Genomic DNA, 227,005 nt, shown 5'->3' with positions numbered 1-227,005 from the left:
GATGGCGGCCGCCGTGTCCTCCGGGTCGAGTGCCGCGTCGAGTTCGCCGGCCCGAACGCCCTCGGCGACGACCTCCGCCAGCCGACCGCGCAGCCAGTCGAAGAGCTCATCCACCGGGGCGCGCAGCTCGGGCGAGGCGACGATGTCCGGGTCCTGGGTCAGCCGCCCTGCCGGGCAGCCCCGCAGCACATCCCGCTCCCGCATCAGATACGCCTCGATGCGGTCCGCCGCCGTGCCGGGCCCGGACAGATCGGCCCCCGCGACCGCCCGCATCTCCTGCGTCGTCGCGCGGATCGCGGCCAGCGCGAGCGCGGGCTTCCCCGCGAAGTGGTGGTACATGCTGCCCTGGCCCGCGCCCGCCCGCTGCTGGATCGCCTTCGGGCTTGTGCCTACGAAACCGCGCTCCCACAGCAACTCTCTCGTGGCCTCGATCAGCCTCTCCGGGGTGCTCATACCCGCACTGTACATACTAGTAGGTACAGAATCCAGCGGCGGCCGGCGAAGTACCCGCCGACCGCCCCCGTACTCCCCGGGGAGCAGCCCAGGAGCCGCTGGCCGTACGACGATTTCCGACCCCGGAAAGACGACTCTCGGTAGCGAAGCAAGCAAAGGAAACAACCGGTCCTACCGAGGAGCTGAACGAGATGGAATTCCTTGCACACCCCGGCCCCGATGGCGGCCCCGGCCCGTGGATCCTGTTCTTCCCGCTGCTGTGGGCGCTGGTCATCGGCGGATTCTTCTTTGTCATGCGGCGCACCGTGTGGCGCGGGCGGCGTGGCCCGTGGCAGCAGCGTGAGCGCTACAGCGAGTCCTCGCCCGTGTCGGTGCTCGGCCGGCGCTTCGCCTCCGGCGAGATCGACGAGGACGAGTACTGGCGGCGGCTGTCGGTGCTGAACGACGAGTTCGGCAATGCGGCCGCGGGCAAGGACGGTGCCGCATGAGTTACTCCGCCCCGGTGCTGACTGCCGCGGCGGCCCGGGTCATCGACGCCGTGAAGGTCTACGGCGTCGGTGACACCGAGGTGCGGGCCCTTGATGGCGTGAGCGTCGACTTCCCGGCAGCTCGCTTCACCGCGATCATGGGCCCGTCCGGGTCCGGCAAGTCCACCCTCATGCACTGCGCCGCAGGCCTCGACTCCCTCACCGAGGGCGCCGCCTTCATCGGCGATACGGAGCTCAGCGGACTCGACGACCGGCGGCTCACGCTGCTCCGCCGCGACCGCATCGGCTTCGTCTTCCAGGCCTTCAACCTCCTCCCGACGCTGACCGTCGCGGAGAACATCACCCTCCCCATGGACCTCGCCGGCGACCGGCCCGCCCCCGAGTGGCTCGACACCCTCATCGACGTCGTCGGCCTCCGCGACCGGCTGCACCACCGCCCGAGCGAGCTCTCCGGCGGCCAGCAGCAACGCGTCGCCGTCGCCCGCGCCTTCGCCGGGCAGCCGGACGTCGTCTTCGCCGACGAGCCGACCGGCAACCTCGACTCCCGCTCGGGGGAGGAGGTGCTGAACCTGCTGGGCCGGACCGTACGGGAGATGGGCCGGACCGTCGTCATGGTCACGCACGACCCCTCAGCAGCCGCGCACGCCGACGAGGTGGTCTTCCTCGCCGACGGGCGGCTCGTCGACCGGATGCAGAGCCCGACCGCCGACCTCGTACTCGACCGTATGAAGGCCCTCGACATCGGAAAGGAGGCGCAGCGGCCATGAGTGCCATCAGCGCTTCGCTGCGCATCAGCGCCAGTTCGCTCCGCGCCCACAAGCGGCGCTTCGCCGGGACCTTCCTCGCGGTGCTGCTGGGCGTGTCCTTCCTGGCCGGCACGCTGGTCATGGGGGACACCCTGCGGAGCGCGTTCGACACCATGTTCGGGCGGGCGGCGAGCGGCACCGACGCCGTCGTCCGCAGCGCGGACGCGATCACCACGCCGGGGGAGTCCTTCGGCACCCGCGAGCCGGTCTCCGCCGCGCTCGCCGACAAGGTCTCGAAGGCCGAAGGCGTCGCCGCCGCGGAGCCGAACATCCAGGGCCGCGGCCAGCTGCTCGGCAGCGACGGCGAGCCCATCGGCGGCCAGGGCCCGCCCACCCTTGCCGGCAACTGGATCGCCGACCCGGACCTCAGCTCGTACCAGCTCGCAGAGGGCCGCGCGCCCGCCAAGCACGGCGAGGCGGTCATCAACCGCGGCGCCGCCAAGACCGGCGACCTGAAGATCGGCGACACCACCGTCGTACGGACCCCGGACGCGCTCAAGGTCACCATCGTCGGGATCTCGGAGTTCGGCGGCGAGGACGGCATGGGGCAGACGACCTTCACCGGTCTTACGCAGTCCGATGCCGCCAAGTACCTGGTCCCGAAGCCCGATGAGGCCGCCTCCATCCAGGTGCGCGCCGGTCCCGGCGTCAGCCAGCAGGAGCTCGTCGACGCGATCAAGCCCGCGCTCCCCAAGGGCGTCGAGGCCGTCACCGGGCAGGAGATGACCGAGGAGAGCCAGGACCAGATCTCCGGGCAGTTCCTGTCCATGTTCACGATGATGCTGCTGGTCTTCGCCGGTATCGCGCTGCTGGTGGCGACCTTCTCCATCCACAACACCTTCGCCATCGTGGTCGCCCAGCGCACCCGCGAGAACGCGCTGCTGCGCGCCCTCGGCGCCACCCGCCGCCAGGTCGTCGGGCAGACGCTCGTCGAGGCCGTCGCGGTCGCCGTGGTCGCCTCCGCCGCCGGGCTCGCGGGCGGCATCGGGATCGCGGCCGGGCTGCAGGCGCTGTTCCCCGCGGTCGGCTTCCCCTTCCCCGAGGGCGACTTGGTGATCAAGTGGCTGTCGCTGGTGCTGCCGTTCGCCGTGGGTCTCGTCGTCTGCGTCGCCTCCGCGCTGATGCCTGCCGTACGGGCCGGGCGCACCGCGCCGCTGGCCGCGCTGCGCGAGACCGCCGTGGACACGGCGGGCGCGTCCCGTACCCGGGCGATCGTGGGTACGGTGCTGGCCCTCGCGGGCGTCGCGGTCACCGTGACCGGCGCCGCCTCAGGACCGTCGGTGATGCTCACCGCGACCGGCGCCGTCGCCACCCTCGCCGCCTTCGTGGTGATGGGCCCGGTGGCCGCCTCCTATGCCGTACGGACCCTGGGCGCCCCGCTGCGCCGCGTCACCGGGCGGCTGGCGAAGCAGAACGCGCTGCGCAGCCCCAAGCGCACCGCCGCCACCGCCACCGCGCTGATGATCGGCGTCGCGGTCGTCTCGCTCTTCACGGTCTTCGCCTCATCCCTGCAGACGACCATGAACCAGACCGTGTCGCGCTCCTTCGCCGGCGACGTCGCGATCCAGGCGTCCGGCTTCGGCGCCGGGCCCAACGGCCTCAGCCCGAAGCTCGCCCCGGCCGTCGCGGACCTGCCCGAGGTGGACACCGCGCTCGGCCTCGGCAAGGGCGTGGCCCGGGTCGACGGCAGCGGGCGCGAGCTCGCCGTCACCGACCCGGCCGAGATGGGGCGCGTCCTCGACCTCGGCAAGGTCGACGGCTCGCTGACCGGCTTCGGCACGGACGGCATCGCCGTGAGCGAGGGCGAGGCGGACAAGCGCGGCTACAAGGTCGGCGACACCGCCCGGCTGTCCTTCACCGACGGCACCAAGGAGAGCTTCAAGGTCCGTGCCGTATACGCCGAGGACGGCATCGCCGGTGACTACGTGATCACCCGCGCCGCCTGGAAGCCGCACCAGCTGCAGGACTCCGACAACGTCGTCGCCGTCGCCTTCAAGAACGGCGTCGGCACCGACGAGGGCAAGTCGGCCGTCGAGAAGGTCGCGAAGGACTACGGCAACCCCGAGGTCCAGACCCGCGACGAGTACGCGGACAGCGCCGCGGCCGGCATGGACATCATGCTGACCCTCGTCTACGCGCTGCTCGCCCTGGCGATCCTCATCGCCCTGCTCGGCATCGCCAACACCCTCACCCTCGCCGTCCACGAGCGCACCCGCGAGCTCGGCCTGCTGCGCGCCGTCGGCCAGACCCGCGCACAGCTGCGGGCCATGGTGCGGTGGGAGTCGCTGCTGGTCGCCGCCTTCGGGACGGCCGGCGGTCTGGGGCTCGGGGCGTTCCTCGGCTGGGCGCTGGTGAAGGCGTCCGACAGCGCGGGCACGGGAGCGTTCTCGGTGCCGCCCGTACAGCTGACGGTGGTGGCGCTGGTGGGCCTGCTGGCCGGCGCGCTGGCCGGCTGGCGGCCGGCCCGGCGGGCGGCGCGGCTGGACGTGCTGCGGGCCATCGCCACGGAGTGACAAGGGCTGGTCAGCCCCCCGCGGCGCCCGTCTGCCCCCGCAACCGGGGCGGGCGGGCGTCGTCGCGAGCCACGCTCCCGTTCCCGTACGCATGCGGCGGCGGCGTGGGCGGCGGCGGGATCGGCGGGGCCGCCAGCGAGAACCACACGGACTTGCCCGCGCCGCCCTCCCGCACCCGGCAGCCCCAGCTCTCCGACACGGCCGCCACCAGCGGCAGCCCGCGCCCGCACCCCGACAGCAGCTCCGGCGGCTGCATCTCGGGCAGCCGCGGGTCGCCGTCCCGTACGGACACCAGCAGCTCGCCCGGCCGCAGCTCCAGCTCCACCGTGCAGTGCTTGTCCGGCTCGGCGTGCCGGTGGACGTTGGTGAGCAGCTCGGTCAGGGCCAGCGCGGCGCGGTCCACGAGATGGTCCAGATGCCAGTAGCGCAGCTGTGCCGAGACGATTCTGCGCGCCTGGCCGATGCGTGCGGGAGCTGCCTCCAGCTCCACGGTGCAATGCCGGTGCGGCCTCACGGCGGGCCCCCTGCGCGGGTCGGTGAGCTGTGCGGGCTTCAGGTGCGCCCGCTGCGGGCGCGCGCCGTACGGACCGCCTCCAGGAAGCGGTTGTCGTCCGGCGGGCCGCCCATGCCCGGGCGCGAGTTCCGGGGGCCCAGGGTCAGCGTGTAGCGATGTCCGTTCAGCGTGGCGTGCGCGCGGCCCTCGCGGGCGAACAGCGGCCTGGCCGCATGCACGTGCTGTACCGGCGCGCTGTCGATCTCCCGGCCCAGGCTGGTCAGCAGCTGCAGCCTGCCGTCCTTGATCCGCACCTGTCCCGCGCGGGTCAGCGAGCGCAGCCAGCGCCCGATCCGCACCCCACGCGCGGTGAATTCCGTATCACCCACCGTGTACCCCTCCTCAGCACCCCACCTATCGAGCATGCCCGCGCCCGGGCCGCCACACCAGAGTCGCCATATGATCGCCAGTGCCCGGACCCGGGCGGAACAGGCACGGCAGAAGGAGCGGCGCGGTGAGCGGCGTACTGGATCCACAGGCGGAAAGCGGCCCCGCGCAGACCATTGACGTGGACCGCAGCGACGCGGCGTACCGCGCCTGGCTGAAGGAGGCTGTGCGCAAGGTTCAGGCCGACAACAACCGCTCGGCCGACACGCACCTGCTGCTCTTCCCCCTCCCGGAGCACTGGGGCATCGACCTTTACCTCAAGGACGAGTCCACCCACCCCACCGGCAGCCTGAAGCACCGCCTGGCACGCTCGCTCTTCCTCTACGGCCTGTGCAATGGCTGGATCCGGCCGGACCGGCCGGTCATCGAGGCCTCCAGCGGCTCCACGGCGGTGTCCGAGGCCTACTTCGCCCGGCTGATCGGGGTGCCCTTCATCGCGGTGATGCCGGCCACCACCAGCAAGGAGAAGACCCGCCTCATCGAGTGGCACGGCGGACAGTGCCATCTGGTGGACGACCCGCGGACGATGTACGAGGTGTCGGCCCGTCTCGCCGAGGAGACCGGCGGCCACTACATGGACCAGTTCACCTACGCGGAACGGGCCACGGACTGGCGCGGGAACAACAACATCGCCGAGTCGGTCTTCCACCAGCTGCGCCTGGAGCGCTACCCGGAGCCGGCCTGGGTGGTGGCCACGGCGGGCACCGGCGGCACCTCGGCGACCATCGCCCGTTACATCCACTACATGCAGTACGACACCCGCGTGTGCGTAGCCGACCCGGAGAACTCCTGCTTCTTCGACGGCTGGGTGACCGGCGACGCGGAGACGCACTGCGAGACCGGCTCCCGTATCGAGGGCATCGGGCGGCCGCGCATGGAGCCGAGCTTCATCGCCTCCTCGATCGACCGGATGATGAAGGTCCCGGACGCGGCGAGCATTGCGGCGGTACGGGCCCTGGACACCGCCATCGGGCGCAAGGCGGGCGGCTCCACCGGGACCGGGCTGTGGTCCGCGTTCAAGATCATCGCGGAGATGCTGGAGCAGGGCAGGACGGGGAGCGTGGTCACGCTCTACTGCGACCCGGGCGACCGCTACCTCGACAAGTACTACTCGGACGCCTGGCTCGCCGAACAGGGCCTGGACATCGGCCCGTACGCGGCAGCTGTCAACAGCTTCCTCGCGACTGGCCGCTGGCCGTGCTAGCGGCTTCGCCGAGGGAGCGCCGGCGCGTCAGCCGCCGGTTTTCCCAAGTCGCGCGTCGAGTGCGCGCATCGCCTGCCCGAAGGCGCGGTTGAGCCCCGGCCGCGCCAGCGCGATCGCGCCTCGCACCAGCGCCGGCCCGTCCGCCGCCCACACCCAGTCGACGCGGGTGCCGCCGGGGGTGGGGGAGAGCCGCCAGTCCTCCAGCAGGGCGGTGATGCCGGGGGCGTTGGTCTGCTCGACGCGGTAGGCATAGCGCTCGGCGGGCTTCGCGGCGAGCACCGTCTCCGTAAAGCGGATACCGCCCTTGAGCCGGACCCGGCGACCGCCCTCGAAGGACTGCGCCTTGCTGACCGCGGCGAACCAGCGCGCCCAGCCCGGCGCGTCCTCGGCCAGCGCCCCGTACACGGCCTCCGGAGGCGCGGTCAGATGGCGGGTGAACACCATCCGCACCGGCGCCTCGTCGGCGAAGCCGAGCGGCACCGGACGCAGCAGTCGCGGCGCCATCAGCTCCCCGCCTCCCGGGCGCCGCCCGGATACGCCCCGTTCTGCTCACCGGCGACAATCAGCTCCGGCGGCTGCTCGGCGATCTCCGCACGCGCGGCCGCGCTCAGCCCGGCGTCCGTCACCAGCGCGTCGACCTCGTCCAGCGGGGCGAAGGAACTCAGGCCCACCGTCCCCCACTTGGTGTGGTCCGCGACCACCACGACCCGGCGCGCCGCCTGCACGAAGCAGCGGTTGGTCTCGGCTTCGGCGAGGTTAGGGGTGGAGAGCCCCGCCTGCACCGATATGCCGTGCACGCCGATGAAGAGCATGTCGAAGTGCAGGCTGCGGATGGCCTGGTCGGCGACCGGGCCGACCAGCGAGTCCGAGGGCGTGCGGACGCCGCCCGTGAGCACCACCGTGGGGCCGCCGCTGCTGCCCGGCTGGGCGAGCGGGGAGGCGGCGGCCTGGGCGGTGTGGAAGACATCGGCGACGCGCACCGAATTCGTCACCACCGTGAGCCCCGGGACCTCGGTGAGCTGCCGGGCGAGCGCGAAGGTGGTGGTGCCGCCGGAGAGCGCGATGGCGCTGCCGGGCTGGGCCATCGCGGCGGCGGCGAGCGCGATCTGCTCCTTCGCGCTCGTCTCGATGCTGGACTTGGCCTCGAAGCCAGGCTCATGCGTGGACGCCTCGACCACCGGCACCGCGCCGCCGTGCACCTTCTCGATCACGCCCTGGCGGGCGAGCGCGTCCAGATCCCGGCGCACCGTCATGTCGGACACATGCAGCTTCCGGGTGAGCTCATTGACCCGCACGCCGCCGCGCCGCCTGACCTCATCGAGGATCAGGGCACGGCGCTGCTCGGCCAGGAGATTCTGGTTGTCGCCCATCGCCTCATCCTCCCACGCCCGTACGACACCCGGCCGGGTGTGCCGGGGCCGTGAAGACCGCGTCACGATTTCGACTCTCCTTGTGTGTGCTGTGCTGCGCACGTCAAGCGCAGCCGGAATCCTGGTGCCCTGACCAACCACAGGGGAATACCGGGGGACCAAGCCATGGCGCTGGAAACGGGGAAGGCCGCGAGCGAGCCCGCCGCGGCGCAGCCGGACGGCGGGGGGCGCTGCTCGCTGGAGTTGCTGGTGCACGGCGTCGGGGGTACGACGCCCGAGGAGATGCTGGACGATCCGCGGACGGTGCTGATCACCGGCGATCACACGGCGGGCATCCACCGGCGGGCGGTGGACGAGAAGGCCGAGGAGGAGGGCCGGGACGCGGGCACGCCGGTGCCGGAGGCGTACTGCTGGTCCAACCTGACGTCCGGCAATGGCGCCCGCGCGCTGTGGCTGGTGCTGCTGCCCTTCATGGTCATCAATCTGGCGCACTGGGTGCGCCCCGCCGCCCCGGCGAAGTCGGCGGCGCAGCGGTGTTACGACGTCGCGGTGCGGCTGCTCGCGCTGTCGTTGACGGTGCAGTTCGTGGCTGCCGCCGTTGAGGTGACGGTGGATCTGATGGCGTACCAGTGCGCCGGGTCCGCGCACTGCGTGGCCGGGAAGTCGTGGCTGAGCTTCATGTCCGCCGAAAGCGGCGGCTGGTGGGGCGAGCCCGGCCGCCGCCTCGCCGTCGGCGCGCTGGTCCCGGCGCTGATCGCGGGCCTGCTGTGGTGGCTTTCGCACCGCACCTGGAGCGCGTACGAGTCGGCCTCACCGCCGCCGCGCACCGGCCCCGCGACGCCGGAGAAGGACGGGGAGCGGCCGGTGCTGTCGCTGCCGGGCTTCTGGTACGGGCGGCGCCTGGTGGCCCGGCTGCGGGCGGCGCACACCGCCGCCGCACTCCTGATCATCGCCTCGGCGCTGCTGGCGGCCACCGTCGAGCCGGACACCGGGACCCTCGCCGCGCTGGGCTGGGTGCTGATCGCGCTGACCGCGGCGGGCTGGGCCGCGGTGCTGTACGTGGTGTGCCGCCGCGGCCGCAGCGAGGCCGAGCTGGACGACGGCGACGACCGGTGGGCGGTGCGCTGGCTGCCGCTCGCGGCGCTCGCCGTGCTGGCGGCCACGCTGGTGCACACGGCCTGGTCGCGCCCCGGCTGGGTCGCGGACGGGCGGCTGCCCGGCACATCGTTCTTCGGCGGCGTCGCCATCGCCCAGGGCGCGCTGATCGCGGTGCTGGCCGTGGCCGCGTACCGACTGCAGCGCCACGCCGAGGGCCGGGCACCCGTGCTCGGCGGCCAGGCGGGCCCCGTCGTCGCGCTGCTGGCCGGGGCGCTGTCCTGGGTGTACTCCGGCGGCCTCGCCCAGCGCATGGGCGACTGGCTGGACCGCGGCGCCACCCCCGGCGACCCGGGCACCATCCCCGGACCGCCGGTGGTGCTGTCCTGGCAGGCCACCGTGATACCGCTGATCCTCGCCGTGCTGGTCCTGGTCGCCATCGGCGCGGGTCTCCGCCTGGTACGGGTCAAGCGCAAGGTCACCGGCGAAATCCCGGGCCTCTACCCCGACGACGCCGAGAAGAAGCGCCTGAACGCCCCGCGCTCCCGCGCCATCGCCGGCGCCGTCGCCCGCGCCGACCTCACCGACGCGGCTCCGGCCATGCTCGCCGTACTGGCGGTGGTCAACCTGATCCTCTCCGGCGGCGCGGTCGCCGGCGCCTGGGCCACCGACCAGGTCCCCGGGCAGGCCGCCATGGACGCCCCGGGCCTGATCCCCGGCTTCGCCGCCACCGGCCAGGCGCTCGGCTCCTGGTTCGTCGGCGCGCTGCTGATACTGCTGCTGACCACCGGCAGGCGCGCCTACAAGGACGCCTCCGCCCGCCGCACCATCGGCATCCTGTGGGACGTCGGCACCTTCTGGCCGCGCGCCGCCCACCCCTTCGCCCCGCCCTGCTACGCCGAGCGCGCCGTCCCGGACCTCACCTGGCGGATGTGCACCTGGACCGACCGCCACCCCAAGGGCCGCCTCGTCCTCTCCGGCCACTCCCAGGGCAGCGTCCTGTCCGCGGCCGCCATCTGGCAGCTCGACCCAGGCGTCCGCAAGAAGGTCGCGCTGCTCACCTACGGCTCACCGCTCACCCGCCTCTACGGCCACTGGTTCCCCGCCTACTTCGGCTCCGCGCAGCTCACCGCGCTGCACAAGGACCTCGACACCTGGCGAAACCTCTACCGCCCCACCGACCCCATCGGCGGCCGCATCTGCCTTGAGAACGGCGAGGAGACCGACGACATCGACCGCCCGGCCCTCCGCGACCCGGTCAGCTACGGCCGTACGCCCGACCACCCGCTCCCGGCCCCCATCAACGGCCACTCCGACTACCAGTCCGACCCCGCGTTCGCCGAGGAACGCACCTGGCTCCTCAAGCGCCTTGCGGGCGGCAAGACCGTGCCGGCTCAGCCCGGCAAGTCCTCCGGATAGAGCAGCGTCAGCTCGTCGGTCGTCGGCTCGGCGAGCTGCGCCACCCGCCCGGCGTGCCGCTCGACCATGGCCTCGAAGGTCTGGCGGGCGGTGCGCCCATTGCCGAACGCCGGGCCCTTCGGCAGGTCGGCGAAGTACTTCCGCAGCGCCTCCGCCGAGCCGTCCGCGAGGTGGTACTCGTGCTCCTCGGCCTGCTGCTCGACGATTTCGAGGAGCTCCTCGGCCGAGTAGTCGCCGAAGGTGATGGTGCGTGAGAAGCGGGACGCCACCCCCGGGTTGGCGGCGAGGAAGCGCTCCATCTCCGCCGTGTACCCGGCGACGATCACCACCACCGCCTCCCGGTGGTCCTCCATCAGCTTCACCAGCGTGTCGATGGCCTCCCGGCCGAAGTCCCGCCCGGCGTCCTCGGGCGAGAGGGCGTACGCCTCGTCGATGAACAGCACGCCGCCGCGGGCCCGGTCGAAGGCCTCCTGCGTACGGATCGCGGTCGAGCCGATGTGCTGGCCCACCAGATCCACCCGGGACACCTCCACCAGATGCCCGCGCCCCAGCACACCGAGCGCGGCGAGGATCTCCCCGTACAGCCGGGCGACGGTCGTCTTGCCGGTGCCGGGGGAGCCGGTGAAGACCAGATGGCGGCGGACCGAGGCGGCCTTCAGACCCGCCTTCTCGCGCTGCCGGCCGACGCGGATCATGTCCGTGAGCGTACGGACCTCGCGCTTGACGCTCTCCAGGCCGACGAGCGTGTCCAGTTCACCCAGCACATCGCCCGCGGGCCGGGACTCGGCCGCCGGGGGAGCGGCGGGGGCGGGCACGGCCTCCTCCTGGGCCGCCTGCACCGCCGGCTGCGCCAGCAGCCCGGTCTCCGTGGCCGTACGGGCCGTGGCGGGGGCCGCGGCCTCCGCGCGCTCGCTGCTCTCGTCGCTGGTGCAGTCCTCCGTGACCGGGCCCTCCAGCGCGAACTCGTACCCGCCGCGGGCGCAGCGCTCCGTACGGCAGCGGGTCAGCACCGTCCGGCAGCCGTCGATTACATGAAAGCCATAGCCGCGGCTGCCCGTCACCCGGCAGCCGTGGAACGAGCCGCGCCCCTGCGCCGACACGTACACCCCGGCCTCCGCGGCCGAGCTCACGGTGGTCCGCTCCACCGACGGGTCCGCGCCCTTGGTGACGATCACGCCGGTGGCCACCGAATCGATCGTGCAGTCCGCGATCCGCCCGCCGCTGCCGTGGTCCCGGAACCAGGCCCCGGTCGCCGCGTCCCGGATCCGGCAGTCCGACACCTGCACCGCCGCCCCGTCGCTCACCGACACGGCGGTGGACCGGACTTGCGCGATGTCACAGCCGGTCAGGTCGGCCCGCGAGCCGCGGTCCAGGGCGAAGACGGCGTCCGGGATGTCGTGCAGCCGCGACTTGTCGAGGACCGCGGCGGCGCCGTCGCTGACCCACACCGCGGGATAGTCGCCCGTGCTGTCGTGGATCTCGCACTCCTCGGCCGCGACCCGGGTGCCCGGGTCCCACACCGACAGGCCGTTGCGGCCGAAGCGGCGGATGGTGGTGCGGTTCAGATTGAGCTGCGAACGGGAGCGCATGTCGACGGCGTTCTCAGGAATCTCGTGCAGCTCGCAGCCGTCGAGGGTGAGGACGGCGTCCGTATCGAGCGTCACGCCGTCGGTGGCGGTGCGGTGGACCGTGCAGCCGGTGAGATGCGCGGTGGCGCGGGCGGAGACCTGCACACCGGTGCCGCCGGTCTCGTACACCTCGCACCCCTCGGCCTCGGCCGTCGAGCCCTCGCCGCCGACGGAGAGCCCGGACCCGGCGGTGTGGTGCACCCGGCAGCGCTCAAGACGCGGTCGCGCCCCGCCGCGCACCGTTACGCCGTCCTGCCCGGCGGCCAACACCTCGCAGTCCGCCGCCAGTCCCCCCGCGGCGCCGGTATAGGAGATGCCCGTACCGCCCGGATTGTCGACCGTGCAGTGGCGTACGACAGGGCGGGCCCCGCCGCGCACCTCGATGCCGGCGGCCGACCTGGACACCACGCGGATCCTGGACAGCTCGGGTGTGCCGTCCTCCACCAGCACGGCGGGCGCCGAGGCGTCCTGCCCCTCGATGTGCAGCCCCTCGACGACGGCGGCGGCCCGGACGGTCAGCGGCACACCGTCGGCCGGGGCGATGCGGACCGAGCCGGTGGCGGCGTCAGGACCGCGCAGCGTGACGGCGTGCACCACCACGACATTTTCGCGATATGTGCCGGGCGCGATGGACAGCACGTCGCCGTCCCCCGCGGCCTCGAGGGCGTCGGCCAGCGAGCCGTACTCCCCGGTGCGGCGACGCCACCGCGAGGTCGAGGTGTGCGTCACCTGGACGGAGCCCTGTGCCATGGTCTCGCTTTGCCCTCACTGCGTTCGCGCCGGTTCGCCTCTTGCCTGCTACACCGTAGCGCGCGGGCCTGTGGCGAACTGGCCGTGCTCAGTAGCCGCGACGGGGGTCGTAGCTCTGCTGCTGCTGAGCGTACGGATCCGGGTACTGCGGCTGGGCCGGGCGGGCCTGGGCCGGGCGCGGGGCGACCGGACGCATCGCCTCGAAGCCGGAGTTGTGCGCGGGCTGGCGCTGCGGCTGGGGGTGCTGCGGGGCCTGTTGCTGGTACCGGGGCGCGGCGGCCTGCTGCGGGATGTACGACAGCGGGGCGGCCGGCTGCGGAGCGGCGGCCTGGTAGCCATGCGGCGGCGTGTGCTGCTGCGGCTGGGGCTGCTGCTGGTAGGGCTGCTGGTGCTGGTACGAGGGTGCGGCCGGCAGCGCGGGGCGCGCGGGCGGGAGCGCCGGGAGGTGGCTGCCGGTGTCGTACGAGGAGGGAACCCGGATCGGGGCGATCTGCGGGGTGCCGCGCTCTGCCACGAGGCTGTCGTAGATGGGCGTGTCCGGGATTGCGTGCGGGTAGTAGCCGCCGCCATATGCGCGGGGGGTGGTCATGGCCATAAGTTAAGCCCACGATGTGCCTGTTGGGGAGACCGATAAGAGGGTTGTTTTCCGCGCTCGAAGTGACCGGCCGTCACTAATACGAGCGAACCAGGGGGAAACGGACCAACTCCGGTGTACAGATCGTGTAAAGGCATTGCGTCCCCGGGGTAACGAGTAGGCGACGTCACCGCCGGTCAGCCGCGTCGGCCCGCGCTCAGGCGTACGTCCGGCCCTTCCACGCGGCCCCGCGGCCGCGATAGTGCTGCACCGCTGAGTCGACCGTCATGCACAGATAGAGCACGGCCGTGAACGGAAGCAGCACGGTCAGCCACCGGTGTTGTCCGTAATAGGCCAGCATCGGCAGGTAGCTTCCGGCCATGATCAGCCACGCGGCGCCGCCCGCGAGCGCGGCCGCGGGACTGCCCGCCGCGAGGCCCGCGATGAGCGCGGCGGGCGGGGCGACATAGACGACGAGGAGCCCGATGACGGTCGCGGCGAGCAGCAGCGGATTGTGCAGCAGCTGGGCGTACGCGCTGCGCGACACCATCCGCCAGAGCTCGGCGAGCCGCGGATACGGGCGCACGCTGTCGACGCGCTCGGCGAGCCCCAGCCAGATCCGGCCACCTGAGCGCTTCACGGCGCGGGCGAGCGAGACGTCGTCGATGACCGCGTGCCGGATCGACTCCGGGACCGATGCCCGCTCGGCGGCCGTGGCGCGCAGCAGCACGCAGCCGCCGGCCGCGGCGGCGGTCCGTCCCTTGGCGCGGTTCACCCAGCGGAAGGGGTAGAGCTGCGCGAAGAAGTAGACGAAGGCGGGCACGATCAGCCGCTCCCAGCCGGTCGCCACCCGCAGCCGCGCCATCTGCGACACGAGGTCGAGGTCGGCGGACCGCGCGGCCCGGACCAGCTCGCGGAGGCTGTCGGGGCGGTGCGCGATGTCCGCGTCGGTGAGGAGTAGGTAGTCGGCGCCGGTACGGGCCCGGGCGAGGGCGATGCCGTGCCGTACGGCCCAGAGCTTGCCGGTCCAGCCCGGCCCGGGCTCGCCCGGGTTGGAGACGGTCAGCGGCAGCCCGCCGTGCTCGGCCGCGAGCGCGTTCGCCGTCTCGCCCGTGCCGTCCGTGGAGCCGTCGTCGACGAGAAAGACCTCCGCCGCGCCCGGATAGTCCTGCGCCAGGAGGGACGGCAGGCTGTCGGGCAGCACCTCCGCCTCGTCGCGGGCCGGGACGACGATCGCCACCGACGGCCACTCGGCCGGCTCCGCACCCGCCGGGAGGCGGATGTCCGTACGCCAGAAGAAGCCCTGGCAGAGCAGCAGCCACAGCCAGGCGGCGAGGGAGAGAGCGGCGGTTAATGCGAGCACATTCACCGGCGCAGTCTCCCGCACCGTCCACGGCCGTCGGAAGACGATCAATTAAAGTGATCGCATGCTGTCGGGGCGGCGCCGAGCGCCCCGCACTGGTCGTGGAGGTGCCGCTGGTGAAGATCGCGCTCGTGGATTCCGGGCTCGGGCTGCTGGCCGCCGCGGCCGCGGTACGCAGGTTGCGCCCTGACGCCGACCTGGTGCTGTCCAGCAACCCCGGCTCGATGCCCTGGGGGCCGCGCACGCCGGAGGAGATCAGCGCGCTCGCGCTCGGCTGCGCGCGGGCTGCGGCGGCGTACGACCCGGAGGCGCTGATCGTCGCCTGCAACACCGCGTCCGTACACGCGCTGCCCGCGCTGCGCGCCGAGCTGGAGCCGGGGCTGCCGGTGATCGGCACGGTGCCGGCGGTGAAGCCGGCGGGGGCAGGTGGCGGCCCGGTGGCGGTGTGGGCGACGCCGGCGACGACCGGCAGCCCGTACCAGCGGGCGCTGATCGCGGACTTCGCGAACGGTGCCGCGGTCACTGAAGTGGCCTGTCCGGGACTTGCCGACTCCGTGGAGCGCGCGGACGAGGACGGGATCGACGCGGCCATCGCCGCGGCGGCGGCGCACACGCCGTCGGATGTAAGGGCCGTCGTCCTGGGATGCACCCATTACGAGATGGTCGCCGAACGCATCCGCGCCGCCGTCCAGCCCGCCGGCGCCCCGCCGGTCGTGCTGCACGGCTCGGCGGGGGCGGTGGCGGCGCAGGCACTCCGCCGGATCGGGGCGGCGCCGGACCCGCAGGCGCCCGACACCGGCTCGGTCACCGTCCTGCTGAGCGGCGAGGCGGCCGCGCTGCCGGCCGCCGCCGACACGTACGCCGAGGGCCGGCTGCTGCGGGCGGCCGCTCCGGCCCGCGGCTAGCGCGCCCAGTGGACCGACAGCGGGCCGGCTAGTGGACCCGATGACAGTCTGGGCCGTGCCCCTTCGTCACCGGCACACGTATAGGTGACGGAGGCCTGCCCGTTCGCCTCAAGGCGCGTAGGCTGCCAGACATGAAGGACCACTCCCCGGCGGGCAAGGCCGAGGACGCTTCGGAGATCTGGACCGGCCGGGCAAGGAACCGCGTGCAGTGGCTGCTGGCAGCGGTGGGTGCGGCGTGCATGGCGCTGGGCATCGAGCTGGCGGTCGAGGCCCCCTATACGTCAGGTCCCGCACCGCTGGTCATGTCGATCGTCGGCTGCATCGCGGCCGGCGTGCTGGTGCTGTTCGGCACGCTCGCGTTCGTGCATGTCGCGGTCAAGGTGGACCACGAATCCCTTGAAGTGCGCTGCGGGCACCTCGGCGTGCCGCGGCGGCGCATTCTGCTGCGGGATGTGGTGGGCGCCGAGTTCCTGCCCACGATCACGCCGCGGCACTGGGGCGGCTGGGGCTATCGCTGGCGGCCGGAGAAGGGCACGTGTGTGGTCGTCCGGCGCGGCGAGGGCCTGAAGGTCAGGCTGGCCGACGACCACTCCTTTACGGTGACGGTCGATGACGCGGAGGACGCGGTCCGCGCGATCCGCGACCGGCTGCGGGTGCTGCCGAACGGGGCGGCTGAGGCCTAGCGCCTCCGTTGCTTCTACGCGGCCCGCGGCAGCAGCGCCGCCGCGCAGTCCGCCGCCATCTCGACGGCCGTGACCGGGACCGGCGTTCCCTCGCGCAGATGCCGCTGCACCAGGCCGTACGGCACCTCGACCAGGGCCGCCGCCACCCGCTCGCGCCCCGCCTCGTCCGTTGCGCCCAGCCGCGCGGCCAGGTCCGCCACCGCGGACATCACCCCGGCATTGGCGGCCTCCAGCCGCGCCACGGCGGCCGCGGGCCACTCCGCCCGGCCGAAGTCGGCCGCGCCGTAACGGAGAATGCGCGCCTCCTGCGGGTGCTCGCGGCTGAACTCCACCACATGGCGCGCCGCCGCCAGCGCGACGGCGCGCGGCTCGCCCGCACCGGCCAGCACCTGTGCGTACGACCCCTGGAAGCGCTCCAGCGTGCGCAGCCACATCTCCGCGAGCAGCGCCGGGCGGCCGGGGAAGCGGTGGTACAGCGAACCGCTCGGCACGCCCGCGGACTTGGCGACGGCCGTCATGGTCACGGCGGCCGGACCGCCCGCGCCGGCGAGGGCGGCGGCGGCGTCCAGGAGCTGATCGGTGGTGTAGCGAGGTGGCCTGGCCATGTTCTGGAGAGTACTCTCCAATTGTATTGGAGAACGCTCTCTAATTCGGGAGGAACAGATGCCGGGGACCGCCGCAGCCGCCGCGCTGCCGTACGTCGATGAGCACGCCACCGTCGCCGAAGCCGGGCCGGAGGAGGTCTGGAAGGCGCTGGGAGAGGTGGTCGACCGAGCGTTCTCGAGCGCCGCCGGCGGGCGCTTCGCGCGCCTCATCGGCGCCAAGGACGGCGCCCCGGCCGGGCCGCGGCCGCTCGCCGAGGGGTCGGTGGTCGTCGGCTTCCGGGTGACTTCGGCCGACCCGGGGCGGGAGCTCGTCCTGGAGGGCAGGCACCGGTTCTCCGCGTACGCGCTGACCTTCCGTCTCGACGCCCTGGATCCTGAAGACTCCCCGCGCACCCGCCTCCGCGCCGAGACCCGCGCCGTCTTCCCCGGCGTGGCGGGCCGGGCGTACGGCATGGCGGTCGTCGGCACCCGCGGTCACGTGCTCGTCGTCAGGCGTTTGCTTCGTGACGTCCGCGGCAGGGCCGAGCGCGCCCGCCGCGGATGATCTCGTAGCCTGGGCCGCATGGCGACACCTGACTTCATCCGCGAACTGCGCGCCAGCGCCGGCCACCAGCTGCTCTTCCTCCCCGGCGTGAGCGTCGTGTGTCTCGACGACGCCGAGCGGGTGCTGCTCGGCAGACGGGCGGACACCGGGCGGTGGGCGATCATCGGCGGCATCCCGGAGCCCGGCGAGCAGCCTGCCGAGACGGCGGTGCGCGAGGTGCACGAGGAGACCGGGGTGCACTGCGAGCCGGAGCGGGTCATCCTGGTGCAGGGGCTGGAGCCGTTCGCGTATCCGAACGGGGATCAGTGCCAGTTCATGGACATCGCCATGAAGTGCCGCGCCACCGGCGGCGAGGCCCGGGTCAATGACGACGAGTCGCTCGAAGTCGGCTGGTTCACGCTGGACGCGCTGCCGTCGGACCTGGGCGAGTTCGACCTGACGCGGATCAAGATGGCGCTCTCCGACGCGCCCACGTGGTTCGCGCCGGTGGACACGCCGACCGCCACCTGAGGCGCATGGGGCGCCACGCCACGGCATCCCCGCGGAATGTGGCGCCGGACCACATCGGTGCCCGGCACGCCGCTGCCTAGCCTGCCGCCATGAGCCTCGCACCCGAAGCCGCGCCCGCCCCCGTCGCCTGCCACCTCTCCGGCCGTACCGCCCTCGTAACCGGCGCCGCGGGGGGCATCGGCCGGGCCTGCGCGCTGCGGCTCGCCGCGGCCGGGGCGAAGGTACGGGCCGTGGACCTCGACGCCGCCGGGCTCGGGGAGCTCACGCGTACGGCCACGGGGCTCCCCGGCGCCGTCGAGGCGCTGCCGCTCGACCTCACCGACCTCGACGCCGCCGAGCAGGCCGCGGCCGGCACCGACGTGCTGGTGAACAACGCCGGGCTGCAGCTGGTCAAGCCGATCGAGGAGTTCCCGCCCGAGGTCTTCAACCGGGTGCTGACGGTCATGCTGGAGGCGCCCTTCCGCCTCATCCGCGGCGCCCTCCCGCACATGTACGGCCAGGGCTGGGGTCGCATCGTCAACGTCTCCTCCGTACACGGCCTGCGCGCCTCCCCGTACAAGGCCGCCTACGTCGCCGCCAAGCACGGCCTCGAAGGACTCTCCAAGACCACAGCCCTGGAGGGCGCCGCCCACGGCGTCACCTCCAACTGCGTCTGCCCCGGCTACGTCCGCACCCCCCTGGTCGAGCGGCAGATCGCCGGGCAGGCCGCCGCGCACGGCATCTCCGAGGACCGGGTGCTGCGCGAGGTGCTGCTCGCCGACCAGGCGGTCAAGCGGCTGCTGGAGCCGGCGGAGGTCGCCGAGGCGGTGGCGTACCTCTGCGGCCCGCAGGCCGCCTTCGCCACCGGCACCTCGCTGGTCCTCGACGGCGGCTGGACCGCCCACTGACGCGTCCGCTGACTGGCGCGCCACACGTTCCGCAGGATAGGTCTGTGCACATGGCCCCCACCCAGCCCGAGCTGCCCTACCTGGAGCTCCTCGCCCGCGGCGCCGCCGCCGGGGAGTACGAGCAGCCGGTGCTGCGCGCCCGCGCCGGAGGTGCGGGCCCGGAGGCCATCGCCGCGCTGGAGCAGGCGCGCGAGGTGGCGCTGCGGGTACGCGCCGAGCACGAGGGGCTGCGCCGCCGCGAGACCGAGCTCTCCGCGCTCTTCGAGACCGCACAGGACCTCGCGGGGCTGCGCGACCTGGACGCGCTGCTGCACGCGATCGTGCACCGGGCGCGGTCGCTGCTGGGTACGGATGTGGCGTATCTGAGCCTCAACGACCCGGCCAGCGAGCAGACCTACATGCGCGTCACCGAGGGCTCGGTGGCCGCCCGCTTCCAGCAGCTGCGGCTCGGCATGGGCGAGGGCCTCGGCGGCCTCGTCGCGCAGACGGCCCGCCCGTACGTCACCGACTCCTACTTCGACGACCCGCAGTTCCGGCACATGGAACACATCGACACGGCCGTCGGCGACGAGGGTCTGGTCGCGATCCTCGGCGTGCCGCTCACTCTCGGGAGCGAGGTGATCGGTGTGCTGTACGCCGCGGACCGGCGGACGCGGGTCTTCGAGCGCGAGGAGATCGCGCTGCTCGGGTCCTTCGCGGCGCATGCGGCGGTCGCGATCGAGTCGGCGGATCTGCTGGCCAGGTCGCGGGCGGCGGTGGCCGGGCTGGAGGCGGCCAAGGAGACCATGGAGCGGGCCTCCGATGTGCACGACCGGCTCACGGAGCTGGTGTTGCGCGGGGGTGGGGTGCAGGACGTGGCGGATGCGCTGTCCGAAGTGCTGGCTGGGAAGGTCGAGTTCGCGGAGGCGGAGACCGTGCCGGTACGGGCCGGGGGGCACGCGGTGCGGCACGGCGACGGGTGGGTTGCGCCGGTCGCGGCGGGCGGGGAGTGCCTGGGGGCGCTGCGGTTGCATGGGCATCCGGATCTGGATCCGCTTGATCAGCGGACTTTGGAGCGGGCGGCGATGGTGACCTCGCTGTTGTTGCTTGCGCGCCGGTCGGCGGGGGAGGCGGAGCAGCGGGTGCGCGGAGAGCTGCTCGATGATCTTCTTGACGCGCCGGGGCGCGAGCCGCGGCTGTTGCGGGAGCGGGCGGCTCGGCTTGGTGCGGAGCTGGACGCCGCGCATGTGGTGCTGGCGGCGCGGGCGGATCTGACCGGGCCGGCTGGTCGGCAGCGGCTTGTCGATGCGGCGGGGCATCTTGCTTCCGTACGGCATGGGCTTGCGGCCGCGCGGGATGGGGGTGTGGTGTTGCTGCTTCCCGCGCGTGGGTCGGCTTCTGGTGCGGCGGGGGAGGCTGCTCGGCAGCTCGGCGCGGCTGTGCATGCGCCGGTCACGGTGGGCGCTTCGGCGGCGGTGCCTTCGCCTGCGGGGGAGCCTGGGGCGGTGGCCGTCGCCTACGCGGAGGCGGTGCGGTGCCTCGACGCGATGCTGGCGCTGGGGCGTGAGGGGGAGGGGGCGGCGGCGGAGGACTTCGGCTTTCTCGGGCTGCTGCTGGGGGAGACGCGGGATGTGGCGGGGTTTGTGCGCCGCACGATTGGGCCGGTGGCGGAGTATGACGGGCGGCGGGGGACGGAGTTGGTGCGGACGCTGGAGGCGTATTTCGCGGCGGGGATGAGTCCGGTCCGTACGAAGGATGCGCTGCATGTGCACGTGAATACGGTGGCGCAGCGGCTGGAGCGGGTCGCGGCGCTGCTCGGGCCGGACTGGCAGAGTCCGGCCCGAGTGCTCGAAGTCCAGCTGGCCTTGAGGTTGCATCGGCTGGCGGCTGGAGGTTGAACTCGCGGGCGGGTTGCCGGGGGCTGCGCCCCCAGACCCCCCTTCGCGCCTGGCGGCGCTCGTCCTCAAACGCCGGACGGGCTGGAATGTGTCACTGGCCCCTTCGCGTCGTCGCCTTGCGGCGCGTCCTCGCTCAGGTCCGCCGCCCTCGTCTCCTTCGCCACCCATACCGCGACCAGCGTCAGCGCCACCGCCGCCAGCAGATACAGCGAGATCGGTGTCGAGCTGTCGTAATCCGCGAGCAGCGCCGTCGCGATCAGCGGTGCCGGGGCGCCGGCCGCCACCGAGGCGAACTGGGCGCCGATCGACGCGCCCGAGTAGCGCATCCGCGTCGCGAACATCTCCGAGAAGAAGGCCGCCTGCGGGGCGTACATCGCGCCGTGGAAGACCAGGCCGACCGTGACGGCCAGCAGCAGCGCGCCGAAGCTGCGGGTGTCGATCAGGGTGAAGAAGGGGAAGGCCCAGGCGCCTACGCCGATCGCGCCCAGCAGGTAGATCGGGCGCCGGCCGAAGCGGTCGGAGGCCGCGCCCCAGAGGGGGATGACCGCGAAGTGCACCGCGGAAGCGATCAGCACCGCGTTGAGCGCCGTCTGCTTGCTCAGGTCCGCCGCCTCGACCGCGTAGACGAGGATGAAGGCGGTGATGACGTAGTAGCTGATGTTCTCGGCCATGCGGGCGCCCATGGCGACCAGGACGTCGCGCCAGTGGTGCAGCAGCACGCCGAGCAGCGGGGGCACTTCGGTGGACGGGGCCTGCTCGGCCTTTTCGCGGGCGGCTTTGAAGACCGGGGACTCCTCCACCGACATGCGGATCCACAGACCGATGATCACCAGGACGCCGGACAGCAGGAACGGGATGCGCCAGCCCCACGAGTTGAAGGCGCTCTCCGACAGGAGTGCGGTGAGCGCGGCGAGCACGCCGGTGGCGAGCAACTGCCCCGCGGGGGCGCCGGTTTGCGGCCAGGAGGCCCAGTAGCCGCGCCGTTTCTGGTCACCGTGTTCGGATACGAGCAGCACCGCCCCGCCCCACTCGCCGCCCAGGGCGAAGCCCTGCACCAGGCGCAGCAACGTGAGCAGCACCGGTGCCGCCGAGCCGATCGTGGCGTGCGTCGGCAGCAGGCCGATGGCGCAGGTCGCACCGCCCATCAGCAGCAGGCTGAGGACGAGCAGCTTCTTGCGCCCGAGCCGGTCGCCGTAGTGCCCGAAGACCAGCGCCCCGAGCGGGCGGGCGGCGAAGCCGACGGCGTACGTCACGAAGCTCAGCAGCGTGCCGGTCAGCGGGTCGGAGTCCGGGAAGAACAGCTCGTTGAAGACGAGTGCGGCGGCGGACCCGTAGAGGAAGAAGTCGTACCACTCGATGGTGGTGCCGATCAGGCTCGCGGCGACGATGCGCGGCAGTGAGCGGGACTGCGGGGGTGCGGGTGCCGAGGAGGGCATGGTGACCACTTCCGGTAGCGGTGACGGGGACGACTCGATGCCGCCACACGCTAGAAAGACGCAGGTCACCGTCGTATGTGGTGGGACACCACACTTTCGGGCGCGGGTATGCGAGCGGCCTCCATGCGCGGGCTGGAGGCGAGGCCGCTTAGGCCTCCGAAAGCCGCGCCTCGATGCCGTCCAGGACGATCGCCAGACCCCGCTCGAAGCGCTCATCGGCCGCGCCGAACTCGGCCTCCTTCATCATGCGGTCCAGGTGGGGATAGTCACCGGTGGCGATCATGGTCGTCAGGTACGGGCCCATGCGCTGCTGCCATGTGCGCTCGTCCAGGCCGGACTTGCGCTCGGCTGCCCATTGGCTCAGCTCGGCCTGCACCGTGCCGTTGACCCAGCGCTTGATCACGTTGAGGACGTCCACCATGCCCTCGATGGTCAGGCCGCGGTCGTCGAGGAGCGTGAGGTCGCGTTCGTTGGCGGCCAGGAGGTTGGGGCCGATGAGTGGGCGGCCGGCGAGGAGTTCGGCGAGCCAGGGGTGGTGGTGGAGGGTCTGGCGGTAGCGGCGGGCCAGGGTGGCCAGGTCGGCGCGGGTGTCGCCCGTCGGTGCCTGCGGCTCGCAGCCGACTGCCTGGTCGATCATCACCGCGTACAGGTCCTCCTTGGCCGGGAGGTAGCGGTAGAGGGTCATCGCCCCCGTCCCGAGCTCCTTCGCGATGCCGCGCATCGTCACGGCGTCGATGCCGTCGGCGTCGGCGATCTCGATCGCCACGGCGGCGATACGGGCGCGGCTGTACGTCGGCGCCGGGCCGCGGGCGGGCTTCTCGGGGCGCATCCAGATGATCGGGTTCGTCGGGTTGACCACGGCAGCCAGTCTAAAGGCGCCTGACTGCCATTGCGTACTGCGTACCCGGTTTGCTAGCTTCCCTTACCGCATACGACGTACTCGGTTTTTTTGGAGGAGGTCTCCGTGGAGAACGCGGCCGTGCGCACCCAGGCGCTGCGGAAGGAGTTCGGAGGCGGTGTCGTGGCGCTCGAAGGGCTGGACCTCGCCGTGGCGCCGCACACCGTCTACGGGCTGCTCGGCCCGAACGGCGCGGGCAAGAGCACCCTGGTCCGGGTGCTGTCCACGCTGACCAGGCCCACGAGCGGCCGGGCCGTCGTCGCCGGGCACGATGTGGCCCGGGAGCCGGGGAAGGTGCGGGAGGCGATCGGGCTGACCGGGCAGAGCGCCGCCCTCGACAAGGGGCTGACCGGCCGCGAGAACCTGCGGATCTTCGGCAAGCTGTCCCGCCTCGGCGCCCGTGGCGCCCGGCGGCGCGCCGATGACCTGCTGGAGCGCTTCGACCTCGGCGAGGCGGGCGACCGGCTGGCCGGTACGTACTCCGGCGGCATGCTGCGCCGCCTCGACCTGATCGCCAGTCTGCTGCGCGCGCCGCGGCTGCTCTTCCTCGACGAGCCCACCACGGGGCTCGACCCGCGCAGCCGGCTCGGCGTCTGGGACATCGTCCGCGAGCTGGTGGCCGACGGCACCACCGTGCTCCTCACCACCCAGTACCTGGAGGAGGCGGACCAGCTCGCCTCAGCCGCCGCCGTCATCGACCACGGCCGGCTGATCGCCGAGGGCGGCCCGGACGAGCTCAAGTCCCGTATCGGCAGCCACATCGACGTCGAGCTGGAGTCGGCCGGCCAACTGCCCGGCGCCATGGCGGTCCTGGAGCGACTCACCGGGCAGCGCCCGGACGCGGACGGGGTGCGCCTGGTGGTCGCCGCCGTCGGCGAGGTGCCGCCGCTGCCGCGGATCGTGCGCGAACTCGACGCGGCCGGCGTCGTGATCCGCGACGCCGGGATCCGCAGGCCGAGCCTGGACGACGTCTTTCTGTCCCTGACCGGCAAGCCCGCCGGCGGGGACCAGACCCTGGGGGCAGTCGCATGATTCTCCTGGCCGACGGCTGGACCCTGACCCAGCGGCAGTTGCTCAGGTTGCGTCACCAACCCGGCACCCTGGTCGCGATGATGGTGGCGCCGATCGTGTTCATCGTGCTCTTCGGCTTCGTCTTCGGCAGCGCGATCCAGGTGCCGGGCGGCGCGAACTACCGCGAGTACCTGATGCCGGGGCTGTTCGCGATGACCACCGTCACCGCCATGTCCTCGGCCATGGTGGACGTCGCCATGGACCACCACAGCGGCGCCATGGACCGGCTGCGCTCGATGCCCACCAGGCGGGCGGCGGTGCCCCTCGGCCGGTCGGGGGCGGACGGGCTCATCGGGGCGTTCGGGCTGACGGTGATGCTGCTGTGCGCGCTGGCCGTCGGCTGGCGGGCGCATGAGGGCGTCGGGTCGACGCTGGCCGCTATCGGGGTGCTTCTGCTGCTCCGTTACGTGCTGTCCTGGGTCGGCACCTACCTCGGCATGGTGGTGCCCTTCCATGTCGCGAACAGCATCGCGCCACTCACCTTTCTGGTCAGCATGCTGTCCAACGCCTTTGTGCCCACGGGTGGGATGCCGGCGTGGCTGCGGGCGATCTGCGACTGGAATCCGGTCAGCGCGACCGTCACGGCGGCGCGGGAGCTGTTCGGCAACCCTGGCGCTCCCGGGCCGGACGCCGCCTGGCCGCTGGCGCATCCGGTGGCGGCGACGCTGCTGTGGTCGGCGGTGCTGCTGGCGGTCTTCGTGCCGTTGTCGGTACGGCGCTTCGCCCGGGCGGGGTTGTAGGCGGTCAACACCGCAGCCGCCCGGCCCGGTCGTGCTCCTCGTACTGCCGCAGCAGCTTCTCCAGCTCCGGGGCCGCCAGCGGCCGGTAGGCCCCGCCCTCCGGCGCCCACCACACCGGATCGGCGCAGCGGAAGGCCTCGGCCCGGAGCTCGCTCCGGCGCACCTTGCTGGTGGCGGTCACGGGGAGGTGCTCCATGATGCGTACGAACCTGGGCGCGGCCTTGGTGCCGAGGTCGTCCTGGGCGGTCAGGAAGGCCCGGAAGTCCTCGGGGTCGAAGGTGTTGCCGTGCAGCGCCAGCGCGGCCATCACCTGGTCGCCGGTGACCGGGTCGGGGACCGCGTATACGCAGGCGGCGGCCGCGGGTTCGTAACGGGCGAGGATGCCCTCGATGACGGCCGCCGCCAGGTTCTCGCCGTCCACCCGCAGCCGGTCGTCCGCGCGGCCCGCGAAGTACAGCCAGCCGTCCTCGTCCTGCGTGAACAGGTCTCCCGACCAGTACCAGCCGCCGCGGCGGCGCTCTTCGGCCGCCTGCTCGTTCCGCCAGTAGCCCTCGAAGCGCCGCGCCGACGCGCTCCTGTTGACCAGCTCGCCGATGACCCCGGGCGGGCACTCGACGCCCGTCGCCGGGTCGACGACCGCGAGGTCGTCGCCGGGCGAGGCCCGGCCCACCGCTCCCGCGGGGGTGCCCGGCGTCCGCTGGATCGCGGCGCCGCCCTCCGACGACCCGTATCCCTCGATCAGCGGTGCCCCGAAGCGCTCCTCGAAGCGTGCTGCGTCCACGGCCCCGGCCTCGGTGCCGAAGCCCATGCGGAGCTGGTGCTGCCGGTCGTTGTCGGTGGGCGGCGTGGCGAGTATGTACTGGACGGCTCTGCCGATGTAGGTGAAGTACGTTGCCCCGTAACGCCGCACGTCCGGCAGGAATCCGGACGCGGAGAAGCTCCGGCGCAGCGCCACCGCCCCGCCGCCGGCGAGCGCGGGCGCCCAGCCGGCGATCACCGCATTGCCGTGAAAGAGCGGCATGCACACGTAATGCACGTCCTCCGCCCCCAGCCGGAACTGCCGCGCCAGCGCCTGCCCGGCCCGTGCCAGCCGCCCCTGCGTGACGATCACGGCCTTCGGCGCGCCGGTCGAGCCGGAGGTGAAGGTGAGCAGCATCCGGTCGGCCGGGGCGCGTTCGGGGAAGTCCGCCGGCTGGGCGCTGCGGTGCGGGGCGAGTTGCTGTTCGTACGTGTCGGCGTCCGTGACCAGCAGTGGGATCCCGAGGCCCGCGACGAGCGGCAGCTGCTCCCGGTCGGTGACGATGACCGCGCATTCGGTGTGCCGGATGTCGCGGGCGAGTTCCTCGCCGCGCCGGGTGGGGTTGATGCCGACCACCGCGGCTCCGGCGAGGGCGGCGGCGCTCAGCCACAGCGGATACTCCGGCACGTTGCCCAGCAGCACGCCGACGTGCGGCTCGCGCCCCGGTGGCAGCAGGTCCGCGAGCAGGGCGGCCCGGGCTGCCGCCGCGGCGGCTATGTCGTGCCGGGTGAGCTCCAGGTCTTGGTATCGGAGGCCGGGGCGGTGGTCGTTCCACTGGGCGCGGAGGAGCTGGTCCACGGTGTCCATGCGGCAGACGGTATCTGACGGGTCATCAGATCTGAAGGTGTGTCGTCGCGTCGCTCAGGCGCTGATCGCGAGGATCTCCGGGGTCACTTCGTGTCGCAGGGGCTCCCCGGCGAGGTGCCGGGTGATCTCGTCCACGATGATCTGGCCCTGGCGCAGGCGGGCCTGTGCGGTGCCTGCCGCCTGGTGGGGGGAGAGGAGCGCGTTCGGCAGGGCGCGGAACGCGCTGGTGACGGGGAGCGGTTCCTCGTCGAAGACGTCCAGAGCGGCGTCGATGCGGCCGGTGCGCAGCTCTTCGAGGAGCGCGTCGGAGTCCACCAGCCAGGAGCGTGCCGTGTTCACCAGCCCGGCGCCGTCGGGGAACAGGGCCAGCTCGCGGCGTCCGAGGAGATGCCGGGTCTCGGGGATCGCGGGGGCGTGCAGGGCCACGACGCGGGAGCGGCGGAGCAGGTTGTCGAGGGGCACGAGTTCGGCGCCGAGCCGGGCGGCGTCCGCTGCGTCGCAGGTGGGGTCGTACAGGAGCGGGATGGCGCCGAGGGCCTCGATCAGCCGCAGGTATGCCCGGCCGGTGCGGGACGCTCCGATCACTCCGATGACCGAGCCCCGCAACTCGTGGGCTTCTGGCGCTTCTTGTCTGGCTACCTCGAAGTCCACGCCGCCGCGCAGCGCATGGTCGTAACGGTGCAGTCGGTGCAGCAGCGAGAGGGTGAAGCCGAGCGCGACCTCGGCGACGGCCGGGGCCATCGCTTCGCCGGTCTGGGTGACCCGGATGCCGCGGCCGAAGAGTTCGTCGCCGACGAGGAAGCGGACCGCGGCTCCGGTGTGGGCGACGAGGGCGAGGCGGGGTGCGGCGGCGAGCAGGTCGCCTTCCAGGCGCGGTGTGTGCCAACCCGTGATCACGATCTCGGCCTCGGTGAGTTCGCGCGTCATACGGTCCGGGGCGATGCCGCAGAGCCGCAGCTCGGCCGCCGCCTCCAGGGCAGACCACTGCTGCGGCGTGAAGAACAGCTCGCGCAGCCCCTCTTCCAGGGCGACGGCGATGACGGGGCGCACGAGGTCTCCTACGGGGTCAGGTGCCAGGTACTAGGCGCGGTCGGGCGGCGGGGTGCTGAACAGGCGGGCCTCGTCGCACATCACCAGGCGGCCGTCGGCCGCGACGGTGAACAGACCGTACGGAAACTCTCCCAGGTCCGTGACCTTCCCGTCGCCACCGCGCACCCGGTGCAGCCGGCCGGCCACCTTGACGTACAGGGCGTCGGCGCGGGGCACGCGGGAGATCTGGCCGGCCATCCACGGCCAGGTCATGCCCTTGGTGTCGACTTTGCCGGGGAGTTCGACGCGGCGGAGTACGGCTCCGGTGGCCGGGTGCAGGCGCAGCAGGGTCGTGCCGGCGAGGGTCCAGAGGCGGCCGCGGGCGTCGACCGTGGTGGCGACGTAACTGGGCGCGCCTTGCAGCGGCGAGCGCTGCCAGAGCACGTCACCGCTGCGCGGGTCCAGGGCGAGCACCGTGCCCTCGGCCTCAGGCGGCTTGGTGGAGCCGGTGCCCGTGCCGCCGTTGATCCAGCTGCCGGCGAAGACCACGCCGCGGGCGGCGGCCAGGGAGGTCAGGGCGCGGTCGCCGGGGATGTTGTCGTAGATGCGGACGTCCTTGCCGGCTAGGTCGGAGATGACGAGGGTGCCGCCGAAGGAGGCGCGCTTGGGGCCGGTGGCCGCCAGGACGCGGCGGCCGGTGCGGAGCATGGCGTGGACGCGGTCCTGCGGCTTGCCGGGGCGGCCGGAGAAGTCCGCGAGCTTTCGCGGGTTGACCGCGCTGCCGGGCGGGCCCGGCTGGTAGTCGGGGTCGTTGAAGGGGAGGTCCGGGTCGTAGCGGTAGAGGCGGGAGTCGGGATACGCGCCCAGCCACACCGCCTTGCCGTCGTCGACGATGGACTCGGGCTGTGACCAGTGGTGGTAGTCGGCCGTGCCGTCGTGGACGTCCACGTGGGCGAAGCCGGCGAGCTTGCCGCCCGCCCAGACGCCGCCGTCGGCGGCGGGGGAGAGGGAGAGGATGCCGACGGGGGTGGGTGGGACGACGTTGTCGAGGAGCTGGGCCTTGCCGGTCTGCGGGTTGAAGCGCCAGGGCTCGCCGGTCCAGAAGAAGCCGGTGAGGGTCTTGCCGGGCCAGTCGGCGTCGGTGAGCTCGACCCAGTCGGCGCCGCGGAAGTTGTAGACGCGGCCGGGGTAGGTGAGTGCGGTTTCGGTGAGCGTGCCGGTCGCGGGCGCGTACGCGGTGAGCTTGTTCTTGCGCATGAAGTACACCTCGCCGTCCGGCCCGGCGGGGGAGACGCCGAGGCCCGCGACGTCGGTGATGCCCGGCTTCCAGGTGCCGGTGGCCGGGTCGTACGGGAAGAGGGTGGCGTATTTGACGTCGTCGCCCGCTCGTACGAAGAGGAGGTCGCCGACCGGGGTGATCTCGAAGATCGAGGTCTGCGGATTGCCAGGGTCGGCCTCGTCGGGGAGGGGGATCTCGCGGGGCTCGCCGGTGGCTGTGTCGATCTCGAGGAAGTGGGCGGGGACCATGGTGCCCGCGTAGAGCTTGCCCTGGTGGGCGGCGACGGCGTGGCCTTGGCCGGTGTCGTCGGCGAGGGCGCCGAGGTCTTTCGCCGCGCCGTCGGCGGGGTCGAAGGAGAAGAGCTTCGCGCCGGGGAAGGTGACTCCGTAGAGGAGCTTGCCGTCGGGGCCGAGGGCGAGCCCCTGCACCTCGGTCTCGCCGTCGAGCGCCGCGCCCAGGTCGGTGACCGCGCCGGTGCCGGTGTCGACGCGGAAGAGGTGGCCGCCGCCCGCGCCGAGGAAGAGGGTGTCGGCGGCGGTCTGGACGAAGGCGCCTGCGGCGGTGGCGCCCGGGAGGTCGCTGGTCCAGCGGGCGGCGCCGGTGCGGGCGTCAACGGAGGTGAGGGCGGCGGGGCGGCCGTTGTTGGCGCCGTAGAGGATCGGGGTGTTGTCGGGGGCGGTGCCTACGAAGCCGTTGAGGTTGACGTCTTTGAGGGGGGTGCCCAGGTCGGTGGGGTGGCCGGTGGGGGCGGCTGCGGCGGAGCGTCCCGCGAGGGTGGTGGCGGCGGTGGCGGCGAGCGCTCCGGCGAGCAGGGTGCGGCGCGATGGTGTTACGGGCGGCATGGCAACTCCTCGCGGGCTGGCGATAGTTACGGTCCGGACCGTAACATCGCCCCAGAGGCCAGACAATGCACCGGACAGCTTGGAGGCACCATGCCGGTCCACCCCGTCCCGGGTGAGTCGCAGTCAGCCCCCGAGGCAGCGCTCGTGCTGCGGGCCGCGACCGCCGATATCACGCCGGAGGCCGGCCGGCCGCTCGGTGGTTACGCGGCGCGCGGTGACCGGGGGGCGGTGGGGCGGCACGATCCGCTGCTGGCGACGCTGATCTGCCTGGGCATCGGGTCGGATGCCGTGGCCTGGCTGACGCTCGATGCCGTCGCCGTCGATGCCGGTCTGGCCGGTGAGCTGCGGGCCGGGGTCGGCCGGGCGCTGGAGATCCCGGCGGAACACGTCCTCGTCTGTGCGTCGCACACGCACTCCGGGCCCTCGGGATGGACCGGGGCGCTGCATCCGTCGGATGCCGAGGAGCGGGAGGGTGACTTGGTGGCCGGGCTGGTCGATGCGGTCGGCGCGCTGGCCGTCGCGGCCGCGTCCGCGGCTGAGCCCGTAGAAGCGCAGTGGTGCCTGGCCGCGACTCCCGGCGTCGCCGCGAACCGGCAGGGGCCGGAAGGGCCGCACGACGACCGCACGGGGGTGCTTGCGCTACGGGCGCCTGGGAGTGGAGCGGTGCGGGCGCTGTTGTACGACCACGCGGGGCATCCCACGGTGCTCGGGCCGGAGAACATGCTGTGGTCGGCGGACTGGCCGGGCGCGGTGCGGGCGGTTCTTGGCGGGGCCTTGGTGGCGGCTGCTGGGTTTGCGGAGGCTGCCGTGGGTGGTGGGCTGGCCGGCTTCGGGGAGGCTGCCGGCGGTGGGCCGGCCGGCTTCGGGGAGGCTGCCGCGGATGCGGCGCCCTCCGCCTTCGCGGATTCCGCGGGCGGTGCGGGGCAGGGTGCTGGTGCGGGGCCCGCGGGCGGCGCGGGGCCTGCCGCCGGCGCAAGGCCCGCCGCCGGTGCGGGGCAGGGCACTGGCCCGGGCCCCTTCGCCGGTGCGGGGCAGGCCGCTGGCCCGGGCCCCTTCGCCCTTGCCCCCGCCCGGCCTCCCGTCATCGGCTTTCTGCAAGGCCCAGCGGGCGACGCCAGCCCGCGACTCCTGCGCCGGGGCCGGGACTTCGCGGAGGTGGCCCGCTTCGGAGCCGTGCTGGCCGGCCCGGTGCTGCGCGCCCTGCACGACGAGGCCCGGCCGCTGCCGCCCGACGCCGTAGCGCGCGTCCTGCGCGACACCGTGGAGCTGCCCGTACGGCCGCGGCCCACCCGCGACGACGCGGCGCGCGACCTCGCCGCCGCCGAGGCCGCATGGCGCCCCCACGCCGACGCGCCGCAGACCCCCGAGGCGCGCATCGCGGCCACCCGGCTCGACGGCGCCCGCCGCCAAGTGCGGCTCGTGGAGGCGGAGCTGCCGGAGTCGCTGGCGCTGCCGATCAGTGTCGTCACCTTCGCGGGCCTCGCCTGGGTGCACCTGCCGGTGGAGCTGACCGGCGGCCTCGCCGAACGGATCCTCGCCGCGGGCCCCGCCGACGCCACCCGCGTCGTCGGCTACAGCGACGGCTACTTCGGCTACCTGCCCGACGCGGCGGCCCACCGGCACGGCACGTACGAGGCGCTGAGCAGCCTCTTCACCCCCGACTCCGGCGAGCGCCTGGTGGCCGCGGCGAGCGCGCTGCTGGCGAAGGCTGCTTCTTGACTTCAACGGCACCGGGATGTTGGCTAATTACGGTCTTGGCCGAAACTATCTGCAAGAGGTGCCGACTTGAGTGCAGAGATGACCACCGCCGACAGCGAGGACCTGGCCGGCACCTACGCCGCGACCGCGCTCGCCCAGCTCCGCCGCGTAATCGACGAGCAGCGCGACGCCATCGCCGCCGGGGGAGCGGCCATCGCGCAGGCGCTCGCCGCGGGCGGCATCCTGCACGCGTACGGGACCGGCCACTCGCGCAGCGTGGCTCTTGAGCTCGTCGCCAGAGCAGGCGGCTTCATCCCCACCAACCTCCTCGCCATCAAGGACCTTGTCCTCTGGGGCGACCAGCCGCCGGAGGCGATCCGCGACCCGAAGCTGGAGCGCGAGCCGGGCGTCGCCGCGGCGGTGCTCGGCCTGCACGACGTACGGCCGGGCGACGCCATGGTCATCGCGTCCAACTCGGGGCTCAACCCCGCCATCGTCGAGATGGCCCGTCTCGTACGCGACCGCGGCGTGCCGGTGATCGCCATCGGCTCGGTCGGCCACAGCCGCACGATGCCCAGCCGGGACGCCACCGGCACCTCCCTCTTCGACAACGCCGACGTCATCATCGACACCCTGACACCGCCGGGAGACGCCGTCGTGCCCCTGGCGAGCGGCGGCTACGCCTGCGGCACGTCGACGCTCAGCGCCGTGCTCGCCGCGCAGCTGCTGGTCGCCCGCGCGATCGAGGAGCTCGAGCGGGGCGGCGTGCGCATCCCGGTGTACCGGTCGATGAATACGAGTGGCGCGGACGCGCCGAACGCCGAGGCCGAGCAGCGCTGGGCCGGGCGGCTGCGGCCGGTGGAGGCCTGAGGGCGTCGTGTCCGGTGGGGGCGTGTCCGGTCGGGGCGTGTCCGGTGGGCTCGTGGTCGCGGTCGACCAGGGGAAGTCGGGTACGCGGGCGGTGGCTTGCGGGGGTGGGCGCGAGCGCGTGGGCGGTCACGGATCCGCGGGGGGCGTTGCGCCTGGCCGGGCAGCGGGCGTGATCGCTACGGCGGCCATTCCGGCGGACGCTGCGGACGCTGCGGGCGACAAGGCGCCGCTTCTCGCGGAGAGCATGAGCGCCCCCTCCGTCGCCCGCGGCGCAGAGCCGGGCACCAGCGGCGTCGATGCCGTGGTCGAGGCGGTCGCGGGCCTGGGCCTGCCGTATCCGCCGTCCGTGGTGGCCGTCGGCACCACCGCCGCGCCGGCGGGTCAGGACGAGCGGCGGGCGCTGGCCGCGGCCGTCCGGGAGCGCCTGGGCGCGGGTCGCGTGCTCGTCACCGAGGATGCGGTCACCGCCCATCTCGGCGCATTCGGCGGGGCGCCGGGCGTCGTGGTGTCCGCCGGTACGGGCGCCGTGGCGCTCTGGTCGGACGGGCGCCGGTGCGTCCGGGTGGACGGCCTCGGCCCGATCCTCGGCGACCACGGGAGTGGCGCGGACATCGGGCGGGCCGGACTGCGTGCGGCGATGGCCGCTGTGGAGGGCCGCGGCCCTGCGACCTCCCTTGTGGAGCCGGCGCGGCAGCACCTCGGCGGCCTGGGCCTGGACGGGGCCCGGCGGTTGCACGAGGCGGCCCATCCGACCGAGCTCGTCTCGGACTTCGCGCTCGCGGTGCTGCGCGCCGCCGAGGCCGGCGACGAGACCGCCGCCGCAATCGTCGCCGCGGCGGCGGCCGCCCTCGCCACGAGCGCCGCGCTCGCGGCCCGCGCGGCTCTCGGCCAGGAGCGCCGGCTCCCGGACGGAGCGCGCGCTGGTATCGCCCGGCAGCGCCCGCGCCCGGCCGCCGGAACCGAGCCCTCGCCCGGACCCCACTGCTGCACCGTCGGACGCCTCCCGCAGAACCCGGCGCTCGCCGCCGCCTTCGCCCGCCGCGCCGGAGAGCTCGGCCTGGCCGTGGCCGAGCCGCTCTCCGGCCCCCTCGAAGGCGCTCTCCTGCTCGCCACCCAAGGCCCCGGCCCGGCCTTCGCCGATCTCGTCGGCGTGGCCGGACCGGCGCCTGGCATCGGCTGAGCCGGCGACGATCCTCAGGCCAGATGCTCGGGTGGGCCGGTGTCCTCGATGCCGAATTTCGCCGCGTACTGGGCGTTGAGCTCGCTCCAGCCGAAGTTCATCGCATGGGCGCCGCGGATGGGCGGGATCGGATTGCCGTCGAGCAGCCGCTCGGCCACGTCCAGGCAGATGTGCCAGCCCGCCGCGGCCTTCGGGAGCCAGTCGCGGCCCGCGACCGTGTGCCGGAGCGTGAGCCGCGTGCCGGCGGGGGTCGGCTCGAGAATCCAGCGCAGCCGGTCGCCGCCGAAGGTGTACTCGAGCAGTGCCGGCTCCTCGGCCCGTACGACATCGGCGGCCAGGTCCTGCGGATGCTCGTCGTCGATCATCGTGAAGGTGGCGGCGCCGGTGCGGTTGAGGTCGCGGTCCGCGGTGTACGGCGCCCAGGCGGCGAGCTGGCCCGGCTCCGTGAGCGCGGCCCAGACTTTGGCGGGCGGATGCCTGAGGTCTCTGGTGAAGACGAGGGTCCAGCGATCGCCGTCCGGCTCGAAGCCGGCGGGGGCGAGGGGGCTGGGGCGGTAGGGCTGGTCGGCCCGGTCGGTGGGAGTCATGACTCCTCCAGGTGGTCGAGGTGGCGCTCGAGAGCGTCGAGGTGCCGGTCCCACAGGGCGCGATACGGCTGCAGCCAGTCGTCGAGGGCCTGGAAGGGACGTGCGTCGATGCGGTAGATCCGCCGCTGCGCCTCCGTACGACTCGTGACGAACCCGGCCTGCTTCAGCACCTTGAGGTGCTTTGACACCGCGGGCTGGCTGGTCCCGAGCGCGTCGACCAGCTCGCCGACGCTGCGGTCGGCTTCGAGGAGCCGGGAACCCGGATCAGCAGGGAACGACAGAATGGGGGTCATGGATGCTGGACTCGCTGCACTGGTCGGCGCCGCCGTAGGTTCCCTCGCCACCATCGGCGCGGCGTTGGTGAACGGGCGTGCGACGGCACGCTCGCAGTTCGACCAGTGGCGCAGGCAGCACCGCAGGGACGCCTACGCGAACTACCTCGGTGCTCTTCACGACCGAGACATCGCTATGGACTCAGTGTTGGGTGCACTCCAGCCGGAGACTCCTGACCTGCGGGACGTGGACGAGAAGGTCCATCGTTTCGTCGCACTGGCTCGGGAGGTACACCGTGCCGCGGAAGTCGTCATCCTTGAAGGTCCGTTTTCCACGGTAGAAGCAGCCGACCGTGTGGAACGCGCATCCGGTGACCTCTCCAGCGTGATGCGTCGGATGGTGAAGAGCGCCCATGCAGGGGACTCCTCCCAGAAAGCGGCGGACACCGCTCTCGCCGCCGAGCGAGCGCACGCCCTCTACCAGGCCGTGAAGAACTTCCGCGCAGCAGCCAGCGATGCCCTCGTTGCCTGACGCGGCACTAGTACCACTTCACCTCAAGCAGATTCCCGCCCTGGACATAGAACTTGCTCGCTCCCGGTGACACGGCGGCGAACGACGTCTTGTAGTTCGGGCCGGTGTCCGCGAGCGTGTCCGGGTCGATGCGCCTGGTCGTCCCGTTGGTGGTGTAGATGGCGTTGTCGCCGGGGTCGTACGCCATGTTCACCGCCCGGGGCTGGAAGTTGGTCACGGTGTCCCAGGCGTACGGGAACTCCTCCACCGAGCGGAGCAGCTTCCCGGAAGCCGGGTCCAGTTCGAAGACCGTTCCGTACGACTGGCCGAACAGCCGGCCCTGCCCGTCGAAGGTCAGCCCGGCGATCCCCTGCTCCTGCGGCAGCGGTGTGGACTGCCATCGCACCTCGCCGGATGCGGCGTCCAGGGCGAAGGCCTGTCCGGGATGCTTGGAGCCGTCGGCGTTGCAGCAGCCGAGCGTGCCGCCGTAGACGACACCGTCGCGGTAGGTCAGCGCGGAGATCTGGTTCGCGCCCGTGGCCAGGCCCGATGTCCAGGTGCGACGTTCGCCGGTCGCCGGGTCGTAGAGCGTGACCGCGCCGTCCGCCTGGCTGTTCTTGGGCGAGGTGCCCACGGCGACGTAGCGGCCGGCGCCGACGACCGTCCATGGTCGTTCCTGGCCCTCGGCCTTGAGGTCGAACAGGAGCCTCGGGTTGCCGTCTCCGTAGGGCTTTGCCGGGTCGTACTCCCACAGCTGGGCGTTGGGATAGACCCCGAAGTACATCTTCCCGTCGTGGGCGCCCATGCCTTCGATCTGGTGGGAGAACGGGTGGGTCTGCCACTTGGTGGTCGCCGGGTCGTACACGGCCAGTCCGCCCTGGAAGTAGCCGCCCGCGTAGATCCTCCCGTCCGGCCCCTTGGCGAGGGACCGGGGCGCGGTCGGCGTCCCCTTCAGGCCGTCGAGATGGCCGAACGTGCCGGTCTTCGACACGGTGTCGTACCGCCAGAGATCGCCGCCGGAGGTGGCGCCGACGATGGTCTCGTGACCGCTCGCCGGATCAGTCACCCGGCCCAGGCCTTTCCCGGCTCCGAGCCCGCCCTTGTCGGCCTGTTCGGTGCCGCCCTTGAAGCCGGTCCCCGTCAGGACGCCGCGCTTCGGGTCGTAGCGCTTCAGCTCGCCCGAGTCGACGAGATACACCCGTCCCTGCGCGTCGGCGGAGGTGATCGTCTGGCCGCCGTAGCCCGCGATCCGGTGCTCCCAATTGAGGGTCTTGAGGTTGAGCACCCACCCGACCGAGGCGGAGGTGCCGCCGGAGAAGAGGACGTAGAGATAGCCGCCCTCGTCCTCGAGCTGGTAGGCGTACTTGTCGGTGGGCATGTCCGGCGGGGGCGGGATCTCGGTGCGCTTCCCGCTCCTCGGGTCCACCTGCCACAGGCCGGTGGACGGGCCCAGACCGGCGTAGATCTTGCCCGCCGCGTGCTCGACGGACCGCACGTAGCCGTATTTCGCGCCCCAGTCCCCGTAGTCGCGGTACTTGCGCGTCTCCGGGTCCCACGAGAACAGCTTCCCGCCGGGCAGCGGCGCCGGCCCGAAGAATTCGCTGGTCCCGAAGTAGAAGACACCGTTGTGGTCGGTGTCCCCTTCCCACGTGAAGCTCGTCCGCGGGGACGGCCGTCCCAGGTCCTCGATCTGCTGCGCCTGCCAGGGCAGCCGGTATACATGGCCGAAGCCGTACGAGCTGACAAAGACCGTGCCCCGCTTGTCGATGGACACGCCCCAGGCGCCCTGGGCGCCGGTGTCCGGCGGCTGCTCCGTCGAGGAGGAGTCGGGGACGTGGAGCGGGATCATGCGCAGGACCTTCGCGGAGAACGTGTCGATCTCCGCGAGATAGGCGGGCTTGCCGCTGACCGTGAGATAGGTGCGGACGGAGCCGTCGGGCATACGGGCGGTCTCGCCGCCGGCCGCGGTGGTGGAGGTGAGCGGGATCTCGCCGCGGTCCCACGTCTCCGGCGCCGCCGCCGAGGCCGGGGGCGGCGCCCCCACTCCGGTGCCGGCGAGCGCTGTCACCAGCACCGTCGTCACCACGATCCACCGTCGCCACCAGACCATGGTTCGTTCCATCAGCACGCTACTCCACCTTCCATGCCAGCAGTTCGGCGTCCTTGGCGAAGAGCAGCTCGCCCGCGTTGTAGACCATCCGCAGGGCGGGCTGGTCGAACAGGGGCTGCCATTTGCGGCTGTTGGTGTCGGCCTTGATCACGTGCTCGCCGCCGACGTGCGCGTACAGCGTCCTGCCGTCGTCGGCCAGGGCGAGCTGGCCCGCGCCGCCGCCGTCGCCCTCGGTCGTGTCCAGGGTGTGCAGCGTGCGACCGGTCCCTGGGTCGAGCCGGAGCACGTCGCCGTCCACGACCGTCCAGAGGCGGCCGGCCTTGTCCCGGGTGATGGCCGAGATGGTCTTGGCCTTCGCCGAGGGATTGACCTCCCAGAGCTTCTTGCCCGTGGCCACGTCGTAGGCGAAGACCGTGGCCTTGTCCTGGGTGGGCGGGGTGGTGGAGATGCCGCCGGCGACCGTGGTGGTGCCGTAGACGACGCCGTCGCCCGCGGTGAGGGAGGTGATGCCCTCGTCCTTGATGAAGTTGTCGAGGACCTTCTCCTGCTTGCCGGTCTTCTCCTCCAGTACGGCGAGGGTGCCGCCCAGGGAGTCGCCGGAGGGCGTCGACCCGGTGACGATCCTCCCCGCGGTCACCGCCAGGCCCTGCAGCCGGCTCTGGGTGTGGGAGTGCAGGTCGAGGAGCTTGGCCGGATTCTCCGTGCCGCTCGGCGGCTCATCGCTGTACTCCGAGCTGTACCAGGGCTTGGCCGGGTCGTGGCGGTAGACCCGGGCGTCGGGGTAGGCGCCGATGAGGAGGCCCTGGGGCGTGGGCAGCAGCGACTCGATCTGGCTGAACCGCTCGTACCGCGCCTTGCCGTCCGCCGTCGACACGGTCGAGAGGCCGCCCTGCAGGAACCCGCCCGCGTAGACCTTGCCCTTGCCCGCCGGGGCGAGCGCGAGGATCTGGGTTGGCTGGCCGGGGACGCCGCTGCGCACGGTCGCGGACTTCCCGGTCTGCGGGTTGTAGCGGAACATCAGGCCGCGCCAGGTAAGGCCGACGATGCTGTCGCCCGGGTAGCCGTCGGCGCCGACCGGCGCCCACCCGATGCCGCGGGTGTTGACGATCCGGCCGTACGACTTCAGACCGGTGCGCTGCTGGGCGTGCGTCTCGGGGTCGTAGCCGATGAGCTCCGCGGAGCCCGCCTCGAACTGCCGGTAGAACCAGACCCGTCCGTCCGGCCCCGGCGGGGACACGTCGAGGCCCGCCGCTCCTTCCACCGTGTCCGTCCAGGCGCCCTTCGTGAGGTCGTAGACCCGCAGCGGGCCGGGGAAGGTGCCTTCGCGGGCGTAGAGGAAGTTCCCGTGGGCCCGCAGGTCGTTGACGATCTTCTTCTTTGGGTCGGTCATCCCGGGCGGGGCCGGGAGCGCGCGCTTGGCGCCGGTGGCCGGGTCCAGTTCGGTGACCTTCCAGGAGGAGTACGCGCCCGCGTAGACCTTGCCGTTCGCGTACGTGATGCTCTTGACGTAGGTCTCGCCGGCCGCCATGGCGCCGAAGTCCTTGAACTTCTTCGTCTCCGGGTTCCAGCTGAACACCTTGCCGCCCGGCGAAGTGCCGCCGTAGACCGTGCCGTCGGGTGCGACGACGATGCCCCACACGTACGTCTCGCCCGCGATCGGGACGCCGAGGTCCTCGGCCTTTGTCGCGCCCGGCGCCAGCCGGAACAGCTTGCCGTCGTCGTACGTGCCCGCGTAGACCGTGCCGTCCTCCGCCTGCTCCACGCCGTACGCCCCGGAGGCGCCCGGAAGCGGCACATTCAGCAGCGGCTTGCCCGAGGTGGGGTCGACCGCACTCAGGGAGGCGGGGGTGCCGGAGGTGGCCGTCCAGATGACCCGCTTTCCGTCGGCCGTCGTCCCGACGGTGCCGCCCAGGTGCAGGACGTCCTTCAGCGGTGTCCCCAGCGAGCGCGGGCCTTCGGGGGCCGCGGCGCCGCCGGCGGACGCGGGCTGGAGGCCGGTCGCGGCGAGCACGGCGACCAGCGCCGACAGCACCGCCAGGAGCATCGTTCTCGGTTGCCGCACAGGGCTTCCTCTCTCGGGTGGGGGGTGCCGGGGTCAGCTGGGGACGGCGAAGAGATGCGTCATCGCCGAGGTGTGGTTGGGGGTGTCGCCGGACTGGCCGGTGGAGTCGGTGAGCCCGGACGCCGCGCCGCCGACGGAGCCGATGTCGCCACCGGTGTGGGTGGTCGTCACCTGGGCGTGGACCTTGGTGCAGCCGGGGGCCAGCGTCACGATGGTGTAGAGCGGGATGGCCGCGTGGTTCACGCCGCGCGGCACCGACTCCGTCGTGGTCGCGGCGGGGGCGCTCGCGCAGCTCGTACCGCCGGATGTGGTGGCCGTGAGCGTGAACTCGGCGGCGGAGTAGTTGGCGGTGCACGGCTCCGTGCCCGCGCAGCGGTGGTACTCCACGTCGGCGATGACGGCGAGCTTTCCATAGCCCGGCGGCAGGGTGCGGTCGAGGACCGGCGCGGTGGTGGTGCCGGTGACCGGGAGGCCGCCCTCGGGGAGGGATTTCTGCAGGGCGAGGCCGCTCGCGTCCTCGCCCACCGACGTGTCGGCGAAGCGCAGGTTGCCCGAGACGGTCTCCTTGGCCACGTAGGCGGAGGTGGACGCGGTGCGCAGGTAGAGCGTGCAGCTCAGGGTGCCGGTGCTGGTCGCGGAGACGAGGAAGCGGGTGATGATGTTGATGTCGCGGTGGGCCGGGTCGCCAGTCGCGGGGAGCACGTTCTCGCCCATGACGACGTTCGAGGTGCCGGCGCCCGAGCAGCGGACCTCGTTGTCGACGAGGTTGACCTGGTCGGCGGCGTAGGCGCGTAACTCCGAGTAGACGTAGGCGGTCTGCCCCGCGGTGACCGGGGTGGTGATGGTCGCCATCGGCACGACCTTCTGGGTGGCCGGGGTCCCCACAGGAGGCGCCTTCGGGATGTCGGTGATCACGGTCGGGCCGAAGTCCTGCGAGGTGGCCGCGTCCGCGGTGCCGGTGCCGCCGAGGACGCCGGCGAGCACGGTGAGGGCGGCGGCCGAGGCGACGGCGAGGCGTTGGATCCGGGCGTGCGCTTTCATGATTCCTCCGGAGTCACCGGTGAGCATGAGCGAGCTGTATTACGGACCGGACCGTAACTGCGAAGAAAATAGGGTGGCGTGGGGACCGCGTCAAGGGATGCGGGGTGCGGGCTTCAGTGTGCGAGGCGCGGGAGCACGTCCTTGCCGAAGGCCTCGATCGAGCGCAGCGCGTCCGCCTGCGGCATGCCCGGCGGCTGGATGCGCAGGATGACGCCGTCGGCGCCCATGTCCGCGTAGCCGCCGAGGCGTTCCGCGCACTGGTCAGGGGAGCCGATTACGCTGCGGGCCTCGATGTCGTCCCACTCCTGGGCGTAGCGGGCGGCGTCCATGGAGGTGCGCTTCCAGTCGCCGTACGCGTCGTACAGCCCGCGCAGCGGCTCCTCCAGGGTCTTGCGGGCGTCCTGGGAGGTGGGCGCGCAGTAGCCCTCGCGGCAGACGATCACTTCGGCGCCGAGGGTGTCGGGGCCGCGCTCGTAGCCGCGGTATTCGGCGATCTTCTCCGGGAGTTCGGCATCGGTCTCGTTGAAGGAAGTGGTCCACCCGTCGCACATCCGCGCCGTGCGGGCGAGCGCGGCGGAGACCCGGCCGCCGTTCCAGACGCGCGGGCGGGGGCGCTGGGCCGGGCGCGGCGAGAGGAAGGCGTCGTCGAGCGTGGTGAAGCGCCCGTCGTGGCTGACCGCGTCCTCCGTCCACAGCCGCTTGACCAGGTCGAGGCACTCGGTGAAGCGGGCGACGCGCTCGCGCGGCTCGGTGCCGTACAGGGCGAACTCCTCGGGCCGGTAGCCCAGCACGAAGCCGGCCGTGAGCCGCCCGCCGGAGAGGACGTCGATGTGCGCGAGGGTCTCGGCGAGCCACGCCGGGTGGTAGACCGGGGCGATCAGTCCCGCCGTCGCCAGTCCGATGCGGTCGGTGTGGGCGGCCAGCCAGGTGAGCGAGGTGAGCGCCTCGTGGTAGCCGGGGCGGTGCAGGTGGCGCTCGCCGAGCACCACCCAGTCGAAGCCCGCCTCCTCGGCGAGCCGGGCCTGTTCGACGGCGTCGGCGAGTAGGGGCCGGTCGGAGTCGTCGGCGTAGAGGTTCACGTACAGGCCGAGTCGCATGGATGGGCGCCCTTCTCTTTACGGTCCAGGCCGAAAAGGCTAGCGTGCGAGGGGCAGTTGAGGAAGAGCGGAGAGGGATGGGCGCATGACACAGGAACTCATCAGCCGGTTGCGGGGCACGACCCTGCCCGCGGTGCTCACTCCCATGCGCGCGGACGGCACCGTCGACTACGACGCCCTGGACGCCTACGCCGCCGCCGTCGCGGCCAAACCCATCGGCGGCCTGGCGGTTTGGGCGCACACCGGCCGCGGCCTGTACCTGAGCGAGTCCGACCGGGCGGCGGTGCTACGGGCCTGGCGGGCGTCGACCACCCGCCCGGTGATCGCCGGGGTCGGGGTGCCGCGGGACGTCCGGCTGACCGCCGTATCGGCCGAGGCCGCGATCGAGGAGTCGGTGGAGGCGACGCTGCGGATGGCGGTGGCCGCGGCGGCGCTCGGCGCGGACGCGGTGATGGCGTATCCGCTCGCCGCCTTCGCCACCCTCGCGGACGGCCACGAGCGCGCGGTCGCCCTGCACGAGCGGATCGCCGCGGAGAGCGGGCTGCCGGTGCTCGGCTTCTACCTGCACGGCGAGGCCGGCGGGTACGCGTACCCGCCGGACCTCATCCGCGACCTGCTGACCCTCCCGACCGCCCTCGGCGTCAAACTCGCTACCCTGGACCGGGCGATGGCCTGCCAGGACGCGATCCGCGCGGCGGAGCCGACCGGACGGCTGGTGGTGACCGGCGAAGACCGGATGTTCGGCCCCTCCCTGATGTGGGGCGCCGACACGGCGCTGGTCGGGATCGCGGCGGCACAGGTCGAGCTGACGACGGCCGTTCTGGACGCGTGGACGGCGCGCGACGAGACCGCCTTCGTCCGGGCCTCAGCCCGCCTGGACCGCTTCGCCGAGGCCACCTTCTACGCCCCCATCGAGGGCTACGTGCAGCGGATGCTGTGGGCCGCGGTCTGGGAGGGCCTGATCCCGGAGCCGGCGGCGTGCGACCCGTACGGTCCGGCCATGGCGCCCGGCGAGCGGGAGCGGGTCGTGGACGTACTGGAGGCGCTGGCGAAGGAGCGCTAACCGCCCTCAGTCCAGGCAGAACTCATTGCCCTCCGGGTCGGTCATGACGATGTGGCCTCCGCCCAGCGGCGGCTCCGGTTCGAAGCGCTGGACGCGCTTCGCGCCCAATGCGACCAGGCGGTCGCACGCCGCCTCCAGGGCCGCCATCCGCTCGTCGCCCTGCAGGCCGGGTGCCGCGCGGACGTCCAGGTGGACGCGGTTCTTCGCGACCTTGTCCTCCGGGACCTGCTGGAAGAAGACGCGCGGGCCCTGGCCGTCCGGGTCCTCGATCGCCGAGCGCGTGTTGCGCTGGTCCTCCGGTACGCCCATGCGCGCGAGGAAGTCGTCCCACGCCGCCAGCGGGTCCGCGCCCTCGGGCACCTCCACGCCGGGCGGAGCCGGGTGGACGTAGCCGAGGGCGTCGCGCCAGAAGGTCGACAGGGCCGCCGGGTCGTGGGCGTCGAAGGTGATCTGGATGTGGCGGCTCATCGGGGGCTCCGTTCGTGGTGGGTAACGGCTATGGGGGCAGCCTGACACCCAATGCGGACAGCGGCAGTCCTAATTAACCCGCCGCCATGCCGTCGAGCCCGAACAGCTCCGCCGCGTTCCCCCACAGCACCCGCTCCAGCTCCGCCGCCGTGAAGCCCGCGTCCCGGACCACCCCCAGCGCCACGCACGGATCCACCAGCGTCGAGTCCGTACCGAACAGCAGCCGCTCCACCGGAACCCCCGCCTCCCGCGCGTACGCCACCCGCCCCGCGTCCGCGACCGTCCGGCAGTGCTCCAGATACAGCCGGTCGCACGCCGCCGCCGCATGCGCCGCCTCCTGCCAGGCATCGCCGCCCGCGTGACCGACGATCACCCGCAGCCGCGGCAGGTCCGCCAGCAGCCCCGGCAGCAGCGCGACATCCGTGCCCCACGTGTGCAGCAGCAGCGGCACCCCCGCCTCATCGAGCATCGCGAAGGCCTCCCGCATCTGCGGCGAGCCGATCGCCCGCCCCGGATACGTCGTATGGATCTTCGCCCCGACGAACCGCCCCGTATCCAGGCAGCGCCGCAGATCCGCCGCGCTCTCCTCGATCCGGTTGGGGTTGACCACCGCATAGCCCCGCAGCCGCGGCTCGGCGGCCAGCACCTCGCCGAGCGCCGCGTTGCCGCCCACCGCGTCGTACGTGACCGCCTCCGACGCCGACACGATCTGCAGGTCGATCCCGTAGCGGTCCATCAGCCGCACATTGAGCCCGGCCCCCGCCACGTCCATGTGGAACGGCCACGGCCCCCAGTGCGCATGCACATCGATGATCGGCATCAGGCAAGCAACTCCTCGGCATTGCCGCCCGCGATCGCCGCCCGGTCGGCTGCGGAGATACGGGCGTAGCGCAGCCGCAGCGTCTGCGGCGAGATGTCCATGAAGGGCGTACGGGATCCGAAGACCAGATGCCGCGCGCCCACGCTCTCCACCACCCGCTCCACCGAATCCGGCGCCGACAGCATCCGCGTCGTCGCCCGGAACCCCGGCTCCCGGCGGGCCAGCAGCAGGAAGTCCGCGAGGAAATACGCGTGCAGGTCGAGGAAGACCACCTGCGCGCCGCGGTCCGTCAGCGCCGGGCCGTAGCGGCGCGGGTCGCCGTCGTGCAGCAGGACCAGGCCGCGGGCGAGGGCCTCGCCGACGACGTGCCGGTAGCCGGGGGAGTACGGGTCCGGGCTGCCCTGCTCCGCCGTGAACAGCCGCAGGAAGCGGACCCCCGCGGCCGCGAGCGCGTCGAGCTGCGGCTCCGCGGCGAGGGCGTCGCGGAGGTCTACGGTGCCTACGGGCAACAGGTCTTGGCAGTCGGCGAAGTCCTTGAGCGTCTGCGCGTTGCCCGCGGCCGAGTCGAAGAGGGCGCCGCGAGTCGAGAGCGCGAGGCCACGCTCGACGGGGGAGCCGGCGAGGCGGGCGCGGACGGCGGCCAGGTCCAGGTCGTACGGGTGCCGGGGCCACGGGCCGTACAGCACGTCGACGTCGAGGCGGACGCGCTCGGCGGGGCTCGGCCGCAGCCATTCGTACGCGGTCATGCGGCGTGCACCCGGCGGATGGCCTCGGCGATGTCGGCTACGTCGGCGGGGGAGTAGGCCTCGTTCCAGGGGAGGGCGAGGAGCGTGCGGTCGATCAGCCGCTCCGCCTGCGGGCACAGCCCGGCCGGGTAGCCGGCGAAGACCGGGTTCGCGTAGAGCGGTCGCTCCAGATAGCCGGGCATGGCCGGGATGCCCTCGGCGGCCAGGCCCTTCGCCCAGCGGGCGTTGTCGTCGACCAGGAGCGGGAAGAGCCACCACGCGTGGCCGCTACGCCGCGGGGGCAGGCCCACGCCGGGCAGGCCGTCGAGCGCGGTGGCGAGCTGGTCCGCGCGCTCGCGCCGGGCCCGTACCACCTCCGCCACCTTGCCCAGCTGGGCCCGCGCCACGGCGGCGGCGAGCTCGGTGATCCGGTAGTTGAGGCCGGGCTCGCGGTGGATGCGGCCCTCGGTGCGGTCCCAGCCCTTGTCGGCGAAGAGGCGCATGCGGCGGGCGAGTTCGGGGTCGTCGGTGATCGCGAGGCCGCCGTCGCCGGCGGTGATGTGCTTGTACTGCTGAAGGGAGAAGCAGGCGATGTGGCCGGTGGTGCCGAGGAGGCGGCCGTGCCCATCCCCGCCTGTGTGCTCGCCCAGCCACGCCTGCGCGCAGTCCTCGATGAGCAGCAGGTCGTGGGCGTCGCAGATGCGGCGCAGTCGTTGCGTGTCCGCGGCGCCGCCGAAGAGGTGTACGGCGATGATGGCGCGGGTGCGCGGGGTGATGGCGGCCTCGACGGCGTCCGGGTCCAGGTTGCCGTCCTCGGGGCGGACGTCGGCGAAGACCACCCGGCCGCCCTGGGCCAGCACCGGGCCGACCGTGCCGAAGTCCGAGATGGGCGTGGTGATGACCTCGTCGCCGGGGCCGATCCTGGCCGCCGCGACGGCCAGATGCAGTGCGGCGGTCCCGGAGCTGCACGCCACCGCCGCGGCGCGCCCGTACAGCCGCGCCATCTCGTCCTCGAGCGCCCGCCCCTCGCCGCCGAACGTGCTGCACAGGACGCCGGAGTCGAGCACCCTGAGCACGGCCGCGCGCTCCTCGGCGCCGATCGTCCGGCCCCCCGGATCGAGCACCGTGGGAAGGGGCGTGTCCCGTACGGGCATGGCGGCGGGTCCTCTCGACGACGCGGCGCGATTATGGCCTGGGCCGAAAAGTAAGCGGCGTGATTGCGGACCGTCAAGACGTGGGCCGGATGCCTTTAGCGCGCTCGTGGCCCAAACCCCGCCGCATCACGGGGAGATGACCTTTCGACTCCTTGTCACCGCACGTTCCTCCAGTTACGGTCTAGGCCGTAACTGGGTCATCAGGCCGGGCGTGAAGCCGCAGGCCGCAGTGTCAGGAGCCGCGCTTGAGAATCGCCTCGGTCCGTACGCGCGTCGTTTCGGCGCCGTATCTTCGCCCCTTCGTCATCAGCAGCGGCACCAGCCCGCAACTCGTCAGCCTCGTCGTGGAGGTGGAGAACGCGGACGGCCTCTCGGGTTACGGCGAGGCGTCGCCGATGACCGCGTTCACCGGCGACACGATGGCCGGGCTGCGGGCGGCGATCGACGACCATCTGGCCCCCGCGCTGACCGGCCTCGACCCCCGCGACCTGGCGGGCGCGCACGCGCGGATGGACGCGGCGATACGCGGCCAGCACCTGGCCAAGTCCGCGCTGGACATGGCGCTCCACGACCTGGCGGGCCGCAGCACCGGCTGGCCGGTGCACCTGCTGCTCGGCGGCCGGGTGCGGGAGAGCGTGCCGACCGCGTGGGTGGTGGGCCTCGGGACGCTGGACGAGATGGCGGCGGAGGCCGTCGAGTACGCGGCGAAGGGCTTCACGCACATCAAGGTGAAGGGCGGCGTGGACCCGGCGCTCGATGTGGAGTTGGTACGTGCCGTACGCGACGGCCTGCCGGCCGGCGTGGAGCTGTCGATGGACGCGAACGAGGGCTACGCCCCGTCCACGGCCGCCCGTACGCTGCGCTCGCTGGCGGACGCGGGCCTGGACCTGATTGAGCAGCCGCTGCCGCACTGGGACGTGGCCGGTCTGGCCGCGCTGCGCGGGCAGACCGGGGTGCGGGTGATGGCGGACGAGAGCATGCAGTCGCCGCATGACGCGCTCGACCTCATCCGCCGGGGCGCGGTCGACGTACTCAACATCAAGATCCTCAAGGTGGGCGGCCTCTACCGGGCCCGCCAGATCGCGGCCCTGGCGGAGGCGGCGGGCCTGGCCTTGAAGATCGGCACGATGCCGGAGCTGGGCGTGGCCACACTGGCCGCCGTGCACCTGGCGGCGGCGCTGCCGCATGCGACGGTGCCGGCGGACCTGGTGGGCCCGCTGCTGGTGGACCAGGAGCCGCTGGCGCCGACGGCGTTCGCCGCGGCGGACGGCGGGTGGGTGAAGGTGCCGACGGGGGCGGGGCTGGGGCACGAGCTGGGGTAGGGCGCGAGGCCGACTAATCGTTGTGCACGACGAAGTCGGCGTGATCGGCCGGGCGAGCCGCAGCGAAGTACAGCTGCTGGGCGGGGAGGTAACGCTCCCGCCATCGCCGCTCCACCGCGGCCGGAGCCGACACCCCACCCTCCCGGATCACGGCACGCTCCACGGTCTTCTCCAGCGCGGTCGACACGAAGACGCTCAGGTCCCACCGGTCGATCAGCTCCGGGCGCAGCAGGAAGACGCCGTCGAAGACCAGCACGGCGTCGGTGGGCGCCGTCGTGACCGGTGGGGACAGCACCGTATCCGTGGTGCGGTCGTAGACCGTGCGCTGGATGCGGCGGTCTCCGCCCGGACCGAGCGGATCGAGGAGCGCCCGCTTCAGCGACACGGTGTCGTGGGTGTCGAAGTAGCAGCCCTCGGCCGAGTACTCGCCGCGCCGGTAGCGCCGTGCCCGGGGGAAGAGGAAGTCGTCGACCGTCGCGCGGATGACATCGCGGCCCTGTGCGCGCAGGACGACGGCGAGCTGGTCGGCGAGGGTGGTCTTGCCGGCGGCGGGCGGTCCGTCGATGGCGACGCGCGTCGGGTGGGTGGCGGTGACGGACCGGACGGCCTCGGCCAGGTGGCCGAGGACCTCTTCGCGGGTGCCTGGGTCCATGTCCTGCCGTCCCCTACAACTGCACCCGGTACACCGTCCGCGGCCGGCCCACCGGCTCCGACCGGGTGCTCCCCACCGGCACCGCCACGCCCGCTCGCTCCAGGCGCTTCAGGATCCGGCGTGCGGTGCGCTGTTGTACGGACAGGTGGTCGGCGACCGCCTGGGCCGTGACGTCGTCCCCGGGGCCGTTCTCGATCAGCTCCCGCAGCCGGCCGAGTGTCTGGGCGTTCAGGCCGACCCGGCGGGCGAGCGTGGCCAGGCTCTCCGGACCCGACGCCGGGCGGTCGCCCGCCGCGCCGTCCTCCGTCTCGATGACGATGTCGACGTCGTCCTGCATCGACACCACCCCGGCCACCGCGCCCACCGACCGTGCCCGGTTCACCGCGCGCCGCGCGAGCGACTCCGCCTCCGCGGCCGTACGCCCGAGTCCGAAGCCGACGTGCACCGTGTCGTGCCGCCCCGCCAGCGCGTCCAGCAGCGGCAGCCGCGTGAAGTGCTCGCTCGCGTTCTCCAGCACGCCGCGCGTGGTCACCACCAGCCGCTGCCCGTCCGGGAGGTCCGCCAGGCTGCCGCCCAGGACCGCGAGGTCCGCAGCCAGTTCGGCGTCCGCCGCCGGGATGTCGACGATGCCCAGCGCCACCTGCGCGTCCCCGCTGTGCGCCGCCGACGCCGCGAGCACCAGCGCCTGCAGCGTGGCGCGGATCGAGTGCCGGGACGGGGCGAGGCGGACCGTGTGCATCTCGCTGTCCAGGGTGTGGAAGGCCGAGCCGAGGCACGTCACCGCCACCTGCGTGCGCTTCTTCTCGCGCGCCGACCGGTGGAAGTCGACCAGATCCTGTCCCGTCAGCCCGGCCCGGTACGGCAGCACATGCACATGCTCCGTCGGCAGCTTGGCCTCCGTGAGCGTCTCCATCACCTCGGAGCGCAGCAGCGTGTCGATCGAGATGCGGGACACGTCGTGGCCGAGCCGCAGCAGCTCCACCAGGGCGCGCAGCAAGGTGGCGCCGCTGTACGGGACGTACATCGCGGGCCGTTCCAGCAGCCCCTCCGCCGCGGCGAGGGTGTGTGGCACCACGCCCGTGAACAGCAGGGCATCCGCGTCGCCGCGAGCCTTGCGCACGACCTCGATGGCCTCGTCCTCGTGCCGGTACGGCCACGGCACCAGCCGCTCCGTGCCGGCGGCTCCGACGGCCAGGACCTTCTGCACCAGGTCCTCGGGACCGATGACCCCCACCGTGAGCACGCTCACCCCTTGATCCCCGACATGACGACGCCTTCCTGAACGTACCGCTGTCCGACCAGATAGGCGAAAAAGATGGGCACCAGCGCGACCACGGATCCGGCCAACAGCTGGTTCAACGGCACCTGTTGCTGGTTGAGCGAGGCGATGCCGGTGGTCAGCGTACGCATGTCCGTGCTCTGTGCGATGACCAGCGGCCACAGGAAGTCGTTCCAGTGCCACAGGAAGACGAAGATCCCGAGCGTGGCCAGGATGGGTTTCGTCAGCGGCAGCACGATCGACACGTACACCCGCCACTCCGAGCAGCCGTCAAGCCGCGCCGCCTCGAAGAGCTCGTCCGGCAGCGCCTGGATGAACTGCCGCATCAGGAAGACCGCCTGGGCGTTCGCGAGGGTCGGGACGATCAGCCCCCAGTACGTGTCCACGCCGCCGGCCTCGGCGATCAGGATGAAGGTGGGTACGAGGGTGACGTGGTACGGCACCATCACCATCGCGATGAAGGACCAGAAGAGCGGCTCCTTGCCGGGGAAGCGCTTCTTGGCGAAGGCATAGCCCGCCATCGAGGCCAGCAGCAGCACCAGGACCACGGAGACGACCGAGTACACGGCCGTGTTCAGCGTCCAGCGCAGGATGTCCTGCGCGCCGAGGATGCCTGAGTACGCGCCGCCGTCGAGGTCCCAGGGGGTGAGGCTGCCGGGGAAGCTGATCGCCTCGGCCGGCTTCAGGGACAGCACGACCATCGCGTAGAACGGGAAGACGGCCACCAGCGAGCCGATGGTGAGCAGCACGCCGCGGCCGGTCCTGCGCAGCGCGCTGCCGCGCCGGGCCCGGCGGCGGGCGGCGTCGGCGGAGCCGTCGACCGCCGGGCCGGCCGGCCGGGGGCGGGAGGCGGTGGTCACGGTCATTTGTCCCTCCCCAGGAGCAGCCGCTGGATGAGCGCCACCACCAGCGTCATGATGAACAGCGCGACGCCGATGGCGCCGGCGTAGCCGAGGTCGAAGTACTTGAACCCCTGCTCGTAGAGGTTGAAGACGAGGGTGAAGCTGGCGTGGGCGGGACCGCCGCCGGTCATCGTGTAAATGGCGTCGAAGGCCTGGAAGGACATCGTCGTCTCGATCACGGCGAGGAAGAACAGCGCCGGACGCAGCTGCGGGAGCACGACGTGGCGGAAGCGCTGCCAGGCGCCGGCGCCGTCGATGCTCGCCGCCTCCTCCAGCTCGCGCGGCACGTTCTGCAGCGCGGCGAGCAGGATCAGCATGCCGTAGCCGAACCGCGACCAGACCCCGACCAGCGCCAGCGCCGGGATGACCATGGTGGAGCTCTCCAGCCAGGGCGTGCCGCCGAGGCCGACCCAGCCGAGCATGGTGGTCCACGGGCCCTCGGCGGAGAACAGCCAGCGGAAGATCGCGCCGGCCAGCACCAGGCTGGTGATCACCGGCAGGAAGAAGACGGACCGGAAGAACCGCACGCCGCGGAAGGCGCGCCGGGTCAGCAGCGCCATGCCGAGCGCGGCCCCGACGGTGACCGGCACCACGATCAGCGAGTAGATCAGGGTGACCTTGAGCGCCGACCAGAACACCGGGTCTTCCCACAGGCGCCGGAAGTTGTCGAGGCCCTTCCACTCGGCGGTGCCGCCGATGCTGTAGTCGAAGAACCCGAGCACCGTGCCCGCCACCGCGGGCCCGAAGCGGAAGACGAGGAAGAGCAGGAAGCACGGCAGCACGAACAGCAGGCCCGCCCGGGCGTCGCGGCGGGCGAGCACGGACCGGCGCCGGCGGGGCGGCGCCGATCCGTGCTTGCGTGCGATGAGCTGGGTGGCCATCAGCCGGTGATCCCCTTTGCGGCCTTCTCCGCGTCCTCGAGGGCCTGCTCCGGCGACTTCTTGCCGGTGAGCGCCGCCTGGAGCTCCGGGGCGAGCACGCCCATCACGTCGCGGGCCTTCTCGTAGAGCGGGCCGACGTCGACCTTGTCGAGGGTCTTCTCCATCGCGCCGCTCACCGGGTCGTCGGCGTAGAGGTCGTTGCCGTCGAGCGGGGAGTAGAACTGGGACTTCTTGTCGTACTCATCCATGATCTTCTTCGACGTGACGAAGTTGATCCACTTCGCGGCCGCGTCCTTGTTCTGGGCCTTCTTGAACATCGACAGCGCGCCGACGGTGCCGTACGTGACCTGCTGGTCATCCTTCAGCGGGCCGACGACGTGGATGTTCTCCTTGCCCCAGAACTTCTCCACCTCGATCGGCTGGTGCTGCCAGGTGCAGGCGACCTTGTTACGGCCGATCTTCGTCTGCTCGATGTTGAGATTGGCCTTGGTCAGCGCCGACTTCTCGGTGTAGCCCTTGTCGGCGAGCGTGCGCAGGAACTTCAGGGCCTTTACGCCCTGCGGGCTGTTGAACGCGACCGACTTGCCGTCCTCGCTGAACACATCGCCGCCCGCCTGCCACAGCAGCGGGTAGTAGGTCATGTTCAGGGTGGCGGTGGCGTCGCCGTTGTACGTGGTGATGTCGTAGCCCTTGGCCTTGAACTTCGGGGCCAGCTTCAGCATCTCGTCCCAGGTGGTGGGGTAGTCCTTCTCGCCCACCGCGTCGAAGACCTTCTTGTTGCAGATCAGCGGGTTGCTGCTCATCAGCAGCGGGGCGCCCATGAGCTGGTCGTCGACGGTGGTCGCCTTGAGGGCGGCGGGGCGGTAGGCCTTCTTGGCCTCGGGGGAGATGTGGTCGTCGTACGGCTCGATGTTCGGCGCGTACTTGGGGAGCTGGTCGGGGATCAGATAGCCGACGTCGGGGCCCTTGCCGCCCGCCATCGCGGTGGTGAGCTTCTCGTCGCGGTTGGCCCAGGGGAAGATCTCGACCTTGACGTCGATCTTGGGGTTCTTCTTCTCGAACTCCTTCTCCGCGGCGTCCCAGAACGCCTGGTGCTGCTTCTCGTCGACGATCACCGGATACGTCCACATGGTCACCGTGGACTTGCCCCCGGCTCCTCCGGAGCCGCCACAGCCGGCCAGCAGGGTGCCCGCAACCGCCAGCGCACCCGCGGCTATCACCTCTCTGCGCCTCATGTCCCTCCACCGTCGCTATTTCGGCCTGGACCTTAACTGGCAGGAGTGTGCTGCTGGTCCGTAACTACTGTCAATGCCTAGGTTCTGTTCAGGGCCGGAATGCCGTTGCCGCCACTGGTAACTGACGGTGCGTCAGATAAGCTGCTGTCATGTTTCTCTCGCTCGGGCTCCCCACCCACCTGGTCGACGCCGGCGCCGATCTGATCAGCGCCGAGGCGGTCATGGAGATGGCCCGCGCCGCCGAAGCGGCCGGGTTCGACGCGGTGTTCGTCACCGACCACCCCTTTCCCGACGACGCGTGGCTGGCCCGCGGCGGGCACCACACCGTGGACCCGCTGGTGACGCTGTCGTTCGCGGCCGCGGCGACGGCCACGCTGCGGCTGCACACCAATCTGTTCGTGCCCGCGTACCGCAATCCGTTCGCTGCCGCGAAGATGGCTTCTTCGCTGGATGCGCTCTCTGGCGGCCGCGTCATCCTCGGCGTGGGCGCGGGATATCTGGAGGGCGAGTTCGCCGCCCTGGGCGCGGAGTTCACCCATCGCAATGACCGCCTCGACGAGGCGCTGCGCGCCATGCGCGCCGCCTGGACCGGCGAGTCCGTGGTCTTCGAGGGGACCGGATACGCCGCGGCGGGGAATACGATGCTGCCGCGGCCCGCCCAGTCCCGTATCCCCGTCTGGATCGGCGGCAACAGCAAGCGCGCGATCCGTCGCGTGGTCGACCTCGGCGACGGCTGGCTGCCGATGCCCGCACCCGCAAAGGCTTCCGGGACGCTCAGGACCCCCGGCATCGAGAGCCTGGACGACCTCCGCGCCCGGCTCGGCTATCTCCGCGAGTACGCCGCGTCAGCGGGCCGTACGGACCCGATCGATGTCACCTTCATGCCGCGCAGCCTGAACATGTTCTCCGGCGCGGACATCGACGCCGATGCCGTAGTGGAGGACCTGACCGAGCAGTCCGCGGCCGGCGTCACCGGCGTCACCCTCACGCTCCCCGCCCGCACCCGCGCCGGACTCCTGGAGCAGACCGCGCTCTTCGGCGAGCGGGTCATCCCGCGCCTGAAGCCTCTGAAGTAGCAGCGCGGGCCGGCGGCAGCCGCCGACCCGCGCCATCCGCTAACTGTCAGCCGACCGCACACAGTGGAAGATGCCCCAGGTCAGATGCTCCCTGCGGCCTCCCTCCACCCAGTGTCCGAGGCCCTTCTTCATCTGCGCCAGATAGTCCGAGCTGACCTTCCGCCCCAGACCATCGGCCTCCTGCCGCTCCGTCTCCTCCAGCACCCGCCCGTAATGCGTCACCAGCTGCTCGCGGTGCTCCTCGAAGCCGGCGCCCACGAGCGTGAAGCCCAGGTCCGGCAGCTTGCCGAGGTAATAGCCGGGTGAGCCCATATCGTCGAGGTGGATGCGGTCGAGGATCGGCTGCAGGACGCCCGGCGGGCAGTCGTCCGTCGCCATCGGGTCGGTGAAGACCAGGCTGCCGCCCGGGCGCAGCACCCGCGCCGCCTCCCGCAGCACCTGTTCGCGGTCGCCGCTGTGCAGGAAGGCGTCCTGCGACCAGACGACGTCGACGCTGCCGTCCGGGTACGGGATCTCCTCGAAGGCGCCGTCCACCACTTCGATCCGATCCGTCAGGCCGCGGGCGGAGTTGAGCTCGCGGTGCCGCTGGTTCTCCACCTCGCTGAGGTTCAACGCCCGCACCTGGCAGCCGTACGTGCCCGCCAGATGCCGCGCCGCGCCGCCGAAGCCCGCGCCGAGGTCGAGGACGACGCTGTCCTCGCCGAGCTTCAGCCGGGCCGCCATCCGCTCCACGGTGCGCCGGCTGGCGGCGGCGATGGGCTCGCCCGGCTCCTCGTAGATGCCGATGTGGATGTCCTCGCCGCCCCATACGGTGGCGTAGAACGTGTCGGCGTCGGGGGAGTTGTAGTAGCTGCGCGCGGTGCCGGTGGGGCCCGCCAGGTGCACGGGCTGGTCGGCTTCCATCCGGTACTCCTTCTCGGCGACGTGGACGAAGAAGTCCGGCTGGTCGTCCCGGTAGGTGTGCTGGAAGTCGCCGTACGTGTCGACCCGCTGGAAGCCCACCTCGCGCATCAGCCGGCGGGTGTAGTCCTTGCGCAGCGGATACATGTTGAGGTGGTAGACCGACTCGTCCGGGAAGCGGTAGCGCATCCGGCACAGGCCGTCGTCCACGTACTCGGGCTCCACGGCGACGTCTTCGCCGCAGTAGTAGAACGTGTGCTTGCTGCTGTAGCCGCGGTCCAGGATCGCGTCGTAGTTGCGCTGGTCGAGGATCAGGACGCCGTCGTGCTTGAGCATCGCATAGAACTCGGCGAGCGCCTTGCGCCGGTCGCGTTCGTCGAAGAGGTGCGTGAACGAGTTGCCGAGGCAGACGATCGCGTCGTACTCGCCGTGCACATCCCGGTTGAGCCAGCGCCAGTCCGCCTGCACGACGCGCAGGATGTGGCCGCCGTTGTCGCGGCCGTTGTCGAAGGCCTGGGACAGCATGGCCGCGCTGCCGTCGGCGCTGACGGTCTCGAAGCCGGCGTTGAGCAACTGCACCGAGTGGTACCCGGTGCCGGTCGCGACGTCCAGCACGCTGCGGACGCCGCGCTTGCGGAGCAGGTCTATGAAGAAATTGCCCTCGCTTTCCGCTCGTTTCTCCCAGTCGATCAGGGAGTCCCACTTCTCCACGAAGCTCGGTATGTACTCGTGTGCGTAGTGTCCGGTCTCCCTGACTTCCTCGGGGTTGCCCCCGAAACCCTGAGCTGTCTGCGCTGTTTGCGCTGTGATGACGAGCCTCCGATCCACCGGTGTCAGTTGGCCCATGACTGTCCGAAGGGGCGGGAGTTATGCGTGAAATCTCGTATACAAGTAGTACTGCACGCGATCTTGACGTGGTCATGTCCCCGTGGATACGGTCCGCGACAGGCTCAGAAAGAAAACGCTTACTGGACGTTCGCCACCCCTCCTGGGACAGAGGAGAGTACGGATGCCGAATCACCCAACAGCCCTGGCCGCGGGCCTGACGCTGCTGGTCACCGCCCTGCTCGCGGGCCCGGTCCAGGCGGATGACGGCGCCGGCCCGCAGCGCGTGCTGCCCGGGCTGCGGAAGAACCTCGTCGCCCACTACGACTTCGGGCACCCCGTGCCCGGATCCCCCGCGGAGGAGCAGGACCGGGGCCGGTCCGGTACGGACATCCAGCTGATCGGCGGCGGCCCCGCGATGCGCGTACCCGACGCCGCCTTCCCGGGTGCGGGACCCGCCCTGCAGGCCGCCCAGATCAACCCCGGCACCGCCGGGAACGACGACTGGAAGGCGGGCCTCTACGCGGCCGCCGGCGTGCCCACCCTGCACGCCTTCAACGGCGCCAAGGGCGCCACGGTCATGGGCTGGTTCAAGATGACCGGCGACAACCCCGCCCCGGACTCCAACACCCCCGACCCCGACGACCGCTACGGCGCCATCGGCCTCATCGGCGTACTCGCCGGCAACTCCGACGGCCACGGCGTCCGCGCCCTGCTGGAGCTGATCGAGGTCAAGGGTGAACTCCGCGTCGTCGCCCTCGGCCGCCGCCTGGACGACGGCGCCTCGCAGACCTTCGCCGCCTCGGCCGACTGGCGCAGCGTGCTGCCGCAGGGCGAATGGGTCCACCTGGCCGCGACCTTCGACTACGACGACGGCTCGATGGCGCTGTTCCGTAACGGCAAGCGCCTGGACGGCTTCTACGCGGTGGACGGCGACCCCTGGGGAGTCGAAGGACCCGGCGAGCACCGCGCCTCGCCCACCGACCCCGCCGGTATCAAGATCGGCGGCAGCTTCCCGCAGAACAACCGCGAGCGGAATCCCTGCAACTGCCGGATGGACAGCCTCATGTTCCTCGACCGCGCCGTGTCGGCCGCCGAGGTGCGGCAGCAGCACCGGATGATGACCTCGACGCGGCCCTGAGCACCGGCAGCACCTGAGCAGCACCGCACCTGAGCAGCACCGCACCTGAGCAGCACCGCACCTGAGCAGCGCCCATGACGGGGACCACCCCACCCCGTCACAGCCCTCGATGAACGGAGTGCCTCCGTGCCCTCACGCCCAGGCGGGAGACTGCGGTCCCTCGTCCTCGCGCTCACCCTTGCCCTGTCCGCCGCCCTCCTGACCGCCGCGCCCACCCGGGCCGCGGCCGCCGCCGACCCGCTCCTCCCGAAGCCCGTCCAGTCCGGCATCGGCCTGGAGGTGGAGGAGTACGCCCAGTTCCCCAAGTCCGAGCCGACACCCCCGCCGACCGACCCGCGGCTGATGCGGCACGCCCGTATCAACGCCCTCGACGAGCTCCCCGACGGCTCGGGCCGGCTCGCCGTGCCCGACCTGAACGGCAAGCTCTACCTGGTCAAGGGCGGCAAGCCGCAGACCTACCTCGACGTCGGCGAGACCTTCGCCCCGGCGTTCTTCTCGGGCCGCGGCCTCGGCCAGGGCTTCGGCTATGCGGCCTTCCACCCGGACTTCAAGCGGAACGGCATCTTCTACACGGTGCACACCGAGCTAGCCTCGAAGTCCGGCAAGCAGCCCGACCTGACGCCGCAGCAGCCGAGCGCCGAATACCAGGGCATCATCACGGAGTGGACCGCCAAGAACCCCGCCGCCGGCACCTTCGACGGCACCCGCCGCGAGGTGCTCCGCATCGGCTTCAACGGCCAGATCCACGGCATCCAGCAAATCGGCTTCAATCCGACCGCCGAGCCCGGCACCCGCGACTACGGCAAGCTCTACGCCGCGGTCGGCGACGGCGGCATCGGCTACAAGAACACCGACCCGCAGAACCTCGCGATCCCGCAGGGCAAGATCCTGCGCCTCGACCCGCGCGGCAACAACAGCGACAACGGCAAGTACGGCATCCCCGCGGACAATCCCTTCGTGGGCAAGCCGGGCGCGATCGGCGAGATCTTCGCGTACGGGATGCGCGACCCGCACCGCTTCAGCTGGGACGCGGGCGGCAGCCACCGGATGTTCCTCGGGCACATCGGCCAGCACGCCGTGGAGTCCGTGTACGAGGTGCGCTCAGGCGACAACCTCGGCTGGAGCGAGCGCGAGGGCCCGTTCGTCTACGACAAGGCCCCGGCCGACCCCTGCGACACGTACAAGCCGCTGCCGGCCGACGACGACAAGTACGGCTACACGTACCCGGTCGCCGCCTACGACCACGACCCGCCGCCGGACTGGGACTGCAAGTCGGACATCGGCCGGGCGATCTCCGGCGGCTTCGTCTACCGCGGCGACAAGGCGAAGCAGCTGCGCGGCAAGTACCTCTTCGGCGACCTCGTCGACGGCCGCGTCTTCTACACCGAGGCCGACGAGATGGACCGCGACGCCGCACCGGAGAAGATGGCGCAGATCCACCAGCTGATGCTCTACGACAAGGCGTCCGGCAAGCGCGTCACCGCCCAGGACCTGGCCGGCGACAAGCGCGTCGACCTGCGCTTCGGCAGGGACGCGGCGGGTGAGCTGTACCTGATCGCCAAGGCGAACGGGAAGGTGTGGCGGGTCACCGGCACCCGCCAGTTCGCCTCCTGCCGCACCGGCGGCACCACGGTGACCGATGTGATGGGCGGCGACAAGTGGGCGCCGGTCACCCCGTCGAAGTGGCAGTTCCCCGGCGACGAGGCCATCCTCGCCGAGGCGGGCGCGGAGCGCCCTGGCCCGCGCCGCCCGTACGAATACGCGGTGCTGAACGCCGGGCCGCGCTTCGGGGCGATGACCTGGAAGGGGCAGGTGCGGCTCGATACGCCGGTGGATGTCTCCAACCGTGATGTGGTCGTGGTCTTCGGCTATCGCTCGGACACGGAGTTCTATTACGCCCACCTGTCGCAGGACAACACGATCCTGCCGCACAACGGCATCTTCAAGGTCAACAACGCCGACCGCGAGCGCATCGACCACCAGTGGACCGGCTACCACGGCGCGGATCCGGCGATCACCGACGCCGACTGGCACGACGTGGCGGTGAAGCACTGCGCGGCGACCGGGGAGATCGGGGTGTACGTGGACGGCGCGCGCGATCCGCTGATGACGGCGACCGACAAGACCTTCGGCTCCGGGCGGGTGGGCTTCGGCTCGTTCGACAACGTCGGCAGGCTGCGCGGCCTGTCCGTCACCGGTACGCCGGCGCAGAACTGACGGGTCGTCAGTCTTGTAAGTTGCGCCCGCCGCGGCTACGTTCCGCGACACCCCGGCCCGACCAGAGAGGTGGTCGCACATGACCGACATCAGCGCCGAAGCACGCATCGAGGCAGCCGCGGACAAGGTCTGGGCGAAGCTCACGGACTTCTCCGTGTACGGCGACTGGAGCGTCACTCACACCGGGTTCCCCAAGGGCGTGCCCGGCGACCTGAAGGAGGGCGACAGCTTTTCGGAAGGCATGAAGCTGATGGGCTTCCCGGCGGAAGCCGTGTGGACCGTCGAGGAGCTGGCGGAGGGCAGCACCATCGCGCTCGCCGGCAAGGGCCCCATGGGCGTCAAGATGACGACGCGCTACACGGTCACCCCCGACGGCGACGCCAGCACGGTCCGTATCGACGGGAGCTTCAGCGGCGGCGCGGTGGCCATGATGGCGGGCAAGCTGAAGGAGTCCGGGAACGCCGCGCTGAAGGAGTCGCTGGAGAAGCTGAACGGCCTGGTCGTCGGCTAGCTCTTAGGGCTCACGACAGCATCTTCCCCGGGTTCATGATCCCGTGCGGATCCAGGGCCTGCTTGACGGCCCGCTGCATGGCCATGACCTCGGGGGTGAGCTCCGCGGCAAGGCCATGGCGCTTCAGCAGCCCGACGCCGTGCTCGCCGGTGACCGTGCCGCCGAGCGCGATGGCGTCGGCGATGATGTCCGCGAAGGCCGCCTGCGCGGCGGCCTTCGCGGCCTCGTCTCCCGGCTGGGTGATGAGCAGCGGGTGCAGATTGCCGTCCCCGGCGTGGGCGACGCTGGCGATGAGGATGCCGTGCCGCTCGGCCGTCTTCTCGATCCGGCTGAGCATCTCGGGCACATGCGTCTTCGGCACGCAGACGTCCTCGGTCAGCACCGGTCCCAGCCGCTCCAGCGCCGGATAGGCGAGGCGCCGGGCGGCGAAGAGCGCGTCGGCCTCGTACGCGTCGGTGGACCGCTCGGCCCACGAGGCGCCCGCCCCGCGGAAGCACTCGACCATGCGCTCCGCCTGGGCGTCGCCCGTCTCGCCAGGCTCGTCGATACGGCCCAGGAGGACGACCTCCGCGTCCACCGACAGGCCCATGTTCTTCCAGTCGTCCACGGCGCGCAGGCAGTGCCGGTCGACCAGTTCCAGCGCTGAGGGCGTCAGCCCGGCGGCGGCGACGGCCCGTACGGCGGATCCGGCGTCCACGATCGAGCCGAAGTGGCCGGCGACGGTGATGGCGGCGGGCGGCTGCGGCCGCAGCCGGACCGTCACCTCGGTGACGATGCCGAGGGTGCCCTCCGAGCCGACGACGAGCCCGGCGAGATCCAGCCCCGCGACGCCCTTCGCGGTCCGGCGGCCGAGCCGCACGATCTCGCCGAGGCCGTTGACCATCTCGAGACCGAGGACGTAATCGCGCGTGACGCCGTATTTCACGCAGCAGACCCCGCCGGCGTTGGTGGCCACATTGCCGCCGATGGTCGACCACGGGGAGCTGGCGGGGTCGGGCGGATACCAGAGCCCGTGCTCGGCGGCCGCCGCGCGCAGATCGTCATTGACCACGCCGGGCTGGACGACGGCGAGCCGCTCCAGCGGGTTGATCTCGACGATCCGGTCCATGCGGTCGAGCGCCACCACCACCTGCCCGTCAGCGGCATTGGCGCCACCGGACAACCCGGTCCCGGCCCCACGCGCCACGACCGGCGTGCGATGCCGGACGCAGGCCCGTACGACATGCGCGACGTCCTCCGCCGACGCGGCCCGCACCACGGCCGCCGGCCGTCCGTACGCCGCCCACGCCGCCTGATCGCGGGCGTAGGCCTCGACGCTGTCCGGATCGGTGAGCACCCGATCCGCCGGGATGCGCGTGCGGATCTCCTGAACGGCTGACGGCTCCATGGGCTCCACGCTACGGGATGCCGGAGAGATCGAGATGAATCGTTCAATTTCTTTGCCGTGTCAGAGTCATTGACCCTCCACGTATTGGCAACTAGCTTCCGTGCCCATCCGATTGAAACCTTTTACTAGCGACGGCACGGATGGAGAACTCCATGCGCGACCGCACGATCTCCCGCAGGCGGATCCTTCAACTCGCCGCCGCGACCGGCTTCCTTCAGCTCCCGCTCCCCGCCACGGCCGTCGGCAGCTCCGGTGGGTATTCCGCGGACCGGTTCGCCCGCCCCGGCACCGGCAGCATGCCGATGGTCCTGTGGTTCTGGAACGGCACCGTCACCCGCGAACTCGTCGCCGAGGGCCTCGCCGATCTGCGCGCCAAAGGCATCACCGAGGTGCTCCTCTTCCCCTTCGACACCGGCGCGCTGAAGCCCGCGTTCTTCAGCGAGGAGTGGTTCGACATCATCGGGTACGCCCTGAGCGAGGCCGAGCGGCACGCCATGGCGATCTGGCTGTTCAACGACGACTTCTTCCCCAGCGGCCGGGCCGGCGGCTTCGTCGTGGGCGGCGGCACCGTCGGCGGCCGGACGTACAAGCCGCGCCCCGACCTGCGCGCGAAGTGCGTCGTACGCAGCACCATCGAGGCCGCGGGCGGCAGCACCGTCAAGCTCGACGCCCAGGCGCTGTCGGTCGCCGGCGGCCGGCTGATCGTGGACGCCATGGCCTACGACGGCGTGCGGGTGCTGAAGGCGGGCGGCGGCTGGGACACGTACCACGTCACCGCCAAGGTCCGTATCGACAAGGCCACGGCAGGGCTGATGTTCCGCTGCGCCGACGCGAAGAACGGATACCTGGCCGACCTGCGGACGGACGGCGGCGTCGACGTGTACCGGCAGCGGGACGGCGCCTTCACGCAACTGCTGCAGGGCAAGGCCAAGGACGGCTTCGACCCGCAGGCCGAGCACGAGGTGGCCGTGTCCGTGAGCGGCGACACGATCGGGCTGAAGCTGGACGGCGCCGAGCTGCCGCAGGTCAAGGACGGATCCTTCGCCACCGGCACCATCGGCGTACGGGCCACCGCCACCCAGCGCTCGTCCTGGTCCGCCCTGACCGTCACCGGCCAGGACGGCGCCGAGCTCTACGCCGCCGACTTCGACGATCCCGGCAGCCTCGACACCTTCCAGCGTCCCGGCGACCTCGACCTCGGAAAGCCCGTCGCCGCCGCGGCCCGGCCCGCGGGCGCGACCGGCGGCGGCACCATCGCCAAGATGATCGACCTGAGCGAGGCCGCCCAGGGCCCGGGGGAGTGGCAGGCGCCGGAAGGCAGCTGGCAGATCGACCTCTACAGCCCCAGGCTGCTGGCCGACGAGAGCGGCCCGTGGCGCAACTACCTCGATCTCCTCGATGAGGAGGCGGTGCGGCTGTTCCTGGACATCGTGCCGGGAGAGTATGTGCGCCGCTTCGGCAAGTCCGCGAGCGGGGTGCTGCAGGGCTTCGCGGACGACGAGCCTTTTCTCGCCTCCGCCGACGCCGCCTGGGGGCGGGTGCCCTGGTCGCCGACGCTCCCCGACGAGATCGCGAAGCTGGCCCCCGAGCCCGGACCCGGAGTGATCCTCTCCGCCGTGCACGACGACCTCGGCGACGACGGCCGGGCGTTGCGCGGCGCGTTCTGGAGGGCCGTCTCCAACCGCTACGCCGCCACGTATTACCGCAACCTCGGCGAGTGGACGGCCCGGCACGGCCTCGACGTGATCTCCAACCCGCTGTGGGACGAATTCGGCCCGGGGGAGCAGCTCAGGAGCAGCGGCAACCTCAATACCTCGCATCAGTGGGTGCAGATCCCGGGCACCGACCACATCTTCGACCACTACCAGCGGGGCTATCACCGCACCCTGCCGCGCTGGGCCGCCTCCGCTGCCCACCAGCGCGGCCTCGACCGCGCCTATCTGGAGGCGCTGGGCGGCGCCGGCTGGCAGGTCGCTCCGGGCTTCGCCCGCGAGGTGATCGGCGCGTTCGCCGTCCGCGGCATCAACAAGGTGCTGCTGCACGCCCGCTTCAGCGACTCCGGCAACGTTGTCTATCCGCCGCCGATGCAGCAGCAGAACCCGTGGTGGGACAAGTCCGCGCCGCTCAACCGCTGGATCGGCCGCGTCGTGGAGGCCACCCGGGCCACCGCCGCCGCCCGCACCGCGCTCGTCCAGCCGCAGCGCGCCGCCGAATGCCTCCAGGACAGCCCGGAGATGGCGGAACTCGACAAGGCGTTCATGGCCGCGGCCCACGCCCTGGAGGACGTCCAGGTCGACTTCGACTTCCTCGATGAGGGCGCGCTGGACGGCGACCCGGCGCTGATCGAGCACGGCCGCCCGGGCCGCACCGGGCTGCGGGTCGGTCAACAGGAGTACGCGATCGCCGTCCTGCCGCGCACGCCCGTGCTGTCCCTCGGGGCGGCGGAGACTCTCACCGAGTTCGTATCGCTGGGCGGCACCCTCGTGGCAGTCGGGGAGCTGCCGGAGCACGAGCCGACGGGCGCCGGCGACCGGCTGGCGAAGGCCCTCGACCGGCTCTTCGCCCACCCCCGCGCGCACCGGGCCGACGACCCGGCTGAGGCGGCCTCCGCGGTGGCCGGGGCCGGCGGCGCCGCGGCGACCCTGACTCCGGCCACCCCGGACGTACGGGTCCTGCGGCTGCGCAACGACGACGACCGGTCCTTCCTGGTCACCAACGAGCAGGGCAAGGCGGCCGAGTTCATGGCCGAGTTCCCCGCCCGCGGCGTCCCGGAGCTCTGGGACCCCGACACCGGCCGGGCCACCCCGGCGGGAGTGTGGCGCGGCACCGACACCGCCACCTCCGTGCGGCTGCGCCTGGAGGCCAGGGCCACGCTGCTCGTCGTGCTGAAGGACGCGGCCCGCGCACCCGCGCACGCGACCGAGGCGAATGCGCCGGTGGAGCAGGTCACCGCGGACGGCGGCACCGCGACCGCGACGGTACGGGTGGCGCGCCCGCAGACCGTCGAAGTCACCGCGGTCGACGGCGAGCGCGGCTACCGCGGCAGCCGCACCGTCGACGATCCGCTGACCCCCGTCGCGCTGGACGGCGACTGGAGCTTCCGCTTCGACCGCGACGGCGCCGGTACGGTCAGCCGCCCGCTCGGCTCCTGGACCGAGCTGGATGCCGGGCACTCGGGCTCGGGCACGTACGAGAAGCGCTTCAGCCTCGACGGCGGCGCGCTCGCCGACCGCCGCTGGCAGCTCGACCTGGGCGAGGTCCGCGAGGTCGCCGAGGTCACCCTCAACGGCCGGCAGCTGCCCGCGCGCCTCTGGGCGCCGTACCGCCTCGACATCACCGAGGCGCTGCGCGCCGGGGCGAACACGCTCTCCGTGCGCGTCACCAACACCGGCGCCAACGCCCACGGCGACGCCGTGCCGTCCGGACTGCTCGGCCCGGTACGGCTGCGGCCGGAGCGGCTGGTGCGGGTGCGGCTGACGGAGACGCGCGGGGGCTGAGCGCGCGACAGGGCCGGCCGCGAACCGCGGCCGGCCCTGTCCATCCCCCGGCTCCTACTCCTGGTTGATCTTGAAGGTGTCCGTCTTGTTCTCGATGTCCACGGCGTTGTCCGACAGGGTCAGCCCCTTGAAGGTGGCCTCACCGACCGCCGGGCCCTGACCCGGTTCCGGCATCGGGTTGGCCCAGATGCCGAAGCCGGACTTCTCGTCGAAGTCGTCACCCGACTTCTTCGCCCCGGAGATGGAGACATTCGTCAGGACGGTGTCCTCGACCGGGTTCTCCGGCTGGTCGCCCGTGTACTTCGTCTGGAACATGATGCCGCTGTACGTCGGGTCCTTGATGTCGACGTTGTCCACGCGGATCGCCCGGAAGGGCTTCGAGGCGGAGAACATCCAGATGCCGGGGAAGGTCTGCGCGCCCCAGAAGTGGCCGCCCGTCCGGTCGAGCGAGATGTCGGAGAAGTTCGTCTCCCCGGGGCCGAAGCCGTTCATCGGGTAGCCGAAGTCGAGCGACGAGATGGTGATGCCCGAGTAGACCAGCGTGTCGGCGATCTTCATATTGCGGAAGGTGTTGGTGTTGCCGCCGTACACCGCGAGCCCCGCCGCCCGCCAGGTGAGCTTGCTGGTGAGGTTCTCGTAGACATTGCCGGTCTGGTCGCCGCCGCCGCCGTCGGTCGCGGAGAAGAGGGCGAAGGAGTCGTCGCCGGTGGCGCGGGACTCGTTGTTGGAGACCAGGTTGTCCGAGGAGCCGTTGGTCATGTTCAGGCCGTCGGCGAAGGTGTTGCGGATGCGGTTGTCCTTGACCGTCATCTTGTCGGTGTTGGCGCCCCAGAAGAGGCACATCATGTGCTCGACCCAGATGTTCTCGATGGTGATGCCCGAGGTGTTCTGGAAGTCGAAGACCTTGCCGGGGCCGTCGATGCGGGAGTTGAAGTTGCCGAAGTAGGCGAAGCCGGAGAATGTCGAGCCGTTCGCGGCCTGGTCGGCGCGGAAGCCGATGTCCGTGTTGGTCTGCCCCGACGGCGCGTGGAAGCGGGTGAACCACGGGCCCGCGCCGATCACCTTGACCGGCTTGCCGAAGACCTGGAACTTGCTGGAGGTCTCGTAGTCGCCCGGCGGCAGGTAGACGCCCTCGGCGCCTGCCTCCATGCGGGCCTTGTCCAGGGCGTTCTGGACGTCCTGGTGGCTGGTCCCGGCCGGCTCCACGTACTTGGCCGGGTCCGGGTTGTCCTTGGCCGCCGCCTTCTCGAAGTCGACGAAGTCGATGGCGTACTTGGACGAGTTGTCGCCGTCCTTCTGCAGCCGGATCTTCGCGCCCGCCGGGACCGTCTTGCCCAGGTCGACGTGCGCCTCGTCGTAGATGTGCCGGGGATCGCCGGCGCCGGGGTCGTTGCCCGGTCCCGCCTCGGGGCCGTACAGCCAGGCGTACTTGGAGGTCAGGTCGAGGGCCTTGGTCTTCTCACCGTCCACGTAGACATTGAGGGTGGCGTTGTCGCCGTCCGGGATTGAGAAGCGGGTGACCAGGGTGTTGGTGTCGACCGGGGTGGTGAACTCCACGTACTGGCCGGTCTCATTGAGCGTCACCGCCTGGCGGCCCGATGCCTCGCCCGCCAGGTCGCCGATCTTGCGGTTCGGGCCGACGACCTCCGCGCCGCCGCCCGGGTCGCCGGACTCGGCCTCCATGGTGGTGTACGGCATGGTGGCACCGCGCTCGGCTGCCTTGGTGCCGGTGCTCTTCGCGGACGATTTCGCCAGCGCCGCGCCGCTCTTCTGTGGGGTGAAGGCGGCCTTGCCGGAGCCCGCGTCGCCCGCCTTGACGGTACGGGAGACCGCCTTGCTGTCCGGGGACTGGTTGCCGGCCTTGTCGCGGGCCCGTACGGAATAGCTGACCTTGTCGGCGTCCGCGCCGGCGGCCCTGGTGTCCTTCCAGGTGCGGGTCTTCGCGGGCAGGCTGGCCTGCAGGTCGCCGTCGGCGTAGACGTCGTACGCGGCCGCGCCGTCGGCGGCGTCCCAGCTGAGCGTCTTGCCGTCGAGAGAGGTTCCGCCCGGGGCCCGGGGCGGCGTGGCGTCGCCGGACTTCGCCGCGTACGCCGCGAACTCGCCCACCTTCTCGGCGCCGTTGACGCGCAGATAGCGCACCGCGGCGCCGTCGAGCTTGAAGGTGACCTTGCCCTTGCGGGACTGCTGCCCGGAGAGCTCGCTGAAGTCCCGGCCGTTGGTGGAGCCTTCGAGGCGGACGTGCTGCGCCGTGCCCGGGAGGTGCACCTCGGCGCGGTCCAGGCGGCGGGTCGCGCCTATGTCCGCGGTGACCGCGCCTTGCTTGCCGTCGGTGATCCGCAGCTTCAGGGCGCCCGAATCCTCCGCGCCCTGGGCCGACATCACCTGCATTCCGGTCAGCAGCATGCCCGCCCCGAGCGTCGCCGCCAGGGTGGGCCGCCAGACCCGGGAGCGCCGGCGTCGGGGGCGATGTGTCGTGCGCATGTCAGTCCCTTCTCGTGGGGGAGTCGAGCGCAGTCACTCAACCATCGGCCTCATATCAGCGCAAGATACTGAGCATTCATTGCAAAAAATAGATTGCGAGAAGGGTTCGGAAGGGGTCGGTCTGTTGACACGACGGTCATCTCCCAGAAATATCCAGGCAGATTCGTGCAAGAGGTGAGCGGAGGGTCACGTATGAGATGGAAACAACGCATAAGATCCGGACTCGTCGGCACACTGCTGGCGGGCCTGGCGGCGACCGGGCTCACGCCCGGCGTCGCGCAGGCCGCCGCCGCGGGACCGAACCTGGCGCTGGGCAAGCCGGCCGACGCCGCCGGAGCGCACCCCGGTTATCCGGCGGCGAACGTCACCGACGGCAGCCAGGCGTCGTACTGGGAAGGCCCCGCCGGTGAGTTCCCGCGCTGGGTGCAGGTCGATCTGGGCAGCGCCGCCACCGTCGACGAGGTCGTGCTGAAGCTGCCCACCACCTGGGAGGCGCGCACCCAGACGCTGAGCATCCAGGGCAGCACGGACGGCGACGCGTTCAGCACCCTCGCCGCCTCCGCGGCCCACGAGTTCCGCCCGGACCGGGCGGGCAGCGTCGCCGTCGGCTTCACGGCCGCGAAGGTCCGTTACGTACGGGTGAACATCACCAAGAACACCGGCTGGAACGCCGCCCAGCTCTCCGAGCTGGAGGTGCACGGCACCGGCGGCGACCCGGAGGACCCGCCCCTGGAGGGTACGAACCTGGCGCGCGGCAAGCCGATCGAGGCGTCCTCCCACACCCAGAACTACATGGCGGCGGGCGCCAACGACGACGACGTGAAGACGTACTGGGAGGCGGCGGGCCAGTCGTCCACCCTCACCGTGAAGCTGGGCGCGGCCGCCGAGCTCGAGGGCGTCAAGGTCAAGCTCAACCCCGACCCGGTGTGGTCGGCGCGCACCCAGGAGTTCGCGGTCCTCGGCCGCAAGGCCGGCGCCACCGACTTCACCAGCCTCAAGGCGCGGCAGTCGTACGCCTTCAGCCCGTCAGGGAACGAGAACACGGTGTCCGTGCCGGTCAGCGGCCAGTACGAGGACGTGCGGCTGCAGTTCTACGCCAATTCCGGCGCCCCCGGCGGCCAGGTCGCCGAGCTCCAGGTCATCGGTAGCGCTGCACCGGCCCCCGACCTGACCGTGACCGCGCTGGACTGGACGCCGGAGAAGCCCTCCGCGGACGACTCCATCACGGCCAACGCCACCGTCCGCAACACCGGCAACGCCGCCTCCGCCGCCACCGCCATGGAGGTCGGCCTCGGCGGCACGGTCGCCGGCAGCGCCGCCGTCCCCGCCCTCGACGCCGGCGCCTCCGCTCAGGTGGAGATCGCCCTCGGCAAGCGCCCGGCCGGCAGCTATACGGTCTCGGCCGCCGTCGACCCGAACGACACCATCGACGAGTCCGACGACACCAACAACAGCTACACCGCCCCCGCCAAGCTCGTCGTGGACCGCTCCCCGGGCCCCGACCTGGAGCCCACGGCCATCACCACCAACCCCGAACACCCGGCCACGGGCGCGCAGGTGAGCTTCAAGGTGTCCGTACGCAACAACGGCACCAGCCAGGCCGAGGCCGGGACCATCACCCGGCTCACGGTCAATGGCACGACCCTGAACGGCACGGCCCCCTCTGTCCCCGCAGGCGGCACGGTCTCCGTCGACATCGCCGGCGCCTGGACCGCCGGCAGCGGCGGCGCCACCCTCACCGCGACCGCGGACGCCACGAACACCCTCAAGGAGACGGACGAGACCAACAACGCCTTCTCCCGCGCCATCGTCATCGGCCGCGGCGCCGCGCTGCCGTACACCGAGTACGAGGCGGAGGACGGCACGTACAAGGGCACCCTCCTCAAGGCCGACGAGAAGCGCCGCTTCGGGCACACCAACTTCGACAGCGAGTCCTCCGGCCGCGCTTCGGTGCGGCTGAATGCGACGGGCGAGTACGTGGAGTTCACCTCCAAGGCCTCCGCCAACTCGATCGTCGTACGGAACTCGATCCCCGACGCCCCGGGAGGTGGCGGGCAGGACGCGACCATCAGCCTCTACGCGAACGGCAACCTGGTCAGGAAGCTGGACCTGTCGTCCAAGCACAGCTGGCTGTACGGGTCGACCGACGACCCGGAGGGGCTCACCAACCGGCCCGGCGGCGACGCCCGCCGGCTCTTCGACGAGTCACACGCGCTGCTGGACAAGTCCTATCCGGCCGGCACCAAATTCCGGCTGCAGCGGGACTCCGGTGACAACGCCGCCTTCTACGTCCTCGACCTCATCGACCTGGAGCAGGTCGCGGACGCCGCGCCGAAGCCTTCCGGCTGCACGTCAATCACCGAGTACGGCGCGGTGCCGAACGACGGCATCGACGACACCGACGCCATCCAGCGCGCGGTGACCGCCGACCAGAACGGCGACATCGGCTGCGTGTGGATCCCCGCGGGCCAGTGGCGGCAGGAGCAGAAGATCCTGACCCGCGACCCGAAGCACCCGGCCAACCCGTACAACCAGGTCGGCATCCGCAACGCCACCATCAAGGGCGCCGGCATGTGGCACTCCCAGCTCTACACCCTCACCGAGCCGCAGGACGCGGGCGGCATCAACCATCCGCATGAGGGCAACTTCGGCTTCGACATCGACGACAACACCCAGATCTCCGACATCGCCATCTTCGGCTCGGGGCGGATCCGCGGTGGCGACGGCGGTGACGAGGGCGGTGTGGGGCTGAATGGCCGGTTCGGCAAGGACACGAAGATCAAAAATGTCTGGATCGAGCACGCCAACGTCGGCGCCTGGGTCGGCCGCGACTACTCGAACGTCCCCGAGCTGTGGAACCCGGGCGACCGCCTCGAGTTCAGCGGCATGCGCATCCGCAATACGTACGCGGACGGCATCAACTTCACCAACGGCACCCGCAACTCGACGGTCGCCAACTCGTCCTTCCGCAACACGGGCGACGACGCGCTAGCCGTCTGGGCCAGCAAGTATGTCAAGGACACGTCGGTGGACGTCGGCCACGACAACCACTTCCGCAACAACACCATCCAGCTGCCGTGGCGGGCCAACGGCATCGCGATCTACGGCGGCTACGGCAACACGGTCGAGGACAACCTGATCTACGACACGATGACCTACCCCGGCATCATGCTGGCGACCGACCACGACCCGATCCCGTTCTCCGGCCAGACCGTGATCTCGGGCAATGGCCTCCACCGCACGGGCGGCGCCTTCTGGGGCGAGGCGCAGGAGTTCGGCGCCATCACGGTCTTCCCGCAGGGGCCGGCGATACCCGGCGTCACGATCAAGGACACCGACATTCACGACTCGACGTACGACGGGATCCTCTTCAAGACAGGAGGCGGCGAGGTACCGAACGCGAAGATCGACAACGTCCGCATCGACAAGTGCAACAACGACAGCGCGGGCATCCACGCGGAGGGCGGTGCGCGCGGTGGCGCGACGCTGACGAAGGTGGAGATCAGCGGCTGCCAGGACGATGACGGCATCGTGGTCGACCCCGGTTCGGGCTTCACGATCAACCGTCCGTAGCCAGGAGGAACCCTAGCCCGCCCGGCACGCCGGGCGGGCTAGGGTGTCCGCCATGAGCCAACCCAGCGCACCCGCCCTCGTCGGCGTCATCGGTGGCGGCCGGATGGGCGCCGGCATCGTGCAGACCTTTGCCGCCGCCGGGTCGCGGGTCACCGTCGTGGAGAGCGACAAGGAGGCCGCGACGGCCGCCGTCGAGCGGGTCGCCACCGGCCTCGCCCGCGCCGCCGAGCGCGGCAAGCTCGCCGAGGAGGCCGGGGACATCCTGGCCCGCATCGACATCGCCGACTCCCTGCAGGGCCTGCCCGCCGCGGCCGACCTGGTCATCGAGGCCGTCCCCGAGGACGCCAAGCTGAAGGCGCGGCTGCTCGCCGGGGCGGAGGAGGTGGTGAGCGAGACCACGATCCTCGCGACCAACACCAGCTCCCTCTCCGTCACCGAACTCGCCGCCGCGCTGCGCCACCCCGCCCGCTTCGTCGGCATGCACTTCTTCAACCCCGTCCCCGCCTCCGCGCTGGTCGAGATCGTCGTCGCCCCCGACACCGCGGACGCGACCGTACGGACCGCCCAGGACTGCACCCACGCGCTCGGCAAGAAGGACGTCGTCGTCAAGGACTCACCGGGCTTCGCCAGCAGCCGCCTCGGCGTCGCGCTCGGCCTCGAAGCCATCCGCATGGTCGAGGAGGGCGTCGCGGAGCCCGAGGCGATCGATGACGCGATGCACCTCGGCTACCGGCACCCCATGGGACCGCTGCGGCTGACCGACCTCGTCGGCCTGGACGTACGGCTGGCGATCGCCGAGCATCTGCGGACGACGCTCGGCGAGCGCTTCGCCCCGCCGCAGCTGCTGCGCGACAAGGTGGCCAGGGGAGAGCTGGGGCGGAAGAGCGGGCAGGGGTTCTACACCTGGGAGTAGGTGCGCGCGACCGTTGACGCGGGCGGCGGGGCCTCATACGTTCAACATCATTCCGTGCGGTGAACGGAGGGGCGTTGGAGGCGAGTTCGGACGTCGTGGTCGTCGGTGCCGGTGTCATCGGCGCCGCCTGCGCCGAGGCGCTCACGGCCGCCGGGCTTCGGGTCACCGTCCTGGACCGCGGCGCCCCGGCGAGCGGCACCACGGCCGCGGGTGAGGGAAACGTCCTCGTATCCGACAAGGCCCCCGGACCCGAGCTGCGGCTCGCCCAGGACTCCCGGCGCCGCTGGCCGGAGCTGCTCGCCGCCCTGCGCGAGGAGCTCGGCCCGCGCCGTGCCGAGGCCGAGTGGGACGCGAAGGGCGGCCTCGTCGTCGTCACCGCGGCCGAAGGGACAGGGCCGCTGCGGGACTTCGCCGCCGCCCAGCGCGGCGCCGGGGTCGTCGCGCACGACCTCGACCCGGCCGCGGCCCGCGACCTCGAACCACACCTCACCAAGGACGTCACCGCCGCTGTCCACTACCCCGAGGACGCCCAGCTGCAGCCCGTCCTCGCCGCGACCGCCCTCCTGTCCGCGGTACGGGCCCGCGGCGGGCGGGTGCGCACAGGCGTCACCGCCCTGGGCGTGACCACCGGTGCTTCAGGAGCCGTCACCGGCGTCCGCACCGACGGCGGCACCCTGCCCTGCGCCGCCGTCGTCAACGCCTGCGGCCCCTGGTCCGGCCGCTTCGCCGCGAGCGCGGGCGCGCCGCTCGCCGTGCAGCCGCGGCGCGGGATGGTGCTGGTCACCGGGCCGCTGCCGGCCGGGACCGTACGGCACAAGGTCTACGACGGCGACTACGTCGGCGCGGTCGCGGGCGGCGGCGCCGGGCTGCAGACCTCCGCCGTCGTGGAGTCGACCCGCTCTGGCACCGTGCTCATCGGCTCCAGCCGGGAGCGGTCCGGGTTCGACGAGGCGATTCGGGTACGGGTGCTGCGCGAGCTTGCCCGCAAGGCGCTGGCGCTGTTCCCGGTGCTGGCCGGGGTCCCCGTGATGCGCGCCTATGGCGGCTTCCGGCCGTACGCGCCCGACCACCTGCCGGTCATCGGCGCCGATCCGCGGCTGCCCGGGCTGTGGCACGCGACTGGGCACGAGGGCGCGGGCATCGGGCTGGCCGCGGGCACCGGGCGGCTGCTCGCCGACCTGTTCACCGGGCGCAAGGGCGACGTCGACCCGGAGCCGTTCCGGGTGGACAGGCCCGGCATCGCTGACGAGGAGGCGGCCGCATGAGGGTGCGGATCGATGGCGTGGCCGTGCTGGCGGAGCCGGGGCGGACGGTGGCCGGGCTGCTGCTCGCGCAGGGGCGCAACTCGTGGCGTACGACGCGGGAGGGCGGGCGGCCGCGCGGGGTGTTCTGCGGCATCGGCGTGTGCCACGACTGCCTCGTGGTGGTCAATGGCGTCCCCGACGTCCGGGCCTGCCGGCGGCTGGTGCGGGACGGCGACGACATCCGCACCCAGCGCGGGGCGGAGCTGCCGTCGTGAGCCCTGCGACCGGGAGCCCCGGGACGGGAAGCGCGGTCGTCGTGATCGGCGGCGGTCCCGCCGGGATGGCGGCGGCGCGGGCCGCGGCGCAGGCGGGCGCGGAGGTCCTGCTCGTCGACTCCGGTGCGGCGCTCGGCGGTCAGTACCACCGGCAGAACTCCCTTTCCGGCGGGGAGCGGTTCACGTTGCCCGTCGGTGTCGAGCACCTCGCCGAGTCCGAGGTGTGGGCGCTCGAGTCCGTGCCCGGCGGGCAGCGGGTGCACGTCCGTACGGGACCCGCCGACAGCCCCGAGCGGGCCGGTCGCACCGTCGATACCCCGGCCCTGGTGCTGGCCACCGGGGCGTACGACCGGGCGCTGCCGTTCCCGGGCTGGGAGCTGCCGGGCGTCTTCACCGCGGGGGCCGCGCAGGCACTCGCCAAGGGGCAGGGCATCGCGGTCGGCGACCGGGTGCTGCTGGCCGGGACCGGGCCTTTTCTGCTGCCGGTGGCGGAGTCGCTGGCCGGCGTGGGCGCCGAGGTCACCGAGGTCCTGGAGGCCGGTGACCCGGTGACCGGCTGGCTCGCGGCGCCCGCCGGCGTCGTCGCCGGCGGCCGCGGCAGGGCCGCCGAACTCGCCCGTTACGCCGCGCTGCTCGGCCGCGCCCGCATCCCGTACCGCCGCCGCAGCACCGTCATCGAGGCACACGGCACGGAGCGGGTCGAGGCCGCGACCGTCGCCCGCCTCGACGCGGGCTGGCGGGTGGTGCCCGGCAGCGAGCGGCGCGTTCCCGTCGATGCCGTCTGCGTCGGATTCGGCTTCACACCGCAGCTGGAGCTCGCGGTCGGCGTCGGCTGCGAGCTCGTCGGTGGCTTCGTCGCCGTCGACATCGCGCAGGCCACCTCCACCCCAGGAGTCTTCGCCGCCGGCGAGCTCACCGGCATCGGCGGCGCCGAACTCGCCGCCGCGGAGGGCGAGATCGCGGGTACGGCAGCCGCCAAGCTGCTCGGCGCCCGCCCCGATCCGCCGGTCCGCGCCCTGCGCCAGGTACGGTCCGGCAGGCGCTTCGCCGCGGCCCTCGACCGGGCGTATCCCGTACGGGACGGCTGGCACACCTGGCTGCGCGACGACACCGTCGTCTGCCGCTGCGAGGAGGTCACCTGCGGCGAGCTGCGCCGCGCCGTCGCCGACCGGGACGCGACCGGCGTGCGCTCGGTGAAGCTCGTCAGCCGGGCCGGGCTCGGCCCCTGCCAGGGCCGCGTCTGCGGCCGTAACGTCGCCGAACTCACCCACCTCGACGACCCGGGAGCGGCCTTCGCCCGCCGCCCCGTCGCCGCCCCCGTACGGCTCGGGGAGCTGGCCGACGCACCGCTCGAACCGTCCACCGACCAGGAGGAGCAGGCATGACCCAGCAGGACCGGCTCGACGGAGTCATCGTGGCCACCGCGCTGCCCTACGCCGAGGACCCGGCCGCACCTGCCGGGCTGCGCGTCGACCTCGACCGCTACGCGGAGCACTGCCGCTGGCTGGTCGACAGCGGCTGCCGCGGCGTCGGCCCGAACGGCTCGCTGGGGGAGTACTCCTCGCTCACCGACGACGAGCGCCGGGCGGTGGCCCGTACCGCGATCGAGGCGGTCGGCGACGACGGCCTCGTGGTCGTCGGCGTGCACGGCGCCGGGGCGCACCAGGCGCGCGCCTGGGCCGAGCGGGCCGCCGAGGACGGGGCCGACGGAGTGCTGTGCCTGCCGCCGACGATGTACCGCGCCAACGCCCGCGAGGTGGTGCACCACTTCGAGCAGGTGGCGGCGGTGGGGCTGCCGGTCATGGCGTACAACAACCCGATCGACACGAAGGTCGACCTGACGCCCGAGCTGCTGGACGAGATCGCCGAGATCGACAACGTCGTGGCGGTGAAGGAGTTCTCGGGCGATGTGCGGCGGGTGACGGAGATACGGGAGCGGGCACCCGGGCTGACCATCGTGGCGGGCGCCGATGACGTGGTGCTGGAGTCGCTGCTGATGGGGGCGACGGGCTGGTTCGCCGGCTTCCCGAACGTCTTTCCCGCCGCCTCCGTACGCCTCTTCGACCTCGCGCGCGCCGGGAAGGTCGATGAAGCGCGGGCGCTGTACGAGCCGCTCGTCGCCGCCTTCCGCTGGGACTCGCGGGTGGAGTTCGTACAGGCGATCAAGCGCGGCATGGACGCCGTCGGTCGCCACGGCGGCCGCTGCCGCCCGCCGCGCGGCCCGCTCACCGACGCCCAGCTCGCCGCCCTCGACGCCGACCTGCGCCGCGCCATCGACCACCTGGCCGGGGCCTGACATGCGCTCCTCCCGCTACTTCTCCGCGGTCGACTCGCACACCGAGGGCATGCCGACCCGCGTCATCACGGGCGGCATCGGGACCGTCCCCGGGGCGACGATGGCCGAGCGGCGTACGTACTTCGCCGAGAACCTGGACCATATCCGGGAGTTTCTGGTCAACGAGCCGCGCGGCCACCCCGCGATGAGCGGCGCGATCCTGCAGCCGCCGATACGGGACGACGCGGATTACGGGGTGCTGTTCATCGAGGTCTCCGGGCTGCTGCCGATGTGCGGGCACGGCACCATCGGGGTCGCCACGGTGCTGGTGGAGACCGGCATGGTGGCGGTGCGCGAGCCGGTGACGGAGGTCCGGCTCGACACCCCGGCGGGGCTGGTGACCGCCGAGGTCGCGGTCGAGGACGGGCGGGCGAAGGCGGTGACGATCCGCAATGTGCCGTCCTTCGCGCTGGAGCTGGACGCCAAGGTCGAGGTGCCGGGGATCGGCGCGGTTACGTACGACATGGCCTATGGCGGCAACTTCTACGCCATCCTGCCGATCGCCGATCTCGGCCTCCCCTTCGACCGTACGGACAAGGCGGCGAAGGAGCGGATGATCGGCGAGGGCCTCGCCATCATGGCAGCCATCAACGACCAGAGACGGCCCGTACACCCCGCCGACCCCGGCATCTCCGGCTGCAAGCACGTCCAGCTCACCGCCCCGGGCGTGGACGGCAGCGACGCGCGCAATGCGATGGTCATCCACCCCGGCTGGTTCGACCGCTCGCCGTGCGGCACCGGGACCTCCGCGCGGCTGGCGCAGCTGCATGCGCGCGGCGAGCTGGGGCTGGGCGCGGACTTTGTGCACGAGTCGCTGCTCGGCACGCGCTTCACCGGGCGGCTGGTCGAGGAGACGACGGTCGGCGGGGTGCCGGCGCAGGTGCCGACGGTGACCGGGAGCGCTTGGGTCACCGGGATGGGGCAGTATCTGCTGGATCCCGCCGACCCGTTCCCGAGCGGATTCACACTCTGATCACTTCGCCGCGTTCATCAGGTCGAGCGCGCTCTGCTGCCGGGCCGCGTCCGTCTTGTCCAGCGGGCCGTACCAGCGCAGGCCGTACCGGTCCTCGGCATCGCGGTCGTCGGCGTACGCGCGATCGGCCTGCCGCCGCAGGTAGTCCGTGTACGGGTGGTCCGGCAGCGCCTCATTGAGCTTGCCGAGGCCGCGGACGTGGGCGCCCTTGAAGGACGGGCCGTCGGCGCCGCAGTCACCGTCCTCGCAGGGGTCGCGGAGGATGCCGTCGCCCGTGTGCAGTCCCGGTGCGATGGTGGCCGCGTCGGCGATCTCGCGGGCGGCGGTGAGCTGGGTGTCGTCGCCGGTGGCGCGGTGCAGTTCGGTGAGGGCGCCGAGGAGCATGCCCTGGTTGTACGACCAGACCGCGCCATTGTTGTTGCGGCAGGTGGAGAGGTCGATGCCGTCGTTGACCAGGTGCTGGTCATTGATCATGCCGGTCTCCTGGAACCAGGACCAGCCGTCCTTTGCCCGCTGGAGATAGGTGCTGTCGCCGTCGATGCGGTTGTGCAGCGCCGCATTGAGCTGGATGTAGAGCGAGTTGGGGATGGCGTTCTTGTACGTCTTCTCGGTGCTCCACCAGACCCCGCCGCCGCAGGTGTCGTCCCAGTAGGCCGCCATGTGCTCGGCGTCCGCGCGGGCCGTGTCCAGGTAGCGGCGGTCGCCGGTCAGGTCGTACGCGGCGATCCAGGCGAGGCCCCACCAGCCGGTGTCGTCTATGTAGTCGTTGCGGAACTGGCCATCGTGGGCGCCCAGTTGCTTCTCGTACGTGGTGGCGATGGCGTGGCGGTGTTCGTCCGCGCCGGAGGTGCGGATGGTGTCGATCACGGCGTTGAGGGCGTTGGCGGAGTTCCACCAGCCGGTGGTGGTGAACAGGCCGGTGTCTTTGTCGTAGAACGACATCTGGGCGGTGGCCGCGGCCTCGGCGCGCTCCTTCTGTGCGGCCACGTGGGGCGCGGCCTGCGAGGTCGCGGCGGGGACGGCCAGTTGGCAGGCCGCGAGTGCGGCGGCGGCAAGGAGAATCCGGAAGCACCTCATGCTGACAACGTTGCCAACGTGTCATGTAGGCGTCAAGATGCTTTGCATCGTTGGAAGTTGGAAGGCAGCAAGGCCCGAAGGGATCCGCGATGATCGCCTCAGCGTCAGCGTCAGCCTCCGCCCTGCGTCTCCTGCTCGCCGCCTTATTGCTGGCGACCGGCCTCGTCCCGCTGACCGCCGGACCGGCCGCGGCCGCCGAACCGGTCTGCGCCCTGCACTGCGACACCCGCGACCCGTCGCAGGCGCAGCAGGACACCTTCCCGGTGCCGGAGAAGGTGGTCAACGGCCGCGTCATCAAGCTGCACGTCTCCCGGCCCGACGGCATGGCCTGGGCCTCGATCGACAACGGCACCACCGGCGACGCCGTCTGGCTCGACCGCACCTGGGACGCGGGCAAGTCCTGGGAGGAGGTGCTGGGCAAGGCGACCATCCCGGCCTCGTGGACCGGCACCCGCACCCTCATGTACAACATCACCGACCCGAGCGCCCACCGCCGCGGCTGGCTCCGCGCCTGCGGCGACGCGGCCGGGGTGGGCTGCACGGCATGGTTCCGCCCCGGGGTCTGCGACTTCGACGAGAAGTGCGACGGCGCCGACCCGGCGGACGCCGCCGGCGACGACCAGCCCGTCCCCGCCACCACCCTCTTCGGCCGTACGATCCGCCTGCACGTCTCGCACCCCGACGGAATGGCCTGGGCCTCGATCGAGGACGGCGGCCAGGGCGACGAGGTCTGGCTCGACCGCTCCTGGGACAAGGGCGCCTCCTGGCCGGAAGGCTCGTCCCTGGGCCGTACGCCGGTGGCCGCCGGCGCCGCCGCGGCCCGTACGGCGATGCACGCCACTCGCGACCCCAACGGGCTGCTCTACGGCGGCGCGGTGCGCGCCTGCGGCAAGGAGGCGAGCCACCAGGAGGGCAGCTGCACCGCATGGGCGCGCCCGGCGCCGACCCGCGCGCGGGCCGCGGCGGACGCGCTGATGTGGTCGTACGACCCGCGCGACGCCTGGTGGCCGCGCAGCTGGTGGAACAGCGCGGCGACGCTGACCGCACTGACCGAGTTCGCCCGCCGCACCGGCACCCACGACTACGACTGGGCCATCGCCCGCACCTACGAGGCCAACCGCGGCACCTTCGCGCCCGGCGAGCGCAGCACGGACGCCATCGAGGGCCACTTCATCAGCCGCGCCATCGACGACACCGCGTGGTGGGGCCTGGCGTGGCTGGCGGCGTACGACCACACCGGGGAGCGCCGCTATCTCGACGAGGCGGTGACGATCGCCGAGTACGTCCACGGCTACTGGGACGAGGGCAGCTGCGGCGGCGGGGGAGTGGTTGCTGTCCAGCGGCATGATCAATGACTCCGGCCTGGTCAACGACGGCCTGAACGCCGACTGCCGCAACAACGGCCAGACGGTGTGGTCGTACAACCAGGGCCTGGCCATAGGCGGCTTCCTCGAACTCTGGCGCGGCACGGGCGACACCCGCATGCTCGACGCCGCAAAGCGCCTCGCGGACGCCGCCCTGACCCGCCCGCAACTCACCCGCGACGGCGTGCTGACAGAGTCCTGTGACACAGGCACCCGCACCTGCGACGACAACCAGAAGCAATTCAAGGGCGTCTTCATGCGCTATCTGGCCGACCTGGCGGCGACCACGGACTCGGCCACGTACCGCACTTATGCCGACCGGCAAGCCGACTCCCTCTGGACCACCGCTCGCGACCCCCTCAACGACCTCGGCCAACGCTGGTCCGGCACCTCGCCCAACCAGCAGGACTGGCGCACCCAGGCCAGCGCCCTGGAGGCGCTAACCGCCGCTACGAGGTGAGTCCTGCGCGCGCAGCTGAGCGACCTCCGCGCGCAGGGCCGTTATTTCGCTGGTGAGTTGCTTGAGCATCGCGGTCTGCTCCCGTTCTGCCGTGTTGTCCTCCTCGAATCTGGAGATGAACCACGCCGCGATGTTGGCGGTGACCAGACCGAGGAGGGCGATGCCGGAGATCATGAGGGAGACGGCGAGCAGGCGGCCGAGGCCCGTGGTGGGGGCCAGGTCGCCGTAGCCCACCGTGGTCATGGTGGTGAAGGACCACCACAGGGCGTCGCCCAGGGTTTTGATGGTGGCGCCCTCCGCGTTCCGCTCCACCTCCAGGACCGCCAGGGAGCCGAACACCAGGAGCGCCAGCACCGCCCCGCCGACATAGGTCGTCACCTGGACCTGCGCGGTCGCGCGCACCCGGCGGCCCGTGAGGATCAGCGCCGCCACCAGGCGCAGCAGCCGCAGCGGCTGAATGAGGGGGAGCAGCACCACGATCAGGTCCAGGAGGTGACCGCGGATGAAGGCCGCCCGCTGCTCGGCCAGCGCGACGCGGATCGCGTAGTCGGCGGCGAAGGCCGCCCACACCACCCACTCCAGCGTCCGGCAGGCCGCGCGGAGCGCCGCGTCGGCGTGCGGGTCGACGATCGGGACCGCGTACGCCACCGCGAACACGACGGCGAGTGCGAGCAGCAGGCGCTGGGTGCGCTGCTCCCAGCGGGTGAGGCGGGTGGGTATGGCGGTCGGCGGGTTCATGGCGCAGATGCTACGAAGTCCGCGGTCGGGGGTGTGATGGGCGGTGCGGCTGCGGAGCGAGTAGCGTCTTTTCCGCAGGCGTACTGCAATTGCGAGGGAGGGCGGCACATGTCCCGTACGAGCCGATCCGCGATAGCCGTCGCCGCGCTGGGCGGCCTGGCGCTGCAGCCGCTGTACGCCGCCGGGGTGCGGGCGATGCTGCAGCACAGCGCCCGGCGGCTGCGCGAGGGCGACATCGAGCCGACGCTGCGGGCGTATCACGAGGACGTGGTGATGCGCTTCCCGGGCGAGAGCTCCTGGAGCGGGGAGTTCCACGGCAAGGACGCCGTCGAGGAGTGGCTGCTGCGGTTCCGCTCCGCGGGCATCCAGATCGTCTTCGACGACATCCTCGTCTCCGGGCCGCCGTGGCACACCAAGGTGTGCATGCGCTTCACCGACTACGCGACCGATGAGCACGGCGAGACCGTGTACGTGAATGAGGGCACGATCGTCGCCCATGTGCGGTGGGGCAAGGTATACGAGTACGAGACCTTCGAGGACACCGAGAAGTCGGCGGCGTTCGACACCTATCTGGCGTCCCGCGGCATCTAGCGCCGCCCGCTCCTCTCAGACCTTGCGGTAGTCGTACGCCTCCGACGCCGCCCCCTCGACCGCCGCCAGGTCCGCGCCCGTGGACGAGGTGACCACCGCGGCCACCGCGCCCTCCACGAACGGGGCGTCCACCAGCCGCGCCTGCTCCGGCAGCTCCTCGTCCTCGACCAGCGCCTTCACCGTCAGCACGGCGCTGCCCAGGTCCGCCAGGAGTACGACCCCGGCGCCCTGGTCGGCGTCCCGCGCGGCCGCCGCGATGAGGTCCGCGTCCGTGCCGAAGCCGCCGTCCGGCGTGCCGCCCGCGGGCCGGACCGGGACCGCCTCCGCGCCGCCGCCCGCGAGGGCCTTGCACAGGGCCGCGACCGACTCGGCGACCGCGGCGCTGTGCGAGACCAGGACGACGCCCACGTGCTTGACCTCAGGCATCCGCCACCCCCGCGAGCGCCGTGATCAGCAGGGCGGAGGAGGCCGCGCCGGGGTCCTCGTGGCCGATGCTGCGCTCGCCCAGGTAGCTGGCGCGGCCCTTGCGGGCCTGGAGCGGGGTGGTGTCCGCCGCGCCCTTCTCGGCGGCGGCGCGGGCGGCCGGATAGCCGTCGGCGAGGGCGGTGACGGCGGGGATGAGGGCGTCCAGCATCGTCTTGTCGCCGGGCTGTGCGCCGCCGAGCTTGGCGACCGCGTCCACGCCCGCCTGCAGCGCCTCGCGCAGCTGCGCGTCGTCGACCTCGGCGGCGTCGCCGAGCGCCTTGCCGGTGGCGCGCAGCAGCGAGCCGTACAGCGGCCCAGAGGCGCCGCCGACCTTGGAGATCAGCTGGCGGCCTGCCCGTACGAGCACGGCTCCAGGCGTGGCCGGCAGCTCGGCGCGCAGGTCCTCGGCCACGGCGGTGAAGCCGCGCTGCAGGTTGGTGCCGTGGTCGGCGTCGCCGATCGCGGAGTCCAGCTCGGTGAGCCGCTTCGCCTCGCTGTCCACCACCTCGGCCATGGCCAGCATCCACCGGCGGATGAATTCGGCGTCGCGCACGTGGTGTTCCTCTCTCGTACGTCTCAGATGCCCCAGCGGAGCGCCGGGGTGCCGACCGGGGCGTCCCACAGGCGGAGCAGCTCCTCGTCGGCCTGGCACAGCGTCACCGAGCAGCCTGCCATGTCCAGGGAGGTGACGTAGTTACCGACCAGGGTGCGGGCGACCGGGATGTTGCGCTCGGCGAGGACGCGCTGCACCTCGGCGTTGAAGCCGTACAGCTCCAGCAGCGGGGTGGCGCCCATGCCGTTGACGAGGGCGATGACCGGGCTGGTGGGCTTCAGGTCCTCCAGGACCGCGTCCACCGCGAAGTCCGCGATCTCGCGGGAGGTCATCATCGCGCGCCGCTCGCGGCCCGGTTCGCCGTGGATGCCGATGCCGAGCTCCAGCTCGCCGGCGGGCAGGTCGAAGGTGGGGCTGCCCTTCGCGGGCGTGGAGCAGGCGCTCAGCGCGACGCCGAAGCTGCGGGAGGCCTCGTTCACCTGGCGGGCGATCGCCTCGACGCGCTCCAGCGGCTGGCCCTCCTGCGCCGCCGCGCCCGCGATCTTCTCCACGAAGAGCGTCGCGCCGGTGCCGCGGCGGCCCGCGGTGTACAGGCTGTCGGTCACCGCCACATCGTCATTGACCAGCACCTTCGCGACCTGGATGCCCTCGTCCTCGGCGAGCTCCATCGCCATGTCAAAGTTCAGCACGTCGCCGGTGTAGTTCTTCACGATGAACAGCACGCCCTTGCCCGCGTCCACCGCGGCAGCGGCTCGCGCCATCTGATCGGGCACGGGCGAGGTGAAGACCTCGCCGGGACAGGCGGCGTCGAGCATGCCGGGGCCGACGAAGCCGGCGTGCAGCGGCTCGTGCCCCGAGCCGCCGCCGGAGATCAGCCCGACCTTGTCGGTCACGGGCGCATCGCGGCGCACCACCACCCGGTTCTCCACGTCCACGGTCAGATCGGGGTGGGCTGCGGCGATCCCGCGCAGCGCATCCGCGACGACGGTTTCCGGCACGTTGATGAGCATCTTCACGGCGGCCTCCGGGCACTGGCGACGACGGTCTGGCAATACGGTCAGTATCAGCCACGGGAGGCGGTCCCGGCAGCCCGGTCGTATCGTGAAAAAGAACGGTGCGCGACTGATGGGGGCAGCCCATGGCTGACCCGAAGGGTTTTCTCACCACCCCGGTCCTGCTCTGGGAGCGACGGCCGGTCGAAGAGCGCGTACGGGACTGGCACGAGGTGTACCGCCCCGGCGCGCTGCTGCCGGTCATCGGCGAGCAGGCCGGCCGCTGCATGGACTGCGGGATCCCCTTCTGCCACAGCGGCTGCCCGCTCGGCAATCTGATCCCGGAGTGGAACGACTACGCCTACCGCGGCGACTGGGCGGCGGCGAGCGAGCGGCTGCACGCCACGAACAACTTCCCCGAATTCACCGGCCGCGTCTGCCCGGCACCCTGCGAGTCGGCGTGCGTGCTGGCGATCAACTCCGACCCCGTCACCATCAAGAACGTCGAGGTCACCATCGCCGACAAGGCCTGGTCCGAGGGGCACGCCCCGCCCCGGCCGCCGGACCGGCTGACCGGCCGTACCGTCGCGGTGATCGGCTCCGGACCCGCGGGCCTCGCCACGGCGCAGCAGCTCACCAGGGCCGGGCACACGGTGGTCGTGTACGAGCGTGACGACCGGCTCGGCGGGCTGCTCCGGTACGGGATCCCCGAGTTCAAGATGGAGAAGCGGCACATCAACCGGCGGGTGGCGCAGATGACCGCCGAGGGCACCAAGTTCCGTACGGGCCGGGATGTCGGGCGGGACCTGGACGCGACGGCGCTGCGGCGGCGGTTCGACGCGCTGGTCGTCGCGACCGGCGCCACCGCCTGGCGGGAACTCGACGTGCCGGGCCGGGAGCTGGCCGGGATCCACCAGGCGATGGAGTTCCTGCCGCTCGCCAACCGGGTCCGGGAGGGCGACTTCGGCGCCGACGGCGTCTCGCCGATCGACGCCCGCGATCGCGACGTGGTCATCGTCGGCGGCGGCGACACCGGCGCCGACTGCCTCGGTACGGTGCTGCGCCAGGGCGCGCGCTCCGTGGTGCAGCTGGACATCAACCCGCGCCCCGGCGAGGCCCGTACGCCGGATGAGCCCTGGCCCGTACACCCGAAGGTGCACCGGGTGTCGCCCGCGCACGAGGAGGCGGGGGAGGGGGTCGGCGGCGGCGAGCACGGGCGGGTGTTCGCGACGTCGACGCTGCGCTTCGCCGGGGACGGGCGGCGGGTGCGGGCGCTGCACGCGGCGCAGGTCGAGCCGGTGGGGCGGACGCCGCTGCCGGGGACGGACACGGAGCTGCCGGCCGACCTGGTGCTGCTGGCGTTGGGCTTCGACGGGCCGGAGATGGGGCCGCTGGCCGATCAGCTGGGTCTGGAGACGGATGAGCGCGGAAACTTCGAGCGTGGGGAGGACTACGAGGCGGGTGCGGACGGGGTGTTCGTGGCGGGTGACGCGGGGCGCGGGCAGTCGCTGGTGGTGTGGGCGATTGCGGAGGGGCGGTCGTGTGCGGCGGCGGTGGACCGGTATCTGACGGGGGAGACGGCGCTGCATGCGCCGGTGGTGCCGGCGGACCGGCCGCTGGGCGTGTGACCGGGCACCTGACGCCGATGATCTGACGCGCCGTCATGCGACCCCTTCCACATTTGTGAAACACGTTCTACTCTGCCCCCGAATCGCGACCCGCCTGGAGGGGCCCGTGGACCTCGAATACACGCCTGAACAGCAGCAACTCCGCACCGAACTGCGCAGCTACTTCGCGGAAATCGTGCCCGAAGGCGCGTACGCCCGGCACACCGATCCCAAGGCGCAGAAGCGTTTCTACCGCCAGACGATCCAACGCCTCGGCTCCGACGGCTGGCTCGGCGTCGGCTGGCCGAAGGAGTACGGCGGGCGCGGGCTCACGCCCATGGAGCAGTTCATCTTCTTCGACGAGGCCGCGCAGGCCGGCGTGCCGCTGCCGCTGATGGCGCTCAACACGGTCGGGCCGACGATCATGCAGTTCGGCACGGATGAGCAGAAGGACTACTTCCTGCCGAAGATCCTCCGCGGCGAGATCGACTTCGCCATCGGCTACAGCGAGCCGGACGCGGGGACGGACCTGGCGTCGCTGAAGACGCGGGCGGTACGGGACGGGGACGACTACGTCGTCAACGGGCAGAAGATCTGGACCACCAACGGCGACACCGCGGACTGGGTGTGGCTGGCCGTCCGTACGGACCCCGACGCGCCCCCGCACAAGGGCATCTCGATGCTCCTCGTGCCGACCACGGACCCCGGCTACTCCTGCACGGTGATCAACACCCTGGCCGGCCACGACACCACGGCCAGCTACTACGAGAACATCCGCGTCCCCGCCTCCCGCCGCGTCGGCGAGGAGAACAAGGGCTGGCGGCTGATCACCAACCAGCTCAACCACGAGCGCGTCACCCTCGCCGCCCACGGCACGATGGCGACCCGGGCGCTGGCGGACGTACGCGAATGGGCCGCCGCCACCAAGCTCCCCGACGGCCGCCGGGTCGCCGACCTGGGCTGGGTGCGGGCGCTCATCGCCCGTACGCACACCAGGCTCGAGGCGATGAAGGTGATGAACTGGCAGATGGTCGACGCGCTGCAGCGCGGCACCCTCACCCCGCAGGACGCCTCCGCGGTCAAGGTCTACAGCTCTGAAGCCCGCCGCGACGCGTACGCCTGGATGATGGAGATCACCGGCGCCGCCGCGCCGCTGAAGGAGGGCTCGGCCGGGCTGATCCTGCACGGCGAGCTGGAACGCGCCTATCGGTCGGCGGTCATCTTCACCTTCGGCGGCGGCAACAACGAGATCCAGCGGGAGATCATCTCCTGGATCGGGCTGGGGATGCCGCGCGTTCGGCGGTGACGGGTTACGATCAGATGGATGACGACTTCCCTCCAGAACAGATTGGGGGCCCCGTCCGCGCAAGGTGAGTGCTGATGAGCACTCACAGCGCGGCCGAGGAGGCCCGCCTCGCATTCTGGCAGCGTGTACGGCAGTACGCCGTGCCGCCTGCGATGATCGAAACCGCGACTGCCCGGCGCCTGCTGGGCGACTGGGGCGGGGCCTGCGCCGCCGCCGGATTCGACGTCGATCTCCAGCTCCGCTCCGCGGGCCGGCTGTACGGCCGGGACGTGGCTGCCCGTATCCGGGCCGATCTGCGGCGGCTCGCTCCTGACCTGTTGCGCTGGCATCTGCCGCGGATTGCGCCCGATGGGCTGCTGCGGCCGGGGCTCACGGTGACGCTTGCGCGGTACGGCGCTGAGGGCGGGGGCGGTGCGGCCGTTGTGCACCTCGTCGCCCGGACCCCGCCGGCGTGGGCCGATGGCGGGCAGCGGATCTGCCTCGGGCTCTGGGATCCGGGGCGGCCTGATGCGGCCCCGTACGCGCATCCGCATCCGCGGCCGGAGCGGCGCTTTCGGCTTGATCTGCATCGGCACCTGTGGGATGCGGAGCGGGCTGCTGAGTTGGGGAGCCGGGCGGGGACGGGTAGTGCGGCTGCGCAACTGCGGGATCGGCTGCCGGACATCACGCCGCCCGGGACCGGCTCGGCCGTTGAGCACTGGGCCGTGGAGGCGGGCATCGTGCCGCCCGGACCTGGCTTGGCCGTCGACCGGTGGGCCGCGGAAGCGGGCATCCTGCTGGGCGCGGAGGGGCGGGATGAGGGTGGCGCGGTCCTGGTGCGGCTGGCGGCACGGCGGAGGCTGGAGCTGCATGTAAGTCCCGGGCCGACCGGTTGGCGGATCACGTCACTTGTCGCCGCGTCCCGTGCTGGCGGGGCTCGTGTCGACGCGGCTCGAGCCGACCCGATCCGTACCGCCGGATCCCGTGCCGCCGCGCACCCCGTGCTGCCCGAGGCGGCCGTGCGGGTGCCGCCCGATGTGGAGTTGCTCCGGGCCGGCCTTATCGAGGCGGACCGGCTGCACCCGCTGGTGGCCGCCGCCCTTGTCCCCGGCCGTCAGCCCGGGCCGCCTCGGGCGTCCACGGACGGCGGGCCGCGGGTGCTCGACTGTCGCGGCGCCCGGCACCGCATCGGCCTGGTCGACGGCGTGCTCTCACCACTGGACCACGAACCGGCCGAACTGCGGCGGGAGGAGCTCCTGGCCGCGCTCGGCGGCACGCCGCTGCCCTGCCTGCGGATCATCGACGAGGCGCATCGCCGGCCGGAGTGCATGACCGGCGTACGGGAACGTCTCGTCCACGGTGATGCCGCCGGCGCGCTCGCCGTAGTGGAAGGCCTGCTCGGCCCCGAGGCGCGGCTGCGCCCCGGCGCGTTGCAGGACGAGCTGCGGGCGGCGGCGGAACGGCGCATCGCCTACGGCCTGTTCCGCGCCGGCCTGCACTCCGCCGCCCGCGGCCCGCTGCGCACCGACCGCCGTTCCGGTCACCACCGAACCCGCCCGCGGCAGGCACTCGCCCGCTGAACCAGGGCCGACCCACTGCCCGCCCAGCCCATTCCCGTACGAACGAAACCAGAGGTGATCACACTTGCCCACACCCACCCAGCTCGACATCGCAGCCGACCTCCTCAACCTCCTCCGCACCACCGCCACCGAACCCCGCCCCGACCTCCAACTCGAAGCTCTCACCCTCACCGTGGCCGCCGACCTCCCCGTGCTCCTCTGGGGCGAGCCCGGCATCGGCAAGACCGCCGCGCTCACGCAGCTCGCCGAGACGCTCGACCTGCCGCTGACCACCGTCATCGCCAGCGTGCACGAGCCGTCCGACTTCTCCGGGCTCCCCGTCGTCGGTGACGACCCGGCCGCGCACGGCGTCCCCATGGCGCCGCCGGACTGGGCCGTGCGACTGGCGGCCGCGGGCAAGGGGTTGCTCTTCCTCGATGAGCTGTCCACCGCCCCGCCCGCCGTCCAGGCCGCCCTGCTCCGGCTCGTCCTGGAGCGGCGCATCGGCGCCCTTCAACTGCCGCCCGGTGTACGCATCGTGGCCGCCGCCAACCCCCGCTCCTCCGCCGCCGACGGCTGGGAGCTGAGTCCGCCGCTCGCCAATCGCTTCGTCCACCTCAAGTGGACTCACGACCACGACGTGGTCCTCCGCGGCCTCGGCGGCACCTGGCCGCGCGCCACCCTGCCCGCCCTCGACCCGGAACGGCTCCCCACAGCCGTGGCGTTCGCGCGCCGGGCGGTGTGCGAGCTGCTTGCCGCCCGCCCCGGCCTCGTACACCGGCTGCCGAGCAGCGAGACGCGCAGGGGCGAGGCCTGGCCGTCGCCGCGGAGCTGGGAGATGACGCTGCGGCTGATCGCCTTTGCCACCGCCGCGGGGTCGTCGCGCGAGGTGCTGTCGCTGCTGGTCAGGGGTGCGGTGGGGGACGGGCCCGGGCTGGAGTTGCTGGCCGCCATGGACCGGATGGACTTGCCGGACCCGGAGACGCTGCTCGCCGACCCGGAGCGGGCCGAGCTGCCCGAACGCGGCGACCTGCGCCAGGCCGTGCTCGACGCCGTCGTGGACGCGGTCCGGCAGCGCCCGGAGCGCGCCCGCTGGGACGCGGCCTGGGCGCTGCTCGTCCGCGCGCTCGACACCGGCGCCCCCGACCTGGTCGTCGTCCCCGCGACCACCCTCGCCTCGCTGCGCCGGGAGGACTGGGACGTACCGCCGGAGATCGAGCGGCTGGCGGGGGTCGTCTCGCTCTCCCAGCGCGCGGACCGCGTCGCCGCCGGGGCCCGCCGATGAGCGCCACGGTGCCGATGAGCGCCACGGCGCCGGCGGCGCTGGACCTCGACAAGCTCTACACCGCCCGCCTGCACGCCGCCCGCGCCCGGCCCTACCTCGCCACGGCCCTGTTCGCCCTGCACGTCGTGCCGTCCCGGCAGATCCCCACCATGGGCGTCGACCGCCACTGGCGCTGCTACGTCTCGCCCGCCTTCGTAAACCGCATGTCCGTCCAGGACCTCGCCGGAGTATGGGTGCACGAGGTCTCCCACCTGCTGCGCGACCACCACGGCCGCAGCGACCGGTACGCGCAGAAGCACGGGCTCAGCGGACCCGCCGAGCGGCTGCGGATGAACATCGCCGCCGACTGTGAGATCAACGACGACGCGTACGACGACGAACTGCCGCGCCCCGACAGCGCCGTCGTACCGCAGCGCCTCGCCCTGCCCGACGGTGAGCTGATGGAGGACTACCTGCGCCAGTTCCGCTTGGGCCCGCGCACCGAGGAGTTCGCGTGGCTGGACTGCGGCAGCGGCGCCGACGGCGGCGAGCGCGATTGGGACCTCGGCCCGGACGGCGCGCACGGCCTCACCCCGCAGGAGCGCGACGCGGTCCGCTTCCGCGTGGCGCAGGGCATCAAGGCGCGCCCCGGGAGCGCGCCGCGGGGCTGGCAGCGCTGGGCCGAGGAGGCCTTCCACCCGCCTCAGCCGTGGCGGCAACTCCTCGGCGCGGCCGTACGCTCGGCCGCAGCCGCGGCAGGGACGGGGGAGGACTACAGCTACGGCCGCCCCTCCCGCCGCTCCGCGAGCGTGCCCGGTGCCGTCCTGCCGAGCCTGCGCCGCCGCCCGCCGCGGGTGTGCGTGATCATCGACACGTCCGGCTCGGTCAGCGACGCCGAACTCGGCATGGCGCTCCTGGAGGTGACCGCCATCTCCCGCGCCGTGGGCGGGCGTCGCGACATGGTCACCGTCATGTCCTGCGACGCCGCCGCCCGCGTCGCCGAGCCGCTCTGCCGGGCCTCGGGCGTCCCGCTCGTCGGCGGCGGGGGCACGGATCTGCGTACGGGCCTCGGCAGAGCGGCGCGCGCCCGGCCGCGGCCGGACGTCGTCGTGGCCCTGACCGACGGGCAGACGCCGTGGCCTGCCGCGAGTCCGCCGTTCCGCACGGTCGTCGGGCTGTTCGCGCGCACCGGGTCCCGGCGGGAGATCGAGCGCGACCCCGAGTACCGCCCGGACAAGCCGCCGGACTGGGCGCGGGTGGTGGACATCGGGTGAGTGCTTCACTGTAGGCATGGACCGTGACCCCGGACTCTTCGGCCCGCGCTCGGTGACCTGGCAGCTGCACTGCGATCCGGTGATGTGGATCGCGGGGGTGCGGGCGCTGTACCTGCAGGCGCTGCACCCCCGGGCGGTGCGCGGGGTGATGGCCAACTCCGACTTCCGGCGGGACGCGTGGGGCCGGCTGATGCGGACGGCGAACTTCGTCGGCACGCTGACGTACGGCACCACCGAGGCCGCCGACCGGATGGGCGCGCGGATCCGCGGCATCCACCGGAGGCTGACCGCCACCGACCCGGCCACCGGCGAGGTCTTCCGGATCGACGACCCGGAGCTGCTGCTGTGGGTGCACTGCGCGGAGATCGACTCGTATCTGCACATCGCCCGCCGCTCCGGGCTGCCGGTCTCCGACGCGCAGGCGGACCGGTACGTGGACGAGCAGCGGGCCGCGGCGCGGCAGGTGGGGCTCGACCCCGAGGACGTACCCGCCGACTGTGCGGCGCTGGCGGCGTACTTCGAGAAGGTCCGCCCCGAGCTGGCCGCGACGCCCGATTCGGCGGAGGTGGACGACTTCCTGCGCCGCCCGCCGACGCCGCTGCCGCTGGTGCCCGCGCGCGAGCTGCTCTGGTCGCGGGTCTCCGGGCTCGCGTACGGCTCGCTCCCCCCGTACGCCCACGAGCTCTACGGCCGCCAGGCCCCGCCCGCGGCCACGGTCACCCGCCGCCTGACCGCCACGGCGAACATCCTGCGCACCATCCCGCCGCGGGTGCGCTGGCAACTGCCGCCGAAGCACATCCTGCGCGCGATGGACCGCCTCGGACCAGGCTCGCGGCCCTCCCCCTATAAGCTCCGCGGGCGCGCCGCCATACTGGGCGGAGAGCGTTAGGGCGGGAGTTCGAAGTCGACGGGGCGGGGCAGAGAAGGCGGATGGCGGACGCGGCGGATACGACTGAGGCGGCACAGGAGACGGGCACCCTGCTGGTCCAGGGGCGCTACCGGCTGCTGGAGATGATCGGGCGCGGCGGCATGGGCGAGGTCTGGCTGGCGCTGGACGAGTCGCTCGGGCGGCGGGTCGCGGTCAAGTGCCTCAAGCCGTCCTCGGGGCCGCGCGGCGATGAGCAGACGTTCACGCAGGTGGTCCGCGAGCGGTTCCGGCGGGAGGCCAGGGTCGCGGCGTCGCTGCAGCACCGCGGGGTCACCGTCGTGCACGACTTCGGGGAGGACGGCGGCGTCCTCTTCCTGGTGATGGAGCTGATGCTCGGCGGGAACCTGAGCCAGGTCCTCGCGGCGGGCGGCGGGGTCCCGATGGCGGTCGACGACATCGTCGACATCGCCGAGCAGACCGCGGCCGCGCTGGCGTACACCCACGACCAGGGCATAGTCCACCGCGACCTGAAGCCGGAGAACATCCTGCGGGCGCCCGACGGCACCGTGAAGATCTGCGATTTCGGCATCGCGCGGCTTGCGCATGACATCGGTTTTACGTCGAAGGTGGCCGGGGGCACGGGTGGCGTGGCGATGGGCACGCCGCACTACATGTCGCCCGAGCAGATCGCGGGCACCGGGGTCGACCAGCGGAGCGATCTGTACTCGCTGGGCTGCGTGCTGTACGAACTCGTCACCGGTGTCCCGCCGTTCGACCTAGAGGACGCCTGGTCGGTACTGGTGGGCCACCGCTATACGGAGCCGGAGCCACTGCGGCCGCGGCGCCCGGACGTGCCGGAGTATCTGGAGCTGGCGGTGCTCGGGCTGCTGGCGAAGGAGCCGGACGACCGGCCGGTGGACGCGCTGGAGTTCCGGCGGCGGCTGCTGGCGGGGCGCGAGCGGGAGGCCGCGGCACGGCTGGCGGGGATGGCGGGGCAGCCGGAGGCGGTGGCGGAGCGCGTCGAGGCGGCCGGCCCGCAGCCGGTGGCGCCGGAGCAGCACGTACCGCCGTCGGCGGCGCCGGGGCAGCCGGTGCGGCCGTCCGCCGGGCCGGGGCAGCCCGTGCCACTGGCCGCCGGGCCGGGGCAGCCCGTACCGCCGTCCGCCGCGCCCGGGCAGCCCGTGTCACCGCCTGCCGCGCCGGGGCAGCCCGCATCGCCGCCCGCCGCGCCGGGACAGCCCGTACCGCCGTCCGCCGCGCCGGGACAGCCCGCATCACCGCCTGCCGCACCCGGGCAGCCCGCATCACCGCCCGCCGCGCCGGAAGCCCCGCGGCCCGCCTCGGACGCTCCCCTCCCCGCCTGGGCCGACGGCGTCTCCTCCGGCTTCGCGGCGATCGGTCGCGGCGTCCGGCCGAGCCCCGTGTCGCCCGTCACTGCGCTGAACGCCGTCTGGACCACCGGCCGCCAGGTGGCCCCCGCGGCGCCCACCGTCCCGGACCCGCCGGCGCCCGCCGCCCCCGACCAACCGGCCCTCGACCCACCGGCCCCCGGCCTCGGCGCGGATCTCACCGCCGACCTCGAACGGCGGCACGAGGCCGGCGTCGCGCTCGGCCGCGACGAGCGGTGGGCCGAGGCCCTTGGCCACTACCGCACGCTCGCCGCCGACCAGGCCCGCCTCCTCGGCCCGAACGACCCCGCGACGCTGCGCTCCCGGTACTGCGTCGGCGTCAGCCTCGGCCGCCTCGGCCGCTGGGACGAGGCACTCGCCGAGGCCGACGGCGTGCACACCGCCCGCACCGCCGCCCTCGGCGCCGAGCACCCCGACACCCTGGTCAGCCGCCGCGAGATCGCCGTAGCCCTCGGCTGGCTGGGCCGCTGGGACGAGGCGCTGCCGCACTACCGCGCGGTCGCCGACGCCCGCACCCGCGTGCTGGGCCCGGCCCACCCCGACACCGAGGCCAGCCGCCAGGACGAGACCCAGTGCCTGCGGCGGCTGGCCGCCGGCCGGCCGTAGGAGCGCTGCCGTTCTTCGGCGAGGACCGAAACTGCATCCTTCTGGCCGCGGCCGATCGCACCATGTGTGGCATGAAGCAGTTAACGGGGGACGTAAGCGCGCGTTCGGTGGCGGTGATCGGCATGTCCTGCCGACTGCCCGGCGCCGTGGGGGCCGAGCAGCTCTGGGAGCTGCTGTGCGCGGGCGCCGACGCCACGAGCGAGACACCGGCCGAGCGCTATGACGTGGACGCGCTGTACGCGCCGAGCCCGCAGCCAGGGGCGATCGGGAGCCGCCGCGCGGGCTATGTGGCGGATATCGCGGGCTTCGACGCCGCGTTCTTCGGGATGTCGGACGGCGAGGCCGCGGCCCTGGATCCGCAGCAGCGGCTGCTGCTGATGACCGCATGGGAAGCGCTGGAGGACGCGGGCCTGCCCGCGCACCGGCTGGCGGGCAGCAGAACCGGCGTCTTCGTCGGGAACGCCCGCGCGGACCATCTGGAACAGCAATTCCGGCGGGGGCTGCGATCCGTAACTCCGGCCCTGTTCGACAACTTCCGCGCGCTGATCCCGGGCCGGCTGTCGTACGCATTCGACTTCCGGGGCCCGAGTCTGCTGCTGGACACGGCCTGTTCGTCCTCGCTCGTCGCCGTGCACACCGCCGTGCAGAGCCTCCGTGCCGGGGAGACCCCGCTGGCGCTGGCCGCCGGGGTCAGCCTTGCGCTGCGCCCTGACGAGGGCGTCATGATGACGCAGGCCGGTTCGCTGGCCGCGGACGGCCGCAGCAGGTTCGGCGACGCGGACGCCGACGGATTTGCGCCGAGCGACGGCGTGGGCGTCGTCGTCCTCAAGCCCCTCGCCGACGCGCTCGCCGACGGGGACCGCATCCGGGCGGTGATCGAGGGCAGCGCCGTCGGCAACGACGGCCGCACCAGCCGATCGCCCCTGGTCCCCTCGCCGGAGGGACAGACCGAGGTGCTCCGGTGGGCCTACGAGGACGCCGGGGTGGCACCGGCTGACGTCGACTTCGTCGAGGCGCACGGGGCGGGCTCACCGACGTTCGACCCGATCGAGCTGAACGCGCTCGGCGAAGTGCTCGGCGAGGGCCGCCCCGCGGACCGGCCGTGCCTCGTCGGCTCGGTCAAGACGAACATCGGCCACACCGAGGCCGCCGGCGGCATCGCCGGGCTGATCAAGACCGTACTCAGCCTCGAACACGGGCAGCTCCCGCCCAGCCTGCATTTCAACACCCCGCATCCGAAGGTCGCGTGGGACGCGCTGGCGCTGTCCGTACCGGCCGGTCTTACGGACCTTCCGGATCGCGGGAGGCCGGCCGTGGCGGGTGTCTCCGGGCAGGGTGCCTCCTGCCTGAACGCGCATCTGGTGGTCCGGCAGGCGGAGGTGCGGAGCCCGGCCGCTGCTGCGCCTCCGCGGCCGGACAGGCCATACGTCCTGGCGCTGTCCGCGCGGTCGCCGGAGGCGCTGGCGGACCTGGTCCGGGCGTACGCGGCGTATCTCGGTCCCGAAGGGCCGGGGGCCGCGCACGCCCTCCGTGACATCTGCTTCACCGCCGCGGTGCGCCGCGAGCATCACCCCTTCCGGACGGCCGTCGTGGGGGCGTCGCACGAGGAGCTGATCGCGGCCCTGAGGGAGTACGGGCCCCATGGCACCGACGGCTCCGGCAGCGCCGCCGAGGCCGCTCGCCGGTACCGCGCGGATGAAGTGGTCGACTGGGAAGAGCTGTTCGAACCCCCGGGCCGCTTCGTTCCGGTACCCGGCCACCCCTGGCGTACGCGGCACTACGGCCCCGGCGCACCGGCGCCGCAAACATCGCCACAGCCGCGGGGAGCGGCCGGCGACCTCGTGACCGCCGTGCTGCGGGAACACGCGCGCACCGCCTACTCGGAGAGCTCCCAGCTGTCGGAGATCGGCATTGATTCGCTGGCGAAGGTGCGGATCATCGTGGAGCTGTCCACCAGGTACGGGCATCAGGCCGACCCGGACGAGCTCACCGCCGTGCGCTCCGTCGGCGCGCTGCGGCAGTGGCTCCAGGCCGTGGAGGCGCGGTCGGCATGAGCGTTCCGCGGAACCTGTACGAGTGGTTCGCCCGTTCCGCCGACCGCTTCGGCGATGCGCACACGGCGCTGGAGGCAGGCGAAGAGCGGCTGTCCTACGGGGAGCTGCGGCATCTGGCGGAGCGGCTCGCGGAACGGCTGGTCGCCGCCAACGGCGGGTTGGCGCCCCGGCGGGTCGGGCTGCTGACGGACCGTTCCGGCACCACATACGCCGGCTACCTTGCCGTGCTGCGCACGGGAGCCGCCGTCGTACCGCTCAACCCGGACTATCCGGCGGCCCGCACCGCGGCGATGGCCGCCGCCGCGGGAGTGGACCTCATTCTGGCCGACCCCGCCGGAGCCGGCTCCGGCCCCGTTCCCGGGGTTCCGATGCTCGTGGCCGGGCCGCACGACCGGGCGGAACCCGGCAGCGGCGGCGGTCCGCTGCCACCGTGTCCGACCGGTGGCGACGACCTTGCGTACGTCATCTTCACCTCGGGCTCGACCGGCACCCCCAAAGGGCTGCCGATCCTCCACCGGAATGCCTGCGCGCTGCTGTCCCATGCGGTGCCGGGGAGCGAGGCCGGGCCCGGCAGCAGGTTCTCCCAGGCCTGGCCGCTGACTTCGGACGGCTCGGTGTACGACATGTTCGTCGCCTGGGGCTGCGGGGGGACGCTCGTGGTGCCGACGGGCGGTCCGCTGCTGTCGCCGGTCTCCTTCATCAACGACCGCCGGATCACGCACTGGTTCTCGGTGCCGTCGCTGATGTCCTTCGCGTTGCGCCTGGGCACGCTGACGCCGGGCGCGATGCCCACGCTGCGCTGGAGCCGGTTCGGCGGCGAGGCGGTGCCGCTGGACGCCCTGCGGGCCTGGCAGGCGGCTGCTCCGGGCGGACGGCTGGAGGCCGTCTACGGCCCGACCGAGACCACGGTCATCGCCACCGGCTACCGGTTTCCGCGAACCGTGGCGGAATGGCCCCGTACCCCCAACGGAACCGCCCCGATCGGCACGGGCTTCCCCGCCGTGGAAACCGCCCTCCTGGACGAGAACGGGAATCCTGCCACGACCGGCGAGCTGTACCTCCGGGGACCGCAGCGCTTCCCCGGCTACCTGGATGAGCGGGACAACGCCGGACGGTTCCGCCTCCTCGACGGGGGCGCCGCGACCGCCGCCCCCGTCCGTACGCAGCCGACCGAGCGGCACTGGTACCGCACCGGAGACCGCGCGACCCTGCGCGACGGCCAGCTGGTGCACCTGGGGCGTACGGACCACCAGGTCAAGATCAGGGGGCACCGCATCGAGCTGGAGGAGATCGAGGCGGTCCTGCGGGAGGTGAACGGCGTCCGGGACGCGGTCGTCCTGGCCGTACCAGGCCAGGACGGGGAGCCCGAGTTGGCCGCGGCGGTCACCGGAAGCGCCGGCGCCGACTCCGGCCGCATCCATGTCGACCTGGCCACGCGCCTGCCCACGCACATGCTCCCGCACCGGATCACCGCCTTCGCCCAGCTGCCGGTCAACTCGAACGGGAAGTTCGACCGGCACGCCCTGCGCACGGCACTCGCCGGCGAACCCCACCGCTGAGCGAGGTCTGCCATGTTCGATGCCATTGTGGTCGGCGCGCGCTGCGCCGGATCACCCACGGCCATGCTGGTCGCCCGCGCCGGCTACCGCGTGCTCCTGCTCGACCGGGCGTCCTTCCCCTCCGACACCCTCTCCACCCACGTCATCCACCAGCCCGGGGTCGCGGCGCTCGCCCGCTGGGGCCTGCTCGACGCCGTCCGCGCCTCCGGCTGCCCGCCCCTGGACCGGACGGTGTACGAGGTGGCGGACATTCGCCTCGAAGGGTGCGCGCGGGGCGTGGAGGGGCAGCGCTCCGGTTACGCCCCGCGCCGCCGCGTCCTGGACGCCGTCCTCGTGGACGGGGCGCTCGCGGCCGGCGTCGAGCTGCGCACCGGCTGCACGGTGACGGGCCTGCTGCGCGACCGCCTGGGCCGGGTGGTCGGGGTGGAAGGCAGCAGCGGCGGAGCGCCCTTCGCCGAGCGTGCCCGCCTGGTGATCGGTGCGGACGGCATGCGCTCCACCGTCGCCCGGCTCTGCGACGCCCCGTTCACGGCGCGGCACCCGAGGCTGACGTGCGCCTACTACGCGTACTGGGAGGACGTCCCCGCGGCACTGGAGCTGTTCGAGATACCGGACGGCTGGGTCGGCGCGGTCCCCACCAACGACAACGCCACCCTCGTACTCGCCTACTTCCCGCAGTCCCGCTTCCGCGACATCCGCACCGACATCCACCGCGCCTACGCGGACCAGGTGCGCGCCTGCGCGCCCGCCCTGTACGAACGGCTGGCAGGCAAGCGCCCCGTAGAACGCCTCCGGGGGACCGGCGACCAGCAGAACTTCTTCCGCCGACCGGCCGGCCCCGGCTGGGCCCTGGTCGGCGACGCCGGGCACCACAAGGACTCCATCACCGCCCGCGGCATCTCCGACGCCTTCTGGCAAGCAGAATCCCTGGTCCGCCACATCGGCGACCGCCTGGACGGCGCCCCGCCCGCCCTCGACGGTGCGCTGGACGCGTACGCCGCGGAACGGGACGCCTGCCTGCTGCCGGGCTACGAGGCGACCCTGGCGGTGGCCCGGCTGGCACCCCACGAGCAACGCCTCTCCCTGCTGCGAGCGGTGCGCTCGGACCCCGAGCTCACGGCGATCTACTTCGACACGGTCGCCGGAATCGCCTCCGCGGAGGCCCTCTACACCCCGAAACTGCTCGCCCTGCTCTGAACCCGCCGGCCGCCCTTGTGGGCCGCCCTGGCCTGCGGGGACCGCCCCGTGTTACGAAGAGCCATGCGCACCACCTCGTACGACGCCGTCGTCATCGGCGGCGGCCACAACGGCCTCACCGCCGCCGCCTACCTGGCCCGGGCGGGCCGCTCGGTCCTGGTCCTGGAGCGCCTGGACCACACCGGCGGCGCCGCCGTCTCCACCCAGGCCTTCGCCGGCGTGGACGCCCGCCTCTCCCGGTACTCGTACCTGGTCAGCCTGCTGCCGCAGAAGATCGTCGACGATCTGGGGCTGCGCTTCGCGGTGCGCAAGCGCGAGGTCTCCTCGTACACCCCGACAAAGCGCGGCGGCCGCGCCACCGGCCTGCTCGTGGAGCGATCCGCCACCGCCACGCGCGACTCCTTCGCCCGCCTGACCGGCGGCGACCGCGAGTACGAGGCCTGGCAGCGCTTCTACGGCAGCACGCAGCGCCTCGCCGAGCGGGTCTTCCCCACCCTGACCGAGCCGCTGCCGAGCCGCGCCGAGCTGCGCGCCAGGATCGGCGACGACGCGGCCTGGGACGCCTTCTTCGAGCGGCCGCTCGGCGAGACGGTCGAGGCGCACTTCGCCGACGACCTGGTCCGCGGCATCGTCCTCACCGACGGCCTCATCGGCACCTTCGCGAGCGCGCACGACCCGTCCCTGCGCCAGAACCGCTGCTTCCTGTACCACGTCATCGGCGGCGGCACCGGCGACTGGGACGTGCCCGTGGGCGGCATGGGCGCGCTCACCGACGCCCTGGCGGGGGCCGCCCGTACGGCAGGGGCCGAGCTCGCCACCGGCTGCGAGGCCACCGCGATCGCCACCGACGGCCGCACGGCCGAGGTCACGTACCGTACGGCCGAGGGGGAGGCCACCGTCGCCGCCCGGCACGTCCTGGTCGGCGCCTCACCCGAGGCCCTGGCAGGCCTCCTCGGCGACCCGCCCCCCGAGCCCGCCGAGGGCGCCCAGCTCAAGGTCAACATGCTTCTGCGCCGCCTGCCCCGCCTGAAGGACCGGGCGGTGGACCCGCGGCAGGCCTTCGCGGGCACCTTCCACATCGCGGAGGACTACGGGCAGCTGGAGACCGCCTACCGCCAGGCCGCCGCCGGCGAACTCCCGCAGGCGCCGCCGAGCGAGATCTACTGCCACTCGCTCACCGACCCCTCCATCCTCGGCGCGGACCTGATCCGCGACGGCTATCAGACCCTCACCCTCTTCGGCCTGCACGCCCCGGCCCGGCTCTTCGCCGACGGCAACGACACCGCCCGCGAGGCGCTGCTCAAGGCCACCCTGGAACAGCTCGACGCCGTCCTCGACGAGCCCATCGCCGACGTCCTCGCCACCGACGCCGACGGCCGCCCCTGCATCGAGGCCAAGACCCCCCTCGACCTGGAGCGCGACCTGCGCCTTCCCGGCGGCAACATCTTCCACCGCGACCTCTCCTTTCCGTACGCCACGGGGGACACCGGCCGCTGGGGCGTGGAGACCGCGCACGCGAACGTGCTGCTGTGCGGCGCGGGCGCGGTCCGCGGCGGCGGGGTGAGCGGCATCCCGGGGCACAACGCGGCGATGGCGGTGCTGGGCGGCTGAGCCGCCGCTGACCTGGCGCCGACTTGATAGGCAAGTAGAGACTTGCCTATGGTGGAGGCGTGCCAGATGATGTTTTCAAGGCGCTGTCCGACCCGACCCGCAGAACGATCCTCGACGAGCTGACGGAGCGGAACGGCCAGACCCTCTTCGAAATCTGCGCGCGGCTGTCCGGCAAGCACGGTCTGGGCCTGTCACGACAGGCGATCAGCCAGCACCTGGCCGTACTGGAAGCCGCGGGACTGATAAGGACGCGGCGCGAGGGCCGCTACAAGTTCCACGACCTTGACCCCGAACCGCTTGAGCAGATCGTCTCGCGCTGGCTCAAGCCCACCGCACCGGAGACCGAAGAATGAAGATCTACGTCGCCCAGGTATTCGTCGACGACCAGGCCAAGGCCGAGCGCTTCTACACCGACGTGCTCGGCTTCGTGAAGAAGCACGACATCCCGCTCGGCGGCGACGCCCGCTGGCTGACCGTCGTCTCGCCCGAAAACCCCGAGGGCGCCGAGCTGCTGCTGGAGCCGTCCGGCCACCCCGCGGTCCCGCCGTACAAGGAGGCGCTGGTCAATGACGGGATTCCGGCGACCTCCTTCGAGGTGAAGGACGTGCACGCGGAGAGCGCCCGGCTGAAGGAGCTGGGGGTGGAGTTCACGCAGGAGCCGATGAACGCGGGGCCGGTGACCATGGCCGTGTTCGACGACACCTGCGGGAACCTGATCCAGATCATCCACCACAACAGCTAGTCGGCCGAGGCGGTCCAGCCCTTCGCCTCGATACGGGACGCGTCCTTTCGGCGGGAGTCGTCGAAGAGGACGTCGTCCCCGTCCGCGACCCGGACGGCGTCCACGTACACGCCGCGTCCGACGTAGCGCAGGTCCGTGGCGTACCGCCAGCGCAGTCGCAGCACCTTGCCGCGCCATCCCGCCAGCGGGGCCTCGGCCTTGTGCCAGACGCGGCCCGACCAGCCGTCGACCGACCCGCTCGGGTGCTCGGCCGGCTCCTGCCCGCGCGCCCGCGTGGTGAACGGGACCGGCTCCCACGTGCTGCCGCCGTCCGCCGACGCCTCCAGGGACACCGCGTCGGCGGCCGGTTCCGTATCCCACCAGAGGCCGAAGGTCAGCTTCGTACGGGCGCCGGGGACGGTGAGCTCCGGCAGGGTCAGCGTGGCCTCCGTCTGGCTGGCCATGCCGGAGAACCAGGCTGTCCGGCCCGACGCCGGCCGCACCGGAACCGCCCTCGCCAGGTCGTTCGCGGTGGCGACCCGCGGCGCGCTGCCCGAGCGCCAGGAGCGGACCGGGTGGACCGAGTTGCCGAGGAGGACCAGGAAGGAGTCGGTGCTCGGGTCCAGGACCAGCGAGGTGCCCGTGAAGCCCGTGTGGCCCGCGGTGCCCGGCGTGGCCATCGCGCCCATGTACCGGTGCTGGTAGAGCTCGAAGCCGAGGCCGTGCTCGTCGCCGGGGAAGTCGGTGTTGAAGTCCGTGAACATCAGGTCCACGGACTTCTCGGACAGGATCCGCGCACGCCCGTACGAGCCGCCGTTCAGCAGCGTGCGCGCCAGCACCGCCAGGTCCCAGGCGCACGAGAAGACGCCCGCGTGTCCGGCGACGCCGTCGAAGGAGAAGGCGTTCTCGTCGTGCACCTCGCCCCACACCAGGCCGCGGTCGAGGCCGGACCACGGCTTGCGGGCGTCCTCTGTGGCGGCGATCTTCGGCTGCCAGGAGGCGGGCGGGGCATAGCGGGTACGGGTCATGCCCAGCGGCCCGGTGATCTCGTCGCGGAGCAGCACATCCAGCTTCTTCCCGGTGAGCTCCTCCAGGACCAGCTGCAGCGAGATCAGATTGAGGTCGGAGTAGAGGTACTTGGTGCCCGCCGGGTTGGCGAGGGGCTGCTTCCACAGGCGCTGCAGCTTCGCCTCCCAGGTGGGCTCCTCGTACAGCGGGATCCATGAGGTGAAGCCGGAGGTGTGCGTGAGCAGCTGCCGTATCGTCACGGCCTCCTTGCCCGCCGCGCCGAATTCCGGCAGATACGAGGCCACCGGGGCCTCCAGCTCCAGCTTGCCGCGCTCCAACTGCTGGACGGCCAGCAGGGAGGTGAAGAGCTTGGAGACCGACGCCAGGTCGAAGACCGTGTCCATCGACATGTCGATCTGCTTGTCCGGCGGGAATTCGACACCCGTGTCCGTGGCCTCGTCATAGCGCTGGTAGCGCACGGCCTTGCCGATCGCCCGCTCCAGCGCGACCGTACGGCCCCGGCCTGCCAGCATCACCGCGCCCGCGTACCAGGGGTACTTGGGGGAGGGGCCGAGGAAGGACCGCGCGTCCTCGACGAGCTGGTCCAGCCACTCCGGCAGCAGCCCCGCCTGCCGCGCCGACCCGCGGCGCAGCGTCATCCCGCCGCCCGACGTCTTGGTGCTCTCCACCGCACCAGCTGTACCCGATCCGAGCGCCGCCACGATCACCGCCCCGCCGAACGCGGCCCCCACCTGTCTGCGCGTGATCCCCTCCGCCATCCCGGCCACCCCTCCCACCCTCGCTGAAAGAATCTTCCAACTTCCCTCGCTCGCCCGAAACTTTCTGCCGGAGCCGCACCCCTGTCAAGACCGCCGAGGAATCTGACGCAGTGTCAGAAAACCTCTTCCTTCGTCCGCCCCGCTGCGGCATCCTGCGCCCATGCAGACGGAACTGAGCAGGAAGCTGGGCATCGAGCACGCCGTCTTCGGCTTCACGCCGTTCCCGGCGGTGGCGGCGGCGATCTCCCGGGCGGGCGGCTTCGGCGTGCTCGGCGCGGTCCGCTACGGCGCCGGGGAGGAGCTGGCCCGCGATCTGGACTGGATGGAGGCCAACACCGGCGGCCGGCCGTACGGCGTCGACGTCGTGATGCCCGCCAAGAAGGCGGCCGAGGGCATCTCGATCGAGGACATCGAGGCGATGATCCCCGAGGGGCACCGCCAATACGTGCAGGAGACCCTCGCCAAGTACGACGTCCCCGCCATGGAGGGCGAGTCCGGCTGGCGGATCACCGGCTGGATGGAGGACGTCGCCCGCTCCCAGGTCGACGTCGCCCTCGAATACCCCATCAAGCTCATCGCCAGCGCCCTCGGCTCGCCCCCGCCGGATGTGGTCGAGCGGGCGCACGACCGCGGCATCCTCGTCGCCGCGCTCGCCGGCTCCGCCCGGCACGCCCAGCGCCACCAGGAAGCGGGTCTCGACGTCGTCGTCGCCCAGGGTTACGAGGCCGGCGGCCACACCGGCGAGATCGCCTCCATGGTCCTCACCCCCGAGGTCGTACGGGCCGTCTCTCCGCTGCCCGTGCTGGCCGCCGGCGGCATCGGCAGCGGCGAGCAGATCGCCGCCGGGCTCGCCCTCGGCGCCCAGGGCGCGTGGCTCGGCTCGATCTGGCTCACCACCACCGAAGCCGACCTGCACTCCCGCGCCCTCACCGAAAAGCTCCTGGCCGCGGGCTCCGGCGACACCGTCCGCTCCCGCGCGCTGACCGGCAAGCCCGCCCGCCAGCTGCGCACCGAGTGGACCGACGCCTGGGACAGCCCGGACGGGCCCGGCACGCTGCCGATGCCACTGCAGGGCCTGCTGGTCGCGGACGCCGTCTCCCGCATCCAGAAGTACGAGGTGCAGCCGCTGCTCGGCACCCCGGTCGGGCAGATCGTCGGCTCCATGAACTCAGAACGCAGCGTGCAGCAGGTCTTCGACGACCTCACCCGCGGCTTCGAGCACGCGGTCGACCGGATCAACGAGATCGCCGGAAGGAACGACGCATGACAGCGCAGGCCCCCAACGGCTTCTGGGCGCAGGCCGCCGCCGACCCCGACCGGGTCGTCCTCATCGCCCCCGACGGCGAGGAGTGGACCGCCGCCCGGCTGCACGCCGAGTGCAACCGCCTGGTGCACGGCCTGCGCGCGGCGGGCCTGTCCACCGGCGACGCCTTCGCGGTCGTGCTGCCGAACGGACCCGAGCTCTTCACCGCCTACCTGGCCGCCTTCCAGGCGGGCATGTACCTGGTGCCGGTCAACCATCACTTCGTCGGCCCGGAGATCGCCTGGATCGTCTCCGACTCCGGCGCAAAGGTGCTGATCGCGCACGAGCGCTTCGCCGCGGAGACCACGGCGGCCGCGGACGAGGCGGGCCTGGCGGCCGAGGGCCGGTACGCGGTCGGCGAGGTGCCGGGCTTCAGGCCGTACGCCGAACTCCTGGAAGGGCAGCCGGACACCGCGCCCGACGACCGCAGCATGGGCTGGGTCATGAACTACACCTCCGGCACCACCGGGCGCCCCCGCGGCATCCGCCGCCCGCTCTCCGGCAAGCCCCCGGAGGAGAACTACCTCGGCGGCTTCCTCGGCATCTTCGGCATCCGCCCCTTCGACGACAACGTGCATCTCGTCTGCTCGCCGCTCTACCACACGGCCGTGCTGCAGTTCGCGGGCGCGTCACTGCACATCGGGCACCAGGTGGTGCTGATGGACAAGTGGACGCCCGAAGAGATGCTGCGGCTGATCGATACGTACAAGAGCACCCACACGCACATGGTGCCGACCCAGTTCCACCGGCTGCTGGCGCTGCCCGAGGACGTACGGGCCCGCTACGACGTGTCGTCCATGCGGCACGCCATCCATGGCGCCGCGCCCTGCCCGGACCATGTGAAGCGGGCGATGATCGACTGGTGGGGGACCTGCGTCGAGGAGTACTACGCGGCGAGTGAGGGCGGGGGCACGTACGCGACCGCCGAGGACTGGCTGAAGCGTCCTGGGACGGTCGGGAAGGCCTGGCCGATCAGCGAGATCGCGGTCTTCGACGATGACGGGAAGCGGCTGCCTGCCGGGGAGCTCGGCACCGTCTACATGAAGATGTCGACCGGCGGCTTCAAGTACCACAAGGACGAGGGCAAGACCCGGAAGAACCGGATCGGGGACTTCTTCACCGTCGGGGATCTCGGCTTCCTGGACGAGGACGGTTATCTCTTCCTCCGCGACCGCAAGATCGACATGATCATCTCGGGCGGCGTCAACATCTACCCGGCCGAGATCGAGTCCGCGCTGCTCACCCACCCCGCCGTCGCCGACGCCGCGGCCTTCGGGATCCCGCACGACGACTGGGGCGAGGAGGTCAAGGCCGTGGTCGAGGCCGCCGAGGGGCAGGCGGCGGGCCCGGAGCTGGCGGACGCGATTCTCGCGCACTGCGAGCGGCAGCTCGCCGGCTACAAGCGGCCGAAGTCGGTGGACTTCGTGGAGCACATGCCGCGCGACCCGAACGGCAAGCTGTACAAGCGCAGGCTGCGTGATCCTTATTGGGTGGGGCGGGAGCGGCCCGTCTGACACGATCGGCGGATGCCGACCTTCACCTCGTACGACGGGACCGAGCTCGCCTATCACCGTCAGGGCGCGGGCCCGCCGCTCGTCTGCCTGCCCGGCGGGGCGATGCGGGCCTCCGAGTACCTCGGCGACCTGGGCGGGCTGGCCGCGCACCGGACGCTGGTCAAGCTCGACCTGCGCGGCACGGGGGACTCGGCGGTGCCGGCCGACCCAGGGACGTACCGCGTCGACCGGCAGGTCGCGGATGTGGAGGCGCTGCGCGTCCACCTGGGCCTCGATGCCTTCGACCTCCTCACGCACTCGGCGGGCGGGGCGCTGGCCACGCGGTACGCCTTCGCGTACCCGCGGCGGGTGCGGCGGCTGGTGCTGGTCACGCCAGGGCTGTGGAATCTCGGGCTCGGCGATGACCTGGAGATGCGGCGGGAGGCGCTGGAGCTGCGCACGGGCGAGCCCTGGTACGGGGAGGCGAAGGCGGCCCTGGACAAGATCGCGGTGGGGGAGCTGGGGCCCGAGGTGTTCGACGCGGTGCGGCCGCTCACGTACGGGCGGTGGGACGCGGCGGCGCGGGAGCATGCCGCGGGACGGATCCACCAGTTCAACTTCGATGCCCAGGCCACCTATGCCGCACCCGGCATCGACGACCCCGACGCCGCTCGCGCGGAAGCGGCCCGCTTCACCGCCCCTGTGCTCGTCCTCGCCGGGGAGCTGGACGGCTATCCGCGGCCCCGTACCGCCGACGAGGCAGCCGCGCTCTTCCGCGCCGGAGAGGCGGTCGTGCTGCCCGGCGCCGCGCACTTCCCGTGGCTCGATGACCCCGCCCGCTTCACCGCCGCCGTGTCCGGCTTCCTGGACCGCTGACGCCGCGCGCCCGTGCTCCGCACGGACCGTGGGGGTGCGGAACCGCTTCTCCGGCGGGTAGCGTCGCTCGCATGAGCGAGCTGATCACGGTCCGGGGGAGCGGCGCGACCATCGCGGCGCGCCGGTGGGGCCGGCCCGACGCGCCGCCCCTGGTGCTGCTGCACGGGCTCGGGGCGAGCGGCGCCGACTGGGACCGGATCGCGCCGAGCCTCGCGGCCGACTGGCAGGTGTTCGCCGTCGACCTGCGCGGGCACGGCTACAGCGACTGGCCGGGGGAGTACGCGTTCCCGCAGTTCGGCGAGGATGTCGCGGCCTTCATCGCCGGCCTCGGGCTCGGGCCCGTACACCTCGTCGGGCACTCGCTCGGCGGCATCACCGCCCAGTTCGTCGCCGTGAAGCGGCCCGAGCTGGTGGCGCGGCTCGTGCTGGAAGAGGCGCCCGCCTTCCTGCCCGCCGAGCCGCGGCAGGAGGTGCCGCCGCGGCCCGAGGACCCGGGCTTCGACTGGGAGGCGAAGGTCCAGATCGTGCCGCAGCGCAATGACCCGGACCCGCGCTGGTACGAGCAGATCGCCGACATCGCGGCGCCCACGCTGCTGATCTGGGGCGGCGCGGACAGCTTCCTGCCGGAGGCCGACTTCAAGGACGTGGCCGCGCGCATCCCCGACGCCCGCCTCATCACCATCGAGGCCGGGCACCTGGTGCACGCCACCCGGCCCGACGAGTTCGTGGCGGCCGTACGGGAGTTCCTGCTGTCCGCGTCTTGCTAACCAGGCCGTATCACCGCAGGCTGACGGCCATGACGGGAGTGCGGAGCAATACGGTCGACGGGGTGCTGCGGCGCAGCGCCGGGCGGGTGCCGGAGCGGACGGCGGTGGTCTACGGCGACCGGGCCTGGACGTACGCGGAACTGGACGCGGCCGTGTCCGCGGCGGCGGGATTGCTGCGCGGCGAGGGCCTGGCGCCGGGCGACCGGGTGGCGAGCTACGGGCACAACTCCGACGCGTATCTGATCGGCTTCCTGGCCTGCGCGCGGGCCGGCCTTGTGCACGTGCCGGTGAATCAGCACCTGGCGGGCGAGGACCTCGCGTACCTGGTCACCCAGTCGGGATCGTCCCTGGTGCTCGCCGACCCGGACCTCGCCGCCCGCCTGCCCGAGGGCGTACGCACCCTGGCGCTGCGCGACCGCGACGACTCCCTGCTCGCCCGCCTCACCACCGCAGCGCCGCTCGACCAGGGCGGGCCCGAAGGCGAGGACCTCGTCCAGCTCCTCTACACCTCCGGCACCACCGCCCTCCCCAAGGGCGCGATGATGACGCACCGCGCCCTGGTGCACGAGTACGTCTCCGCGATCACCGCCCTGGAGCTGCACGAGGACGACCGGCCGGTGCACTCGCTGCCGCTCTACCACTCGGCGCAGATGCACGTCTTCCTGCTGCCGTACCTGGCCGTCGGCGCGACGAACATCATCCTCGACGCCCCCGACGGCGACCGGATCTTCGACCTGGTCGAGGCCGGGGAGGCGGACAGCCTCTTCGCGCCGCCGACGGTGTGGATCGCGCTGTCCGGGCGGGACGACTTCGCCGCCCGCGACCTGAGCGCGCTGCGCAAGGCCTATTACGGCGCCTCGATCATGCCCGTCCCGGTGCTGGCCCGGATCCAGGACCGGCTGCCCGAGCTGCGCTTCTTCAACTGCTTCGGGCAGAGCGAGATCGGGCCCCTCGCCGCCGTGCTGCGGCCCGAGGAGCACGAGGGGCGGATGGACTCCTGCGGGCGCCCCGTGCTCTTTGTCGAGGCCCGGGTGGTCGACGAGGCGGGCAAGGACGTGCCGGACGGCCAGCCAGGCGAGGTCGTCTACCGCTCGCCGCAGCTGTGCGAGGGCTATTGGGACAAGCCGGAGGAGACCGAAGCGGCCTTCCGGGACGGCTGGTTCCGGTCCGGGGATCTCGTCGTACGGGACGCCCAGGGCTATCTCACGGTGGTCGACCGGGTGAAGGACGTCATCAACTCCGGCGGCGTCCTGGTCGCTTCCCGGCAGGTCGAGGACGTGCTCTACACCCACCCCGCGGTCGCCGAGACCGCCGTCGTCGGGCTGCCGGACGAGCGCTGGATCGAGGCCGTCACGGCCGTCGTCGTACCGCGCGCCGAAACCACCGTCACCGAGGACGAGCTGATCGCGTACGCCCGCGAGCGGCTGGCCGGATTCAAGGCGCCCAAGCGGATCGTGCTGGCGGACGGCTTGCCGCGCAATGCCAGCGGGAAGATTCTCAAGCGAGAGCTGCGGGATTCACTGCGTGAGGCATAACCAATGATCCGCGTCATGACCTGGAACCTCTGGTGGCGCTTCGGCCCCTGGCAGGAGCGAGGAAAGGCCATCCTCGACGTGCTGCGGCGGGAGCGGCCCGACGTCCTCGCGCTGCAGGAGGTGTGGGCCAGGGGCGACGACAACTTCGCCGGCTGGCTGGCCGACGAGCTCGGCATGCACTGGACGTGGGCCCCTTCGCCGCAGCCCGACCGCTGGCGGCGCCGCATCGAAGAGCCGGGCGAGGGCCCGGAGTTCGATGTGGGCATTGCGCTGCTCAGCCGCTGGCCCATCGCCGAGCGGGCGGTGCTGCGGCTGCCGGCGGGGGAGGAGCCGGACGACGGGCAGCAGGCGCTGTACGCCCGTGTCGAAGGCCCGGACGGCCTGCGGATCCCGTGCTTCACCACGCATCTGCTCTCGTCCGGATACGCCTCCGCCACCCGCTGCGCGCAGGTGCGTGCGCTGGCGCGATTCGTCGCCGAGCGGCGCGGAGACGGCCCGTTCCCGCCGGTGGTGACCGGGGACTTCAACGCCGAGCCGGACTCCGACGAGATGCGCCTGCTCTGCGGCACGAAGACCGCGCCCGCCGTCCCCCGGCAGATCCTGCTGGACGCCTGGCGCTACGCGGCCCCGGAACAGCCCTGGCAGACCTGGGACATGGCCAACCCGCACGCCGCCACCCACCTGGAGTGGGACGCCCGCATCGACTACGTGCTGCTCGGGCCGCCAGGACCCGGCGGCATCGGCCATGTCCGTGCCGTACGCCGGGCCGGGGACGCGCCGGTCGACGGGGTCTGGCCGTCGGACCACTACGCGGTGGTCGCGGAGCTGGCGTCGTGACCAGTCACTCCGCCCCGGCCGCGACCTCCTTCGCCCAGCGGTAGTCCGCCTTGCCGCTCGGCGAGCGCTGGATGCGGTCGGTGAAGACGACGGTACGCGGGATCTTGTACCCGGCGAGGTGGGTGCGGCAGTGCGACTGCACCGCCTCCGCCGACAGCGGGTCCGCGCCGTCGCGCGGCTGGATCACGGCCGCGACCCGGTTGCCCCAGCGCTCGTCGGGCACGCCCGCCACCAGCACGTCGTAGATGTCGGGGTGCGCCTTCAGCGCCTCCTCGACCTCCTCCGGATAGACCTTCTCGCCGCCGGTGTTGATGCACTGCGAGCCGCGTCCGAGGACCGTGACGACACCCGACTCGTCCACCGTCGCCATGTCGCCGAGCAGCACCCAGCGCTGCCCCTCGGCATCCGTGAAGAACGTCTCCGCGGTCTTCTTCGGGTCGTTGTAGTAGCCGAGCGGCACATGGCCGCGCTGCGCCACCCGGCCCACCTCGCCCGGCGGCACCGGCTCGTGGGTGGCGGGGTCGACGACCATCGTGCGCTCGTTGACCTCGACGCGGAAGCCGCGCGAGCCGCCGCTGTCGGCGGTCGCGGTGCCGTTGAAGCCGGACTCGGAGGAGCCGAAGTTGTTCAGCACCATGCAGTTCGGCACCAGTTCGCTGAAACGTGCGGTGGTGGACTCGGACAGCACGGCGCCCGAGCTGGAGATGGTGAACAGTGACGAGCAGTCGGTGCCCTTCGCCGGCCCCGCCAAGGCGTCCACCAGCGGCCGCATCATCGCGTCGCCGACCAGGGAGATGCTGGTGACCTTCTCCTTGGCGACCGTGCGCAGCACCTCCTCGGGCACGAACTTGCGGTGGATCACCACCTTCTGCCCGAAGTTGAAGCCGATGAGCGCCGTCAGCGTCGCTGTCCCGTGCATCAGCGGCGGCGTCGGGAAGAAGACCAGGCCCTCGCCGCCCGCTGCCACCCGCTCGGCGAGCTCCTCGGGCCGCTTGACCGGGTCCCCGGTCGGCGCCCCGCCGCCGAGCGCGGAGAAGAACATGTCCTCCTGGCGCCACATCACGCCCTTCGGCATGCCGGTGGTGCCGCCGGTGTAGATGATGAACTGGTCGTCCGCGGACCGCTCGCCGAACCCGCGCGCCGCGGAACCGGACGCCTCCGCCTCCGCGAACGGCACCGGCGCGACGGCCGGCTTGGGCGCGTCCGCGGCCGGTTCTCCGGTACGTATCAGATGGCGCAGCTTCGGCGCCTGCGGCAGCGCGGCCGCCACCCGTCCGGTGAACTCGGCGTCGAAGACCAGCGCCGTGAGATCCGCGTCGCGGAAGAGATAGACCAGCTCCTCCTCCACGTAGCGGTAGTTGATGTTCACGGGGACGGCGCGGATCTTCACGCAGGCCAGAGCCGTCTGCAGGTACTCCACGCAGTTGTAGAGGTACATCCCCACGTGCTCGCCCGGCTTGATCCCCGAGTCCTCCAGGTGATGCGCCAGCCGATTCGCCGCCGCGTCCAGCTCGGCATACGTCAGCCGGCGCTCGGCGCCGGTGCCCGGGTGGTCGATGTGCACCAGTGCTTCCCGGTCCGGGACCGTATCGACGACGGACTCGAAGAGGTCGGCAAGGTTGTACTCCACGGCTCCTCCTGGCCCCGGCAGCGGCGGTCTGGCGTCATTAGAGCGCCGCCGCGCACAGGTGGGAAGCCCAACGGCACAAAAAATCTGACTGACCGTCAGAAAGAGTCTTGAAGAAGGGGTGCCGCTACTGCAACCTGTTCTACGTCTCGCGACAGGAGGGCGTAACGACATGGGCGGAAGCGAGCACCTCACGGTGGAGCGGGTGGGCGCCACCCTTGTGCTGACCCTGAATCGGCCGGAGGCGAAGAACGCCCTCTCGCTGCCGATGCTGGTCGGCCTCTACGACGGCTGGCTGGAGGCGGACGCCGACGACGACATCAGATCGGTCGTCTTCACCGGCGCCGGCGGCGACTTCTGCGCCGGCATGGACCTCAAGGCCCTCGCCGGCGGCGGCAAGCTGAACGGCGGCGACCCGTACCGGCACCGCATGAAGGAAGACCCCGACCTGCACTGGAAGGCGATGCTGCGGCACCACCGGCCGAAGAAGCCGGTCATCGCGGCGGTCGAGGGGTACTGCGTGGCAGGCGGCACGGAGATGCTGCAGGGCACGGACATCCGGGTGGCGGGCGAGAGCGCCACCTTCGGGCTCTTCGAGGTGGCGCGCGGGCTGTTCCCGATCGGCGGCTCGACGGTGCGGCTGCCGCGGCAGATCGCCCGTACCCACGCGCTCGAAATGCTGCTCACCGGGCGCCCGTACACCGCCGCCGAAGCCCGCGACATCGGGCTGATCGGGCACGTCGTACCCGACGGCAGCGCGGTCGAGAAAGCCCTGGAGATCGCCGAGAAGATCAACAGCTGCGGCCCGCTCGCCGTCGAGGCGATCAAGGCCAGCGTCTACGACACGGCGTCGCTGCCCGAGGAGGACGGCCTGAAGCTCGAACTCGAACGCGGCTGGCCCATCTTCGCCACCGCAGACGCCAAGGAAGGCTCCAAGGCCTTCGCGGAGAAGCGCACCCCGAACTTCCGGAGGGCCTGATGACCGACGTGCTCAGCGCACCACTCGTGGTGGAGTTCCCGTTCACCCGCTCGCTCGGCCCGGTGCAGAGCGCCTTCCTGACCGGGCTGCGCGAGCAGACGGTGCTCGGGGTGCGCACCGAGGACGGGCGGGTGCTGGTGCCGCCCGTCGAGTACGACCCCGAGACCTCGGCCGAGCTCAGCGAGCTGGTCGAGGTCGGCCAGGCGGGGACGGTCACCACCTGGGCGTGGAACGACAGCCCGCGCCGCGGCCAGCCGCTCGACACCCCCTTCGCCTGGGTGATGGTCCGCCTCGACGGCGCCGATACGGCAATGCTGCACGCGCTGGACGCACCGGGACCCGACGCCGTGCACACGGGCATGCGGGTCCGTATCCGCTGGGCCGCGGAACGCACCGGCGCCGTCACCGACATCGCCTGCTTCGAGCAGGAGCCCGCCAACTCCGAACCCCTCGCCGCCGCCACCCCGCACTCGGGCGCCTTCCCCGAACCGCTCAGCGGCATCACCATCCCGGCCCGCCTCGACTACGTCTACACCCCGGGCCGCGCCACCACCTCCTACCTCCGCTCGCTCAAGGGCCGCAAGCTCGTCGGCGAGCGCTGCCCGCGCTGCCGCAAGGTCTATGTCCCGCCCCGCGGCGCCTGCCCCACCTGCGGCGTCGCCACCGAGGAGCAGGTCGAGGTCGGCCCGCACGGCACGGTCACCACCTTCGCCATCGTCAACATCAAGGCCAAGAACCTCGATGACGTCGAAGTGCCGTACGTCTACGCCCACGTCGCCATGGACGGCGCCGGGCTGCCCCTGCACGGCCGGGTCAGCGGCATCCCGTACGACCAGGTGCGCATGGGCATGCGGGTTGAGCCGGTCTGGAAGGACGGCAACGACTACCCCGACCACTACCGCCCCACCGGCGAGCCGGACGCGGACTACGACACGTACAAGGAGCTGCTCTGATGCCGTCATACGCGCGTGACGTCGCTGTGGTCGCCTTCGCCCAGTCCGACCACCGGCGGCGCACGGACGAGCAGTCCGAGGTCGAGATCCTGATGCCGGTGCTGCACGAGGTGCTGGCCGCCACCGGGCTGAAGACCGGGGACATCGACTTCACCTGCTCCGGCTCCTGCGACTACCTCGCGGGCCGGGCCTTCTCCTTCACGATGACGCTCGACGGGGTCGGCGCCTGGCCGCCGATCGCCGAATCGCACGTAGAGATGGACGGGGCTTGGGCGCTGTACGAGGCCTGGGTGAAGATCCAGACCGGGGAGGCCGATACGGCGCTCGTCTACTCGTACGGGAAGTCCTCGCCGGGGTCCGTACGCGATGTGCTGACGCGGCAGCTGGACCCGTATTACGTCGCGCCGCTGTGGCCCGACGCCGTCTCGCTGGCCGCGCTGCAGGCGCAGGCGCTCATCGACGCGGGCGAGGCGGACGAGAAGCAGCTCGCCGGTGTCGCCGCCCGCAGCCGCGCCGCCGCCGCGGACAACCCGCACGCGCAGCTGCGCGGCGAAGTCCCGCACGGCGGCTACGAGGTGCGCCCCCTGCACACCGGCGACTGCCCGCCCATCGGAGACGGCGCCGCCGCGGTGATCCTCGCCGCCGGCGACACCGCCCGCCGGCTGAGCGAGCGCCCCGCCTGGATCCGCGGCATCGACCACCGCATCGAGGCGCACAGCCTGGGCGTACGGGACCTCACCGACTCGCCGTCCACGCGGCAGGCCGCCGAGCGGGCCGGGGTCTTCGAGCGGCCCGTCGACACGGCAGAGCTGCACGCCCCGTTCACCTCGCAGGAACTGGTGCTGCGCAAGGCGCTGTCCCTGGACGACAGCGTCACCGTGAACCCCTCCGGCGGCGCGCTCGCCGCCAACCCCATGATGGCGGCGGGACTGATCCGCATCGGCGAGGCCGCCGCCCGCATCCAGCGCGGCGACTCCGACCGGGCCGTCGCCCATGCCACCTCCGGCCCCTGCCTGCAGCAGAACCTGGTCGCCGTCCTTGAAGGAGCGAAGGCATCATGAGCAAGCAGCCCGTGGCGGTGACCGGAATCGGCCAGACCAAGCACGTGGCCGCGCGCCGGGATGTGTCCATCGCCGGACTGGTCCGCGAGGCCGCCCAGCGTGCGCTGGCGGACGCCGCCCTCACCTGGGCCGACGTCGACGCCGTCGTCATCGGCAAGGCGCCCGACTTCTTCGAGGGCGTGATGATGCCGGAGCTCTATCTGGCCGACGCGCTCGGCGCGGTCGGCAAGCCGATGCTGCGCGTGCACACGGCGGGCTCGGTGGGCGGCTCGACGGCGCTGGTGGCCTCCAACCTGGTGGCGGCGGGGGTGCATGAGACCGTCCTGACGGTCGCCTTCGAGAAACAGTCCGAGTCCAACGCCATGTGGGGCCTGTCGCTGCCGATCCCCTTCCAGCAGCCCCTGGTCGCGGGCGCGGGCGGCTTCTTCGCGCCGCACATCCGCTCGTACATGCGCCGGACCGGGGCGCCCGACACGATCGGCTCGCTGGTCGCGTACAAGGACCGCAGAAACGCCCTGAAGAACCCCTACGCGCACCTGCACGAGCACGACATCACCCTGGAGAAGGTGCAGGCCTCGCCCATGCTCTGGGACCCGGTCCGCTACTCCGAGACCTGCCCGTCCTCGGACGGGGCCTGCGCGATGGTGCTGACCACGCGCGCCGGCGCCGAGCGGGCCCCGCACCGGCCCGCCTGGGTGCACGGTGGCGCGATGCGCAGCGAGCCGACGATGTTCGCCGGCAAGGACACCGTCTCGCCGCAGGCGGGCAAGGACTGCGCGGCCGACGTCTACCGGCAGGCCGGGATCACCGACCCGCGGCGGGAGATCGACGCGGTCGAAATGTACGTCCCCTTCAGCTGGTACGAGCCGATGTGGCTGGAGAACCTGGGCTTCGCACAGGAGGGCGAGGGGTGGAAGCTGACGGAGTCCGGGGTGACGGAACTCGACGGCGACCTCCCGGTCAACCCGTCGGGCGGCGTACTGTCCTCCAACCCCATCGGCGCCTCCGGCATGATCCGCTTCGCCGAGGCGGCGCTGCAGGTCCGCGGGCAGGCGGGGGAGCACCAGGTGGACGGGGCGCGGCGGGCGGTGGGGCATGCGTACGGCGGCGGCTCGCAGTTCTTCGCCATGTGGCTGGTCGGTGACGAGGCACCGACCAGCTGACGGAGACCTGAAGTCATCCTTCCGTGACCTGTCGGGCACCGGCCGCGATGGCTAGGCTGGCCGCCAGGACGACGTACCGGGAGGAGCGAGGACGTGGCCGAACGCACCACTGAACAACCGCTGGTCGGCGGCGAGAGGAAGCCGGAGCTCGACTTGTCGCACGCGCAGTGGCAGTCGAGCACCCAGGGGGTCGGCGACGTCCAGATCGCCTTCGTCGAGGGCTATATCGCCATGCGCGACGGCCGGAACCCCGAGGGCCATGCCCTGATCTTCACGCCCGCCGAGTGGCGCGCCTTTGTACTGGGCGCGCGGGACGGCGAGTTCGACCTCACGTGAGGCAGCGCCTTACGTAAGCACGTGGACGCCGCGGCGGCGGAGCCGGTCCAGTAGCGGCGCCGGCTCCGCGTCCAGCGGATTCCACCGCAGGTCGAGGCGGTCCAGGGCGGGCAGCTCCGGCAGCCACGGCGGCAGCGCCGCGATCCGGTTCGCGCGCAGATCGAGCCGCCGCAGCAGCGGCAGCCCGCGCAAGGCCGTGGGCACGGCGGTGAGTTCGTTCTCGCGCAGCTCCAGTTCGCGCAGCTGAAGCAGCCGGGATACGGACCCGGGGAGCCCCGCGAGCCGGTTCCCGCGCAGCCACAGCTCGCGCAGCGCGCCCAGCCCGCCGATCGCGTCGGGCAGCTCGCGCAGGCCGCAGCGCTGCGCGCGCAGCTCCATCAGTGCCGCCATGCCGCCGATGGCTGCCGGGAGTTCGCGGAGCGGGTTCCCGCCGACATTGAGGTACGTGAGGCGGCTCAGGGCGCCGAGGGCGGCCGGCAGCTCGGTGAGCCGGTTCTCGTGTACGTACAGCATGTCCAGCTCCGGCAGCGTGCCGAGCTCCGGCGGCAGCGCGGCGAGCAGGTTGTGCCCGAGGTCGAGGGTGCGCAGCTCTCTCAAGTAACCGATATCCGGCGGCAGTTCGGTCAGCTCATTGTCCGCGAGGATCAGCGCCCGCTGCCAGGTGTCCCGCCACACCTCGTCCGGAATGTCCCGCAGTCCCGCCTGCCACAGATCCATGGCCGCATCCTGCCGCAGGACGGGGTCATATGCCCGCGCACGGGCGTAACCTCTCATCCCATCGGGCTGTGCCCCTTCACAAGCGCCGGGCCGGTGATGCCATATGTCTGGACTGCTGCTGGAGCGGGACGCCGAACTCGACGCCGTCGACGAGGCGCTCTCCGCCCTCACCGGACTGCGTCCGGACAGCGTCGGCCCGCTGCGGCGGCAGCGCGGCGGGCTCATCGCCGTCGCCGGGCGGGCCGGGCTCGGGAAGACCACCCTCCTCGCCGAGACGGGCAGGCGCGCCGCCGCCCGCGGCTGCACCGTGCTCTTCGCCCGCGGCGGCGACCAGGAGCAGGGCGTCGCCTTCCACGTCGCCCGGCAGCTGCTGCAGCCGCAGCTCGCCCGCTATACCGACGCCGAGCTCCGCGCCAGCCTCGGCGGCTGGTATGGGATCGTCGGCCCGGCGCTCGGCATCGGCGTCGCCACCGACGGCGCGCCGCCCGACCCGCAGGGCCTGCGCGACGGCCTCGACTGGGTGCTCACCCACCTCGGCACCCGGCGCTCACCCGTCGTCCTCATTCTCGACGACGCCCACTGGGCCGACGCCGAGTCCCTCGGCTGGCTCACCTCCTTCGTGCCGCGCGCCGAAGACCTGCCGATGCTCGTCGTCGTGGCGTACCGGCCGGAGGAACTCCCCGACACCGCCCAGGCGTTCCGCGCCCTCCCCGGCCGCTCCGGCGGCCGTCCCGTCGACCTCGAGCCGCTCACCGCCCCCGCCATCGCCCGCCTCGTACGGGACCGCGTCGGCAGCCACGCCGACGACGCCTTCTGCCGCGAGTGCTGGGCCGTCACCGCGGGCAACCCCTTCGAGGCCGTCGAGCTCAGCGCCAAGGTGGCCGCCCGCTCGCTGCGCCCCGACGAGTCCAGCGCCCACCTGCTGCGCGACCTCGCCGCCGCCGTCAAGGGCAGCGGCCTCGTCCACCGGCTGGAGCGGCTCGGCGCCTCGACCGTACGGATGGCCTGGGCCTGCGCCGTGCTCGGCACCGAGATCTCCCCGCAGCTCGCCGCCGGCGTCGCCGGGCTCGGCGCCGAGGAGGCCGCCGACGCCACCGACCGGCTGCGCGAGGTCCGCATCCTCACCGGCTCCGACACCGTCGAGTTCGTCCACCCGCTGATCGCCACCGCCGTCTACCGCGCCATACCCGACGCCGTCCGCGTCGCCCTGCACGGCCAGGCCGCCTGGTGCGTCACCGACGCGGGCCTCGGCCCCGCCGCGGCCGCCCGGCACCTCCTGGAGACCCACCCGGAGAGCGACCCCTGGGTGGTCCGTACGCTCCGCGAGGCCGCCCGCGACACCCTGCGCGCCGGCGCCCCCGAGACCGCCCGCGGCTACCTCGCCCGCGCGCTGCGCGAGCCGCCCGCCTACGAGGACCGCGCCGCCACCCTCTACGAACTCGGCTGCGCCTCCCACCTCACCGAACCCGCCACCACCGTCAACCACCTCCGCGCCGCCCTCGAAGAGCCCATCGCGGAACCGGCCCTGCGCGCCGCCATCGTCCGCCGCCTCTCCCAGACCCTCGCCCACGCCGACCGCCTCGGCGAGGCCTCCGAGGTCGTCGGCCAGGCCGCCCGCGTCGCCACCGACGCCCGCGAGCGGCTGCGGATGCGCGCCGAGCAGTTCATGTGGGACGCCTTCCGCGCCGACGAACCCGACTCCCCGGCCCGCTCCCGCCGCCTCGCGTCACTCGCCGACCGCCTGACCGGCCGCGACCTCACCGAGCGCTACATCATCGGCCTCCGCGCCTGGGACGCCACCCTGCGCGCCGAGCCCGCCTCCGTCGCCGTACGGCACGCGGAACGGGCGCTGACCGGCGGCCTCGGCTGGGCCGACGAGGAGCGCGGCTTCGAGGTGCCGGTGCTGGTCGCCCTCGCCTTCATGTACGCCGACCGGCCAGGGCGCGCCGAAGACCTCTTCGCCGACGGCATCGCCGCCTTCGAGCGCCAGGGCTGGCGCGGCGCCCACCTCTCCTTCGGCTACACCCTCCTCGGCTACGTCCGCTACCGCCGCGGCCGGTACGCGGAAGCCGAGGACTTCGTACGGGACGGGCTGCGGCTCGCCGACCGCGTCGGCCGCGGCACGCCCGTCGTCTGGTACGCGGTGACGATCCTGATAGAGATCCTGCTGGCCCGCGGGCGGACGCGGGAGGCGCAGCGGCTGGCCGACGAGTACGCCTTCGGCCCGCCGTTCCCCGCCGCGGTGGTCTTTCCCGACTCCCAGACGGTCTACGGTGAGCTGCTGCTCTCCCGCGGCAGGGCCGAGGAGGCGGCTGCCGAGTTCGCCGCCGCGGGCCGCCGGCTGGAGCCGCGCGGGATCCGTAACCCCGGCTGGTGCCCCTGGCGGCTGGAGCTGGCGCGCGCGGAGGCCGCGACCGCCCCGGAGCGCGCGGCCCGGCTCGCGGAGGAGGCCCTCGACCTCGCCCGCGGCCAGGGCACCGCGTCCGGCATCGGCCACGCGCTCCGGATCCGCGCGGAGATCGCCCCGGCGGGCGACCGGCTGAAGCTGCTCCACGAGGCCGTCGCCTACCTGGAGCGCTCCCCGGCCGCGGGCGAGCTGGCCACCTCCCTCGTCGCGTACGGCCGCGCCTTACGCTGCGCGGGCCACGCCCCGGAGTCCGCCGACGCCCTCTACCGCGGCCTGGAGACGGCCCTCGCCTGCGGCGCCGACGCCCTGGCCGAAACCGCCCGCGACGAGCTGGCCGCCGCGGGCCTCCGCCCCCGCCGCCTCCGCACGGTCGGCACCGACGCCCTCAGCGGCCGCGAACGCACCGTGGCGGAACGGGCGGCCTCCGGGATCCCGGTCCCGCAGATCGCGGAACAGACGGGAATGGAGGAGCGAGAGGTGGAACTGCTGCTGTCCGCGGTGTACAGAAAGGCCGGCACGGACGCCGCCGGCCTCCCAGAGGCCTTGCACGCCAGGCCCTGAGACGATGACTACGTCCCCGCCCCTTTACGATTGACCCCATGGCCTTCCTCCGCCGCCGCAGCGCCCCCACCCCCGCAGGGCCGGAATTCGACGTACTCGCCATGGACCCCGGCGACTGGCCCGGCGACCTCGGCGCGGGCCTGCTGCCCGCGCCCGATGGCACCTGCCAGGGCGTCTTCCTGCGCTACGACCTGTTCGGCGGCCGCGGCCCTGCCATGATCATCGGCAACCTCCCCGAGGGCTCCCCGGCCCGCGACATCGAGGAGGGCCAGCCCCCCTTCGAGGTCGCGCAGCTGCTCGCCGCCCTCGGCCACGAGGAGCCGGTCACAGTCACCGGCAGCGAGGACACCCCGGTGATGCACCAGGACAACCTCCTGATCGTCAAGCGCATCACACTCTCCGAGGACCGCGTCTCCTGCGTCCAGTTCGACCGCAGCGACAAGGTCCTCGTAACGATCGCCAGCTGGGAGCGCCCGATCACCGACGACCTGTACGCCCTCCTGAAGCCGCTGCCCGCGGAGCTCTTCCAGCAGAGCTGAACCCCGCGGGCCGCAGCTCTCAGCGGCGCGAGTCCTTCACGTCCACCTGGTCGGACTTCACGTACGCCACCCGGTGGCCGAACTGGATCTCGTAATAGACGGTGTCGCCGCGGACCACCTGGCTGTCCGGGTCCTTGAAGTTCACCGCGTAGAAGTGCTCCGAGGGCACCCGGTCGCCGAGGACGTAGCGCTGGCCCGGCAGCATCTTGTAGGGGAACGGAGCGAGCTCGATCGGCTCGATCTCCTTCGGGTACGCGTCCTTCTCGGGCAGCACCCGGCCGAAGATCTCGACATCCTTCACACCCGCCTTCGGGGTGACGACCCGGCCCCTGGAGTTGACCGCGGTCGGCTCGTCGGACGGGTTCTTGAACCAGGCCTTCTGGCCGAGATACCAGACGGCCGTCCAGTCGCCCTTCCGCTCCACCACCGCGTACTGCTGCCCGGTGGAGGCGCGGGCGCCGGTGTCATTGACGCCGATGGAGGACTTCCCCTCCGGCGGGTGCAGGCCCACGTCCTTGACCAGCGGCGCGTCGTCGCTCGGCTCGGTGTGCAGCCGGACCGCGCCGGAGCCGTGCGGCGGGCAGTCGTTGGCACCGGCCTTCTTGCACGAGTCGTACGCGGGCTGGTGCTCGTCGTAGTCCGGGCGGATGGTCACCAGCCCGCCGCTCTTCCCGGCGTTCGCCTTGAAAGGCCGGCCCAGCAGCGTGAAGTAGTGCTGCCAGTCCCAGTACGGCCCCGGGTCGGTGTGCATGCCGGGGATCTTGTCCGCGGCGGTGCCCGGCACGGTGTCGTGGCCCAAGATGTGCTGCCGGTCCAGCGGAATGTCGTACTTCGCCGCCATCCAGCGCACCAGCCGCGCCGAGTTGCGGTACATCGCCTCGGTGTACCAGGCGTCCGGATCGACCAGGAAGCCCTCGTGCTCGATGCCGACGGACTGCGAGTTGACGTGCCAGTTGCCGGCCTGCCAGGCCACGTCCTTGTGCTTGACGTGCTGCGCGACATGGCCGTCGCGCGAGCGGATGGTGTACTGCCAGGAGACGTACGTCGGGTCCTGGACCATGTTCACCGTGCCGTCGTACTTCGCCTCCGTGTCGTGGATGACGATGTACCGGATCGGCTGATCGTTCGGCCGGTCGGCCTTGTCGTGGTTCCCGTAGTCGTCCTTGCCCTCGTCGTCCTTGTACTCCTCGTACGGCGCCGGAATCCACTCGCAGGCCAGATTCCGCGGGCACTCGCTCTCGCCCCGCGCCTCCTTGCGCAGGCCGAGCGCGTCGAGCTGGGCGGCGTTCGGGCGGGCGGCGGCATCGGCCGACAGCGCGACGCGCTGGCCCGAGTCGGTGGTACGGGCCGCGCCCTCGCGGATCACCGAGTAGACGTCGTCGGCGAAGTTCCGTGCCGTGCCCGCGTCTTGTGCGCCGGAGTAGCGGGCCACCGCGCCGTACCAGTCGGCGGGCCGGTCGCTGAGCCCGCGGCCCGACTCGCGCTGGAGCTGTGCGAGGAGGGCGGCGCCGCCGGCGACGTTTGCCGCGGGGTCGGTGCGCAGGTCGGCGGCGGAGCGGCCGGTGAGCTTCGCGGCGCGCTTCAGGGTCTGCGGCTCCTTGCCGGTGGCGGCGGCCCGGTCGGCGGTGCCGCCGCCGTCGGGCCGGGGCGTCGCGCTGCCCCTGATCGTCCGCGGCCGGGAGTCGTCGCCGCGCGCGTCCTCGCCCTCGTGGTGGTGCGCGGCCGCGGACTTCAGGGCCGTACGGGCGTCGGTCAGATGCATCGGGCCGTAGCCGCCGGAGACGCTCGGGGCGCCGGCGTGGCTGTCCCAGCGCGACTGCAGGTACGAGACGCTGAGCAGCACGCTCCGCGGCACGTGGTAGCGCTCGGCGGCGTCGGCGAAGGCGCCCTGGAGCGCGGTGCGCGACTCGGAGCCCGCCGTGGCGGGTGGCGCGCCGGAGACCAGCGGCAGCAGCAGCGCGGCGGAGGCCGCGAGGCCGGCCGCGCGCGCGGCGCCGCGGCGGCTCAGCAGCGTGGGGGGAACAATTCCTCGCAAGGGGTGCCTCCTCGGCGGGGCAGCGCAGGACTGTGACGGAACGTGTCAGCTGTGCTTGCGGGGCGTGATGGGTCTCAAGAAATATCGGTTGTCCGACCATCCGTCAATCACCCTGCAAATGGTGCGTCGTTGCACGTCAGCGGCCTGCGGCGCGTCAGAGGTGTGAACCAATGCCGCCACTTGGCGGACACGTGGAAGGCGGTGCCCGACCCCTCGGCGGGCACCGCCTTCCAGGTATTCTGACGCGCCGTCAGCGTGTCCCGACCGCCGCGCGCACGGCCTTGCGGGCCATCTGCGCGTCGTCGTGCAAACGGCGGAGCAGCAGCCGCAATTCCTCCCCGGAGCCGGCTTGCGGGCCCTGCTGGCCGTTCGGGCTCGCCCCGGCGGCCGGGGGCTGGGTGGCGGGCGCGGCGTGCATGGTGCGCTGCACCGCGGCCTCGTACGTACGGATCTCGCGGGTCAGGACGAGCATCAGATTCACCAGGAACGCGTCCCGCGACGCCGGGCCGCCGGCCTGCGCCAGCTGGCTGATCTGCCGCCGCACGCCGGAGGAGTCGCCCAGCGCCATCCAAAGCGTCGCCATGTCATACCCCGGCAGATACCAGCCGGCGTGCTCCCAGTCGACGAGCACGGCGCCGCCCGGCGACAGCAGCACATTCGGCAGCAGCGCGTCGCCGTGGCAGAACTGACCCGGGCCGTGCGCCAGGCCGTGCAGCAGCGTCTGCAGGTCGCCCATGTCGCGGTCGGTGAGCAGCCCCAGCTCATGAAAGCGGGCCAGCCGCTCGCCGTAATCCAGCGGGGCGGTGAAGGCGCCGGGCGGCGGGCGCCACAGATTGACCCGGCAGAGCGCGGCTAGCGCGGCGCGCACGTCGGCACGCGGGGGCGGATCGACAGGATGCCGCTGCAGGGCCGCCGCTCTGCCGGGAGTCCGCTCGATGACCAGGACGCACTGCTCCGGATCCGCGGCGATCAGCCGCGGCACCCGCACCGGCGGGCGGTGCCGGACGAAGGTGCGGTAGGCCGCTATTTCATGCCGGAACCGCTCGGTCCACGCGGGGGAGTGGTCGAGCAGGCACTTGGCCACGACGGTGGCACGCCCGGTGGTGCCGACCAGTAGAACCGAGCGGGCGCTGCGCCGCAGTACCTGAACGGCGTTGAAGTCCGGGCAGATGCGCTGCACGGCGGCGATGACGGTGCGCAGCCGGTCACCCTGCGGTCCGGTCAGGTCGAGCCTGCCGCTGAGTGGATGCCGCCCCGCCGGTGGGATCCGCCGGGCGCGCGCCGGTCCGGCCAGGTGGGCGCCGGCGGCGTGGCCCGGGTCGAGGTACGGTGCGCCACCGCCGGGCTGCGCCCGCAGCGGGCGGTGCGGCGGGGCGGACACGGAAGCAGAAGCTGCGTACATGGCGGATACGAATCCCTTCGCGCGCCGAACGGTTGGCATCGCGCCCCGGCCGGGCAGCTCCCGTATCGGAAGACTCCCGTGGCCCACCCGCCGCATCCTGGGGAATGCGGCGGGCATGTGCCACTGGACTGCTCGCCGGGTGGCGCACTCATACCGCACACCCACGCACGGGTGGCAGACCACCTAGCGCACCCTGGCGAACCATGGCGAATCCTCGCCGGACCGTTACTGCAGGACTAGTGTCCAATTCAGCCGAGAAACCTGGGGGCTTTACGTGGAGAGGGCAGCTAACACCAGACTCGCGGACCTGTTCGGCATGACGGGCTGGTCCAAAGGCGAGTTGGCGAGGCTGGTGAACCGGCAGTCGGCGGCCATGGGCTTTCCGCAGCTGGCGACCGACACATCGCGGGTACGGCGGTGGATCGAGCAGGGAGAGATCCCGCGCGATCCGGTCCCGCGGGTGATGTCCGCCCTGTTCACCGAGCAACTCGGCCGTGTCGTGACCATCGAGGATCTCGGGCTGGAGCGAGCCGGGCGCGCGGGGAAGAGGCAATCCGACGAAGCATTGCCCTGGGCTCCCGAACGTACCGCCGAGGTGCTCACCGAATTCACGGGAATGGACCTCATGCTCAACCGACGCGGCCTGGTGGGTGCGGGCGCCGCGCTCGCCGCAGGCTCAGCACTAACGAGCGCCATGTACGACTGGCTGCACACCGACCCAGCCCTTACCGCGGAATCCCGGAGGTTGCCCGGGCAGCTCGCAGGCGCCGACGCCGACCCGGTCGCCTTCGACAGATACGAGGCAGCCCCGGTGGGATCACAGGAGATCGAGGCGCTGGAGCGCTCCGTCGAAGTGTTCCGCGCCTGGGACGCCGCCCGCGGCGGCGGCCTGCAGCGCAAGGCGGTCGTGGGCCAGCTCAACGAGGTGGGCGGCATGCTCGCCTACAAGCATCCCGACCATCTGCAGCGCCGCCTGTGGGGGGTGGCGGCCAACCTGGCGGTCCTCGCCGGGTGGATGTCCCATGACGTGGGCCTGGAGCCCACCGCCCAGAAGTACTTCGTCATCGCCGCGCACGCCGCTCGCGAAGGCGGTGACCGGCCGCGGGCCGGAGAAGCGCTGTCCAGGGCGGCCCGCCAGATGATCCACCTGGGCCGGCCGGACGACGCGCTCGACCTCATGAAGCTCGCCAACTCAGGTTCAGGGGCCCGGACTCTGCCCCGGACCCGCGCCATGCTCCACACCATCGAGGCGTGGGCGCTGGCGTCCCAGGGCCGCGGCAGGGCGATGCGGCGCACCCTCGGGGAGGCGGAGGATCTCTTCGTCTCCGACAAGGGCGATGTGCCGCCGCCCAGTTGGATGCAGCTGTTCGACGAGGCGGATATGCACGGCATGCAGGCGCTCGCGTTCCGTACCCTCGCCGACCATGAGCCGGACGCGGCCCGACAGGCGCAGGAGCATGCCAGGAAGGCGCTGCAGCTGCGCCAGAACGGCCGGCAGCGGTCCCAGATCATGGACTACATCTCGCTGGCCTCCGCGCTTTTCATCGCCGACGACCCCGAGCAGGCGGACCGCTATGCCCGCCTGGCGCTCGTCAGCATCGGCGAGAATTCCTCGCACCGCACCTGGGACCGGCTCCGCGAGATGTACCGGCTGACCGGCCAGTACGCGGGCTATCCGAAGGTGCAGGACCTCCGCGAGGAGATCAAGCTGGCGCTGCCGCGCGCGCCGAAGGGAGCCGCCCGGGCCTGACCAGTAACGGGCGGCAGAAAGAAGGGGAGCGGGGACGCGTCAGCGCACGCGTGCGACCAGCACGCAGGCGTCGTCCTCGCGCTCGTCACCGCCGAACTCCTCGATGGCGGCGCGCAGTAGGGTCTGCGCGCTGCCCGCGGTCCCGAGCCGGCCGGCCAGCGCCAGCAGCCGCTCCTGCCCGTCGGCAGGGGCGAGCCCGTCGGTGTGCAGCAGCAGCACATCGCCGGGCAGCAGCTGCTCGGTCTCCTGGCCGTAATCCCCGGTCCCGGCCGCGCCGAGGAGGACGCCACGGGGGGTGGCGAGCGCCCTGCCCCCTCCGCTGCGGAAGAGGAGAGGGGGCGGGTGACCGGCCTGAGCCCACTCAAGGCGGCGGGCGGCCGGGTCGTAGCGGCAGCAGAGCGTGCTGCCGACGGCCGGGTGCTGGGAGGTTTCCAGCAGCTCGTTGAGATGGCCGAGGAGTGGCGCGGGGGGCAGGCCGGTCATCGCCATGCCGCGGACGGCGCCGAGCAGCATCGCCATCCCCGAGGTGGCGGCGACGCCATGTCCGGCGAGGTCGCCGACGCTCAGGAAGGTCGAGCCGTCGGGCAGCGGCAGGGCGTCGTACCAGTCGCCGCCGATCAGCTCGCCGGCCGCGGCCGGGAAATAGTGCGCGGCGAGGTCGAGGCCCTCGGACCTGCCGGGCGGGAACCGCAGGGAGCCGCGCCACGGCGGCAGCACGGCCTCCTGCAGCTCGACCGCAAGCCGGTGCTCGGTCCGCGCGATGTGCCGCTGGTGCTGCAGCGAGTCACGGGTCTCGCTGAGCGCCTTTTCGGTACGGCGCAGTTCACTCACGTCGCGCAGCACCGCCCACATCGACACGGTGCCGCCGACGGCGTCGAGCACGGGCTCGCCCACCATGTGCAGCGTGCGCTCCTCGCCATCCGGGCGCACGATGCGGAACTCCCCGTCGATCGTCTTGCCGTCCACCAGGCAGTCGGTGACCATCGCGGCCAGCCGGCGCTGGTCGTCGGAATGGATCCAGGAGGGCAGGTCGTCGAGGGAGAGCGGGCCCTCCTGCGGGCCGCGGCCGAAGATCTCGTAGAGCTCGTCGGACCAGTCGACGCTGTCGTCGCGCAGATCCCACTCGGCGCTGCCGACCTTGCCGCCGACGATCGAAGGCGACACGGCGGGTGCCGCGGGGAGCGTCTGTGCGGCGGCCGCCGCGTGGGCGTCCTCCTCCGAGTGCGGGTCCGCGGGCAGACCCTCGCGCAGCTGGCCCAGCTGGGTGCCGAGATCGTCGAGCTGATGCGCGGCGAGGTCGCACAGCGCGCGCTGCCAGCGGGACTGCGGATCGCCGCCGGCACCTGCCTCGGAGTCCTCGGCGAAGGTCTCCCGGCGGACGGCGTCCACACCGGTGCGTAAGCGGCGCAGCTGGGAGATCAGGGCGTCCACCGCGCTGCGCCCGGGAGGCGGGGCCGCGGGGCGGTCCGCGGAGAGATGGGACGGCATGAGCGCACTCCGGTGTCTGTCGAAGGGCCGCTATGACTGTTGCACAGGCCAGGGCGGCCCGTAAGGCGTTTCGCAATACTCGGACTGATGGTGCCGCTGGCATATGCCTGAGGAGTTACGTTTAAGCCACCCGGGACGGCGGAATACGAGCCTCCATGTACGCTGCCCACCGGGCGCCTGGGATGACCGGCTCGCCCTTGATTCCGCGGAAATTCCGTTGCCAGCAGACCCCCCACACCGGATGCTGACGTCATGTTCGAGCGATTCATAGCTGGTGCGGCGCCCAGTGGCACGCTCCTCGGCCTCCTGCAGCGAGGCCGCGGTGACGGAACCCTGCATGCGCTCGCCGCGCCACGGGCAGAGGCCCTCGATGCGCTGTACCACTGCGTGTGCAGCGATCCGCGGCGTGACTGGCAGGTCGAGAACCGATCGCTCTATTACGCCCGCCTCTGTCTCGAGCTCGACGCGGGCCTCGGCCCCGTCGAGGAGCACCTCTTCGCTGCGGACGACCTGATCTCGCCCGACGAGCAGCGCTGCGGCCTGGCCCTTTCGGTCCTCGGACACCTGGCCGGATATGGCCGTACGGACGCCGTGGAGCTGCTGCGCCGCTATGCCGCCGGCGGCGGCTGCTGGCAGTGGGCCCTCGATGAGCTGGCGCTGCGCGACGACGACGCCTCGCTGCGGGCGCTGGCGCCGGCCGTGCTCGGCCGCTTCCCGGAGACCGGGGAGGGCGAGCAAGCCCTCGCGGAGGCCGTGAAGGAGGCCTTCGAACCGCGGCCCTGGATGCTGTGGGCCGACGATCCCGTGTACGGCCCGCGGGTGCGGGCCGCGCAGGAGCGGCGGAGTTTCGACCGCTGGCAGCGGCAGCTGAACGCCCGGGGGCCGCGGCCCGACTGGTCCGTCACCGCCGTGCTCGCCTGGGCCGACGAGATCCACGACCCGGCAGGGGAGGAGGGCGAGCAGCAGCGGCACTTCGCGGCCGCCGCCCGCTGCCTGGCCGCCGTGGCCGGGGACGAGGACCGCCCGGAGCTCGTCGCCGCGGCCCTGCACGGCACCGCGGGGGCACGTGCGGCGGCCATCGTGCACCTCGCGTCAGCCGGCGATCCGGACGCCCTCGACCTCATCGAGGCGGCGGCCGAATCCGGCTCCGATATTGTCGCTGATGCGGCATTCGCGGCTTTTGGTCGCATGTGCTCCATTGCTGCCCTCGACCGGGCCAGGATCTGGGCGGCGCGGGCCGACGACCTCGGCACCACCGCCGCCGTCACGCTCGCCTGCCGCGGCGCCGCGACCGACGCCCCCGCCGTACGGACCGCGCTGCTGCGCACCGTCCGCGACCACGGCCCCGACGCCGACGCTCTGTGGGCGCTCACCGAGGGCGCGGGGCGGCTCAGGGTCGCCGACGCCGCCCCCGTGCTGCGGCACATCTATCGCGAGACCACCTCCTCGCAGCTGCGTGGCCATGCCGCCACGGCGCTCGCCACCACCGACCCGTCCTTCGCCGCCGGCTTCGCCGTCGAGTGCCTGTGGGACTGCGAGGAATCCACCCGCGAGATCGCCGCCCGGTACGCCGAAACCGCCGACGCCCGCGTCGTCGCCCAACTGCGCCGGCTGGCCGCCGATCCGGCCGAGGAGGACGGCGTGCAGGACGTCGTACGCACCCGCATCACCCCCGACGGCGCAGGGAGCTGAGCGCGCCGGGGCGCACCCCGGCGCGCGCCGGGACACCCAAATGCTCATGAGGCGTTCCCCGGAGGGTCAGATTCGCGACCCCCGGGGAACGGCCGGCTCGGCGACAACAGCGGTATGCGTGTCGCGATCGTCACCGAATCCTTCCCGCCCGACGTCAACGGCGTGGCCAATTGCGCCCTGCACACCGCCCGCCATCTCGTCAGCCGCGGGCACGACGTCCTGGTCGCGGCCCCGGCCGCCGCAGCAGAAGACTCCACCGCCGCCGACACCCCCTGCCGCGTCGTACGGCTGCGCGCCGTCCCGCTGCCGGGCTACCGCCAAGTGCGCGTCGCCCTCCCCAGCCGCCGCCTCGCCGCCGAGCTGGCCGCGCACCGCAGCGAACTCGTCCACCTCGCGAGTCCCTTCGTCCTCGGCGGCCGCGGCGTCGCGGCGGCCGCGAAGCTGGGCGTCCCTTCGGTCGCCGTCTACCAGACCGACCTCGGCTCCTATGCCCGTACGTACATGGGCGCGGGCGAGGCGCTCGCCTGGCGCCGCATCCGGCAGCTGCACTCCGCCGCCGACCTCACCCTCGCCCCGTCGACCGCCGCGCTGAGCCAGCTCGCCGGGCACGGCGTGCCCCGGGTCCGGCTGTGGCCGCGCGGCGTCGACTCGCAGCGCTTCCACCCGCGGCGGCGCGACGAGGCGCTGCGCCGGCGGCTGCTCGACGGCGCCGAGGTGCTCGTCGGGTACGTGGGGCGGCTGGCCCCTGAGAAGCACGTGGCGCTGCTCGCCGCCGTGCAGCGGCTGCGCGGGGTGCGGGTCGTCATCGTCGGGGACGGGCCGAGCTCCGACGCGCTGCGCGAAGCGCTGCCGCAGGCGCGCTTCCTGGGCGCCCGCAGGGGGACGGACCTGGCGCGGATATTCGCCTCGCTCGACGTCTTCGTGCATACGGGCCCGTACGAGACCTTTTGCCAGACCGTCCAGGAGGCCATGGCCAGCGGCGTGCCGGTGGTGGCGCCGGCCGCGGGCGGGCCGCTCGACCTCGTCGGGCACGGGCGAACCGGGTACCTGGTGCCGCCCCTGGACGCGGGGGCGCTGCGGGACGCCGTCGCCGGGCTCGCGCAGGACCCGCTGCTGCGGGCCGGGTTCGGGCAGGAAGGGCGGGCCGCGGTCGCGGACCGGACCTGGGAGGCGATCGGCGATGAACTGCTCGGTTACTACGCCGGCGTGCGCGCCGGCAGGGAGGCGGTGGCGGTATGAGCGCTCTGACCAGCACGGAGACGACTAATGGATCGCTTGGTTCGCTGCGGATCGTTCGCATCGCGAACTTCATAGCGCCCACCTCCGGCGGCCTGCGCACCGCGCTGCGCGAGCTCGGAGCCGGATACCGGGATGCCGGGCACGAGCCGGTGCTCGTCCTGCCCGGCGAGTACGCGGGCGACGAGCAGACGCCGCAGGGCCGGGTGATCACCCTCCCCGGACCGCTGCTGCCGGGCACCGGCGGCTACCGGGTGCTGGCCGACCGGCGCAAGGTCGGGCGGCTCCTGGAGGAGCTCGGCGCCGACCGGCTCGAGGTCTCCGACCGCACCACACTGCGGTGGACGGGGGAGTGGGCGCGGCGCGCCCGGGTGCCGTCGGTGATGGTGTCGCACGAGAGCGTCGACGGCGTGCTGCGCACCTGGGGCCTGCCCCGCGGCGCCGCCGAGCGGGCCGCCGACTCCCTCAACCGGCGCACCGCGCACGCCTTCCGCAAGGTGGTGTGCACGACGGACTGGGCGGCGCGGGAGTTCGAGCGGATCGGAGCGCGCAATGTCGTACGGGCGCCGCTGGGCGTGGATCTGGGGCGGCGGCACCCGGCGCGGCGCAGCGGGGAGTTGCGCGAGCTGTATGCGGGGGCGGGTGAGGTGCTGCTGCTCCTGTGCTCCCGGCTGTCGCCCGAGAAGCGCCCCGCGCGGGCCCTGGAGACCCTCGCCGAGCTGCGCCGCCGCGGGGTCGCCGCGCGGCTGCTGATCGCCGGCGACGGGCCGCTGCGCGACCGCCTGGAGCGGCGGGCGGCGGCCCAGGGGCTGCCGGTGCGATTCCTCGGCCATCTGCGCGGCAGCGAGCTCGCCGTGCATCAGGCGAGCGCCGATGTGGTGCTCGCGCCCGGGCCGGTGGAGACCTTCGGTCTCGCCGCGCTGGAGGCGCTGGCGTCGGGCACGCCGGTGGTGGCGAGCGAGAGTTCGGCGCTGCCCGCGGTGATCGGGGAGGGCGGTGAGGCGGTGGCGGACAGCGGCGTCGCCTTTGCGGACGGGGTGCAGCGGCTGCTCGACCGGCCCGAGGCGGAGCGGCGGGGTGCGGCCCGTAATCGCGCGGAGGGCTACGGGTGGCCGGCGGCCGTCGACGCCTTCCTGGCCGCGCACGGCGCCCGGCCGCGCACCAGGCCCGCGGTGCTTGAGGGCGCGGCATGAGTACGGAGTTGCGGCTCGCCGTGGCGGGCGGCGACAGCCACGAGCTGCGCTTCGCCGTGCTCGGCGACTCGCTCTCCGAAGGCGTAGGCGACCCGGCGCCCGACGGCCGTGGCTGGCGCGGCTGGCCCGAGTTGCTCGCCGGGGCGCTCGCCGCGGACCGGCCGGTGCGCGTGGTCAAGTTGGCCCGTAGCGGGGCGCTGAGCACCGACGTCGCGTACCGGCAGCTCCCGGCCGCGCTCGCCGAACGCCCGCAGCTGGCCTCCGTCATGGCGGGCGGCAACGACACGCTCCGCGCCGGCTTCGACATCCACCGCACCGTGGCCGCCCTCGACCACACCATGGGCGCCCTCGCGGCGTCGGGCGCCCGGCTGCTGACCGCCTGCCTGCCCGACGCCGGCCGCGCCCTCGGCCTCCCCTGGCCTTCCCCAAGCTCTCGGCTGCGCTCGAGCAGGGGATACCCCATTCCCGCCCCCTCGCCCGGCGCATGGATGCCGTCAACACCGCCGTCCACACCCTCTCCGAGCGCTACGGCGCGCTGCACCTGCACCTCGCCGCACACCCCTGCACGGCCGAGCGCGGCGCCCGGAGCGTCGACCGGCTGCACCCGAGCGAGCGCGGCCATCGCGTCCTGGCCCGTGCCTTCCATGCCGAGCTGGTACGCGCCGGGCTGACCGCCGGGGCGCCGCCCGGCGCGGAGCCCGAGACGCCCGCGCCGGGTGTGCTCGCCGGCGCACGGTGGCTCGCCTTTGAGGGCACGCGGTGGGCGGCGGAGCGGTGTACGGACCTGCTGCCCGGGCTGCTCGGTCTTGCCGTCCAGCAAGGCAGGCACCGGCTGCTGCGGCGTGAGCACGTGCTGGAGGAGCGCGCCCGCGGAGCCACCCTCGCGGCGCTGTCGGCGCCCGCTGCCAGAATGGCGGCATGACGCAGCGCTGGGAGTTCTGGATCGACCGCGGCGGCACGTTCACCGACGTCGTGGGCAAGCGGCCCGACGGCCGGCTGGTGGCGCGCAAGCTGCTGTCGCACGACCCGGAGCGCTACCGCGACGCGGCGGTCGCGGGCATCCGCCTGACGCTGGGCCTCGGCCTCGACGACCCGGTGCCGGCGGACCGTATCGCCGTGGTCAAGATGGGCACCACGGTCGCCACCAACGCCCTCCTGGAGCGCAAGGGCGAACCCACCGCGCTCGTGGTGACCGAGGGCTTCCGCGACGCGCTGCGCATCGCGTACCAGAACCGACCCCGCCTCTTCGACCGCCACATCGTGCTGCCCGAGGCGCTCTACGACCGCGTCATCGAGGTCCCCGAGCGGATCGGCGCACACGGCGAGACGATCCGGGACTTCGACGCCGAGGCGGTGCGCGAGCAGCTGGCCGCCGCCCACCGGGACGGCCTCCGCAGCGCCGCCGTGGTCTTCATGCACGGCTACCGGCACCCGGCGCACGAGCGCGCGGCGGCCGAGCTGGCGCGCGACGCGGGCTTCACACAGGTCAGCTGCTCGCACGAGGTCAGCCCGCTGATGAAGCTGGTGCCGCGCGGCGACACCACCGTCGTGGACGCCTACCTGTCGCCGATCCTGCGCCGCTACGTGGAGGAGGTCGCCAGTGAACTGCAGGGCATCCGCCTGATGTTCATGCAGTCCAGCGGCGGCCTGCGCGAGGCCGCGCACTTCCGCGGCAAGGACGCGGTGCTGTCGGGCCCCGCGGGCGGCGTCGTCGGCATGGTGCGGGCGTCGGGCGAGGCCGGGCACGAGCGGGTCATCGGCTTCGACATGGGCGGCACCTCCACGGACGTGTCGCACTATGCGGGCGAGTACGAGCGAGCCATCGGCGCTGCCACCGAGGTCGCGGGCGTGCGGATGCGCGCGCCGATGATGTCCATCCACACCGTCGCTGCGGGCGGCGGCTCGGTGCTGCACTTCGACGGCCGCCGCTACCGGGTCGGGCCCGACTCGGCGGGCGCCGTGCCGGGTCCGGTCTGCTATCGCCGCGGCGGCCCGCTGACGGTGACGGACGCGAACGTGATGCTCGGGCGCGTACAACCCGCGCACTTCCCGTCCGTCTTCGGCCCGGGCGGTGATCAGCCATTGGACGCGGCGGCGGTACGGGCGAAGTTCGCGGAGCTGGCCGAGGAAGCGGCGGCCGCGGTCGGCGACCGGCGCACGCCTGAGGAGGTCGCGGCCGGGTTCACCGAGATCGCGGTGCTCAATATGGCCAACGCGGTCAAGAAGATCTCGGTGCAGCGTGGCCATGACGTCACCCGCTATGCGCTGACGAGCTTCGGCGGCGCGGGCGGGCAGCACGCCTGCGCGGTCGCGGACGCGCTCGGCATCAACTCGGTCATCGTGCCGCCATTCGCGGGCGTGCTGTCGGCGTACGGGATCGGCGTGGCCGCGGCGACCGCGATCCGGGAGCGCTCGGTGGAGGTGGAGCTGGGGGCGGCCGCCATGGAGCGGATCCAGGGGGTGGCGGAGGAGCTGGCGGAAACCACCCGCGAGGAGCTGCGTGCCGACGGCATCCCGGATGCGTCGGTGTCGACGGCGGCGCGGGTGCATCTGCGGTACGCCGGTACGGATTCCAGCATTCCGGTGCCGCTCGCGGAAGCCGCGGACATGGCCGCGGAGTTCGCGCGGGTGCACCGCGAGCGGTATGCCTTCACCATGGACAAGCCGCTGATCGCGGAGGCCGTGTCGGTGGAGGCGTCGTCCGCGGAGCCGGAGGCGGGCTTCGGCGTCGTGGCGCCCGCGGACCGCGACGGGGAGCTGCGGCCGGTGGACCGGGTGCGGGTCTTCACCGAGGGCCGGTGGCAGGACGCCGACCTCTTCGAGCGTACGGACCTGCGCCCTGGCGATGCCGTGACCGGGCCCGCGATCATCGCGGAGGCGGACGCGACGACGGTGGTCGACCCGGGGTGGGAGGCGGCAGCCGATGAAGGCGGCCATCTGCTGCTGGAGCGGGTGATTCCGCGGCCGGAGCGGATGGCGGTCGGCACGGACGTCGACCCGGTGATGCTGGAGGTGTTCAACAGCCTCTTCATGGCCATCGCCGAACAGATGGGCCTGCGGCTGGAGAACACCGCGCACTCGGTGAACATCAAGGAGCGGCTGGACTTCTCGTGCGCCCTCTTCGACGCGGACGGGAACCTGATCGCCAACGCGCCGCACATTCCCGTACACCTCGGGTCGATGGGGGAGTCCATCAAGGAGGTGCTGCGGCGCAATGAGGGGACGATGCGGCCCGGGGATGTGTACGCGATCAACGATCCATACCACGGGGGCACGCATCTGCCGGATGTGACCGTGGTGACGCCGGTGTTCGCGGAAGAGGGGGACGACCTGCTCTTCCTGGTCGCCTCCCGCGGCCACCACGCCGAGATCGGCGGCATCACCCCTGGCTCGATGCCCGCCTTCAGCCGGACCATCCACGAGGAGGGCATCCTCTTCGACAACTGGCTGCTCGTGCGCGACGGCCGGCTCCGCGAGGAGGAGACGCGCGAGCTGCTGGGCTCCGGCCCGTATCCCTCCAGGGCGCCGGACGCGAACATGGCGGACCTGCGGGCGCAGATCGCCGCCAACGAGAAGGGCATTCGCGAACTGCGGAAGATGATCGGCCAGTTCGGCCTGGACGTGGTGCAGGCGTATATGCAGCACGTGCAGGACAACGCCGAGGAGTCGGTGCGCCGGATCATCGCGGGCCTGGCGGACGGCTCGTATCGCTATGAGACCGACGGCGGGGCGACTATCGAGGTGGCGCTGCATGTCGACAAGTCGGCCCGCAGCGCGGTGCTCGACTTCGCGGGCACGTCGGAGCAGCAGCCCGGGAACGTCAACGCTCCCAGCTCCGTGGTGATGGCGGCGGTCCTGTACGTCTTCCGGACCCTCGTCGCGGACGACATCCCGCTCAACAGCGGCTGCCTGAAGCCCCTTGAGGTCCGTATCCCCGACGGCTCCATGCTCGCGCCGAGCTATCCGGCGGCCACGGTCGCGGGGAATGTGGAGACCTCGCAGGCGGTGACCGGCGCGCTCTATGCGGCGCTCGGCGTGCAGGCGGAGGGCTCCGGCACGATGAACAACCTCACCTTCGGCAACGACCGCGCCCAGTACTACGAAACCGTCGCCAGCGGCTCGGGCGCGGGCGACGGCTTCGCCGGCGCGGACGCGGTGCAGACCCACATGACGAACTCGCGGCTCACCGACCCCGAGGTGCTGGAGTGGCGCTATCCGGTGCGGGTGGAGGAGTTCGCGGTACGGGACGGCAGCGGCGGCGCGGGCCGCTGGCGCGGCGGCTGCGGGGTGGTGCGCCGGCTCCGCTTCCTGGAGCCGATGACGGTGACGGTGCTGAGCGGCCACCGCCGGGTGCCCCCGTACGGCATGGCGGGCGGCGAGCCCGGCGCCCTGGGCAGCAATGCGCTGCGGCACGAGGACGGCACCGTCACGGACCTGAAGGGCAGCGACACGGCCGAGGCGCGCGCAGGCGACGTGCTGGAGCTGCGGACGCCGGGCGGGGGCGGGTACGGCCCGCCCGGCTGAGCCCTACGCCTCCCGTCGGGCCACCGTCAGCAGATACTCCGCGTCGATGTGGAGGCTGCCGTCGGTGGCCCGGTTCCACTGCTCGAGCATCGCGACCAGCTCGCCCCGCAGCTTCGGCCAGATGTCGCCCAGCGCGCCCTTGGCCATCACGACAGGGCCGAAGTTCTCCTCGTAGAACGCCATGAACGTCTCGGTGTCCGGCTTCTCCAGGGCCACCGTCCCGCGCCGGAACTCCAGGCGGCAGCCGTGTGGTTCGAGCAGCTCCCGCACCCGCTGCTCCCTGCCCCAGCCCAGCGGATTGCCCGCCTGCGGCGGAGGCGCGGCGGAGCTGTCGGCTCCTTCTTCACCACCCTGGGCTCCTTCCTGCCGCCAAGCCCGCGTCACCGAAGGGCAGCCGCTCGGCATCCGCCTCCACCCACTTGACCTCGACACCGGCCTCCGCGGCGCGCCGCCGGGCGTGCGTGAAGTGCTCGGGGACGAGATCGCAGCCGGTGACCTTCGCTCCCCGCAAGGCCGCCGGGATGGCCACGTTGCCGCCGCTGCCGGTGGCCACGTCCAGCACGTCCATGCCCGGCTCGATCCCGACCACGTCCAGCAGGGCAGGCCCCATCCCGGAGACCAGCTCCGCCATCACACATCCCGGTTCCCGGCCGCCCACACGGCCCGGTTCCGGTTCCGCAGCTCCATCTCGGCATCCGGCATTGCGGGCCCCTTCATGGCCGAGGGTGCGGGTCGCGCGCCCGGCCGCGGGCGCGCCTGCGGCCCACTATCCGCCGGTGGCGGCCGCCGGTCACTCCGTCAGGATGCGGGTCTGTTCCGTGCCGTTTCGATCGTTGTCGGTGGCACCGCCTAATCTGTCCGTCGTGACCGCACCACCGACCATCGGCGAAGTCGTACCGCAGCCGCCCTCCCCGGCGAGGGGCCCGGCTGCGGACGAAGGCCTGGCCCGCCGCCTGCGCGCCCTGGCCTGCACGGCTCCCCTGCACGACCTCGACACCCGCAAGGCCATGCTCGCGGGGGAGTACGGCGTCTATGCCATGGCCGAGGTGGCGCTCTCCGCCATCGACCTGGTCACTCTCCAGATGGACTTCGACACCGGCGCCGACCACGAGCAGGTGATCGCCAAGCTGCTCCCGCGCGTCGCCGCCCAGGCCCCGAGCCGCCCCGCCGCCCAGCACGAGCGGGTGGCCCGCTGGGTGCTGGACAACCTGATCAATGTCGGCAGCGTCGACCGCGGCTTCCGCGCCGTTTACGGCACTTTCGGCCCGGACGGCGAATATGTCCGCCGCGATTACGACTTCAAGCTCGTCGAGGAGGTGCCGGGACCGGGCGGCGCCGTCTATCTCCGTACGACCGACGAAGCCGTCAATGTCCTCGTCGGCGCGCTCGACACCGACGTCACCAGCGCCCAGATCGCCGCCGAGGTCAAGCTCGAGGTGCTCATCCAGCGCGGCCGCCTCGCCGACGCCCAGCTCGCCGCCGAGCAGGCCCGCTATCGCACGGTTCAGTACGCCGAGACCCTCCGCAAGGCCCTCGAAGCCACCCGCCGTAACGTCCGCGCCGTCGACTGGCTCCGCACCGTCCCCGACATGATCAACGAGGCGCTCGAACACGTCGCCGACCGCTATCGCCACGAGAACGCCATCCTCACCAACATCCGCCGCTCCCGCGACGAGGCCGAGGACCACGAGCACAAGCGCCGCGCCGCCGAGCTCGTAGACATCGTCAAGGACTGCATCCGCCGCCACACGCAGCTGCAGTCCCGCCTCCTGGACGCGGGCCCGCTGTTCCGCGCCGAGCAGGACCGGCAGGCCTTCGCGCCGCCCCGGGCGCACTCCGGCGTCGACCTGTACGGGCAGCTGCTGGCGCCCGTCATGCCGCTGCCCGTCGGCGACGCCACCCGCGTCACCGACGCCTGGTTCAAGCGCGGTACGGGCCTGCGCACCCCGCACACACCCCGCATGGGCGACCTGGTGGAGCTGCTGTTCACCCCGCCCGTGGAGCGCGACCACCTGGGCACGGAGATGCCCGAGCCCGACCTGGTCGAGACGCCCGACGACAGCCGCTTCAGCGAGGAGCAGCTCGCGTACGCCATGGAGCTGCTGGACCTGCCCGCCGACGCGCCCCGGCGGCTGTCCGGGCTGCTCGCCGAGGCGCGGCGCCGCGACCCCTCGCTGGCGTATCTGATCGCGCTGCTGTCCGTGCACGCCGCCTCGCCGCCCGTCGGCTCGGCGTACCGGCAGGGCGAGCAGCGGCTGCTCTTCGCCGTGGACGACGGCACGGAGCTGGACGACCCCGAGTTCGGAGGCGCCGACCTGATCGTCGGCACCGCCAGGCTCGACGCGGCCGGGATGGCCGCGGACCGCGCGGAGGCGAGCTGATATGACCGAGATGACCGCGACCGAGCAGCACACCGCGGGCGACGGCCCGGGCTCCGGCACCCACCCGATCACCCCGGCCGACACCGCCGACGCCGCCCGCCTGGTCGCCTTCGGCCTGCAGCCGAAGCTGCTCCCGGCCCGCGACCTGGAGTACGCCGAGCTGCTGCGCCGCTATCGCGACGAGCCCGCCTTCGCACGCCTCGCCGACGCCGTGGCCAGCGGCCTCGGCCTGGTCGTACTGGAGGTGTCGACCCGCGCCGGGATGGCGGTCACCGCCGCCGAGGACTCCGTCTTCGCCGTACGGATGGGCGACTACGCCCGCCGTGCCAGCACCGACGCCTCCGACCGCTTCCTGCACGGCCTCGCCCACCTCGCCGTGGCCGCGATGGCGTTCCCGCGCCCCGAGGACCTCTCCGACGACGGCTACATCGGCCGGATCACCGTCAATGGCGTGGACGCCTTCGTCCGCCAGGCCTGCCGCCGCCTGGAGGAGCGCGCCGACGCCGCCGGGGAGAACACCGACCCGGCCTCCGACGCGCCCGGCCTGGAGGCGGCCTGGCGGGTGTACGCGCGGCGCAGCGCCACCGGCGCCACCAAGGACGCCCGCCGGCTGGCCGGCTCCACCACCGGCATCATCGGCAAGGCCGTCGCCTTCCTCACCGACTCCGGCTTCCTCCAGCGCACCTCGGACGACGCCGGCGGCACGTACCGCACCACCGCCCGCTATCAGCTGCAGGTCCGCGACATGGCGGGCAGCGCCGCCATGTCCGAGCTGCTCGAACTCGGCGTGGTGCCGGTGGGGGACGGCAGCGCCTCCCTGGTGCCCGCCGAAGAGCTCCTCGAAGAGGAGCTCGTTCCGGGGGCCGGGCTGCCCTTCTTCCCCGAGCAGCCCGGCCACCCGGAAGCCTGACACCGCCCATTCCGCCTTTTCTCCGCCTACCTGAAGAGACTCCATGTACGAGCTGTCCCGGATCCGCCTCCACTCCATCGGGCCCGCCGGTGCGCGCTATGCGGACACCGTGCTGGACCTGCGCGGGGTCGGCGACCCGGTGGCGCACCCGGCGCCCGCCCAGGGGGACTTCTTCGAGGACGAGCCGACCGGCCCGCCGCGCCGGCCGGCCCCCGCGGGCGTGCTCTTCCTGGAGAACGGCGGCGGCAAATCCGTACTGCTCAAGCTGATCTTCTCCGTCATGCTGCCGGGCCACCGCAACACGCTCGGCGGGGCGAGCTCGGGCGTGCTGCGGAAGTTCCTGCTGGCAGAGGACTGCGGGCATGTGGCGCTGGAGTGGCAGCACACCCTCACCGGCGAGACGGTGGTCGTCGGCAAGGTGAGCGAGTGGCGCGGGCGGCAGGTCTCCAGCGACCCGCGGAAGTTCGCCGAGTTCTGGTATTCCTTCCGCCCGGGCCCCGGCCTCAGCCTCGACTCGCTGCCGGTCGCCGAGCGCGGCCGCCGCCGCACCATGAAGGGCTTCCGGGACGCCCTCACCGAGGCCGGCAAGGTGTATCCGCACCTGGAGATCGGCTGGGAGGACATCCACGAGCGCTGGAACGAACACCTCACCGACCTCGGCCTCGACCCCGAACTCTTCCGCTACCAGCGCGAGATGAACGCCGACGAAGGCGAGGCCGCCGGCCTCTTCGCCGTCAAGAACGACTCCGACTTCACGGATCTCCTGCTCCGCGCCGTCACCGACACCCGCGACACGGACGGCCTTGCCGACCTGGTACACGGCTTCGCCCACAAGCTCGGCCGCCGTGCCGAGCTGACGGCGGAACGCGACTTCACGGCCGGCTCCGTAGACCTCCTCCAGGCCATCGCCGAAGCCGCCGAACGCCGCGACCGTGCCCGCGACATCCACGGCGGCGCGGAGCGCCGCACCCGGGCGCTGGTCCAGCGGATCGCCGCCCGCGCGGGGGAGGAGAGCTCGCGCGGCGCGGCGGTCGCGGCCCAACTGGCCGACGCGGCGGCCGCCGTCAGCGCGGCCGACGCCCGCCGCACCCGCAGCGAATCCATCGCCGCCGAACTCGCCTACCGCCACGCCTCCCTCGCCCTCACCGCCGCGGAAAAGTCAGCCGCGGCCCAGAAGCGCGAGCTGGCCGACGCCCGTACGCAGCAGTCCGCCTGGCAGGCGGCGGAGGCGGTGCTCCGGCACCGTACGGCGTCGGACCGGGCGTCCCGCGTCTCGGCGGCGATCCACGAGGCGGAGAGGGACGCTGCCCCCGCACTGGCGGCGCGCGCGAAGGCGGCGGCGGCACTGATCCGCGCCCTGGACGCGGCGGCAGGTGCCGGCGAACAACGCGCCAACGAGGCGGACGAGCGGGCCGTTTCCCTTCAGGAGGAGAGCGAGGCGGCCCACGGCGCCGCGACTGAGGCCGCCACCTCGGCGCAGCGCGCCCGGAGCGAGGCGGACCACCTGGGCCAGCGGCTGGCGGAGGTGGAGGAAGAGACGGCGGCGGCCGTACGGGCTGGCTGGCTGGACGGCACGGCCCCGGAGACGGGCGCGGCGGACCCGGCGAGGGCGGCGCTGGCGGCGAGCGACGCGGAGAAAACGGCGGTGGCGTCGTGGGACGCCGCGAGGGAGATCGCCACGCGCACGGGCGAGCGCGCGCAGGAGACGGCGACGGAGCTGGCGCGGGCCGAACTGGCGGCGGCGCGGGCGGCGGATGCCGCGGAGGCGGCGGGGGCCGCGTACGAGGCGGAGCACGCGGAGGCGACGGCGCTGGGGGCGGAGGAGCGGCTGGGGGAGCTGCTGGGGTTGCCTGCTGGTGCTGGTGCTGGTGCTGGTGCTGGTGCGAACGGCGGAACGCACCATCAAGCCGGACCGGCGCAAAATCAAGCCCGGCCGGCGATTGAGGCCACTCAAGCCCGGCCGGCGCTTGAGGCCGAGGCGCGGAGCGCCGATCGGGGTCCGGGGCGGAGCCCCGGGAGCGCGGCCCTCACCGCCGAGGAGCTCGACCGAAACGCCGAAGCCCTCCGCGAGCTCCTCGACGACGGAGTCGGCACCGCAGAACGCCAGCTCTTCGACCTCCGCACAGCCGCCGCCGACGACGCCCGCATCCTAGGCGCCCTAGGCGACGGCGGCCTCCTGCCCCCAGGCAAAGACGTCCTCCACACAGTCGAGTTCCTGGGCGAACACGGCGTCCCAGCCCTTCCCGGCTGGCGCTACCTCGCCCAGGCCGTCGACCCCACCGACCACGCCCGCGTCCTCGCGGCCCGCCCCGAACTCGTCGACGGCGTCGTCATCACCGACCCCGCCACCCACGATCGCGCCCGCGAAATCCTCGACGAAGCCGCCCTGCTGCCCCGCTCCGCCGTAGCCGTAGGCACGGCCGCCGCCCTCCTCGCCCCCACCGGCAAGGACGAACGCGACGGCGTCTTCCTCGTCCCGCCCAACCCCGCCATGCACGACGAACACGCCGCCGACGACGAACGCCGCCGCCTCCGCGACGACGCCATGGTCAGAGACGAAGACATCCGCGCCCTGGCCGCCCGCGTAGCGGAAGACCGCGCCCTGGCCGCCCGCCTGGCCTCCTGGCGAACGGGCTGCCCCCCAGGCCGCCTCACCGAACTGGCCGAGGCCGCCGAAACGGCCCGTACCACCGCCGCCGACACCGCCAAGCAACTCGCGGAAGCCCACACCGCCCGCGACGAGGCAGCAGAGGCAGCCGCCGAGGCCGCATCCGTACGGGACGACCGCCAAGAGGCGGCACAGCGCGCCCGCCGCTCCGCCGACGCGCTCGCAGGCCTGGCGCACCGCCTGCGCGAACGTTCCGCTTGGGCGGCCAAGGTCCGCGAACTCACCGACGAAGCCGCGGAATGCGAGACCAAGGCGACGGTCAGCCTCGACCGCGCCCGCGCCGCCGACGAAGAGCGCCGCACCGCCCAGCGCTCCGCCGACGACACCCGCCGCACCGCCCACGCCCTGCGCGCCGAACGCGCCGAAATCGCCGGCAGCCCCGACGACATCGACGCCGAAGAGCCCGCCACCGCCTCACTCCCCGCCCTCCGCGAGGCATACCGGACCGCCTCCCAGGTGTACGAGAAGGTCGGCGTAGGCACCGACCTCCGCGCCGAACAGGCCCGCGCCGAAGGCGACGCCTCCGCCGCCCTCACCGAACTCGGCCGTCTCACCAACAAGGTCCGCACCCGCGCCGAACAGCTCCTGGAGGGCACCGAAGGCGCCGACGCCCCCTCCCGCCAGGCCGCCGCCGCCCGCGCCGAACAGCTCGTACAGACCCTGGAGTCCCGCGCCTCCACCGCCAGCGAGCAGCTCGGCCGCCTCCGCGGCGAGGCCGAGCGCCTCGCCCCCGCCGACGGGGAGGCGCACGCCGAGCTGCCGGACGAACTCGTCCCCGCCGACGCGGACGCGGCCAAGGCCCGCTTGCGTACGGCATCGGCCGAACTCGCCGCCGACCAGGCCGCCCTGGAGGAGGCCCGCGCCGCGCACGAGGAGCTGCTGCACACCCACCGCGCCGCGGAGGACGCCGCCCGCGGCTTCGACGAGACCGCCGCCCAGCTCCGCGACCTGCTGCGCGGCCAGGCCGAGGACGACGCCGAGGCGGAGGCCCCGGAGCCGTACGCCGCCGGGCTCGACCAGGCCCGCCAGGCCGCCGCCGAGGCCCGCCGCTCGCTGCGCGGCTGCGCCGCCGACCTGCAGACCGCCGAGTCCGCGCTCCGCGACACCTCGGACATCCTCGTACGGCACGCCAACTCCACCCGCTACGAGGCCGTCCGCACCCCCGCCAGGCAGCAGATCCGCGAGCTCCCGGCCGCCGTGCTGCCCGAGCACGCCGAGAAGTGGCTCGCGGCCTTCGCGCCCCGGCTGCGCGTCCTCACCGACGAGCTCGACCAGCTGGAGCGCAACCGCGACAGCATCGTCGACCGCCTCCGCGGCCTGGTCGAGTCCTCCCTCGCCACCCTCCGCTCCGCGCAGCGGCTTTCGAGGCTGCCGGAGGGCCTGGGGGAGTGGTCGGGGCAGGAGTTCCTGCGCATCCGCTTCGACGACCCGGACCAGGCCGAACTCACCGAGCGGCTCGGCGAGGTCATCGACGAGGCCACCCGCGCCGCCGTCCGCAAGGGCGGCGACATGCGCCGCGACGGGATGTCGCTGCTCCTGCGCGGCGTCTCCGCGGCGCTGAAGCCGCGCGGCGTCTCCGTCGAGATCCTGAAGCCGGACGCGGTGCTGCGCGCCGAGCGGGTCCCGGTCGGGCAGATGGGCGACGTCTTCTCCGGCGGCCAGCTCCTCACGGCCGCCATCGCCCTCTACTGCACGATGGCGGCGCTGCGCAGCAACGACCGCGGCCGCACCACGGACGCGGAGCACCGGCACGCGGGCACGCTGTTCCTCGACAACCCCATCGGCCGGGCCAACGCCACGTATCTGCTGGAGCTGCAGCGGGCGGTCGCCGACGCCCTCGGCGTCCAGCTGCTCTACACGACGGGCCTGTTCGACACGACCGCCCTGGCGGAGTTCCCGCTGGTCATCCGCCTCCGCAATGACGCGGACCTACGGGCAGGGCTGAAATACATCAGCGTCGAGGAGCACCTCCGCCCCGGCCTGCCCGAGCAGCAGACCGGCGGCGAGACGGTGCACGGCGAGGTCACCGCGACGCGGATCTTCCGTAAGACCGCCACGACCTAAGCAGGCAGCCTCCGCAGCCGCTCCACCACGCCCTCGTCATACCCGTACCGGCCGCGCAGCAGCTCCTCCATGCGATCGCGGACCGTACGCGCCCGCGCCAGATGCCCGTCCTCGCGCCGCAGGTCGGCATCCACCCGCAGCAGCTCCGCCGACTGCGTCTCGACCACGAAGCTGCGCAGCTCCGCCAGGTCGAGCCGCCGGTTCAGCTCATGGACCGCGTCCCGCCACTCGTGCAGCAGCGTCACGAGGTCCGCATGGCTGCGGTGCGCGAAGACCCCCGACACCAGCGCAGTGTCCGTTGCGGACAGCACGGGGCGCGGGAAGACGCGGTGCACGGGCCGGTTGGGGTCCAGTGGCTCGAAGCGCTCGTCGGTGAGGATGGCCGTGTTCTTCAGCAGCTCGTCGGCCAGCGCATGCAGCGCCTGTCCCTCCCGCTCATGCGCCGCCGCCCGCCGCTCGGCGAACACCCCACTGATCGCCGCCACCAGCGCCAGGGTCTGGATCACCGGCTCCCACTTGGGCGTCGCCGCCACCATCCAGCTGATGCACACCCCCAGCGCCACGGCCAGCGCGGTGAAGGTCAGCACGGAGTACGCCGCCGAGCGCCGCCCGCTCGACCTGCCGATCGCCATCCGGATCAGGGGGCGAACGGATTGGGCGTGGGCGCCTCGGGCGGCGGCTGCGGGCGGCCGCCGCCGGGCCGCAGCAGCATCAGGTCCATCCCGAAACTGGGCCGGCCGAATGCCACCGGAATCCGCGGCTGATCGCTGTGGACCTCCTCGGCCCCCGCGTCGGCGACCATCTTGGCGAGCCCGCCGCGCGCGTACTTCCGGGTGATCAGCAAGCGGATCGTGTCCTGGTCGGGGAATTCCACGCTGCTGCGGTCCGGCAGCGTCAGCCGCAGCTGCTCGCCGGTCCGGTTCTGGTACGTCACCTTCACCAGCACGGACCTGTCGTCCTCTACGGAGGGCGTGAAGGAGACATGATCCATATTGATGTGCAGATCGGTGAAGTGCATGACCGCGCTGGTCACGAACTCGCCGAAGCGCGGGCTGGCCTGATACTCCTGCGCCGCCGCCTGCGCGCTCTCCTCGTCGAGGCCGCCGGTGCTCGCCACCTCCAGCAGGAAGCGGTCCTGCGGGCGCACCAGCTCCTTCAGCAGTAGCTCCAGCAGGCCCGTATCGTCCTCGAAGTTGGCGAGGGTATTGCCCAGCAGTGAATACAGCACCGGCTCATCGCCGACCAGGTGCTCCACCAGACGGCGTAGTTCGATCGCATTTCGAGCGGTGGAGAAGTCCAGCTGCACCGGGACGACCTGATCCAGCGGGATGCCGGTGCCGCGCAGGGACTCGCGTTGGCCGAGACGCAGCATCTCCGGGCTGATGTCCACCGGAAGAAAGCGCAAGTCCGGGTTGTGCGGGAGCAGCCGGTCCAGAATGGTCCGGTCTTTTTGGCCGGTTCCCGTCCCCAGGCTCACATAGTGAAAGCGCTCCCCGTTCTGGCCGAGTTCGATGCGCGACCAGCGGCCGTGGAAGTTCTCGATGCTTTCGCGCATGACCGGATAGAACAGGTCCGAGCAGGCATGCACCCAGGCGACCGTCGATTCCACGCCCCAGTAGGAGAAGCCGGAGGAAATACGCTTGCCGTCGCCGCAGTCGGAGAAGGGCGCGTGCAGTTCGCCGGACAGCTGCGAGAACTTCTGCGACTGATCCTCGCCGACCAGACACAGCGACCACTTGGTCCCCGGCTGGGTCAGCGCCCCCGCCAGCCCCTGGATCGCACTGCTGCCCGTGGTCATGTAGGCGCCCCCGCTTGGTAGTTGAACCGACGCTACATCGTCACACCTGACGGGGGGTCGGAACAAGACGGATCATGCCTCGGATCAGGCGTCGGGCCAATATCGGATCATGCCTCGGACATCGCCGCCCGCGCAGGCCGGCCGCGGTCCTGGGCCCGCTGCGCCCGCCGCTGTCTGCGCCGCTCACGGCGCAGGCGTCTCGCGGCGCTGCTCGGGGTGGAGACCACCCCGTTCCGCTGGTTCCAGACCTGCCGGGTCACCCACACGTCAAGCACCCCCCACGTGGCGGCCACGGTGCTCACGACCGTGGACAGCAGCGCAGGGAAGGCGAACCACGATCCGGCGAGCGTGCACAGGATGGCGACCATGCCGAGCACCATGGTCAGCGACACTATGATCACGGCACGAACCGCGGCATTGCGGACCGGGTCGGGCAGCCGCGGCGTGCCCACCGGTTCCTCCACCCACAGCGGCTCCTGGACGTCGTACGGTATTGCCCCCGCCATCTCGTCACCGGACATACTCACTCCTCTTCCCCCATCAGGCCGGGACAAAAGCACCAGCTCGCAGCGTTCAAACGTTCCAACGTCCGGACGGGGCTACGAGTTGCATGGTGCCAAGTAGTAGGCTCTCGCCGTTTACGGGGGGAGGCAGCAATGCCCGTGTGCAATCGGTGACCTGGGGAGTCCATGCGTTTTCGCGGGAAGTCCATTCGGCGGACCATGGTGGCGCTGTTGATAGTGCCGTTCGCGGCGCTGTCGTGTATCTGGCTGCTCACCACCGTGCTCTCGGCGCGGGACGCCGCCAGACTCTCCTCGCTCAACCCGGTGGTCGAGGACCTGTCGGGACCCGCGCAGGAGGCGCTGTGGGCGGTGCAGGACGAGCGCCGCGCGGCCGTCGTCTACCTCGCCGACCCACGGGCGCCCGGGGCCGAGGGCCGGCTGCGAGCCGCCGAGCGCAGATCCACCGCCGCCGTGAAGGTGTTCCGTACCAACGCCGCGGGGCAGGGGCTGCGGGACGACCTCGGCGACAAGTCCGTAAAGCGCCTCGATGAGGGCATTGCGGCGCTCGACCGGCTCTCCTCCGTCCGCCGGGACGTCGAAACTCAGGCGCTCACCCGCAGCGCGGCGCTGCGGGAGTACATACGCGTGGTCGAGCCCGGCTTCACCTTCCTGTCGTCCGTGCACGACGTGGGCAACGTCGATCTCGACCGCCGCGGCCGCGCGATCACCCAGATAGTCCGCGCGCACGAGTCCATATCCCGCGAGGACGCCCTCCTCGCCGGCGCGCTGACCGCCGGCAGCATGACGCAGCGCGACATGCGCACCTTCACCGAGCTGGTCGCCGAGCGCCGCACCCTCTACGAGGCCAACCTCCCGGAGCTCCCGGACGCCGACCGCAGCGCCCTCCAGGCCTACTGGAAGGGCGCCGCCGCCAAGAACCTCATCGTCTTCGAGAGCGCCGCCATCGAGGCAGGCACCGAGCGGGCGCCCCGCTCCGCCACCCCCGAGAAGTGGGCGACCGCGACGGAGGCGGTCGCGAACGGCACCGACAAGCTCACCGTCGCCGCCTTCCGCTCCTACCAGGAGCGCGTCGACACCCTCTCCGGCCGTGCCGTCACCGAGGCCGCCGTCACCGGCGTCCTGGGCCTGCTGGCGCTCGCCGTCTCGGTGATCGTGCCGATGCGCATCGGCCGCCGCCTGGTCCGCGACCTCACCGCGCTGCGCAAGGACGCCCAGGAGGCCGCCGATGTGCAGCTGCCCAGCCTGCTGCGGCGGCTGGCCGCGGGCGAGCAGGTGGACGCCGAGGCGGAGACGCCGCGGCGGCCGTACCAAGAGGGCGAGATCGGCGCCGTCGGGCAGGCCGTGGGCACCTTGCAGCGGGCCGCGGTGACATCCGCGGTCAAGCAGGCGGGCATGCGCCGCGACGTCTCCGACGTGTTCGTCAACATCGCCCGCCGCAGCCAGGCGCTGCTGCACCGCCAGCTCAAGCTCCTCGACACCATGGAGCGGCGCACGGCCGACAACGCCGAACTCGCCGACCTGTTCAAGCTCGACCACCTCACCACCCGCATGCGCCGGCACGCCGAAGGCCTCGTCATCCTCTCCGGCGCCGCCCCCTCCCGGCAGTGGCGCCGCCCGGTGCCGCTCCTCGACGTGGTGCGCGGCGCCGTGGCCGAGGTCGAGGACTACGAGCGGGTCGAGGTCGGCGCGCTGCCGGAGGCGGCCGTCCAGGGCCCCGCGGTGGCCGGACTGATCCACCTCCTCGCGGAGCTGATCGAGAACGCCACCGTCTTCTCGCCGCCCATGGCCCCGGTCGAGGTGACCGGCGAGACCTCGACCGGCGGGATGCACGGCGACGGCGTCACGCTGAGGATCACCGACCAGGGCCTCGGCATGTCCGAGGAGGCGCTGCTGGACGCGAACCTGCGGCTGGCGGAGACCCCGGAGTTCGCGCTCGCCGACACCGACCGCCTGGGCCTGTTCGTGGTGAGCAGGCTCGCCAGCCGGCTCGGCCTGCGGGTGTGGCTGCGGCGCGCGGACCTCGGCGGCGTCACCGCCGAGGTCGAGATGCAGCCCGCGCTGCTCGACCACTCCGAGCGGCTCCCCGCGGCGTCCACTCCCGGCGGCATGCCCCGCCGGCCGGCCCCGCCGCCGCCCGCTCCGGCCCCCGCCCCGCCGTCCGCCGCCGGCCTGCCGGTCCGGATGCCCGCCCAGCGCACCGCGGGCGAGCTTCCGGTCCGCGGCTCCGGCAGCGCCCCGGGCATCCCGCGGCGCCCGGATCTGTCCCCCGCGGCGGCTCCGGTACGGGTCTACGAGCAGCACCAGCGCACCCGCGACGTGGCACCCGCCACCGACCCGGCGGCGCCGGCGAGCCCGGCGGTCCCGGGCCGCGCCCCGCTGCCCCGTCGGGAGCCGCGGCGCGGCACCGACCGGGTGAAGGCCGCGCAGGTGCCCACCGGCGAAAACAAGGAGCGCGACGCCGACGAAGTGCGGAACCGGATGGCCGCCCTCCAGCGTGGTTGGAACAGGGCGCGCACAGACCACACTGATGCGGAAAATTCACAGGAGGGAGAGGGCCGGTGAACGCGTACGAATCCCTGGCACGCAGCCAGCACCAGCCGGGGTCGGAGCGGCTCAACTGGCTGCTCGACGATCTCGTCGAGCGGGTCGCGAGCGTCCGGATGGCCCTGGTGGTGTCCGGCGACGGGCTCGCCATGGGCGTCTCGCAGGGCGTGGAGAGAGAGGACGGCGAGCACCTCGCGGCCCTGGCCTCCGGCTTCCACGGCCTGGCGAAGGGCGTCGGCGCCCGCTTCGACGCGGGTGCCGTCCGGCAGACCGTGGTGGAGCTGGACGAGCTCTTCTTCTTCGTGACCACGGCAGGTGACGGCAGCTGCCTCGCGGTCCTCGCCGAGGCGGACGCCGACATCGGCCAGATCGCGTACGAGATGACCCTCCTGGTCAAGCGCGTCGGCGACCATCTCGCCGCGGCGCCACGGGACGGCGGGACGCAGGCCGCCGGGGGGTAGTGCATGCCCCACGCCGACAGCTGGTACGACGACGAGGCAGGCCCGGTCGTCCGCCCGTATGCGATGACCAGGGGCCGCTTCAGCAGCGCTCCCGACCCGTCACTCGACGAGCGCGTGGAGACGATGCCGGACGCCATTCCACCGGAAGGGCTCGCTCCGGAACACCACCGGATACGCGAGCTGTGCGCCGCCGGGCCGCGCTCCGCGCGCGGCATGGCGGCGGCACTCGACCTGCCCGCGGTGGTGGTGAGAGTGCTCGTCACCGACCTGCTGACGGCGGGCGTGCTGCGTACCACCGAAGCCGCCGAGGCCGAGGCCGCCGCCTCCGAGGAGGCGGCGGCCGTCGCCATGGGGGCGGCCGAGGTGGACGAAGCGCTGCTTCGTCAGGTGCTGGACGGTCTCAAGGCCCTTTAGCCGCGGCGGCCTAGTCCTCCGCCCACGCGAAGGTGCGCTCCACCGCCTTCTTCCAGTTGGCGTACTCGCGGTCCACGGCCGCCGCCTCCATCCGCGGCGCCCACTCCGCGTCCTTCTTCCAGTGCGCCTTGAGCTCGTCCAGGCTCTGCCACACGCCGGTGGCCAGGCCCGCCGCGTAGGCGGCGCCGAGGCAGGTGGTCTCGGCCACCACCGGGCGGATCACGGGGACGCCGAGGACGTCGGCCTGGTGCTGCATCAGCAGGTTGTTGGCCGTCATGCCGCCGTCGACCTTCAGGTCGGTGATCTGCACCCCGGAGTCCTGATACATGGCGTCGACGACCTCGCGGGTCTGCCAGCTCGTCGACTCCAGCACGGCGCGCGCGAGGTGCGCCTTGGTGACGTACCTGGTCAGGCCCGCGATGACGCCGCGGGCGTCCGAGCGCCAGTACGGGGCGAACAGGCCTGAGAACGCCGGGACGATGTACGCGCCGCCGTTGTCGTCCACGCTGGCCGCGAGGGGCTCGATGTCCTCGGCGTTCTGGATGATCCCCAGCTGGTCGCGGAACCACTGCACCAGCGCGCCGGTGATCGCGATCGAGCCCTCGAGGCAGTAGACGGGCGCCTCGCTGCCGATCTGATAGCCGACGGTGGTGATCAGCCCGGACTTCGAAGGTACGGGCCGGGTGCCGGTGTTCAGCAGCAGGAAGCTGCCGGTGCCGTACGTGTTCTTCGCCTCGCCGGGCTCGTAACACGTCTGCCCGAAGATCGCCGCCTGCTGGTCGCCGAGCGCGGACGCCACCGGCACGCCGGCGAGCTGCCCGGTGCAGGTGCCGTACGCCTCCGCCGAGGGGCGGATCTCCGGGAGCATCGCCTCTGGGATGCCGAGCACGCCCAGGATCTCCGGGTCCCACTGGTGCGACTCGATGTTCATGAGCAGCGTGCGGGAGGCGTTGGTGATGTCGGTGACGTGCCGGCCGCCGTCGACGCCGCCGGTGAGGTTCCAGATCAGCCAGGAGTCGATGGTGCCGAAGGCGATCTCGCCGTTCTGCGCGCGCTGGCGCAGGCCCGGCACGTTCTCCAGCAGCCAGGCGGCCTTGGGTCCGGAGAAGTACGTGGCCAGCGGCAGGCCCGTCTTGTCGCGGAAGCGGTCCTGGCCGTGCTCGGCGCCGAGCTCGTTGCACAGCTGGGCGGTGCGGGTGTCCTGCCAGACGATGGCGTTGTGCACCGGCTTGCCGGTGGCTTTGTCCCACAGGACCGTGGTCTCGCGCTGGTTGGTGATGCCGACGGCGCTGAGCTCGTCGGCGCGCAGGCCCGCCTTGGCGAGCGCCCCGGCCACCACGGCCTGGGTCTTGGACCAGATCTCGGTCGCGTCGTGCTCCACCCAGCCGGGCTTGGGGAAGATCTGGCGGTGTTCGCGCTGGTCGACGGCGACGATGCCGCCGGCCTCGTTGAAGATGATGCAGCGGCTCGAAGTGGTTCCCTGGTCGATTGCGGCTACGTACTTGTCGTTCATGCTTGCCCCCAGGTGTCTGGATGCGCGGCGACGTTCGACGACGTGCGGACCGGGCCGTCGCCAGTGGCGGCAGATCACCGGAGGGGAACCGACGGCTCCGGCGTGCGGGGGCCGTCTGGCGGCGCTGCCAGCTGACATCGCGCAGTTTTCACCGGGGGTGTTGGGTCGTCAAGACGGTGGACACAAAGGGTTGTTGTGTATGTCTCAGCGGACGGCGATCACCGACGAGCCATGGCCGAAAAGCCCCTGGTTGGCGGTGATGCCGGTACGGGCCCCCGGCACCTGGCGGCCGTTTGCCTGCCCTCGCAGCTGCCAGGTCAGCTCGCAGACCTGGGCGATGGCCTGGGCCGGCACCGCCTCGCCGAACGAGGCCAGGCCGCCGCTCGGATTGACCGGAACGCGCCCGCCGAGCGCGGTGTCGCCGGACCGCAGCAGCCGCGCCCCCTCGCCTTCGGCGGCGAGGCCGAGCGCCTCGTACCAGTCGAGCTCCAGGGCGGTGGACAGGTCGTACACCTCGGCCGTGTCGACGTCTTCGGGGCCGAGCCCGGCCTCCTCGTACGCGGCCTGCGCCAGCTGCGCGCGGAAGGCGGCGGAGCCGGCGCCGTCCGCGTCGGTGGCGATATCGGGGAAGTCCAGGTCGGAGCGCGGGTAGGCGGGGGTGCGGGTGGAGACGGCGCGGATCCGTACGGGCTGCTCGGCGCCGTGCCGGCGGGCGAAGTCGAGGCTGGTCAGGACCAGGGCGGCGGCGCCGTCCGAGGTGGCGCAGATGTCCAGCAGCCGCAGCGGGTCGGCGACGACGGCGGAGGCGGCGACCTCGGTGGCGTCGACCGGCTTGGGGTAGCGAGCGTTGGGGTTGTGCGCGCCGGCGGCCGAGTTCTTCACCTTGACTTGCGCGAAGTCGTCTGTGGTATCGCCGTACAGCGCCATCCGGCGGCGGGCGTAGAGGCCGAAGTAGGCGGGGTTGGTGGCGCCCAGGAGGCGGAAGCGGACCCAGTCCGGGTCGTCGGGGCGCTCGCCCGCGTTGGGGGCGAAGAAGCCCTTGGGGGCCGCCTCCGCGCCGATGACGAGGGCCACCTCGCAGTCACCCGCCAGAATCTGGTCGCGGGCGGCGGCGATGGCCTGGGAGCCGGAGGCGCAGGCGGCGTATACGGTGGTGACGCGGCTGCCCTGCAGGCCAAGGGCGCGGGCGAAGGTGGCGCCCGCGACATAGCCGGGATAGCCGCAGCGTACGGAGCCGGCGCCGACGACCGACTGGACGGTGTCCCAGGCGAGCCCGGCGTCGGCCAGCGCGGCGCGGGCGGCCGTGATGCCGTAGCGGACGAAGCTCTGTCCCCACTTGCCCCAGGGGTGCATGGCGGCGCCGAGCACCGCGACCTCGCCGGTCATCGGGTCTCCTCCGTCTCGTCCGCGGGCCTGAAGTGCCAGGTGGTCCAGGTTTGCTCGGCGTCCTCGTGCAGCACTCCGGGCACCACCTCCACGGGCATGCCCACCTCAAGGTCATCGGTGCGCACCCCGGGCACGGCCTGCCCCATGACCACGATCCGCTCGTCCTTCAGCTCCACCGCGAGCAGCGCGTACGGCTCCCACTCCCGGTCCGGATCGCGTGGGTACGGGGGCGGCGGCGGGTAGCGGCAGTCGGTGTACGACCAGATGCGGCCCCGCGGCGACAGGGCGACCTCGATGAACTCCGTGCTCGTACAGGACGGGTCACGGCAGAAGACGTCCTCCCGCGGGAAGAACAGCGCCCCGCAGGCGGCGCACCGCGTGCCGAGCAGCCGGAAGCCGCGCGGATCGCCGTCCTCGGTGAACAGGCCGGCGACGGCGGGCGTGCGGGTGGGCGCCATGGGCTTCCCCTCCAAAGGTCATCTGACGACACGTCAGAAAGTCTGCTGCCTTACGGATACCGCCGCGCGAGTGATAAAGGAAGGGGCCATGACGAGATCTGCCACCGCGCTCCGCGCCCTCGCCGTCACCTCCGCCGCCCTGCTCGCCGCGGCCACCGCCCCGGCCGTGGCGCAGGCCAAGCCGGAACCGAAGGCGCCGAAGGAGTTCGTCGCCCTGGGCGACGTGGACCCGACGATCATCCAGGAGATGCGCTACACGACGCCGCACAACTTCGTCGGCGAGCGCATCGACGGCTACAAGAAGCCGCTGTGCATCCTCACCGAGGACGCCGCGAAGGGCCTGCACCGCGCCCAGCGGCAGCTGCTGAAGAAGGGCTACAGCCTCAAGGTCTACGACTGCTACCGCCCGCAGCGGGCCGTGAACCACTTCGTCGAGTGGGCCAAGGACCTCCAGGACGAGCGGATGAAGGCCGAGTTCTACCCGCGGGTGGAGAAGAACCGTCTCTTCGAGGACGGCTACATCGCCGAGAAGTCCGGGCACAGCCGCGGCTCGACCATGGACCTCACCGTGGTGAAGCTCCCGGCGAAGCCCACCCGCCCGTACGTCCCGGGGGAGAAGCTCGTGGACTGCGCGGCCCCTAAGGACGAGCGCTTCCCCGACAACTCCGTCGACATGGGGACGGGCTTCGACTGCTTCGACACCCTCTCGCACACCCTCGACCCCCGCATCAAGGGCAAGCAGAAGGCGAACCGGCTGCTGCTGAAGGACGCCCTGGAGGCCCAGGGCTTCACCAACCTCGCCGAGGAGTGGTGGCACTACACGTTCAAGCCGGAGACCTTCCCGGACACCTACTTCGACTTCCCGGTGGCGCGGCGGTCGCTGACCGGTCACTGACCGGACCGCGACCGCCGCTCCGGTCAGCGGCCCTGCAGGGACTTGACGTTGTTGCCGAAGGTCCAGCTCTTCGACCCGTCCCAGTTGATGGACCAGGTCATCAGGCCCTTCAGCGCGCCGCCGTAATGCCGCCAGGCCTGGCTGACCAGGCCGGTCGACATGTGGCCGCCGCCGGCCCCCGGCTGTGCCGGGAGGCCGGGGGCCTGCTTGTCGTACGGCACCCGGATCGTGGTGCCCTGGATGACCAGGCCCCGGTCGAGGCAGTCGGTCTGGGCGATGAAGCCCGCGACCGTGCCGGCCGCGTAGGAGTCGCCCGCGCAGCCGTACATGCTGCCGTTGTAGTACTGCATGTTGAGCCACCACAGGCGGCCGTTGTCCGCGTACTTCTTGATGATGGGCAGGTACGCGCCCCAGATCGAGCCGTAGACGACGCTGCCGCCGGTGACATAGGCGGTCTCGGGCGCCATCGTCAGGCCGAAGCCGGCGGGCATCTGCGCGAGCACGCCGTCGATGATGCGGATGAGGTTCGCCTGCGAGGTGGAGAGCGTCTTGATGTTGCCGCTGCCGACCAGGCCGGTCTCGATGTCGATGTCGATCCCGTCGAAGTTGTACTTCTTGAGGATCGGCACGAGGGTGGCGATGACGCGGTCGGCGACGGCGGTGGAGCTCAGATCGATGCCGGCGGTGGCGCCGCCGAGGGACATGAGGATGGTGGCGCCGGCGCTCTTGGCCTGGCACATCTCCTCGGGGGTGGCCACCTTGACGGTGGCGTCCATGCCGTCCTCCCACTTCACCGTGCCGTCGGAGAGGATCACGGGGAAGGCGGCGTTGATGACGTTGTAGCCGTGGTCGCGGACGCGGGGGTCGGTGATCGGGGTCCAGCCGAAGGGCGGGTGGACGCCGTTGGCGGCGCCGTCCCAGTTCTCCCAGTAGCCCTGGAGCACCTTGCCCGCGGGCTTCGGCTTGGTCGGGCAGGTGGCCGCCTGGGTGGGTTCCCGGGCCTCCGGGCCCGCGGCGGCGGCGGGGAGCTGCGCGACGAGGGCCAGGGCGAGGCCCGCGCCCAGGGTGCGCAGGATGCGGCCGATCATGTGGTGCACGCGCCGAGGTCCTTCCAGACGCCCCATTCCCCGGTGGTGCCGGGCTCCTCGCCCTGCGTCCACCACTTGGCCTGCCAGATGCGGCCCTTCCAGGTGACGTTGGTGCCGCCGGTGTACACGCTCGCCGAATTCCAGGCCGCGGCGCAGGAGGTGGGCGGGTCGGGATCGGTGCCGCCGCCGACGTTCACGTCGATGCAGGCGTAGAAGGCGTTGCCGGTGTCGGCGACGTTCCAGACGGCCAGGACCTTCTGGCGGCCGGTGAGGCTGCCGAAGTCCACCTGGTGGCTGACCGTCTCGGGCGGCTGGGCGCCGCCGCCGCTGATCTCGGCAAGCTTCCGGCCGCCCGCGAAGTACTGCCAGCTGGCGGTCGAGTGCCGCGCCGTGAAGCGCCAGGAGAAGGTGGTGACGCGGTTGACGCCGGTGACGCGCCAGCCCTTGCTGTCGTCGTCGAGCTCCGCGAACTTCGCGTTGCCGCCGCTGCAACTGGTCAGGCCCTTCGGGCCTTCGACGCTCTGCGGCTCGTACTTGATGTCCCCGCAGGGGACCGTGCCGGCCGCGCACTGCGCCTGCCGGCTGGGCGGCGAGGTCACCCAGCCGTGCGCGCTCGCCGAGCCGGTCGGCAGGGTGACCGCGAGGGCGGGGGCGAGCGCCGCGCCGAGTAACGCCGCGAGTCTTCGTTTCGGATGCATGCCGTCTCCTTCGGGGAGGAATGACGCCAGATCGCCGTAGGTCTAGACCTAGTTGGCCTTAGGTCTAGACCTACTCGCATGTCGTGACTCGGTCAAGAGGCTTTGGCGCCATGCCCCGGGCATGCCTGTGCGTAAATCCGGAAGCCCCTATTCGAGGCAATGACCGTACGCGTGCCCGTCCAGGCGCTCATACTCAAAGATGTGCGGCCGCGCGTGACGGCGCCCGGTCGCCGAGAGTGCCCTGCGGCGGGCGGCGCCGCAGGGCACTCGGCTGTGCGGCGGCTATTCGGCCGGGACCAGAACCTCGTCCTTGACGCCGGCCGCCCGCTTCGCGAGCGCCTCCAGGTCGATATCCGCAGGGGACTTGGTCATGGTGGCGGGGCTGCCGTCGACAATGGCGACCAGGACGCCGTCCTCGCTCCAGGCGCAGGTCGGCATCGACATCTTCTGCCCGTACTGCTCCTTGACCATGACCGCGCAGTGCCAGGTCTCGTCGGAACCGGCCGGCTTGACCTCCTTGTGCGGCGTGCCCGCCGAGGTGCCCTCCGCATCCTCGGCGCCGTCGAGATACTCGTTCGCCGACTGGCTGCCGCTGCGCGAGTCGACGCCGCCCTGATAGACGAGCTGATCCCCGGAGCCGCCGGTGTAGAGGCCGGAACGCAGCTCGTCGGGCTGCGAGTCGCCCTGGGCTTTCAGGCCCGACCGCATCTGCTCGGTGAGGTCCTGCTTGAGCTTCAGCTTGCCGCCTTCGAGGGACTTGGGGAGCGTGACCTCGTAGTCGGGGGTGGCGGAGCCGCCGTCCCTGATCACCTGGAGGCCGCCCCAGGCGCTGAAGGCCAGCACGGCGACGACGCCGCCGACGATGGCGAGCACCTTGCCCGTATTCGACTTCGGGGGCGGCGGGGGCGGGTAGAAGCCGGGCTGGGGCTGGGCGTTGTACGGGCCGGGCTGCTGGGGAGCGCCGTACGGGCCGGGCTGCTGAGGCGCGCCATACGGGCCGGGCTGGCCGTATCCCTGCGGGCCGTATCCCTGCTGGCCGTAACCCTGTGGCGGCTGCTGTCCGTACGGACCCTGCGGCGGCGTGCTCATCTTCCCCCGGTTCCCCTCCGAATGAATGTGCGGCCGCTCACCGTAACCCACACACTCACAGCCCGCGCAGCCGCACCGGCCTCCCCGGCTCCGTACCGTCGTCGCGAGCCACGGTCACCCCGCCCGTCCGGCGCGCGGTGAACCGCTCCAGGTGCACCTCGCCGCGGGCGTCCTCGACGGCGAGCGCGCCGGTGCCGGTGCGGCCGGGGGCGGGCGCCCACACCTCCAGGACGACGCGCCCGTCCGCACCCGTCACCGGCAGCACGCTGCCCGCCCTGGCCAGCACCGGGATCCGGTCCAACGGCGCCTCCAGGACGGCGCGGCCGCCGCTGTGGGTGCGGCCGGTGGCGGTGTCGTACCAGCGGCCGGGCGGGAGCGGCACCGCGCGGCGGCGCGCCCCGGGGTCGAGCACCGGCGCCACCAGCAGCGCGTCGCCCAGCAGGAACGCGTCGTCGCAGGCGCGCAGCTGGCGGTCGAACGGGTGCTGCCACCACAGCGGGCGGGCGTACGGGGCGCCGGTGAGGTGCGCGAGGTGGGCGAGGGTGCGCAGGTACGGGGCTAGGCGGGTGCGGGCGCGGAGGATGGCGCGGGCGTGCTCGGGCACCGGGTCCCGGTGCTCCCAGGGGGCGGAGTGGGTGCGGACGAAGGGGAGGAGGCAGGCGAGTTGGAGGGTGCGGAGGTAGAGCTCGTCGTCGCCTGCGACATCGAGGCCCGCGAAGGGCACCCCGCACAGGCCGAGCCCTACTGTGCGGCGCAGCGCGGCGCGCAGGCCTGCCCAGTCGGCGGGTGCCTCGGTCCAGGTGCCGCCGTAGCGCTGCAGGCCCGCCCAGCCGGAGCGGGAGAGGAGGAAGGGCGGCTCGGCGGGGCGGAGGGCGGAGAGGGCCTCGTGGCCGGCGCGGGCCATCGTCAGGGCGTAGGCGTTGTGCGCCTCGCGATGGTCGCCGCCGCGGCTCTCCAGGCTGTGCCTGGCCGCGGGCGGGAGATCGGGCTCATTGCGGGTGTGGGCGACTCCGGCGAAGCCCAGGGCGGAGCCCTCGGCATACAGGCCGCCCCACCACTTGCGCGCACCTGGGTCGGTGAAGTCCGGATACGCGGTGTGCCCGCGGGTGTCGTGCACGAAGACGTCGGCGTCGGTGCCCGTGTCGTACGCCGGGTCGCCCGGCTCCGCGGGTACGTCGGGCGCGACCTCGCAGACCAGCCGCACCCCGTCCGCGCGCAGCCGCGCGGCCTGGGTGGCAAGGTCGGTGAAGGCCGGGACCGCGAACGGGCGCTTTCCGGCGGTGAGATGGACCGCGGACAGCGGCAGGTCGCGCTCGGCGTGCCCGGCGGTCAGCTCCCGCAGCCGGTCCGCGTCCGCGACGCCGGCTGCGTGGTGGCCATGCGCCCAGGGCGGCGGTACCGCCGGGGCGCCGGTCAGCGCGATCCAGCTGTGCACGATGCGGGAGGGGGCGCCGGCGAGCACCCAATAGCGCAGCGGGCCGCCGTCCATGCGCAGCTCGCAGCCCGCCGCCCGGTCGTGGCCCGAGCCGGCGCCCTCCTCGCCCGGGTACCAGGCGAGCCGGCCGTCCCAGGTGGTGTCGTGGAAGAGCAGGTGCGAGCCGGCGTCGGACATCACCCACTGGACCGGCATGGTGAGCGGCTCGGCGTCCGCACCTGGTGGGAGGTTGTAGAGCCGCTGACTGCCGGTGACTTCGCCCGCGGGCCCGTAACAGCGCGCATCCGCGGGCAGCCGCGACCGCTGCAGCCAGCGCGCCTCGGCGCGTGACTCGCGCTCCCACCACCGCGGCGGCTCCAGGCGGCGCAGCAGCGCGCCGCCGGGCGTACGGAGCTCCACCGCGCCGTGCCGCGAGACCGCGACCAGGACGCGCTCGGAGACGACCCGCCAGCCGCCGTCCTTGTCGGGTTCGAGAGTGGCGCGCGCGTCGGGTTCGGGCGAGCCGGCGACCAGCGCGTACGACGGCTCCGGCTCGGCCCCGTCCCAGCCGCAGAAGACCGCCCCGCCGGCCGCCACCCGTACCAGCAGCGACGACCGCGAGAAGTGCAGCAGCCCACCGCCGTCCAACGGCACCGCGTCCACCGCCGCGCCCGGCACCCGGGCCCGCTCGTGTCCCTGCGGGCCCACGACGGCGGCACCGGCGCGGTGCTGCCGGTAGGCCGTGCGCCAGGAGCGCAGCAGGGCGCGAGCGTTCATGCTGCTCACACTGCCATCGCGGGCGGGGGGTCAGGGAAGAGTTAAGCCGCCGTTCACCGGGTGGAGGGCTGGGCTTAGCCCGGCGCGGGGCGGGTGGGGGCCACATGGGCCGGTGGTGCGATGTGTGGCGGCCGCCCTGGCCAAGGAGTGGATCACGTGGCATCGTCCCAGGCACACCACCCCCTGGGCTCAACGCCGAGCCCGTGACCCGGGAGCCGGAGCACGCCTATGTCACCCTCAGCCGCACCCGCGCCCCTCTGGACGCCGGACCCCGCCCGCGCGGACGCCGCGCGGCTGACCCGCTTCCATGCCTGGGCCGCGGAGCACCATGGCGCACCCGCGCCGGTGCCGGGCGACCGGCTCGCGTCGTACGGGGCGCTGCAGCGGTGGTCGGCGGAGCAGCCGGCGGCGTTCTGGGGCGCCTTCGCGGATTGGGCGGAGGTCCGCTTCACGACGCCGTACGAGACGGTGCTGGCGGATGCGGAGATGCCGGGGGCGCGGTGGTTCCCCGGCGCGACGCTCAATTATGCGGAGCATGCGCTGCGGGTGGCGGGGGACCCTGCGCGAGCCGACGAGGCGGCGCTGCTGTACGCGACCGAGGACGCCGAGCCGGTGACGGTGACCTGGGCGCAGCTGCGGGCGCAGGTCGCCTCGCTGGCGGCCGAGCTGCGCCGGCTGGGCGTACGGCCCGGGGACCGGGTCAGCGGCTATCTGCCGAACGTGCCGCAGGCGTCTGTGGCGCTGCTGGCCGCGGCGGCGGTCGGGGCCGTATGGACGTCCTGCGCGCCGGACTTCGGCGCCCGGAGCGTGCTCGACCGGTTCCAGCAGGTGGAGCCGGTGGTGCTGTTCGCGGTCGACGGCTACCGCTATGGCGGCAAGGCACACGACCGCGGCGACACGGTGGCGGAGCTGCGCCGCGAACTGCCCACGGTGCGGGCCTTCGTGCACGTACCGCTGCTGGGGAGCGAGGCACCCGAGGGCGCGCTGCAGTGGGACGACCTGGTGGCGGGGGCCGCGGAGCCGGTCTTCGAGCAGGTGCCCTTCGACCACCCGCTGTGGGTGCTGTACTCGTCCGGGACGACCGGGCTGCCCAAGGCGATCGTGCAGTCGCAGGGCGGCATCCTCGTCGAGCATCTGAAGCAGCTGTCGCTGCACTGCGACCTGGGGGCGGGGGACCGCTTCTTCTGGTACACCTCCACCGGCTGGATGATGTGGAACTTCCTCGTCTCCGGGCTGCTGGTGGGTGCCACGGTGGTGTTGTACGACGGCAGCCCCGGCTATCCGGCGGTGGACGCGCAGTGGCGGGTGGCGGAGTCCACCGGGGCGACCTTCTTCGGGACGTCGGCGGCGTACGTAATGGCGTGCCGCAAGGCGGAGGTGCACCCGGGGCGGGACCTGGACCTGTCGCGGGTGCGGTGCGTGGCGACGACCGGTTCGCCGCTGCCGCCGGACGGCTTCCGGTGGATCCACGACGAGGTCGCGGACGACATGTGGATCGCCTCGGTGAGCGGCGGCACGGACGTGTGCAGCTGCTTCGCGGGGGCGGTGCCGACGCTGCCGGTGTATGTGGGTGAGCTGCAGGCGGCGTGCCTCGGCACGGATCTGCAGGCGTGGGACCCGCAGGGGAAGCCGCTGGTGGACGAGGTCGGCGAGCTGGTGGTGACGCGGCCGATGCCGTCGATGCCGGTCGGCTTCTGGAACGACCCCGACGGCAGCCGCTACCGGGAGAGTTACTTCGAGACGTACCCGGGGGTGTGGCGGCACGGTGACTGGATCACGCTGACGTCGCGGGGGACGGTGGTCATCCACGGCCGGTCGGACTCGACGCTCAACCGGCAGGGCGTGCGGATGGGTTCGGCGGACATCTACGAGGTCGTGGAGCGGCTGCCGGAGGTGCGCGAGTCGCTGGTGATCGGGGTGGAGGAGGCGGACGGGGGCTACTGGATGCCGCTGTTCGTGGCGCCGGCGGAGGGCGCGACGCTGGACGACGCGCTGCGGGACCGCATCAAGCAGGCCATCAGGGCGGAGCTTTCGCCCCGGCACGTACCGGACGAGATCGTCGAGATCGCGGCGGTGCCGCACACGCTGACCGGGAAGCGGCTGGAGGTCCCGGTGAAGCGGCTGCTGCAGGGGACGCCGATGGAGAAGGCGGTGAATCCGGGGTCGGTGGACCGGGTGGAGCTGCTGGAATTCTACGCGAAGCTGGGGCGGGAGCGCGGGTAGACGTCACTGTCAGTGGCGACGGTTACTCTCGGTGAGCAGTGAATCGAAGCTTGCCGAGGGGGAGTCGTGCGGGAGAAATACGTATCACCGCGAAAGCTGCTGCGCCGGGAGACGCCGAGCACGGTGGGGCTGGTGGCGGATGCTGAGGACTACAAGTCGATAAGGAGATATGCCTCCTTCGCGGATGTCGGCGATCATGTCGCGTACCTGCAGGAGGTGGAGGGGCTGTTGCGCGCGTTGGCAGCGCGCGGGGTTCCCGTGACGGTGGCGCTCTTCGAGCCGGATGTCTACGCCTCGTTCTGCGCCCGCGGCGGGCTCGACCCGGACTCGGCGGCATCGAGGGCGCGTTATACGACCGAGTCGGCCGCGGCCCGCACCTCCGTGCCGTACGAAGGCCAGCGCATGGACCGCCTCCTGGACCAGCTCTTACGGGAGGCAGTGCGCCGCCGCAGCGGCGAGCACGCGGCGGCGCTGCTGGCGACGGCGGGGGAGTGCACGGACTGCGGCACCCACGTGGGCCGAGCGAGCTTCGACCGCGCTTCTGCGGCGCTTGCGGCGCTGTGCGAGCGGCTGGGGGAAGGGGTCCATCACGTGGTCGTGACGGTGGAGGAGGACGCGGAGGCCCCACTGGTGGCGGTGGCGCATGTCGACCACGGCCGCATCACCGAAGCGGAGGCGCTGCGCCTGTGCACCGTCCTGGCCGCGGGATTCGCGACGGGCAGCCCGGGCGGCGTGGTGCTCCGAAGCGCAGGCACCCCGGAGGTGGTACGGGCCTGGCACCTGCACGACAGCTGGCTGGAGCCCCTGACAGCGGGCGAGGTCTTCAACGCGTACTGCACAGACGCCGCCACGGGGGACCCGGTCCCACCGGAGCCGGGAGTGGAATACGCGGCGGGCTTCGCCCTCACACCGCCGGAGGAGGGATGAACGGCACCGCCGCAAGCCGTGGGCGTGCGTTCCGCCGGGGCGGAACGGGCGGGCACGGCGAACCGCACCCGCCCACCCCAACCGGCACCGAGCAGAAGCCGGGCGCGCTACTCGCCGGAGAGCACAGCCTGCGCGGCGCTCCGAGCCCCCTCAGCGGTATCCGCGGCCCGCGCCGCCGCAGCGGCCCGCTCACACTGCGCCAGCGTGTGCTTCGCCAACGTCGCCCGTACGTACGGAATCGCGGCGGCACCCATGGAGAGGCTGGTGATCCCCAGCCCGGTCAGCACACACGCAAGCACCGGATCCGAAGCCGCCTCGCCGCACACACCACAGCTCTTGCCCTCGGCCTTGGCCGCCTCCGCGGACATGGCCACCAGGTCAAGCAGCGCCGGCTGCCAAGGATCCTGCAGCCGCGACACCGCACCCACCTCGCGGTCCGCCGCGAAGGTGTACTGCGCAAGGTCGTTGGTCCCGAGCGACAGGAACTCGACCTCCTGCAGGATGGACCGCGCGCGCAGCGCAGCAGCCGGAATCTCCACCATCGCGCCGAACTTGGCCTGCAGCCCGGCCTCGCGGCAGGCGTCCGCGAAGTCCTTGGCGTCGATCCGGTCGGCCACCATCGGGGCCATGACCTCGAGATAGACGGGCAGACCCTGGACGGCCTTCGACAGCGCGGTCAGCTGCGTACGGAGCACGTCCGGGTGCTTCAGCAGCGACCGCAGCCCGCGTACGCCGAGCGCCGGGTTCGGCTCGTCGGCAGGCGTAAGGAATTCCAGGGGCTTGTCCGCACCCGCGTCCAGCACCCGCACCACGACCCGCCCCTCGGGGAAGGCCTCCAGCACCTTGCGGTACGCCTCGACCTGCGCCGCCTCGGTGGGCGCGGTCTTGCTGTCGTCGAGGAAGAGGAACTCGGTCCGGAAGAGGCCGACGCCCTCGGCCCCGGCCTCGACGGCCGCCGGCACGTCCGCCGGACCACCGACGTTCGCGAGCAGCGGCACCTTGTGGCCGTCGGATGTCGCGCCCGGCCCCGTAGCCGCCGCCAGCGCCGCCTTGCGCTCCTCGGCCTGCCGGGCCAGCTCGGCGCGGCGGTCGGCGTCCGGGTTCACGAAGACCTCGCCGGTGGAGCCGTCCACGGCCACCACGGAGCCCTCGGGGAGCTCGCCGGCGCCGGGCAGCGCCACGATGGCGGGCACGCCGAGCGCGCGGGCCAGGATGGCGCTGTGGCTGGTCGGGCCGCCCTCCTCGGTGATGAAGCCGAGCACCAGCGCGGGGTCGAGCAGTGCGGTGTCGGCGGGCGCCAAGTCGCGGGCGATCAGCACATACGGCTCGTCGCTGTCGGGCACGCCCGGCATCGGCACACCCAGGAGCCGGGCCACGATCCGGTTGCGCACGTCATCGAGGTCGGCGACCCGCCCCGCCATGTACTCGCCGGCGCCCGCGAGCAGCTCGCGGTAGGCGGCGAAGGCGTCATAGACGGCGCGCTCGGAGGAACTGCCGACGGTGATGCGGCGGTCCACGTCCGACATCAGCTCGGGGTCCTGCGCGATCATGGCCTGCGCCTCGAGCACCGCCTGCGCCTCGCCGCCGGCGAGCTGGCCGCGCGCCATCAGGTCGGCGGCCACCGCCTCGACGGCCTGGCGGGCGCGCTCCTGCTCGCGCGGCGCCGCCTCGGCCGGGATCTGCTTGGCGGGCGGCTCAAGCACCGCCGTGCCCATGTGCCGTACCTCGCCGATGGCCACCCCGTGGCTCACGCCGACGCCTCGCAGGGTTGTCTCCATGATGTTCACTGTCTCCGGTTGTTGCGGGGGAATTGCTGGGAAGGGTGCAGTACGCGGCCGGCGGTGCCGGCGGCGGTCACTGCCAGCCGAAGAGGGTGTCGGCGCCGGCCTTCACCGCGCCGCTGTCCACCACCTCGGCCAGCGCCTCGGGCGCCGCCTCCAGCGCCACCACGGGGGAGATCGGCGACTTGCCCGCCTTCTCCACCTCCTCGGTGTTCCAGCGGATCAGCACCTGGCCGCGGCTGACCCGGTCGCCCTTGGCGACCAGCAGCTCAAAGCCCTCGCCGTTGAGCTGCACGGTGTCGATGCCCAGGTGGGTGAGCACACCGTGCCCGTCGTCGTCGACCACGACAAAGGCGTGCGGGTGCAGTGACACGACCACGCCATCGACCGGCGCCACCGCCTCGGACGGACCCCGCTCGGGGTCGATGGCGGTGCCGGGGCCGACCATCGCGCCGGAGAAGACCGGGTCGGGCACGGCCGCCAGCCCAATGGCGGTACCGGTCAGCGGGGACGTCACAGTGGTCATGCGGAGAGCCTCCATGTGCTTGTGCGCGGGTGCGCCGCCGCTGCCTGTCCTGGGCGGGACGCCGCACTCGAAGCGTAACCAACAGGAGGTGAAGGTTCCGCACGGAGGAGCGCCAGACGGGGCGCCGGGTGGCGGAGCCGCTCGGAGGGCGGTGAGGCGGTACGGGTAAGGTCAGGGGGCATCGTCGGCACATGTGACGCGGGAGGAACGCGGGTGGAGGCCCAGGAGACCGAGGTCCAGACGGACCGGGTGCTCACCATCCCGAACATCCTCAGCATGGCCCGCCTCGTCGGCGTGCCGCTGTTCCTCTGGCTGATCCTCTGGCCCGAGTTCGGCGGCCCGAAGAACGACGGCTGGGCGCTGCTGATCCTCGCCCTGTCCGGCATCAGCGACTACCTCGACGGCAAGCTCGCCCGCCGCTGGGGCCAGGTCTCCAGCCTCGGCCGGATCCTCGACCCGGCCGCCGACCGGCTCTACATCCTCTCCACCCTCGTCGGCCTGACCTGGCGCGAGATCCTGCCGCTGTGGCTGACGGCCGTGCTGCTCGCCCGCGAGGCGATGCTGGCGGTCGCCGTGCTGGTGCTGCGCCGCCACGGGTACCCGCCGCCGCAGGTGAACTTCCTCGGCAAGGCCGCCACCCTCAACCTGATGTACGCCTTCCCGCTCCTGCTCCTCAGTGACGGAAGCGGGTGGTTGTCGTCACTCTCTGCTATTTTCGGATGGGCGTTCGCAGGCTGGGGTACTGCCCTGTACTGGTGGGCAGGGATCCTCTACATCATTCAGGTCCGTCGCCTGGTCAGAGCGGGTCCCTAAGGAGGAATCTTCCGGATGAAGGCCGTCGTGATGGCCGGAGGCGAAGGCACGCGGCTTCGCCCCATGACCTCGTCCATGCCCAAGCCGCTGCTGCCGGTCGTGAACCGGCCCATCATGGAGCATGTCCTCAGGCTCCTGAAGCGGCACGGACTCACCGAGACGGTGGTGACGGTCCAGTTCCTCGCCTCCCTCGTGAAGAACTACTTCGGCGACGGCGAAGAGCTCGGCATGGAGCTCACGTACGCCAATGAGGAGCGCCCGCTAGGCACCGCGGGCAGCGTCAAGAACGCCGAGGAGGCGCTGAAGGACGACGCCTTCCTGGTCATCTCCGGCGACGCGCTCACCGACTTCGACCTCACTGAGCTCATCCAGTTCCACAAGGAAAAGGGCGCTCTCGTCACCGTCTGCCTGACCCGGGTCCCCAACCCGCTGGAGTTCGGCATCACCATCGTCGACGAGGACGGCAAGGTCGAGCGCTTCCTCGAGAAGCCCACCTGGGGCCAGGTCTTCTCCGACACGGTCAACACCGGCATCTACGTCATGGAGCCCGAGGTCTTCGACTATGTCGACCCGGACGCCTCCGTCGACTGGTCCGGCGACGTCTTCCCGCAGCTCATGAAGGAGGGCAAGCCCATCTACGGCTTCGTCGCCGAGGGCTACTGGGAAGACGTCGGCACCCACGAGTCGTATGTGAAGGCCCAGGCCGACGTCCTCGACGGCAAGGTCGACATCGACATCGACGGCTTCGAGATCTCCCCCGGCGTCTGGGTGGCCGAGGGCGCCGAGGTGCACCCCGACGCCGTGCTCCGCGGCCCGCTCTACATCGGTGACTACGCCAAGGTCGAAAAAGGCGTCGAGATGCGCGAGCACACCGTCATCGGCTCCAACGTCGTGGTCAAGGCCGACGCCTTCCTCCACAAGACCGTCGTGCACGACAACGTCTTCATCGGTGCCCAGACCAACCTCCGCGGCGCCGTGATCGGCAAGAACACCGACGTCATGCGCGCCGCCCGGATCGAGGACGGCGCCGTGATCGGCGACGAGTGCCTCGTCGGCGAGGAATCGATCATCCAGGGCAATGTCCGCGTTTACCCCTTCAAGACCATCGAGGCCGGCGCGTTCGTCAACACCTCGGTGATCTGGGAGTCCCGCGGCCAGGCCCACCTCTTCGGCGCCCGCGGCGTCTCCGGCATCCTCAACGTGGAGATCACCCCGGAGCTCGCCGTCCGGCTGGCCGGCGCGTACGCGACCACGCTGAAGAAGGGCTCCCAGGTCACCACCGCCCGCGACCACTCCCGCGGCGCCCGCGCCCTCAAGCGCGCCGTCATCTCCGCGCTCCAGGCCAGCGCCATCGACGTCCGCGACCTGGAGAACGTGCCGCTCCCGGTGGCCCGCCAGCAGACCGCCCGCGGCAGCGCCGGCGGCATCATGATCCGTACGACGCCCGGGGTGCCGGACTCCGTCGACATCATGTTTCTCGACGAGCGCGGCGCCGACCTCTCGCAGGGCGGCCAGCGCAAGCTCGACCGGGTCTACGCCCGCCAGGAGTACCGCAGGGCGTTCCCCGGCGAGATCGGCGACCTGCACTTCCCGTCCAGCGTCTTCGACTCGTATACGGGCTCCCTGCTGCGCGCGGTCGACGCCACCGGCATCGCCGAATCCGGCTTGAAGGTCGTCGTCGACGCCGCCAACGGCAGCGCCGGCCTGGTGCTCCCCAGCCTCCTCGGCCGCCTCGGCGTCGAGGCCCTCACCATCAACCCCGGCCTCGACGAGGCCCGCCCCACCGAGACCGCCGAGACCCGCCGCGCGGGCCTGGTCCGGCTCGGCGAGATCGCCGCCTCCGCGCGCGCCGCCTTCGGCATCCGCTTCGACCCGGTCGGCGAGCGGTTCTCGCTCGTGGACGAGAAGGGCCGGATCGTCGAGGACGACCGCGCGCTCCTGGTCATGCTCGACCTGGTCGCCGCCGAGCGGCGCAGCGGCCGGGTGGCGCTGCCGGTCACCACGACCCGTATCGGCGAACAGGTGGCCGCCTACCACGGCACCCAGGTCGAGTGGACGACCACCTCGCCCGACGACCTCGCCCGCGTCGCGCGCATGGACGCCACCATCTTCGGCGGCGACGGCCGCGGCGGCTTCATCGTCCCGGAGTTCTCCTCGGTCTTCGACGCCACCGCCGCCTTCGCCCGCCTCATCGGCCTCGTCGCCCGTACGCAACTCACCCTCAGCCAGATCGACGCCCGCATCCCGCGGGCCCACGTGCTGCGCCGCGACATCGCCACGCCGTGGGCCGTGAAGGGCATGGTGATGCGCACGGTCGTGGAGGCCGCGGGCGAGCGCTCCATCGACACCACCGACGGCGTACGGGTCGTGGAGGCCGACGGCCGCTGGATCCTGGTGCTGCCGGACCCGGCCGAGGCGGTGACGCATCTGTGGGCCGAGGGCCCGGACGACGCGTCGGCGCAGGCGCTATTGGACGAGTGGACGGCGGTCGTGGACGGCGCGGGCAACTGAAGGGGGTCCGGGGGCGAAGCCCCCGGGATCATCTTTTGTAGGTCGGACCGACAGCGGAGCTGTCAACGCATATCGCCCAAATCGGGGGCTGGTTCGGCCGCGTGCCCTGTGGCGTGCAACGATGTCCCGCATGCCTCAGCAGCGACCCGCCCGCGACGGTGCGTCCAGGCGCGCCCGCCCGGACGCCTCCATGTCGCTGCTCACCAATGTCGTGGAGCACAGCCTCGACGACGGGTACGCGGAGGCCACCACCCGCCGCCGTAAGCAGGAAGCCTCCGGCGGGCGGCTGCCCAGCCCGCTGCGCGCCCGCCTGGGACTGGCCGCCGGCCTCGTCCTCGCCGGGATCGTCGTCACCGTCGGCGCCGCCGAGGCGCGCGTCTCCGCGCCGGTGGTGGCCAAGGAGCGGCAGGAGCTCATCGACCGTATCGAGACGGAGACGTCCGAGGCCGACCGGCTGCACGACGACGTCGAGAAGCTCGGCGACGACGTGGAGGCCAGCCGCGCGAAGGCCCTGCGCAGCGACGGCGGCGGCCGCGCCGGCGTCGCGGGCCTCCTCGCCGGCTCCACGCCGGTCACCGGCCCGGGCGTCAAGCTCGTCGTGGACGACGCCAAGGACGCCGGCGGCGACGAGGGCGGCGGCCCGCGCGAGACCGACGGCTTCTCCGATACGGGCCGGGTCCGCGACCGCGACATCCAGCGCGTCGTCAACGGCCTCTGGGAGGCAGGCGCCGAGGCCGTGGCGGTCAACGGCCAGCGGCTCACCGCCCTGTCCGCCATCCGCGCCGCGGGCGACGCCATCCTGGTCGACAACAAGCCCCTGGCGCCCCCGTACACGCTGCTGGCGGTCGGCGAGGGCGCCGAGCTCTCCGACGACTTCCAGAACTCGGCGGACGGCCAGTACCTCTACGCGCTCCAGGAGAACTACGGCGTCAGAACCAGCATTTCGGCGCAGGAAGAGGTCAGGCTGCCGGCAGCGCAGGGCCTGACCGTACGCAACGCACAACCGGCCGAGCGGCCGGCGGAACACCAGGGGAAGGGCACGTCGTGATCGCGGTACTGGGGCTCATCGTTGGGGTGGTGGTCGGACTGATCGTCCGCCCCGTGGTGCCGACGGTGGTCGAGCCCTATCTCCCCATCGCCGTCGTCGCGGCGCTCGACGCCGTCTTCGGCGGCCTGCGCGCAATGCTCGACGGCATCTTCGACGACAAGGTCTTCGTCGTATCGTTTCTGTCGAACGTCGTAGTCGCCGCGCTGATCGTCTTCCTCGGCGACAAGCTGGGCGTCGGCGCCCAGCTGTCCACCGGTGTGGTCGTCGTCCTCGGCATCCGCATCTTCTCCAACGCCGCCGCCATCCGCCGCCACGTCTTCCGGGCCTGAGCACCATGACAGCGAACGACACCACAGAACCCGAGCCGCGCGGGGACGCGAAGCCGGACCCGCTGCCCGAGCAGCGCCCGGCCGAGCCGCCCGAGCAGAGCACGCCCGAGCCGCCCCCCGAGGCCGGCCGACGCCGCCTCAAGGCCGCCCTCTGGCCCCCGCGCGCCAGCCGCGGCCAGATCATCGTCGCCGTGCTGCTCTTCGTCCTCGGCCTCGGCCTCGCCATCCAGGTCCGCTCCACCAGCGAGTCCTCCGCCCTGCGCGGCGCCCGCCAGGAGGACCTCGTACGCATCCTCGACGAGCTCGACGACCGCAAGCAGCGGCTGCAGGACGAGAAGTCCAAGCTGCAGGAGCAGCGCCGCGACCTGAAGTCCAGCTCGGACCAGGAGGAGGAGGCCCGCAAGCAGACCGAGGCCAGGGAGCGCCAGCTCGGCATCCTGGCCGGCACGGTCGCCGCCTCCGGGCCCGGCGTCAAGGTCACCGTGAATGACCCGGCCGGCGCCGTGAAGCCCGACCTGCTCCTCGACGCGGTCCAGGAGCTCCGCGCCGCGGGCGCCGAGGCCATCCAGGTGAACGGCGTGCGGATCGTGGCGGACAGCTTCTTCTCCGGCACCGCGGACAAGGTCTCCGCCGACGGCAAGCGCCTAAAGCAGCCGTACGTCTTCAGCGCCATCGGCCGCCCCGAGGACCTGGAACCCGCGCTGAAGATCCCGGGCGGGGTGGTGCAGACGATCGAGAAGGAGCAGGCTACGGTCGATGTCCAGGCGCCCGACAAGGTCGTCGTGGACGCCTTGCGAGCGGCAAAGCGGCCTGACTACGCTCGGTCGTCGTCGTAGGCTGTGACACCTTCATTACGCGCGGTACAGGGGGTCGGCGCAGCGTCTGGTGATGCGTAGTGGAAACTGTGGGGCGGTAGTGAACGTTGAGTGTCCGTAGACGCAGTTTGCACCGCCGGTGTGTTCATAGATAGTCCCTGCCCCACGGGCGGGTCTGTTTCGGTCAAGGGGAATCGCCCGTGAGTTTTTTTTCGAAGTTGTTCGGAAGGGGCCAGAACGCGCAGGGCGCGGGACGGCACCGCGCCGCGCAGGGCGCTCCGGACGAGTCCGGTGAGCGTCCGCTCTTCCGGGACCAGGTCGGTTCCGGGGCGAACGACATTTCGGGTGGTCAGGGCGCGTCTTCTGTTGACCCTGCGGGGTCGGGCCGCATAGGTTTCGAGGAACCATCAACCTCAAGTACGGGTGGAGGGTTTGCCTCCGGTCCGTATGCGACCAACGGGGCTGCGGCACAGCCGCAGCAGGAGGCTGAGTCCATGGCCTTGCCGGTTTGCTCCAGGTGCGGGCACACGAACGCCGAGGCGAGCAGGTTCTGCTCCAACTGCGGTGCCCCGCTCAAGGGTGCACCCGAGCGACCCTCGGAGACCACGTCCACGATCTCCATCTCCGGCATCGAGGCCTACGAGGCCGAGGTCGCCTCCCAGCAGCAGGGCACGCCGCCGCTCTCCCCGGAGGCGCAGGCCGCGGTCGACGCGCTGCCCCTGGGCTCCGCGCTCCTGGTCGTGCGCCGGGGGCCGAACTCCGGCGCCCGCTTCCTGCTGGACGGCGATCTGACCACCGCGGGCCGCCACCCGCAGAGCGACATCTTCCTGGACGACGTGACGGTCTCCCGCCGCCATGTCGAGTTCACCCGGGGCCAGGACGGCGGCTTCTCCGTGGCCGACGTCGGCAGCCTCAACGGCACCTACGTCAACCGCGAGCGGATCGATTCAGCAGTGCTCGCCAACGGTGACGAGGTCCAGATCGGCAAGTTCCGGCTGGTCTTCTACGCCAGCCGGATGGGGTGACCTTCGAAGGGGCGGGCGGCACAGGAATCGCGATGCGCAACACCGCTGCTGACATGATGTCCATCGGGGCGGTCCTCGCGGAGCTGCGCGAGGAGTTCCCCGAGGTCACCATCTCCAAGATCCGTTTCCTGGAGGCGGAGGGGCTGGTGGAGCCGCAGCGCACGCCGAGCGGCTACCGCAAGTTCACCCGCGCCGACGTGGACCGGCTGGCGCAGGTGCTGCGCATGCAGCGCGACCAGTACCTGCCGCTGAAGGTCATCCGCGAGCAGCTGGACGCCCAGGACCGCGGCGAGGCCCCCCGGCTGCCGGGCCCTGCCGTCCCGTACGCGGAGGAGCTGCCCGCGGGCCTCCCGGCGGACGCGGATCCCGACGGCCCGGTCACGCTCGACCGCGCCGGCCTCCTGGAGGCCTCCGAGGTCAGCCCCGACGAGCTGGCGGACTGGGAGTCGTACGGGCTGATCACGCCGGACGCCGGCGGCCGCTACGCCCCGGCCGCCGCCCTCGTCGCGCGGCTCCTGTCCGACCTGGGCCGCTTCGGCTTCGAGCCGCGTCACCTGCGTGGCGTCAAGGCGGCGGCGGACCGCGAGGCGGGACTGATCGAGGCGGTCGTCGCCCCCCTCAAGGTGCACCGCAATCCGCGCACCCGCGCCCGCGCCGAGAACACCGCGCACGAGCTGGTATCGCTGGCCTCCCGGCTGCACGAGGCGCTGGTCCGGGCGGCGCTCGGGACCGACGGCGTACCCGCGGGAAACCGCCCCGGATACCGGCCCGACTACCCAAACCGGCCGGGCACGGCCTAGGGTTGCTGTGTGAACGAGCTCGACGTTGTGGGTGTCCGGGTCGAAATGCCCTCGAACCAGCCGATCGTGCTCCTGCGTGAAGTGGGAGGCGACCGCTACCTCCCCATCTGGATCGGCCCCGGGGAGGCGACCGCGATCGCCTTCGCCCAGCAGGGCATGACCCCCGCACGCCCACTCACCCACGACCTGTTCAAGGACGTCCTCGACGCGGTCGGACAGCGCCTTACGGAAGTGCGCATCACCGACCTGAGAGAGGGCGTGTTCTACGCCGAGCTCGTCTTCTCCGGTGGCGCCGAGGTCAGCGCGCGCCCCTCGGACGCCATAGCGCTCGCCCTGCGCACCGGCACGCCCATCTACGGCAGTGACGGCGTGCTGGACGACGCGGGGATCGCCATCCCGGACGAGCAGGAGGACGAGGTGGAGAAGTTCCGCGAGTTCCTCGACCAGATCTCCCCCGAGGACTTCGGGACGAACCAGCAGTAGTGCCCGGCGCGCGCCTGAGCGAAACCACTCGTAGGGTGATTATCACTCGGCGTGCCGAGTGTGGCGTTCGTTGACGCACCCCGAGTGACTGCCTACCGTCATGTAGGCAGGTCAGGGAGCGGAGGTCGGCGTGGCAATCACCGGCGACGAGATGGCGGCGGGGGCGGGCGGTCCCGTTCCGCTACCCATTCGCCCCGGGCAGGGGCCCTCACCGGACGCGACCGCGGGGGCACAGCCTCAGCGCGCGTCCCGGGAGACCGTGGGCTACCGCGGGCCGACGGCCTGCGCGGCCGCGGGCATCACCTACCGGCAGCTCGACTACTGGGCGCGTACGGGGCTCGTGGAGCCCAGCGTGCGGCCCGCGTACGGCTCCGGCACCCAGCGGCTCTACGGCGCCCGCGACATCGTGGTGCTCAAGATCGTAAAGCGGCTGCTGGACACCGGCGTCTCGCTGCAGTCCATCCGCACCGCCGTCGCGCAGCTGCGGGCCGGCGACGCGGAGCGGCTGAAGCAGATGACCCTCATCTGCGACGGCGCCACCGTCTACGAGTGCGCCTCGCCCGATGAGGTGGTGGAGCTGCTGCAGGCCGGGCAGGGCATCTTCGGCATCTCGGTCGGCGCGGTGACCCGCGACGTCGGGGCGGCGCTGAAGGAGCTGCACGCCGAGCGGGTGGACACCGGCGAGACGCTGCTGGGCGACAATCCCTCCGACGAGCTGGCCAGGCGGCGGCGCACGGCGGGCTGATCGCCTGCTCGCGACCCCGATTGTCAGTGGCGTAAGGCAGCATTACGGAGTGTGAAGGCCGCACCCACGATCCTGCATCTGGACATGGACGCGTTCTTTGCTGCCGTGGAGCAGGCCGCGAAGCCCAGCCTGCGCGGCAAGCCGGTGGTGGTCGGCGGCCTGGGCGGGCGCGGCGTGGTCTCCACCGCGTCGTACGAGGCCAGGAAGTTCGGCGTGCACTCCGCGATGCCGATGGCGCAGGCCCGCCGGCTGGCGCCCAATGCCGCGTATCTGGTGCCCCGCTTCGCGGCGTACCACCGGGTGAGCAAGCAGGTCATGGGGCTGCTCGGCGAGCTGTCGCCGCTGGTGGAGCCGCTGTCCTCGGACGAGGCCTTCGTGGACCTGGAGGCGGGCGGCAGCGCCTGGGACGCCCGCACCGCCCGCGAGGTGGGGGAGCGGCTGCGCGCCGACATCCGGCGGGTGACGGGCCTGACCGGCTCGGTGGGCCTGGCGGGGTCGAAGATGCTCGCGAAGGTCGCCTCCGAGATGGCGAAGCCGGACGGCCTGGTGATGGTGCTGCCGGGCACCGAGCGGGAGCTGCTGGGCCCGATGTCGGTCCGTACGCTCCCGGGCATCGGCCCGGCCACCGCGGACGCGCTGCGCCGGGCCGGGATCACGACGGTGGAGCACATCGTCGAGGCCGGGGAGGACGAGCTGGTCCGGCTGCTGGGCAATGCGCATGGGCACGGGGTGTACGCGATGTCGCTGGGCCGCGACGACCGCCCGGTGGTCGCGGAGCGGGACGCGAAGTCGGTCTCGGTGGAGGACACCTTCGACACGGACCTGACCGACCGGCTGCGGGTGCGGCTGGAGGTGGCCAGGCTCGCGGACCGCTGCGTGGAGCGCCTGCGCAAGGCCGGGCGCTCGGGCCGTACGGTCGTGCTGAAGGTCCGCCGCTATGACTTCTCCACCCTGACCCGCTCGGAGACGCTCAGGGGGCCCACGGACGACCCTGTGGTGGTCAAGGAGGCGGCGGAGCGGCTGCTTGAGGGCGTGGACACCACCGCGGGCGTGCGGCTGCTCGGGGTGGGGGTGAGCGGGCTGGCCGACTTCACGCAGGAGGACCTGTTCGCCCAGTTCGCCGAGGAGCACCCGGAGCCGGTCGCCGAGGAGGAGCCGGAGCAGCTGGCCGCCGCCGAGGAGCCGGCCCCCGAGCCCGTACGCCGCTGGCTTCCCGGCCTCGACGTGCACCACCCGGAGTACGGCCCCGGCTGGGTCCAGGGCAGCGGTGTGGGCCGGGTGACGGTGCGCTTCGAGCGCCCCGACAGCGCGCCGGGGCGAATCCGCACCTTCGCGGCGGACGACCCGGAGCTGACGATGTCGGAGCCGCTGCCGCTGGTGGGATAGCGGACTCTGGCCACGCGGCCGTCCTGGTCCGCGCTGCGCGCGGATATCGCGCCTGCGGCGCTCGTCCTCAAACGCCGGACGGGCTGTTACGCGTCCCCGTTCGCCAGGCTGCCGAAGTTCCGGTCCGTGCCCCGCGTCCGCGGGTCCACCGTCGGCAGCGCGAGGCCGTAGTGGTGGTAGAGCTGCAGCTCCTGCTCGGGGGAGAGGTGGCGGCCCACGCCGAAGTCCGGGGCGTCCTTGATCAGGTCGCGCTCGAATGGCACCCGCAGTGCCTCGGAGACCACCTCGCTCGGCTCCAGCGGTACGAACACGTCCCGGTGGAAGAGCCCTGTCCGCACGGCGGCCCACTCCGGCCGCCCGGTCGCGTCGTCGAGGTAGACCTCGTCGACTGTGCCGATCTTGCCGCCACGGCTGTCGAAGGCCTTCCGGCCGATGAGGCTCCGCGGATCGATATCGGTCTGCACTTCGGTCCCTCCAACGCGATCGAAGCTGGTCGCCTGGAACTACCAAAAGCCAGAATGCGCGCTCCGGCCACTCGGGGGAAGCGACCGGGTCTGCGCTGATACGCTGGCCATGGCTGTTGACCCCGCGCGGGAGAGCCCCCGGACCCACCCCAGGGCCCGAGGCGCCGAAGGAGCAAATCCTCCCCGGAATCTCTCAGGCACCCGTACCGCACGGACGAGGTCACTCTGGAAAGCAGGGCGGGCCGAAAGGCCCTTCCTCACCGACGGTGCAAGCCTCCGTTTAGGCGCGGGGGCGAAGCTCTCAGGTAGCGATGACAGAGGGGGAGGCCGTCCGGGTACCCGCCCATGGTGCCCTCATAGGTCCACGCGACCAGGAGGCCTTCACACGATGACCGCCAAGCGCACCCCACTCGCCGACCTCGAGCGCGGCACGCCCTTCGAGCAGCGCCACATCGGCCCTGACGCCGCCGCCCAGGCGAAGATGCTCGCCCAGGTCGGCTATGGATCGCTGGCCGAGCTCACCGCCGCCGCCGTGCCCGAGGTGATCAAGGGCGCCGAGCACCTCGCCCTCCCCGACGCCCGCACCGAGGCCGAGGTGCTGGCCGAACTGCGCACGCTGGCCGACCGGAACGAGGTCCTCACCTCGATGATCGGCCTCGGCTACCACGGCACCCACACCCCGCCGGTCATCCTCCGCAACGTGATGGAGAACCCGGCCTGGTACACGGCGTACACCCCGTACCAGCCGGAGATCTCCCAGGGCCGCCTGGAGGCCCTGCTGAACTTCCAGACCGTCGTCGCCGACCTCACCGGGCTGCCCACCGCGGGCGCCTCCCTCCTGGACGAAGGCACCGCCGCCGCCGAGGCGATGGCGCTCTCCCGCCGGGTCGGCAAGGTCAAGGACGGCGTCTTCCTCGTCGACGCCGAAACGCTTCCGCAGACGGTCGCCGTCATAGCGACCCGCGCCGAGCCGACCGGCGTCGAGGTCGTCGTCGCCGACCTGAGCGCGGGCATCCCGGCCGAGTTCGCCGAGCGCGGCGTCTTCGGCGTGCTGCTGCAGTACCCGGGCGCTTCCGGTGCCGTACGGGACCTGAAGCCCGTCATCGACCAGGCGCACGAGCTCGGCGCGGTCGTCACCGTCGCCGCCGACCTCCTGGCGCTCACGCTCCTCACCGCCCCCGGCGAGCTGGGCGCCGACATCGCGGTCGGCACCACACAGCGCTTCGGCGTCCCGATGGGCTTCGGCGGGCCGCACGCCGGATACATGTCGGTGCGCGACAAGTTCGCCCGCAGCCTCCCCGGCCGGCTCGTCGGCGTGTCCAAGGACACCGACGGCCAGCAGGCGTACCGCCTCGCGCTGCAGACCCGCGAGCAGCACATCCGCCGCGAGAAGGCCACCAGCAACATCTGCACCGCGCAGGTGCTCCTCGCCGTGATGGCGGGCATGTACGCGGTCTACCACGGCCCCGACGGCCTGGCCGCCATCGCCCGCCGCACCCACCGCCTCGCCGCGGTCCTCGCGGCGGGCCTGCGCGCCGGCGGCGTGGAGCTCACCGGCGACGCCTTCTTCGACACCGTTACGGCCAGGACCCCCGGCCGCGCCGCGGACGTCGTCGCCAAGGCCCGCAAGGCGGGCATCAACCTCCGCCTCACCGACGCCGATCACGTCGGCATCACCTGCGACGAGACCACCACCCGCGAGCACCTCGCCGCCGTCTGGGCCGCGTTCGGTGTCGAGGGCGACGTGGACGCGCTGGACGCCGCCACCGACGACGCGCTCCCGGGCGCCCTCGTCCGTACGAGCGAATACCTCACCCACCCGGTCTTCCACGCGCACCGCTCCGAGACGGCCATGCTGCGCTACCTGCGCGGCCTCGCCGACAAGGACTACGCGCTCGACCGCGGCATGATCCCACTCGGCTCCTGCACGATGAAGCTCAACGCCACCACCGAGATGGAGGCGGTGACCTGGCCCGAGTTCGGCGCCCTGCACCCCTTTGCCCCCGCCGACCAGGCCGCCGGCTACCTCGACCTGATCCACCAGCTCGAGGACCAGCTCGCCGAGGTCACGGGCTACGCCAAGGTCTCCCTGCAGCCCAACGCCGGCTCCCAGGGCGAGCTCGCGGGCCTGCTCGCCATCCGCGCGTACCACCGCGCCAATGGCGACACCGGCCGCAACATCTGCCTCATCCCCGCCTCGGCGCACGGCACCAACGCCGCCAGCGCCGTCATGGCGGGCATGAAGGTCGTCGTGGTGAAGACCGCCGAGTCCGGCGACGTGGACGTCGAGGACCTGCACGCCAAGATCGAGCAGCACGGCGACCAGCTCGCCGTCCTCATGGTCACCTACCCGTCCACGCACGGCGTGTTCGAGGAGCAGATCACCGAGGTCTGCGCGGCCGTGCACGACGCGGGCGGCCAGGTCTACGTCGACGGCGCGAACCTCAACGCCCTCGTCGGCCTCGCCAAGCCGGGCAAGTTCGGCTCCGACGTCTCGCACCTGAACCTGCACAAGACCTTCTGCATCCCGCACGGCGGCGGCGGCCCCGGCGTCGGCCCGATCGGCGTCCGCGAGCACCTCGCCCCATACCTGCCGAACCACCCGATGCAGCCCTCCGCGGGTCCTGAGACCGGCGTCGGCCCCATCTCAGCGGCTCCCTGGGGCTCCGCGGGCATCCTGCCCATCTCCTGGGCGTACGTGCGGCTGATGGGCGCTCAGGGCCTGCGGCGCGCCTCGCAGGTGGCGGTGCTGGGTGCCAACTACATCGCCAAGCGCCTCGAACACCACTACCCGGTGCTCTACACGGGCCCCGGCGGCCTGGTGGCGCACGAGTGCATCATCGACGTACGGCCGCTGACGAAGGCGACCGGCGTGTCCATCGACGACGTGGCCAAGCGGCTGATCGACTACGGCTTCCACGCGCCGACGATGTCGTTCCCGGTGGCCGGGACGCTGATGATCGAGCCGACGGAGAGCGAGGACCTGCACGAGCTGGACCGCTTCTGCGAGGCGATGATCGCGATCCGTGCGGAGATCGACAAGGTCGGCTCCGGCGAGTGGGACGCGGCGGACAACCCGCTGCGGAACGCCCCGCACACGGCGGGGCGGCTGGCGGGCAAGTGGGACCACCCGTACACCCGGGAGGAGGCGGTCTTCCCGGCGGGCGTGGCCGCCGACGGCAAGTACTGGCCGCCGGTCAGCCGTATCGACGGTGCCTACGGGGACCGCAACCTCGTCTGCTCCTGCCCGCCGCTGGACGAGTACGAGGACTGAGGTCCCGCACCGGCCGGTTCACCGGCCGCTCACGCCGCCGTGATCACACTTCCGGCGCCGAGCGGCCGGTGCGGCGCGATGACGGAGCCGTCGGGCAGCAGTTCGCCGGTGTCCTCGAAGAGAAGAACGCCGTTGCACAGCAGGCTCCAGCCCTGCTCGGGGTGGTGCGCGATGGGATGCGCGGCCTCCCGGTCGGCAGAGTCCGCGGATGGGCACTTCGGCTTGTGCTGGCACATGGATAGGATCTTTCGCTGCGTCTCGTCTGTCGTGCGGCGCGATGACATCGTGGCCGCCCCCCGTTCCGGTCAGGTCGGACTCCAGTGTTGCCCTATGAGCGCCGATCCGCAGGGATTTTCCGGCAGCTCGTCTCGGAAGTTGGAGACGCATCACCCGTGCGGGCGGTTGCCTGCTATGGACGGTCCTGACGGGGGGCGGACGCAGTCGATACGGACTAGTTACCTCGTATCGTTCACACGGAAGTACGCAGCAGCCCGGCCGCGGCCGGGACCAGCCGGTTGGACACCAGCGGCATGAAGTCGGCCACCCGGTGCGGCCGGTGGGCGGCAAAGCCGCAGGGTGCGGGGGCAAGCGGAATCAGCAGATCCGCCGGATCGAGCCGTCCCGAGGCGCCGTCGTCGGTGGTGTCGGCGTGCAGCCAGAGCGTGAGCATATAGAGCCCCGGAACCGACAGCAGCCGGGGCTGCAGCGGGGCGGGCAGCGATTCCGCCTGCCGCAGGGCGCGTTCGGTGGAGGTGACGTACGGGCCCTCGAAAAAGTGTGAGAACGCCCAGCCGTCTGGTGTCAGCATCGCCTCCGCCGCGGCGATCATGCCGTCCTCGCCGTGGATCTGGAAGCGCCAGCCGCCGAGCCGGGTGGCGGGCGGGTGGCTGCCGTCGCCCGAGGTGTCAAGGATGTGCAGGGGCAGCGGGTGTTGAGGCGTGACGGGTCCCTGGTGGCTGCGCAGCGCGGGGGTGGCTTCGCGTACGGCGGTGGGGGATGCGAGTGCCGCGAGGATGGTGCGCAGGGCAGGCGCGGGAGCGGGGGTTGCAAGCAGCGGCATGGCGGATCGCCTCTCACTCGACAGATCTCGTGGCAGGGCGGGGGCGCGGACGGCGCTGTCAGCGTGCGGGGCCAGAGGGGATGTCCGCACCCTGGAGGGGGCCAACTCTCTGCCTCGTTCGCGAAGTTTATACGACGTTTGTTGACGCGTTGTTTCGTCTAGCCGCCGCGAGTTCGACCGGCAAGGCGGAAATGAGCCGGTCCGGCCTGGCTGTTTAAGCGATTACCGCTGATGGCGGGCGTGTGGCCTGGCATTTTGATCGCGCGCCGGACGGCCGAAAATAATCGGTGATTGTCACCAAGGAAGATCCGACTCCGCTCGCGGCCGCGCTATGCCAGGGGAATTTGCCAGCGCCGGGTGCCCCGTGGAATGTGCCGTACCGGCTGCCGCCAGCATAGTGCTCGCGCGACGCTCGCGGCGGCGTTATGGATCGGCTCGTCTGGGCATATTCCCTCCACCGCTACGCGAGGAGGGACACCCCATGGGGGAGAAGGTGGAGGCCGGCGGGTTCGGTCTCGCCGAGCGACGGCGCTACCGGCAGCGGTTGCGGGAGTGCCTGGACGGGCTGGAGCGGCTGCTGGAGGAGAAGCGTTTCGACCGTCCGCAGAACCTCATGGGGCTGGAGATCGAACTGAATCTCGTGGGCGACGACGGGATGCCGCTGATGCTGAACTCCGAGGTGCTGGAGCGCATCGCGAGCCCCGATTTCCAGACCGAGCTCGGACAGTTCAACCTGGAAGTCAATATCGCCCCGCACCGGCTCCACGGCCGCGTTCTGGATCAGCTGGCGGAGGAACTGCGGACCGGCCTCGGATATGCCGACCGCAAGGCCCAGGAAGTGGCCGCCCGTATCGTCATGACCGGCATTCTTCCCACCCTGACCGGCGAGGATCTGGTCCATGCGAACCTCACCGGGGCGGATCGCTATATCCAGCTCAACGAGCAGATCATGAGCGCCCGCGGCGAGGAGATATTCCTCGACATCAACGGCATCGAGCGGCTCGAGTACGCCTCATCATCGATAGCGCCGGAGGCCGCCTGCACCTCGGTGCAGCTGCACCTGCAGGTCACCCCCGCCCGCTTCGCCGACGTGTGGAACGCCGCGCAGTGCGCGGTCGCCGTGCAGGTGGCGCTGGGCGCCAACGCCCCGTTCGTGTTCGGCCGGGAGCTGCTGCGGGAGTCCCGGCCCGAGCTGTTCCTGCAGGCCACCGACACCCGCACGCCCGAGCTGCGGGCGCAGGGGGTGCGGCCGCGCACCTGGTTCGGGGAGCGGTGGATCACCGACCCGTACGACCTCTTCGAGGAGAATCTGCGCTACTTCCCGGCGCTGCTGCCGATCTGCGGCGAGCAGGACCCGCAGCGCGTCATCGACGAGGGCGGGGTGCCCGACCTGGACGAGCTGGTGCTGCACAACGGCACCGTCTACCGCTGGAACCGCCCCGTCTACGGCGTCGTCGGGGGAGTCCCGCACCTGCGCGTCGAGAACCGGGTGCTGCCCGCCGGCCCCACGGTCACCGACGTCATCGCCAACGCCGCCTTCTACTACGGCCTCGTCCGCACCCTCGCCGACGAGCAGCGCCCGGTCTGGGGCCGGCTCGCCTTCGACGACGCCGCCGCCAACTTCGACCGGGCCTGCCGCGACGGCATCGACGCCGAGCTGCTGTGGCCGAGCCGGCGGCGGCTCGGCGGGGTGGCGCGGGTGCCGGTGGTCCGGCTCGTACGGGACGAGCTGCTGCCGATGGCGGCCGCGGGCCTCGACGCGTGGGGCGTGGACGCCGCCGACCGGGACCGCTACCTCGGCGTCATCGAGGAGCGCTGCCGCCGCCGGATCAACGGCGCGTCGTGGCAGGCCGCGGCGTACCACCGGGAGCTGGACAGGGGCCTGGACCGCTGGGCGGCGCTGGCGGAGACGACCCGCCGCTACTGCGAGCTGACGCGCACCGAGGAGCCGGTGCACAGCTGGCCTGCGTAGGACTTACTCTTCTTCCTTCATCTTCGTGCCCGCGTCCATGACGGCCTTGAGGATGACCTGGTTGATGTCCGCCGGGTCGTCCACCTGGTACGAGCCGCCGCCCGCGGCGCGCGCGATGCGCTTGCACGCCTCGCCGTCCGCCTCCTGGCCGATGGCGATGATGATGGGGATCACGGGGCGCTGCGGATCGACGGCCTTCTTCAGTTCGGCCTTCAGGTCGGACTCGGAGATGGAGCCCGGGTCGTCGTTGGAGCCGTCGGTCAGCAGCACGACGGCGTTGAACTTGCCGCTCGCGTAGCTCTCCACCGCCTTCTTGTACGCGGCCAGCACGGTGTCGTGCAGCCCGGTGGCGCCGTTCGGGACCGGCTCCAGGCCGCCGTAGGCGGCGGTCAGCCGGTCGCGCTGGGTCTTGCCGCCCGAGGTGGCGTCGGCGAGGCGGCGCGGGGGTGCCACTTCCTCGTAGTCCTTGCTGCCGTCGAGGCGGGTGGAGAACCGCCACATCCCGACCTCGTCCTCGCCGGTGAACTGCGAAAGCCCCTGGATCAGCGCGGCCTTCGTGATGTCCATCCGGGTCTGGCCCGGGCGGCCCGTGACCGGCGCGGTCATCGAGGCGGACACGTCCACGACCGTGGTGAAGCGGGCGCTCTGGACCGTGATGGTCCACATGTTCAGCACCTGGCGGATGTTGCGGTACGGCGGCGGGCTGGCCGGGTCCTCGGCGATCGGCTGCGGCTCGGCGCCCCCAGCCGTCTTGGCGACCTGCTCGTCCTCGGCGCTGTCCGAAGTGCGGAAGCCGTGGTCGTGCAGGGACTCGCGGCTCTGCGCGTCGCCCATGAGGGTGAGAAAGCGGTTGGCGGCGCGGCTCTGCTCCGTGGTCTGGTGCTCGTCGTCGACGATCGTGTACGGGTAGTCGAGCGACGCGGTGCCGTCCTTGGGATAGAAGAGGTTGAGGCCCGGGGCCGAGCCCTTCTTCTTGTTGTGGTGGTAGGCCGCCTGTTCGGAGAGGATCAGCGCCTGATTGCGCTTGGGGTTGCCGACTTCGGCGGCGGTGGAGTCGTGCGGGAGGCTGGCGAGGACCTCCTCGTCGCCCGGCTGGATGCGCTGGGAGAGCTGCTTCGCGGTGCCGGAGGCGAGGGTGCCGCCGCCCTTGGTGCCGCCGGTCGACTTGGTGATGTACGTGAGCGCCAGCAGCCCCGTCGCGCTGCGCGCCGGGTCGGCGCTGCCCACCCGCAGCTCCTTGCTGCCGCCGGCGGTCTTGGCGAGGTCCTTCCAGGAGTACGTCTTCTGCGGGTAGCCCATGGCCTTGGCCGCCTGCGGCACCGCCGCCAGGGCGATCGGCGAGGACGCCACCTGGCCGACTGCGTCCACCTGCACGCCCTTCGGGGAGGCGCCGACGGTGTCCACCCACACGGTGGAGTCGGGCAGCCACACCTGCACGTCGGGGGTGGTGCCGCGGCTGAGCTCGTCGGCCGTATCGCTGGAGGCCTCCGACTTCACCCGCACGTCAAGGCACTTGCCCGCGGTCTTGACCTTGTCGTCGCGGGCCCGCTCGGCGGTCTGCTTCGCGACCGGGGCGAGGTCGGGGGAAGCGGCGACGTTGATACGGACCTTGTCGCCGTCGCAGCCGCCGCCGAAGAACGGCAGCATGCCGCTGCGCGCGGCCACCACCGTGCCCGCGGTGACCGCGAGTACGAGTGCCGTGGAGATCGCGATGGTGCGGCCGCCGACGCCGCGCCGCTGCACCGCCCCGGTGCCGTACTCGTCGAACTCGTCAGGCATGCTGTGACGTCCCATGCAATCCGTCCCCCGGGCCCTTTCCAGCCATGTTCCTCGTAACTCTTTTCGAGACCCTAGCGGTGGCGTGGTGCGTATGAGGAGGGGTTTCCGCAATCTTGCGACCGGGCGTCCGCATCGTGGACGAGATGTGAAGGCTGAGGCAGTGACGGGAGCGGAGACACAGGTGGAGCCTCGTGAGCGGCGGCTGTTCGGCTACGAGACGGTGTTGGTGCTGGCGTTGTCGCTGGGTGCCAGCGCGCTCTCGGCGCTCATCAGTTTCATCGGCTCGGTGACTAAACCCGGCGGTCTGAAGGACCAGGCGGCGAACCTCAACACGTCCGCCGCGCCCGGCCGGCCGTGGCTTGATCTGTCCTGGCAGCTCTTCGGCATCGCGACCGCGCTGGTGCCCGTGGCGCTGGTGGCGTACCTGCTGATCCGCGAGCGCGCCGGCGGCCTGCGGGCGGTCGGCTTCGACCTCACCCGGCCGCGCTTCGACCTGGGCTGGGGCGCGGCGATCGCGGCGGCGGTCGGCGGCAGCGGGCTGCTGCTGTACCTGGGCGCGCGGGCGACCGGCGCCAATCTGACGGTCGTGCCCGAGTCGCTGCCCGACGTGTGGTGGAAGATCCCGGTGCTGATCCTCTCCGCGGTGCAGAACTCCGTGGTCGAGGAGGTCATCGTCGTCGGCTACCTGCTGCGCCGCCTCGACCAGCTGGGCTGGACCCCGATGGCCGCCCTGGCGGCGAGCTCGCTGCTGCGCGGCTCGTACCACCTCTACCAGGGCATCGGCGGCTTCATCGGCAACGCGGTCATGGGCGTCCTCTTCGTCCTCCTCTACCGCCGCTGGGGCCGCGTCGGCCCCCTGGTAGCGGCACACGCGCTGATCGACATCGTCGCCTTCGTCGGCTACGCGCTGCTGGCCGGCAAGGTGAGCTGGCTGCCGACCGCCTAGGGACGGGCGAGCAGCTCCCCGTCGATCACGGTCACCGCGTGACCCGTCAGCTCCACGCGGTCGCCGGCCAGCCTGGTCCGTACGACCCCTGACCGCGCCGACGCCTGCAGCCCGACCAGCTCCTCGCGCCCCAGCCGCGCAGACCACAGCGGTGCGAGGGCGGTGTGTGCGCTGCCGGTGACGGGGTCCTCGTCGATGCCCTGAGCCGGGTCGAAGAGCCGGGAGACGAAGTCGTGGCCGGCGGCGGGGTCCTTGGCCGCGGCGGTGACGATGAGGCCGTACGGGGCGAGGCGGGCGACCGCGGCGAGGTCGGGGGTGATCGCGCGGACGGTGGCTTCGTCCCGTACTTCCAGAAGCATGTCGCGGATGGATCCCCGGCACTCGTAAGCCTGGACCACCTCGGCGCCGATCGCCTCGGCCGCCCCGGCGGGGGTGGGGATGGGAGCGGCCGGCGCGGCGGGGAAGTCCAGGGTGTACGCGCCGTCGTCGCGGGGGACCGCGGTCAGGATCCCGCTGCGGGTGTGGAAGCGCAGCGGGGTGGGTGGATCGATGGTGTGAGCCGTCAGACAGGCGGTGGGCGAAGCAGGTTTCCGACGCGCCGACCTCGGCCGCGACGTGCTGCATCCACGAGTCGGGCGGGAAGGCCTCCTCGTCTAGGAGCAACACCCCCGCCGGATTGCCGGTGAAGGGGTGGTCGGTGAAGGCGTCGACGAGACGTATGCGCATGTCAGGAGCTTATGGGGCGGGGTGCTTGCGTTCCGAACGTTACCGATATATCGTTGAGGCATCGCGAGTGATACGCGACAGATCAACAAACCCTTCAGTGATAGGAGAGAACCATGCGAGCTCATGGACACCGACACGGATATGGCAGCGAATTTCGACGCGAAGCGCGCGAGGCCTTTGGCCCCTTCGCGCCGCCCTTCGGGCCCTTCGGTGGGCCGGGATGGGGTGGTCGAGGCCGGGGTGGCCCGCGAGGGCGCGCCCGCAGGGGTGATGTCAGGGCGTCGATCCTGGCGCTGCTCAAGGACCGGCCCATGCACGGTTACGAGATGATCCAGGAGATCGCCGAGCGCAGCGGCGGCGCGTGGAAGCCGAGCCCCGGCTCGGTCTACCCGACGCTGCAGCTGCTCGAGGACGAGGGCCTGATCAGCAGCGCGACCGAGGGCGGCAAGAAGCTGTTCTCGCTGACCGACGCAGGTCGCACCGAGGCCGAGCAGGCCCCGGAGGCGCCCTGGGAGGCGGCTGGCCGCGGCGTCGACTGGGAGGCCATGCAGGAGATCGGCCAGGCCGGAATGGCCCTCGCCGAGGCGTTCCGCCAGGCCTACACCTCCGGCACACCGGAGCAGCGCGAGAAGGCGCTGACCGTCATCAACGACGCGCGCAAGAAGCTGTATCTGATCCTCGCCGAAGAGGACGAGGAAGCGTGACGAAGAAGCGTGACAAGACAGTACGGAGCCGGGGCGGGCGCTAACCGCCCCGGCTCTCGTCGTCAGTCCCGCGGCCCCCACCCCTCCTGCAGCGGCCAGGCATCGATCCGGCCGCAGTTGCACACCTCGCCCGCCACCCACGCGACCTTCAGCCGGTAGCGGCTGTCCGGCGGGATGACCTCCAGCTTCTCCGGGACCGGCGGGCAGCCGCCGTCCGCCGGATCGGCCTCGCCGGGGACCTGTGTCGTGTGCAGGCCGCTCCAGGCGCTGTCGCCCGGCGTCAGGGTGAGCTGTCGCGGCGTGCGGGTGCGGTCGCGGATCACCATCGTGTGCAGATTGCGGCCGTCGGCGTCGACGAGCTGCAGCCCCGGCCAGCCCTGCGTGCGGCAGCTGTGGCCGGAGGTGTTGGTGAGGACGAGTACGGTGTAGCGGTTGCCCGCGGCCGGGTTGAGCTGCCGGAGCGAGGCCGAGAGGTCGCGCGTGGCGCACCAGGGGGTGCCGTCGGTGCCGCCTGCCGCCACCTGACCCTGGCTGTCCATCCGGCTGTTGGCGGTCTGCGCGCATCCCGAGGCCAGTAACCCCGCGGCGGCCACTGCGGCGAGGGCGGCGCGGGTGCGGATCGGCTTCATGGTTCATCACCACCCAGACGTTGCTTTTCCGGATATCTGCCCCTTTCTGCGCGCAAGTACGTCGCCGAGTCCGCTGTCAGGTGCTACCGGCGTGACACTCCTGTCGGCCGGATGCCAGGATGTGCGCATGCAGACGGCACAGGGGAGGAGCGCCGGGCTGACGCTCGCGCTGGTTTCGGCTTTCGCGTTCGGCGGCTCAGGTGTGGCGGCGAAGCCGCTGATCGAGGCGGGGCTCGACCCGCTGCACGTCGTATGGATCCGGATCACCGGCGCCGCGCTGGTGCTGCTGCCGCTAGCCTGGCGCCACCGCGATCTCGTCCGCACCCGACCCGCGCTGCTCGCCGGCTTCGGCCTCCTCGCCGTCGCGGGCGTGCAGGCCTGCTACTTCGCCGCCATCTCCCGTATCCCGGTGGGTGTGGCGCTGCTGATCGAATACCTCGCCCCCGCGCTGGTGCTCGGCTGGGTGCGCTTCGTACAGCGCCGCCCGGTGACCCGGGCCGCCGCGGTCGGCGTGGTGCTCGCGGTCGCGGGGCTCGCCTGTGTCGTGGAGATCTGGTCCGGCCTGGGCTTCGACGCGATCGGGCTGACCCTCGCCCTGGGCGCGGCCTGCTGCCAGGTCGGCTACTTCGTCCTCTCCGACCACGGCAGCGACGGCAGCGACGCCCCCGACCCGATGGGCGTGATCGCGTACGGGCTGCTGGTCGGCGCCGCCGTCCTCACCGTCATCGCGCGGCCCTGGAACATGGACTTCGGGCTGCTTACCGGCGCCGCCGACATGGGCGGCACCGACACCCCCGCCTGGGCGCTCGCCGCCTGGATCGTGCTGGTGGCGACGGTGGTCGCGTACCTCACCGGCGTGGTCGCCGTGCGGCGGCTGTCGCCGCAGGTGGCCGGGGTGGTGGCCTGCCTGGAGGCGGTCATCGCGACTGTGCTCGCCTGGGTGCTGCTCGACGAGCACCTGACCGCGCCGCAGCTCATCGGCGGCGCCGTGGTGCTGGCGGGCGCCTTCATCGCCCAGTCGTCCGCCCCGAAGCCCGCCGCGGAGGAGCCGGTGGCCGGGGCGCGGGGCGAGGAAGCGGCCGACGGCGAGAAGTTGCCCCAGCCAACGACCGGCGCTTAAGGTCGGCCCCATGCCTCTCACGCTCGTTCTCCCGCCCCCCGCCGCGTAAGGCGGGCTGCACCAGGAAGCCGCGGGGCCTCCGTCCACCACTGACGCGCCGCCCCGTGCCGGTCGCTGCTGCCCGCAGACGGGACCAGCCGACCACTTCCCTTCCTTGCGCGGAGAACTCACGTGTCTGCCACACCCACCTCACCCCTGCCCGTAGCCCGCGGGCTCCTCTATCTGATCGTCGCCGGCGCCGCCTGGGGCACCTCGGGCGGCGCCGCGTCCCTGGTGTACGAGTCCAGCGACATCGGCCCCATCGCCCTGTCCTTCTACCGCTATCTCGGCGGCCTCGCCCTGCTCCTTGCCGTACGGGCCATGGGCTCGCGCCGGCGTCAGGAGCGCGCCGCTGTCGCGGCGGCGGTCGCCGAGCCGCGCCGCCGGCGGGTGCTGCGGCTGACCGTCACCGGTGTCGGCATGGCGCTGTTCTGGACGGCGTACTTCGGGGCGGTGGAGGCGACCGGACTCGCCGTCGGCACCGTCGTCACGCTCGGCGCCGGGCCCGTACTCATCGCGATCGGCGCCCGGCTGTTCCTGCGCGAGCACCTCGGCCGCGGCGGCCTCGCGGCCGTCGGCTGCGCCCTCGCCGGGCTCGCGGTGCTGGTCATCGGCGGCGACGCCACCACCGTGAAGCCGCTCGGCATCGCCCTCGCGCTGCTGTCGGCCTCGGGCTACGCCTCGATCACGCTGCTCACCCGCCGCATGGGCCGCGCGGGCGGCACCGACGCGCTGCAGACCACGCTCTGGGCCTTCGTCATCGGCGCCCTCGTCCTCGCCCCGCTCGCCGCGGCCGAGGGGCTGCTTCCGCACGCCGCCGACCTCGGGCGGGTGATCGTGCTGCTCGCGTACGTGTCGGCGGTGCCGACGGCGCTCGGCTACGCGCTGTACTTCGCGGGCGCCGCCGTGGTCCGCTCCACCACCGTCTCCGTGATCATGCTGATCGAGCCGGTCAGCGCCGCCGCCATCGCCGTGGGGCTGCTGGGGGAGCGGCTGACCGCGGCCACCCTCTCCGGCACGGTGCTGCTGCTGGCCGCGGTCACCGCCCTCGCCTTCGCCGAGGCCAGGACGGCCGCCGCGGCCAGGGGTTCGCTGCCGTCAGCGGTCTGACGGCGGCTCGTCCGCGAGCGAGCGCATGACGTGCTCCCGGGCGGCGGCATCCAGCGGCGCCCCGCGCTCCGCCAGCCGCCGCCCGATCCGCTCGCGGACCGGCTCGGGCTTGTTCGCGGCGTACTTGAACTTGGCCCGTACGCCCGTCACCTGGAGCCGGATGCCGCGGATCCCGGACAGCAGCCGGCCGTACGGGGATGCGCCGACCGCCACCGGCGCGTGATCCCCGGCCGGCTGGAAGTGCCCCATCTGCCGGCGCAGCAGCTCCGCCTTGCCCTCCGGGTCATCGATGACCTCGGCGGTGCAGCGGAGCTGCACGGCGGCGTAGAAGCTGGTGGGCACGCCGTGCTCCGGCGGGGCGTCGCCCTCGGCCTTCCACGGGCCCGGGATGTACGCGTAGTCGTCGACGACGCTGAGCAGCACCTCGGGGGCGGCCGCGAGGGCGTCGCCGAGAGGGTTGGGGCGCGCGATGTGGGTGACGATCTCGCCGCGCTCCGGCTCGTACGCGAAGTGCAGCGGCTGGACGAGCGGCGGCTCGCCGGGCGGGCCGTTCACCGCCAGCTGGCCGAAGTCGCGGGCGGCGAGCCACCGCTGCCACTCGGCGTCGTCGCGGGGTGTGTCCCAGGGGTGGATCAGCACGGTCAGCTCCTGGCGGCGACGAGTTCGGCGATGTGCTGCGGCACCTCGGTGCCGGGGGCGAGGCGGGTGTCGGGCTCGGGGGTGCCATAGACGGTGCGGACCGGGACGACGCCGGCCCAGTAGGGGAGCTCGTAGTCCTCCGGCTCGTCGTTGACGCCGCCGCTGCGGACCTTTGCCGAGACCTCGCTCAGGTCGATGGACAGGACCGCGGTGGCGGCGAGTTCCTTGGCGTTGGCGCCGCGGGCATCCGTGGTGCGGCCGGGGACGATGTACTCGACCAGGGCGTCGAGCGCCTCGCGCCGGCCGGCGTCGCCTATGACGGGGCGGGCGGTGCCGTGGACGACCACCGAGCGGTAGTTGATGGAGTGGTGGAAGCCGGAGCGGGCGAGCACCAGGCCGTCGACATGGGTGACGGTCAGGCACACCGGCAGGCCCGGGTCCTCGGCCTGGCCAGCGGCCCGCAGCGGGCGGGAGCCGGTGGAGCCGTGCACATAGAGCGTCTCGCCGACGCGACCGTAGAGGGTGGGCAGCACGACGGGCGCGCCGTCGCGGACGAAGCCGAGGTGGCAGAGGTAGCCCTCGTCGAGGATCCCGTGCACGAGCTCCTTGTCGTACGACGCGCGCTCCTTGGCCCGGGTGGGGACGGTCCGCTCGGACGGGGCATAGCTGCCGCTGCTGCTCATTGGTGCTCTCCATTGCATTAGTGCATACTGTGCTTTGTGCTAGGAGAGTATCGGATCAGCGGGTCGCGTGCAGCAGACATTGCGGCGGACATTGAGGCGGCGGTGGGTTCGGGCGCGCTGAAGCCCGGGCAAGTGCTGCCGCCCATGCGGGAGTTGGCGGGCGAGCTCGGCGTCAATCCGAACACGGTCGCGGCCGCGTACCGCACGCTGCGGGAGCGGGGGGTGATCGAGACCGCGGGGCGGCGGGGGAGTCGCGTACGGCCGCGGCCTTCGACCACGGCGCGCGAGCAGGTGGTGGTCGAGGCGCCGCCCGGGGTGCGGGACGTGGGGAAGGGGAATCCGGATCCTGCGCTGCTGCCGTCGCTTGCTGACGCGCTGGCGGCCGCGGCGGAGCGGGCCGCGCGGCGGCCGACGCTCTACGGGGACGCGGCACTGACGGAGGAGTTCGCCTCGGCGGTGCGGACCGCCTTCGACGCGGACGGCATCCCGGCGGGCCCGGTGGCGGCGACCGCCGGCTCGCTCGACGCCATCGAACGGCTGCTGGCGGCGCATCTCCGCCCCGGAGACGCCGTCGCCATCGAGGACCCCGGGTGGGGCTCGCTGCTCGACCTGGTGCCGGCGCTCGGTCTGCGCACCGTCCCCGTCGCCCTCGACGACGACGGCCCGCTGCCCGAGGCGACAGAGCGGGCCCTCGCCGCGGGCGCCCGCGCGCTGGTGGTGACCGACCGCGCGCAGAATCCGACGGGTGCGGCGGTGAGCGCGGCCCGCGCGGCGGAGCTGCGCGAGGTGCTGGCGCGGTATCCGCGGGTGCTGCTGATCGAGGACGACCACGGGCACGGGATCGTCGACCTGCCGCTGCACCCGCTCGCGGGCGTGACGGAGCACTGGGCGCTTGTGCGCTCGGCGGCGAAGGCGTACGGCCCCGACCTCCGGGTCGCGGCGCTGACCGGCGACGCGGAGAGCGTGGACCGGCTCTCGGGGCGGCTACGGCTCGGCCCCGGCTGGGTGAGTCATCTCCTGCAGGACGCGCTGGTGCACCTGTGGCGTACGGGCGCGGTGGACGCGGGTGCGGTCGCCGCGGCGTACGCGGCGCGGCGGGACCCGCTGCTTGCGGCGCTTGCCGAGCGGGGGGTGGTGGCGCATGGGCGTAGCGGGATGAATGTGTGGGTGCCGGTGCCGGACGAGACTTCTGCCGTGGCTCGGCTGGTGGCGGCTGGGTGGGCGGTGGCGCCGGGGGCGCGCTTTCGGCTGCGGTCGGGGCCTGCGGTGCGGGCGACGGTGTCGGGGTTGGCCGCGGAGGATCTTGGCCCGCTGGCCGACGCCCTGGCCGCGGCGGCTACGCCGGGGGCGGCGCGGCGCTACGTATAGCCGAGTCGTGCTCGGTGCGAGTGGGTTTGGCGGCTGCGCGAAACGTCCGGGCCCACCCGTCCCGCCCAGCGGGACGCCTGCCCCCGAGAGGGGGGAGTTAAGTGCTGCGGGCTCGTGGCTTTAGCTGCGTCAGGGCGGCGCCTGCCAGGATGATCAGGGCGCCCGCCGGGGTGTTCCACTTCAGGGCCTCGCCCAGGACGGCGACGCCCGCGATCGTGGCGATCAGGGGGACGAAGTACGTCACCATCGTTCCCGTCGTCGGGCCGACCTCGGCCACGATGCCGTACTGGAGCAGGAAGGCGATGCCCGTGCCCAGGGCGCCCAGCGCGAAGATCGCCAGCAGCGGCACCAGCGGGTAGCTGCTCGGCAGCGGCGTGAAGGCCGCCGTCGCGATCACCAATTGCACCGTGCCCAGCAGCAGCTGAGCGCTCGACAGGGCCAGGTTCGAGTGCCCCGTGGCAGCGAGATTGCGGCGGACGTACAGCCAGCCGATCGCGTACGAAGCCGAGGCGCCCAGCGCCATCAGGACGCCCGCGGGATCGTGGCCCGAGAAGCCCTGCCAGGCGCCGAGGACGACCAGGACGCCTGCGAAGCCGATGCCCAGGCCCGCGACCTTGCGGCGCGTCGGGCGGTCCTCCGACAGCGCGACCACCGACAGGGCCATGCCCCACAAGGGCGTCGTGGCGTTGCAGATGCCGGCGAGCGACGACGGGATGGTCTGCTCGGCGTAGGCGAAGAGGGAGAAGGGGAGGGCGTTCAGGAAGAAGGCCGACACCGACAGGTGCGCCCAGACCCTGGGCGTGCGCGGCAGGCGCTCGCGCTTCGCCAGCAGCGCCGCCATGAGTACGGCCGTGCCGAAGACCATCCGCCCGAGCGTCACCTGCAGCGGGGCGTAACCCTCGGTGCCCACCTTGATCAGGAGAAAGCTGAAGCCCCAGATCAGCGAGAGCACCGCGAAGCGGATGCGCCAGTCGACGGAGGGGCGGGGAGCGGGCGCGCCCTGAGCCGGGGAGGCGGGTGGCGGCGCGGGGGCCCGGCGGAACCGGGTCTTCGGGGTGGGGACTGCCGTGGTCATAAGGCTACGGTGACCGGCCACGACCTCTTAGCACAAGCGAGATTTCGTGAGACCTATCGCGTAGCATCGCTTACATGTTGAACCTGGAGCGCCTGCGCACCCTCTCCGCCGTCGCCCGGCACGGCTCGGTCAGCGCGGCGGCCGAGGGGCTGCATGTCACGACGTCCGCCGTCTCGCAGCAGCTCGCCAAGCTGGAGCGGGAGGCCGGGCAGCAGCTGCTGGCCAAGAACGGGCGCGGGGTGCGGCTCACCGACGCGGGCCGGCTGTTGTCGGAGCACGCCGACCGGATCCTGTCGCAGGTCGAGGTCGCCCAGGCGGACCTGGAGGCGCATCGTGGGCAGGCGGTCGGTGAGCTGCGGGCGGCGGCCTTCCCGACCGCGGCGCGCGGGCTGTTCCCGGCGGCGCTGGCGTCGCTGCGGGCGGCGCATCCGCAGCTGCGGGCGCGGCTGCAGGAGATGGAGCCGGACGCGTCCGTGCCGGCGGTGGTGCGCGGCGACGCGGATATCGCCGTGGTGCTCGACTGGTACAACAAGCGGCTGCCGCTGCCGGCCGGTCTCGCGCGCGAGGCGATCCTGGACGACGTGGCGGATGTCGCCGTACCCGCGGATCATCCGCTCGCCGGCCGGTCCGAGGTCGACCTGGAGGACTTCGCCGAGGACGACTGGATCTCCTGGCCGGACGGGGAGTTCTGCCACGACTGGCTGATGTTCACCCTGCGCGGCAAGGGCATCGAGCCGCGGATCGCGCATACGGCGGAGGAGCACCACACGCAGCTGGCGCTGATCGAGGCGGGGCTGGGCGTGGCGGTCACGCCGCGGCTCGGGCGCGGCCCGGTGCCGGAGGGGGTGCGCTGCATCCCCGTGCGCAACACCATGCGGCGGCACATCTACGCCATCTGGCGCTCGGACGCGGACCGCCGCCCGTCCATCCGGGCGGCGATCTCCGCGCTGCAGCTGACGGGCGCTGGTCTCGGTATCTGACGTGCGTCCTAGATCTTGCGGAAGTCCCAGGTCGTGATCGACTCGGGCCGCAGGCGCAGCCATGCGTGGCGTCCGTCGTGGAGCGCCTCGTCGACGCCGAAGTTCTTGCGGAAGAAGAGCGGCTCGATGGCTTCGAGCTCCGGGCAGGGCTCGCCGGTACGCGGGACCTCGCCGACCTGCTCCACGACGCCGGACAGCTCGGCGCCGCGCAGCTCGCCGTACTCGTGGCCGGCGTCCACCACCACCGACACCCGCGGATTCGCCCGCAGATGAGCCCAGCGGCGGCTGCGGGTGATCGAGTACAGCCACAGCGCCTCGCCGTCCCAGGCGTACCAGAGCGGGCTGACGTGCGGGGCTCCGTCCGCGCCGATCGTCGCGACCCGGCAGGTGCGCTGCGCGGCGAGGAAGTCGTCCAGCTCCTCCTGGGTCATCATGATCCGGCGGCCGCGCTTCTGTTGCCGGGTGAGGGGCATGAACGTACCCGCCTTCTCTGCAGTCGGTCGTGACATCTGACTGGGCGTCAGCTAAGCATGTAGCCACTTCGGTCCACGCGACAAGGGGGAACGCCATGCCGTCGGACGACCGCCTGGCCGAGCAGCTCGACCCGGTCACCTGCGTCCTGCTCACCGTGGAGTGCCAGAACGGCGTCGTCGGCGCGGACAGCGCGCTGCCCGAACTGGCCCAGGCCGCCCGGACGTCCGGCGCCCTCGACAATGTGGCGCAGCTCGTCGCGGGCGCGCACGAGACCGGCGTGCAGGTGCTGCACGCCGTCGCCGAGCGCCGCCCGGACGGCCGCGGCGCCAACCGCAATGCCCGGCTCTTCCGCGCCGCCGAACGGCTGCCCGTGCAGCAGCTGTCCGGCACCACCGCGGTCCGCCTCGCGGCGCCCATCCCGCTCGCCGACGAGGACCTCGTGGTCCGGCGGCTGCACGGGCTGTCCCCGATCGCCGGTACGGACGTGGACCCGCTGCTGCGCAACCTCGGCTGCCGCACCCTCGTCGTCACGGGCGTATCCGCGAACGTGGCCATCCCGAACGCCGTCTTCGACGCGGTCAACCTCGGCTATACGGCGGTGGTGCCGGGCGATGCGATAGCGGGGGTGCCCGCCGACTACACGGCTCAGATGGTCCGTAACACGCTCGCGCTGGTCGCGACCGTGACCACCACGCGCGATGTGCTCGCCGCCTGGAAGCGGGCGCCGCGCGGGCAGCCGGCGGGCTGATCAGGCCTGGCGCAGCTTTCCGCCCTCGGCCCGCACCTGCACCTTGTCGAGCGGCTTGGTGGCGGGGCCGTTCTTGACGCTGCCGTCCGCGATCGCGTACTTGCTGCCGTGGCAGGGGCAGTTGATCGTGCCGTCGGCCACCTCGCCGACGGTGCAGCCCTGGTGGGTGCAGACAGCCGAGAAGCCCATGAACTTCCCCTCCTCCGGCTGGGTGATCACGACCTTCGCGTCCTTGAAGACCATGCCGCCGCCGACCGGCACGTCGGCCGCGCTGCCCAGCTGCTTCCCGCCGGAGCCGGGCTCCTCGCTCTTGTCCTCCTCCGGGGCCTCCTCGTCCTGCGGCTTTTCCTCCGGCTCGGTGTCGTTGCCCGAGCCGCCGCCGTTGCCGGAGTCACTGTCCCCACAGGCCGCAAAGGCCGCGGCGAGCCCCGCGGCACCGGCCGCCGCGACGACGGTCCTGCGGGCGGTGACATGCGGGGGTTTGCGGTGGTGCGTCATTGGTGACCTCCTGCGTGGGGACGGTTCACCTCCGGATACGCAGGAGACTTCCGGTGCGTTCAACCGCCTCAGTCGATCTCCAGGACGGCCTTGCCGCGGAGTTGGCCGGCGAGGAGGCGTTCGGCGGGCTCGGCGTACCGGGTCCAGGGACCGCGCCAGGTGATGCCCGGGTCGAGGCGGCCCTCGGCGACCTCGGCGGCCAGCCAGGTCAGGTCGGCGGAGAAGTCGGTGTCCGGCTCGCCGTAGAGGAAGAAGGTGCGGATGGAGCGGTCGTGCCGGCCCTCGTTGCCCTGCAGGGCGGTGTGCGGGAAGACGGAGTCGGCGCCGGAGCTGCGGCCGACGCTCACCAGGGAGCCGTGTGCCTCCACCGCCGCGAAGGCGTCGACCAGTTGGCGGCCGCCGACGTTGTCCAGCACCCCGTACACCGGCCGCCCGACCGCCGCCGGATCGGCCAGCACCTCGTGGGCGCCCAGCTCCCGCAGCTCCTCCGCGCGGGCCGGATCCCGGCTGATCGCCACCACCTCGGCGCCGGCGCGGGCGGCGAGCTGGACCGCGTAGCGGCCGACGCCCCCGGTGGCGCCGGTGATCATGACGCGGCGGGCCACCAGCTGGCCGAGCCGGCGCAGGACGTGCAGGGCGGTGAGCCCTGCGACCGGGATGGTGCTGATCGCGCCGAGGTCCGCGCCGTCCGGGACGACGCCGAGGCGGGTGGCGGGGACCGCGCGCAGCTGCGCCCAGCCGGTGACGCCGACGGTGACGACGCGGGTGCCGGCCGCGGGGCCCGACCCGTCCGCGGCGGCCTTGAGCACGGTGCCGGCCGCGTCCCAGCCGATCACCTCGCCCGCCACGGCGGCCGGATCGTGGGCGGTCTTCACCTCGCCGTAGTTGAGTGAGGCCGCCTCGACCCGTACGAGCGCCTCGTTCGGGGCGGGTATCGGGTCCGGTACGTCGCCGAGGGCGAGGTGGGCCGGGGCGCTGTGGTCGACAACGAGGGCACGCACAGGAGGGTCTCCTCAGTCTCATCTCTCAGAAAGTGCCACAGTGTGGCGTTTGCCTTAACGTAGCACACGCCCCACCGGCGCAATCCGGCTATGCTGGCCCGGTGACCACTCCCCCCTCCCTGCGGGAACGCAAGAAGCAGCGCACCCGGCAGGCACTCGCCGACACCGCCGTCGAGCTCTTCACCGAGCGCGGCTTCGACGGCACGCCGCTGGACGCGCTCCTGGAGCAGGTGGAGGTCTCGCGCCGCACCTTCTTCCGCAACTACCGCTCGAAGGAGGACGTGGCGCTCACCGCCGTAAAGGAGCTGTGGGGCACCTTCCTGGAGTGCCTGGCCGAGCGTGATCGGGAAGGGGGCGGCGGGCGGCTGGCGGATGTATTCCGCGACACGATGCTCGCCACCCTGGAGCGCATGGACGCCGGCTGGTTCCCGCGCTTCTCCGCCACCCTGAAGCTCATCGACGAGTCACCCGCGCTGAACGGCTTCTCGCTGCGGCACTGCGACGAGATCCAGGGCGAGGTCAACCGGCTCCTCAGCCTCCCGGACACCCTGGAGCACCGGCTCGCGCTGGAGTTCTGCGTCGCGGCCTGGCGCTGCGCGTACGGCCAGTGGCTGCCGGAGTGCACGCCGGCCGAGCTGCCGCGGTGCGTACGCGTGGCCTTCGACTCGATGAACGACAGCCTGAACGCGGAGATTTGATCACGCTCGGTTACTATCGGCGCATGCTCAGAGAAGTCACCGCCACCCGCTATGTCACGCCCTTGCGCGAGGGCGGATCGCTGCCCGGGATCGTCGAGGGCGACGATCTCGGCACGTACGTGATGAAGTTCACCGGCGCGGGACAGGGGCGCAAGACGCTCGTCGCCGAGGTGATCTGCGGGGAGCTCGGGCGGCGGCTCGGGCTGCGGGTGCCCGAGCTGGTGCGGATGCAGCTCGATCCGGTGATCGGGCTCGCCGAGCCGGACGAAGAGGTGCAGGACCTGCTGAAGGCGAGCGGCGGGCTGAACCTCGGGATGGACTTCCTGCCCGGCTCGATCGGCTTCGACCCCCTCGCCTTCGAGGTGAGCGCCGAGGAGGCGGGGCAGGTCGTCTGGTTCGACGCGCTGATCAATAACGTCGACCGGTCGTGGCGCAACCCGAATCTGCTGCTCTGGCACCGGAAGCTGTGGCTGATCGACCACGGCGCCACCATGATCTGGCACCACAACTGGCCCGGCGCCGAGGCGGCGGCCGCCAAGCCCTACGACGCCTCCGACCACGTCCTCAGCCCTTTCGCCCCCGACCTCGACGCCGCGGCCGCCGAGCTCGCGCCGCAGGTCACGGAGAAGCTGCTGACCGAGGTCACCGAGCTGGTCCCGGACGAATGGCTGGCCGACGAGCCCGGCTTCGACTCCCCGGACGAGCTGCGCGCCGCGTATGTGCGCACGCTCCTCGCCCGTACGGACATCCGCGATCGCATCACCCTCGGAAAGCCGTCCGAGGACGGCCCGTCGAAGGTGCCCGCCTGGCTGGCCGCCGAGCTGCCGCAGAGGGGGCGCAAGTGAGGGCGCCGGTCAAGCGCGACGTCTTCGAGTACGCGCTGCTGCGCATCGTGCCGCGGGTCGAGCGCGGGGAGTGCATCAACGCCGGGGTGCTCGTCTACAGCCGGGCGAAGTCCCTGGTCGCGGCCCGCACCCACCTGGACGAGCAGCGGCTGCTCGCCCTCGATCCCGAGGCGGATGTCGAGGGCGTACGGGCGGCGCTGCGCGCCGTCGAGGGCGTCTGCTGCGGCGGTACGGGCGCCGGGCAGGCCGCGGGTGACGACGCCGGCCGCCGCTTCCGGTGGCTGATCGCGCCGCGGTCGACCGTGGTCCAGCCCGGGCCCGTACACACCGGACTGACGGACGATCCCGAGGCGGAGGCCGACCGACTGCTGGAGCTACTCGTGCGTAGCCCCACCGCCACCCGGCGTTGACAGGGCGCGGCCGGACTTCTAGCGTCACCTCTGCGGAGCGTACTAAGCGGTTGCTCACCATCCAGGGCGAGGAGAGAAGCAGCATGTCCACCACGGAACAGCGGGTCGCGATCGTCACCGGCGCGGCCAGGGGAATCGGCGCCGCCACGGCCGTCCGGCTGGCGGAAGAGGGCCGGGCCGTGGCCGTACTCGACCTCGACGAGGCGGCCTGCAAGGACACCGTCGAGAAGATCACCGCGGCGGGCGGCAAGGCCATCGCCGTCGGCTGTGACGTATCCGACAGCGCGCAGGTCGAGGCGGCCGTCGCGCGCGTCGCGGCCGAGCTCGGCGCGCCGACCGTGCTGGTGAACAACGCCGGCGTGCTCCGCGACAACCTGCTGTTCAAGATGAGCGCCGACGACTGGGACACGGTCATGAACGTGCACCTGCGCGGCGCCTTCCTGATGTCCAAGGCCTGCCAGAAGCACATGGTCGACGCCGGCTTCGGCCGCATCGTCAACCTCTCCTCGTCCTCGGCGCTGGGCAACCGCGGCCAGGTCAACTACTCGGCGGCCAAGGCCGGTCTGCAGGGCTTCACCAAGACCCTCGCCAAGGAGCTCGGCAAGTTCGGCGTCACCGCCAACTCCGTCGCGCCGGGCTTCATCGTGACCGAGATGACCAAGGCCACCGCCGAGCGCGTCGGCATGGGCTTCGAGGACTTCCAGGCCGCCGCCGCCACCCAGATCCCGGTGCAGCGCGTCGGCCGTCCCGAGGACATCGCCAACGCCATCGCCTTCTTCACGGGCGAGCAGGCCGGCTTCGTCTCCGGCCAGGTCATGTACGTCGCCGGCGGACCGCTGAACTGAAGGGGATACGACGATGACTGAGCTCAGCGGAAAGGTCGCGCTCATCACGGGCGCCAGCCGCGGCATCGGCTACGGCGTCGCCGAGGCGCTGGTCGCCCGCGGCGACAAGGTGGCCATCACGGGCCGTAACGAGGACGCCCTCAAGGAGGCCGTCGAGCGGCTCGGCGCCGACCGGGCCATCGGCATCCCCGGCAAGGCGCACGACGAGGCGCACCAGGCGGCGGCCGTCGAGCGCACCATGGAGGCGTTCGGCCGGGTCGACTTCCTGGTCAACAACGCGGGCACCAATCCGGTGTTCGGCCCGATCGCGGACGTGGACCTGGCGGTGGCCCGCAAGGTCTTCGAGACGAACGTGATCTCGGCGCTCGGCTTCGCCCAGCAGACCTGGAAGGCGTGGCAGTCGGAGCACGGCGGCGCGATCGTCAACATCGCCTCGGTGGCGGGCGTGAGCGCCTCGCCGTTCGTGGGCGTCTACGGCGTCAGCAAGGCCGCGATGATCAACCTGACGGAGCAGCTGGCGCACGAGTTCGCGCCGCGCGTCCGGGTGAACGCGATCGCGCCCGCGGTGGTGAAGACCAAGTTCGCGACGGCGCTTTACGAGGGCCGCGAGGAGGAGGTCGCGAGCCGCTATCCGATGGGCCGGCTGGGCGTGCCCGCGGACATCGGGGCCGCGGCCGCGTACTTCACCTCGGACGGCGCGGAGTGGATCACCGGGCAGACGCTGGTGGCGGACGGCGGGCTGTTCCTCAACGCCGGGGTTGCATAGCGCTGTCAGTGGTGTCGCATAGGGTTTCCGCATGCTGCCGGAATCCTGGATGCCCGTGCTCGGCGCGGAGCTCGAGAAGCCGTATTTCAAGGAGCTCACCGAGTTCGTGGCGGAAGAGCGCTCCCGCGGGCCGGTCTATCCGCCCCGCGAGGAGGTCTTCGCCGCCCTCGACGCCACGCCGTATGACGACGTGAAGGTGCTCATCCTCGGCCAGGACCCGTATCACGGCGAGGGGCAGGGCCACGGCCTGTGCTTCTCGGTCCGGCCGGGGGTGCGCATCCCGCCGTCGCTGCGGAATATCTACAAGGAGCTGCACGCCGACCTGGGCGTGCCGGTGCCGGACCATGGCTATCTGATGCCCTGGGCGCAGCAGGGCGTCCTGCTGCTGAACGCGGTGCTGACCGTCCGCGCCGGTGAGGCGAACTCGCACAAGGGGCAGGGCTGGGAGCGCTTCACCGACGCGGTGATCCATGCGGTGGCGCGGCGCCAGGACCCGGCGGTCTTCGTCCTCTGGGGCAATTACGCGAAGAAGAAGCTCGGCCTGATCGACACCGAGCGGCATGTGGCGGTGCAGGGCGCGCATCCGTCGCCGCTGTCGGCGAAGAAGTTCCACGGCTCGCGGCCCTTCTCGCAGATCGACAAGGCCATCGCGGCGCAGGGGCACCCGCCGGTCGACTGGCGGATCCCGTGACGGCCGCCGCGGAGCCGCGCCCGCCCGAGGGCTTCGACCGCGACGTACTCGCCTATTACGAGCAGGGCAAGGAGGACGGGCGGCTGCGCGCCGAGACCCATGCCGGCTCCCGGCTGGAGTTCTATCGCACCCAGGATGTGCTGCGCCGGGTGCTGCCCGCGGCGCCGGCCCGGGTGCTCGACGTGGGTGGCGGCAGCGGCGTGCATGCCGAGTGGCTGGCGGAGGACGGATACGCCGTCGACCTCGTCGACCCCGTGCCGCTGCACGTCGAGCAGGCGTCGCGGCTGGACGGGGTGACGGCTTGGGTGGGCGACGCGCGGCAGCTTGATGTGGCCGATGCGGCGTACGACGCCGTGCTTGCCCTCGGGCCGCTGTATCACCTGCCCGCGCGGGCGGACCGGGTGCGGGTGTTGGCGGAGGCGCGGCGGGCCGTACGTCCTGGGGGTGTGGTCGCGGCGGCGGCGATCAGCCGGTATGCGGCGCTGCACGACAATCTGCTGACGGGCAATTACTTCAACCCCGACACGCGCGAGATGATCGACAGCGCCACCGGGGACGGGCTGCTGTCCGCCAAGCGGCTGTTCACCACCGCGTATCTCCATGACCCCGCGGAGCTGGAGCCGGAATTCCGGGAGGCCGGGTTCGGGGAGGTCGTAGTGCGGGGGCTGGAGGGGGCTGCCTGGCTGATGCGGGACATACAGGAGCACCTCGATCACCCGGAGCGGCGGGCCTTGGTGCTTGACGCGCTGCGCGCGGTCGAGACCGCGCCTTCGCTGCTCGGCGTCAGCGGACACATCCTGGCCGCGTCCGTACGCCTCACCGAAAGCGGCCCCGTCGGCGGCTAGCGTCGTACCCGTGCGCGATGAAGCGGAAGCCGAGGCCGGGCCCGGGGCCGGAATGCCGATGCGGATCGGGCAGGCGGTGATGCTGCACCGGGGCGGGGACCGCGCGATGGCGCGGGAGCGGCTCGGTGGGCTGTGGGCCGAGCTCGGGGCGGACGGGGATGCGGTGCAGCAGTGCCTGCTGGCCTACTACCTCGCCGGGGTGCAGGACGATGCGCATGACGCGCTCGCCTGGGACCTGCGGGCGCTGCAGGCGGCTCGCGGGGCGGCGGACGAGTCCGCGGTGCGTGGCTTCTACCCGGCACTGTATCTGCGGCTGGCCGCGGACTATGCGCGGCTGGGGCGGATTGCGGAGGCGCGGCGGGAGCTGGCGGAGGCGCGGGTGGCCGCGGGCCGGGCCGGGGACGGCGACTTCGCGGCCGGGGTGCGGGCGGGGATCGGGCGGTTGGCGGCGCGGCTGGAGGGGATGGCGCCGTCGTAGCGGGCGGGGTCCGGCGGCGGTAGGAGCGGCCTGGCGCTGCTGGTGCTGCTGGCGCTGCCGGCCCGGCCGGTCCGGCTGGCTCTGCTGGCTCGCCCATTGCGCGCGTCCCCCCGGCCGGCTCGCCCATCGCGCGCTGCCCTCCGCGCGTTCGCGCACATCGAGCCCGCGCGCCTACCGCGCCGAAGTCCCGTACGCATCCCGGCAGATCCGCGCCTGATCGCTGTCCGCCGGCCAGCCCCCGTACTCCCGCCCCAGCGTGCAGATATCGGCGCGGGCCGCCGGCGGATCGGACTGGCGCGGCGCCGGAGCCGGTGCCGTGTCGGAGGGTGTCCGCCTGGGGGCCGCGTGCTCCGGAGCGGGGGAGGCGGCCCGTTCCGGAGCCGCGGAGCGCGGGGTGGGGGAGCGGCGCGGGGCCGGGCCGACCGTGGCGATGGACTCGCGGCCGGGGCCCGGCAGCACCTGCGGGTGGGGCAGCTCACCGGCGGCGGGCCGGGGACGCGAGGCGTCCGGCGCCGGGACGGGCCCCGGCTTGGCGGCGACGCACCCGGTGGCGACGGCGGCGACGGCCGCGGCGCAGAGCAGCGCGGCTGCGGGCTTTGAGTGCACGCGGTAACACTGCGGTGAAATCGGGCACTTGGGAATTCCCCGCAGGGGTGAGCCAAAGGGCGCCGGGTTTACTCACGGCAGCATGCCGCGCAGCAGCTCCTCCGCCCGCTCCCGCAGCTCCCGGCGCGTCACGCGCTCGCCGTGGTACGAGCCCGCCGCGCAGGTGAAGAGGATCCCGTCGCACCACGCCACCAGCGACAGCGCCTGCCGCGCAGGATCCGCGGCACCGGCGGAGCGCAGCATCGCCTCGGTCATCTCACGGAAGAGCCGGCCCGCGCGGTCGTAGATCGCGCGCAGCTCCGGGCGCCGGGTGGCCTCCAGCGCCAGCTCGTATCGCGCCACCATCAGGTCCCGGTGCCCCGTCAGCGAGCGATGCAGGGCGAGGGCGAGCGCGTCGGCGAGGGCGGTCACGCCGCCGTCGCCGGCGGGGAGTTCGCTGACGGCGAGCACCCGGCCCTCGCGGACAGCGAGGCGGTGTACGGCCAGTTCGAGGAGGGCGGCGCGGCTGCGGGCGACGTTCGAGGTGGCGCCCGCGGGCAGGCCCGCCTGCTCGTCCACGGCGCGGTGGGTGAGGCCGCGCATGCCGCGCTCGGCGAGGAGGGCGAGCGCGGCGTCGGCGACGGCTTCCTGGCGGGGGTTCATGGGGTGATCTTAGCCGAGTGTACTACATCTGTAGTACGGTGACACTACGGATGTAGTGAGGGGGAGCGGGATCATGAGCGAATCAGCACCGCACGCCGTCGTCATCGGCGCGGGCATCGGCGGCCTCACCGCCGCGATCGCACTGCACCGCGCGGGCTGGCGGGTGACGGTCGCCGAACGCGCCGCGTCGCTGCGGCCGGTGGGCGCGGGCATCGCCGTCGCGCCCAACGGCCAGCGCGCCCTCGACGCGCTCGGCCTCGGCGACACCGTCCGCGACCGCGCGGCCTGGCACGGCAGCGGCGGCCTGCGCACCGCCGGCGGCCGCTGGCTGGCCCGTACGGACACCGCCGCCGCGGAGGAACGCTTCGGCGGCGGCATCGCCATGCTGCATCGCGCGGAGCTGGTGGATCTGCTCGCGGGCGAACTTCCCGCGGGGCTGGTCAGAACGGGGACGCCCGCCCGGCTCGTCGATGCGGGCTCGGCGGATCGGCGGGCGGTGGTCGAGCTGGGCGGCGAGGTCGGCGAGGCCGACGAGAGCGACGTGGTTGGCATGGCCGACGTGGCCGAAGTGAGCAGCGTGGCCGGAGTGAGTCGCGAGGGCGGCGTGGCCAGAGCGAGTGACGTGGCTGGAGTGAGCGGCGAGGGCAGCGTGGCCGGGGGGAGCGGCACGGCCGGGGTGAGCGGCGAGGGCGGCGTGGCCAGAGCGAGTGACGCGGCCAGGGCGAGTGACGCGGCCGGGGGCAGCGGCGAGGCCAGCGTGGCCGGGGCGAGCGGCCAGTCCGGCATCGACCCCGCGCCCGCCGCCGCCGTGGCTGCCGCCGCGCCCGACGCCGTCGTACGCCTCGAAGCCGACCTCGTCATCGCCGCCGACGGCGTCAACTCCGCCGTCCGCACCCACCTCTTCCCCGACCACCCCGCCCCGGCCTACGCCGGCTTCACCGCCTGGCGCATCGTCGTACCGGCCCCGAAGCAGCGCTTCGAGCCGCACGAGACCTGGGGCAGGGGCGAATTGTGGGGCAGCCAGCCACTCAAGGACGGGCGGGTGTACGCGTACGGCACCGCCGCCGTCACCGCGGGTGGCCGGGCGCGCGACGACGAGCGGCAGGAGTTGCTGCGCCGCTTCGGCGCCTGGCACGCCCCGATCCCCGAACTGATCGCCGCCGCCCGCCCCGACGAGGTGCTGCGCCACGACATCCGCTACCTGCGCACCCCGCTCCCCGCCTACCACCACGGCCGCACCGCGCTGCTCGGCGACGCCGCGCACGCCATGCCCCCGAGCCTCGGCCAGGGCGGCAACCAGGCGCTCGAAGACGCCGTCGTCCTCGCACACCACGTGACGGGCGGCGCCGAGCTCCCCGACGCCCTCGCCGCCTACTCCCGCGACCGCGTCCCGCGCACCCAGGCAATCGTGCGCCGCTCCGCGCAGGCCGGCCGCCTCACCACCGTCCGCGCCGCCCCCGCCGTCGCGCTCCGCAACGCCCTCACCGCCGCCGTCGCCCGCCTCGGCCCCGGCGTGATGCTCCGCAGCATGGACGGCATCGCCGTCTGGAAGCCGCCCAGCTCCCGCGCCGAAGGCGCCCCGTATGCTGCCAGCTCACGGCGGAACGGCTCAGGAGGCTGACGTATGGCGGGCGGCAACGCGCTGCGGGTGGGGATCATCGGTCTCGGGGACATCGCGCGGAAGGCCTATCTCCCCGTGCTCACCGCCCTGCCCGGCCTGGTGCCGCACCTGATGACCCGCACCAGGGCGACCCTCGACGAGATCGGCGACACGTACCGCATTCCGGCCGCACACCGCCACACCACCATCGAGGACCTCCTCGCCACTGGCCTCGACGCCGCCTTCGTGCATGCCGCCACCGCCGCCCACCCCGAGCTGGTCACGGCGCTGCTGGAGGCCGGCGTCCCGACCTACGTGGACAAGCCGATCGCGAGCCAACTCGCCGACTCCGAGCGGCTGGCCCGTCTCGCCGAGGACCGCGGCGTGTCCCTCATGGTCGGCTTCAATCGCCGCTACGCCCCCGGTTACGCGCAGTGCCTGGAACACGCCCGCGACCTGATCATCCTGCAGAAGAACCGCGTCGGCCTCCCCGAGGACCCGCGCAGCTTCATCGTCGACGACTTCATCCACGTGGCCGACACCCTCCGCTTCCTCGCCCCGGGCCCGGTCGAGCACATCGACGTGCGCTCCCGCGTACGCGACGGACTGCTGCACCAGGTCGTGCTCACCCTCTCCGGCGACGGCTTCACCGCCATCGGCGCCATGAACCGCATGTCGGGCTCCACCGAGGAGATCCTCGAGGTCTCCGGCGCCGACACCAAGCGCGAGATCCGCAATCTCGCCGAGATCATCGACCACAAGGGCCAGCCCAGCGTCCGCCGCCGCGGCGACTGGGTGCCGGTGGCCCGGCAGCGCGGGCTGGAGCAGGCGGTGCTCGCCTTCCTCGATGCCGTACGGGCGGGGAAGGTGCTGAGCGCGGCGGACGCGCTGGTCACTCATGAGCTGTGCGAGCGGGTCGTACGGTCGGTCCAGGAGCCGCCCGCCCTCTGAAGGCGCGCACTCCCTCCGCCGCGCAGAAGACCGCGACCGCGGCCAGCGCCAGGCCCACCGGCCAGTCGCCGTAGCGGACATACGGGCTGGTGCCGGAGCCGCGCGGCACGTCGTACACGGCCGCGGCGCTCGCGTCCGTGCCCAGCCAGGCGCCCGCCTTGGCCCCGTCCGGGCCGTACGCCGCGCTGACCCCCGTGAGTGTGGCGTGCACCATCGGGCGCCAGGTCTCGGCGGCGCGCAGGGCGGCGAGTGAGGCGTGCTGCTGCGGGGCCCAGCTGTCCTGGAAGGTGGAGGTCGCGGACTGGGCGATCAGCAGGTCGGCGCCTTCGCCGGCCAGGTGGCGGCTCATGTCCGGGAAGGCGGACTCGAAGCACACCAGCGGCCCGGTCTTGAGCCCGTCCGCGAGCGGCATCACCACGGGGGCCTCGCCGCGCCTGCGGTCCTCGCCCGCCGCCTTGCCGACGGAGGTGGCCCAGCCGAGGAGCTTCCTGGCGGGCACGTACTCGCCGAAGGGGACGAGGCGCTGCTTGTCGTAACGGCCGCGGATCTTCGCGTCCGGGCCGACCAGCACCGAGCTCTTGTATATGCCGGGCTGGTCGGAGCGGCGGGCGTCGACATTGACGAGGAGCTCCGCGCCCGTCTCCCGCGCCAGCGCGCCGAGGCGGCGGCGGAAGTCCGGGCGGGCGGCCAGGTCGGCGCCGACGCTGGACTCGCCCCAGACGACCAAGTCGAGGTCGCGACCGGCGAGTTCGCGGGTCAGCCGCTCGCTGCGGTCGAAGCGTGCCTCGTAGCCGCGCACCACGCCCGGCTGCACGACGGCGATACGGGCCGTGCCCGCGTCGCCGGGCCGCGGCGCCCACACCCACGCGGAGGAGACCGCGACGGCCCCGCCCGCGAGCGCGACCGCGGCGGCGATACGGGCCCGGCGCCCCGAAGCGGCGAGCACCAGCAGCGTGTTGGCGGCCAGCACCAGGAACCCCACCAGCCACACCCCGCCCAGCGACGCCAGCCGCAGCGCCGCGGGCACCTGCCACTGGCTCGCGCCCATCAGCCCCCACGGCCCGCCGAGGTACTCCCACGAGCGGGCCAGCTCGACGAGCAGCCACCCGGATGGCACCAGCACGACCGCGGCGACGGCGCGCCAAGGACCCGGTTCGCCGCGCAGCAGCCGGTGGGCGAGCCAGCCCCAGGGCACCCAAAGCGCGCCGAGCAAGGCGCCGATGAGCAGGATGAACACGTGCAGGCTCGGCAGCAGCCAGTGATGCACGGCGATCATGAAGCCGGTCCCGCCGCACCACCCGAGCAGCATCGCCTGCCGCGGCGTGCCGGCCGCCCGTATGAGAAGCAGCAGCGGCACCACGGCGGCATAGGCCAGCCACCACAGCCCGGGGGCCGGGAAGGCGAGGGCGGGCAGCGCGCCCGCGGCGAAGGCGGCGAGCCGCCACTTCACGTGCTGCCGGGTCATGGCCACCACCCTTCGTGCTGGTGGCCAGTGTGCGGCAGCGGCGCTTCGGATCACAGGGGGGCGGGGGTTTGAAGACAGGTTCGAAGCGGTGCGGCGGGAGGTGCTCCATCAGGGGGAATGGGCCGCGTCGGGCAGTCGTACTAATCGTTCGGGGCGGCAGTCTTGGATGGCATGAGGGACGGCGGACGGATGGCGGCCACGGCCGCGGCGAGCATCACCGCCATCGCCGCGGGCATTGCGCTCATCAGCTCCGCGGCGGGGGCGCCGTCCCGGGGTCTCGCCCCTGAGCGGCCGGTGCCCGTGCCCGCGGACCACCATCGCTTCACGCTGCTCGCGACCGGCGACATCATTCCGTACCCGTCGATCATGGCTCAGGCGAAGGCCGACGGTGGCGGGGCCTATGACTTCCGGCCGATTTTCGAGGGGGTACGGCCGGTGGTGGAGGACGCGGACATCGCGCTCTGCCACCTGGAGACGACCTTCGCGCCGGAGGCCGGACCCTTCGCCGGCTACCCGGACTTCGCCTCGCCACCGCAGCTCGCCACCGCCCTCCGCGACACCGGCTACGACGGCTGCTCGACCGCCTCCAACCACGCGCTCGACCAGGGCACCGGCGGCATCGACCGCACCCTCGTGGCGCTCGACGACGCCGGCGTCAAGCACGCGGGCACCGGCCGCAGCAAGGACGAGGCCGCCCAGCCCGCGCTGCTGCGGGCGGGCGGCGCGCGCGTCGCGCAGCTGTCGTACACGCTGCACACCAACGACAAGACCCCGCCGCCGAGCCGCCCCTGGTCGGTGAACCTTCTCGACACCGGCCGGATCGTCGCGGACGCCCGCGTCGCGCGGCGATCGGGCGCCGACCTGGTCGTGGTCAGCGTGCACTGGGGCACCGAGTGGCAGCAGGCGCCGGACCGGACGCAGCTCGTGGTGGCGGACCGCCTCACCAAGGCCCGTACGAAGGCAGGGCGCAAGGCGATCGACCTGGTCATCGGGACGCACAACCACACCCCGCAGCCGTACGAGAAGGTCAACGGCACCTGGGTCGTCTACGGGCTCGGCGACCAGGTCGCCAGCTTCGGCCCGGAGAAGGAGCTGGGCAATGACGGCTCGGCCGCCCGCTTCACCTTCACGCCGCGGGGGAGGGGGTGGCGGGTCACGAACGCGGAGTACCTGCCGCAGCACGCCGACACCGGGCCGCCCTTCCGCGTCGGGTTTGCGACGCCGGACGCGTACCCCGAGGCCAGGGACCGGATCAGGGCCGGGGTGCTGAGCCGGGGCGCGGAGGGTGACGGACTCCACGAGGCCGCCCCGGGAAACCGACTGGAAGACGAGACGTAACGTCTTGTACAGTGGAGGCATGCGTCACTACTTCTTTCTCTGAGCACGGGCCCGGCCGCGCTAGCCGCGCCGCGGTCACGCACGCCCGTATTGCCTCCTTCTGAGCCTCAGGGAAAGAACCCATGCGCGAACGCGCCCATACCACCATGCCCGCCGCCGTCGCCCAGCTGTCCGTAAAGGACGCCGCCAAGGCCTACGGCACCCGCGCCGTCCTCGACCAGGTCACCTTCACCGTCCGCCCCGGCGAGCGGGCCGCCGTGATCGGCGAGAACGGCTCCGGCAAGTCCACGCTGCTCAAGCTGCTCGCCGGCGTCGAGCAGCCGGACTCCGGCGAGGTCACCGTCGCCTTCCCCGGCGGCGTCGGCCATCTCGCCCAGACCCTCGGCCTCGACCCGGCCTGCACCGTCCAGGACGCCATCGACCTGGCCCTCGCCGACCTGCGCGCCATGGAGCGCGAGCTGCGCGCCGCGGAGGCCTCGCTCGGCGAGGCCGACGACGCCGCGCTGGCCGCGTACGGCGACCTGCTCAGCGCGTACGAGGCCCGCGGCGGCTACACCGCCGACGCCCGCGTCGACGCCGCCATGCACGGGCTCGGCCTCGCCCACATCACCCGCGACCGCACCCTCGGCACGCTCTCCGGCGGCGAGGAGTCGCGGCTCGCGCTCGCCTGCGTGCTGGCGGCGGCGCCCGAGCTGCTGCTGCTCGACGAGCCGACGAACCACCTCGACGCGGCGGCCGTGCGCTGGCTCGAGGACCACCTGCGCGGCCACCACGGCACCGTCGTCGCGGTCACCCACGACCGCGGCTTCCTGGAGGGCATCGCCACGACGATTCTCGAAGTCGACCGCGATACGCGGTCGGTCGCGCGCTACGGGGACGGGTGGGCCGGCTATCGCACCGCGAAGGCCGCGGAGCGGCGGCGGCGCGAGCAGGACCACCAGGAGTGGGTGGACGAGCTCGCCCGTACGGAGGCCCTCGTCGAGGCCGCGGGGCAGCGCCTCGCCGGCACCGGCAAGGACCCGCGGCAGGGCTTCGGCAAGCACCGCCGCTCAAGCGAGAACAAGCTGGGCGGGCAGGTGCGCGCGGCCCGTGAACGCCTGGAGGAACTCCGCCGGAACCCGGTGGCCGCGCCGCCGGAGCCGCTGCGCTTCACGGCGGGGCTCGCGACCGCGGGCGGCGAAGGGCCGGTGGCCGAGCTCGCCGACGTCGTGGTGGGGGACCGGCTGCGCATCGGCGGCCTGGTGATCGGCCCCGGGCGGCGGCTGCTGGTCAACGGGCCCAACGGCGCGGGCAAGACCACCCTGCTCCGGCTGCTGGCCGGGGACCTGGAGCCGGACGCGGGCACCGTACGCAGGACACCCCGGATCGGCTATCTCGCGCAGGAGCTCGCCCCGGCCGCCTCACGGCTGCCGCTGCTCTCGGCGTACGCGTCCGGCCGCCCCGGTCCGCCGGAGGAGCACGCGGACGAGCTGCTCGCGCTGGGCCTCTTCCGCGAGGAGGACCTGCGGGTGCCAGTGTCGGGGCTGTCCATCGGCCAGCGGCGGCGGCTCGAACTCGCGCGGCTCGTCACCCGCCCCGCCGACCTGCTGATCCTGGACGAGCCGACCAACCACATCGCGCTCGACCTCGTGGAGCAGCTGGAGGAGGCGCTGGCCGGATACGCGGGCGCCGTGGTCGCGGTCTCGCATGACCGCGGCTTTCGTGAGCGGTTCGCGGGCGACCGGATCGAGCTGCTGAAGGGAGAGGTGCAGGGCGCGCCACTGATGATCGCCTAGGATCCGTCGCATGCCCGAGGCCTTGCTGATCACCGGCACCGTCGGCGCCGGAAAGACATCCGTCGCCGACGCGGCCGGTGACCTGCTCACCGGTGCGGGCGTGCCGCATGCCGTCATGGACCTCGACTGGCTGTGCCGGGCGTGGCTGCGACCGGAGGACGACCCGTTCAACTTCGAGCTGCTGCTGCGGAATCTGACCTGCGTGACCCGGAACTACGTGGCCGCTGGCGCGGATCGCCTGCTCCTCGCGGGCGTGGTCGAGTCCGTCGCGGACCGGGACCGCTATCGCGAGGCGCTGGGCATGGACCTGCGCGTGTGCAGGCTGCGCGTCGCGCTGCCCGAGGTGCGCCGCCGGCTCCGCGACCGCCACCAGGACGATCCGGACGGGCTGCGCTGGCACCTCGACCGCTCGGGCGAGCTCGACGCGATCCTGGAGCGGGCGGGGGTCGCGGACTTCACGGTGGACGTGACGTCGGAGTCCGTACCCGAGGTCGCGGCCAGGGTGCTGACGGCCGCGGGATACGCCTGAGAGCTGTCAGGACTTTCGCGCCACCAGCCCGTACTGCGGTACCTCCGGTGCCTCTTGCCAGAGTTCGAGGCCTTTATGGCCGGGAGGGCGGTTTCGTCTGCGAGGTCGAGGGGGCCGTGTGCCATGACGAGGTGGCTGCCCGGGGGCATGGCGTCGATCAGCGTGCGGAGGATGTGAGCGGCCTCCTCGTCCGTGAAGAAGTGCACGACGCTCAGCAGCATCACGGCCAGCGGCCGGTCCAGGTCGAGCGTCTGCCCGGCGGCTCGGAGGACCTGATCCAGGTCGCGGGCGTCGGCGAGGACGAGGGGGTCGTTGTCGACGTAGACGATGCGCGACGTCGCCGAGGCGGCGGTCGACCTAGTAGTGGTCCTTGCCGCCGAGCCAGTAGTTCCAGATGCGGGTGTTGTGGGGGACGTTGGGGTCCACGGTCTCGTTGTCCGGCACCGCGCTATGCCTTCCGGGCCAGCAGGCCGTATTGCGGCACCGGCGGGGCCTGCGTCCACAGGCCCTCGGGACGCCAGTTGGTGACCGATACGATGCCCGGGTCGAGCAGTTCGAGGCCGTCCAGCCATGCGGCCAGCTCGTGCTTGGAGCGGCCGTGCAGCGGCGTCGTGGTGCTGGCGTTCCACGTGTCGACCACGTCCTGGTCGCGCTCGCCCTCGAGGTCGAACGTGCCGTGCGCCATCGCCAGATAGCTGCCGGACGGGACGGCGTCCACGAGCGTACGGACGATCCGCGCCGCCTCGTCGTCGTCGAAGAAGTGCACGATGCTCAGCAGCATGAGGGCGACCGGCCGCTCGAAGTCGAGCGTCCGCGCGGCCTCCTGCAGCACCTTCTCCGGCTCGCCGGCGTCCGCGTGCACGTACTGCGTGGCGCCCTCCGGGGTGGAGGTGAGCAGGGCGCGGGCGTGGGCGAGGACGAGGGGGTCGTTGTCGACGTAGACGATGCGCGACTCCGGGGCGACGCGCTGGGCGACCTCGTGGGTGTTGTCCGCGGTGGGCAGACCGGTGCCGATGTCGAGGAACTGGCGGATGCCCAGCGGCCCTGCGAGGTGCTCCACAGTGTGCTTCAGGAACTCGCGGGTGCCGCGCGCGATCAGCTTGACCGCCGGGAGCATCTCGGCCACCTGGTCGCCGAGCCTGCGGTCCGCCTCGTAGTTGTCCTTGCCGCCGAGGAGGTAGTTCCAGACGCGGGCGTTGTGGGGGACGTTGGGGTCCACGCTCTCGTTGTCGGTCACGTGGTCATCATGCCGCATCCGATCAAATGTGCGCAGGGAGACCGGGGTGGCGTGCGGCAGTCGGCGACCGGGGGAGCGTGAGGTGGTGTCGGTCACCTCCGCTGCCTGTTGAGCGTTGCTCAGCAACGGGGCTAGATTGCGAGGCCGGGGGCGGGCGAAGGGAGTTGCTGGATGCCGGTCATCCACCTGGTGCGCCATGGGCAGGCATCGGCCGCGGGCGCGGACTACGACGTGCTCTCCGACCTGGGCCACCGCCAGGCCGCGGTGATCGGCGCGGAGCTCGCCAGGCGCGGGCCGCGCGATCCGGTGGTGGCCTTCGGCACGCTGCGGCGGCAGCGGGAGACGGCAGCCGTGCTGATGGCGGCCGCCGGACTCGCCGGTGAGGTGGCGCAGGACGCGCGCTGGAACGAGTACGACCACCTGGAGCTGCTGCGCCGCTATCCCGTACCGGAGGGCGAGGCCGCGGACGGGCCGCGGGGCGTGCAGGCGGCGGTCGACCGGGGGCTGCGGGCCTGGATGGACGATCCGGATACGGACGGGTGGAAGTCCTTCGCCGCCGGTGCGGCCGCCGCGCTCGACGAGCTGGCGGCCGGGCTCGGGTCCGGCCGGGACGCGGTGGTGGTCACCTCCGGCGGCGTGCTCGCCGCCGTGTGCGGGGCGCTCCTCGGCGCGCCCCCCGCCGGGATCGTCGCGCTCAACCGGGTCGCGGTGAACGGGGCGATCACCACGGTCACCGCAGGCCGCTCCGGCCTCTCGCTGCTCGCCTACAACGACCACGCGCACTTCATGGGTGAGCGGCGCTCGCTGCTCACTTATCGATAAGTCGGAAAGTCGGCAAGGAGACAGAACATGCGGGCAGTTCAGGTCGTACGGCTGGAAGGGCCGGACTCGGTCGTCGTCGGCGCGGTGCCGGACCCCGAGGCGACGCCGGACCAGGTGCTCATCGACGTACACGCGGCAGGCGTCACCTTCCCCGACGTGCTGCTGTCGCGCGGGGAGTATCAGCTCAAGCCCGAGCCGCCGTTCACCCCTGGCAGCGAGGTCGCGGGTGTCGTACGGTCCGCGCCGCCCGAGTCCGGGCTGCAGGCCGGGCAGCGGGTGGCGGCCTTCCCCGGCTTCGGGGGCTTCGGCGAGCAGGTGGCGGTCGACCCGGCGATGGTCTTCCCGGTCCCGGACCGGATGCCGTTCGAGGCGGCCGCCGGGCTGCCGATGAACTACCTCACCGTGCACTTCGGCCTCACCCGCCGCGGCCGCCTCCGCTCCGGCGAGACGGTCCTCGTCCACGGCGCCGCGGGCGGCGTCGGCACGGCCGCCGTGCAGCTCGCCGCCGTGCTCGGCGCGCGGGTGATCGCCGTGGTGTCCAGCGACGCGAAGGCGGAGACCGCGCGGAAGGCGGGCGCGCACGACACGGTCGCGGCGGACGGCTTCAAGGACGCGGTCAAGGAGCTCACCGGCGGCCGCGGCGTCGACCTCGTCGTCGACCCGGTCGGCGGCGACCGCTTCACCGACTCGCTGCGCAGCCTGGCCGTCGAGGGCCGGATGCTGGTTGTCGGCTTTACCGGCGGCGAGATCCCGACGGTGAAGGTGAACCGGCTGCTGCTCAACAACATCGACGTCGTCGGCGTCGGCTGGGGCGCGTACTGGATGCCGCGCCCGGCGTACCTCCAGGAGCAGTGGGAGGACCTGCTGCCGCTGCTGGAGGCGGGCCGCCTCGACCCGCTGCTCGGGTCCGTACATCCCCTGGACCAGGCCGCGGAAGCGCTGAAGGAGCTGGAGGAGCGGCGGGCTACGGGGAAGGTCGTCCTGAAGGTCCGCTGAAGGTCTGCTGGGCTGTCAAATGTCGTTGCCGCGGCGTCGGCGCCTCGGCGAGAGTGCTCGTCATGGACGAGATGGCGCTGCTCAAGCACTCCGAAGGACCCGTCACCCGCGGCCGGCTGGCCCGGGACCTGGCCGCGCTCGGGCTGGGTCCCGGCGACGCCGTCATGTTCCACACCAAGCTGTCCGCCCTCGGTTACGTGGCCGGCGGGCCGCCGACGCTCATCGGCGCACTGCAGGACGTGGTCGGGCCGTCGGGCACCCTCATGGTGACGTGCGGCTGGAACGATGCGCCGCCGTACGACTTCACCACCTGGCCGCAGGCCTGGCAGGACGCGGTACGGGCCGGGCATCCCGCGTACGACCCCGCCGTCAGCGAGTCCGACCACCACAACGGCCGCCTCCCGGAGGCGCTGCGCCGCTGGCCGGGGGCGGTCCGCAGCCGCCATCCCGACGTCAGCTTCGCCGCCCTGGGCGAGGCGGCCGGTGACTTGATGGCCGATCACCCCTGGGACGATCCGCACGGCCCCGGCAGCCCGCTGGCCCGGCTGGTGGCTGCGGGTGGCCGGGTGCTGCTGCTGGGCGCGCCGCTCGACACGATGACGCTGCTGCACCATGCGGAGGCGCTCGCGGATGCGCCCGGGAAGCGCTTTGTCGACTACGAGCAGCCGATCCTGGTGGACGGGCGGCGGGAGTGGCGGCGCTTCCATGACATCGACTCGGAGGAGGGGGCGTTCGATTACGGGGCCGTGGTCCACGATGGCGAGGAGGCCTTCGCGGTGATCGTCCGCGACATGCTCGCCGCGGGCATCGGCCGGCGGGGCAAGGTGGGTGCCGCCGACAGTCATCTCTTCGAGGCGGGGGACGCCGTCGACTTCGCCGTCCGCTGGATGGAGAGCAAGCTGCGCCGCTGACAAGCCGCCCTGTACAGGTAGCCTGGTTTTGCATGACCGACACCGAGATCGAGATCACCGCCGACCTGGTCCGCGAGCTGCTGCGGGAGCAGCATCCAGACCTTGCGGGGCTGGCCATCAGCGAGGTGCCGGGCGGCTGGGGCAACCAGATGTGGCGGCTCGGCGACGAACTGGCCGTGCGCATGCAGCGCATGGACCCCACCCCGGAGCTGCAGTTCAAGGAGCGGCGGTGGCTGCCCGAGCTGGCCCCGCGGCTGCCGCTGCCGATCCCGAACCCGGTGCGATCCGGCGAACCGTCCGAGCGCTTCCCCAAGCACTGGACCGTCATGACGTGGGTGCCGGGCGAGCCGCTCGACCACGGCTCGATCAGCCGCGGCGCGCATGCGGCGGACACGCTGGCGGGCTTCCTCCGGGCGCTCCATGTGGAGGCGCCCGCCGATGCGCCGGCCGCCCGGGACCGCGGTGCGCATCCCAGGGACTGCACGGATGGCTTTGAGCAATTCCTCCAGGCCGTCGACCTCGACGGCATCGCCGCGGACGTCCGGGCCGTGTGGGCCGACGCCGTCGCGGCGCCTGACTGGAAGGGCCCGGCGGTATGGGTGCACGGCGACCTCCACCCCGCGAACGTCGTCGTCTCGGACGGGACGCTCTCGGGCATCGTAGACTTCGGTGACCTCTTCGCCGGCGATCCGGCGTGGGACCTCGCTGCGGCGTGGGTGCTGCTGCCCGCTGGGGCGGGCAGCAGGTTCTTCGAGCGGTATGAGCATGCCGACGAGGCTGCAATCCGGCGCGCCCGCGGACTGGCGGCTCTGAAGAGCCTCTTCCTGGTGCTCATGGGCCAGAACGGCGACCGCGGCCTCCCCGGCGGCAAGCCGCACTGGGGCCCGGCAGGCCGGGCGGCACTCGATCGCGTACTCGCTCATGAATACGGTCCAACCCGCGACGTACCGCGGTAGGTGCGGCAATTCCGCCCAGTACCGCCAGAGTTGAGGCCGCGGCCCACCACACGGTGGACGTCTCAGGCCCTCGACCGCATTAAGTTGCTGATCGCATCACGGGGGGATAACCCCTGTCACTCCGACAGGAAAGAGAAAAAACGATGCGATCTGCCTCAAAGAGAGCGCTCGTCGGCGCGACCGCGTTGCTCGGGATCACCGCCGGGAGCCTCGCGGGCGCGAGCGCCGGCCTCGCGACCTCAGCGCCCGCCGCCAGGCCCGCGGCCAGCGCGGCGGCCGGGGATGTCTCCGTACGCGCGGTGAACAACCTCGGCCTCGACTACTCCCACGCCCGCCGCTGGCAGTGCTACCTGCGCGACACCGGCTACAAGCCCGGCACGCTCGACGGCCAGTTGGGCACGAACAGCTGGCGGGCGGCGCAGCAGAAGTTCAACGACCTGGGGCTCAGGGCCGGCGCCGAGGACGGCATCGTCGGCACCAACACGATCAAGGCGCTGCAGCGTTACCTGAACAAGTTCGGCGCCGGCCTGGCCGTCGACGGCATCGCCGGGCCGCAGACCAAGTTCGCGTTCTGGCGCTACACCGGCGGTCTCAGGTACTGCTGAGCAGCGGCGGCAATTCCCGGTCCGCCGTCGCGAGCAGCGCCGTCAGCGAGCCCATCAGCAGCTCGATCAGCTCCTCGCGCGGGATCGGCCGGTCGCGGGCCCACTCCAGCGCCATGTCCTCGACCAGGCTGAACCAGCCGCGGACCAGCAGCCGCACCCGCGGCGTGTCCGACCGCGCGCCCAGCGCGTCGTGGACGCGGCCGGTGAAGGCGGCGCGGGTGGCCTCGTGCACCTGCACGACGTAGTCCGCGCCGCCCGCCGTGCCGCGCATCAGGGCGAGGTACGGCTCGCGGCGGCGCTCCAGGAAGGCGACGAAGGCGTCGAGGGACTGGTGGAGCTGGTCCAGGGGCGCGGCCGCCGGGTCCGGGGCGGTCTGCCTGAGCAGGCGGCGGGCGGCGGCCTCGAGCACGGCGACGTAAAAGTCCTTCTTCGTCGGGAAGTAGTGGAAGAGCAGGCCCCGGGAGATCCCCGCCTCCGTCGCGACTTCGTCCAGGGACAGCTCGTGGATGGGGCGTTCCACCAGCTTCTGCAGGCCGATGCCGATGAGCTGGCGGCGGCGGTCGTCGGCGGAGAGGCGTGGCGTCATGTATCTCACCTTACTGAGCAGTGCTCAACACGCTACGCTTCTTGAGCATTGCTCAACAGCCGGAGGAGATCATGGACTTCACCCCGTCGGAGCGAGCCCAGGACTACACGGAGCGCGTCCGCGCCTTCATGGCCGATGAGATCGCGCCGGTCGAGGAGGGCTATCTGCGCGAGCTGCTCGGGCTCCCGGAGGCCGAGCGCTGGCAGGTGCTGCCCGTCATCGACGAGCTGAAGGCCAAGGCGCGGGCGGCCGGCCTGTGGAATCTCTTTCTCCCCGACGACAAGGAGGGCGCGGGCCTGACGGTCAGCGAGTACGCGCCCATAGCCGAGCTCACGGGCCGCTCCTTCATCGCCGCCGAGGCCTTCAACTGCAGCGCCCCGGACAGCGGCAACATGGAGGTCCTCCACCACCACGGCTCACCCGAGCAGAAGGACCGCTGGCTGCGCCCGCTGCTCGACGGCCGGATACGGTCCGCCTTCTGCATGACCGAGCCGGACACCGCCTCGTCGGATCCGGGAAACCTCGTCGCCACCGCCGCCCTCGAAGGCGACGAGGTGGTCCTGGACGGCCGCAAGTGGTTCGCCACCGGCATCGGCCACCCGCGCTGCGAGGTCCTCCTCTTCCTCGGCCTCACCGACCCGACCGCCGACCGGTACGAGCGGCACTCCATCGTCGCCGTCCCGAAGGACACCCCCGGCGTCAAAGTCGAGCGCATGCTCCCGGTGATGGGCCGCTACGACGAGCCCGGCGGGCACGGCGAGGTGTCCTTCGACGACGTGCGGCTGCCCGCGAGCGCCATCGTCGGCGGTCCAGGACAGGGTTTCGCGATCGGCCAGGGCCGCCTCGGCCCCGGCCGCATCCACCACTGCATGCGGCTGATCGGCGTCGCCGAGATGGCCCTCGAAGCCGCCTGCCGCCGCGCCGCCGAACGCACCGCCTTCCGCAAGCCGCTCGCCAACCTCGGCGGCAACCGCGAGCGCATCGCCACGGCCCGTATCGCCATCGAGCAGTGCCGCCTCCTCGTCCTCTACACGGCCTGGCTCCTCGACACCCAGGGGCAGCTCGCCGCCCTCTCGTACATCTCGCAGATCAAGGCCGCCGTGCCGCTGATGACGCAGGAGGTCGTCGACATGGCGATACAACTCCACGGCGGCGCCGGGCTCTCCGACGACCATCCGCTCTCCGCGGCCTGGACGATGGCGCGGGCGCTGCGGCTGGCGGACGGGCCCGATGAGGTGCACCGTGGCGTGGTCGCGCGGATGGAGCTCATGAAGTACGGGATGGAGCGCTGATGGCTCGGCAGCGGGTGCTGATCACCGGGGCCGCGTCGGGCCTCGGGCGGGCGATGGCGGCGCGGTTCGCGGCCGCGGGCGCGCGGGTCGTGCTCGCCGACATCGACACGGCCGCCGGGCAGGCCGCCGCGGGCGAGCTGGCGGGCGCGGAATTCCTGCACCTGGACGTACGGGACGAGGCCGCCTGGCACGCCGCCCGCGACCGGGTCGAGTCGGAATGGGGCGGGCTCGACGTCCTCGTCAACAACGCGGGCGTCTCCGCCGCCGGCCGCATCGAGGCCGTCTCCGCGGCCGACTGGGAATGGATCACCGAGATCAACCTGCTCTCGGTCGTACGCGGCTGCCGCACCTTCGTCCCCCTCCTCAAGGAGCAGGGCAGCGGCCACATCGTCAACGTCGCCTCGATGGCCGGGCTGATCAACCCGCCCTTCATGGGCTCGTACAACGTCACCAAGGCCGGCGTCGTGGCGCTGAGTGAGACGCTGCGCTTCGAGCTCGCGCCCTGGAGCGTCGGCGTCACCGCCGTCTGCCCCGGCTTCGTGCCGACGAACCTCGCCCGCAGCTTCCGCTCGCCCGACCCGGCGCTCGCGGAGGTCTCGGCGAAGCTGATCCGCAACGGCAAGGTCAGCCCCGAACAGCTCGCCGAGCAGGTCTACGGCGCGGTGCGGAAGCGGAAGTTCCTGCTGCTGGTGCACCGCGAGGACCGGCTGGCCTGGTGGGCCAAGCGCTACCTCGGGCCGGTGTACCGCGGCCAGGTAGCCAAGGCCGCGCGCCGGCTGCGGGCCAGGATCGAGAGGGCGGAGCGGTGAGCGGCGTGGACGAGCCGGGAGCGGTGCGGGACGAGTACGCCTTCGACGTGGCGGCCGTGCACGACTGGCTCGGCGACCGGGCGCCCGGCGAAGGGCCGCCGCAGGTACGGCAGTTCTCCGGCGGCGCCTCGAACCTCACCTACCTGCTGACCTATCCCGGCGGCGGCGAGCTGATCCTGCGCCGCCCGCCGTCCGGCACGAAGGCCCGCTCGGCGCACGACATGCGGCGCGAGCACCACATCCAGTCGCGGCTGGCGCCCGTCTTCCCGTACGTGCCGCGGATGGTGGGGCTGTGCGCGCACGAGGCGGTGATCGGGAGCGAGTTCTACGTCATGGAGCGGCTGCCGGGCGTCATCCTGCGGCGCCGCCTCCCGCCCGGCACTGCCCTCGGCCCCGGCGCGGCGGCGGGCCTGTGCCGTAACGCACTCGACCGGCTCGTGGACTTGCACGGGGTGGACCCGGAGGCGGCAGGTCTGGCGGAGATCGGCAAGGGTGACGGCTACGTACGCCGCCAGGTGGCCGGCTGGTCCGACCGCTACCGCAAGGCCCGCACCCGCAACGTCCCGTCCTTCCGCCGCACCATGGCCTGGCTGGACGCCAACCAGCCGCCCGACGCCGGCGCCCGCCTCATCCACAACGACTACCGCCTCGACAACATCGTCCTCGACCCCGACGTGCCCTGGGACCGCCGGGAAGCCGTCCGCGGCATCCTCGACTGGGAGATGGCCACCATCGGCGACCCGCTGATGGACCTCGGCGGGGCGCTCGCGTACTGGGTGGAGGCGGGCGACGGGCCGGTGGCCGCGCGTCTGCGGACCCAGCCGACGCACCTGCCGGGGATGCTGACGCGGCGCGAGGCGGTGGCGTACTACTGCGAGCGCACCGGGCTGCCGCCCGGCAACTGGCCCTTCTACGAGGCCTTCGGCCTCTTCCGGCTCGCGGTGATCATCCAGCAGATCTACTACCGCTACTACCACCGGCAGACCCGCGACCCGCGCTTCAAGAGCTACTGGATCGCCGTCCACTGGCTGCACCACCGGGCGCGGCGGGTCATCCGCAACAGCGACAGGGCCTAGCGCCAGCGGGCGAGCAGCTTGTCCTTGATCGCGGTGCGGGTGGCGAAGACCTGCAGGAAACCGGCCTCGCGCAACAGCCGTTGGCCCGGCTGTCCGCGCAGCACGGAGGCGGCTCCGCGGGCCACCACCACCGCGGCGGCGCGGCGGAGGGCGAGCGCGGCGGCGTCGGCGCGCGCGGCCGGCATCGACGCCGGGTCGGCCGAGTCGAGTGCGTGGCGGGAGGCGTCCAGTTCGGCGTCGGGACCGTCCTTGTTCTCATCGAGCAGCGTGCCGCAGCGCCCCGCCAGACCCAGCGCGAGAGAGCCATTGGTACGCAGCCCCTCCGCGTCCCGCGCCGGCCACTCGGCGTACGGAAGGGTGCCGGTGACCCGCTCCTCGGGCACGTACAACCCATCGAAGCGCAGCTGCACGGTGCTCGCGGCATCGACCGCGCTGAGCGGCAGCGGCTGGGCGGAGAGCTCGTCCGAGGGAGTCGCGTCGAGCAGCATCCACACGATCCGGTCGTCCGCGTCCCGTGCCGCCACGTACAAAGTGTCGACAAGTCCCCACCCCGTAACGAACGGCGAGGCCCCGGTCAGCCGATAGCCGCCCGGCACCGCCTCCGCCCGCAGCCGTGGCTCCCCCGGAAGCTGCCCCACGAGCGCGAGGCCGGCCCTGCGCCGCCCCGCCGCGAGTGGCTCCAGCCAGGTCTCGCGGATGCCCGGCCGCTCCGAGGCGGCCGCCGCGCGCACCGCCCCATGGTGCTGCAGCCACACGAAGGCGGTGGCGAGACACCCGCTCGCGACCACCTCCACCAGCCGCGCGAAGCCCGCCAGGTCGAGCGCGTCCGGCCCCCCGGCCTCGGGCGGCGCCGCGATCCCGTAAAGCCCGGCCTCGGCCAGCGGCTCGAAGTGGCCCGGCGGAAAGGCCCCGTCCGCGTCGATGCGATCGGCGGCGGGCCACAGCACGTCGTCGGCGAGCGCCCTGGCGCGCTTGCGGAGGTCGTCGCCAGCGGTCACGTGGGGGTCCTTCCGTACGGGAGGCGAGGGCCGGTCTTGATCGTACAACTATCTCCTTGCAGAAAGATTTTGCAGAAACCCTGATGGGTTCGTGTGCAGACTGTTGACCCGTAGACGCCGCACTCCTACCTTCCTCCTTGCGATCGCACTCCGAAGCTTGTGCAAGAACTTGCAGACCCCCACCTGTAAAGGAGTGACCTGTGCGCCAGCTCAACCGACGGATCACGCTGCCCCTCGCGGCCACCTCTGTCGCCGTCACCGCCGGACTCATCTCGCCGACCGCCTCCGCGGCCCCCGACCCGGGCAAGGACGTCATCGCCAACCTGTGGTCGTGGAACTGGAAGTCGGTCGGCAGCGAATGCTCCGACGTCCTCGGCCCGTCCGGCTACGCCGCCGTGTGGGTGGCCCCGCCCGCCGAGTCGCTGTCCCACCCGAAGCACCACTGGTGGGACATCTACCAGCCGTACAGCTACCAGCTCAGCGGCCGCTTCGGCAGCGAGGCCGACTTCGCCGCCATGGCCAAGGCCTGCAATGCCGCGGGTGTGAAGGTCTACACGGACGCCGTCATCAACCACACCGGCGCCCAGACCGGCACCGGCTACGCGGGCACCAAGGTCACCGACAAGTACCAGCCCGCGATGTACCAGAAGTCCGACTACAACGTCGACGCCTGCGACCGCACCATCACCAACTGGGACGACAAATGGGAGGTCCAGCACTGCGAGCTGCTGGAACTCCCCGACCTCAAGACCTCCTCCGCGGCCGTCCGCGAGAAGATCACCGGCTATCTCAACTCCCAGATCAAGCTGGGCGTCTCCGGCTTCCGCGTCGACGCCGCGAAGCACATCCCCGCCGATGAGCTGAAGGCCGTCGTCGACGGCCTCGACGCCACCGCCGACGGCAGCAAGCCGTACGTATTCCACGAGGTCTACCCGGGCAAGACCCCCACCCCCGACGAGTACTACGGCAGCGGCGACGTCCTCGACTTCTCGTATGCCGACCAGCTCAAGGCCGCCTTCCAGGGCGACATCGCGAGCCTGAAGGACTTCGGCAACAACGGGCTGCTGCCCGGCGAGAACGCGGTCTCCTTCGTCACCAACCACGACACCGAGCGCAATGGCCGCCACCTCACCTACAAGGACGGCGACACGGCCGTCCTCGCCAACGTCTTCCAGCTCGGCTGGAAGCGCGCCACCCCGGCCGTCTACGCCGGCTTCACCTTCTCCGACCCCGAGGCCTCACCGCCCGCGGACGCCGACGGCATGGTCACCGACACGAAGTGCGGCGACGGCTGGTACTGCCTCGACCGCGACCCGCGCGTCACCGGCATGGTCGGCTGGCGGGCGGCCGTCGGCGACGAGGACGTGACGGACTTCCAGTCGCCGCAGGGCAACGTGATCGGCTTCGGCCGCGGCGCGAAGGGCTTCGTGGCGATCAACAACTCGGGCTCCGCGGTGACGGCCGAGTTCAGCACGGCCGTGGCCGACGGCACGTACGCCAACGCGCTGGACGGCGGCGAGACGAAGGTGACCGTCTCGGGCGGCAAGGCGAAGCTGGACCTGCCCGCGAAGGGCGCGGTCGCCTTTCACCCCGAGGCGGGCTGACCGGCGCCGAAGGCGGTCCGCAGAAACACCCGGTAGACCTGTCCCGACGCCCGCAGCGCCACCGTGGCGTTCGGCGGCTCCTGGCGCCCCGGCCGGGTGTCGACGATGAGCTCGCCGAGCGTCCGGGCGCCCGCCGTCTCGACGGAGGCATGCGCCCGCACTGTCTCGATGAAGAGATCGGGCCGTACGAGACAGGCCACCGTCATCGGATCGTGCACCGGTGACGCGACCTCGCCGCCGCCCTGCTCATCGGGGGCGGCGGCGACGTCGTGCGCCAGGCGGTGGCGGATCAGCCGCGCGGCGCCCCGGGCGGCGGGCGTGCCGATGCGGTCCAGCTCGTCACAGTCGGTGCCGGAGAGCGGCGCGCTGTGGGTGGCGTCGAGCGTGACGATGACGACCTCGCGGATGCCGGCGCTGAGGACCGACTCGGCCGCCTCCGGGTCCACCCAGAAGTTGAACTCGGCCGACGCCGTGACATTGCCGTTCCCGTGCGCCCCACCCATGATCACCAGCCTCGGGATGCGCGCGGCGAGACGCGGCTCGGCCGCCAGGGCGAGGGCGACGTTGGTGAGCGGGCCGGTGGCCACGAGCGCCACGTCGGCGTTGGCGTCGTCCATGTAGGCGTCGATGAGGAAGGAGACGGCGGTCTGCTCCTCCGCGCGCGACACCGCCGCCGGGAAGTCGAGGTGCTTCGGGTGCAGTTCGCCGACCCGGTTGATCACGGCGCGCGGGACGGGGAAGTCGGGCCGTACGAACGGCCGGGTGGCGCCCGCGTACACGGGGATCCGGGCGCCCGCGTGGTCGAGGACGCGGAGGGTGTTCTCGGTGGTGTTCTCCACCGCCACATTGCCGTTGACCGTGGTGATGGCGAGCGGGTCGAGCTCCGGGTGCGAAAGGGCCGCGAAGATCGCCACGGCGTCGTCGGAACCCGTATCGCAGTCGTGGATGTACCGGACGGCCACGGTGCCTGCCTCCCTGTCTGGCGCGGTCTCGCGCGCGGATGCGCGGTCCACCCATCCAACCCGACCGTCACCGCGGCGCCAGCACCACCCACACCGGACCGGGCGCGAAGCGCAGCCTCGCGCCGCCCTTCGTCTTGTACGTGGTCCCGCGCCCGTCCGACGGCCGCGACCACCTCGCGTCGTACGCTCGCCCGCCGCGCAGCACCACGGCCGTGCCGGCGCCGGTGGTCTCGCTGTACGGGGTGACGTTGCCGCCGCGGTCGTGGAAGCGCGACTGCCGCACCTTCACCTTCTGGATCACGACGGTCGCCGCGGTGACCCGGCCGTCGTCGGTGGTACGGGCCGGCGCGCCGTCCATCGACACCAGCCAGCGGCCGTCCGCCTTGGACCAGGTGAACGCGTAACCGGCCGCGGGGAAGCGGACCCGCTCCTCGGCCACCGCCCGCCCGCCCTTCTTCGGCGCCCCGCCGAAGCGGAAGCCGATGTCCCGGGCGTCGCCGGCTCCTTCGGCGGCGTCGAGGGCGCGCTTGGGGCGGAGGAAGAGATTGTGCGGGGCCGGGCGGTTGCCGCCGCGGTAGTACGCCTTCGAGGAGGCCTTCACCTCCGCCAGCGGCGCCGAGTGGATCAGCGGGAGCAGCTTGCTCTGCGCGCCGGAGTAGGCGAGCGCCGGGCGGCCGAACTGCCGCAGCAGCTCCAGGTCGGACTCGCGGGCGCTGCGCACGGGCCCGACGACGTCGGGGAGCCGGGACGAGTAGACCGCGAGGAGCCGGGTCAGCCCGGCCTCGACCTGCTCGACGTACACGATGTCGGCGGAGCCGAGCCCGGAGTGCGGGCGGGCGGCGCGTACGTTGTCCACCTTCACCGCCAGCACCGGGCCGTTGCCCCCGTCCTGGCCGGTGAACCACGAGGTGCCCGGCGCCTTCCCGGAGTCCATGGTGTCCAGCGAGCAGCCGCCGAGCAGCCCGGCGAGCAGCACACCGGCCGCGGCGAGCAGTTGTATACGACGTATCCCCGACATGGCCTCACCCTTCCCGCGCTGCCGCGCGGCAACCGGGTCAGCCGCGCGCTACCCCCACCAGAAGGCGGTCGCGATCATCACGTACAACGCCACCAGGGTCGCGCCCTCGAGCCAGTCGGAGGCGCCGTCCAGCACCACCAGGACCGTGATGAACACGGCGATCAGCAGCACGGCCAGCAGCAGCGGCGGCAGCACCAGCGTGAACGACGCGCCGACCAGCGGGGAGAGCAGCACCAGCGCGGGGGCGACCATCATCGCGACCTGCACGGGGCTCTGCAGGATCACGGACATGGCGACGTCGGGCTTGTTGCGGTAGGCGAGCTGGACGCCGACGACGTTTTCGACGGCGTTGCCGGCGATGGCCACGATGACGAGACCGGCGAAGGCCTCCGAGATGCCGAGCGAGTCCATGGCGGGGGTGAGCGCGTCGACGAACCAGTCCGATACGAAGGCGGCCGCCACACCCGCGAAGACGAGCATCCCCACGGCGACTTTCATCGGCCACCGCGGCCCTTCCTCTTCCTCGTCCCCGCTCTCCTTCACCCGGTCGGCCTCGCCCTCCGGGCGGCGCAGGGCGGCCGGCAGGGAGGCGGCGAAGAGCAGCAGGAGCAGGATGGACACGGCGATCGACAGGGCGCGTTCGTGGCCCGCCGCCGCGGTGTGCAGCTGCGCGGTGAGCGCCGGTACGGTCAGCGCGGCCACCGACAGCACCAGCATCTGGCAGATCCGCCGGACCGAGGCCTGTTCGAAGCGCTGGGTGCCGTTCTTGGCGCCGCCGAAGATGAAGGCGAGGCCCAGGATCAGCAGCACGTTGGCGAGGATGGAGCCGACGATGGTGGCGGTGGCCACCTCGTACAGCTTGCTCTTCAGCGCGAAGAGCACCACGAAGAGCTCCGGCAGATTCCCCAGCGCACTCTGCAGCACACCGGTCGCCCCCGCCCCGAGCCGGTCCCCGAGCGCCTCCACGCTCCGCCCCACCAGCGCGGCCAGCAGCGCCAGCGCGACGGCGCTCACGGCGAAGGGGGCGACATTGCCGCCGAGCCCGGCGTAGTAGGCGACGGCGGCGGCCGCCATCGCCAGGAGGGCCGCGACGAGCAGCCGCGTGTCGGAGCGGGTGAGGTGCATGGTCGCGATGATGCGATGCGCTGTCCGTCGATCGTCGGCAGCGCGGATCCTCGGCGTGCCAGGTCGCTCATCCGACAGGTAGGCGCGGCGGCGGCCTCAGTTCACTTCTCGGCGATGACCGTCAGCCCGGCGATGATCTCCTCCACGTCCGCCCGCATCCGCTCCGCCCCGGCCCGGTCGGCGGGATAGGTCCACAGGTCGACGGTGACTCCGGCATCCGCGACGTACCAGACGTGCCGTCGTCGAGGCCCATGCTGGAGCGCAGCTGCTCGGGCCCGCCGTGCTCGGCCGTTTCGAGCAGGTAATGGACGGGGAGCGGCGCGGTGAACGGGTCAGAATCGTAGATCAGAGCGCCCGAGCCCTGCTGCACCAGCGGGCCGCACGTCGGTCCAGGCAGGGGGCACCTGCTCGGGGGTGAAGCTCACGAGATACACAGCCGGGGACGCTACCGGTCCTTGCGCCAGACGTGGACCTCGGCCCCCGGCTGCCGTACGGAGAACCGGCCTGTCGGGGAGGCCTCGCGCAGCAGGCCGCGCAGATCCGCCTCGAAGTCCGGAAGGCGGTCGCCGAAGAGGTGGGGAGCGGAGAAGGACATCGAGAAGACCGAGGCCACGACGTCGTCCACGTCCCGGACCAGGGCCTGACCGCCGGGTACGACGAGGTGCTCAGGGCCCGCGAACCCGGCCGCCGCGAAGACCGCCGCCTCGCCTCCCGGCGTGCCCTGCGGCAGCGTCCCGCGCCCGGCCCGGCGGACGGGGCCCAGCCGGCTCCGTACGAGATGGTCGATCGCGGGCTGCGGCACCGACGGGTGGGGCAGGCCTTCGGTGTCGTCGTCGGTCCCGCCCTTCTGGTCGGAGACGTGCAGCAGCACGCCGCCGGGGCGCAGCATGTCCCGTACGGTCGCGGCCACGCGCTCCTGGTCCATCCAGTGGAAGGACTGCGCGAAGACGGCGGCATCGAACTCGCCGAGCCCCGCCGGGAGTTCCTCGGCGCGCAGTCGCACCCAGGCGGTCCGCTCAGGCGCCCCCGTCGCGGCCGCCCGCCGCCCGGCCTCCGCGATCATCCCGCGGTCCGGATCCACGCCGACGACCTCCTCGAAGAGGTGCGCCAGCGTCAGCGCCACGATGCCGGGTCCGCAGCCGACGTCGATCAGCCGCCCGCGGCGGTCGGGCCGCAGCGCGCCCGCGATCGCCTCCGCCAGCCCGGGCGCGTACGGCAGCCGCCCGCGCTCGTAGTACGCGGCCGTACCGGCGAAGAGGGTCTCGTCCCACTCCCACCCTTCGATCACGCCGACTTTCCCTCCTATCCGCCGACCACCACCGGCAGCCGCTCGAATCCGCGCAGCACCCGCGTCCGCCGCCGCTGCGGCACCCCGGACACCCGCAGTCCGGGAAAACGCTCGTAGAGCATACGCAGCGCCACCCGTGCCTCCAGGCGCGCCAGGCCCGCGCCGAGGCAGTAATGCACGCCGGAGGAGAAGGCGATGTGGTCGGCGGCGTTGGGGCGGGTGACGTCGAAGGTGTGCGGGTCGTCGAAGACCGCGGGGTCGCGGTTCGCGGCGGCGAGCAGCAGTATCAGCCCCTGCCCCGCGCCCAGGCGGACGCCTTCGATCGTGGTGTCCTCGTACGCGACGCGCATGGTGAGCTGGACGGGGGAGTCGTAGCGCAGCACCTCGTCGACGGCGCCGGCCCACAGGTCGGGGTCGGCCTTGAGCTTGTTCAGCTGCGGTGGGTGGCGGTCGAGGAGGGCCACCGCGTTGCTGATCAGGCTGACCGTGGTCTCGAAGCCGGCGGCGAGCACCAGGAGCCCCACGGAGCGGAGTTCGACCTCTGTGAGCGCGTCGTCGCCCTCCAGCGCCGCGAGCCGGCTGAGCAGGTCGTCGCCGGGTCTGGCGCGCAGCTCGCGCACATGGGCGGTGAACCAGTCGGCGAGCGCCGCCACCGCCCGCTCGGCCTCGCGGTACTGCCCCCAGCTCAGCCCCGGATCCAGCAGCAGCGCCGCCGAGTCGCCCCAGCGCAGCAGGTCCTGCCGGTCCTCGGGGCGGACGCCCAGCAGGTCGCCGATCACCGCGACCGGCAGCTGCGAGGCGTACCTGGCGACGAGGTCGAAGCCGCCCACGGACGCCAGCGCGTCGAGGAGCTGCGCCGCGGTCGCGGTGATCCGGTCCTCCAGCACCGCCACGTGCCGCGGAGTGAAGGCCTTCGAGACCAGCTTGCGGTAGCGGGTGTGCTGCGGCGGGTCCACGGCGAGCATCGACGGCGGGTCCACCGGGCCGCGGGTCCGGTCCCGGGTGACCCGGTCCAGCAACCGGCGCAGCGGCGGCGGCAGTTCGCCGTGGCCGCCGCCGACGCCGAAGCACTCGCTGCGCAACACACTATTCGCGGCGGCGTGCCCCGGCACGGCTCCGAGCGCGCCGGTGAGGACCACGGGCCCGCGCCGCCGGAGCCGGTCGGCTATCGCCGTCGCGTCGTGCCGCCCCGGATCCATCAGCAGCGGCGCGACCGGATCCCCGCGCAGCGAGGCGTGCCGCAGCGCCACCCGCGGCAGCCCCTGCGAGAGCCCCCAGCGCGCGACCGAGGCCCCCAGGTCCCGTACCGCATTCCGCCGTCCCTGCCCCGAACTCATCGGCTCCCCTTCCGTCGCTCCGGACGCTGCCTTCCACCATCGCAGCTCCGGCGGCGATGAGTTTCTGTACGGGCGGCAGTCAGTCATGCATAGTCGGGTCACCGAGCAACCGAGGAGAGACCATGCGCACCCTGATCAGCACCGCTTTCGTTTCGCTCGACGGCGTCGTCGAGGCCCCGGGCGGCGAGCCCGGCTACCGGAACTCGGGCTGGACCTTCAAGGGCGTCGAGTTCCTGCCGGAGGCCTTCGAGATCAAGGGCCGGGAGCAGGAGGAGACCTCCGCCCTGCTGCTTGGCCGTAACAGCTACGAAGCGTTCAGCCCTGTCTGGCCGAAGATGGAGGAGTTCGCCAGCCTCGTCGACAAGCCGAAGTACGTCGTCTCCACCACGCTCAAGGAGGAGGACCTCGTCGACAACTGGGGCCCGATCACCATCCTGCGCTCGCTCGACGAGGTGGCCGAGCTGAAGAAGACCGAGGGCGGCAACATCGTCATGCACGGCAGCGCGACCCTGAACCACAACCTCTCGGACGCGGGCCTCATCGACCGCTACCACCTGCTGGTCTTCCCGCTCCTCCTCGGCGCGGGCAAGCGCCTCTTCAGCCAGACGGACAAGGACACCCAGCACCTGAAGCTGGTGGAGGCGGAGTCGTACGCGAACGGCCTGCAGAAGAACGTCTTTGACGTGATCCGCTGACGCCGCCCGTGACCCACTTCGCCCAAGACACGGCGATACGCGAAACCTGGGCCGAGCAAGCCGTCTGGTCGCAGGCCGCGAACCGGCTCAAGGTCGCTGTCGAGCGCGCTCGGATCATCGCGCTCGTGCTCGGGATCGCCGCCGCCGCACTGGGCACCGCGGCATCCCAGACGATGGACGGGCACCCGGGCCTCGGCCGCGGACTGGCCGCACTCGCCGCCGTCGCGGCGGCGAGTGCCCCCGTGCTCGCACAGCGCGGCGGGCCGGCGCGGCTCAGCGACTGGACGCGGCTGCGCGCCGTCTCGGAGGCCTTCAAGGCCGAGGCGTACACCTATCTCGCGGGCGTCGGCGCCTACCGGGGCGGGGGCGACCCCGCCGCCGTGCTGCGCGAGCGCTGTCACCGGTTTCGTACGGGCAGCGCCGACCTCGCCGCGCACACCACCGGCATCCCTCCCGAGAACCGGCCGCTGCCGCCCGTCACGGACGGCCCTTCGTACGTGGAGCATCGGCTGCTGCCTCAGCTGAATGGCTACTACCGCCCCAGAGCCGAGCTCATGCGCCGCCGCGTGCGGATCGTCGAGCGCGTCGAATTCCTCATCGGCGGGGTGGGTGCGGCGCTGGCCGCGGTCGCCGGTGTGTACGGGGTCGAGGCGCTCGCGGCGTGGGTCGCGGTGGTGGCGTCCGTGGCCGTGGCGGTTGCGGCGCATGCGACGGCGCAGCGTTACGCGTATCAGCAGCTGGAGTTCACGCGCACCGCGCAGGAACTGGCGTACCTGCTGGACAAGTGGGAGTCCGCCGTCGACCCGGAACCCGAGTTCACCGACGCCTTCGTGGCCGAGTGCGAGAGCGTGATCTCGGTGCAGAACGAGGCGTGGATGATCCGCTGGACGCTGTCCTAGCACGATCCCGGGCGTGAAACGGGTATAAATCCCATATGGGTGCACGAGCGACATCTGTCGTACTGGCCGGGCTCACGGCCCTCATCGCCGCGGCTTGCTCGACGGCCGCCTCCCAAGAGGAGCAGGACTGGCCGAGCTGGCACCACGACCTCTCCGGCAGTCGCCACAACCCGGGGGAGGAGCGGCTCACCCAGGACACCGTCGGCAAGCTCAAGCTGCAGTGGGCCTTCGGGTACGACAAGGACGCCGGGCCGCCGCTCAGCCAGCCGGCCGTCGTCGGCGACACGGTCTACTTCGGCTCACCCGAGGGCAAGGTGCACGCCCGGGACGCGAAGACCGGCGCCGCGCGCTGGGAGTTCGCGCTGCGGTCGGTGGAGAAGGGGATGCCGGACAGCGTCGTTGATCACTACGGGGCCCGCTTCAACCCCGTCGTGGTCAGCAGCGGCATCGCCGTGGCCACGGGGCGGGTGTACTTCGGGGGCGGGCAGGCGCGGCTGTTCGCGCTGGACCAGAAGACCGGGAAGCGGCTGTGGCAGCGGCGGCTGGACACCTCCCGTACGGCAACGCTGACCAGCACGCCGGTCGCGTACGGCGGGCGGGTCTACGTCGGGGTGTCCAGCGGTGAGAACACGCTCGGCAAGAAGCACCCCTGCTGCCGCTTCCGCGGGCACGTCGACGCGCTCGACGCGGCCACCGGGAAGCTGGTCTGGCGGCACTACACGACCCCCGAGCCGCGGCGGGACGGCAGCTGGCCGAACGGGAAGGACAAGTTCGCGCCCTCCGGCGCCGGGGTGTGGGGGACCCCGGCCATCGACGGCGGCACCCGCACCCTCTACGTCGGCACCGGGCAGAACTACACGGGCAGCGCGGGCGAGTACGACTCCGTGCTCGCTCTCGACATCGACACCGGCAAGCCGCGCTGGACCCGCCGGATGACCGACGTCGACACCTGGCGCTCCGAATGCAGCGCGACGACCGCGGCGGACCGGGCCTACTGCCCCAACGCGAAGTCGGGCACCGCCCTCGACTTCGACCTCGGCGCCGCGCCCAACCTGTTCAGCGCGGGCGGTCGCAAGCTGATGGCCATCGGCCAGAAGTCCGGCGTCTTCCACGTGCTCGACGCGAAGAGCGGAAAGATCGTGTGGCAGCGGCAGCTGTCCGAGCCGCCCAAGGGCTTTCCGCTCGCGGGCATCCAATGGGGGAGCAGCTATGACG

At 72.5% G+C, this 227,005-nt stretch carries 196 protein-coding genes, 4 pseudogenes and 1 riboswitch (2 of these 201 cut by a window edge); of the genes and pseudogenes, 119 read left to right on the top strand and 81 right to left on the bottom strand.

Annotation, left to right across the window (positions count from 1 at the left end; genetic code table 11):
* Positions 1-468 carry the 5' portion of a TetR/AcrR family transcriptional regulator gene (locus tag ACNNMR_RS04530; protein ID WP_419993197.1) on the bottom strand. It extends 108 nt beyond the left edge of the window, so 468 of the gene's 576 nt are visible here — the first part of the coding sequence; the start codon lies at positions 466-468; its stop codon lies off the left edge, out of view.
* A gap of 176 nt (positions 469-644) precedes the next feature.
* Between ACNNMR_RS04530 and ACNNMR_RS04525 the strand changes: the two genes are divergently transcribed.
* From ACNNMR_RS04525 to ACNNMR_RS04515, 3 genes are read left to right on the top strand one after another with little or no spacing between them, the layout of a single operon-like run.
* Complete coding sequence (locus tag ACNNMR_RS04525) at positions 645-941, top strand: SHOCT domain-containing protein (RefSeq protein ID WP_419993196.1); 297 nt, start codon at positions 645-647, stop codon at positions 939-941.
* A complete protein-coding gene (locus ACNNMR_RS04520) occupies positions 938-1,708 on the top strand; it encodes an ABC transporter ATP-binding protein (RefSeq protein WP_419993195.1) in 771 nt (256 codons plus the stop codon). The genes ACNNMR_RS04525 and ACNNMR_RS04520 overlap by 4 nt, the downstream gene beginning before the upstream one ends.
* Entirely contained in the window at positions 1,705-4,260 is a 2,556-nt protein-coding gene (locus ACNNMR_RS04515) for an ABC transporter permease (protein ID WP_419993194.1), read from the top strand. Before ACNNMR_RS04520 ends, ACNNMR_RS04515 begins: the two co-directional genes overlap by 4 nt.
* Positions 4,261-4,270: 10 nt before the next feature.
* On the opposite strand, the gene ACNNMR_RS04510 is transcribed toward ACNNMR_RS04515, so the two are convergent.
* Together ACNNMR_RS04510 and ACNNMR_RS04505 are read right to left on the bottom strand one after the other, a co-directional pair.
* Positions 4,271-4,774, bottom strand: a complete 504-nt coding sequence (locus ACNNMR_RS04510; protein WP_419993193.1) for an ATP-binding protein — start codon at positions 4,772-4,774, stop codon at positions 4,271-4,273.
* A 38-nt stretch (positions 4,775-4,812) separates the two neighbouring features.
* Entirely contained in the window at positions 4,813-5,142 is a 330-nt protein-coding gene (locus tag ACNNMR_RS04505) for a hypothetical protein (protein ID WP_419993192.1), read from the bottom strand.
* Positions 5,143-5,267: 125 nt separating this feature from the next.
* On the opposite strand from ACNNMR_RS04505, the gene ACNNMR_RS04500 reads away from it, so the two are divergent.
* Positions 5,268-6,404, top strand: a complete 1,137-nt coding sequence (locus ACNNMR_RS04500) for a PLP-dependent cysteine synthase family protein (protein WP_419993191.1) — start codon at positions 5,268-5,270, stop codon at positions 6,402-6,404.
* A gap of 27 nt (positions 6,405-6,431) precedes the next feature.
* On the opposite strand, the gene ACNNMR_RS04495 is transcribed toward ACNNMR_RS04500, so the two are convergent.
* Positions 6,432-6,908, bottom strand: a complete 477-nt coding sequence (locus ACNNMR_RS04495; protein WP_419993190.1) for an SRPBCC family protein — start codon at positions 6,906-6,908, stop codon at positions 6,432-6,434.
* Positions 6,908-7,774 carry a DeoR/GlpR family DNA-binding transcription regulator gene (locus ACNNMR_RS04490; protein ID WP_420000259.1) on the bottom strand — a complete coding sequence of 289 codons (867 nt, stop codon included), beginning with the start codon at positions 7,772-7,774 and terminating at the stop codon, positions 6,908-6,910. Before ACNNMR_RS04490 ends, ACNNMR_RS04495 begins: the two co-directional genes overlap by 1 nt.
* 165 nt (positions 7,775-7,939) lie before the next feature.
* Between ACNNMR_RS04490 and ACNNMR_RS04485 the strand changes: the two genes are divergently transcribed.
* Positions 7,940-10,288, top strand: coding sequence for a hypothetical protein (locus ACNNMR_RS04485; RefSeq protein ID WP_419993189.1), 2,349 nt, complete (start codon positions 7,940-7,942; stop codon positions 10,286-10,288).
* Here the strand turns inward: ACNNMR_RS04485 and ACNNMR_RS04480 are convergent.
* From ACNNMR_RS04480 to ACNNMR_RS04470, 3 genes are all read right to left on the bottom strand, one after another.
* The gene (locus ACNNMR_RS04480) at positions 10,264-12,666 is read right to left on the bottom strand and encodes a right-handed parallel beta-helix repeat-containing protein (protein WP_419993188.1); all 2,403 of its coding nucleotides are present in this window, start codon (positions 12,664-12,666) and stop codon (positions 10,264-10,266) included. The two genes, ACNNMR_RS04485 and ACNNMR_RS04480, sit on opposite strands and share 25 nt — an antisense overlap.
* 88 nt (positions 12,667-12,754) lie before the next feature.
* Positions 12,755-13,255, bottom strand: a complete 501-nt coding sequence (locus ACNNMR_RS04475; RefSeq protein WP_419993187.1) for a DUF6643 family protein — start codon at positions 13,253-13,255, stop codon at positions 12,755-12,757.
* A gap of 202 nt (positions 13,256-13,457) precedes the next feature.
* The gene (locus ACNNMR_RS04470; RefSeq protein ID WP_419993186.1) at positions 13,458-14,609 is read right to left on the bottom strand and encodes a glycosyltransferase; all 1,152 of its coding nucleotides are present in this window, start codon (positions 14,607-14,609) and stop codon (positions 13,458-13,460) included.
* Positions 14,610-14,719: 110 nt separating this feature from the next.
* Between ACNNMR_RS04470 and ACNNMR_RS04465 the strand changes: the two genes are divergently transcribed.
* Positions 14,720-15,508, top strand: a complete 789-nt coding sequence (locus ACNNMR_RS04465; RefSeq protein WP_420000258.1) for a glutamate racemase — start codon at positions 14,720-14,722, stop codon at positions 15,506-15,508.
* Positions 15,509-15,639: 131 nt separating this feature from the next.
* Positions 15,640-16,191: a hypothetical protein gene (locus ACNNMR_RS04460; protein ID WP_419993185.1), complete on the top strand. Its 552-nt coding sequence runs from the start codon at positions 15,640-15,642 to the stop codon at positions 16,189-16,191.
* Positions 16,192-16,205: 14 nt separating this feature from the next.
* Here the strand turns inward: ACNNMR_RS04460 and ACNNMR_RS04455 are convergent, their stop codons facing one another.
* Positions 16,206-16,796, bottom strand: a complete 591-nt coding sequence (locus tag ACNNMR_RS04455; protein WP_419993184.1) for a TetR/AcrR family transcriptional regulator — start codon at positions 16,794-16,796, stop codon at positions 16,206-16,208.
* A 58-nt stretch (positions 16,797-16,854) separates the two neighbouring features.
* Between ACNNMR_RS04455 and ACNNMR_RS04450 the strand changes: the two genes are divergently transcribed.
* From ACNNMR_RS04450 to ACNNMR_RS04435, 4 genes are all read left to right on the top strand, one after another.
* Complete coding sequence (locus ACNNMR_RS04450; protein ID WP_419993183.1) at positions 16,855-17,340, top strand: hypothetical protein; 486 nt, start codon at positions 16,855-16,857, stop codon at positions 17,338-17,340.
* 18 nt (positions 17,341-17,358) lie between these two features.
* Positions 17,359-17,850 (top strand): NUDIX hydrolase, encoded by a 492-nt coding sequence (locus ACNNMR_RS04445; protein WP_419993182.1) that lies wholly within the window; start codon positions 17,359-17,361, stop codon positions 17,848-17,850.
* Between the two features lie 89 nt (positions 17,851-17,939).
* Positions 17,940-18,737, top strand: coding sequence for a 3-hydroxybutyrate dehydrogenase (locus ACNNMR_RS04440; RefSeq protein ID WP_419993181.1), 798 nt, complete (start codon positions 17,940-17,942; stop codon positions 18,735-18,737).
* 50 nt (positions 18,738-18,787) lie between these two features.
* Complete coding sequence (locus ACNNMR_RS04435; protein ID WP_419993180.1) at positions 18,788-20,614, top strand: helix-turn-helix domain-containing protein; 1,827 nt, start codon at positions 18,788-18,790, stop codon at positions 20,612-20,614.
* Between the two features lie 65 nt (positions 20,615-20,679).
* Here the strand turns inward: ACNNMR_RS04435 and ACNNMR_RS04430 are convergent, their stop codons facing one another.
* A complete protein-coding gene (locus tag ACNNMR_RS04430; protein ID WP_419993179.1) occupies positions 20,680-22,050 on the bottom strand; it encodes an MFS transporter in 1,371 nt (456 codons plus the stop codon).
* Between the two features lie 148 nt (positions 22,051-22,198).
* Entirely contained in the window at positions 22,199-22,909 is a 711-nt protein-coding gene (locus tag ACNNMR_RS04425; RefSeq protein WP_419993178.1) for a TetR/AcrR family transcriptional regulator, read from the bottom strand.
* A 105-nt stretch (positions 22,910-23,014) separates the two neighbouring features.
* On the opposite strand from ACNNMR_RS04425, the gene ACNNMR_RS04420 reads away from it, so the two are divergent.
* Complete coding sequence (locus tag ACNNMR_RS04420) at positions 23,015-23,980, top strand: ATP-binding cassette domain-containing protein (RefSeq protein ID WP_419993177.1); 966 nt, start codon at positions 23,015-23,017, stop codon at positions 23,978-23,980.
* Entirely contained in the window at positions 23,977-24,759 is a 783-nt protein-coding gene (locus ACNNMR_RS04415; RefSeq protein WP_419993176.1) for an ABC transporter permease, read from the top strand. Before ACNNMR_RS04420 ends, ACNNMR_RS04415 begins: the two co-directional genes overlap by 4 nt.
* Before the next feature lie 4 nt (positions 24,760-24,763).
* Here the strand turns inward: ACNNMR_RS04415 and ACNNMR_RS04410 are convergent, their stop codons facing one another.
* The 3 genes from ACNNMR_RS04410 to ACNNMR_RS04400 are packed head-to-tail and all read right to left on the bottom strand — an operon-like array spanning position 24,764 to position 29,515.
* Positions 24,764-26,365 (bottom strand): AMP-binding protein, encoded by a 1,602-nt coding sequence (locus ACNNMR_RS04410; protein ID WP_419993175.1) that lies wholly within the window; start codon positions 26,363-26,365, stop codon positions 24,764-24,766.
* A 54-nt stretch (positions 26,366-26,419) separates the two neighbouring features.
* A complete protein-coding gene (locus tag ACNNMR_RS04405) occupies positions 26,420-27,415 on the bottom strand; it encodes a hydroxyacid dehydrogenase (RefSeq protein ID WP_419993174.1) in 996 nt (331 codons plus the stop codon).
* A gap of 30 nt (positions 27,416-27,445) precedes the next feature.
* Entirely contained in the window at positions 27,446-29,515 is a 2,070-nt protein-coding gene (locus ACNNMR_RS04400; protein ID WP_419993173.1) for a hypothetical protein, read from the bottom strand.
* A gap of 90 nt (positions 29,516-29,605) precedes the next feature.
* Between ACNNMR_RS04400 and ACNNMR_RS04395 the strand changes: the two genes are divergently transcribed.
* From ACNNMR_RS04395 to ACNNMR_RS04385, 3 genes are all read left to right on the top strand, one after another.
* On the top strand, positions 29,606-31,234 hold the full coding sequence (locus tag ACNNMR_RS04395; protein WP_419993172.1) for a hypothetical protein: 1,629 nt from the start codon (positions 29,606-29,608) through the stop codon (positions 31,232-31,234).
* 66 nt (positions 31,235-31,300) lie between these two features.
* A complete protein-coding gene (locus tag ACNNMR_RS04390) occupies positions 31,301-32,083 on the top strand; it encodes a sugar isomerase domain-containing protein (RefSeq protein WP_419993171.1) in 783 nt (260 codons plus the stop codon).
* 169 nt (positions 32,084-32,252) lie between these two features.
* Complete coding sequence (locus ACNNMR_RS04385; RefSeq protein ID WP_419993170.1) at positions 32,253-33,263, top strand: BadF/BadG/BcrA/BcrD ATPase family protein; 1,011 nt, start codon at positions 32,253-32,255, stop codon at positions 33,261-33,263.
* A 14-nt stretch (positions 33,264-33,277) separates the two neighbouring features.
* Here the strand turns inward: ACNNMR_RS04385 and ACNNMR_RS04380 are convergent, their stop codons facing one another.
* Together ACNNMR_RS04380 and ACNNMR_RS04375 are read right to left on the bottom strand one after the other, a co-directional pair.
* Positions 33,278-33,850: an SRPBCC family protein gene (locus tag ACNNMR_RS04380; protein ID WP_419993169.1), complete on the bottom strand. Its 573-nt coding sequence runs from the start codon at positions 33,848-33,850 to the stop codon at positions 33,278-33,280.
* On the bottom strand, positions 33,847-34,143 hold the full coding sequence (locus ACNNMR_RS04375; RefSeq protein WP_419993168.1) for an ArsR/SmtB family transcription factor: 297 nt from the start codon (positions 34,141-34,143) through the stop codon (positions 33,847-33,849). Before ACNNMR_RS04375 ends, ACNNMR_RS04380 begins: the two co-directional genes overlap by 4 nt.
* Here ACNNMR_RS04375 and ACNNMR_RS04370 point away from each other — a divergent pair.
* A complete protein-coding gene (locus ACNNMR_RS04370; protein WP_419993167.1) occupies positions 34,142-34,654 on the top strand; it encodes a proline dehydrogenase in 513 nt (170 codons plus the stop codon). The two genes, ACNNMR_RS04375 and ACNNMR_RS04370, sit on opposite strands and share 2 nt — an antisense overlap.
* 7 nt (positions 34,655-34,661) lie before the next feature.
* Here the strand turns inward: ACNNMR_RS04370 and ACNNMR_RS04365 are convergent, their stop codons facing one another.
* From ACNNMR_RS04365 to ACNNMR_RS04350, 4 genes are all read right to left on the bottom strand, one after another.
* On the bottom strand, positions 34,662-36,755 hold the full coding sequence (locus tag ACNNMR_RS04365) for a PQQ-binding-like beta-propeller repeat protein (RefSeq protein WP_420000257.1): 2,094 nt from the start codon (positions 36,753-36,755) through the stop codon (positions 34,662-34,664).
* Positions 36,756-36,762: 7 nt separating this feature from the next.
* Complete coding sequence (locus ACNNMR_RS04360; protein ID WP_419993166.1) at positions 36,763-38,805, bottom strand: PQQ-binding-like beta-propeller repeat protein; 2,043 nt, start codon at positions 38,803-38,805, stop codon at positions 36,763-36,765.
* 33 nt (positions 38,806-38,838) lie between these two features.
* Positions 38,839-39,846, bottom strand: a complete 1,008-nt coding sequence (locus ACNNMR_RS04355; protein ID WP_419993165.1) for a hypothetical protein — start codon at positions 39,844-39,846, stop codon at positions 38,839-38,841.
* Between the two features lie 113 nt (positions 39,847-39,959).
* Complete coding sequence (locus tag ACNNMR_RS04350; RefSeq protein WP_419993164.1) at positions 39,960-40,943, bottom strand: LLM class flavin-dependent oxidoreductase; 984 nt, start codon at positions 40,941-40,943, stop codon at positions 39,960-39,962.
* Between the two features lie 85 nt (positions 40,944-41,028).
* Here ACNNMR_RS04350 and ACNNMR_RS04345 point away from each other — a divergent pair, with 85 nt between their 5' ends.
* Positions 41,029-42,006, top strand: a complete 978-nt coding sequence (locus ACNNMR_RS04345) for a dihydrodipicolinate synthase family protein (RefSeq protein ID WP_419993163.1) — start codon at positions 41,029-41,031, stop codon at positions 42,004-42,006.
* Between the two features lie 6 nt (positions 42,007-42,012).
* On the opposite strand, the gene ACNNMR_RS04340 is transcribed toward ACNNMR_RS04345, so the two are convergent.
* From ACNNMR_RS04340 to ACNNMR_RS04325, 4 genes are all read right to left on the bottom strand, one after another.
* Positions 42,013-42,474: a VOC family protein gene (locus tag ACNNMR_RS04340; protein ID WP_419993162.1), complete on the bottom strand. Its 462-nt coding sequence runs from the start codon at positions 42,472-42,474 to the stop codon at positions 42,013-42,015.
* A 73-nt stretch (positions 42,475-42,547) separates the two neighbouring features.
* Entirely contained in the window at positions 42,548-43,294 is a 747-nt protein-coding gene (locus ACNNMR_RS04335) for an amidohydrolase family protein (protein ID WP_419993161.1), read from the bottom strand.
* Positions 43,294-44,040, bottom strand: a complete 747-nt coding sequence (locus ACNNMR_RS04330; protein WP_419993160.1) for a hypothetical protein — start codon at positions 44,038-44,040, stop codon at positions 43,294-43,296. Before ACNNMR_RS04330 ends, ACNNMR_RS04335 begins: the two co-directional genes overlap by 1 nt.
* Positions 44,037-45,173, bottom strand: a complete 1,137-nt coding sequence (locus ACNNMR_RS04325; protein ID WP_419993159.1) for a DegT/DnrJ/EryC1/StrS family aminotransferase — start codon at positions 45,171-45,173, stop codon at positions 44,037-44,039. The genes ACNNMR_RS04330 and ACNNMR_RS04325 overlap by 4 nt, the downstream gene beginning before the upstream one ends.
* Before the next feature lie 245 nt (positions 45,174-45,418).
* Here ACNNMR_RS04325 and ACNNMR_RS04320 point away from each other — a divergent pair, with 245 nt between their 5' ends.
* Positions 45,419-46,495, top strand: a complete 1,077-nt coding sequence (locus ACNNMR_RS04320; RefSeq protein WP_419993158.1) for a mandelate racemase/muconate lactonizing enzyme family protein — start codon at positions 45,419-45,421, stop codon at positions 46,493-46,495.
* 13 nt (positions 46,496-46,508) lie between these two features.
* Here the strand turns inward: ACNNMR_RS04320 and ACNNMR_RS04315 are convergent, their stop codons facing one another.
* From ACNNMR_RS04315 to ACNNMR_RS04295, 5 genes are read right to left on the bottom strand one after another with little or no spacing between them, the layout of a single operon-like run.
* A complete protein-coding gene (locus ACNNMR_RS04315; RefSeq protein ID WP_419993157.1) occupies positions 46,509-47,147 on the bottom strand; it encodes a cytidylate kinase family protein in 639 nt (212 codons plus the stop codon).
* Between the two features lie 13 nt (positions 47,148-47,160).
* Positions 47,161-48,396, bottom strand: coding sequence for a hypothetical protein (locus ACNNMR_RS04310; RefSeq protein WP_419993156.1), 1,236 nt, complete (start codon positions 48,394-48,396; stop codon positions 47,161-47,163).
* Entirely contained in the window at positions 48,393-49,292 is a 900-nt protein-coding gene (locus tag ACNNMR_RS04305) for a carbohydrate ABC transporter permease (RefSeq protein ID WP_419993155.1), read from the bottom strand. Before ACNNMR_RS04305 ends, ACNNMR_RS04310 begins: the two co-directional genes overlap by 4 nt.
* On the bottom strand, positions 49,289-50,209 hold the full coding sequence (locus tag ACNNMR_RS04300; RefSeq protein ID WP_419993154.1) for a carbohydrate ABC transporter permease: 921 nt from the start codon (positions 50,207-50,209) through the stop codon (positions 49,289-49,291). Before ACNNMR_RS04300 ends, ACNNMR_RS04305 begins: the two co-directional genes overlap by 4 nt.
* Positions 50,209-51,444 carry an ABC transporter substrate-binding protein gene (locus tag ACNNMR_RS04295; protein ID WP_419993153.1) on the bottom strand — a complete coding sequence of 412 codons (1,236 nt, stop codon included), beginning with the start codon at positions 51,442-51,444 and terminating at the stop codon, positions 50,209-50,211. The genes ACNNMR_RS04300 and ACNNMR_RS04295 overlap by 1 nt, the downstream gene beginning before the upstream one ends.
* A gap of 149 nt (positions 51,445-51,593) precedes the next feature.
* Between ACNNMR_RS04295 and ACNNMR_RS04290 the strand changes: the two genes are divergently transcribed.
* Positions 51,594-52,520: a TIGR03619 family F420-dependent LLM class oxidoreductase gene (locus ACNNMR_RS04290; RefSeq protein WP_419993152.1), complete on the top strand. Its 927-nt coding sequence runs from the start codon at positions 51,594-51,596 to the stop codon at positions 52,518-52,520.
* A 39-nt stretch (positions 52,521-52,559) separates the two neighbouring features.
* Here the strand turns inward: ACNNMR_RS04290 and ACNNMR_RS04285 are convergent, their stop codons facing one another.
* Positions 52,560-54,131 (bottom strand): methyltransferase domain-containing protein, encoded by a 1,572-nt coding sequence (locus ACNNMR_RS04285; RefSeq protein ID WP_419993151.1) that lies wholly within the window; start codon positions 54,129-54,131, stop codon positions 52,560-52,562.
* A gap of 298 nt (positions 54,132-54,429) precedes the next feature.
* On the opposite strand from ACNNMR_RS04285, the gene ACNNMR_RS04280 reads away from it, so the two are divergent.
* The 3 genes from ACNNMR_RS04280 to ACNNMR_RS04270 all read left to right on the top strand — a co-directional run bounded on the left by ACNNMR_RS04280 (position 54,430) and on the right by ACNNMR_RS04270 (position 58,114).
* Positions 54,430-55,386, top strand: coding sequence for a LamG-like jellyroll fold domain-containing protein (locus tag ACNNMR_RS04280; protein ID WP_419993150.1), 957 nt, complete (start codon positions 54,430-54,432; stop codon positions 55,384-55,386).
* 126 nt (positions 55,387-55,512) lie between these two features.
* Positions 55,513-57,603: a PQQ-dependent sugar dehydrogenase gene (locus ACNNMR_RS04275; protein WP_419993149.1), complete on the top strand. Its 2,091-nt coding sequence runs from the start codon at positions 55,513-55,515 to the stop codon at positions 57,601-57,603.
* A gap of 79 nt (positions 57,604-57,682) precedes the next feature.
* Positions 57,683-58,114, top strand: a complete 432-nt coding sequence (locus ACNNMR_RS04270) for an SRPBCC family protein (protein ID WP_419993148.1) — start codon at positions 57,683-57,685, stop codon at positions 58,112-58,114.
* Positions 58,115-58,124: 10 nt separating this feature from the next.
* Here the strand turns inward: ACNNMR_RS04270 and ACNNMR_RS04265 are convergent, their stop codons facing one another.
* Positions 58,125-59,501 (bottom strand): FAD-binding oxidoreductase, encoded by a 1,377-nt coding sequence (locus ACNNMR_RS04265; RefSeq protein WP_419993147.1) that lies wholly within the window; start codon positions 59,499-59,501, stop codon positions 58,125-58,127.
* Positions 59,502-59,653: 152 nt separating this feature from the next.
* Here ACNNMR_RS04265 and ACNNMR_RS04260 point away from each other — a divergent pair, with 152 nt between their 5' ends.
* Positions 59,654-62,998, top strand: a complete 3,345-nt coding sequence (locus ACNNMR_RS04260; protein ID WP_419993146.1) for a glycosylhydrolase-like jelly roll fold domain-containing protein — start codon at positions 59,654-59,656, stop codon at positions 62,996-62,998.
* Positions 62,999-63,052: 54 nt separating this feature from the next.
* On the opposite strand, the gene ACNNMR_RS04255 is transcribed toward ACNNMR_RS04260, so the two are convergent.
* Positions 63,053-65,479 (bottom strand): glycosyl hydrolase, encoded by a 2,427-nt coding sequence (locus tag ACNNMR_RS04255; RefSeq protein WP_419993145.1) that lies wholly within the window; start codon positions 65,477-65,479, stop codon positions 63,053-63,055.
* A 192-nt stretch (positions 65,480-65,671) separates the two neighbouring features.
* Here ACNNMR_RS04255 and ACNNMR_RS04250 point away from each other — a divergent pair, with 192 nt between their 5' ends.
* The 7 genes from ACNNMR_RS04250 (at position 65,672) to ACNNMR_RS04220 (ending at position 74,792) form a co-directional block, all read left to right on the top strand.
* Positions 65,672-69,052 carry a CARDB domain-containing protein gene (locus ACNNMR_RS04250; protein WP_419993144.1) on the top strand — a complete coding sequence of 1,127 codons (3,381 nt, stop codon included), beginning with the start codon at positions 65,672-65,674 and terminating at the stop codon, positions 69,050-69,052.
* Between the two features lie 52 nt (positions 69,053-69,104).
* Positions 69,105-69,965 (top strand): 3-hydroxyacyl-CoA dehydrogenase family protein, encoded by an 861-nt coding sequence (locus ACNNMR_RS04245; protein WP_419993143.1) that lies wholly within the window; start codon positions 69,105-69,107, stop codon positions 69,963-69,965.
* A gap of 74 nt (positions 69,966-70,039) precedes the next feature.
* Positions 70,040-71,230 (top strand): NAD(P)/FAD-dependent oxidoreductase, encoded by a 1,191-nt coding sequence (locus tag ACNNMR_RS04240; RefSeq protein WP_419993142.1) that lies wholly within the window; start codon positions 70,040-70,042, stop codon positions 71,228-71,230.
* Positions 71,227-71,484, top strand: a complete 258-nt coding sequence (locus tag ACNNMR_RS04235) for a (2Fe-2S)-binding protein (protein ID WP_419993141.1) — start codon at positions 71,227-71,229, stop codon at positions 71,482-71,484. The genes ACNNMR_RS04240 and ACNNMR_RS04235 overlap by 4 nt, the downstream gene beginning before the upstream one ends.
* On the top strand, positions 71,481-72,869 hold the full coding sequence (locus ACNNMR_RS04230; protein ID WP_419993140.1) for an NAD(P)/FAD-dependent oxidoreductase: 1,389 nt from the start codon (positions 71,481-71,483) through the stop codon (positions 72,867-72,869). Before ACNNMR_RS04235 ends, ACNNMR_RS04230 begins: the two co-directional genes overlap by 4 nt.
* Positions 72,866-73,780 carry a dihydrodipicolinate synthase family protein gene (locus tag ACNNMR_RS04225; protein ID WP_419993139.1) on the top strand — a complete coding sequence of 305 codons (915 nt, stop codon included), beginning with the start codon at positions 72,866-72,868 and terminating at the stop codon, positions 73,778-73,780. The genes ACNNMR_RS04230 and ACNNMR_RS04225 overlap by 4 nt, the downstream gene beginning before the upstream one ends.
* Before the next feature lies 1 nt (position 73,781).
* Positions 73,782-74,792, top strand: a complete 1,011-nt coding sequence (locus tag ACNNMR_RS04220) for a proline racemase family protein (protein ID WP_419993138.1) — start codon at positions 73,782-73,784, stop codon at positions 74,790-74,792.
* Here ACNNMR_RS04220 and ACNNMR_RS04215 read toward each other — a convergent pair.
* Positions 74,793-75,764 (bottom strand): annotated as a pseudogene (locus ACNNMR_RS04215) (glycoside hydrolase family 76 protein); the annotation flags it as partial. It lies immediately after the preceding gene.
* Positions 75,765-75,958: 194 nt separating this feature from the next.
* Between ACNNMR_RS04215 and ACNNMR_RS04210 the strand changes: the two are divergent.
* A pseudogene (locus ACNNMR_RS04210) lies at positions 75,959-77,693 on the top strand (glycoside hydrolase family 76 protein).
* Here ACNNMR_RS04210 and ACNNMR_RS04205 read toward each other — a convergent pair.
* Entirely contained in the window at positions 77,673-78,431 is a 759-nt protein-coding gene (locus tag ACNNMR_RS04205) for a potassium channel family protein (protein ID WP_419993137.1), read from the bottom strand. The pseudogene ACNNMR_RS04210 and the gene ACNNMR_RS04205 sit on opposite strands and share 21 nt — an antisense overlap.
* Before the next feature lie 108 nt (positions 78,432-78,539).
* On the opposite strand from ACNNMR_RS04205, the gene ACNNMR_RS04200 reads away from it, so the two are divergent.
* A complete protein-coding gene (locus tag ACNNMR_RS04200) occupies positions 78,540-79,022 on the top strand; it encodes a nuclear transport factor 2 family protein (protein ID WP_419993136.1) in 483 nt (160 codons plus the stop codon).
* A gap of 15 nt (positions 79,023-79,037) precedes the next feature.
* On the opposite strand, the gene dhaM is transcribed toward ACNNMR_RS04200, so the two are convergent.
* From dhaM to dhaK, 3 genes are read right to left on the bottom strand one after another with little or no spacing between them, the layout of a single operon-like run.
* A complete protein-coding gene (gene dhaM, locus ACNNMR_RS04195) occupies positions 79,038-79,448 on the bottom strand; it encodes a dihydroxyacetone kinase phosphoryl donor subunit DhaM (RefSeq protein WP_419993135.1) in 411 nt (136 codons plus the stop codon).
* Positions 79,441-80,040, bottom strand: a complete 600-nt coding sequence (dhaL, locus tag ACNNMR_RS04190) for a dihydroxyacetone kinase subunit DhaL (RefSeq protein ID WP_419993134.1) — start codon at positions 80,038-80,040, stop codon at positions 79,441-79,443. Before dhaL ends, dhaM begins: the two co-directional genes overlap by 8 nt.
* 23 nt (positions 80,041-80,063) lie before the next feature.
* On the bottom strand, positions 80,064-81,056 hold the full coding sequence (dhaK, locus tag ACNNMR_RS04185) for a dihydroxyacetone kinase subunit DhaK (RefSeq protein WP_419993133.1): 993 nt from the start codon (positions 81,054-81,056) through the stop codon (positions 80,064-80,066).
* Between the two features lie 122 nt (positions 81,057-81,178).
* Here dhaK and ACNNMR_RS04180 point away from each other — a divergent pair, with 122 nt between their 5' ends.
* The 13 genes from ACNNMR_RS04180 (at position 81,179) to ACNNMR_RS04120 (ending at position 98,067) form a co-directional block, all read left to right on the top strand.
* Complete coding sequence (locus ACNNMR_RS04180; protein WP_419993132.1) at positions 81,179-82,660, top strand: glutamate synthase subunit beta; 1,482 nt, start codon at positions 81,179-81,181, stop codon at positions 82,658-82,660.
* Positions 82,661-82,766: 106 nt separating this feature from the next.
* A complete protein-coding gene (locus ACNNMR_RS04175) occupies positions 82,767-83,945 on the top strand; it encodes an acyl-CoA dehydrogenase family protein (RefSeq protein WP_419993131.1) in 1,179 nt (392 codons plus the stop codon).
* Between the two features lie 74 nt (positions 83,946-84,019).
* Positions 84,020-85,504 carry a hypothetical protein gene (locus tag ACNNMR_RS04170; protein WP_419993130.1) on the top strand — a complete coding sequence of 495 codons (1,485 nt, stop codon included), beginning with the start codon at positions 84,020-84,022 and terminating at the stop codon, positions 85,502-85,504.
* A gap of 64 nt (positions 85,505-85,568) precedes the next feature.
* Positions 85,569-86,768 (top strand): AAA family ATPase, encoded by a 1,200-nt coding sequence (locus tag ACNNMR_RS04165; protein WP_419993129.1) that lies wholly within the window; start codon positions 85,569-85,571, stop codon positions 86,766-86,768.
* A 14-nt stretch (positions 86,769-86,782) separates the two neighbouring features.
* Entirely contained in the window at positions 86,783-88,021 is a 1,239-nt protein-coding gene (locus tag ACNNMR_RS04160; protein WP_420000256.1) for a DUF2201 family putative metallopeptidase, read from the top strand.
* A gap of 16 nt (positions 88,022-88,037) precedes the next feature.
* Positions 88,038-88,910, top strand: a complete 873-nt coding sequence (locus ACNNMR_RS04155) for an oxygenase MpaB family protein (protein ID WP_419993128.1) — start codon at positions 88,038-88,040, stop codon at positions 88,908-88,910.
* Between the two features lie 41 nt (positions 88,911-88,951).
* Positions 88,952-90,904, top strand: a complete 1,953-nt coding sequence (locus ACNNMR_RS04150) for a protein kinase domain-containing protein (RefSeq protein WP_419993127.1) — start codon at positions 88,952-88,954, stop codon at positions 90,902-90,904.
* A gap of 71 nt (positions 90,905-90,975) precedes the next feature.
* On the top strand, positions 90,976-92,958 hold the full coding sequence (locus ACNNMR_RS04145) for a beta-ketoacyl synthase N-terminal-like domain-containing protein (RefSeq protein ID WP_419993126.1): 1,983 nt from the start codon (positions 90,976-90,978) through the stop codon (positions 92,956-92,958).
* Positions 92,955-94,517, top strand: a complete 1,563-nt coding sequence (locus tag ACNNMR_RS04140; protein ID WP_419993125.1) for an amino acid adenylation domain-containing protein — start codon at positions 92,955-92,957, stop codon at positions 94,515-94,517. Before ACNNMR_RS04145 ends, ACNNMR_RS04140 begins: the two co-directional genes overlap by 4 nt.
* A 12-nt stretch (positions 94,518-94,529) precedes the next feature.
* Positions 94,530-95,714 (top strand): NAD(P)/FAD-dependent oxidoreductase, encoded by a 1,185-nt coding sequence (locus ACNNMR_RS04135; RefSeq protein ID WP_419993124.1) that lies wholly within the window; start codon positions 94,530-94,532, stop codon positions 95,712-95,714.
* 63 nt (positions 95,715-95,777) lie between these two features.
* On the top strand, positions 95,778-97,325 hold the full coding sequence (locus tag ACNNMR_RS04130; RefSeq protein WP_420000255.1) for a phytoene desaturase family protein: 1,548 nt from the start codon (positions 95,778-95,780) through the stop codon (positions 97,323-97,325).
* Between the two features lie 59 nt (positions 97,326-97,384).
* A complete protein-coding gene (locus tag ACNNMR_RS04125) occupies positions 97,385-97,678 on the top strand; it encodes an ArsR/SmtB family transcription factor (RefSeq protein WP_419993123.1) in 294 nt (97 codons plus the stop codon).
* On the top strand, positions 97,675-98,067 hold the full coding sequence (locus ACNNMR_RS04120) for a VOC family protein (protein ID WP_419993122.1): 393 nt from the start codon (positions 97,675-97,677) through the stop codon (positions 98,065-98,067). Before ACNNMR_RS04125 ends, ACNNMR_RS04120 begins: the two co-directional genes overlap by 4 nt.
* Here the strand turns inward: ACNNMR_RS04120 and ACNNMR_RS04115 are convergent.
* A complete protein-coding gene (locus ACNNMR_RS04115; protein WP_419993121.1) occupies positions 98,064-99,833 on the bottom strand; it encodes a serine hydrolase in 1,770 nt (589 codons plus the stop codon). The two genes, ACNNMR_RS04120 and ACNNMR_RS04115, sit on opposite strands and share 4 nt — an antisense overlap.
* A 160-nt stretch (positions 99,834-99,993) precedes the next feature.
* On the opposite strand from ACNNMR_RS04115, the gene ACNNMR_RS04110 reads away from it, so the two are divergent.
* The 6 genes from ACNNMR_RS04110 to ACNNMR_RS04085 all read left to right on the top strand — a co-directional run bounded on the left by ACNNMR_RS04110 (position 99,994) and on the right by ACNNMR_RS04085 (position 106,644).
* On the top strand, positions 99,994-101,100 hold the full coding sequence (locus tag ACNNMR_RS04110; RefSeq protein WP_419993120.1) for an NAD(P)H-dependent flavin oxidoreductase: 1,107 nt from the start codon (positions 99,994-99,996) through the stop codon (positions 101,098-101,100).
* Positions 101,097-102,650: an acyl-CoA synthetase gene (locus ACNNMR_RS04105; RefSeq protein ID WP_419993119.1), complete on the top strand. Its 1,554-nt coding sequence runs from the start codon at positions 101,097-101,099 to the stop codon at positions 102,648-102,650. The genes ACNNMR_RS04110 and ACNNMR_RS04105 overlap by 4 nt, the downstream gene beginning before the upstream one ends.
* Positions 102,651-102,662: 12 nt before the next feature.
* Positions 102,663-103,505 (top strand): alpha/beta fold hydrolase, encoded by an 843-nt coding sequence (locus tag ACNNMR_RS04100; protein WP_419993118.1) that lies wholly within the window; start codon positions 102,663-102,665, stop codon positions 103,503-103,505.
* 71 nt (positions 103,506-103,576) lie between these two features.
* Positions 103,577-104,272 carry an alpha/beta fold hydrolase gene (locus tag ACNNMR_RS04095; RefSeq protein ID WP_419993117.1) on the top strand — a complete coding sequence of 232 codons (696 nt, stop codon included), beginning with the start codon at positions 103,577-103,579 and terminating at the stop codon, positions 104,270-104,272.
* Positions 104,273-104,301: 29 nt separating this feature from the next.
* Positions 104,302-105,807, top strand: coding sequence for an acyl-CoA synthetase (locus tag ACNNMR_RS04090; protein WP_419993116.1), 1,506 nt, complete (start codon positions 104,302-104,304; stop codon positions 105,805-105,807).
* A gap of 3 nt (positions 105,808-105,810) precedes the next feature.
* Positions 105,811-106,644, top strand: coding sequence for an endonuclease/exonuclease/phosphatase family protein (locus ACNNMR_RS04085; RefSeq protein ID WP_419993115.1), 834 nt, complete (start codon positions 105,811-105,813; stop codon positions 106,642-106,644).
* Positions 106,645-106,648: 4 nt separating this feature from the next.
* On the opposite strand, the gene ACNNMR_RS04080 is transcribed toward ACNNMR_RS04085, so the two are convergent.
* Entirely contained in the window at positions 106,649-108,274 is a 1,626-nt protein-coding gene (locus ACNNMR_RS04080; RefSeq protein ID WP_419993114.1) for an acyl-CoA synthetase, read from the bottom strand.
* Positions 108,275-108,443: 169 nt separating this feature from the next.
* Between ACNNMR_RS04080 and ACNNMR_RS04075 the strand changes: the two genes are divergently transcribed.
* From ACNNMR_RS04075 to ACNNMR_RS04055, 5 genes are all read left to right on the top strand, one after another.
* Positions 108,444-109,250 (top strand): crotonase/enoyl-CoA hydratase family protein, encoded by an 807-nt coding sequence (locus tag ACNNMR_RS04075; RefSeq protein ID WP_419993113.1) that lies wholly within the window; start codon positions 108,444-108,446, stop codon positions 109,248-109,250.
* Complete coding sequence (locus tag ACNNMR_RS04070; protein ID WP_419993112.1) at positions 109,250-110,203, top strand: Zn-ribbon domain-containing OB-fold protein; 954 nt, start codon at positions 109,250-109,252, stop codon at positions 110,201-110,203. Before ACNNMR_RS04075 ends, ACNNMR_RS04070 begins: the two co-directional genes overlap by 1 nt.
* Positions 110,203-111,264 (top strand): thiolase domain-containing protein, encoded by a 1,062-nt coding sequence (locus ACNNMR_RS04065; protein ID WP_419993111.1) that lies wholly within the window; start codon positions 110,203-110,205, stop codon positions 111,262-111,264. The genes ACNNMR_RS04070 and ACNNMR_RS04065 overlap by 1 nt, the downstream gene beginning before the upstream one ends.
* Positions 111,261-112,427 carry a thiolase domain-containing protein gene (locus tag ACNNMR_RS04060; RefSeq protein ID WP_419993110.1) on the top strand — a complete coding sequence of 389 codons (1,167 nt, stop codon included), beginning with the start codon at positions 111,261-111,263 and terminating at the stop codon, positions 112,425-112,427. The genes ACNNMR_RS04065 and ACNNMR_RS04060 overlap by 4 nt, the downstream gene beginning before the upstream one ends.
* Positions 112,428-112,520: 93 nt before the next feature.
* Positions 112,521-112,763 (top strand): DUF397 domain-containing protein, encoded by a 243-nt coding sequence (locus ACNNMR_RS04055; RefSeq protein ID WP_419993109.1) that lies wholly within the window; start codon positions 112,521-112,523, stop codon positions 112,761-112,763.
* A gap of 9 nt (positions 112,764-112,772) precedes the next feature.
* On the opposite strand, the gene ACNNMR_RS04050 is transcribed toward ACNNMR_RS04055, so the two are convergent.
* Complete coding sequence (locus ACNNMR_RS04050) at positions 112,773-113,480, bottom strand: leucine-rich repeat domain-containing protein (protein ID WP_419993108.1); 708 nt, start codon at positions 113,478-113,480, stop codon at positions 112,773-112,775.
* A gap of 103 nt (positions 113,481-113,583) precedes the next feature.
* Between ACNNMR_RS04050 and ACNNMR_RS04045 the strand changes: the two genes are divergently transcribed.
* The gene (locus ACNNMR_RS04045) at positions 113,584-116,448 is read left to right on the top strand and encodes an ATP-binding protein (RefSeq protein ID WP_419993107.1); all 2,865 of its coding nucleotides are present in this window, start codon (positions 113,584-113,586) and stop codon (positions 116,446-116,448) included.
* Between the two features lie 38 nt (positions 116,449-116,486).
* Entirely contained in the window at positions 116,487-116,987 is a 501-nt protein-coding gene (locus tag ACNNMR_RS04040; RefSeq protein ID WP_419993106.1) for a hypothetical protein, read from the top strand.
* Between the two features lie 19 nt (positions 116,988-117,006).
* On the opposite strand, the gene ACNNMR_RS04035 is transcribed toward ACNNMR_RS04040, so the two are convergent.
* A complete protein-coding gene (locus ACNNMR_RS04035) occupies positions 117,007-119,022 on the bottom strand; it encodes an N-acetylmuramoyl-L-alanine amidase (RefSeq protein WP_419993105.1) in 2,016 nt (671 codons plus the stop codon).
* A gap of 250 nt (positions 119,023-119,272) precedes the next feature.
* A complete protein-coding gene (locus ACNNMR_RS04030) occupies positions 119,273-120,424 on the bottom strand; it encodes an aminoglycoside phosphotransferase family protein (RefSeq protein WP_419993104.1) in 1,152 nt (383 codons plus the stop codon).
* A 274-nt stretch (positions 120,425-120,698) separates the two neighbouring features.
* Between ACNNMR_RS04030 and ACNNMR_RS04025 the strand changes: the two genes are divergently transcribed.
* Complete coding sequence (locus tag ACNNMR_RS04025) at positions 120,699-122,174, top strand: hypothetical protein (RefSeq protein WP_419993103.1); 1,476 nt, start codon at positions 120,699-120,701, stop codon at positions 122,172-122,174.
* Between the two features lie 39 nt (positions 122,175-122,213).
* Here the strand turns inward: ACNNMR_RS04025 and ACNNMR_RS04020 are convergent, their stop codons facing one another.
* Positions 122,214-123,662, bottom strand: coding sequence for a PP2C family protein-serine/threonine phosphatase (locus ACNNMR_RS04020; protein ID WP_419993102.1), 1,449 nt, complete (start codon positions 123,660-123,662; stop codon positions 122,214-122,216).
* A gap of 252 nt (positions 123,663-123,914) precedes the next feature.
* Here ACNNMR_RS04020 and ACNNMR_RS04015 point away from each other — a divergent pair, with 252 nt between their 5' ends.
* The 6 genes from ACNNMR_RS04015 (at position 123,915) to ACNNMR_RS03990 (ending at position 132,307) form a co-directional block, all read left to right on the top strand.
* Positions 123,915-125,354: a HEAT repeat domain-containing protein gene (locus ACNNMR_RS04015; protein WP_419993101.1), complete on the top strand. Its 1,440-nt coding sequence runs from the start codon at positions 123,915-123,917 to the stop codon at positions 125,352-125,354.
* Between the two features lie 114 nt (positions 125,355-125,468).
* Positions 125,469-126,593, top strand: coding sequence for a glycosyltransferase family 4 protein (locus tag ACNNMR_RS04010; RefSeq protein ID WP_419993100.1), 1,125 nt, complete (start codon positions 125,469-125,471; stop codon positions 126,591-126,593).
* Positions 126,590-127,783 carry a glycosyltransferase gene (locus tag ACNNMR_RS04005; protein ID WP_419993099.1) on the top strand — a complete coding sequence of 398 codons (1,194 nt, stop codon included), beginning with the start codon at positions 126,590-126,592 and terminating at the stop codon, positions 127,781-127,783. Before ACNNMR_RS04010 ends, ACNNMR_RS04005 begins: the two co-directional genes overlap by 4 nt.
* Complete coding sequence (locus ACNNMR_RS04000; protein ID WP_419993098.1) at positions 127,780-128,454, top strand: SGNH/GDSL hydrolase family protein; 675 nt, start codon at positions 127,780-127,782, stop codon at positions 128,452-128,454. The genes ACNNMR_RS04005 and ACNNMR_RS04000 overlap by 4 nt, the downstream gene beginning before the upstream one ends.
* Positions 128,455-128,501: 47 nt before the next feature.
* Positions 128,502-128,705 (top strand): hypothetical protein, encoded by a 204-nt coding sequence (locus ACNNMR_RS03995; protein WP_419993097.1) that lies wholly within the window; start codon positions 128,502-128,504, stop codon positions 128,703-128,705.
* A complete protein-coding gene (locus ACNNMR_RS03990; protein WP_419993096.1) occupies positions 128,702-132,307 on the top strand; it encodes a hydantoinase B/oxoprolinase family protein in 3,606 nt (1,201 codons plus the stop codon). The genes ACNNMR_RS03995 and ACNNMR_RS03990 overlap by 4 nt, the downstream gene beginning before the upstream one ends.
* Positions 132,308-132,310: 3 nt before the next feature.
* On the opposite strand, the gene ACNNMR_RS03985 is transcribed toward ACNNMR_RS03990, so the two are convergent.
* On the bottom strand, positions 132,311-132,577 hold the full coding sequence (locus tag ACNNMR_RS03985) for a hypothetical protein (protein WP_419993095.1): 267 nt from the start codon (positions 132,575-132,577) through the stop codon (positions 132,311-132,313).
* 73 nt (positions 132,578-132,650) lie between these two features.
* Positions 132,651-132,938 carry a class I SAM-dependent methyltransferase gene (locus ACNNMR_RS03980; RefSeq protein WP_419993094.1) on the bottom strand — a complete coding sequence of 96 codons (288 nt, stop codon included), beginning with the start codon at positions 132,936-132,938 and terminating at the stop codon, positions 132,651-132,653.
* A gap of 232 nt (positions 132,939-133,170) precedes the next feature.
* Here ACNNMR_RS03980 and ACNNMR_RS03975 point away from each other — a divergent pair, with 232 nt between their 5' ends.
* The 3 genes from ACNNMR_RS03975 to ACNNMR_RS03965 are packed head-to-tail and all read left to right on the top strand — an operon-like array spanning position 133,171 to position 140,330.
* The gene (locus tag ACNNMR_RS03975) at positions 133,171-134,688 is read left to right on the top strand and encodes a hypothetical protein (protein ID WP_419993093.1); all 1,518 of its coding nucleotides are present in this window, start codon (positions 133,171-133,173) and stop codon (positions 134,686-134,688) included.
* 10 nt (positions 134,689-134,698) lie between these two features.
* Positions 134,699-135,598, top strand: coding sequence for a hypothetical protein (locus ACNNMR_RS03970; protein ID WP_420000254.1), 900 nt, complete (start codon positions 134,699-134,701; stop codon positions 135,596-135,598).
* A 43-nt stretch (positions 135,599-135,641) separates the two neighbouring features.
* Positions 135,642-140,330: a hypothetical protein gene (locus ACNNMR_RS03965; protein WP_419993092.1), complete on the top strand. Its 4,689-nt coding sequence runs from the start codon at positions 135,642-135,644 to the stop codon at positions 140,328-140,330.
* Here the strand turns inward: ACNNMR_RS03965 and ACNNMR_RS03960 are convergent.
* The 3 genes from ACNNMR_RS03960 to ACNNMR_RS03950 all read right to left on the bottom strand — a co-directional run bounded on the left by ACNNMR_RS03960 (position 140,327) and on the right by ACNNMR_RS03950 (position 142,649).
* On the bottom strand, positions 140,327-140,962 hold the full coding sequence (locus tag ACNNMR_RS03960; protein ID WP_419993091.1) for a hypothetical protein: 636 nt from the start codon (positions 140,960-140,962) through the stop codon (positions 140,327-140,329). The genes ACNNMR_RS03965 and ACNNMR_RS03960 overlap by 4 nt on opposite strands.
* A gap of 5 nt (positions 140,963-140,967) precedes the next feature.
* Positions 140,968-142,128, bottom strand: a complete 1,161-nt coding sequence (locus ACNNMR_RS03955) for an L-histidine N(alpha)-methyltransferase (protein ID WP_419993090.1) — start codon at positions 142,126-142,128, stop codon at positions 140,968-140,970.
* A gap of 107 nt (positions 142,129-142,235) precedes the next feature.
* Positions 142,236-142,649 carry a hypothetical protein gene (locus ACNNMR_RS03950; protein ID WP_419993089.1) on the bottom strand — a complete coding sequence of 138 codons (414 nt, stop codon included), beginning with the start codon at positions 142,647-142,649 and terminating at the stop codon, positions 142,236-142,238.
* A 201-nt stretch (positions 142,650-142,850) separates the two neighbouring features.
* Between ACNNMR_RS03950 and ACNNMR_RS03945 the strand changes: the two genes are divergently transcribed.
* From ACNNMR_RS03945 to ACNNMR_RS03935, 3 genes are read left to right on the top strand one after another with little or no spacing between them, the layout of a single operon-like run.
* On the top strand, positions 142,851-145,214 hold the full coding sequence (locus ACNNMR_RS03945) for a nitrate- and nitrite sensing domain-containing protein (RefSeq protein WP_419993088.1): 2,364 nt from the start codon (positions 142,851-142,853) through the stop codon (positions 145,212-145,214).
* Positions 145,211-145,657, top strand: a complete 447-nt coding sequence (locus ACNNMR_RS03940) for a roadblock/LC7 domain-containing protein (protein WP_419993087.1) — start codon at positions 145,211-145,213, stop codon at positions 145,655-145,657. The genes ACNNMR_RS03945 and ACNNMR_RS03940 overlap by 4 nt, the downstream gene beginning before the upstream one ends.
* 3 nt (positions 145,658-145,660) lie before the next feature.
* Entirely contained in the window at positions 145,661-146,071 is a 411-nt protein-coding gene (locus ACNNMR_RS03935) for a DUF742 domain-containing protein (protein ID WP_419993086.1), read from the top strand.
* A 10-nt stretch (positions 146,072-146,081) separates the two neighbouring features.
* Here ACNNMR_RS03935 and glpK read toward each other — a convergent pair whose 3' ends face one another.
* The 3 genes from glpK to ACNNMR_RS03920 all read right to left on the bottom strand — a co-directional run bounded on the left by glpK (position 146,082) and on the right by ACNNMR_RS03920 (position 149,428).
* On the bottom strand, positions 146,082-147,584 hold the full coding sequence (gene glpK, locus ACNNMR_RS03930) for a glycerol kinase GlpK (RefSeq protein ID WP_419993085.1): 1,503 nt from the start codon (positions 147,582-147,584) through the stop codon (positions 146,082-146,084).
* 204 nt (positions 147,585-147,788) lie between these two features.
* The gene (locus ACNNMR_RS03925; RefSeq protein ID WP_419993084.1) at positions 147,789-148,970 is read right to left on the bottom strand and encodes a lipid-transfer protein; all 1,182 of its coding nucleotides are present in this window, start codon (positions 148,968-148,970) and stop codon (positions 147,789-147,791) included.
* Positions 148,967-149,428, bottom strand: a complete 462-nt coding sequence (locus ACNNMR_RS03920; protein ID WP_419993083.1) for a Zn-ribbon domain-containing OB-fold protein — start codon at positions 149,426-149,428, stop codon at positions 148,967-148,969. Before ACNNMR_RS03920 ends, ACNNMR_RS03925 begins: the two co-directional genes overlap by 4 nt.
* Positions 149,429-149,516: 88 nt before the next feature.
* Between ACNNMR_RS03920 and ACNNMR_RS03915 the strand changes: the two genes are divergently transcribed.
* Positions 149,517-150,323, top strand: a complete 807-nt coding sequence (locus tag ACNNMR_RS03915) for a M15 family metallopeptidase (RefSeq protein WP_419993082.1) — start codon at positions 149,517-149,519, stop codon at positions 150,321-150,323.
* A gap of 23 nt (positions 150,324-150,346) precedes the next feature.
* Here the strand turns inward: ACNNMR_RS03915 and ACNNMR_RS03910 are convergent, their stop codons facing one another.
* The 4 genes from ACNNMR_RS03910 to ACNNMR_RS03895 form a co-directional block, all read right to left on the bottom strand.
* Positions 150,347-151,411 (bottom strand): chitinase, encoded by a 1,065-nt coding sequence (locus ACNNMR_RS03910; protein WP_420000253.1) that lies wholly within the window; start codon positions 151,409-151,411, stop codon positions 150,347-150,349.
* Entirely contained in the window at positions 151,408-152,109 is a 702-nt protein-coding gene (locus ACNNMR_RS03905; RefSeq protein WP_419993081.1) for a lytic polysaccharide monooxygenase, read from the bottom strand. The genes ACNNMR_RS03910 and ACNNMR_RS03905 overlap by 4 nt, the downstream gene beginning before the upstream one ends.
* A 282-nt stretch (positions 152,110-152,391) precedes the next feature.
* Positions 152,392-153,198 (bottom strand): hypothetical protein, encoded by an 807-nt coding sequence (locus ACNNMR_RS03900; RefSeq protein WP_419993080.1) that lies wholly within the window; start codon positions 153,196-153,198, stop codon positions 152,392-152,394.
* A 55-nt stretch (positions 153,199-153,253) separates the two neighbouring features.
* Positions 153,254-155,389 carry a glycoside hydrolase family 31 protein gene (locus ACNNMR_RS03895; RefSeq protein ID WP_419993079.1) on the bottom strand — a complete coding sequence of 712 codons (2,136 nt, stop codon included), beginning with the start codon at positions 155,387-155,389 and terminating at the stop codon, positions 153,254-153,256.
* Between the two features lie 228 nt (positions 155,390-155,617).
* Here ACNNMR_RS03895 and ACNNMR_RS03890 point away from each other — a divergent pair, with 228 nt between their 5' ends.
* Both ACNNMR_RS03890 and ACNNMR_RS03885 read left to right on the top strand, forming a co-directional pair.
* On the top strand, positions 155,618-157,612 hold the full coding sequence (locus ACNNMR_RS03890; RefSeq protein ID WP_419993078.1) for an acetoacetate--CoA ligase: 1,995 nt from the start codon (positions 155,618-155,620) through the stop codon (positions 157,610-157,612).
* A gap of 66 nt (positions 157,613-157,678) precedes the next feature.
* Positions 157,679-158,539 (top strand): hypothetical protein, encoded by an 861-nt coding sequence (locus ACNNMR_RS03885; protein WP_419993077.1) that lies wholly within the window; start codon positions 157,679-157,681, stop codon positions 158,537-158,539.
* A gap of 107 nt (positions 158,540-158,646) precedes the next feature.
* Here the strand turns inward: ACNNMR_RS03885 and ptsP are convergent, their stop codons facing one another.
* Both ptsP and ACNNMR_RS03875 read right to left on the bottom strand, forming a co-directional pair.
* Positions 158,647-160,317 carry a phosphoenolpyruvate--protein phosphotransferase gene (ptsP, locus tag ACNNMR_RS03880; RefSeq protein ID WP_419993076.1) on the bottom strand — a complete coding sequence of 557 codons (1,671 nt, stop codon included), beginning with the start codon at positions 160,315-160,317 and terminating at the stop codon, positions 158,647-158,649.
* Positions 160,318-160,393: 76 nt separating this feature from the next.
* Entirely contained in the window at positions 160,394-160,846 is a 453-nt protein-coding gene (locus ACNNMR_RS03875) for a PTS sugar transporter subunit IIA (RefSeq protein ID WP_419993075.1), read from the bottom strand.
* 213 nt (positions 160,847-161,059) lie between these two features.
* Here ACNNMR_RS03875 and ACNNMR_RS03870 point away from each other — a divergent pair, with 213 nt between their 5' ends.
* From ACNNMR_RS03870 to ACNNMR_RS03825, 10 genes are all read left to right on the top strand, one after another.
* Positions 161,060-161,659 (top strand): CDP-alcohol phosphatidyltransferase family protein, encoded by a 600-nt coding sequence (locus tag ACNNMR_RS03870; protein WP_419993074.1) that lies wholly within the window; start codon positions 161,060-161,062, stop codon positions 161,657-161,659.
* Between the two features lie 15 nt (positions 161,660-161,674).
* Positions 161,675-164,170, top strand: coding sequence for a sugar phosphate nucleotidyltransferase (locus ACNNMR_RS03865; protein ID WP_419993073.1), 2,496 nt, complete (start codon positions 161,675-161,677; stop codon positions 164,168-164,170).
* Between the two features lie 130 nt (positions 164,171-164,300).
* Positions 164,301-165,218 (top strand): DUF881 domain-containing protein, encoded by a 918-nt coding sequence (locus tag ACNNMR_RS03860; RefSeq protein WP_419993072.1) that lies wholly within the window; start codon positions 164,301-164,303, stop codon positions 165,216-165,218.
* On the top strand, positions 165,215-165,547 hold the full coding sequence (locus tag ACNNMR_RS03855) for a DUF1290 domain-containing protein (RefSeq protein WP_165231216.1): 333 nt from the start codon (positions 165,215-165,217) through the stop codon (positions 165,545-165,547). The genes ACNNMR_RS03860 and ACNNMR_RS03855 overlap by 4 nt, the downstream gene beginning before the upstream one ends.
* A gap of 5 nt (positions 165,548-165,552) precedes the next feature.
* The gene (locus ACNNMR_RS03850; protein ID WP_419993071.1) at positions 165,553-166,383 is read left to right on the top strand and encodes a DUF881 domain-containing protein; all 831 of its coding nucleotides are present in this window, start codon (positions 165,553-165,555) and stop codon (positions 166,381-166,383) included.
* Positions 166,384-166,520: 137 nt separating this feature from the next.
* Positions 166,521-167,387, top strand: coding sequence for an FHA domain-containing protein (locus ACNNMR_RS03845; RefSeq protein WP_420000252.1), 867 nt, complete (start codon positions 166,521-166,523; stop codon positions 167,385-167,387).
* A 32-nt stretch (positions 167,388-167,419) separates the two neighbouring features.
* Positions 167,420-168,187: a MerR family transcriptional regulator gene (locus tag ACNNMR_RS03840; RefSeq protein ID WP_419993070.1), complete on the top strand. Its 768-nt coding sequence runs from the start codon at positions 167,420-167,422 to the stop codon at positions 168,185-168,187.
* Between the two features lie 9 nt (positions 168,188-168,196).
* A complete protein-coding gene (locus ACNNMR_RS03835) occupies positions 168,197-168,670 on the top strand; it encodes a bifunctional nuclease domain-containing protein (RefSeq protein WP_165231228.1) in 474 nt (157 codons plus the stop codon).
* Between the two features lie 130 nt (positions 168,671-168,800).
* On the top strand, positions 168,801-169,415 hold the full coding sequence (locus tag ACNNMR_RS03830; protein WP_419993069.1) for a MerR family transcriptional regulator: 615 nt from the start codon (positions 168,801-168,803) through the stop codon (positions 169,413-169,415).
* Positions 169,416-169,466: 51 nt separating this feature from the next.
* A complete protein-coding gene (locus ACNNMR_RS03825) occupies positions 169,467-170,801 on the top strand; it encodes a DNA polymerase IV (protein ID WP_419993068.1) in 1,335 nt (444 codons plus the stop codon).
* A gap of 86 nt (positions 170,802-170,887) precedes the next feature.
* On the opposite strand, the gene ACNNMR_RS03820 is transcribed toward ACNNMR_RS03825, so the two are convergent.
* Positions 170,888-171,265, bottom strand: coding sequence for a PRC-barrel domain-containing protein (locus ACNNMR_RS03820; RefSeq protein ID WP_419993067.1), 378 nt, complete (start codon positions 171,263-171,265; stop codon positions 170,888-170,890).
* 117 nt (positions 171,266-171,382) lie between these two features.
* Positions 171,383-171,484, top strand: a riboswitch (glycine riboswitch).
* 169 nt (positions 171,485-171,653) lie between these two features.
* Here ACNNMR_RS03820 and gcvP point away from each other — a divergent pair.
* Positions 171,654-174,539 (top strand): aminomethyl-transferring glycine dehydrogenase, encoded by a 2,886-nt coding sequence (gene gcvP / locus ACNNMR_RS03815; RefSeq protein ID WP_419993066.1) that lies wholly within the window; start codon positions 171,654-171,656, stop codon positions 174,537-174,539.
* Positions 174,540-174,568: 29 nt separating this feature from the next.
* Here gcvP and ACNNMR_RS03810 read toward each other — a convergent pair whose 3' ends face one another.
* Together ACNNMR_RS03810 and ACNNMR_RS03805 are read right to left on the bottom strand one after the other, a co-directional pair.
* Positions 174,569-174,775 carry a DUF5999 family protein gene (locus tag ACNNMR_RS03810; RefSeq protein WP_419993065.1) on the bottom strand — a complete coding sequence of 69 codons (207 nt, stop codon included), beginning with the start codon at positions 174,773-174,775 and terminating at the stop codon, positions 174,569-174,571.
* A gap of 233 nt (positions 174,776-175,008) precedes the next feature.
* Entirely contained in the window at positions 175,009-175,599 is a 591-nt protein-coding gene (locus ACNNMR_RS03805; protein ID WP_419993064.1) for a hypothetical protein, read from the bottom strand.
* 481 nt (positions 175,600-176,080) lie between these two features.
* Between ACNNMR_RS03805 and ACNNMR_RS03800 the strand changes: the two genes are divergently transcribed.
* Positions 176,081-177,571: a glutamate--cysteine ligase gene (locus ACNNMR_RS03800; RefSeq protein ID WP_419993063.1), complete on the top strand. Its 1,491-nt coding sequence runs from the start codon at positions 176,081-176,083 to the stop codon at positions 177,569-177,571.
* 3 nt (positions 177,572-177,574) lie between these two features.
* Here the strand turns inward: ACNNMR_RS03800 and ACNNMR_RS03795 are convergent, their stop codons facing one another.
* Positions 177,575-179,350, bottom strand: a complete 1,776-nt coding sequence (locus ACNNMR_RS03795) for a substrate-binding and VWA domain-containing protein (protein ID WP_419993062.1) — start codon at positions 179,348-179,350, stop codon at positions 177,575-177,577.
* 181 nt (positions 179,351-179,531) lie between these two features.
* On the opposite strand from ACNNMR_RS03795, the gene ACNNMR_RS03790 reads away from it, so the two are divergent.
* The gene (locus ACNNMR_RS03790) at positions 179,532-180,296 is read left to right on the top strand and encodes a CPBP family intramembrane glutamic endopeptidase (protein WP_419993061.1); all 765 of its coding nucleotides are present in this window, start codon (positions 179,532-179,534) and stop codon (positions 180,294-180,296) included.
* Here ACNNMR_RS03790 and ACNNMR_RS03785 read toward each other — a convergent pair.
* A pseudogene (locus tag ACNNMR_RS03785) lies at positions 180,293-181,022 on the bottom strand (PhzF family phenazine biosynthesis protein). The gene ACNNMR_RS03790 and the pseudogene ACNNMR_RS03785 sit on opposite strands and share 4 nt — an antisense overlap.
* Positions 181,023-181,135: 113 nt before the next feature.
* Here ACNNMR_RS03785 and ACNNMR_RS03780 point away from each other — a divergent pair.
* Complete coding sequence (locus tag ACNNMR_RS03780; RefSeq protein WP_419993060.1) at positions 181,136-181,726, top strand: PadR family transcriptional regulator; 591 nt, start codon at positions 181,136-181,138, stop codon at positions 181,724-181,726.
* Between the two features lie 62 nt (positions 181,727-181,788).
* Here the strand turns inward: ACNNMR_RS03780 and ACNNMR_RS03775 are convergent, their stop codons facing one another.
* Complete coding sequence (locus ACNNMR_RS03775) at positions 181,789-182,355, bottom strand: DUF4232 domain-containing protein (protein WP_419993059.1); 567 nt, start codon at positions 182,353-182,355, stop codon at positions 181,789-181,791.
* Positions 182,356-182,482: 127 nt separating this feature from the next.
* Between ACNNMR_RS03775 and ACNNMR_RS03770 the strand changes: the two genes are divergently transcribed.
* Both ACNNMR_RS03770 and ACNNMR_RS03765 read left to right on the top strand, forming a co-directional pair.
* Complete coding sequence (locus tag ACNNMR_RS03770; protein WP_419993058.1) at positions 182,483-183,475, top strand: EamA family transporter; 993 nt, start codon at positions 182,483-182,485, stop codon at positions 183,473-183,475.
* 171 nt (positions 183,476-183,646) lie between these two features.
* Entirely contained in the window at positions 183,647-184,624 is a 978-nt protein-coding gene (locus tag ACNNMR_RS03765) for a DMT family transporter (protein ID WP_419993057.1), read from the top strand.
* Here ACNNMR_RS03765 and ACNNMR_RS03760 read toward each other — a convergent pair.
* Complete coding sequence (locus ACNNMR_RS03760) at positions 184,613-185,263, bottom strand: FMN-binding negative transcriptional regulator (RefSeq protein WP_419993056.1); 651 nt, start codon at positions 185,261-185,263, stop codon at positions 184,613-184,615. The genes ACNNMR_RS03765 and ACNNMR_RS03760 overlap by 12 nt on opposite strands.
* Positions 185,264-185,265: 2 nt before the next feature.
* Positions 185,266-185,946: a pyridoxamine 5'-phosphate oxidase family protein gene (locus tag ACNNMR_RS03755; protein ID WP_419993055.1), complete on the bottom strand. Its 681-nt coding sequence runs from the start codon at positions 185,944-185,946 to the stop codon at positions 185,266-185,268.
* Between the two features lie 36 nt (positions 185,947-185,982).
* Between ACNNMR_RS03755 and ACNNMR_RS03750 the strand changes: the two genes are divergently transcribed.
* Positions 185,983-187,314, top strand: coding sequence for an aminotransferase class I/II-fold pyridoxal phosphate-dependent enzyme (locus tag ACNNMR_RS03750; RefSeq protein WP_419993054.1), 1,332 nt, complete (start codon positions 185,983-185,985; stop codon positions 187,312-187,314).
* Positions 187,315-187,411: 97 nt separating this feature from the next.
* Here the strand turns inward: ACNNMR_RS03750 and ACNNMR_RS03745 are convergent, their stop codons facing one another.
* On the bottom strand, positions 187,412-188,389 hold the full coding sequence (locus ACNNMR_RS03745; protein WP_419993053.1) for a DMT family transporter: 978 nt from the start codon (positions 188,387-188,389) through the stop codon (positions 187,412-187,414).
* Between the two features lie 74 nt (positions 188,390-188,463).
* Between ACNNMR_RS03745 and ACNNMR_RS03740 the strand changes: the two genes are divergently transcribed.
* Positions 188,464-189,369, top strand: a complete 906-nt coding sequence (locus tag ACNNMR_RS03740) for a LysR family transcriptional regulator (RefSeq protein WP_419993052.1) — start codon at positions 188,464-188,466, stop codon at positions 189,367-189,369.
* Between the two features lie 8 nt (positions 189,370-189,377).
* On the opposite strand, the gene ACNNMR_RS03735 is transcribed toward ACNNMR_RS03740, so the two are convergent.
* Positions 189,378-189,842, bottom strand: coding sequence for a pyridoxamine 5'-phosphate oxidase family protein (locus tag ACNNMR_RS03735; protein WP_419993051.1), 465 nt, complete (start codon positions 189,840-189,842; stop codon positions 189,378-189,380).
* Between the two features lie 95 nt (positions 189,843-189,937).
* Between ACNNMR_RS03735 and ACNNMR_RS03730 the strand changes: the two genes are divergently transcribed.
* A complete protein-coding gene (locus tag ACNNMR_RS03730; RefSeq protein ID WP_419993050.1) occupies positions 189,938-190,591 on the top strand; it encodes a cysteine hydrolase in 654 nt (217 codons plus the stop codon).
* Here the strand turns inward: ACNNMR_RS03730 and ACNNMR_RS03725 are convergent, their stop codons facing one another.
* Both ACNNMR_RS03725 and ACNNMR_RS03720 read right to left on the bottom strand, forming a co-directional pair.
* Complete coding sequence (locus tag ACNNMR_RS03725) at positions 190,592-191,089, bottom strand: Rieske (2Fe-2S) protein (protein ID WP_419993049.1); 498 nt, start codon at positions 191,087-191,089, stop codon at positions 190,592-190,594.
* Between the two features lie 68 nt (positions 191,090-191,157).
* Positions 191,158-192,090, bottom strand: a complete 933-nt coding sequence (locus ACNNMR_RS03720; protein ID WP_419993048.1) for a zinc-binding dehydrogenase — start codon at positions 192,088-192,090, stop codon at positions 191,158-191,160.
* A 101-nt stretch (positions 192,091-192,191) separates the two neighbouring features.
* On the opposite strand from ACNNMR_RS03720, the gene ACNNMR_RS03715 reads away from it, so the two are divergent.
* The 8 genes from ACNNMR_RS03715 (at position 192,192) to ACNNMR_RS03680 (ending at position 197,668) form a co-directional block, all read left to right on the top strand.
* Positions 192,192-192,788 carry a TetR/AcrR family transcriptional regulator gene (locus ACNNMR_RS03715; RefSeq protein ID WP_419993047.1) on the top strand — a complete coding sequence of 199 codons (597 nt, stop codon included), beginning with the start codon at positions 192,192-192,194 and terminating at the stop codon, positions 192,786-192,788.
* A gap of 23 nt (positions 192,789-192,811) precedes the next feature.
* Positions 192,812-193,633, top strand: a complete 822-nt coding sequence (locus ACNNMR_RS03710; RefSeq protein ID WP_419993046.1) for a HipA family kinase — start codon at positions 192,812-192,814, stop codon at positions 193,631-193,633.
* Positions 193,630-194,043 carry a DUF3037 domain-containing protein gene (locus ACNNMR_RS03705; protein ID WP_419993045.1) on the top strand — a complete coding sequence of 138 codons (414 nt, stop codon included), beginning with the start codon at positions 193,630-193,632 and terminating at the stop codon, positions 194,041-194,043. The genes ACNNMR_RS03710 and ACNNMR_RS03705 overlap by 4 nt, the downstream gene beginning before the upstream one ends.
* 83 nt (positions 194,044-194,126) lie before the next feature.
* Entirely contained in the window at positions 194,127-194,888 is a 762-nt protein-coding gene (fabG, locus tag ACNNMR_RS03700) for a 3-oxoacyl-ACP reductase FabG (protein ID WP_165244217.1), read from the top strand.
* 13 nt (positions 194,889-194,901) lie between these two features.
* Complete coding sequence (locus ACNNMR_RS03695) at positions 194,902-195,654, top strand: SDR family oxidoreductase (protein ID WP_419993044.1); 753 nt, start codon at positions 194,902-194,904, stop codon at positions 195,652-195,654.
* A 31-nt stretch (positions 195,655-195,685) separates the two neighbouring features.
* On the top strand, positions 195,686-196,345 hold the full coding sequence (ung, locus tag ACNNMR_RS03690) for a uracil-DNA glycosylase (protein ID WP_419993043.1): 660 nt from the start codon (positions 195,686-195,688) through the stop codon (positions 196,343-196,345).
* Positions 196,342-197,190 carry a class I SAM-dependent methyltransferase gene (locus tag ACNNMR_RS03685; protein ID WP_419993042.1) on the top strand — a complete coding sequence of 283 codons (849 nt, stop codon included), beginning with the start codon at positions 196,342-196,344 and terminating at the stop codon, positions 197,188-197,190. The genes ung and ACNNMR_RS03685 overlap by 4 nt, the downstream gene beginning before the upstream one ends.
* A gap of 10 nt (positions 197,191-197,200) precedes the next feature.
* Positions 197,201-197,668: a hypothetical protein gene (locus tag ACNNMR_RS03680; protein WP_419993041.1), complete on the top strand. Its 468-nt coding sequence runs from the start codon at positions 197,201-197,203 to the stop codon at positions 197,666-197,668.
* 171 nt (positions 197,669-197,839) lie between these two features.
* On the opposite strand, the gene ACNNMR_RS03675 is transcribed toward ACNNMR_RS03680, so the two are convergent.
* Positions 197,840-198,274 (bottom strand): hypothetical protein, encoded by a 435-nt coding sequence (locus ACNNMR_RS03675; RefSeq protein ID WP_419993040.1) that lies wholly within the window; start codon positions 198,272-198,274, stop codon positions 197,840-197,842.
* A gap of 72 nt (positions 198,275-198,346) precedes the next feature.
* Positions 198,347-198,916: a TetR/AcrR family transcriptional regulator gene (locus ACNNMR_RS03670; RefSeq protein ID WP_419993039.1), complete on the bottom strand. Its 570-nt coding sequence runs from the start codon at positions 198,914-198,916 to the stop codon at positions 198,347-198,349.
* Between the two features lie 73 nt (positions 198,917-198,989).
* On the opposite strand from ACNNMR_RS03670, the gene ACNNMR_RS03665 reads away from it, so the two are divergent.
* Together ACNNMR_RS03665 and ACNNMR_RS03660 are read left to right on the top strand one after the other, a co-directional pair.
* Positions 198,990-200,537 (top strand): FAD-dependent monooxygenase, encoded by a 1,548-nt coding sequence (locus ACNNMR_RS03665; protein WP_419993038.1) that lies wholly within the window; start codon positions 198,990-198,992, stop codon positions 200,535-200,537.
* Between the two features lie 21 nt (positions 200,538-200,558).
* Positions 200,559-201,467 carry a Gfo/Idh/MocA family protein gene (locus tag ACNNMR_RS03660; RefSeq protein ID WP_420000251.1) on the top strand — a complete coding sequence of 303 codons (909 nt, stop codon included), beginning with the start codon at positions 200,559-200,561 and terminating at the stop codon, positions 201,465-201,467.
* On the opposite strand, the gene lnt is transcribed toward ACNNMR_RS03660, so the two are convergent.
* Complete coding sequence (gene lnt / locus ACNNMR_RS03655) at positions 201,409-202,932, bottom strand: apolipoprotein N-acyltransferase (protein ID WP_419993037.1); 1,524 nt, start codon at positions 202,930-202,932, stop codon at positions 201,409-201,411. The genes ACNNMR_RS03660 and lnt overlap by 59 nt on opposite strands.
* A gap of 171 nt (positions 202,933-203,103) precedes the next feature.
* Here lnt and ACNNMR_RS03650 point away from each other — a divergent pair, with 171 nt between their 5' ends.
* The 3 genes from ACNNMR_RS03650 (at position 203,104) to ACNNMR_RS03640 (ending at position 206,574) form a co-directional block, all read left to right on the top strand.
* Complete coding sequence (locus tag ACNNMR_RS03650) at positions 203,104-204,270, top strand: CapA family protein (RefSeq protein ID WP_419993036.1); 1,167 nt, start codon at positions 203,104-203,106, stop codon at positions 204,268-204,270.
* Positions 204,271-204,416: 146 nt separating this feature from the next.
* Entirely contained in the window at positions 204,417-206,045 is a 1,629-nt protein-coding gene (gene abc-f, locus ACNNMR_RS03645; RefSeq protein ID WP_420000250.1) for a ribosomal protection-like ABC-F family protein, read from the top strand.
* Between the two features lie 10 nt (positions 206,046-206,055).
* Positions 206,056-206,574, top strand: coding sequence for a hypothetical protein (locus ACNNMR_RS03640; protein WP_420000662.1), 519 nt, complete (start codon positions 206,056-206,058; stop codon positions 206,572-206,574).
* Positions 206,575-206,666: 92 nt separating this feature from the next.
* Here the strand turns inward: ACNNMR_RS03640 and ACNNMR_RS03635 are convergent.
* Positions 206,667-207,077, bottom strand: a pseudogene (locus ACNNMR_RS03635) (SAM-dependent methyltransferase); the annotation flags it as partial.
* Positions 207,023-207,829 carry an SAM-dependent methyltransferase gene (locus tag ACNNMR_RS03630; protein WP_419993035.1) on the bottom strand — a complete coding sequence of 269 codons (807 nt, stop codon included), beginning with the start codon at positions 207,827-207,829 and terminating at the stop codon, positions 207,023-207,025. The pseudogene ACNNMR_RS03635 and the gene ACNNMR_RS03630, both read right to left, overlap by 55 nt.
* 153 nt (positions 207,830-207,982) lie before the next feature.
* On the opposite strand from ACNNMR_RS03630, the gene ACNNMR_RS03625 reads away from it, so the two are divergent.
* From ACNNMR_RS03625 to ACNNMR_RS03605, 5 genes are all read left to right on the top strand, one after another.
* A complete protein-coding gene (locus tag ACNNMR_RS03625) occupies positions 207,983-208,633 on the top strand; it encodes a histidine phosphatase family protein (protein WP_419993034.1) in 651 nt (216 codons plus the stop codon).
* Between the two features lie 27 nt (positions 208,634-208,660).
* Complete coding sequence (locus ACNNMR_RS03620) at positions 208,661-209,629, top strand: NADPH:quinone oxidoreductase family protein (RefSeq protein ID WP_419993033.1); 969 nt, start codon at positions 208,661-208,663, stop codon at positions 209,627-209,629.
* Positions 209,630-209,691: 62 nt separating this feature from the next.
* Complete coding sequence (gene aac(3) / locus ACNNMR_RS03615) at positions 209,692-210,540, top strand: aminoglycoside 3-N-acetyltransferase (RefSeq protein ID WP_419993032.1); 849 nt, start codon at positions 209,692-209,694, stop codon at positions 210,538-210,540.
* A gap of 32 nt (positions 210,541-210,572) precedes the next feature.
* Positions 210,573-211,496 carry an aminoglycoside phosphotransferase family protein gene (locus ACNNMR_RS03610; protein ID WP_419993031.1) on the top strand — a complete coding sequence of 308 codons (924 nt, stop codon included), beginning with the start codon at positions 210,573-210,575 and terminating at the stop codon, positions 211,494-211,496.
* Between the two features lie 143 nt (positions 211,497-211,639).
* Positions 211,640-212,101, top strand: coding sequence for a peptidoglycan-binding domain-containing protein (locus ACNNMR_RS03605; protein ID WP_419993030.1), 462 nt, complete (start codon positions 211,640-211,642; stop codon positions 212,099-212,101).
* Here the strand turns inward: ACNNMR_RS03605 and ACNNMR_RS03600 are convergent.
* The gene (locus tag ACNNMR_RS03600; RefSeq protein WP_419993029.1) at positions 212,088-212,687 is read right to left on the bottom strand and encodes a TetR/AcrR family transcriptional regulator; all 600 of its coding nucleotides are present in this window, start codon (positions 212,685-212,687) and stop codon (positions 212,088-212,090) included. The two genes, ACNNMR_RS03605 and ACNNMR_RS03600, sit on opposite strands and share 14 nt — an antisense overlap.
* A 41-nt stretch (positions 212,688-212,728) precedes the next feature.
* Between ACNNMR_RS03600 and ACNNMR_RS03595 the strand changes: the two genes are divergently transcribed.
* From ACNNMR_RS03595 to ACNNMR_RS03585, 3 genes are read left to right on the top strand one after another with little or no spacing between them, the layout of a single operon-like run.
* The gene (locus ACNNMR_RS03595; protein ID WP_419993028.1) at positions 212,729-213,979 is read left to right on the top strand and encodes an acyl-CoA dehydrogenase family protein; all 1,251 of its coding nucleotides are present in this window, start codon (positions 212,729-212,731) and stop codon (positions 213,977-213,979) included.
* Entirely contained in the window at positions 213,979-214,788 is an 810-nt protein-coding gene (locus ACNNMR_RS03590) for an SDR family oxidoreductase (RefSeq protein ID WP_419993027.1), read from the top strand. The genes ACNNMR_RS03595 and ACNNMR_RS03590 overlap by 1 nt, the downstream gene beginning before the upstream one ends.
* 5 nt (positions 214,789-214,793) lie before the next feature.
* Entirely contained in the window at positions 214,794-215,864 is a 1,071-nt protein-coding gene (locus ACNNMR_RS03585; RefSeq protein WP_419993026.1) for a phosphotransferase family protein, read from the top strand.
* Here the strand turns inward: ACNNMR_RS03585 and ACNNMR_RS03580 are convergent.
* Positions 215,861-216,862 carry an acyl-CoA dehydrogenase family protein gene (locus tag ACNNMR_RS03580; protein WP_419993025.1) on the bottom strand — a complete coding sequence of 334 codons (1,002 nt, stop codon included), beginning with the start codon at positions 216,860-216,862 and terminating at the stop codon, positions 215,861-215,863. The two genes, ACNNMR_RS03585 and ACNNMR_RS03580, sit on opposite strands and share 4 nt — an antisense overlap.
* A 200-nt stretch (positions 216,863-217,062) precedes the next feature.
* Between ACNNMR_RS03580 and ACNNMR_RS03575 the strand changes: the two genes are divergently transcribed.
* Positions 217,063-218,466 (top strand): alpha-amylase, encoded by a 1,404-nt coding sequence (locus ACNNMR_RS03575; protein ID WP_419993024.1) that lies wholly within the window; start codon positions 217,063-217,065, stop codon positions 218,464-218,466.
* Here ACNNMR_RS03575 and ACNNMR_RS03570 read toward each other — a convergent pair.
* The 5 genes from ACNNMR_RS03570 to ACNNMR_RS03550 all read right to left on the bottom strand — a co-directional run bounded on the left by ACNNMR_RS03570 (position 218,448) and on the right by ACNNMR_RS03550 (position 224,196).
* Entirely contained in the window at positions 218,448-219,428 is a 981-nt protein-coding gene (locus tag ACNNMR_RS03570; RefSeq protein WP_419993023.1) for a nucleoside hydrolase, read from the bottom strand. The genes ACNNMR_RS03575 and ACNNMR_RS03570 overlap by 19 nt on opposite strands.
* A 67-nt stretch (positions 219,429-219,495) precedes the next feature.
* Positions 219,496-220,446, bottom strand: coding sequence for a DUF3048 domain-containing protein (locus ACNNMR_RS03565; RefSeq protein WP_419993022.1), 951 nt, complete (start codon positions 220,444-220,446; stop codon positions 219,496-219,498).
* A gap of 48 nt (positions 220,447-220,494) precedes the next feature.
* Entirely contained in the window at positions 220,495-221,571 is a 1,077-nt protein-coding gene (gene cax / locus ACNNMR_RS03560) for a calcium/proton exchanger (RefSeq protein ID WP_419993021.1), read from the bottom strand.
* Between the two features lie 445 nt (positions 221,572-222,016).
* A complete protein-coding gene (locus tag ACNNMR_RS03555; RefSeq protein ID WP_419993020.1) occupies positions 222,017-222,859 on the bottom strand; it encodes a class I SAM-dependent methyltransferase in 843 nt (280 codons plus the stop codon).
* 14 nt (positions 222,860-222,873) lie between these two features.
* Positions 222,874-224,196 (bottom strand): cytochrome P450, encoded by a 1,323-nt coding sequence (locus ACNNMR_RS03550; RefSeq protein WP_419993019.1) that lies wholly within the window; start codon positions 224,194-224,196, stop codon positions 222,874-222,876.
* A 122-nt stretch (positions 224,197-224,318) separates the two neighbouring features.
* On the opposite strand from ACNNMR_RS03550, the gene ACNNMR_RS03545 reads away from it, so the two are divergent.
* The 3 genes in view from ACNNMR_RS03545 to ACNNMR_RS03535 are tightly spaced (at most 35 nt apart) and all read left to right on the top strand, a layout consistent with a single transcriptional unit that may run on beyond the window.
* Positions 224,319-224,891: a dihydrofolate reductase family protein gene (locus tag ACNNMR_RS03545; protein WP_419993018.1), complete on the top strand. Its 573-nt coding sequence runs from the start codon at positions 224,319-224,321 to the stop codon at positions 224,889-224,891.
* An 8-nt stretch (positions 224,892-224,899) separates the two neighbouring features.
* Entirely contained in the window at positions 224,900-225,790 is an 891-nt protein-coding gene (locus tag ACNNMR_RS03540; protein ID WP_419993017.1) for a DUF4231 domain-containing protein, read from the top strand.
* A gap of 35 nt (positions 225,791-225,825) precedes the next feature.
* Positions 225,826-227,005: the 5' portion of a PQQ-binding-like beta-propeller repeat protein gene (locus tag ACNNMR_RS03535; RefSeq protein WP_419993016.1), read on the top strand. It continues 437 nt past the right edge of the window; the window shows 1,180 of its 1,617 coding nt (coding positions 1-1,180); its start codon is at positions 225,826-225,828; its stop codon lies off the right edge, out of view.

It is taken from the genome of Streptomyces boninensis, assembly GCF_048572725.1.
Classification (GTDB): Bacteria; Actinomycetota; Actinomycetes; order Streptomycetales; family Streptomycetaceae; genus Streptomyces; species Streptomyces boninensis.
Note: the sequence above shows the minus strand (reverse complement) of the source record. Positions and strands in the feature narration are given on the sequence as shown.

Bases quoted from the DNA above. Each gene is read 5' to 3' on its own strand.
- ACNNMR_RS04235 (WP_419993141.1), top strand. From the start codon at position 71,227: ATGAGGGTGCGGATCGATGGCGTGGCCGTGCTGGCGGAGCCGGGGCGG.
- ACNNMR_RS04365 (WP_420000257.1), bottom strand. From the start codon at position 36,755: ATGGAACGAACCATGGTCTGGTGGCGACGGTGGATCGTGGTGACGACG.
- ACNNMR_RS03920 (WP_419993083.1), bottom strand. From the start codon at position 149,428: ATGGCGCCCACCCGCACGCCCGCCGTCGCCGGCCTGTTCACCGAGGAC.
- ACNNMR_RS03890 (WP_419993078.1), top strand. From the start codon at position 155,618: ATGTCACCCTCAGCCGCACCCGCGCCCCTCTGGACGCCGGACCCCGCC.
- ACNNMR_RS04400 (WP_419993173.1), bottom strand. From the start codon at position 29,515: ATGCCGCCCGTAACACCATCGCGCCGCACCCTGCTCGCCGGAGCGCTC.
- ACNNMR_RS03970 (WP_420000254.1), top strand. From the start codon at position 134,699: ATGACCGCGACCGAGCAGCACACCGCGGGCGACGGCCCGGGCTCCGGC.
- ACNNMR_RS04290 (WP_419993152.1), top strand. From the start codon at position 51,594: ATGTTTCTCTCGCTCGGGCTCCCCACCCACCTGGTCGACGCCGGCGCC.
- ACNNMR_RS03900 (WP_419993080.1), bottom strand. From the start codon at position 153,198: ATGAGCACGCCGCCGCAGGGTCCGTACGGACAGCAGCCGCCACAGGGT.
- ACNNMR_RS03730 (WP_419993050.1), top strand. From the start codon at position 189,938: ATGCCGTCGGACGACCGCCTGGCCGAGCAGCTCGACCCGGTCACCTGC.
- lnt (WP_419993037.1), bottom strand. From the start codon at position 202,932: ATGACCCGGCAGCACGTGAAGTGGCGGCTCGCCGCCTTCGCCGCGGGC.
- ACNNMR_RS03665 (WP_419993038.1), top strand. From the start codon at position 198,990: ATGAGCGAATCAGCACCGCACGCCGTCGTCATCGGCGCGGGCATCGGC.
- ACNNMR_RS04485 (WP_419993189.1), top strand. From the start codon at position 7,940: ATGGCGCTGGAAACGGGGAAGGCCGCGAGCGAGCCCGCCGCGGCGCAG.
- ACNNMR_RS04350 (WP_419993164.1), bottom strand. From the start codon at position 40,943: ATGCGACTCGGCCTGTACGTGAACCTCTACGCCGACGACTCCGACCGG.
- ACNNMR_RS03725 (WP_419993049.1), bottom strand. From the start codon at position 191,089: ATGACGCACCACCGCAAACCCCCGCATGTCACCGCCCGCAGGACCGTC.
- ACNNMR_RS04160 (WP_420000256.1), top strand. From the start codon at position 86,783: ATGAGCGCCACGGCGCCGGCGGCGCTGGACCTCGACAAGCTCTACACC.
- ACNNMR_RS04075 (WP_419993113.1), top strand. From the start codon at position 108,444: ATGGGCGGAAGCGAGCACCTCACGGTGGAGCGGGTGGGCGCCACCCTT.
- ACNNMR_RS04370 (WP_419993167.1), top strand. From the start codon at position 34,142: ATGGATGCTGGACTCGCTGCACTGGTCGGCGCCGCCGTAGGTTCCCTC.
- ACNNMR_RS04475 (WP_419993187.1), bottom strand. From the start codon at position 13,255: ATGACCACCCCCCGCGCATATGGCGGCGGCTACTACCCGCACGCAATC.
- ACNNMR_RS03875 (WP_419993075.1), bottom strand. From the start codon at position 160,846: ATGACCACTGTGACGTCCCCGCTGACCGGTACCGCCATTGGGCTGGCG.
- ACNNMR_RS04015 (WP_419993101.1), top strand. From the start codon at position 123,915: ATGTTCGAGCGATTCATAGCTGGTGCGGCGCCCAGTGGCACGCTCCTC.
- ACNNMR_RS03630 (WP_419993035.1), bottom strand. From the start codon at position 207,829: ATGCGGCATGATGACCACGTGACCGACAACGAGAGCGTGGACCCCAAC.
- ACNNMR_RS04005 (WP_419993099.1), top strand. From the start codon at position 126,590: ATGAGCGCTCTGACCAGCACGGAGACGACTAATGGATCGCTTGGTTCG.
- ACNNMR_RS04410 (WP_419993175.1), bottom strand. From the start codon at position 26,365: ATGGACACCGTGGACCAGCTCCTCCGCGCCCAGTGGAACGACCACCGC.
- ACNNMR_RS04430 (WP_419993179.1), bottom strand. From the start codon at position 22,050: ATGCCCTCCTCGGCACCCGCACCCCCGCAGTCCCGCTCACTGCCGCGC.
- ACNNMR_RS04435 (WP_419993180.1), top strand. From the start codon at position 18,788: ATGGCCCCCACCCAGCCCGAGCTGCCCTACCTGGAGCTCCTCGCCCGC.
- ACNNMR_RS04295 (WP_419993153.1), bottom strand. From the start codon at position 51,444: ATGAGGCGCAGAGAGGTGATAGCCGCGGGTGCGCTGGCGGTTGCGGGC.
- ACNNMR_RS04225 (WP_419993139.1), top strand. From the start codon at position 72,866: ATGACCCAGCAGGACCGGCTCGACGGAGTCATCGTGGCCACCGCGCTG.
- ACNNMR_RS04300 (WP_419993154.1), bottom strand. From the start codon at position 50,209: ATGGCCACCCAGCTCATCGCACGCAAGCACGGATCGGCGCCGCCCCGC.
- ACNNMR_RS04480 (WP_419993188.1), bottom strand. From the start codon at position 12,666: ATGGCACAGGGCTCCGTCCAGGTGACGCACACCTCGACCTCGCGGTGG.
- ACNNMR_RS04060 (WP_419993110.1), top strand. From the start codon at position 111,261: ATGAGCAAGCAGCCCGTGGCGGTGACCGGAATCGGCCAGACCAAGCAC.
- ACNNMR_RS04520 (WP_419993195.1), top strand. From the start codon at position 938: ATGAGTTACTCCGCCCCGGTGCTGACTGCCGCGGCGGCCCGGGTCATC.
- ACNNMR_RS04280 (WP_419993150.1), top strand. From the start codon at position 54,430: ATGCCGAATCACCCAACAGCCCTGGCCGCGGGCCTGACGCTGCTGGTC.
- ACNNMR_RS04460 (WP_419993185.1), top strand. From the start codon at position 15,640: ATGAAGGACCACTCCCCGGCGGGCAAGGCCGAGGACGCTTCGGAGATC.
- ACNNMR_RS03865 (WP_419993073.1), top strand. From the start codon at position 161,675: ATGAAGGCCGTCGTGATGGCCGGAGGCGAAGGCACGCGGCTTCGCCCC.
- ACNNMR_RS03965 (WP_419993092.1), top strand. From the start codon at position 135,642: ATGTACGAGCTGTCCCGGATCCGCCTCCACTCCATCGGGCCCGCCGGT.
- ACNNMR_RS04030 (WP_419993104.1), bottom strand. From the start codon at position 120,424: ATGTACGCAGCTTCTGCTTCCGTGTCCGCCCCGCCGCACCGCCCGCTG.
- ACNNMR_RS03895 (WP_419993079.1), bottom strand. From the start codon at position 155,389: ATGAACGCTCGCGCCCTGCTGCGCTCCTGGCGCACGGCCTACCGGCAG.
- ACNNMR_RS04490 (WP_420000259.1), bottom strand. From the start codon at position 7,774: ATGGGCGACAACCAGAATCTCCTGGCCGAGCAGCGCCGTGCCCTGATC.
- ACNNMR_RS03695 (WP_419993044.1), top strand. From the start codon at position 194,902: ATGACTGAGCTCAGCGGAAAGGTCGCGCTCATCACGGGCGCCAGCCGC.
- ACNNMR_RS04375 (WP_419993168.1), bottom strand. From the start codon at position 34,143: ATGACCCCCATTCTGTCGTTCCCTGCTGATCCGGGTTCCCGGCTCCTC.
- ACNNMR_RS03850 (WP_419993071.1), top strand. From the start codon at position 165,553: ATGACAGCGAACGACACCACAGAACCCGAGCCGCGCGGGGACGCGAAG.
- ACNNMR_RS03955 (WP_419993090.1), bottom strand. From the start codon at position 142,128: ATGACCACGGGCAGCAGTGCGATCCAGGGGCTGGCGGGGGCGCTGACC.
- ACNNMR_RS03910 (WP_420000253.1), bottom strand. From the start codon at position 151,411: ATGATCGGCCGCATCCTGCGCACCCTGGGCGCGGGCCTCGCCCTGGCC.
- ACNNMR_RS03565 (WP_419993022.1), bottom strand. From the start codon at position 220,446: ATGTCGGGGATACGTCGTATACAACTGCTCGCCGCGGCCGGTGTGCTG.
- ACNNMR_RS04265 (WP_419993147.1), bottom strand. From the start codon at position 59,501: ATGGAGCCGTCAGCCGTTCAGGAGATCCGCACGCGCATCCCGGCGGAT.
- ACNNMR_RS04070 (WP_419993112.1), top strand. From the start codon at position 109,250: ATGACCGACGTGCTCAGCGCACCACTCGTGGTGGAGTTCCCGTTCACC.
- ACNNMR_RS04130 (WP_420000255.1), top strand. From the start codon at position 95,778: ATGCGCACCACCTCGTACGACGCCGTCGTCATCGGCGGCGGCCACAAC.
- ACNNMR_RS04150 (WP_419993127.1), top strand. From the start codon at position 88,952: ATGGCGGACGCGGCGGATACGACTGAGGCGGCACAGGAGACGGGCACC.
- ACNNMR_RS04270 (WP_419993148.1), top strand. From the start codon at position 57,683: ATGACCGACATCAGCGCCGAAGCACGCATCGAGGCAGCCGCGGACAAG.
- ACNNMR_RS03620 (WP_419993033.1), top strand. From the start codon at position 208,661: ATGCGGGCAGTTCAGGTCGTACGGCTGGAAGGGCCGGACTCGGTCGTC.
- ACNNMR_RS03915 (WP_419993082.1), top strand. From the start codon at position 149,517: ATGACGAGATCTGCCACCGCGCTCCGCGCCCTCGCCGTCACCTCCGCC.
- gcvP (WP_419993066.1), top strand. From the start codon at position 171,654: ATGACCGCCAAGCGCACCCCACTCGCCGACCTCGAGCGCGGCACGCCC.
- ACNNMR_RS04180 (WP_419993132.1), top strand. From the start codon at position 81,179: ATGGCTGACCCGAAGGGTTTTCTCACCACCCCGGTCCTGCTCTGGGAG.
- ACNNMR_RS03610 (WP_419993031.1), top strand. From the start codon at position 210,573: ATGACCGACACCGAGATCGAGATCACCGCCGACCTGGTCCGCGAGCTG.
- ACNNMR_RS04380 (WP_419993169.1), bottom strand. From the start codon at position 33,850: ATGACTCCCACCGACCGGGCCGACCAGCCCTACCGCCCCAGCCCCCTC.
- ACNNMR_RS04345 (WP_419993163.1), top strand. From the start codon at position 41,029: ATGACACAGGAACTCATCAGCCGGTTGCGGGGCACGACCCTGCCCGCG.
- ACNNMR_RS04050 (WP_419993108.1), bottom strand. From the start codon at position 113,480: ATGGATCTGTGGCAGGCGGGACTGCGGGACATTCCGGACGAGGTGTGG.
- ACNNMR_RS03740 (WP_419993052.1), top strand. From the start codon at position 188,464: ATGTTGAACCTGGAGCGCCTGCGCACCCTCTCCGCCGTCGCCCGGCAC.
- ACNNMR_RS04315 (WP_419993157.1), bottom strand. From the start codon at position 47,147: ATGGACCCAGGCACCCGCGAAGAGGTCCTCGGCCACCTGGCCGAGGCC.
- ACNNMR_RS03650 (WP_419993036.1), top strand. From the start codon at position 203,104: ATGAGGGACGGCGGACGGATGGCGGCCACGGCCGCGGCGAGCATCACC.
- ACNNMR_RS03925 (WP_419993084.1), bottom strand. From the start codon at position 148,970: ATGACCGGCGAGGTCGCGGTGCTCGGCGCCGCCATGCACCCCTGGGGC.
- ACNNMR_RS03980 (WP_419993094.1), bottom strand. From the start codon at position 132,938: ATGGCGGAGCTGGTCTCCGGGATGGGGCCTGCCCTGCTGGACGTGGTC.
- ACNNMR_RS04355 (WP_419993165.1), bottom strand. From the start codon at position 39,846: ATGAAAGCGCACGCCCGGATCCAACGCCTCGCCGTCGCCTCGGCCGCC.
- abc-f (WP_420000250.1), top strand. From the start codon at position 204,417: ATGCCCGCCGCCGTCGCCCAGCTGTCCGTAAAGGACGCCGCCAAGGCC.
- ACNNMR_RS04115 (WP_419993121.1), bottom strand. From the start codon at position 99,833: ATGGCGGAGGGGATCACGCGCAGACAGGTGGGGGCCGCGTTCGGCGGG.
- ACNNMR_RS03810 (WP_419993065.1), bottom strand. From the start codon at position 174,775: ATGTGCCAGCACAAGCCGAAGTGCCCATCCGCGGACTCTGCCGACCGG.
- glpK (WP_419993085.1), bottom strand. From the start codon at position 147,584: ATGAACGACAAGTACGTAGCCGCAATCGACCAGGGAACCACTTCGAGC.
- ACNNMR_RS04205 (WP_419993137.1), bottom strand. From the start codon at position 78,431: ATGAACCCGCCGACCGCCATACCCACCCGCCTCACCCGCTGGGAGCAG.
- ACNNMR_RS04065 (WP_419993111.1), top strand. From the start codon at position 110,203: ATGCCGTCATACGCGCGTGACGTCGCTGTGGTCGCCTTCGCCCAGTCC.
- ACNNMR_RS03840 (WP_419993070.1), top strand. From the start codon at position 167,420: ATGCGCAACACCGCTGCTGACATGATGTCCATCGGGGCGGTCCTCGCG.
- ACNNMR_RS03755 (WP_419993055.1), bottom strand. From the start codon at position 185,946: ATGAGCAGCAGCGGCAGCTATGCCCCGTCCGAGCGGACCGTCCCCACC.
- ACNNMR_RS03550 (WP_419993019.1), bottom strand. From the start codon at position 224,196: ATGAGTTCGGGGCAGGGACGGCGGAATGCGGTACGGGACCTGGGGGCC.
- ACNNMR_RS03795 (WP_419993062.1), bottom strand. From the start codon at position 179,350: ATGCCTGACGAGTTCGACGAGTACGGCACCGGGGCGGTGCAGCGGCGC.
- ACNNMR_RS04415 (WP_419993176.1), top strand. From the start codon at position 23,977: ATGATTCTCCTGGCCGACGGCTGGACCCTGACCCAGCGGCAGTTGCTC.
- ACNNMR_RS04200 (WP_419993136.1), top strand. From the start codon at position 78,540: ATGTCCCGTACGAGCCGATCCGCGATAGCCGTCGCCGCGCTGGGCGGC.
- ACNNMR_RS04170 (WP_419993130.1), top strand. From the start codon at position 84,020: ATGAGCACTCACAGCGCGGCCGAGGAGGCCCGCCTCGCATTCTGGCAG.
- ACNNMR_RS03935 (WP_419993086.1), top strand. From the start codon at position 145,661: ATGCCCCACGCCGACAGCTGGTACGACGACGAGGCAGGCCCGGTCGTC.
- ACNNMR_RS03670 (WP_419993039.1), bottom strand. From the start codon at position 198,916: ATGAACCCCCGCCAGGAAGCCGTCGCCGACGCCGCGCTCGCCCTCCTC.
- ACNNMR_RS04340 (WP_419993162.1), bottom strand. From the start codon at position 42,474: ATGAGCCGCCACATCCAGATCACCTTCGACGCCCACGACCCGGCGGCC.
- ACNNMR_RS04440 (WP_419993181.1), top strand. From the start codon at position 17,940: ATGAGCCTCGCACCCGAAGCCGCGCCCGCCCCCGTCGCCTGCCACCTC.
- ACNNMR_RS04090 (WP_419993116.1), top strand. From the start codon at position 104,302: ATGACGGGAGTGCGGAGCAATACGGTCGACGGGGTGCTGCGGCGCAGC.
- ACNNMR_RS03800 (WP_419993063.1), top strand. From the start codon at position 176,081: ATGGGGGAGAAGGTGGAGGCCGGCGGGTTCGGTCTCGCCGAGCGACGG.
- ACNNMR_RS03735 (WP_419993051.1), bottom strand. From the start codon at position 189,842: ATGCCCCTCACCCGGCAACAGAAGCGCGGCCGCCGGATCATGATGACC.
- ACNNMR_RS03805 (WP_419993064.1), bottom strand. From the start codon at position 175,599: ATGCCGCTGCTTGCAACCCCCGCTCCCGCGCCTGCCCTGCGCACCATC.
- ACNNMR_RS04525 (WP_419993196.1), top strand. From the start codon at position 645: ATGGAATTCCTTGCACACCCCGGCCCCGATGGCGGCCCCGGCCCGTGG.
- ACNNMR_RS04110 (WP_419993120.1), top strand. From the start codon at position 99,994: ATGCAGACGGAACTGAGCAGGAAGCTGGGCATCGAGCACGCCGTCTTC.
- ACNNMR_RS03745 (WP_419993053.1), bottom strand. From the start codon at position 188,389: ATGACCACGGCAGTCCCCACCCCGAAGACCCGGTTCCGCCGGGCCCCC.
- ACNNMR_RS04305 (WP_419993155.1), bottom strand. From the start codon at position 49,292: ATGACCGTGACCACCGCCTCCCGCCCCCGGCCGGCCGGCCCGGCGGTC.
- ACNNMR_RS04020 (WP_419993102.1), bottom strand. From the start codon at position 123,662: ATGCCGTCCCATCTCTCCGCGGACCGCCCCGCGGCCCCGCCTCCCGGG.
- ACNNMR_RS04335 (WP_419993161.1), bottom strand. From the start codon at position 43,294: ATGCCGATCATCGATGTGCATGCGCACTGGGGGCCGTGGCCGTTCCAC.
- ACNNMR_RS04450 (WP_419993183.1), top strand. From the start codon at position 16,855: ATGCCGGGGACCGCCGCAGCCGCCGCGCTGCCGTACGTCGATGAGCAC.
- ACNNMR_RS03625 (WP_419993034.1), top strand. From the start codon at position 207,983: ATGCCGGTCATCCACCTGGTGCGCCATGGGCAGGCATCGGCCGCGGGC.
- ACNNMR_RS04085 (WP_419993115.1), top strand. From the start codon at position 105,811: ATGATCCGCGTCATGACCTGGAACCTCTGGTGGCGCTTCGGCCCCTGG.
- ACNNMR_RS04040 (WP_419993106.1), top strand. From the start codon at position 116,487: ATGGCCTTCCTCCGCCGCCGCAGCGCCCCCACCCCCGCAGGGCCGGAA.
- ACNNMR_RS03770 (WP_419993058.1), top strand. From the start codon at position 182,483: ATGCAGACGGCACAGGGGAGGAGCGCCGGGCTGACGCTCGCGCTGGTT.
- ACNNMR_RS04220 (WP_419993138.1), top strand. From the start codon at position 73,782: ATGCGCTCCTCCCGCTACTTCTCCGCGGTCGACTCGCACACCGAGGGC.
- ACNNMR_RS04000 (WP_419993098.1), top strand. From the start codon at position 127,780: ATGAGTACGGAGTTGCGGCTCGCCGTGGCGGGCGGCGACAGCCACGAG.
- ACNNMR_RS03950 (WP_419993089.1), bottom strand. From the start codon at position 142,649: ATGTCCGGTGACGAGATGGCGGGGGCAATACCGTACGACGTCCAGGAG.
- ACNNMR_RS03960 (WP_419993091.1), bottom strand. From the start codon at position 140,962: ATGGCGATCGGCAGGTCGAGCGGGCGGCGCTCGGCGGCGTACTCCGTG.
- ACNNMR_RS03905 (WP_419993081.1), bottom strand. From the start codon at position 152,109: ATGCATCCGAAACGAAGACTCGCGGCGTTACTCGGCGCGGCGCTCGCC.
- ACNNMR_RS04140 (WP_419993125.1), top strand. From the start codon at position 92,955: ATGAGCGTTCCGCGGAACCTGTACGAGTGGTTCGCCCGTTCCGCCGAC.
- ACNNMR_RS03780 (WP_419993060.1), top strand. From the start codon at position 181,136: ATGCGAGCTCATGGACACCGACACGGATATGGCAGCGAATTTCGACGC.
- ACNNMR_RS04155 (WP_419993128.1), top strand. From the start codon at position 88,038: ATGGACCGTGACCCCGGACTCTTCGGCCCGCGCTCGGTGACCTGGCAG.
- ACNNMR_RS04145 (WP_419993126.1), top strand. From the start codon at position 90,976: ATGAAGCAGTTAACGGGGGACGTAAGCGCGCGTTCGGTGGCGGTGATC.
- ACNNMR_RS04250 (WP_419993144.1), top strand. From the start codon at position 65,672: ATGAGATGGAAACAACGCATAAGATCCGGACTCGTCGGCACACTGCTG.
- ung (WP_419993043.1), top strand. From the start codon at position 195,686: ATGCTGCCGGAATCCTGGATGCCCGTGCTCGGCGCGGAGCTCGAGAAG.
- ACNNMR_RS03640 (WP_420000662.1), top strand. From the start codon at position 206,056: ATGCCCGAGGCCTTGCTGATCACCGGCACCGTCGGCGCCGGAAAGACA.
- ACNNMR_RS04105 (WP_419993119.1), top strand. From the start codon at position 101,097: ATGACAGCGCAGGCCCCCAACGGCTTCTGGGCGCAGGCCGCCGCCGAC.
- ACNNMR_RS04120 (WP_419993122.1), top strand. From the start codon at position 97,675: ATGAAGATCTACGTCGCCCAGGTATTCGTCGACGACCAGGCCAAGGCC.
- ACNNMR_RS04010 (WP_419993100.1), top strand. From the start codon at position 125,469: ATGCGTGTCGCGATCGTCACCGAATCCTTCCCGCCCGACGTCAACGGC.
- ACNNMR_RS03710 (WP_419993046.1), top strand. From the start codon at position 192,812: ATGCTCAGAGAAGTCACCGCCACCCGCTATGTCACGCCCTTGCGCGAG.
- ACNNMR_RS04100 (WP_419993118.1), top strand. From the start codon at position 102,663: ATGCCGACCTTCACCTCGTACGACGGGACCGAGCTCGCCTATCACCGT.
- ACNNMR_RS03600 (WP_419993029.1), bottom strand. From the start codon at position 212,687: ATGACGCCACGCCTCTCCGCCGACGACCGCCGCCGCCAGCTCATCGGC.
- ACNNMR_RS03860 (WP_419993072.1), top strand. From the start codon at position 164,301: ATGCCTCAGCAGCGACCCGCCCGCGACGGTGCGTCCAGGCGCGCCCGC.
- ACNNMR_RS03945 (WP_419993088.1), top strand. From the start codon at position 142,851: ATGGTGGCGCTGTTGATAGTGCCGTTCGCGGCGCTGTCGTGTATCTGG.
- ACNNMR_RS03990 (WP_419993096.1), top strand. From the start codon at position 128,702: ATGACGCAGCGCTGGGAGTTCTGGATCGACCGCGGCGGCACGTTCACC.
- ptsP (WP_419993076.1), bottom strand. From the start codon at position 160,317: ATGGAGACAACCCTGCGAGGCGTCGGCGTGAGCCACGGGGTGGCCATC.
- ACNNMR_RS04135 (WP_419993124.1), top strand. From the start codon at position 94,530: ATGTTCGATGCCATTGTGGTCGGCGCGCGCTGCGCCGGATCACCCACG.
- fabG (WP_165244217.1), top strand. From the start codon at position 194,127: ATGTCCACCACGGAACAGCGGGTCGCGATCGTCACCGGCGCGGCCAGG.
- ACNNMR_RS04245 (WP_419993143.1), top strand. From the start codon at position 69,105: ATGAGCCAACCCAGCGCACCCGCCCTCGTCGGCGTCATCGGTGGCGGC.
- ACNNMR_RS04260 (WP_419993146.1), top strand. From the start codon at position 59,654: ATGCGCGACCGCACGATCTCCCGCAGGCGGATCCTTCAACTCGCCGCC.
- ACNNMR_RS03775 (WP_419993059.1), bottom strand. From the start codon at position 182,355: ATGAAGCCGATCCGCACCCGCGCCGCCCTCGCCGCAGTGGCCGCCGCG.
- ACNNMR_RS04330 (WP_419993160.1), bottom strand. From the start codon at position 44,040: ATGACCGCGTACGAATGGCTGCGGCCGAGCCCCGCCGAGCGCGTCCGC.
- ACNNMR_RS04395 (WP_419993172.1), top strand. From the start codon at position 29,606: ATGCCGGTCCACCCCGTCCCGGGTGAGTCGCAGTCAGCCCCCGAGGCA.
- ACNNMR_RS03545 (WP_419993018.1), top strand. From the start codon at position 224,319: ATGCGCACCCTGATCAGCACCGCTTTCGTTTCGCTCGACGGCGTCGTC.
- ACNNMR_RS03590 (WP_419993027.1), top strand. From the start codon at position 213,979: ATGGCTCGGCAGCGGGTGCTGATCACCGGGGCCGCGTCGGGCCTCGGG.
- ACNNMR_RS04515 (WP_419993194.1), top strand. From the start codon at position 1,705: ATGAGTGCCATCAGCGCTTCGCTGCGCATCAGCGCCAGTTCGCTCCGC.
- ACNNMR_RS04495 (WP_419993190.1), bottom strand. From the start codon at position 6,908: ATGGCGCCGCGACTGCTGCGTCCGGTGCCGCTCGGCTTCGCCGACGAG.
- cax (WP_419993021.1), bottom strand. From the start codon at position 221,571: ATGCACCTCACCCGCTCCGACACGCGGCTGCTCGTCGCGGCCCTCCTG.
- ACNNMR_RS04255 (WP_419993145.1), bottom strand. From the start codon at position 65,479: ATGCGCACGACACATCGCCCCCGACGCCGGCGCTCCCGGGTCTGGCGG.
- ACNNMR_RS04045 (WP_419993107.1), top strand. From the start codon at position 113,584: ATGTCTGGACTGCTGCTGGAGCGGGACGCCGAACTCGACGCCGTCGAC.
- ACNNMR_RS04325 (WP_419993159.1), bottom strand. From the start codon at position 45,173: ATGCCCGTACGGGACACGCCCCTTCCCACGGTGCTCGATCCGGGGGGC.
- dhaM (WP_419993135.1), bottom strand. From the start codon at position 79,448: ATGCCTGAGGTCAAGCACGTGGGCGTCGTCCTGGTCTCGCACAGCGCC.
- ACNNMR_RS04095 (WP_419993117.1), top strand. From the start codon at position 103,577: ATGAGCGAGCTGATCACGGTCCGGGGGAGCGGCGCGACCATCGCGGCG.
- ACNNMR_RS04445 (WP_419993182.1), top strand. From the start codon at position 17,359: ATGGCGACACCTGACTTCATCCGCGAACTGCGCGCCAGCGCCGGCCAC.
- ACNNMR_RS04455 (WP_419993184.1), bottom strand. From the start codon at position 16,796: ATGGCCAGGCCACCTCGCTACACCACCGATCAGCTCCTGGACGCCGCC.
- ACNNMR_RS03605 (WP_419993030.1), top strand. From the start codon at position 211,640: ATGCGATCTGCCTCAAAGAGAGCGCTCGTCGGCGCGACCGCGTTGCTC.